The 184,753-nt window shown below is 72.9% G+C and carries 143 protein-coding genes and 2 pseudogenes (1 of these 145 cut by a window edge); 87 read left to right on the top strand and 58 right to left on the bottom strand.

The features are described 5' to 3' along the window. Positions 1-149: 149 nt before the first annotated feature. Both ACZ4Z5_RS19515 and ACZ4Z5_RS19510 read right to left on the bottom strand, forming a co-directional pair. On the bottom strand, positions 150-2,300 hold the full coding sequence (locus ACZ4Z5_RS19515; RefSeq protein WP_468264339.1) for a hypothetical protein: 2,151 nt from the start codon (positions 2,298-2,300) through the stop codon (positions 150-152). Between the two features lie 535 nt (positions 2,301-2,835). Next, positions 2,836-3,372: a hypothetical protein gene (locus ACZ4Z5_RS19510; protein WP_468264336.1), complete on the bottom strand. Its 537-nt coding sequence runs from the start codon at positions 3,370-3,372 to the stop codon at positions 2,836-2,838. 410 nt (positions 3,373-3,782) lie between these two features. Between ACZ4Z5_RS19510 and ACZ4Z5_RS19505 the strand changes: the two genes are divergently transcribed. From ACZ4Z5_RS19505 to ACZ4Z5_RS19465, 9 genes are all read left to right on the top strand, one after another. After that, entirely contained in the window at positions 3,783-4,031 is a 249-nt protein-coding gene (locus ACZ4Z5_RS19505; protein WP_468264333.1) for a DUF6400 family protein, read from the top strand. Next, complete coding sequence (locus ACZ4Z5_RS19500) at positions 4,018-4,260, top strand: hypothetical protein (protein ID WP_468264330.1); 243 nt, start codon at positions 4,018-4,020, stop codon at positions 4,258-4,260. Before ACZ4Z5_RS19505 ends, ACZ4Z5_RS19500 begins: the two co-directional genes overlap by 14 nt. Positions 4,261-4,384: 124 nt before the next feature. Then, positions 4,385-5,365, top strand: a complete 981-nt coding sequence (locus ACZ4Z5_RS19495; protein ID WP_468264363.1) for a bile acid:sodium symporter — start codon at positions 4,385-4,387, stop codon at positions 5,363-5,365. Between the two features lie 138 nt (positions 5,366-5,503). Beyond that, complete coding sequence (locus tag ACZ4Z5_RS19490) at positions 5,504-5,743, top strand: hypothetical protein (RefSeq protein WP_468264327.1); 240 nt, start codon at positions 5,504-5,506, stop codon at positions 5,741-5,743. Between the two features lie 158 nt (positions 5,744-5,901). Further along, positions 5,902-6,771, top strand: a complete 870-nt coding sequence (locus ACZ4Z5_RS19485) for an ATP-grasp domain-containing protein (RefSeq protein ID WP_468264324.1) — start codon at positions 5,902-5,904, stop codon at positions 6,769-6,771. Between the two features lie 117 nt (positions 6,772-6,888). After that, the gene (locus tag ACZ4Z5_RS19480) at positions 6,889-7,386 is read left to right on the top strand and encodes a MepB family protein (RefSeq protein ID WP_468264361.1); all 498 of its coding nucleotides are present in this window, start codon (positions 6,889-6,891) and stop codon (positions 7,384-7,386) included. A 140-nt stretch (positions 7,387-7,526) separates the two neighbouring features. Further along, positions 7,527-7,883, top strand: coding sequence for a hypothetical protein (locus ACZ4Z5_RS19475; RefSeq protein WP_468264321.1), 357 nt, complete (start codon positions 7,527-7,529; stop codon positions 7,881-7,883). Positions 7,884-8,092: 209 nt separating this feature from the next. Continuing rightward, entirely contained in the window at positions 8,093-10,366 is a 2,274-nt protein-coding gene (locus tag ACZ4Z5_RS19470) for an endonuclease (protein ID WP_468264318.1), read from the top strand. 263 nt (positions 10,367-10,629) lie between these two features. Beyond that, complete coding sequence (locus ACZ4Z5_RS19465) at positions 10,630-12,108, top strand: glutamate-cysteine ligase family protein (RefSeq protein ID WP_468264315.1); 1,479 nt, start codon at positions 10,630-10,632, stop codon at positions 12,106-12,108. A 52-nt stretch (positions 12,109-12,160) separates the two neighbouring features. Here ACZ4Z5_RS19465 and ACZ4Z5_RS19460 read toward each other — a convergent pair whose 3' ends face one another. Together ACZ4Z5_RS19460 and ACZ4Z5_RS19455 are read right to left on the bottom strand one after the other, a co-directional pair. Continuing rightward, entirely contained in the window at positions 12,161-12,418 is a 258-nt protein-coding gene (locus ACZ4Z5_RS19460) for a hypothetical protein (protein ID WP_468264312.1), read from the bottom strand. Between the two features lie 237 nt (positions 12,419-12,655). Next, the gene (locus ACZ4Z5_RS19455; protein ID WP_468264309.1) at positions 12,656-14,440 is read right to left on the bottom strand and encodes a serine/threonine-protein kinase; all 1,785 of its coding nucleotides are present in this window, start codon (positions 14,438-14,440) and stop codon (positions 12,656-12,658) included. 225 nt (positions 14,441-14,665) lie between these two features. On the opposite strand from ACZ4Z5_RS19455, the gene ACZ4Z5_RS19450 reads away from it, so the two are divergent. Both ACZ4Z5_RS19450 and ACZ4Z5_RS19445 read left to right on the top strand, forming a co-directional pair. Beyond that, entirely contained in the window at positions 14,666-15,652 is a 987-nt protein-coding gene (locus ACZ4Z5_RS19450) for an MBL fold metallo-hydrolase (RefSeq protein WP_468264306.1), read from the top strand. A 226-nt stretch (positions 15,653-15,878) separates the two neighbouring features. After that, entirely contained in the window at positions 15,879-16,103 is a 225-nt protein-coding gene (locus ACZ4Z5_RS19445) for a DUF6296 family protein (RefSeq protein ID WP_468264303.1), read from the top strand. On the opposite strand, the gene ACZ4Z5_RS19440 is transcribed toward ACZ4Z5_RS19445, so the two are convergent. Beyond that, positions 16,098-16,652: a GNAT family N-acetyltransferase gene (locus ACZ4Z5_RS19440; RefSeq protein ID WP_468264300.1), complete on the bottom strand. Its 555-nt coding sequence runs from the start codon at positions 16,650-16,652 to the stop codon at positions 16,098-16,100. The two genes, ACZ4Z5_RS19445 and ACZ4Z5_RS19440, sit on opposite strands and share 6 nt — an antisense overlap. A gap of 296 nt (positions 16,653-16,948) precedes the next feature. Here ACZ4Z5_RS19440 and ACZ4Z5_RS19435 point away from each other — a divergent pair, with 296 nt between their 5' ends. Further along, positions 16,949-18,613 (top strand): alpha/beta hydrolase, encoded by a 1,665-nt coding sequence (locus tag ACZ4Z5_RS19435; RefSeq protein WP_468264297.1) that lies wholly within the window; start codon positions 16,949-16,951, stop codon positions 18,611-18,613. Between the two features lie 469 nt (positions 18,614-19,082). Next, positions 19,083-22,151 (top strand): AfsR/SARP family transcriptional regulator, encoded by a 3,069-nt coding sequence (locus ACZ4Z5_RS19430; protein ID WP_468264294.1) that lies wholly within the window; start codon positions 19,083-19,085, stop codon positions 22,149-22,151. Between the two features lie 566 nt (positions 22,152-22,717). Here the strand turns inward: ACZ4Z5_RS19430 and ACZ4Z5_RS19425 are convergent. Continuing rightward, positions 22,718-22,888 carry a hypothetical protein gene (locus tag ACZ4Z5_RS19425; protein ID WP_468264291.1) on the bottom strand — a complete coding sequence of 57 codons (171 nt, stop codon included), beginning with the start codon at positions 22,886-22,888 and terminating at the stop codon, positions 22,718-22,720. A gap of 216 nt (positions 22,889-23,104) precedes the next feature. Here ACZ4Z5_RS19425 and ACZ4Z5_RS19420 point away from each other — a divergent pair, with 216 nt between their 5' ends. From ACZ4Z5_RS19420 to ACZ4Z5_RS19395, 6 genes are all read left to right on the top strand, one after another. Continuing rightward, the gene (locus ACZ4Z5_RS19420; protein ID WP_468264288.1) at positions 23,105-24,934 is read left to right on the top strand and encodes an AfsR/SARP family transcriptional regulator; all 1,830 of its coding nucleotides are present in this window, start codon (positions 23,105-23,107) and stop codon (positions 24,932-24,934) included. Positions 24,935-25,172: 238 nt separating this feature from the next. Beyond that, complete coding sequence (locus ACZ4Z5_RS19415; RefSeq protein ID WP_468264285.1) at positions 25,173-28,511, top strand: non-ribosomal peptide synthetase; 3,339 nt, start codon at positions 25,173-25,175, stop codon at positions 28,509-28,511. Next, complete coding sequence (locus tag ACZ4Z5_RS19410) at positions 28,508-29,899, top strand: serine hydroxymethyltransferase (RefSeq protein WP_468264282.1); 1,392 nt, start codon at positions 28,508-28,510, stop codon at positions 29,897-29,899. The genes ACZ4Z5_RS19415 and ACZ4Z5_RS19410 overlap by 4 nt, the downstream gene beginning before the upstream one ends. Next, on the top strand, positions 29,896-30,549 hold the full coding sequence (locus ACZ4Z5_RS19405; RefSeq protein WP_468264279.1) for a DUF2461 domain-containing protein: 654 nt from the start codon (positions 29,896-29,898) through the stop codon (positions 30,547-30,549). Before ACZ4Z5_RS19410 ends, ACZ4Z5_RS19405 begins: the two co-directional genes overlap by 4 nt. 6 nt (positions 30,550-30,555) lie before the next feature. Continuing rightward, positions 30,556-31,593 (top strand): threonine aldolase family protein, encoded by a 1,038-nt coding sequence (locus tag ACZ4Z5_RS19400; protein ID WP_468264276.1) that lies wholly within the window; start codon positions 30,556-30,558, stop codon positions 31,591-31,593. A 77-nt stretch (positions 31,594-31,670) separates the two neighbouring features. After that, on the top strand, positions 31,671-32,273 hold the full coding sequence (locus ACZ4Z5_RS19395) for a GNAT family N-acetyltransferase (RefSeq protein ID WP_468264272.1): 603 nt from the start codon (positions 31,671-31,673) through the stop codon (positions 32,271-32,273). A gap of 274 nt (positions 32,274-32,547) precedes the next feature. Here the strand turns inward: ACZ4Z5_RS19395 and ACZ4Z5_RS19390 are convergent, their stop codons facing one another. From ACZ4Z5_RS19390 to ACZ4Z5_RS19325, 14 genes are all read right to left on the bottom strand, one after another. Continuing rightward, positions 32,548-33,657 carry an acyl-CoA dehydrogenase family protein gene (locus tag ACZ4Z5_RS19390; protein WP_468264270.1) on the bottom strand — a complete coding sequence of 370 codons (1,110 nt, stop codon included), beginning with the start codon at positions 33,655-33,657 and terminating at the stop codon, positions 32,548-32,550. After that, a complete protein-coding gene (locus ACZ4Z5_RS19385) occupies positions 33,654-34,844 on the bottom strand; it encodes an acyl-CoA dehydrogenase family protein (protein ID WP_468264267.1) in 1,191 nt (396 codons plus the stop codon). Before ACZ4Z5_RS19385 ends, ACZ4Z5_RS19390 begins: the two co-directional genes overlap by 4 nt. 22 nt (positions 34,845-34,866) lie before the next feature. Next, entirely contained in the window at positions 34,867-36,345 is a 1,479-nt protein-coding gene (locus ACZ4Z5_RS19380) for a condensation domain-containing protein (protein ID WP_468264264.1), read from the bottom strand. After that, the gene (locus ACZ4Z5_RS19375; RefSeq protein ID WP_468264261.1) at positions 36,342-39,695 is read right to left on the bottom strand and encodes a non-ribosomal peptide synthetase; all 3,354 of its coding nucleotides are present in this window, start codon (positions 39,693-39,695) and stop codon (positions 36,342-36,344) included. The genes ACZ4Z5_RS19380 and ACZ4Z5_RS19375 overlap by 4 nt, the downstream gene beginning before the upstream one ends. After that, positions 39,688-44,013: a non-ribosomal peptide synthetase gene (locus tag ACZ4Z5_RS19370; protein WP_468264259.1), complete on the bottom strand. Its 4,326-nt coding sequence runs from the start codon at positions 44,011-44,013 to the stop codon at positions 39,688-39,690. Before ACZ4Z5_RS19370 ends, ACZ4Z5_RS19375 begins: the two co-directional genes overlap by 8 nt. A 574-nt stretch (positions 44,014-44,587) precedes the next feature. After that, positions 44,588-45,889 carry an MFS transporter gene (locus ACZ4Z5_RS19365; RefSeq protein ID WP_468264257.1) on the bottom strand — a complete coding sequence of 434 codons (1,302 nt, stop codon included), beginning with the start codon at positions 45,887-45,889 and terminating at the stop codon, positions 44,588-44,590. 78 nt (positions 45,890-45,967) lie between these two features. After that, positions 45,968-47,059, bottom strand: a complete 1,092-nt coding sequence (locus ACZ4Z5_RS19360; RefSeq protein ID WP_468264254.1) for a winged helix DNA-binding domain-containing protein — start codon at positions 47,057-47,059, stop codon at positions 45,968-45,970. Between the two features lie 119 nt (positions 47,060-47,178). Then, a complete protein-coding gene (locus tag ACZ4Z5_RS19355; RefSeq protein ID WP_468264251.1) occupies positions 47,179-48,012 on the bottom strand; it encodes a 4'-phosphopantetheinyl transferase family protein in 834 nt (277 codons plus the stop codon). Next, the gene (locus ACZ4Z5_RS19350) at positions 48,012-51,986 is read right to left on the bottom strand and encodes an amino acid adenylation domain-containing protein (RefSeq protein ID WP_468264248.1); all 3,975 of its coding nucleotides are present in this window, start codon (positions 51,984-51,986) and stop codon (positions 48,012-48,014) included. The genes ACZ4Z5_RS19355 and ACZ4Z5_RS19350 overlap by 1 nt, the downstream gene beginning before the upstream one ends. Beyond that, complete coding sequence (locus tag ACZ4Z5_RS19345) at positions 51,983-53,200, bottom strand: cytochrome P450 (protein ID WP_468264245.1); 1,218 nt, start codon at positions 53,198-53,200, stop codon at positions 51,983-51,985. The genes ACZ4Z5_RS19350 and ACZ4Z5_RS19345 overlap by 4 nt, the downstream gene beginning before the upstream one ends. Next, positions 53,190-53,960, bottom strand: coding sequence for a thioesterase II family protein (locus tag ACZ4Z5_RS19340; RefSeq protein ID WP_468264243.1), 771 nt, complete (start codon positions 53,958-53,960; stop codon positions 53,190-53,192). Before ACZ4Z5_RS19340 ends, ACZ4Z5_RS19345 begins: the two co-directional genes overlap by 11 nt. Before the next feature lie 2 nt (positions 53,961-53,962). Beyond that, on the bottom strand, positions 53,963-55,741 hold the full coding sequence (locus ACZ4Z5_RS19335) for a non-ribosomal peptide synthetase (RefSeq protein WP_468264239.1): 1,779 nt from the start codon (positions 55,739-55,741) through the stop codon (positions 53,963-53,965). 232 nt (positions 55,742-55,973) lie between these two features. Continuing rightward, the gene (locus tag ACZ4Z5_RS19330) at positions 55,974-57,437 is read right to left on the bottom strand and encodes an aldehyde dehydrogenase family protein (protein ID WP_468264359.1); all 1,464 of its coding nucleotides are present in this window, start codon (positions 57,435-57,437) and stop codon (positions 55,974-55,976) included. Between the two features lie 112 nt (positions 57,438-57,549). Further along, positions 57,550-59,187: an AfsR/SARP family transcriptional regulator gene (locus tag ACZ4Z5_RS19325; protein WP_468264236.1), complete on the bottom strand. Its 1,638-nt coding sequence runs from the start codon at positions 59,185-59,187 to the stop codon at positions 57,550-57,552. A gap of 129 nt (positions 59,188-59,316) precedes the next feature. Between ACZ4Z5_RS19325 and ACZ4Z5_RS19320 the strand changes: the two genes are divergently transcribed. The 4 genes from ACZ4Z5_RS19320 (at position 59,317) to ACZ4Z5_RS19305 (ending at position 63,412) form a co-directional block, all read left to right on the top strand. Further along, positions 59,317-60,918 (top strand): tryptophan halogenase family protein, encoded by a 1,602-nt coding sequence (locus tag ACZ4Z5_RS19320; RefSeq protein ID WP_468264233.1) that lies wholly within the window; start codon positions 59,317-59,319, stop codon positions 60,916-60,918. An 88-nt stretch (positions 60,919-61,006) separates the two neighbouring features. After that, a complete protein-coding gene (locus ACZ4Z5_RS19315; RefSeq protein ID WP_468264230.1) occupies positions 61,007-61,612 on the top strand; it encodes a flavin reductase family protein in 606 nt (201 codons plus the stop codon). Then, positions 61,599-62,873, top strand: coding sequence for a cation:proton antiporter (locus ACZ4Z5_RS19310; RefSeq protein WP_468264227.1), 1,275 nt, complete (start codon positions 61,599-61,601; stop codon positions 62,871-62,873). Before ACZ4Z5_RS19315 ends, ACZ4Z5_RS19310 begins: the two co-directional genes overlap by 14 nt. Positions 62,874-62,998: 125 nt before the next feature. Next, complete coding sequence (locus ACZ4Z5_RS19305) at positions 62,999-63,412, top strand: MarR family winged helix-turn-helix transcriptional regulator (protein ID WP_468264357.1); 414 nt, start codon at positions 62,999-63,001, stop codon at positions 63,410-63,412. 98 nt (positions 63,413-63,510) lie between these two features. On the opposite strand, the gene ACZ4Z5_RS19300 is transcribed toward ACZ4Z5_RS19305, so the two are convergent. Next, the gene (locus ACZ4Z5_RS19300; RefSeq protein WP_468264225.1) at positions 63,511-63,948 is read right to left on the bottom strand and encodes an SPW repeat protein; all 438 of its coding nucleotides are present in this window, start codon (positions 63,946-63,948) and stop codon (positions 63,511-63,513) included. A gap of 142 nt (positions 63,949-64,090) precedes the next feature. Here ACZ4Z5_RS19300 and ACZ4Z5_RS19295 point away from each other — a divergent pair, with 142 nt between their 5' ends. Then, positions 64,091-64,567, top strand: coding sequence for a DUF5709 domain-containing protein (locus ACZ4Z5_RS19295; protein ID WP_468264222.1), 477 nt, complete (start codon positions 64,091-64,093; stop codon positions 64,565-64,567). Positions 64,568-64,659: 92 nt separating this feature from the next. Next, positions 64,660-64,872, top strand: coding sequence for a CsbD family protein (locus ACZ4Z5_RS19290; RefSeq protein WP_468264219.1), 213 nt, complete (start codon positions 64,660-64,662; stop codon positions 64,870-64,872). Positions 64,873-65,113: 241 nt separating this feature from the next. Here ACZ4Z5_RS19290 and ACZ4Z5_RS19285 read toward each other — a convergent pair whose 3' ends face one another. After that, entirely contained in the window at positions 65,114-66,082 is a 969-nt protein-coding gene (locus ACZ4Z5_RS19285) for a cyclase family protein (protein ID WP_468264216.1), read from the bottom strand. A 474-nt stretch (positions 66,083-66,556) separates the two neighbouring features. Here ACZ4Z5_RS19285 and ACZ4Z5_RS19280 point away from each other — a divergent pair, with 474 nt between their 5' ends. Then, entirely contained in the window at positions 66,557-67,246 is a 690-nt protein-coding gene (locus ACZ4Z5_RS19280) for an anthrone oxygenase family protein (protein WP_468264214.1), read from the top strand. Positions 67,247-67,604: 358 nt separating this feature from the next. Here ACZ4Z5_RS19280 and ACZ4Z5_RS19275 read toward each other — a convergent pair whose 3' ends face one another. Both ACZ4Z5_RS19275 and ACZ4Z5_RS19270 read right to left on the bottom strand, forming a co-directional pair. After that, entirely contained in the window at positions 67,605-69,242 is a 1,638-nt protein-coding gene (locus tag ACZ4Z5_RS19275; RefSeq protein ID WP_468264211.1) for a DEAD/DEAH box helicase, read from the bottom strand. An 87-nt stretch (positions 69,243-69,329) separates the two neighbouring features. Next, positions 69,330-69,533, bottom strand: coding sequence for a cold-shock protein (locus tag ACZ4Z5_RS19270; protein ID WP_031161015.1), 204 nt, complete (start codon positions 69,531-69,533; stop codon positions 69,330-69,332). Positions 69,534-69,876: 343 nt separating this feature from the next. Between ACZ4Z5_RS19270 and ACZ4Z5_RS19265 the strand changes: the two genes are divergently transcribed. Beyond that, entirely contained in the window at positions 69,877-70,776 is a 900-nt protein-coding gene (locus tag ACZ4Z5_RS19265; RefSeq protein WP_468264208.1) for a pentapeptide repeat-containing protein, read from the top strand. Positions 70,777-71,042: 266 nt separating this feature from the next. Beyond that, entirely contained in the window at positions 71,043-71,246 is a 204-nt protein-coding gene (locus ACZ4Z5_RS19260; RefSeq protein WP_468264205.1) for a DUF5988 family protein, read from the top strand. Between the two features lie 130 nt (positions 71,247-71,376). On the opposite strand, the gene ACZ4Z5_RS19255 is transcribed toward ACZ4Z5_RS19260, so the two are convergent. The 4 genes from ACZ4Z5_RS19255 to ACZ4Z5_RS19240 all read right to left on the bottom strand — a co-directional run bounded on the left by ACZ4Z5_RS19255 (position 71,377) and on the right by ACZ4Z5_RS19240 (position 75,201). Next, positions 71,377-72,051 (bottom strand): O-methyltransferase, encoded by a 675-nt coding sequence (locus ACZ4Z5_RS19255; protein ID WP_468264202.1) that lies wholly within the window; start codon positions 72,049-72,051, stop codon positions 71,377-71,379. 60 nt (positions 72,052-72,111) lie between these two features. Further along, the gene (locus ACZ4Z5_RS19250; protein ID WP_468264199.1) at positions 72,112-73,167 is read right to left on the bottom strand and encodes a PHP domain-containing protein; all 1,056 of its coding nucleotides are present in this window, start codon (positions 73,165-73,167) and stop codon (positions 72,112-72,114) included. A 380-nt stretch (positions 73,168-73,547) separates the two neighbouring features. Beyond that, complete coding sequence (locus tag ACZ4Z5_RS19245) at positions 73,548-73,919, bottom strand: hypothetical protein (protein ID WP_468264196.1); 372 nt, start codon at positions 73,917-73,919, stop codon at positions 73,548-73,550. Positions 73,920-74,091: 172 nt separating this feature from the next. After that, positions 74,092-75,201 (bottom strand): NAD-dependent epimerase/dehydratase family protein, encoded by a 1,110-nt coding sequence (locus ACZ4Z5_RS19240; protein ID WP_468264193.1) that lies wholly within the window; start codon positions 75,199-75,201, stop codon positions 74,092-74,094. A gap of 842 nt (positions 75,202-76,043) precedes the next feature. On the opposite strand from ACZ4Z5_RS19240, the gene ACZ4Z5_RS19235 reads away from it, so the two are divergent. After that, a complete protein-coding gene (locus tag ACZ4Z5_RS19235; RefSeq protein WP_468264355.1) occupies positions 76,044-78,527 on the top strand; it encodes a SpoIIE family protein phosphatase in 2,484 nt (827 codons plus the stop codon). A gap of 220 nt (positions 78,528-78,747) precedes the next feature. Further along, complete coding sequence (locus ACZ4Z5_RS19230) at positions 78,748-79,707, top strand: immunity 49 family protein (protein ID WP_468264191.1); 960 nt, start codon at positions 78,748-78,750, stop codon at positions 79,705-79,707. Between the two features lie 106 nt (positions 79,708-79,813). Here ACZ4Z5_RS19230 and cpt read toward each other — a convergent pair whose 3' ends face one another. Then, positions 79,814-80,392, bottom strand: coding sequence for a chloramphenicol phosphotransferase CPT (gene cpt, locus ACZ4Z5_RS19225; protein WP_468264188.1), 579 nt, complete (start codon positions 80,390-80,392; stop codon positions 79,814-79,816). Positions 80,393-80,655: 263 nt separating this feature from the next. On the opposite strand from cpt, the gene ACZ4Z5_RS19220 reads away from it, so the two are divergent. Further along, the gene (locus ACZ4Z5_RS19220) at positions 80,656-80,907 is read left to right on the top strand and encodes a hypothetical protein (protein WP_468264185.1); all 252 of its coding nucleotides are present in this window, start codon (positions 80,656-80,658) and stop codon (positions 80,905-80,907) included. A 119-nt stretch (positions 80,908-81,026) separates the two neighbouring features. Here ACZ4Z5_RS19220 and ACZ4Z5_RS19215 read toward each other — a convergent pair whose 3' ends face one another. From ACZ4Z5_RS19215 to ACZ4Z5_RS19205, 3 genes are all read right to left on the bottom strand, one after another. Beyond that, positions 81,027-82,157 (bottom strand): polyprenyl synthetase family protein, encoded by a 1,131-nt coding sequence (locus ACZ4Z5_RS19215; protein ID WP_468264182.1) that lies wholly within the window; start codon positions 82,155-82,157, stop codon positions 81,027-81,029. Beyond that, positions 82,154-83,221, bottom strand: a complete 1,068-nt coding sequence (locus ACZ4Z5_RS19210) for a tetratricopeptide repeat protein (RefSeq protein WP_468264179.1) — start codon at positions 83,219-83,221, stop codon at positions 82,154-82,156. Before ACZ4Z5_RS19210 ends, ACZ4Z5_RS19215 begins: the two co-directional genes overlap by 4 nt. Before the next feature lie 256 nt (positions 83,222-83,477). Next, positions 83,478-84,590 (bottom strand): NAD(P)H-dependent flavin oxidoreductase, encoded by a 1,113-nt coding sequence (locus ACZ4Z5_RS19205; RefSeq protein ID WP_468264176.1) that lies wholly within the window; start codon positions 84,588-84,590, stop codon positions 83,478-83,480. A gap of 124 nt (positions 84,591-84,714) precedes the next feature. Between ACZ4Z5_RS19205 and ACZ4Z5_RS19200 the strand changes: the two genes are divergently transcribed. Further along, positions 84,715-85,329 carry a TetR/AcrR family transcriptional regulator gene (locus ACZ4Z5_RS19200; protein ID WP_468264173.1) on the top strand — a complete coding sequence of 205 codons (615 nt, stop codon included), beginning with the start codon at positions 84,715-84,717 and terminating at the stop codon, positions 85,327-85,329. Between the two features lie 33 nt (positions 85,330-85,362). Here the strand turns inward: ACZ4Z5_RS19200 and ACZ4Z5_RS19195 are convergent, their stop codons facing one another. Further along, positions 85,363-86,538: a cation diffusion facilitator family transporter gene (locus tag ACZ4Z5_RS19195; RefSeq protein WP_468264170.1), complete on the bottom strand. Its 1,176-nt coding sequence runs from the start codon at positions 86,536-86,538 to the stop codon at positions 85,363-85,365. Positions 86,539-86,603: 65 nt separating this feature from the next. Here ACZ4Z5_RS19195 and ACZ4Z5_RS19190 point away from each other — a divergent pair, with 65 nt between their 5' ends. Further along, positions 86,604-86,990, top strand: a complete 387-nt coding sequence (locus tag ACZ4Z5_RS19190) for an ArsR/SmtB family transcription factor (protein ID WP_468264167.1) — start codon at positions 86,604-86,606, stop codon at positions 86,988-86,990. A gap of 52 nt (positions 86,991-87,042) precedes the next feature. On the opposite strand, the gene ACZ4Z5_RS19185 is transcribed toward ACZ4Z5_RS19190, so the two are convergent. Both ACZ4Z5_RS19185 and ACZ4Z5_RS19180 read right to left on the bottom strand, forming a co-directional pair. Next, the gene (locus ACZ4Z5_RS19185; RefSeq protein ID WP_468264164.1) at positions 87,043-87,345 is read right to left on the bottom strand and encodes a sulfurtransferase TusA family protein; all 303 of its coding nucleotides are present in this window, start codon (positions 87,343-87,345) and stop codon (positions 87,043-87,045) included. Then, positions 87,342-88,007, bottom strand: coding sequence for an ArsR/SmtB family transcription factor (locus ACZ4Z5_RS19180; protein ID WP_468264161.1), 666 nt, complete (start codon positions 88,005-88,007; stop codon positions 87,342-87,344). The genes ACZ4Z5_RS19185 and ACZ4Z5_RS19180 overlap by 4 nt, the downstream gene beginning before the upstream one ends. 68 nt (positions 88,008-88,075) lie before the next feature. On the opposite strand from ACZ4Z5_RS19180, the gene ACZ4Z5_RS19175 reads away from it, so the two are divergent. The 3 genes from ACZ4Z5_RS19175 (at position 88,076) to ACZ4Z5_RS19165 (ending at position 91,391) form a co-directional block, all read left to right on the top strand. Beyond that, positions 88,076-89,455, top strand: a complete 1,380-nt coding sequence (locus ACZ4Z5_RS19175; RefSeq protein ID WP_468264158.1) for an MBL fold metallo-hydrolase — start codon at positions 88,076-88,078, stop codon at positions 89,453-89,455. Continuing rightward, positions 89,452-90,735 (top strand): MFS transporter, encoded by a 1,284-nt coding sequence (locus ACZ4Z5_RS19170; protein WP_468264156.1) that lies wholly within the window; start codon positions 89,452-89,454, stop codon positions 90,733-90,735. The genes ACZ4Z5_RS19175 and ACZ4Z5_RS19170 overlap by 4 nt, the downstream gene beginning before the upstream one ends. Positions 90,736-91,013: 278 nt before the next feature. Beyond that, positions 91,014-91,391 (top strand): hypothetical protein, encoded by a 378-nt coding sequence (locus ACZ4Z5_RS19165; RefSeq protein ID WP_468264153.1) that lies wholly within the window; start codon positions 91,014-91,016, stop codon positions 91,389-91,391. On the opposite strand, the gene ACZ4Z5_RS19160 is transcribed toward ACZ4Z5_RS19165, so the two are convergent. After that, on the bottom strand, positions 91,382-92,233 hold the full coding sequence (locus tag ACZ4Z5_RS19160) for a putative protein N(5)-glutamine methyltransferase (protein ID WP_468264151.1): 852 nt from the start codon (positions 92,231-92,233) through the stop codon (positions 91,382-91,384). The genes ACZ4Z5_RS19165 and ACZ4Z5_RS19160 overlap by 10 nt on opposite strands. A 452-nt stretch (positions 92,234-92,685) precedes the next feature. Here ACZ4Z5_RS19160 and ACZ4Z5_RS19155 point away from each other — a divergent pair, with 452 nt between their 5' ends. Both ACZ4Z5_RS19155 and ACZ4Z5_RS19150 read left to right on the top strand, forming a co-directional pair. Then, positions 92,686-93,780 (top strand): selina-4(15),7(11)-diene synthase, encoded by a 1,095-nt coding sequence (locus tag ACZ4Z5_RS19155; RefSeq protein ID WP_468264148.1) that lies wholly within the window; start codon positions 92,686-92,688, stop codon positions 93,778-93,780. A 90-nt stretch (positions 93,781-93,870) separates the two neighbouring features. Continuing rightward, the gene (locus ACZ4Z5_RS19150) at positions 93,871-94,113 is read left to right on the top strand and encodes a hypothetical protein (RefSeq protein ID WP_468264144.1); all 243 of its coding nucleotides are present in this window, start codon (positions 93,871-93,873) and stop codon (positions 94,111-94,113) included. A 59-nt stretch (positions 94,114-94,172) separates the two neighbouring features. On the opposite strand, the gene ACZ4Z5_RS19145 is transcribed toward ACZ4Z5_RS19150, so the two are convergent. After that, on the bottom strand, positions 94,173-95,873 hold the full coding sequence (locus ACZ4Z5_RS19145) for an NlpC/P60 family protein (RefSeq protein ID WP_468264141.1): 1,701 nt from the start codon (positions 95,871-95,873) through the stop codon (positions 94,173-94,175). 225 nt (positions 95,874-96,098) lie between these two features. On the opposite strand from ACZ4Z5_RS19145, the gene ACZ4Z5_RS19140 reads away from it, so the two are divergent. Continuing rightward, entirely contained in the window at positions 96,099-96,857 is a 759-nt protein-coding gene (locus ACZ4Z5_RS19140; protein ID WP_468264138.1) for a MerR family transcriptional regulator, read from the top strand. Here ACZ4Z5_RS19140 and ACZ4Z5_RS19135 read toward each other — a convergent pair. Both ACZ4Z5_RS19135 and ACZ4Z5_RS19130 read right to left on the bottom strand, forming a co-directional pair. Next, positions 96,793-97,605: a class I SAM-dependent methyltransferase gene (locus ACZ4Z5_RS19135; protein ID WP_468264135.1), complete on the bottom strand. Its 813-nt coding sequence runs from the start codon at positions 97,603-97,605 to the stop codon at positions 96,793-96,795. The genes ACZ4Z5_RS19140 and ACZ4Z5_RS19135 overlap by 65 nt on opposite strands. A gap of 409 nt (positions 97,606-98,014) precedes the next feature. Continuing rightward, a complete protein-coding gene (locus ACZ4Z5_RS19130) occupies positions 98,015-98,518 on the bottom strand; it encodes a metallophosphoesterase family protein (protein WP_468264132.1) in 504 nt (167 codons plus the stop codon). A 282-nt stretch (positions 98,519-98,800) separates the two neighbouring features. Between ACZ4Z5_RS19130 and ACZ4Z5_RS19125 the strand changes: the two genes are divergently transcribed. Next, positions 98,801-100,159 carry an epoxide hydrolase family protein gene (locus ACZ4Z5_RS19125; protein ID WP_468264129.1) on the top strand — a complete coding sequence of 453 codons (1,359 nt, stop codon included), beginning with the start codon at positions 98,801-98,803 and terminating at the stop codon, positions 100,157-100,159. Positions 100,160-100,324: 165 nt separating this feature from the next. On the opposite strand, the gene ACZ4Z5_RS19120 is transcribed toward ACZ4Z5_RS19125, so the two are convergent. Beyond that, the gene (locus ACZ4Z5_RS19120) at positions 100,325-101,521 is read right to left on the bottom strand and encodes an MGDG synthase family glycosyltransferase (RefSeq protein WP_468264126.1); all 1,197 of its coding nucleotides are present in this window, start codon (positions 101,519-101,521) and stop codon (positions 100,325-100,327) included. A 330-nt stretch (positions 101,522-101,851) separates the two neighbouring features. On the opposite strand from ACZ4Z5_RS19120, the gene ACZ4Z5_RS19115 reads away from it, so the two are divergent. The 9 genes from ACZ4Z5_RS19115 to ACZ4Z5_RS19075 all read left to right on the top strand — a co-directional run bounded on the left by ACZ4Z5_RS19115 (position 101,852) and on the right by ACZ4Z5_RS19075 (position 121,502). After that, positions 101,852-102,640, top strand: a complete 789-nt coding sequence (locus tag ACZ4Z5_RS19115) for an SDR family NAD(P)-dependent oxidoreductase (protein WP_468264123.1) — start codon at positions 101,852-101,854, stop codon at positions 102,638-102,640. 63 nt (positions 102,641-102,703) lie between these two features. Beyond that, on the top strand, positions 102,704-103,573 hold the full coding sequence (locus tag ACZ4Z5_RS19110) for a DMT family transporter (protein WP_468264120.1): 870 nt from the start codon (positions 102,704-102,706) through the stop codon (positions 103,571-103,573). Positions 103,574-103,580: 7 nt separating this feature from the next. Next, positions 103,581-104,333 (top strand): polysaccharide deacetylase family protein, encoded by a 753-nt coding sequence (locus ACZ4Z5_RS19105; RefSeq protein ID WP_468264117.1) that lies wholly within the window; start codon positions 103,581-103,583, stop codon positions 104,331-104,333. Positions 104,334-104,876: 543 nt separating this feature from the next. Next, positions 104,877-112,223 carry an SDR family NAD(P)-dependent oxidoreductase gene (locus ACZ4Z5_RS19100; protein ID WP_468264114.1) on the top strand — a complete coding sequence of 2,449 codons (7,347 nt, stop codon included), beginning with the start codon at positions 104,877-104,879 and terminating at the stop codon, positions 112,221-112,223. A gap of 3 nt (positions 112,224-112,226) precedes the next feature. Then, positions 112,227-117,857: a type I polyketide synthase gene (locus ACZ4Z5_RS19095; protein ID WP_468264111.1), complete on the top strand. Its 5,631-nt coding sequence runs from the start codon at positions 112,227-112,229 to the stop codon at positions 117,855-117,857. After that, entirely contained in the window at positions 117,854-118,177 is a 324-nt protein-coding gene (locus tag ACZ4Z5_RS19090; protein ID WP_468264108.1) for an acyl carrier protein, read from the top strand. The genes ACZ4Z5_RS19095 and ACZ4Z5_RS19090 overlap by 4 nt, the downstream gene beginning before the upstream one ends. A 3-nt stretch (positions 118,178-118,180) precedes the next feature. Next, complete coding sequence (locus tag ACZ4Z5_RS19085; protein WP_468264105.1) at positions 118,181-119,227, top strand: alpha/beta fold hydrolase; 1,047 nt, start codon at positions 118,181-118,183, stop codon at positions 119,225-119,227. Further along, entirely contained in the window at positions 119,224-120,417 is a 1,194-nt protein-coding gene (locus ACZ4Z5_RS19080; protein ID WP_468264102.1) for a glycosyltransferase, read from the top strand. The genes ACZ4Z5_RS19085 and ACZ4Z5_RS19080 overlap by 4 nt, the downstream gene beginning before the upstream one ends. Further along, positions 120,414-121,502, top strand: coding sequence for a class I SAM-dependent methyltransferase (locus ACZ4Z5_RS19075; RefSeq protein WP_468264099.1), 1,089 nt, complete (start codon positions 120,414-120,416; stop codon positions 121,500-121,502). The genes ACZ4Z5_RS19080 and ACZ4Z5_RS19075 overlap by 4 nt, the downstream gene beginning before the upstream one ends. Positions 121,503-121,590: 88 nt before the next feature. On the opposite strand, the gene ACZ4Z5_RS19070 is transcribed toward ACZ4Z5_RS19075, so the two are convergent. Then, entirely contained in the window at positions 121,591-122,793 is a 1,203-nt protein-coding gene (locus tag ACZ4Z5_RS19070) for a DUF418 domain-containing protein (RefSeq protein ID WP_468264353.1), read from the bottom strand. Between the two features lie 365 nt (positions 122,794-123,158). On the opposite strand from ACZ4Z5_RS19070, the gene ACZ4Z5_RS19065 reads away from it, so the two are divergent. From ACZ4Z5_RS19065 to ACZ4Z5_RS19045, 5 genes are all read left to right on the top strand, one after another. After that, on the top strand, positions 123,159-123,914 hold the full coding sequence (locus ACZ4Z5_RS19065; RefSeq protein ID WP_468264096.1) for a polysaccharide deacetylase family protein: 756 nt from the start codon (positions 123,159-123,161) through the stop codon (positions 123,912-123,914). 22 nt (positions 123,915-123,936) lie between these two features. Further along, the gene (locus tag ACZ4Z5_RS19060) at positions 123,937-124,785 is read left to right on the top strand and encodes a YhjD/YihY/BrkB family envelope integrity protein (protein ID WP_468264094.1); all 849 of its coding nucleotides are present in this window, start codon (positions 123,937-123,939) and stop codon (positions 124,783-124,785) included. A 126-nt stretch (positions 124,786-124,911) separates the two neighbouring features. Beyond that, positions 124,912-128,751, top strand: coding sequence for an nSTAND1 domain-containing NTPase (locus ACZ4Z5_RS19055; RefSeq protein ID WP_468264091.1), 3,840 nt, complete (start codon positions 124,912-124,914; stop codon positions 128,749-128,751). A gap of 203 nt (positions 128,752-128,954) precedes the next feature. Further along, the gene (locus ACZ4Z5_RS19050; protein WP_468264089.1) at positions 128,955-129,881 is read left to right on the top strand and encodes a C40 family peptidase; all 927 of its coding nucleotides are present in this window, start codon (positions 128,955-128,957) and stop codon (positions 129,879-129,881) included. Positions 129,882-129,995: 114 nt separating this feature from the next. Next, the gene (locus tag ACZ4Z5_RS19045) at positions 129,996-130,370 is read left to right on the top strand and encodes a hypothetical protein (protein WP_468264086.1); all 375 of its coding nucleotides are present in this window, start codon (positions 129,996-129,998) and stop codon (positions 130,368-130,370) included. A gap of 143 nt (positions 130,371-130,513) precedes the next feature. Here the strand turns inward: ACZ4Z5_RS19045 and ACZ4Z5_RS19040 are convergent, their stop codons facing one another. After that, positions 130,514-130,963 (bottom strand): subtilase-type protease inhibitor, encoded by a 450-nt coding sequence (locus tag ACZ4Z5_RS19040; protein ID WP_468264084.1) that lies wholly within the window; start codon positions 130,961-130,963, stop codon positions 130,514-130,516. A 325-nt stretch (positions 130,964-131,288) separates the two neighbouring features. Between ACZ4Z5_RS19040 and ACZ4Z5_RS19035 the strand changes: the two genes are divergently transcribed. Beyond that, on the top strand, positions 131,289-133,835 hold the full coding sequence (locus tag ACZ4Z5_RS19035; RefSeq protein WP_468264082.1) for a SpoIIE family protein phosphatase: 2,547 nt from the start codon (positions 131,289-131,291) through the stop codon (positions 133,833-133,835). 483 nt (positions 133,836-134,318) lie between these two features. Further along, entirely contained in the window at positions 134,319-134,585 is a 267-nt protein-coding gene (locus tag ACZ4Z5_RS19030; RefSeq protein WP_468264079.1) for a hypothetical protein, read from the top strand. A gap of 320 nt (positions 134,586-134,905) precedes the next feature. On the opposite strand, the gene ACZ4Z5_RS19025 is transcribed toward ACZ4Z5_RS19030, so the two are convergent. After that, positions 134,906-136,138 (bottom strand): FUSC family protein, encoded by a 1,233-nt coding sequence (locus ACZ4Z5_RS19025; protein WP_468264076.1) that lies wholly within the window; start codon positions 136,136-136,138, stop codon positions 134,906-134,908. A gap of 122 nt (positions 136,139-136,260) precedes the next feature. Between ACZ4Z5_RS19025 and ACZ4Z5_RS19020 the strand changes: the two genes are divergently transcribed. The 6 genes from ACZ4Z5_RS19020 to ACZ4Z5_RS18995 all read left to right on the top strand — a co-directional run bounded on the left by ACZ4Z5_RS19020 (position 136,261) and on the right by ACZ4Z5_RS18995 (position 145,084). Further along, positions 136,261-136,665: a DnaJ family domain-containing protein gene (locus ACZ4Z5_RS19020; protein WP_468264074.1), complete on the top strand. Its 405-nt coding sequence runs from the start codon at positions 136,261-136,263 to the stop codon at positions 136,663-136,665. Positions 136,666-136,907: 242 nt separating this feature from the next. Next, complete coding sequence (locus ACZ4Z5_RS19015; RefSeq protein ID WP_468264072.1) at positions 136,908-137,684, top strand: VOC family protein; 777 nt, start codon at positions 136,908-136,910, stop codon at positions 137,682-137,684. 116 nt (positions 137,685-137,800) lie between these two features. Next, positions 137,801-138,640, top strand: coding sequence for a hypothetical protein (locus tag ACZ4Z5_RS19010; RefSeq protein WP_468264069.1), 840 nt, complete (start codon positions 137,801-137,803; stop codon positions 138,638-138,640). Beyond that, on the top strand, positions 138,640-140,865 hold the full coding sequence (locus ACZ4Z5_RS19005; RefSeq protein WP_468264066.1) for a bifunctional serine/threonine-protein kinase/ABC transporter substrate-binding protein: 2,226 nt from the start codon (positions 138,640-138,642) through the stop codon (positions 140,863-140,865). Before ACZ4Z5_RS19010 ends, ACZ4Z5_RS19005 begins: the two co-directional genes overlap by 1 nt. A gap of 10 nt (positions 140,866-140,875) precedes the next feature. Continuing rightward, entirely contained in the window at positions 140,876-143,164 is a 2,289-nt protein-coding gene (locus ACZ4Z5_RS19000; protein WP_468264063.1) for a bifunctional serine/threonine-protein kinase/ABC transporter substrate-binding protein, read from the top strand. Between the two features lie 189 nt (positions 143,165-143,353). After that, positions 143,354-145,084, top strand: a complete 1,731-nt coding sequence (locus ACZ4Z5_RS18995; RefSeq protein WP_468264351.1) for a sigma-70 family RNA polymerase sigma factor — start codon at positions 143,354-143,356, stop codon at positions 145,082-145,084. Between the two features lie 312 nt (positions 145,085-145,396). On the opposite strand, the gene ACZ4Z5_RS18990 is transcribed toward ACZ4Z5_RS18995, so the two are convergent. Together ACZ4Z5_RS18990 and ACZ4Z5_RS18985 are read right to left on the bottom strand one after the other, a co-directional pair. After that, positions 145,397-146,056, bottom strand: coding sequence for a phosphoribosyltransferase (locus ACZ4Z5_RS18990; protein ID WP_468264061.1), 660 nt, complete (start codon positions 146,054-146,056; stop codon positions 145,397-145,399). A 203-nt stretch (positions 146,057-146,259) separates the two neighbouring features. Beyond that, entirely contained in the window at positions 146,260-146,958 is a 699-nt protein-coding gene (locus ACZ4Z5_RS18985) for a type 1 glutamine amidotransferase domain-containing protein (protein ID WP_468264058.1), read from the bottom strand. 237 nt (positions 146,959-147,195) lie between these two features. Here ACZ4Z5_RS18985 and ACZ4Z5_RS18980 point away from each other — a divergent pair, with 237 nt between their 5' ends. Then, positions 147,196-149,277, top strand: a complete 2,082-nt coding sequence (locus ACZ4Z5_RS18980; protein ID WP_468264055.1) for a SpoIIE family protein phosphatase — start codon at positions 147,196-147,198, stop codon at positions 149,275-149,277. A 202-nt stretch (positions 149,278-149,479) separates the two neighbouring features. Here the strand turns inward: ACZ4Z5_RS18980 and ACZ4Z5_RS18975 are convergent, their stop codons facing one another. Then, on the bottom strand, positions 149,480-149,719 hold the full coding sequence (locus ACZ4Z5_RS18975; protein WP_468264052.1) for a chaplin: 240 nt from the start codon (positions 149,717-149,719) through the stop codon (positions 149,480-149,482). A 231-nt stretch (positions 149,720-149,950) separates the two neighbouring features. On the opposite strand from ACZ4Z5_RS18975, the gene ACZ4Z5_RS18970 reads away from it, so the two are divergent. Further along, positions 149,951-151,240, top strand: coding sequence for a peptidoglycan-binding domain-containing protein (locus ACZ4Z5_RS18970; protein WP_468264050.1), 1,290 nt, complete (start codon positions 149,951-149,953; stop codon positions 151,238-151,240). 85 nt (positions 151,241-151,325) lie between these two features. Here the strand turns inward: ACZ4Z5_RS18970 and ACZ4Z5_RS18965 are convergent, their stop codons facing one another. The 4 genes from ACZ4Z5_RS18965 to ACZ4Z5_RS18950 form a co-directional block, all read right to left on the bottom strand. After that, positions 151,326-151,988, bottom strand: a complete 663-nt coding sequence (locus tag ACZ4Z5_RS18965; RefSeq protein WP_468264047.1) for a hypothetical protein — start codon at positions 151,986-151,988, stop codon at positions 151,326-151,328. Then, complete coding sequence (locus tag ACZ4Z5_RS18960) at positions 151,985-152,410, bottom strand: DUF6114 domain-containing protein (RefSeq protein WP_468264044.1); 426 nt, start codon at positions 152,408-152,410, stop codon at positions 151,985-151,987. The genes ACZ4Z5_RS18965 and ACZ4Z5_RS18960 overlap by 4 nt, the downstream gene beginning before the upstream one ends. Then, on the bottom strand, positions 152,401-153,021 hold the full coding sequence (locus ACZ4Z5_RS18955) for a DUF6230 family protein (RefSeq protein ID WP_468264040.1): 621 nt from the start codon (positions 153,019-153,021) through the stop codon (positions 152,401-152,403). The genes ACZ4Z5_RS18960 and ACZ4Z5_RS18955 overlap by 10 nt, the downstream gene beginning before the upstream one ends. A gap of 182 nt (positions 153,022-153,203) precedes the next feature. Further along, complete coding sequence (locus ACZ4Z5_RS18950) at positions 153,204-153,953, bottom strand: MerR family transcriptional regulator (protein ID WP_468264037.1); 750 nt, start codon at positions 153,951-153,953, stop codon at positions 153,204-153,206. Positions 153,954-154,084: 131 nt separating this feature from the next. Between ACZ4Z5_RS18950 and ACZ4Z5_RS18945 the strand changes: the two genes are divergently transcribed. Together ACZ4Z5_RS18945 and ACZ4Z5_RS18940 are read left to right on the top strand one after the other, a co-directional pair. Then, a complete protein-coding gene (locus ACZ4Z5_RS18945) occupies positions 154,085-154,990 on the top strand; it encodes a LysR family transcriptional regulator (RefSeq protein ID WP_468264035.1) in 906 nt (301 codons plus the stop codon). Positions 154,991-155,157: 167 nt separating this feature from the next. Continuing rightward, positions 155,158-155,718, top strand: a complete 561-nt coding sequence (locus ACZ4Z5_RS18940; RefSeq protein ID WP_468264033.1) for a cysteine dioxygenase family protein — start codon at positions 155,158-155,160, stop codon at positions 155,716-155,718. Between the two features lie 472 nt (positions 155,719-156,190). On the opposite strand, the pseudogene ACZ4Z5_RS18935 reads toward ACZ4Z5_RS18940, so the two are convergent. Next, a pseudogene (locus ACZ4Z5_RS18935) lies at positions 156,191-156,469 on the bottom strand (HNH endonuclease family protein); the annotation flags it as partial. On the opposite strand from ACZ4Z5_RS18935, the gene ACZ4Z5_RS18930 reads away from it, so the two are divergent. The 3 genes from ACZ4Z5_RS18930 (at position 156,468) to ACZ4Z5_RS18920 (ending at position 158,902) form a co-directional block, all read left to right on the top strand. After that, positions 156,468-157,487, top strand: coding sequence for a hypothetical protein (locus tag ACZ4Z5_RS18930; RefSeq protein ID WP_468264367.1), 1,020 nt, complete (start codon positions 156,468-156,470; stop codon positions 157,485-157,487). The pseudogene ACZ4Z5_RS18935 and the gene ACZ4Z5_RS18930 overlap by 2 nt on opposite strands. A 150-nt stretch (positions 157,488-157,637) precedes the next feature. Next, a complete protein-coding gene (locus tag ACZ4Z5_RS18925) occupies positions 157,638-158,306 on the top strand; it encodes a hypothetical protein (protein ID WP_468264030.1) in 669 nt (222 codons plus the stop codon). Then, a complete protein-coding gene (locus ACZ4Z5_RS18920; RefSeq protein WP_468264027.1) occupies positions 158,303-158,902 on the top strand; it encodes a DUF6262 family protein in 600 nt (199 codons plus the stop codon). Before ACZ4Z5_RS18925 ends, ACZ4Z5_RS18920 begins: the two co-directional genes overlap by 4 nt. A gap of 70 nt (positions 158,903-158,972) precedes the next feature. Here ACZ4Z5_RS18920 and ACZ4Z5_RS18915 read toward each other — a convergent pair whose 3' ends face one another. Next, a complete protein-coding gene (locus ACZ4Z5_RS18915; protein WP_468264024.1) occupies positions 158,973-159,434 on the bottom strand; it encodes a hypothetical protein in 462 nt (153 codons plus the stop codon). A gap of 8 nt (positions 159,435-159,442) precedes the next feature. Further along, a pseudogene (locus ACZ4Z5_RS18910) lies at positions 159,443-159,904 on the bottom strand (DUF4158 domain-containing protein); the annotation flags it as partial. Here ACZ4Z5_RS18910 and ACZ4Z5_RS18905 point away from each other — a divergent pair. Then, positions 159,818-160,048, top strand: coding sequence for a hypothetical protein (locus ACZ4Z5_RS18905; RefSeq protein ID WP_468264365.1), 231 nt, complete (start codon positions 159,818-159,820; stop codon positions 160,046-160,048). The pseudogene ACZ4Z5_RS18910 and the gene ACZ4Z5_RS18905 sit on opposite strands and share 87 nt — an antisense overlap. A gap of 45 nt (positions 160,049-160,093) precedes the next feature. Here ACZ4Z5_RS18905 and ACZ4Z5_RS18900 read toward each other — a convergent pair whose 3' ends face one another. Beyond that, positions 160,094-160,699 (bottom strand): helix-turn-helix domain-containing protein, encoded by a 606-nt coding sequence (locus tag ACZ4Z5_RS18900; protein ID WP_468264021.1) that lies wholly within the window; start codon positions 160,697-160,699, stop codon positions 160,094-160,096. Positions 160,700-160,842: 143 nt separating this feature from the next. Between ACZ4Z5_RS18900 and ACZ4Z5_RS18895 the strand changes: the two genes are divergently transcribed. Both ACZ4Z5_RS18895 and ACZ4Z5_RS18890 read left to right on the top strand, forming a co-directional pair. Then, positions 160,843-161,829, top strand: a complete 987-nt coding sequence (locus ACZ4Z5_RS18895; protein WP_468264018.1) for an alpha/beta fold hydrolase — start codon at positions 160,843-160,845, stop codon at positions 161,827-161,829. Between the two features lie 216 nt (positions 161,830-162,045). Continuing rightward, positions 162,046-163,137 (top strand): recombinase family protein, encoded by a 1,092-nt coding sequence (locus tag ACZ4Z5_RS18890; RefSeq protein WP_468264015.1) that lies wholly within the window; start codon positions 162,046-162,048, stop codon positions 163,135-163,137. A gap of 478 nt (positions 163,138-163,615) precedes the next feature. Here ACZ4Z5_RS18890 and ACZ4Z5_RS18885 read toward each other — a convergent pair whose 3' ends face one another. Continuing rightward, positions 163,616-164,395, bottom strand: coding sequence for an HNH endonuclease family protein (locus ACZ4Z5_RS18885; protein ID WP_468264349.1), 780 nt, complete (start codon positions 164,393-164,395; stop codon positions 163,616-163,618). A gap of 210 nt (positions 164,396-164,605) precedes the next feature. Here ACZ4Z5_RS18885 and ACZ4Z5_RS18880 point away from each other — a divergent pair, with 210 nt between their 5' ends. The 7 genes from ACZ4Z5_RS18880 to ACZ4Z5_RS18850 all read left to right on the top strand — a co-directional run bounded on the left by ACZ4Z5_RS18880 (position 164,606) and on the right by ACZ4Z5_RS18850 (position 172,379). Beyond that, the gene (locus ACZ4Z5_RS18880; RefSeq protein ID WP_468264012.1) at positions 164,606-166,453 is read left to right on the top strand and encodes an MFS transporter; all 1,848 of its coding nucleotides are present in this window, start codon (positions 164,606-164,608) and stop codon (positions 166,451-166,453) included. 303 nt (positions 166,454-166,756) lie between these two features. Next, a complete protein-coding gene (locus ACZ4Z5_RS18875) occupies positions 166,757-167,248 on the top strand; it encodes a C40 family peptidase (protein ID WP_468264009.1) in 492 nt (163 codons plus the stop codon). 802 nt (positions 167,249-168,050) lie between these two features. Then, complete coding sequence (locus ACZ4Z5_RS18870) at positions 168,051-168,383, top strand: hypothetical protein (RefSeq protein WP_468264006.1); 333 nt, start codon at positions 168,051-168,053, stop codon at positions 168,381-168,383. After that, positions 168,373-168,573, top strand: a complete 201-nt coding sequence (locus tag ACZ4Z5_RS18865; protein ID WP_468264004.1) for a hypothetical protein — start codon at positions 168,373-168,375, stop codon at positions 168,571-168,573. The genes ACZ4Z5_RS18870 and ACZ4Z5_RS18865 overlap by 11 nt, the downstream gene beginning before the upstream one ends. Positions 168,574-168,686: 113 nt before the next feature. Further along, positions 168,687-169,745, top strand: coding sequence for an iron ABC transporter substrate-binding protein (locus tag ACZ4Z5_RS18860; RefSeq protein ID WP_468264001.1), 1,059 nt, complete (start codon positions 168,687-168,689; stop codon positions 169,743-169,745). Between the two features lie 86 nt (positions 169,746-169,831). Beyond that, positions 169,832-171,307, top strand: coding sequence for an ABC transporter permease (locus tag ACZ4Z5_RS18855; RefSeq protein ID WP_468263998.1), 1,476 nt, complete (start codon positions 169,832-169,834; stop codon positions 171,305-171,307). Position 171,308: 1 nt separating this feature from the next. Next, positions 171,309-172,379, top strand: coding sequence for an ABC transporter ATP-binding protein (locus ACZ4Z5_RS18850; RefSeq protein WP_468263995.1), 1,071 nt, complete (start codon positions 171,309-171,311; stop codon positions 172,377-172,379). A 371-nt stretch (positions 172,380-172,750) separates the two neighbouring features. Here the strand turns inward: ACZ4Z5_RS18850 and ACZ4Z5_RS18845 are convergent, their stop codons facing one another. Both ACZ4Z5_RS18845 and ACZ4Z5_RS18840 read right to left on the bottom strand, forming a co-directional pair. Next, a complete protein-coding gene (locus ACZ4Z5_RS18845; RefSeq protein ID WP_468263992.1) occupies positions 172,751-173,854 on the bottom strand; it encodes a sensor histidine kinase in 1,104 nt (367 codons plus the stop codon). Then, on the bottom strand, positions 173,851-174,519 hold the full coding sequence (locus ACZ4Z5_RS18840) for a response regulator (RefSeq protein WP_468264347.1): 669 nt from the start codon (positions 174,517-174,519) through the stop codon (positions 173,851-173,853). The genes ACZ4Z5_RS18845 and ACZ4Z5_RS18840 overlap by 4 nt, the downstream gene beginning before the upstream one ends. Positions 174,520-174,689: 170 nt before the next feature. On the opposite strand from ACZ4Z5_RS18840, the gene ACZ4Z5_RS18835 reads away from it, so the two are divergent. The 7 genes from ACZ4Z5_RS18835 to ACZ4Z5_RS18805 all read left to right on the top strand — a co-directional run bounded on the left by ACZ4Z5_RS18835 (position 174,690) and on the right by ACZ4Z5_RS18805 (position 182,693). Further along, positions 174,690-175,919, top strand: coding sequence for a DUF418 domain-containing protein (locus ACZ4Z5_RS18835; protein ID WP_468263990.1), 1,230 nt, complete (start codon positions 174,690-174,692; stop codon positions 175,917-175,919). A 119-nt stretch (positions 175,920-176,038) separates the two neighbouring features. Next, positions 176,039-177,412, top strand: coding sequence for a cytochrome P450 (locus ACZ4Z5_RS18830; protein WP_468263987.1), 1,374 nt, complete (start codon positions 176,039-176,041; stop codon positions 177,410-177,412). Positions 177,413-177,819: 407 nt separating this feature from the next. Further along, complete coding sequence (locus tag ACZ4Z5_RS18825) at positions 177,820-178,089, top strand: DUF1876 domain-containing protein (RefSeq protein WP_468263984.1); 270 nt, start codon at positions 177,820-177,822, stop codon at positions 178,087-178,089. Between the two features lie 278 nt (positions 178,090-178,367). Then, positions 178,368-180,428: a PP2C family protein-serine/threonine phosphatase gene (locus ACZ4Z5_RS18820; protein ID WP_468264345.1), complete on the top strand. Its 2,061-nt coding sequence runs from the start codon at positions 178,368-178,370 to the stop codon at positions 180,426-180,428. Positions 180,429-180,460: 32 nt separating this feature from the next. Next, positions 180,461-180,982, top strand: a complete 522-nt coding sequence (locus ACZ4Z5_RS18815) for a hypothetical protein (protein WP_468263981.1) — start codon at positions 180,461-180,463, stop codon at positions 180,980-180,982. Between the two features lie 410 nt (positions 180,983-181,392). Then, positions 181,393-182,169: a DUF72 domain-containing protein gene (locus tag ACZ4Z5_RS18810; RefSeq protein ID WP_468263978.1), complete on the top strand. Its 777-nt coding sequence runs from the start codon at positions 181,393-181,395 to the stop codon at positions 182,167-182,169. 119 nt (positions 182,170-182,288) lie between these two features. Next, positions 182,289-182,693, top strand: a complete 405-nt coding sequence (locus ACZ4Z5_RS18805) for a YidB family protein (protein ID WP_468263976.1) — start codon at positions 182,289-182,291, stop codon at positions 182,691-182,693. A 57-nt stretch (positions 182,694-182,750) separates the two neighbouring features. Here ACZ4Z5_RS18805 and ACZ4Z5_RS18800 read toward each other — a convergent pair whose 3' ends face one another. Beyond that, positions 182,751-184,091 (bottom strand): DUF6777 domain-containing protein, encoded by a 1,341-nt coding sequence (locus ACZ4Z5_RS18800; RefSeq protein ID WP_468263974.1) that lies wholly within the window; start codon positions 184,089-184,091, stop codon positions 182,751-182,753. Positions 184,092-184,440: 349 nt separating this feature from the next. On the opposite strand from ACZ4Z5_RS18800, the gene ACZ4Z5_RS18795 reads away from it, so the two are divergent. After that, positions 184,441-184,753 carry the 5' end (the start) of a streptophobe family protein gene (locus ACZ4Z5_RS18795; protein ID WP_468264343.1) on the top strand. The gene runs 920 nt beyond the window's last position, so only the first 313 of its 1,233 coding nucleotides appear in the window; it begins with the start codon at positions 184,441-184,443; the stop codon falls past the right edge of the window.

Here is a 184,753-nt window from a genome sequence, read left to right as displayed (position 1 = left end):
GGAGGGTGACATGCGCCGAGTTGCGGTTTGGCGCGGGGTGCTGACCTTGCATCGGGGTGTTCCGCGTGGGGGAGGGGGCGGGGGTACCGCCGCTCCCGGCCGCCGAGCGGCGGCCGGGACCGTGGCCTGAGGTTGCGGTGCGTCCCGGGTCAGCGCCGGACGCCGAACGGCACCGGTCGTGCGACTCCTTCGGGAACCGGGGTGGCGGGCGTGGTCCGCTGCGGTGCCCGCGCGGCGCCGTGTGCCGCTGCCGGGCTCGCCTGGTCGGGGGTCTCCGATGCGGGGAGGGTGAGCGTCACCCGGTCCTGGGCCGCCTCGGGGGCCACCCGGCCGGAGACCGATCCGGCGTACGGCCGGCCGAAGGCGGCGCTGCCGTCGGAGAGCACCTGCCGGGTGCCGGTGGGCATGGTGGCGGTGACGGCCAGGCCCTGCGGCCCCTGGACGGTCACGGTGTCGCCGATGCGGTATCCGGTGACCTGTCCGGCCCGCACGGCGCTCGTCCATGCGTCCCGGTCGCGGAGTTCGGCGCCGATGTCGCTCATCCGCAGGTTGACCAGGGGTGTGTTGTCGGCGTACAGGGCGGCGTACTGCTCCAGGACGGCGTCGAGCACGGGGTAGCCGATACGGTCCTCGGCCAGGTTTGACTGGTGGATGAAGTGCGGGCGGGGGTCGTTGGAGAGGACGTGTCCGAGTGCGGTCCTCGTCTCCTGCGGCACGATGTGCGAGGAGAATCCGGTGGCCGTGTCGAGCGGCGCGTCCAGGCACGTGGTGGTGGCGAGTTCCTCGCACAGGCCACTGCCGCCCTGCGCCCTGCTGGTGTAGATCCAGTTGTACTCGTCGACCTGCTCGGCGATGCGGCCGGCGTTGAAGAAGATGTTGATGGGGTGGCGGGCGACGGTCAGGGCGGGGCCGACCGGACGCTGTTCCGGGTCGCGGGAGTTGTCGGCGCCGAGCCACGCGATGCCGTTGTCGGTGAGCACGGGGGCGAGATGGGGGTTGTCGGCCGGCTGTTGCGGGAGCAGCTTCAGACCGGAGTGCTCGCCGGTGACCAGTTCGTCGGTCCGCAGGGGGAGCCCGTTGCGTTCGGCCCAGGACCGGTTGTCGGCGATCTGCGCGGCGATGGTGGCACGGCTGACGTAGCGGACGGCGCCGTCCGGGCCGGTGGCGCACTTCCACGGGACGACGCTGACGTCCTGCTCGCAGCCGAGGTACGGGTGGTCGTAGGTGTGGTTGACCCAGCGGAAGGCGTCCCGGTGGGTGACGAACCGGTCGGCGAGCGGGTCGGCCCCGTGGTCCTCGCGGTATTCGACGCTGCCTCCGCCGTTGAAGACCATGTCGAGGGTGATACCGCGGGCGCGCGACCACTGGACGGCGTGGTCGACGTCGGCGGCGGTCATGCGGATCGGGTTCGGCGTGCCCGTGCCGGGCCGGCAGTCCACGTCGCCGGGTGTGCAGTCGAGGGTGGTGTCCCAGCGGTCGTCGGCCGCGAAGACGTCGTCGATGTGGACGGCGAAGTAGTTGTGCGAGGCGCCGAGCCGGACGCCCTGCGTCATCCAGTCCACGATGCCGCGCGCGAGCAGCCGGAACTGCTGCTGGTACTGGTTGTACGCGAAGGTGACCACCAGTTCACGGCGCCCGTCGTGGCGGTATTCGCCGACGAGGGTGCCCTTCGTCGTGCGGCCCGGGATGGGCGCCTCGACGTAGCTGGTGAAGTCGGCCCCGGCGACCGGCCGGGACAGGAAGGCGTAGCTCTCGTTCACCGAGGGCGCGTTGTCCTCGAACGGCACGGTGCCGTCGAGGTAGCCGAAGGGGCCGGACCGGCCGGCCTGGGTGACCTCGGCGCGGACGCCGTCCACGGGGCCCATGTAGCCGCCGTTCACCGGGTACTGGAGCCCCGCCTGGGGGGAGGCGTACGTGTACGCGTCCACCTGGGGGATCGCGTACGCCTTCTCGTAGGCGACCAGGGAGGCCATCTCCGGGGAACCGGCCGGGAAGGGGTTGTCGTTGGGCAGCACGACGGCCTGGAACCTGGCGCGCGGCACACCGTCGACGGTGTCCGCGAGGAAGGCCGCGTCGATGGACGGCCGGTCCGCCCGTGCCAGGTCGACGACGGTGTAGGGCGTTCCGGCGCCGTCGAGTTCGGCGACGATCGCGGCGGTGGCGGGCCCGCCGTCGGTCACCACCAGCACCCGGAGGTCGATGCGTGGCGTCGCCGGCTCCACGGCGGAGGCCGGTGCAGGAAAGCCGAGCGCGAGCAGGAGCGCGCCCGTGAGCGCGGCCGTGCCGATTGTCCGCCTCATGCGGTGTCATCCCCTCCAGTTGGGCACGGCCGGTTCTCCCCAACCGGACGCACCCCACCCCAGCGCACCACCGGCGCTCTCCCTGCGCCGGTGGTTCCGCCCTGACGCGTCACATAGTGGTGGCTCCGTGGAGTTCTCGTGTGCTTGCTGTGGAACATGACGGAAAAGCGCAGGTGCTTCCGGGAGCACAGGGGGGCGCATCAGTCCATCGCACACGTATGTCAATGCATCGAGGCACCTGGCTGCCGGCCGCAAGGCCAAGTGGGCCTTGAGGCATGGCCCGTGGATGCGTTCGGCGCGACTCGGGTTCCGCATCACAGGTCTGGACAAGTCGAAGTGTGGCCGCGATGTGCTGTTTTCGGCCATGGTGGGCGACGCGGCACGGGGCGGCCTGCGACGGGCGCCGACGAGGAGGACGGGGGCCCGGAAGGCACGGCAGGACTCCGGAGGGAAACAGCCGGCGGCCCACCGCGTGCCACAGAGCGGTGGGCCGCCGGGGCCCGTCCGGGGGAGAGCCGGGCCGTTCGGGGAGGATTCAGGAGCGCGTCGCGCCTTCGGGAGCGGGCGGCTGCGCGCAGGTCACCCGGGTCTCCGGAGTGTGGAAGACGCCGTCCTTGGTGGTCTGGCCGCCGTTGAACTCGTAGTAGACGTACGAGTAGAAGCCGATGTTCCCGTTGCAGCCCGAGTCGGCGGCGACGTCGAGAGTCAGGGTCACGGTGCGGCTGGTTCCCGGGGCGAGCGGGATGGCGTAGTTCACACCCAGACTGCCGGTTCCGGCGCCGGTGCAGGTGGCACCCTCGGCGGTGCAGGACAGGCTGTACTTCAGGTCCTTGCGCTGCGTGGTGGTCCACGTCGGCTGGACGGACTGGTAGACGAACCAGATGTCCGTCGCCTGGTTGTTGGTGAGGGTCATGGTCAGCCGGACCGAGGACCCCGGGGTCACGGTCGCCTGGTCGGAGGCGAACGTCAGGTCGGGCGTGTCCGCGGAGGCCGGCTGGACCAACCCCAGCAGGGCGAGCGCGAAGGCGAGGACCGCGGACAGACCGAAGCGTCTCAGACGTGTGATGTGCATGGCGCCGGAGGCTAGGAGACGGCCGCGCCCGCCGTCTGCACCCCCTCGGCGCGGCGCCCGCGGCTCCGGCCGGAACCGTCCGGCCGCGCAAAACCATCCGAAAGCGACGACCGTGTGCGCCGGGGCGCACACATTCGGCTGGTGATCGAGCCCTCACCCCCCGGCGCGGGTACCCGACGGGGACCGGAAGGTGCGCCACCGGTCGCTCCGGCAATGGCGCGTTCCGGGCGGGCGCCGCCGGGGCGCGGCCGGCTCATGGACCGCGCGACGAAATGCTCGGACTTCGCCCATGGATTGCCTTTGTGAGAAGCATCCCAATTCACATGAATATCCCTCTGATTTGCTTTCGGGAATCGAAAGTTTCTGGTAAACAGGCTGGTCCCGCCTCCAGTACCCCCGGAAGTTTCGCCATGGACCAGGACAGCGCACCCGAGCTCATATCCTTCGAGATCGACCTCACCGCCGAGGAGGCCCGGCGCCGGGCCGAGGTCGTGGCGGCACTCGGTCCCTACTGGGACCCGGTGGCCGTGATGCAGGGCGAGGACGAGGCGTACCGGATGCTCTACTCGGGCCTCGACGCCGACCAGCAGCGCACCTACGACATGCTGGTCACCGCCGGTGTACTGCCCGCACGGGAGCCCGGCCGTGCTGCCGATTGACCCCCACGCCGACATCGCCCGTCGCGCCTGGGTGCCCTGCCCCCGCTGCGACGACGCGCGGGACTGCGCGACCTGCGCCGACGGGCGCACCTGCCGCGAGCACTGGCGCTATCTGATCTCCAACAAGGGCACCGTGGTCCACCTCCAGTGCCCCGGCTGCACGCACATGTGGGCCGTGGAGACGGGGAACGGCGTCGGCCGCCCGGGCCCCGGCCCGGCCACACCCTGACGGACACCGCGACGACCGCTCCGACCTGTGAGGATGGGCACGCGGCTGCCACCGGGGCGGGCCGCCACGGAGCGAGGGAGCGAACGGGGTGCCGGAGCAGGGACCGCAGGGCCCGGTCGAGCGGATGGAACACCACCAGGTCGTGATCTACCTCCTGGCGATGGCCGCCGGTGGGCTGCTGGGCCTGACCGCCCCGGCCGCCGGCTCCGGTCTGGAGCACGCCATCAACCCCGTCCTGGGCGCCCTGCTGTTCGTCACGTTCCTCCAGGTCCCCGCCGCCGAGCTGTTCCGTTGCCTGCGCGACGGCCGGTTCCTGGCCGCGGCGCTGGTGGTGAACTTCGTGGTGGTGCCGCTGGTCGTCGCCGCCATGTTCGCGTTCCTGCCCGCCGACCAGGCCGTCCGGGTCGGTGTCCTGCTGGTGCTGCTGTGCCCCTGCGTCGACTACGTGATCGTCTTCTGCGGCCTCGCGGGCGGCTCCAGCCGCCGCCTCCTCGCCGCCACCCCGCTCCTCCTGGTCGCGCAGATGCTGCTGCTCCCGGGCTTCCTGTACCTGTTCATGGGGTCCGGCCTGGCCGACGTCGTGGACGCCGGACCGTTCGTGGAAGCCTTCGTCGCCCTGATCGTCATCCCGCTCGTACTCGCCTGGGCCCTCCAGGCGTGGGCCGCGCGCCGCCCGGCCGGACGGAGGGTGTCCGACGCCGCGACCACCACGATGGTCCCGCTGATGGCCGCGACCCTGCTGACCGTCGTCGCCTCCCAGGTGCCCGGGCTGGGCGACGACCTGGCCGACGTCGCCGCCGTCATCCCCTTCTACGTGGCATTCCTTGTCCTGATGGCCTTCGCGGGGAAGGCCGTGGCCCGGCTCTTCCGCCTCCGCACGGCGGCGGCGCGGGCGATCGTCTTCACCGGAGCGACCCGCAACTCCCTGGTCGTGCTGCCCCTGGCCCTGGCCCTTCCCGGGTCATTCGCCGCCGCCGCGGTCGTCGTGGTCACCCAGACCCTCGTCGAGGTCCTCGGCATGGTCGCCTACGTCCGCCTGGTGCCCCGCCTCGTCCCCGGCGGGACCGCCGATCAGCAACAGCCCACCTCCGTCTCCCCTGGGTGAACAGCTGCGAGAGGCCCGCGAGCGGGGCCGGACACGATCACGTCCCCGCAGGCCGCCGCCGCCCGGCTGTATGACGATCCGGTCTCGGACCGGCTCCTGCCCGTGTCCGGGGTGACGGTCGCACTCGTTGGTCCGGGCATGAGCGAATCCTTCTCGATCGGTGCCGGGGCGGGCCGCGGGGAGCCCCACCGGCTCGAACGGCCGCCCGTCGTCCCCGACTGCCCCTGCTGCCCGCCGGCCGGCCCGGGGACGGCCCCGCCCCCGGACGGTACGGAACGCGACGTGCGCTGGAACTTCGGCGGCGGCGTACGGACCGTGATGGTCACCCTGGCGGCGCTGACCACCGCCACCGCTGCGGTCATGACGCATCTGCACTAGGTGATCCGTCGTACCCCGGGGAATCGGGGCCGGTCTGCGGTACCGGGTGAGCGCGCCGCCCGGGAGCACCCCCCACCTGAGGCCCGGACCGGCCGGAGGCGGGACACCGCGTGTACTTTAACGGTCAACCGATCCTCAGGCCTCAGGAGAGATGCCCAGTGTCCGCACGGCCCCGAGTCCTGCTCGTCACCGACCTCGCCTACCAGGCACGGGGGCGGCGGTACTGCGACGAGGACATCTTTCTCTCCTCCCGGCTGCGGGAGGACTTCGACCTCGCCCTGTGCCACCCTCGGGACGCCGCCACGCTCATGGACGCCTTCGACGTCGTTGTGGTCCGCAACAGCGGGCCCGTGCTGCACTACCGGGACGCGTACGAGGCCTTCCGCGAGCAGGCGCTCCGGCGCGGCACCCTGGTCTACAACCCGCTGACCGGCCGGGGCGACATGGCCGGCAAGCAGTACCTCCCGGACCTGACCGCGGCCGGCTTCCCCGTCATCCCCACCGTCGACCGGCGCCGGGACCTCGCCCTGCTGCCCGAGACGGACGCGTACGTGGTCAAGCCCAAGGCCGGCGCGGACTCCATCGGCCTGGAGGTCGTACCCCGGGACCGGCTGGGGGACGTCGACCCCGGTGACGGCGAGCTGCTGGTCCAGCCACACGTCGACTTCCGGTACGAGGTGTCGTTCTACTTCGTGGACGACACCTTCCAGTACGCCCTGCACGCGCCCCACCCCGACCGCCGGTGGGTCCTGGAGCCGTACGAACCCACCGCCGCCGATCTCGTCTTCGCCCGCCGCTTCATCGACTGGAACACCCTGGGGCACGGCATCCAGCGCGTCGACGCCTGCAGGACCCGGGACGGTGAACTCCTGCTGGTGGAACTGGAAGACCTCAACCCCTACCTGTCCCTGGCCCTCGTCCCCGAAGCCACCCGAGACGCCTTCGTCGCGGCGCTGAAGTCGTCCCTGCACCGCTTCGCCGGAACCGCTGACGTCGCTGGCGCCCTGCCCGTCATCGGGACCGACTGAGCGGACGCCGGGTCACCCGAGCCGGAGGCCGAGTGGCAGGATGGGCGGGTGACGACCGAACGCGAGAACTCCCCACGGACCTGCATCGACTCCGGTTCCTGGTCGGCCACCGAGGCGATGCACGGGGATCTCCTCGCGGTGAAGCGCCTGGTGTACGACCCGTGCGGTTTCCGGTGCTCGCAGCCGGTGCCCGAGGCCGAGAGCGCCGAGTACACGGCGCACACGTTCACCCTGGACGGCTCGTCCGTCAGGTTCCGCACGGGCAAGACGACACCCACGAAGGCAGGGCAGTTCGTCACCGTGTGGAAGCGGTCCGCGGACGGGCCCATCCAGCCCTTCGACGCCGACGACCCCGTCGACCTGTTCGTCATCAGCACCCGTGAGGCCGACCGCTTCGGGCAGTTCGTCTTCCCCCGGGAGGTGCTGCGCGAGCGGGACATCGTGGCGACCGACGGGACCGGGGGGAAGCGCGGGTTCCGCGTCTACCCGCCCTGGGTCGCCACGTCGAGCCGCCAGGCCCGCATCACCCAGACCTGGCAGGTCGAGTACTTCCTCGAGGTACCGGAGCACGGCCCGATCGACGCCCTCCGCGCCCGCGCGCTGTACCACCCGTAGCGGCAGCCCCGGAGGGGCGGCACCGAGCACGGCGGGTTCCGAGATGATCGCCCGTGCGCTGAACAACGCGCCCCTGCGCCCCGTACCAACCAGTGCCCGCCCGAGCAGGCCGGGCAGACGCGTCGACTACAGGAGCGCCCATGACAGACCGCCACGAGCCGATCATGCACGGACTCCCGGACGGTGGCGCCGAGTTCTCCATCACGCTCCGCCTGGGCTGGGACGATGTCGCTGCTCTGGGACGTGAGGCGAGCCGGCTGGCCGAGCAGCGCGGCACGCCGGTGACCATCGACGAGGCGGCGAGTCATCGGCTCCGCACCTGGTCCGCCGTGGCGAGTGCGTCCGAGGAGCGGACGAAGTCGCTTCCGCAGGGCCAGCAGACCACGGCTTCCGCCCCTCCGATCGCCGCCCCCGTCACGGCCATCTCCTCCCATGCTGCGCGTCAGATGCAGACGGCCACCCCGGCGGCAGCCGCGACCGGCAACACTTCACGCTGACGCGGGTTCGGACGCCGGCCGGCCACCAGACGCCGGACGGCCACCGGGCAGGTCGACGGCCGGGCGGCGATCGCCTGCCGGAGCAAGCGTTGAACGACGAACGAACGGCTGGCGGTCCGCGTCCGTTCGGGTGAGCGGTCTCCGAGAACCTGTGCTCCCATGGACGAAGAGAAGGGGGTGTGGCAGGGGGTACGAGGAGGCTGGCCGGCATGGCGGTTGAGCAGGTGTTGTCCCGGGCGGACACGGAGTTCCTCGAACAGGTCGCAGCGGCACGCGAACGCTATGCGGGGCGCGCCGATCAACGGGCACGGCATCTGCGGATGCTTGACGTCCGGGGCATCCTGCACGTCGACGCCCCGGACCGGGTGAGCCGGAGACTGGCACGCCTGGGCGCCGACTGGGCGCTGGCCACGGCGCTGGAACGGACGCCGGCCAAGGCCACGGCGGGGTGCAGCCTGGACGTGGACCACCATCTGGTCGGCGCGGACGTCCTCGGGCTGGAACGGCTGATGGGGCGCAACGACCTCGTCGGTGCCGACTTCCTCGAAGCGGGCCTCCTCGCGTGCCGGTCGACCGGGCGGATCACCGTCCCCGGAGCCCGGCCCCGCCACGGGACCGGGTTCCTGGTGTCGCCCTCCCTGCTCATGACGAACCATCACCTGCTGTCCTCGGCGGAGGAGGCGGCCGGGGCGGTCGTCGAGTTCGGCCTCCGGACCGGCCTGGACGGGCGTCCGGCCACGCCGGCCCGGTTCGAACTCGATCCGCGGCGGTTCTTCGTGTCCGACCGCGGACTCGACTTCTGCCTGGTCGCCGTGACCGAGCGCTCCCAGGACGGGCTGCCCTTGTCGTCGTTCGGCCGGCTGCCCCTCAAGGAGGCGGAGGGCAAGGTCGTCCTCGGCGAGCTCGTCAGCATGATCCAGCATCCCCACGGCGAGCCCCAGCAACTGGCCCTGCGCGAGAACAGGGTCGTGGACCTACTGGAGGGGTTCGTGCACTACGAGACCGACGAGGCGGCCGGTTCGACGGCAGGGGCGTCGGGTTCGTCGGGGTCGCCGGTGCTCAACGACCAGTGGGAGGTCGTCGCCCTGCACCACGCCGTCATCCCCCGCACCGACGGTGACGGCCGTCCGCTCACCGTCGACGGTGCTCACTGGGAGCCGGCGATGGGAGAGCACCGGCTCGACTGGAGGGCCAACGAAGGCGTGCGGATCAGCACCGTGCTGGCGGCGCTCCGGCAGGTCCGCCTGTCCGGTGAGGCCGCCGCACTCCGCGAGGAGCTGTTCGCGGCGGGCGCGTCCCTCCACCCGCTCGAGCCGTATCCTGCCGCATCGCAGGGCGTCGGGACGAACGGCGGCTCCGGGCAGTGGCGCACGCTGCCCGCCGGCACCGTCCTGCCGACGGACGTGACGGGTACGTCGCGCTGGAGCGTCCCGCTGTACATCTCCGTCGGCCTCGGCCCGGGCGGCGCCCTCGGCGAGGCGGCCCCGGGGCCGGCCGGGCCGGAGTTCCGGCTGGAGGCACGGGCTTCCGGTGGCGCGCAGGAGATTCCCACGGCACCTCTCGCTGCCAGGCCGGCGGCGCCGGCGCTGACCGAGGTCGGGCGGATCGACGGCCAGTCCCCGGCCGAGGCGGACCGGGCCGCGGCGCTGATGAATCTCGCCGCCGCCAGGACCCGGCCCTACTACGAAGTGACTGCCGACCGGGCCGCACGCGACACCTACTACGCGGGCGTGCGCACCGACAGCCCCATCGCGCTGCGCCAGGGGCTCACCGAGCTCCTGGAGGCCACCCATGAGCACCGGCCGGTCTACAAGCCGATACGGATGCTCTACCCGTGGGTCGATCTGCACCCGGACTCCCAGCTGCACGGAATCTACTCCGGCAAGGACTTCACCCCGGAGGAGCTGATCGAGGCGGACGCCGCGATAGAGGCCGCGCGGATCGGACGCTGGCAGGAGTTCCTGCTCCACGACAGCGCACCGGGACCGTCCGCTCTGGACGCGGAGTTCGACGCCCTGGAGGCGGCGCTGCCCTTCAACTGCGAGCACGTGGTGCCCCAGTCGTGGTTCGCGAAGAAGGAGCCGATGCGCGGGGACCTCCACCATCTGTTCGCCTGCGAGTCGGCGTGCAACAGCTTCCGGGGGAACATCCCGTACTTCGACTTCGCGGAGGACGACGAGGCCGTCCAGCGGGACTGCGGACGGCGCGAGGCGCAGAAGTTCGAACCCTCCGCCGGGAAGGGGCCGGTCGCCAGGGCGACCCTCTATTTCCTGCTGCGCTACCCGGGCTTCATCGGCGACGAGGCGCGCGAGCTCCAGCGGGACCGTCTGGACATCATGTTGGCCTGGCACCGGGACCATCCCGTGACCGACTACGAGCGGCACCGCAACGCGGCGATAGCGGAGATACAGGGCAACCGCAATCCTATGATCGACCACCCGGAGTGGGCGGTGCGGACCGACTTCCTCGGCGCCTGGCCCTGAGGTGTCGGCCCCGGCGGAGGCGGGAAGCGGCCTCCGGAGGGCGAGAACCGGCGGGCGGCGGCCCGCCGGACGGCCCCTCGACATCGTGTACGGCCGGGCGGTCCGGTCACGCGGACCGGACGGCCCGTACACGGACCGGGTACGAACCCCGCCGGGAAACGCCGCGGATCCGCAGCGGAGCCCCCCGTGGGCTCGGTGGTCCGTGCGGCGTCCGCGTGGGACGCTGAGAAGAGGGGCTGGCCCCAGAGATTCCGGGAGGGCCGATGGGACGCGATGTCCCGGCGCTGGTGTTCACCCGTGACGACCGCCGCCGGTACCGGAACAAGATGCACACGTGCCTCGATGCGTTCGCGCAGATGCTCCGTGAGGAACGGTTCGCGTCCGACCGGCCGCGGGTGGGCCTGGAGATCGAGCTGAACCTGGTGGACGGGATCGGCGAGCCGACCATGCGGAACACCGACGTCCTCAAGGCGATCGCGGACCCCGCCTGGTCCACCGAGCTCGGGCGGTTCAACCTCGAGATCAACGTGCCGCCGCGGCGGCTGACGGCCGGCGGCCCCGACTCCTGGGAGCAGGAGATCCGCGACGCCCTCAACCACGCCGAGGACCATGCCTCGGCGGTCGGGGTACACCTGATCATGATCGGGATCCTGCCGACGCTCCGGCAGTCCGACGTCGGCGAATCGGCCCTGTCGGAGAATCCCCGGTACCACCTCCTGAACGAGCAGGTGTTCGCGGCTCGGGGCGAGGACCTGCACATCTCCGTCGACGGCGTGGAGCAGCTGCGCACCTACGCGGACACCATCACGCCGGAGGCGGCGTGCACCAGCACCCAGTTCCATCTGCAGGTGTCGCCCGAGGAGTTCGCGCCCTACTGGAACGCGGCCCAGGCGATCGCCGGGGTGCAGGTGGCCCTCGCGGCGAACTCTCCGTTCCTGTTCGGCAAGGAGCTGTGGCGCGAGACGCGCATCCCGCTCTTCGAGCAGGCCACCGACACCCGTCCGCAGGAGATCAAGGTGCAAGGGGTGCGGCCCCGGGTCTGGTTCGGCGAGCGGTGGATCACCAGCGTGTTCGACCTCTTCGAGGAGAACGTGCTCTACTTCCCCGCACTGCTCCCCCTGTGCGACGAGGAGGACCCGAGGAAGGTCCTCGACGACGGCGGCATCCCGGAGCTGTCGGAGCTCACCCTGCACAACGGCACCATCTACCGGTGGAACCGTCCGGTGTACGCCGTCACCGACAGCACCCCGCATCTGCGGGTCGAGAACCGGGTGCTGCCGGCCGGCCCCACCGTGGCTGACACCCTCGCCAACGGCGCGTTCTACTACGGGCTCACCCGGGCCCTGGTCGACGAGGAACGGCCGGTCTGGTCGCGGATGTCGTTCTCGGTCGCGGAGGACAACCTCCACACCGCGGCGCGGCACGGTATCGACGCCCGCCTCTACTGGCCCGGCATGGGCGAGGTGCCGGTGACGGAGCTGGTCCTGCGCCGGCTGCTGCCGCTGGCCCATCACGGGCTCGAACGGTCGGGCATGGACGCCGGGTGGCGTGAGCCGCTGCTCGGTGTCATCGAGCAGCGGTGCGTCACCGGCCGCAACGGGGCGACCTGGCAGACGGAGACGTTCCACCACATCCATGACACGGTCCACGCCGACCGGCACGAGGCGCTGCGGCGGATGACGCAGCTCTACATGGACTACATGCATCTGAACGCGGCCGCACACACCTGGCCCGTCGACTGAACGCCGTCCGGCCCGCGTGGCCCGCCGTCCGGCCCGTGTCGGGGCACGGTCCTCAGCTCACCGTGATGCGCAGCTCGTACGGCTCTCCCCCGCTGATCGCCTCCGCCTGCTCGGCCAGATCGGCCGGGGTGAACCCCAGCAGGGCACGATCCGCGGCCGTGCGGAGCAGCGGAAGGATCTCCGCGGCGGGACGGCCGCGGTGCGATGCGGCGAGATCGGTGAAGGCCTGCTGGTACGACGCTCCGTAACCGCCCGTGCGTCCGGGCACGGGTCGTCCCGGAGGCCGGCCGTCGCTGTCGGACCGTTCCATGACCCCGCTCCTCCCGCGTCGGGGCCCGGCCGGTCCAGGCCCTCACCCATGACGGTAGAAGCAGGCACTGACAATCCCGTCCGGATCCGGCAACGACGCCTCTGACCTGCACGAAAGCCTATCGGAGAGACGTTCGGGGCGTGGGCGGACACCTCCGGGCCGGGTGGGCGGCGGAACGGGCGGCGGCACGGGCGGCGGCTCTGGGGCCGCCGCGCCGCAGGGACGGCGGCCGGACCGTCAGCCGGACCGCGGGAAGAGCTCCTGCACCTTGCCGTCGAGCGTGGCCTTGAGGTATCCGCCGCCGTACTCGTCGGCGACGTAGACCTTGAGCGCCGCCTCCTTGGTGATCAGGGCGGTGTCCACGATCACGTAGCGCATCGTGGGCTTGGGGACTCCGAGGTCCTTGTCCGCCCGCCTGAGGAGCGCCGGGAGGGCGTCCCAGTCGACCTTGTCGAGGTCGATCATCTTGTCGTCCTGCCCGATGGTCTCGCCGGGTGTCAGTCTCCTGACCGCGCCGTTGCGGTACTCGAACCGGTCGAACACGTCCTTGCGGCCCTTGGGCGGCATCGAGGCCCAGGCGTACTCGGGGTAGATCCAGATGGACACCGCCTGGGTGCCACCGGTGTGCTTCTTCAGCGCCGAGATCGCGGAGCGGGCACCGGCCGGGGTGAGCAGACTTCCCTTCGGGGCCGCGTCCGCGGTGCCGGGGTCCTCGTCCGCGTCCGCCGAACCGCCGCCGGACTCCGCCGTACCGCCGGCGGCGTCGGAGGTGCTCGTGCCGCCCGAGCCCGAGGCACCCGAGGTGGCGGTGGTCCGCTTGGCGTCACCGCCGGTACCACCCCCGAAGTCGGGAAGCAGCTGGAAAGCCCCAATCGCGCCCGCGATCAGCGCCACCGTGACGGCCGCGGCGAGCACCGGGCGCCTACGGGACGAGGGCATCGGAGTCGTGGGGACCGTGGCGGCGGACGGGCCGTAGCCGTAGGGCGGCCGGGGCGCGTAGGGACCGGCGCCGTAACCGGGGTCCGGCTGCCCGGGGAAGGGAACGGGCGGGCCGAACCGCTGTCCCGGCGGCGGCGTACCGTCGGTCCGCGCCGTGTCCGCGCCCGGACCGCCCGGCCGGCCGGCGGCGGGAGTGACCGGGACGGCCGCGGGCGGCGCGGCCGTCGGGGCCGTACCGGACGCCGTGGCCGCGGCGGCCTCGAGGAGCTGCTCCAGCCGCTCGGCATCGGGGCGCGCCGCGGTGTCCCGCACCAGCAGTTCCGCGAGGACCGGTGCGAGCGGGCCGGAGCGCGTCGGGGGCGGGATCGGCTCGTCGAGCACGGCGACGACCGTGGCCAGACCGGTGGCGCGGCGCAGCGGGTGCGTTCCCTCCGCCGCCACGTAGAGCATCATGCCGAGCGACCACAGGTCCGAGGACGGGTTGCCCTCCTCTCCCCGGACGCGTTCGGGGGCGATGTACTCGGGCGAGCCGATCAGGTCGCCGGTCGCGGTGAGGCTCGTGGACTCCCGCAGCGCGGCGATGCCGAAGTCGGTGAGGACGGCGCTGCCGTCGGGGCGCAGCAGCACGTTGGCGGGCTTCACGTCCCGGTGCTGCACTCCGGCCTCGTGTGCGGCCCGGAGTGCGGACAGCACGTCGAGGCCGATCCTCAGGACCTCCGGTACGGGCATCGGCCCCTGGGCGAGCCGGTCGTGGAGGGATCCTCCCTTGACCAGCTCCATGACGATCCACGGGTGCGATCCGTCCAGGGGTTCGACGATGTGGTGGATCGTGACGACATGCGGATGGGCCAGTCTGGCCAGCGCACGCGCCTCCCGGATCGCGCGTTCCCGGAGCATGAGGGCGAGGCCCGGGGTCGCGTCGGCCATCGCCGGGTCGGGCGGGCGGACCTCTTTGAGCGCCACCTCCCGGTGCAGGGCGATGTCACGCGCCCGCCACACCGTTCCCATGCCTCCGCTGCCGAGGCGCGCGACGAGTTCGAAGCGGCCGTCGACCAGCGGTCTGTCGGCCTCACTTGTGTTCATGGCGGGTCATCGTACGAGGCCGGGTCCGGCCGTCCGGAATCGGCATCCGGCATCTGCGCGGAACGGCCCCGCGACCGCTCCGGTGCGGGCCCCCGGCGCTGTCCCTGCACGGACAATTCACGGGCGCGCGCGGTGGCGGAACGGCTACGATCTGCCGTCACATCACCGGAGTGGGCGACCCGTCGGGCCCGCTGTTCCGAATCCCGAGAGGCACAGAGGCACACCATGGCGCACGCCCCGGTACGGCACGCCGACCATCCCGAGCTCCTGGAGCAGGGTCATCCGTTCCGCCAGTGGAAGACCTGGCGGATCCCCGGCTGCGACCTCACGCTCACCGGGTACTCCCGGGCCAACGACAAGACGTTCTTCCACGTCCCCGAGCTGCGGTGCAGCCTCGACGCCGGTCTGTGCGAGGGGCGGCAGCCGGAGACCGTGTTCCTGACGCACACCCACCACGACCACGCCAAGGACCTCGACTTCCTCGCCGCCCGGGCCGGCGGCACGGACATCTACCTCCCCGCCGCCGCAGCACCGTACGTGGAGTCCTATCTGCGGGCGTCGGCGGAGCTGAACCACGGGGACGGGTACGACCCGGCGCTCGCCGGCGGCCACCGTCTGCACGGGGTGCGGCAGGACGACGAGTTCGCCTTCGGGCGGCGCGGTCACCGGGTGCGGGTCGTGGAGTGCGAGCACAAGGTGCCCTGTGTGGGATACGCGTTCTCCGAGACCGGGAAGTCGCTGCGGCCCGAGTTCGAGGAGTTGCGGCGCGGCCTGCTGCGCGGAGGCCGGGGCGCGGAGTTCGGCCGGATCATGGCCGAGCACCGCAGGAACGGCACCGACGTGGACCAGGAGGTACAGCGGCCGCTGTTCGCCTACCTCGGTGACACCCATGTGCGCGTGTTCGAGCGGAATCCATGGCTGTTCGACTACCCGGTGATCATCACCGAGTGCACCTTCCTGCACGACTCCGAACTGGAGCGCGCCGAACGGGTCGGGCACACGGTGTGGAGCCGGCTGCGCCCCCTGGTGGAGGCGCACCCGGAGACGCTCTTCGTCCTGACGCACTTCAGTCTGCGTCACTCGGATGCCGAGGTCCTCGCGTTCTTCCGGGAGGAATGGGAGAAGGCCGGGCCGGAGCTTCCGCGGAACGTCGTGCTGTGGGTCCACCCGCAGAGCCGTCTGCCCGAGCAGCACCAGCACGGCGGCTCTTGACCGCCACGGGGTGACACGCCCCCGGGCTCCCTATGTGCATGCCGGGGAATCCTGTGTACGCAAAAGGACACCGTGCTGCCGTGCCCCGCGCACCCCGGCCGGAACCGCGCGGATCACCGGCGGATCACCTGTGCGGCAGGCACAGCGGGCAGAACGGCTGCCGAGCCGACATCGTGGTCTATGCACACCACACCGGAACCGGCAGCGACACCCGAGCGAGGATGTCATGGATGAGACAGAAGCGTATGAGTTGACGTTCACGGGCGGGGGCCCGCGGGACGTCGTCGTGGTCCGCCGCACCGACCGCAAGGGTCCGGGCGGCCATCCCGTCTATGCGGACGCCACCGGCATCGTGCAGGCGGAGATCAGCGACCGCGGCGAGGTGCGGATGATCGCCAGTGGGGCGCACCAGGAGTACGTTTCCGGCGTACAGGCGCGGCCCGTGTCATGAGGCGTCAGGCGGCCGGCCGCCCGGCGTCGGCTGCGCGAAGACGTACAGCACCTGCGGCTCGCCCCATTCGACGAACCTCTCGGCCGGCGTGGCACCGAGGGATTCCAGGAGCCGGCGGGAACGGCGGTTGGCCTCCTGGGTGACGGCGACGACGTCCGCAGCGCCGGGTGCCGACGCGAGCATCGCCGCCCAGCGAACGGCGGCGGCGACCGCCTCGCGCGCGTAGCCGTGGCCCCAGTGCTCGGGGAGCATCTGGTAGGAGAGCTCCGCGCGGCCGCCGCGCGCTCCGGGCTGCACGCAGACGAGGCCCAGGACGAGGGCGTCGGATCGCCGCGCCACCGTGAACGCTCCGCGCGCCGCGACGCACTTCTCCTCGCGCACGCGCAGTTCGGCCGCGGCGACGGGGCCACCGAGGTGACGGCGGACCTCGGCGTCGGTCCAGAGGCGGACCATCACGGGCACGTCGGACGCCTCGATCGGACGCAGTGCCAGACGCTCCGTCGTGAGGACCGCGGGCCAGGGCGGGGGTTCGGCGGGTAAAGGCGTCATGCGCGTGATCATGACACAGGCGGTACGGCCACGGCCGGGCCGCGAGCCACGCCGGGGCGGGTCGGGGCGGGTCGGGTCGGGGCGGGTCGGGTCGGGGCGGGTCGGGCGCGTACGGCAGCACGCGCCGCACACGCCGCCATTGCGGTGAAGTCGGGGGAATCCCCTGCCGGTTGTGGTGTCCACCGTTCGGCCGTCGGCTGGTTGCGGGAACGGTCCGGGCGGGTTCGGGTGGGTTCGGATGCCTCCGTGGCAGTTCCGGAGGCCCAGTGTCGAGCACCGTCAGGAGTGAGAGACGCATGCACATACCCGGATCCATAGGGGGCCGTGGGCGGTTCGCCGCGGGACGGGGCCGCGGGCGGTACGCCGCGGCGACGGTCGCGGCGGTGGTCTGTTCGACGATGTTCACGGTGCCGGGTCCGGCGCCGGGAGGCGGGCCGGTTCCCGTCGGGCCCGTGTCGCCGCTGGAGTGGAGCCGTTGCCGCGGAACGCACGGTGGTTTCGAGTGTGCGACGGCGAAGGTTCCGCTGGACTACCGCAAGCCCGGCGGCCGGAGCATCGATCTCGCGGTGATCAAACGGAAGGCGACCGGTCCCGGGCGGCGGCTCGGCACGGTGTTCTTCAACCCCGGCGGACCAGGCGGTCCCGGCACACAGGCGCTGCCCACGGTGTACGGCCTGTTCCCGCGCGAGGTGCGGGAACGGTTCGACATCGTCAGCTGGGACCCGCGCGGCGTCGGGCAGAGCGCCCCGGTGCGGTGCTTCCCCGGTGCGAAGGAGGCCCAGGCGTGGCAGGGGGGCGTACCCGCCGGGTTCCCGGTCGGCGACCGGGAACGGAAGGCCTGGATCGCGGCACACGCCGAGCTGGCCCGGCTGTGCGAGCAGCGGGATCCGGAGCTGCTGCGGCACGTGTCCACCGCGGACACCGCGCGGGACCTGGACCACCTCCGTGCAGCCGTGGGCGACCGGCAGCTGAACTATCTGGGCGTCTCGTACGGAACGCTGCTCGGCGCCACGTACGCCAACATGTTCCCCGCCAAGGTCCGCTCCATGGTCCTGGACGCCGTCGTGGATCCCCGGGCGTGGTCGAACGAGGACCAGCGAGGCGGAACGCCCGACCTGGGGACGTTCCTGCGCAACAGTTCCGACCTCGGTTCGGCGGCGACGCTGCAGCAGTTCCTCGGCCTGTGCGGAGGTGCCTCCACCGCCGGCTGCCCCTTCTCCGCCGGTACCTCGGAGAAGACCCGCGCCAAGTTCGAAGAGCTCCTGAAACGCCTCCAGAAGAACCCGCAGGAGGCCTGGACCTACGCCGCCACGATCGCCCGCGTGGTGAACGGCATCTACTTCACCAAGGAGTGGGCCGGCCTCGCCAAGGACCTCGAAGACCTCTGGCAGGGGCGCAAGCCCGCCGAGCAGCCGTCGCCGACCGCACCCGACGGGTATCCGGGGTACGAGCAGAAGTACGGTGTGATCTGCTCCGAGAGCCCCGGTCCCCGTGATCCCGGCAGCTACCGGCAGCAGGAACTGCGCAGCACGGCCCGGACCGGCGACATCGGCGGCTTCTGGGCCTGGATCAGCGAGCCGTGCTCGGCGTGGCCGGCACAGGCCGCCGACCCGTACAGCGGTCCGTGGAACAAGCCCACCGCCCCCGTTCTCCTGGTCAACCCGACCTTCGACCCGGCCACCCCCCACGAGAACGCCGTGGCCATGACCCGCTACCTGGCGAACACCCGGCTGCTCACCCTCGACGGGTTCGGCCACACGGCCCTGCTCAACCCCAGCAGTTGTGTGAACGAGCACGAGAGCCGCTACCTCGTCGACGGCGTCCTGCCCCCGGCCGGGGCCACCTGCGCCCAGGACATGCGCCCGTTCGCCGCCCCCAAGCCGGAGGGCGGCACCGGCACGGGAGGCGGCGGACTCGCCCGCGCCGCCGCCGACGCCCGCGGTAGGGCCGCTGCGCCCTGACGGCGGCCTCCGACGCGGGCGGGACACCCGCCGCTCCGTCGGCCGGCGCGGGCCGGGCGAACGTGCGCACCGCACGAGCCGTGCGAGCACGGGCGCCCGGCCCGCGCCGGGCCCTGCCCGGGGTCCGCCTCCCACGGAGCGGCGAGGCGCGCCTTTCCAGCCAAAAGGCGGTGGAGCCGGTTCCGTCTTCGGCGGTCCGCCGGCGGAACGAATCCCGCAGGTCAGCGAGGGGCGGCCGGCGTACACACCGGGACAAGTGTCGTGTTGGCCCCCGGACACCCGTCCATGTGCGAAGATGCGCGGCGCCACGACTCCGCGGCTTCAGGACCGGGGAGCAGGCCGCCGACGGGTGCGCTCGGCCCGTCTGCGGCCGGATGGAGGGCAGGGCGCGACTGGGAGCGGAAGCGACCGCTCCGCCCAGGGGGCGGGCCGGACGTCTCCCGGCGACCGGTCACAATGGGGGGCAGATGTGAATCAGCTGGTGTTCAGGCTGTTGGGACCGCTGGACGTGAGGGCCGGTGCGACGCCGGTGAGGCTCAGCGGACGACGCTCGCAGACCGTGCTCGCGACGCTGCTGCTCGCGCCGGACCGGGTGGTGTCCGTGGACGGCCTCGCGGAGGCGGTCTGGGCCCAGGACCCGCCTGCCACGGCGCGGAACCAGATCGCGATCTGTGTGGCGGCCCTGCGCAAGTCGTTCAAGGAAGTCGGTGTCGACGACCTCCTCCTGACCTCGCCACCGGGCTATGTGCTCGCCAAGGGGGAGCACCGGATCGATGTGGCGGAGTTCGAGGAGCTGGCCCAGCGGGGCCGCGCCGCGGCCCGGCAGGGACGCGCCGAGGAGGCGTGCCGGCTGCTGTCCGAGGCGCTGGCCCAGTGGCAGGGCGCGGCGCTCGACGGGCTCACCGGGGAGCGCATCGCGGCCGAGGCGACGCGGCTGGAGCAGCTGCGGCTCGACCTGTGCGAGGAACAGGCCGGGCTGCGGCTGCAGCTGGGTCAGCACCAGACCCTCGTCGGCGAGCTGACCGCCCTGGTGGAACAGCACCCGTTGCGGGAGCAGTGCCGGGCCCATCTGATGCTGGCGCTGTACCGGTCGGGGCAGCGCGCCCGGGCCCTCGAAACGTTCCGGCAGGGCAGAAAGGCGCTGATCGAGGAGCTCGGAATAGAACCGGGGCCGGCCCTGCGGCGGTTGCACGACCTGGTGCTCCAGGACTCCCCGGAGCTGACGCTGCCGCCCACCACCAGCGTCTCGGCGTCGACGGCGCCGGCCCAGCTTCCCGCCGACACCACGTCGTTCACCGGCCGGGAGCGTGAACTCGCGCTGCTGGACGGGCTGCTCAAGGAGCAGCCGTACGCCTCCCCCGCCCCGGTGGTGGCGGCGCTGGTCGGTATGGGCGGCGTCGGCAAGACGGCGCTCGCCGTGCACTGGGCGAGCCAGGTCTCCGACCAGTTCCCGGACGGCCAGCTCTTCGCCGACCTGCGGGGCTACGACAGGAACGACCAGCCGGTGACCGCGACGGCGGTGCTCGACCGCTTCCTGCGCGCCCTGGGCGTCCCCGCGCAGCAGATCCCGGCGGATCCCGACGAACGTGCGGCGCTGTACCGCAGTGTGCTCAGTTCCCGGAAGACGCTGATCGTGCTGGACAACGTCCGCACCTCCGCGCAGCTCCGCCCGCTGCTGCCGGGCGCCGGCCGCAGTTGCGTGCTGGCCACCGGCAGGGAACCGCTGAACGACCTGACGGGCGATTTCGCGGGCCTGCAGGTGCGGCTGCGGGTGCTGGAGGAAGCCGACGCCACGGCGCTGCTGACCAGGATCGTGGGAGCCGAGCGGTTCGGCGGTGACCCCGTGGCGGTGGAGCAGCTGAGCACGCTGTGCGACCGGCTGCCGCTGGCGCTGCGGATCGCCGGGGCGCGGCTGGTGGCCAAACCCCATATGGGCACCCGCAGTTTCGTCGCGCGGCTGGAGGACGAGCGGCGGCGGCTGGACGAGCTGTCGCAGGGCGGCAGCGGGGTGCGCGCGGGATTCCAGCTGACCTACCGCGATCTGTCGTCGGACGCGGCCCGGATGTACCGGCGGCTGGGCCTGCTCCGCACACCGGACTTCGCGGCCTGGGCCGGTGCCGCGATGCTCGGCACGGATCCGCTCACGGCGGAGGATCTGATCGAGCAGCTGGTGGACGCCCAGTTACTGGAGGTGGCCGACTCGCCCGACGGCACGGCCCGCTACCGGTTCCAGGACCTGCTGCGGCTGTTCGCCAGGGAGCGCGCCCAGGCGGAGGAGTCGGAGGAGGAGTGCCACGGTGCTCTGGAGCGGGCGTTCACGGGCTGGTTGTGGCTCGCCGAGGAGGCCCGCAGGAGGCTGGACCGGGAGGGCTATCCGGTGGGCCGTGAGCCGGCCGTGTCGCCGGGGCTCCCGGACTGGCTTGCCGACGAGCTGCTGGCCGACCCGCTGGCGTGGTTCGAGACGGAGCGCGCGGCCGTCGTCGACGTCGTGGCGCACGCGGCCGGCGCCGGGCAGGCCCGGTTCGCCTGGGGACTGACCGAGAGCAGTGTCCCGGTGTTCGAGACGCACAACTACCTGGAGAACTGGCAGCAGTGCACCGAGCTGTCGCTCTCCGCGGCCCGCCGCGCCGACGACCGCAACGGCGAGGCCACGATGCTGCGGCTGCTGGGCACGCTGGCGATATACCAGCGCAGGTACGAACCGGCGGAGGGATGGAGCTCGGCCGCGCTCCGGCTGCACCGGGAGGCGGGCCAGACGCACGGCACCGCGCTGGCACTGCGCAATCTGGCGATGTGCGCCCGCTTCCAGGGCGACTACGAGCGCGCCCTGCACTGGTGCCAGGAGGCACTGGAGAGCTTCCACGAGGTCGGTGACACCGGCAACGAGGCCCATGTGCTGGGATTCCTGGCGCAGATCGAGCTGGAGCGCGGCGAGGTGGAGCGCGCCGTGACGCTGGCCGACGAGGCCGTCCTGCTCAGCCGACGGGCCGCGTCCCCGCGCTCCGAGACGCAGAGCGTCTACCGGCTCGGCGAGGCGCTGCTGCGCAGCGGTGAACTGGACCGTGCGGCCCGGTCGTTCGCGGAGGCCCTGCGACTGACGCGCAACGACGGCGACCGGGTGGGGGAGGCACACGCCCTGCGCGGCATGGGGGAGACCCTGTGGCGTCAGGAGGACCTGGCGGGGGCCCATGACGCGCTGCGCGGCGCGATGGAGGCGGCGGAGGAAGTCTCCGACTGCTTCCTGAAGGCCCGGGTGGAGACGGACCTCGGCTGCGTCGACCTGCTGGCCGGCCGGTTCGAGGCGGCACGGGAGCGACTGGCACAGGCGGCCGCCCTGTTCGCCGACGTGGGGGCCCAGCTCTGGCGGGAACGGGCGCAGCGGCTGGCCGCCCTCGCGGACGAGGGGGACGGCGGGGGTGCCTCCGGGCCCGAAGCGGAAGCCGCTGCCGCGCCGGACCGCCCCGAGACCGGCTCCCCGCGGGCGCGGACCGGACGGTCACGGTCGGCGGCGGACCTGACGCGCCTTCTGGGCCCGTGACCCGAATGGTCAGGGGAACCGGGCTGGTTCAAACCGGCCCCGGTGGCCCGTGACCCGAATGGTCCGGGGAACCGGGCTGGTTCGAACCGGCCCCGGCTGGAACCCGGTCGCGCCGTCGTCGGACGGCCGGCAACCGGGGGTTCCTGAGGCGGCCGGGTAGTCGCTCCCGTGGACGGGTGCCGGCTCCGTGCACGGGCGCCTCCGGGCTTGCGGGCGCCGGCGACAGCGGTGGCGCCGCGGGCCCCGAACGAAAGACGGCACCGGCCCCGACCGCCCCGAGGCGGCTCCACGCGAGCGCAGCCCGGACGGTCACTGTCAGCGGCCGACCTGACGCGCCGTCTGGTCCGGTGATCCCGCCGGCGGCCGGGTAGTCGCTCCGGCGGCGGAACGATCCCTCAGGTGGACCGGCGCCCATCCGGCGGCCGGACCGTTCCGAGGCCGGCGGGTGGTCGCCCCCGGAACCCCGCGTAGCCTCGCGGCCCCGGTCGGCCTTCCGGCCCATGACGAATCCCCCGGTCCCGGCGCGGCGGCGCGGGAACCGGGGGACGGCTCGGGGCTGGGAGCGCTCAGCCCCAGGGCTTTTCGTCCGACGCCGCGGCGAGAACGGTTCGCTGCACGCCGTGCGAGTGGTGCGCATCCACCTGGTGCGTGCCGGTGGCCGCGGCCCAGGCGAGCAGGGCCACAGCGGCGATGACGCCCGGAAGAGCGGTTCCCCTTGCCGTACGAATGCTGCGCATCGTCCATCCCCTCGTGTCGAAACGCACGGTGTATCCGTCTGCTGCGGTACGAGAAGAACCGTAGGAACGACCACTTTCGATTCGCTGTTCCGTGGATTTTCCCCCGGTCGGCCTCACACGAAATCGATCCGATATCGAGGGAACAGCGGGCTCGGTCACACTCCTGGCGCAGGTTAGCCCAGATGAACCGGAACCTGAACAGCGAGGAGGCTTGCCATGGAATTCCGCGTACTGGGACGGGTGGAGGCACGCCGTGCGGGCCGGCGAGCCGACATCTCGGGGACGAAGCTGCACACCGTACTGGCAGCCCTGCTGCTCGCGCGCGGCGAAGTGGTGTCCGACCAGCGGTTGAGCCGGCTGCTGTGGGGATGGGATCCCCCGACGACGATGAGCGCACAGCTCTACACGTACGTCTCACGGCTCAGAAAGATCCTCGGCGACGACATTTCCATCGAGCGTATGCCGCCCGGCTATGTCATGGACATCGGGGATTCCCGGCTCGACGTGATCGAATACGAGAGGCTCGACGCGGCGGGTCATGAAGCATTGATGGCGGGTGATTACGAGAAGGCCGGCATGCTGCTCCGCGAGGCACTCGCCCAGTGGCGTGGACCGGCTCTCTCCAATGTCACGGAATTCCTGATGGACACCGAGGAGCCACCGCTCGCGGAGGCCCGCGCGGTCACCCTCGAGAACCGGATCGCGGCGGACCTGGCGGTCGGCTTCCATCAGCAGTTGGTCGCCGAACTCACCGGCCTCGTCGCGGAGTTCCCGCTGCGCGAGCGGATGCGGGGCCAGCTGATGACGGCCCTGTTCCGGTCGGGCCGTCAGGCCGAGGCGCTGCAGCTCTACCACCAGGGCCGGGAGGAGCTGGCCGAGGAGCTGGGCGTCGACCCCGGTGAGGAGCTGGGCGCCGTCTACCAGGGCGTACTGGACGGAAGCCTCGGCACCCGCACGGCCGTCCCCCCTGCCGTACCGGCCTCCGTGCCGCGTGCCGTGCCGGCGATGCTGCCGCCAGACAGCGCCGACTTCACCGGCCGGGACCGGGAACTGGCGCAGCTGCGCGAGCTGCTGGCCCCGCCCGGGGTGGGCAGCACGGCCGCCTGGCGGCCGCGTCGCGTGCTGCTCATGGGGATGGCGGGCATCGGGAAGACGGCGCTCGCCGTACGGGCCGCCCACGCATGCCTGGAGCACTCCCCCGACGGCCAGCTGTACGCCGATCTGCGGCACCCGGACGGTACGCCCAAGGACCCCGCCCAGGTGCTGGCCCTGATGCTGCGCGCCCTGGGCCAGACGCCGCCGGACCCCGCGTGCACGGACCTCGACGAACTGGTCCGGCTCTACCGGGCGGTGACGGCCGGCCGGCGGCTCCTGGTGCTGCTCGACAACGTCGCCGGCAACGCCCAGCTCGGCCCACTGCTGCCGAACACCCCGGAGGCTGCGGTGCTGATCACCGCGCGTACCGCACTGCCGTCGGTGCCGGGCACCCACACCATCGTGCTGGACCCGCTGGACCGGGCCGATTCGCTGCTGCTGCTGTCGGCCGCCGCCGGACCGGAACGCATGGCGGCCGCCTCGGAGGCGGCCGAGGCCATCGCGGACCGCTGTGCGGGGCTGCCACTGGCGCTGCGCATCGCCGGGACCCGAATAGCCGGCCGGCCCCACACTGCGCCCGCGGTGTTCGCCGATCGGCTCGCCGACCCGGCGACCAGGCTCCGTGAACTCCGGCTGGACGATCTCGACGTCCGCAAGGCGCTGCTGTCGTGCGGTCGGGGGCTGGACGGCGACGCGGCGACCGCCCTGCCGCGGCTGGCCCGGATCGAGACGTCGGCGTTCGCGGCCGCCGAGGCCGCGGTCACGCTGACCACGTCCGAGGCGGACGCGGAACGGCTGCTGGAATCCCTGGTCGACGCCGCGCTGCTGAACGTCCGCGGCAGTGACGGCACGGGGCGGCCGCGGTACGGATTCCATCCGCTGGTCCAGCTCTTCGCGCGGTCGCTGGACGACGACGCCGTTCCGGTGACCGTCGAGACGGCCGGCGCATGACCGCCGCGAGGAATCCCGCGGGTGCCCGCCGGAAGGGCGCGCGAACGCCGCTTCCGAAGACGGGTCCGAGCACCCTCGTCCCAGCCGGGCGCCCACGCCCCGTCCGCACCACGCCCGCACCACCCCGGGCGACGCGCCGCCGGGTACGCCTCTCGCCCGTGGCGGGCACGCGTAACCGGCGCATGACCCCCTCCTTCGAGACTCTCTGCCGACCTCCCAATCGCGAGTGGAGCCCGACATGACCGATCTCCTGTACACCCGTGCCGCCGCGCCGGACGCCGCCGCGTCCTTCCCCATGACCGAGACCCAGCAGGCGCTGATGATCGGGCGCGGTGACGCCGTGGAACTGGGCAGCATCGGCTGCTACGGCTACTTCGAATGGGAGCGTCCCGGGCTCGACCCGGACCGGCTGGCCACCGCCTGGCGGCGGGTCGTCGAGCGGCACGACATGCTGCGGGCCGTGGGGCGCACCGACGGCACCCAGCACGTGCTCCAGGACCCGCCGCCGTACGCCCTGCCGGTCATCGACCTCGGTGACCGCTCCCCCGCCGAGGCCGAGCGGGAACTGGCGGCGCTGCGCGAGGAGATGAGCCATGTGGTCTTCCCGGTGGGCAGCTGGCCGCTCTTCGACCTGCGGATGGTGCGGCTGCCGGCGGGCGCCGGTGACGACGGTTCCGGCGACGGCTCCTCCGGTGACCTGTGGCGGGTGCATCTGGGCATCGACCTCCAGGTGCTGGACGCCTCCAGTGCCTTCCAGGTGCTGTTCCCCGACCTGATCGACCTGTACGAGAACCCGGACGCCGCCCTTCCGGAGCCGGGCATCACCTTCGCCGAGTACGCCCGCTGGCGCGCCGGCACCCTGCCGCACACCGAGGCCTACCGGGCGGCACGCGACTACTGGCTGGAGCGTGTGCCGGACCTGCCGCCGGCACCGGACCTGCCGGCCGGCGGGCCGCGGACCGGCGCGGTCCGCTTCGACCGCAGGGAGCACCGGATCCCGGCTGCGGGGCTGCGCCGGCTGAACGAGGTGGCCGAGCGTGCCGAGGTGTCCCTGTCGGTCCTGCTGACCTCGGGGTTCGCCGAGGTCATGCGGGTGTGGTCGGCGACCGCCGACTTCACGGTCAACTACCCGGTGTTCCACCGGCCCCCGGTGCACGACGGCATCGGATCCGTGCTCGGTGACTTCACCAACGCGGTGCTGCTGACCGCCTCAGCCGCGGGCGAGACCTTCCTTGACCGGACCCGCGCCCTGCACGAGCAGCTGGAGCGGGACGTCGCACACGACGCGTTCAACGGGGTGCAGGTGCTGCGGGAGCTCACCCGGCTGCACGGAGCCGGCGACCAGGCCGGCATGCCGATCGTGGTGACCAGCCTGCTCGACTACCCGGTGCGCCGGCCGGTGGACGACCTCGGCCACGAGGTGTACTCGATCTCGCAGACCCCCCAGGTCTCCCTGGACGTGCAGCTGCGGGAACTGGGCGGCGAACTCCGGGTCATCTGGGACTTCGTGGACGGCGCCTTCGCCGACGGCCTGATCGACGACGCCTTTGGCGCGTACCTTCGGCTGCTGGACCGGATCCTCGACGATCCGGAGGAGGCCCTCACGGTCCGGCGGTTCGACCTGATCCCGCCCGCCCAGCGGGAACTGCGCCGCCGGGTCAACGACACCGAGGGCCGCATCCCCTACGTCACGCTGCACGAGCTCTTCGCCGCCCAGGCCGAGCGCACCCCCGACGCCGAGGCCGTGGTGGACGCGCGGCGCCGGCTGAGCTATGCCGAACTGGCCGCCTACGCCTGGCGGATCGGGCGCCGGCTGCGCGCCCACGGAGCCCGGCCGGGCGAACTGGTCGCCGTGGTCATGGAGAAGGGCTGGGAGCAGTACGCGGCGGTGTACGGCGTCCTCGCGTCCGGTGCGGCGTACCTGCCGCTGGACGCGACCGTGCCCGCGGAGCGTCTGCACCGGCTGCTCACCGAGGGCAAGGTCGACAAGGTGCTCACCCAGTCCGCGCTGAACACCCGGCTGAGCTGGCCGGCGAACGTCCACCGCTACTGCGTGGACACCGAGTTCGAGGTCGGCGACGCGTCCCGGCCGGACACCGCGCAGTCGCCCGCCGACCTGGCCTACACCATCTTCACGTCCGGTTCGACGGGCGAGCCCAAGGGCGTGATGGTCGACCACATCGGTGTGGTGAACCTGATCCGCGACGTCGCCGAGCGCTTCTCCGTGTCGGCCGGCGACCGGCTCCTGGCCGTGTCCGGGCTGCACTTCGACGCCTCGGTCCACGACGTGTTCGGCATCCTGCCGTACGGCGGGACCGTGGTGCTGCCGCCTCCGTTCACCCATGCCGAGCCGGACGTGTGGGCGGGGCTGGTGGCCGACGAGTCCATCACCCTGTGGAACTCGGTGCCGGTGCTGATGGAGCTGCTCGTCGGCGAGGCGGAGGTCAGGGAACGCCGGAGCGGCGAACGGCCCCTGGAGACACTGCGGCTGGCCGTGCTGTCCGGCGACTGGATCCCGCTGACGCTTCCCGACCGGCTCAGGGCGACCGCCCCGCGGATCCGGGTGGTGGGCTCCGGCGGCCCGACCGAGACGATCTGCTGGTCGCTCTTCTACCCGATCGGGGAGGTCGACCCGGCCTGGACCAGCATTCCGTACGGCAAGCCGATCACCAACCAGCGCTACTACATCGTCGACGAGGCGGGCTACGAGCGTCCGCTCGGGGTGGCCGGCGAGATGGCCGTGGCCAGTGACGTCGGTCTGGCCCTCGGGTACTGGAACGACACCGAGCGCACCGCCACCCGCTTCGTGCACCTCCCCGAGACCGGTGAACGCGCCTACCTCACCGGCGACCTGGGCCGTTACCTGCCCGACGGCAACATCGAGATCCTGGGCCGCGACGACTTCCAGGTGAAGATCCAGGGGCAGCGCATCGAGCTCGGCGAGATCGAGGCCGCCCTGCGGCAGGACCCGGCCGTCGAGTCGGCCGTGGTGGTGGCCCCGGCCAGCGCCCACGGGGTGCGGCGGCTGCACGCCTTCGTGGTCGTCCCGTCCGGCGGCACCGCGGCAACGGAGGCCGAGGCGGGCGCGGACGGCGTCCTGGCCCGGCTGACGGAGCGGCTCCCCTCGGCGATGGTCCCCTCGCAGCTGACGGTCCTGGACGCGCTGCCGCTGACCCGGAACGGCAAGGTGGACCGGCTGGCGCTCGCCGAGGCGGCCGGCCGGCAGTCCGCCGGCCCGGACGACGGCCCCGCCGAGGGCGCCGCCGGGGAGCCGGAGAGCCCGCTGGAGGTCGTGCTGTGCGCGGCCGTCGCGGACATCCTCGGCCTGGACCGGGTGGCTCCCGCCGACAACTTCTTCAAGCTGGGCGGCGACTCGCTCAGCGGCACCCGGCTGGCGGGCCTGCTCCAGGACCTGCTGGGGGTGCCCGTACCGGTCAAGACGGTCTTCCAGAATCCCGTTGTCTCCGAACTCGCCGACAGGATCGCCGCGGACGGAAAGTACGGCGCCGACGCCCTGCTGGCCGCCGAGGCACTGTGCCTGCCGGAGTCGGACGAGCCCGAGAAGGGACACTCATGAGTCTCACCCTGCCCACGGCCGCCCCCGCTCCCCCGGGCGGGACGGCCACCGCAGTCGCCCCCGACCTGGTCGACTTCGCCGCGCTCGCCGCGGCCAGGCTGCAGGAGACCGACCCGTCGCTCTACGACCTGCTCACCCAGGAGACCGCGCGGCAGAACGACACGCTGATGATGGTCGCCGCGTCCAGTGTCGCCGACCCTTCCGTGCTCGCCTGCGGCGGCACCGCGCTCGGCAACCTCACCGCGGAGGGGTACCCGGGTGCCCGTTACCACGCCGGCTGCTCGGTGGCCGACGACATCGAGCGGCTGGCGGTGGAACGCGCCAAGACGGCGTTCGGGGCGCGGGAGGCCATCGTCCAGCCCCACTCCGGTTCCTCGGCCAACCTCGCCGTGATCACCGCACTGCTGTCCCCCGGCGACACACTGCTGGGCCTGGACCTCGACTGCGGCGGTCACCTCACGCACGGTTCGCCGGCCTCCGTGACCGGCCGCTACTACGACGCACGCGGCTACCGGCTCACCCCGGACGGGCTGCTCGACTACGGCCAGATCCGCGAACTCGCCCTCGCGCACCGGCCGAAGCTGATCATCTGCGGGGCCAGCGCCTACCCCCGCACCATCGACTTCGCCCGTTTCCGGGAGATCGCCGACGAGGCCAACGCCTATCTGCTCGCCGACATCTCGCACATCGCCGGACTGGTCGCCGCCGGGCTGCACCCCAGCCCCGTGGACCACGCCCATGTGACCACCACCAGCACCTACAAGCAGCTGTACGGTCCGCGCGGCGGGCTGATCCTGCTGGGCCGCGACGCCGGCCGGGCGGGGCCCGAGCGCGGCACGCTCGCCGGGACGCTGCGCCGGGCCGTGTTCCCCTTCACCCAGGGCACACCCGATCTGGCGTCGGTGGCCGCCAAGGCGCGGGCACTGGCCTTCGTGGCGAGCCCGGATTTCGGCGCGCTCGCCCGGCGGCTCGCCGACGGGGCCCAGGTGATCGCGGAACGGCTGGCGGGCCGCGGGTTCCGCCTGGTGACCGGCGGTACCGACACCCACATGGTGCTGATCGACCTGCGCGGCACGGGACTGACCGGCGACATCTGCGAACTGGCCCTGGAATCCTGCGGGATCGTGGTGAACCGCAATCGCGTGCCGGGCGACACCACGCCGGTACGGGTCACCGGCGGGCTGCGGATCGGCAGCAACACCATCGCCGCGCGGGGCATGGGGCGGGAGGCCGCCGCCGAGTGCGCGGACATGATCGCCGATGTGCTCACCGCGGTGCGGCCCGACGGCGAGGGCGGCTACCGGCTGTCCCCCGTCGTCCGGTCCGGGACCCGCGCCCGGGTCGCGGAGATCTGCGCCCGCCACCCGCTGCCGGGCTATCTCTCATGACCTTTGCCGGCTTCCCGCCGGACGCGCTCCGCCTCTACGCCGACCTCGCTGCGGACAACAGCAAGGAGGCGTGGCGGCGGAGCCTCCGCGCGCGGTACGAGAGCGAGGTACTGGCGCCGGTCCGCGCACTGAGCGAGGACCTGTCGGACGAGTTCCCCGGCGTCCGGGTGCTGGGACCCGTGCGGGACACGCGGATGTCGCACGACAAGTCGCCGTACAAGACCTACCAGGGTGCCTACCTCGACCTGGCGCCCTGTCTGGGCTACTGGCTCCACCTCGACACGGACGGTCTGTACGTTTCGGGGCGCTGGTATCCGTACGCCGGTGAGCACGTCGGCCGGTACCGCGCCGTCGTCCTGGACGACGGCGCCGGCGGGGCGGAACTGGCCTCGATCACCGGGGCGTTGCAGGACGACGGGTTCACGATCGGCGGCGACCGGCTGAAGACCCGGCCGCGCGGTGTCCCGGAGGACCATCCGCGGCTCGGTCTGCTGCGGCACCGGAAGCTGGACGTGGGGCGGCGCTTCGGCCCGGACGACGGGCTGCACGGGCCGTCGGTGCCGCTCCTGGTCCGGGAGACGTGGCGGCGGGTACGGCCGCTGCTGGACTGGGTGGCCGCGCACGGGCTCACCCCGGAACCGAGGAGTTGATGCGCCGTGGCGAACGGCAACCCCGTCGTCGATCTGCGGAGCGACACGGTCACCCGGCCGACGAAGGGCATGCGGGCCGCCATGGCGGACGCCGAGGTCGGCGACGACCTGTTCGGCGAGGACCCCACCGTCCAGGCACTGGAGGAGCGGCTCTGCGAGCTCTTCGGCTTCCCCGCGGCCGTGTTCGTGCCGTCGGGCGTGATGGCCAACCAGATCGGACTCCGGCTGCTGCTCAACCCCGGCGAGGAACTGGTCTGTGACGCGGAGGCACACGTCCTGGCCCACGAGGAGGGCTCGCCCGCCCGGTACGGCGGGATCCAGACCCGTACGACGAGCGGTGCGGACGGCCTGCTGTCCCCTGCGGTGCTCACGGACTTCCTCCGGCCCGGCAACGCGTACACCGTGGGGACCCGCGCGATCGAGGTGGAGCAGACCCACACCCGTGCCGGCGGCACCGTGTATCCGCTCGACGTCCTCCAGGAGATACGCGCCGTGGCCGACGTGGCGCGGGCCGCCGTGCACATGGACGGTGCCCGGATCTGGAACGCCCACGCGGCGACCGGCGTACCGCTCGACCGGTACGGGGCGGTCGCGGACACCCTCGCCGTGTGCCTGTCGAAGGGACTCGGAGCACCGGTCGGTTCCGTCCTGCTGACGCGGACCGGACACCCGCTTCGGGCGCGGCGGCTGCGTCACGCTCTGGGCGGCGGGATGCGGCAGGCCGGGATCCTGGCCGCGGCCGGCCTGTTCGCCCTGGATCACCATCTCGAACGGCTTGCCGAGGACCACGGGAACGCGTCGCTGCTGGCCGAGGGGCTGAGCGCGGCGGGCCTCTCGGTGCGGACCCCGCAGACGAACATCGTGCTGGCCGGGACGCCCCACGCCGCCGCCCTCGTGGACGAGGTGGCGCGCGACGGCGTGCGGGTGACCTCACCCGCGCCCGGTGTGTTGAGACTCGTGACCCATCTCGACGTCGACAAGGCTGCGTGCGAACGGGCGGTGGACGTGTTCCGTGCCGCCGTCGACCACGTGGCCCGCCCCTAGAACACATCCCCCGTCGGATCCCACTCCCCCACTGGACCCCACTCCCCCGTCGGAAACGAAGAGAGCGAACGATCGTCATGCAACTGGAAGTTCACCCCGCGACCGAGGACCGCTGGGAGGACCTGGAAAAGGTGCTCCGTCCCAAGCCCAGCAACCACACCTGCTGGTGCATGGCGTGGCGGCTCACCACCGGCGACTACGGCCGGATGACCGCCGAGGAGCGCGGGGCCCATATGCGCAGCCTCGTCGCCGGTGACCCGCCCCCCGGGGTGCTGGGCTACGCGGACGGCGAGATCGCCGGCTGGTGCAACGTCGCCCCGCGCAAGGAGCTCGACCGGCTGACCAGCTCGAGGACGATCCTGCCGGTGGACGACCTGCCGGTGTGGTCGGTGACGTGCTTCGTGGTCCGCCAGCAGTTCCGCGGGCGGGGCGTCGCGTCGGGCCTGCTGAAGGGCGCGGTGGAGCACGCCCGTTCGCACGGGGCACCGGCCGTCGAGGGATACCCCGTGGACCCCGAGGGCGGCCGGGTGAACCCGACCCTGGCGTACGTCGGCACCATGGAGATGTTCGAGCGTGCCGGGTTCCGCCGGGTGCGCAGGACCGAGGCGAAGAGCGACAAGCGGCACCGCTGGATCATGCGGCTCGATCTGGACGACCCCGGTCCCCTCTCGGGTGTCTGACCCGCCTTCCTCGACAAGGTCGAGCACCGACCGGGCCGGGGCTCCGCGGAGCCCCGGCCCCGGCGTCGTGTCCGCCGCGCGTCCCGGTCGGGTCCGTTCTGCGCGGCGTCGCCGTGCTCATGCGCGTCCATGCCGCCCGGCGTCCCTGCTCATGCGCGTCCGTGCCGCCCGGCTTCGTCGGCCCGCGCCGCGGTGCCGCGTCGGGTCCGTGCCCGCCGACGGCCCGCACCCGGCCCTCCGGGTGCGGGCCGTCGTGGTCCGTCGCGGTCGGATGTCACGGGACACGGGCCGCGGTCTCCCAGAGCATCGCCGGGCGGCCGCAACGCATGGCCTCCCAGGCGACGCGCCGGTAGCAGCCGGCGACCAGGGCGTCGCGGGCCAGTCCGGCGGCCCCGTGCAGATGGACCGCGTCACGGGTCACGTCGAGTGCGGTCTCCGCGGTGAGCGCGATCAGGCCCGCCGCGTCGCCCGCGGTGAGCCGTCCCTCGTCGAGGTCGCGGGCCGCGTCGCCGACCGCCCAGCGGACCGCGTCCAGCCGGGCGAGCAGCCCGGCGACCCTCAGCCGCGGCCCCTGGTGCTTGACCAGTGCCTGTCCGAACTGGCGCCGGCCGCGGATGCGTTCCACGACCGCGGTGAGCGCGGCCGCGGTGATCCCGGCGAGCAGTGACGCCTGGTAGACGGCCCCGCGGAGGCCGACCCGCGCGAGTGCCCGTTCCGCGGCGAGTCCGCGCAGCAGGACCTGCTCGGCGGACACCACCGCCTCGTCCAGCACGGCGCCCGCGACCGCTCCTCCGCCATGGTCCCGCAGCGGCCGGACGGTGACGCCCGGCGCGGGCAGCGGGACCAGTGCGACACACGGCCCGTCCGGGCCGCAGGCGACGAGCAGCAGCGCGCCCGGATCCACACCGGCCGCGAACGGACCCGCGGTCCCGCTGAACACCACCGCACCGGTGCCGGGATCGGGCTTCCAGGTGATCCCGGCCGGGACGGAGCCGTCCGGGCCGGGCAGTCTGCCCGGGACGGCGACGGCGAGTTCGCCGGTGCGGATGCCGTCGAGCAGGTCCTCGGCCGCGTCCGGGGAGGCCTCGTGGACTCCGGCGAGCAGATCGACGGTGAGCAGGGTGCCGAGCAGCGGCACCGGCTGCATGGCGTTGCCGGCCTCCTCGCAGAGCATGGCCAGGACGGCGCTGCCGAGGTCGAGGCCCTCCATCTCCATCGGCAGCCCGAACTCCCAGGCGCCGACCTGGGTGAGCGCGTCCCAGCAGTAGGCGGCGGTGCTGCCCCCGGCGTCCAGGCTCTGCCGCACGGTCAGTCTGAGCTGCCGGAACAGGGAGTCCTCGTCCTCCCGTTCACGCCACCGCTCGGCTTTCCTCTCCAGTGTCACGGCCGTACCTCCGCCCCTGAGTCGAGACGCAGCCGGGCCAGCGTCTCCAGCATCATCTCCGCGGTGCCCCCGGAGATCTTCATGCCCGGTGCCTCGCGCAGTGCCGCGTCCAGCGGGTGCGCCACGCCGTCCACCGACGGGTCGTCGAGGGTCATGCTCTGGTCGCCGTCGAGTTCGGCCGCCCACCAGGCCACCTCGGCGGCCAGTTCGGTGGTGTACCACTTGGCCGCCGCGGCCTCGTCCTCGTTGAGATCGCCCCGGTCGAGGCGGGTGAGGACCCGGCGGACGAGGGTTCCTGCGGCGAGGAGCCTGGCGTTCAGCCTGGCGAGGCCGATCTCGTCGTGCTGGCCGGACTCCAGGCGGTCGGTGTGGCTCTCCAGGCGTTCCAGGGCGGCCCGGTACCAGCGCAGGGCCTTGACGTAGTAGTCGAGGCCGGTGCGTTCGAAGGCGAGGGTCTTGACGACGATGGCCCAGCCCTGCCCCGGTTCGCCGACGACGTCGTCGGCGGTCACCGGAACGCCCTCCAGGACCACTTCGTGGAAGGCGTCGTCCATGATGCCGGGGATGGGGCGGATGGTGACGCCCTCGTTGGCGAGCGGTACGAGGAAGAGGGTGAGCGCGTCGTTGTCGTCCCGGGCCAGGCACAGCCCGTAGTCGGCGAGCCGGGCGAACAGCGAGTGCACCTTCGTGCCGTACAGCTTGTAGCCGCCGTTGCCGTCGGGGACGGCGCGGGTCGACAGGATGCTGAGGTCGGAGCCGGCGTGCGGCTCGCTGAACAGCACACAGCCGAACGCCGTGCCGGCCGCGAAGCCGGGCAGGTGACGCGCCTTCATCGCGGGGCTCGCGACGTTGAGCAGCGTCGAGCCGACGATCTGCACGGTGAGGGTGTGCAGCAGGTCGGGCACGTCGTGCATGGCCAGTTCCTCGACGAGGACGGCCGCGGCCACCTGGCTGACGCCGCGACCGCCATACTCCTCGGGCCACTGGGGAGCGAGGACGCCGGCGGCGCCCAGTGCCCGGTGGACGGGGCGTGGATCACGGGTGCGGCGTGCCTCGGCGACCGGGGCGGAGACGAGGATGTCGTGGATCTCCTCGCGCAGCGCGCGCATCGGGGTCCTGGGCTCGTCGGGTCCGAGTGCGACGAGGCCGCAGTCCGCGGGCGGCCGGTAGAACTCCGTGGTGAGCAAAGGGGGCCTCCTCTCGAGAGGCTCAGAGAACGGCGGTGTGCGGGGTGCAGACGGCCCGGTCCAGCACCTCGTGCATGCCGGTGAGCAGGCCGCGGATGTCGTCGGGGGACGCCGCCCGCCGGTTGTACTCGGCGGTGCCCGCGAGCTCGCCGTCCCGGTCGGTGATGCCGATGCAGGCGAGGGTGGCGGCCGGGTCGGGGCTGTAGAGCTCCAGATGGCGGGCGGGCGGTCCGGGCAGCGGGCGCACCTCGATTCCGGGGAGGTCGAAGGGGACGGTCGGGTAGTTGTGCAGGGCGAACAGCACGTCGTACGGCGGTGGTCCGTCGGCCGCGGGGAACAGCACGTCGACGGGGAGCCGCTGGTGGCCGAGCGCTTCGGCGACCGACGTCCGGGTGCGGCGCAGCAGTTCGGGGAACGCCGGGCTTCCGGAAAGGTCGACTCGGATCGGTACGACCGTGGTGAACTGGCCGACGGCGCCTTCCAGGGGACCGGAGAAGCGGCCGGCGGTGGGGGTGCCGATCGCGATGTCGGTGCGGCCCGCACGGCGGGCCAGGACGACGGCGAGTGCGGCGAGGAGGGTCATGAACGGGGTGGCGCCCTCTGCGGCGCCGAGCGCGATCGCGGTGTCGGCGGTGGTGCGGTCGAGGGACACCGGGAGGTGGCCACGCTCGAAGCCGCCGGAAGCCCGAACGGCGGGCGGCAGCCCGGCGAACGCGGCCCGTCGGTGGGTGAGCTGTGCGGCGCCGTCCGGGCCGGCGAGCCAGCGGCGCTGCCAGTCGGCGTAGTCGGGCAGGTGCAGTGCAGGAGCGGGCGGCAATACGGCGTCGCGGTAGCCGTCGACCAGATCGCCGAGGAACACCCCGGACGACCAGCCGTCGAAGACGGCCAGGTGTGAGGTGAGGATGAGGACGTGTTCGCGTTCGGCGAGCCGCAGCAGGTGGAACCAGCTGGTGCGGCCGGTGGCCAGGTCGAGGGCGGTACGGGCGCTCTCGGCCACCTGCCGCTCGACCCGGTCGGCCTGCTCGTCGGGGGCGAAGCCGCTCAGGTCGGTCCTGGTGAGCCGCAGGCACGGCTCGTCGTCGACGACCTGCCGGAGGCCGTCCGGACCGCTGACGTCCACCAGCCTGGTGCGCAGCGCCTCGTGCCGGCGCAGCACCCCGGTGAGGGCGCGCTGCAGCCGTGCCGTGTCGAGGTGCCCGCTGAGCCGGACCGCGTGGGATCCCGTGCCCACGGCCGGGTCGCTGCGCTCGCGGCGCCACATCCGCGCCTGGACGGGTGTGACCGGGGCGGGCCCTCGGTCGTCCCTCGGACCCGGCTGGCCCGGGACGGGGGCCCGCGCGGCGAGCAGCAGCCGCGCGAGCTCCCTCTTGGCCTCGGGCAGCCCGGCGAACGCCTCGCCGGCGGCCCCGCCGGGTGCGGGGCCGGACCCGGCGGCGGACGCCGCCGGGGCGGCCACGGGCGCGGGGCCCGTGGCGGCCGGGGTGCGGACGGGGGCGGTCATCGGGGGCCGCCCTGCTGGACGGAGCGGAGCAGTTCGGCGGCCTCTTCGTCGGTCATGTTCTCGATCTGCTCGAACACCGCCATGAGGCGGGCCTGTTCGCCGGCGGCGGCCTCCTGGGCGGTGCGCACCAGGTCGGCGAGTCCGGCGACGGTCGGGCGGCCGAAGAAGTCGGCCAGGGCGATGTCGATGCCGAAGACGGAACGGACCCGGGACACCACGATGGTGGCCTGGAGGGAGCTGCCGCCCAGGGCGAAGAAGTCGCCCTCGACGTCCGGGGTGGTCCATTCCAGGATCGGGGTGAGGATGTCCCGGCAGATCTGCTCCTCGATCGCGTCCCGCGGAGGGGTGCCGCCGCCGGTCTGGTCGGCGGGCAGCGGCAGCGCCGCGACGTCGACCTTCCCGTGTGCGGTGAGGGGCAGCTCGGGCAGGACGACGACGACCGGGACCATGTAGCCGGGCAGCCGTCCGGCGGCGTAGGCGCGGAGCTGCTCGGCGTCGGCGACCTCGGCGGCGTACGAGCCGACCTGCTCGACGGTGACGTAGGCGGCGAGGGTCTTCTCGCCGCCCGCGCCGGGCCGGGCCAGGACGACGGCCTGCTGGACGGACGGGTGGCCGGTGAGGACGTTCTCGATCTCGCCCGGTTCGATGCGGTGGCCGCGGACCTTCACCTGGCGGTCGGTGCGGCCGAGGAAGTCCAGGTTGCCGCCCGGGAGCCAGCGGACGAGGTCACCGGTGCGGTACAGCGTCTCGGTCTCCGGGCCGTCGGCGAAGGGGTTGGGGACGAAGCGCTCGGCGGTGAGTTCGGGCCGGTTGAGGTAGCCGCGGGCGACGCCGGGGCCCGCGACGCACAGCTCGCCGGGGACGCCGGGCGGCACGGGGCGCAGCCGCTCGTCGAGGACGAAGGCCTGGTGGCCCGGCATGGGGCGGCCGATGGGCGGGTTCCGGTCGTAGGACCCCACGCAGTTCATCAGGGTGACGGCGACGGTGGCCTCGGTGGGGCCGTAGCCGTTGACGAACCGCCGCTCCCCCGCCGTCCATTCGGCGACCAGCTTGCCGGGGAAGGCCTCGCCGCCGACGGACACCAGGCGCAGGGCCGGCAGTTGCGCCTGGTCGAGGAGCGGCAGCAGGGCGGGCGGCAGTTCCGCCACGGTCACCTCGGTGTCGCGCAGCAGCCGGGAGAGCAGGGCCGGATCGCGGCGCTGCTCGTCGTCGGCGATGACGATCTCACCGCCGGCCAGCAGGGTGGTGAAGATCTCGAAGACCGAGACGTCGAAGGTGAGCGGGGCGAAGTGGAGCAGCCTGTCCTCGGCGGTGATCTCGTACGCCTGGGCGATGCAGCGGGAGAAGTGGGTGACCGAGCGGTGCTCGATCATGACGCCCTTGGGCGTGCCGGTGCTGCCCGAGGTGTACAGGACGTAGGCGAGGTCGCTCGGTACGGCGGTGGGGGTGAGGGACGGGACCTCCCGCACCGGCGCGGTGGTGCCGGCGGGCACGGTCCGGATGTCGTCGGGCAGGGTCGCCGTGTCGTCGACCAGGCCGTAGCGTACGCCGGCGTCCGCGAGGACGGTGCGGGTGCGCTCGGCGGGTGCGGCCGGGTCGACCGGGATGTAGTGCGCGCCCGCCTTGAGGACGCCGAGCACGCCGGCGATGGCGGCCGGGCCCCGTCCGAGGCAGACGGCGACGGGGTCGCGGTGCCGCACTCCGCGGTCGCGCAGCCGGTGGGCGATCGCCTCGGACCAGCGGTCCAGGGCGGCGTAGTCGAGAAGACTGTCGCCGTACCGGACGGCGACGGCGTCGGGGGTGACGGCGGCGCGTTCGCGGAACGCCCGGTCGAGGGTGGTGGTGTAGGCGGCCTCGTCGACGGGGCCGCCGCGGGAGAGCTCGCGGGCGTTGCGGGAGGCGGTGGGCTCCTCCACGAGGCTGAGCTCGCCGATCTCGACGTCGGGGTCCTCGGCGACCTGCTCCAGCACCCGCCGGAACGCGGTGAGCAGGCCGCTGGCGGTGCCGTGGCGGTAGAGCGAGGTGTTGTACTCCAGGGACAGTTCGAGGTCGTCGTTCTCGCCGACGAGGAAGCTCATGTCGAACTTCGCGGCGCCGTCGTGGATCTGCTCGATGGCGAACTCGACGCCCGCGGCCTCGGCGTGGTGTCCACCCCAGCGGCCCAGCGAGGTGAACTCGATCTGGAACAGCGGGTGCCGGAGCGGGTCGCGGGCCGGACGGACGGCCTCGACGACCTGCTCGAAGGGCAGCTCGCTGTTGGTGAAGGCGTCCATGACGGTGGAGGAGGTGCGGCGGACCAGCTCCCGGAAGGTGAGGCCGTCGCGGACCTCGGTGCGCAGCGTGATCATCTGCACGAAGCAGCCGATGACCTGCTCGAGGTCGGGGTGCGGCCGGGAGGCGCTGGCGGTGCCCACGATGACGTCCTCGTTGCGGGTCCAGTGGCGCATCAGCGCGTTGAACGCCGCGAGGAGGGTGGTGAAGACGGTCGTGCCGTTCTCCTCGGCGACCTCGTTCAGCCGGTCCAGCATGGCGCGGTCCACGGTCAGTTTGAGACCACGGCCCTCGCCGCGGGTCTCCGGACTGCGCGGGTAGTCGGACATCACCTCGGTGGCCTGCGTTCCGCCGAGGATCTGGCGCCAGCGGTCGGCGAGCCCACGGGTGTGGTCGTCGTCCTCCAGGCGTGCACGCTGCCAGTGGGCGAAGTCCGAGTACATCACCGGGAGTTCGGGCTGCACCGAACGGCCGCCCTCGGCCGCGGCGGCATAGCCCTCGGTGAGCTCCCGGGCGAAGATCCGGGTGGAGCCCGGGTCCCAGACGACGTGGTGCACCACCCACAGCAGCACATGCCGGTCGTCCGCCAGCTTCACCAGCTGGGCGCGGACCGGCGGTGCGGCCGCCAGGTCGAAGGGCGCCGCGGCGTACTCGGCGGTGAGTTCGGCGAGTTCCCGCTGTGCGTCCTCCGAGCCGGTCAGATCGGTGGCCTGGACACCGAGGACGAAGCCCGGGACCGGCTCCTGCCAGGGCACGCCGTCCACTTCGACGAGTTTGCTGTGCAGCACCTCGTGGCGGGCGACGACGGCGTTCAGCGCCTCGTGCAGGGCGGCCCGGTCGAGCGGACCGCCGAGTTTGACGGCGAGGGCGATGTTGTTGCGGGCCTTGCCGGCACCGAGCCGGTCGACGAACCACATCTGCTCCTGCTGGAAGGAGGCGCGGGAGCGGGCGCCGTGGTCGACGTGCTTGAGTTCGATGCGGCGGCGTCCGGCGCCGGTCATCTGGTTCCGCATGCGGCCCAGCAGCCGGGAGCGCTGGCCCTGGGGCAGCCGTCCGAGGCGTTCGGCGAGGTCACTCATTGTCTCCTCCAGTGCGGTGCAGCTCCGCCAGCAGGGCGGCGAGTCGGTCGGGCAGGTGTTTGGCGAAGTAGTGGCGGGCCCCGGGGATGACGGCCAGCCGGACGTCCGCGGCATAGCGGGCCCAGCCGCGGTGGCCTTCCTCATAGCCCTCTGTGGCCTCGTCGGCGTCGCCGATGATGCAGGTCAGCGGAGTGGTGAGGGGGCGTGCATAGCCGTCGGGGGTGCGGCCGAAGAAGCGGGCCGCCTCGGTCATGTCGTGCCGCACCATCCGGATGACTGCGGTCAGGTCGCTGTCGTCGAGGACACCGTCGAAGCCGTCCATGGAGCTGAGGTAGGCGACCATGTCCTCGTCGCTGGAGACACGGTCCATCTCGAGTGCGTACTCGGGGTCCTCCTCGGGCATCGCCGCGGCGAGGTGGAGGGCGACGGGGCGTTCGCCGCGCTCCTCCAGGGCCCGGACCGTGTCCAGGGCGGCGACGACGCCGGCGCAGTGTCCGTACACGGCGTAGGGGCCGGAGACGGTGCGGGCGATCTCGTCGGCCGCGGCCTCGGCGAAGTCGGAGACCGGGATCATGGTGCCCGGCCGGAGCGGGTCATGGCCGGGGGGCGATACGGCGATCAGGGCGATGTGCGGCGGCAGATGGGCGGCCAGCGGCTGGTAGGCGATGGCGTCGCCGCCGCCGTGCGGGAAGCAGACCAGGGTCAGGGCGGGGGCCAGTCCCGGACGCTCGGGGGTGAGCCGGTGGAGCAGCGTGTGCGCGCCCGCCGTGGCACCCGCGCCGGTGCGTCCGAGTTCGGCGACCCGTGCCGCGAGTCGGCGCGGGGTGGGGTGGCTGAACAGTTCGACGACACGCAGCTGCCCGCCGAGGCGGCCGGAGACGGCGCGGATGGCGCGCACGGCGGCGAAGGAGTCGCCGCCGAGGGCGAAGAAGTCGTCGTCGGGGCCGATCGCGGACACCTCGAGGACCTCGGCCCAGACGTCGGCGATCACGCCCGTGGCGTCGTCGGCCGGCCATGACGCCCTGCCCGGGGGCAGCGCCTGGTCGGTCGCCCCGGGGACGGTGGACACGGTCCGGGGGCCGGCCGCCGCCGTGGTGACCCCGTCGGCCGGCGGCCGGGCGTGCTGCGCACCGGACGGGAGGGGCGTGCCGTGCTGTCCGGCTGTCGTCGCGGTACCGGTGCCGGCTCCCGGGACGGCCTGGGAACCGGGGCGGGGAAGCGTGCCGAGCGGGCGGACCGTTCCGGCCGGGGCGACGGCGTGGGCGGGCGACGGGGTACGGCCTGCGGGCCGGGCACTGCCGGGGGCGGGCAGGGCCTTGCGGTCCACCTTGCCGTTGGGGCTGAGCGGCAGCCGCTCCAGGAGGACGAGTTCGGCGGGAACGCAGTGCGGGGGAAGGACCTTGGCGAGGGCCGTGCGCAGTTCCGGGGTGTCGGGTGCGGTTCCCTCGTCCGGCACGACGTAGCCGACGAGACGGGCCGATCCGGCGCTCTCACGGGTGACGACGACGGCGTCCTTGACGCCCGGGCGGTCGCGCAGGGCGCTCTCGATCTCGCCGGGTTCGATGCGCAGCCCGTTGAGTTTGATGCGGAAGTCGGTCCTGCCGAGGAGTTCGATGGTGCCGTCGGCCCCGTAGCGCGCCAGGTCCCCGGTGCGGTAAAGACGTTCGGTGAGGCCGGGCTCCAGTTCGACGTGGACGAACTTCTCGTCGGTCAGCTCCGGCCGGTTCAGATAGCCGCGGGCGAGGCCGACGCCGCCGAGGTGCAGTTCGCCGGGGACGCCCGCCGGGACGAGCCGGTCCGCGGAATCGAGGATGTAGGCGCGCTGGTTGGCCATCGGCCGGCCGTAGGGCAGTTTCGTCCAGGCCGGGTCGGCCTCCCCCACCCGGTATTCGATGGAGTGGATGGAGGCCTCGGTGGCCCCGCCCAGCGCGGCGAACTCCAGGTCGGGTGCGAACACGCGGATACGTTTCGGCTGTGCGACCGGGATCCAGTCGCCGCCGAGGAACGCCGCCTTCAGCCGCGGCAGCGCGGGGCCCCCGGCGTACTCCAGCTGGTCGACCAGCAGGTCCAGCAGAGCGGGCGCGGAATTCCACACGGTGACCCCGTGCCGGACGATCAGCTCCGCCCAGTGGGCCGGGTCCTTCGCCGCCGCCGGGTCGGGCAGGACCAGGGTGCCGCCGGCTCCGAGCATGCCGAGCGTTTCGTAGACGCTCATGTCGAAGCTGGGAGAGGACAGACCGAGCACGGCGTCACCGGGCCTGATGCCATACGAACGGTTCAGGTCTAGCAGGTTGTTGACCACTCCGCGGTGCTCCAGGGCGATGCCCTTGGGGGTGCCGGTGGATCCCGAGGTGAAGATGACGTAGGCGAGGTTGCGCGAGGTGACGGGGGTGGCGGGGCGGGTCGCGGGGCGTGCCGCGATGGCGGCCCGGTCGGTGTCGAGGAGCACCCGGGCCGTGCCGTCGCCCACCGGGATGCGGTCGATCAGCCCCGCGTTGCTGACCACGAGGGGCGGCGCGGCGTCGCGCAGCAGCAGCGCCAGGCGCTCGGCGGGGTACTCCGGGTCCAGCGGCACGTAGGCACCGCCCGCCTTGAGCACCGCGAGGACGGCGGTGACCAGGTCGGGACCGCGGCGCAGGCAGAGCGCGACGGTGCGGTCCGGACCGACGCCCGCCGTGATCAGGTGGTGGGCGAGCCGGTTGGCGCGCTCCTCGATCTCGCGGTAGGTGACGGCCCAGCCGCCCAGGGCGCCGCAGATGACGGCGGGGGCGTCAGGGCGCCGGTCGGCGTGCTCCTCGAAGAGGTGGTGCAGACAGGCGTCCTGGGGGAAGGGCGCCCCGGTGGCGTTCCATCGGTGGATCGCGGCATGCCGTTCCTCCGCGGTCAGCAGCGGAAGGCCGGACAGGGGGGTGTCGGGGGCGGCGACCGCACCGTCGAGGGTGGTGAGGAAGTGGCCGAGCAGCCGGTCGACGGTGGCGCCGTCGAACAGGTCGGTGGGGTACTCGACGAGGGCGCGGACCGTGCTGCCGGTGTCATGGACGCTGATCATGAGGTCGTACTTGGTGGCGCGGGACGTGAAGTCGATGGGTTCAGTGACCAGTCCGGCCAGCGCGGGCGCCGTGTCGGGGGTCTCGTCGAGGAGGAACATCACCGAGGTGAGCGGGGGCCGGCTGGGGTCACGGGGCACGCCGAGAGTGTCGACGATCAGGTCGAACGGCAGCTCCTGGTGGGCGTAGGCCTGGAGCGTGGTGGTGCGGGTGGAGCGGACCAGTTCGGCGAAGGTGGGGTCGCCGCCGGTCCTGATGCGCAGCGGCAGGGTGTTGACGAAGAAGCCGATGAGGTCGCTGAACGCCGGGTGGTCCCGGCCGGACACCGAGGTGCCGACGACGATGTCCTCCTGTCCGGTCCAGCGGCGCAGGGTCGCGGCGAAACCGGCCAGCATCGTCATGTAGAGGGTGGCCCCGCGGGACTGGCCGAAGTCGCGCAGGGCGGATATCAGCGAGGGAGGTATCTCGATGTAGCGTGACTCCCCCGCGTGCCCGAAGACCGGCGGGCGCGGCCGGTCGGTGGGCAGGTCGACGGGTCCGGTGCCGCGCAGCTCCTCGCGCCAGAAGCCGGTGAGTTCGTCGAGCCGGGCACCGCTGATGCGGCGGCGCTGCCAGGCGGCGAAGTCGGCGTACTGGAGCCGTAGTTCGGGGAGCGTGCCGGTGGCGGCGCCGGCCCGGGCGGCGTAGGCCTGCTCCAGTTCGGTGGAGAGCAGCCGCATGGACCAGCCGTCGGTGACGATGTGGTGGATGGTGAGGACGAGGACGTGGTCGTCGTCGGCGAGCCGGCCGAGGCGGACCCGCAGCGGTGCGTCGGCGACGAGGTCGAAGGGGGCTCCGGCGTCGGCGTCGTAGAAGGGCCGGATGTCCTCCTCGCCGGCCAGTTCGGTGACCGGCAGCGGCAGCCGGTGGCCGTCGAGGACCCGGGGCACGGCCTCGGCGGCGTCGGCCTGGTCCGCGTAGACGGTGCGCAGCACCTCATGACGGTCGACGACGTCCTGGAGGGCGCCGTGCAGGGCGGTCACGTCGAGCGGTCCGCGGATGCGGACGGCGATCGGGACGTTGTAGGCGGGGCTGCCGGGCTGCAGCTGGTCGATGAACCAGAGGCGGCGCTGGGCGAAGGACAGCACGGGCGGCTCGTCCCGGTCGCGGGGGGCCGGTTCCTCATCCCGCTGCGCGGCGCCCGGGGCGCCGTCGCGGGCGCTGAGCGCCTGGAACAGGGCCCTGTGTGCCTCCGGCAGTGCGGCGATTCGTTCGGCGAGGGACTCGCTCACCTTGAGCCTCCGTGCTCTTTCGGAAGGTCGGGGTGCTTTTCGGAAGGTGCGGGAGCGGTGCGGGTGGCGCGGGCGGTGCGCCCGGCGCCGGCCGCCCGCCGCGAAAAGGCGGGCCGGGTGGTGCGTCGCGGGCCGGGGCCGTACCGCTGGGGACCCCCGGCCGGCCCGTGGCGGGCGGCGGCCGGGGCTGTGGGACCGGGTCCGGCCGGCGCCGTCCGGCGTCCGGTCGGACTGCTCGCCCCAGTGGGCCGAGGGCGTGTCCGCCCCGGTGGCGGACGGTCCGTCAGGTCCGTTCGCGGGACGGCGCCGAGGCGCTCTGCGGCCCGCGGACCCGGCCGGGCGGACCCGGCGGCGGTGCACCCGGCCCCGCCCGGCGGTCCGGACGGACCGCCGGCGCGGGCCGGTGGTGCGCCGGCGTGCGCCGATGGTGCGGTGGGGCGGGCCGATGGTGCGGTGGTGCGGACCGGTCAGGTCCCCTTTCACGGGAGCCGCACGGCCCGGCCGGGCGGACTCGGGCGGTGTGCCTGAGACGTCCGGCCGGTCCGCTGCGGCTCCCGCGGGGCGGCCCGCCCGATCAGGCGGTGGTGCGGGCGCTGTCGGCGCGCTCCGCCGCGACCGGCTCGTCGGCTGCGGCGTCGGACTGCTCTGGCAGGCCCTGGCCGGGCATCTCCTTGATGGCGACGACCGGGGTGGCCAGCAGGGACAGTCCGCCGATGATGGTGACGGCGCCGGCGACCGCGAGGGCCGCGGTGAGGCCGATGCCCTCGCCCAGCGCGCCACCGGCCAGGTAGCCCAGGGACAGGGCACCGTAGACGGCGGAGAGGGCGGCACCGCTGACGCGGCCCATCTGCTCGTTCGGGGTGACGCCCTGGACCAGGCTGAGCACGTGGATGTCGAACATCGGGGAGACGAAACCGATGACGGCCTGGACCACGATCAGCCCGACGAAGCCGCCGACGGAACCGCCGGTCGGGACCAGGATGTAGCCGGCGCCCAGCACGGCTGCCGTGAGGACCAGGGTCCGGCCGAGCGTGAGGCCCTTGGCGACCTGCTCGGAGAGGATGGCGCCGATGATGACGAAGACGGACATCACGGCGAACGCGGCGCCGACCTGGCCGGGGCTGAGGTGCAGGGTCTTGTATGCGTAGACGATGAGCAGGGCGTCGCCCATGGCCGCGCCGAGGTTCACGAGGACGTTGGCGGTGAACAGGCCACGGAGGACGGGAGTGCCGAAGAGGGTGCGCAGGCCCTCCTTCATCTCGGCCTTGGCGGTCGCCTTCTTCTCCTCGGTGCGCTCCCGCAGGTCGCGGTGCCGGATGACGAGCAGGGCGACCAGCGAGATCAGGAAGGTGAAGGCGTCCAGGGCGACGGCACGGGCGGCGCCGAGCAGCTGGATGAACGCACCGCCGGCTCCGGCGCCGACGGCCTCGGCGACGCTGCGGCTGATCTGGAGCTTGGTGTTGCCCTCCACCAGGTTCTCGTTGCCGATGAGCTGCGGCAGCCAGGACTGGTACGAGACCTCGAAGAAGGTCGTGAGGACGCCGGTGATCGCGGCGGCGATGTAGATGTGCGTCATGGTGACGGAGTCGAGGGCGAACGCCAGCGGGATCGTGCCCAGCGTCAGGAACCGGCCCACGTCGGCCAGGATCATGACGGTGCGTCGCGAGACCCGGTCCGCCACCAGACCGGCGATGGGCGCCAGCAGCAGGAAGGGGAGGAAGCGCAGGGCGCCGAGCACGCCGACCTCGAACGCGCCTCCGTCGAGTACCACGACCGCGAGAGTGGGCAGAGCGAGCAGGGAGATCTTGTCTCCGAAATTGCTGACGGTCTGCCCGAACCAGAGTCGATTGAAATCTGCGTGCCGGGCGAGTGCCATGTCGGTGTCCTTTTCTGATGGGGGGTTCAGGACTTGGCGGATGGCAGTTAAACCTAGGCACGTCCGGTTAGCGGCCGGTTATGAATCCGACGGTTCCCGCACGATCGTGGAGGAATCATAGAAGCGCGCAATATCCGCGATTTCCGCGTCGATTCCGGCCGTCACCTCCGAGCCGGCCGGGGCGCTTCCGGGGAACAGGTCCACGCGGACCCCGCCGCCGCGCGGTGCCCGGCTCCAGGTGCCGACGGCCAGGCCGTCGACCAGCACGGCCGGCCTGATCTGCCCGCCTCCCGGCCAGACCCGGCGCTCGTGCTCGGCGGGTACGGAGAGCTCCCGGCTCCGGTAGCCGACGAGGTAGTTGTCGTACGCCGGAACGAGTCGTACGTCGGGGACCCCGGACGCGGTCGGGGACTCCCCGGATTCCGCCCGTTCCTCACGTGGTTGTGCGTGCCGCCCGGCTGACTCCCAGGCGGCCTTGCACACGGTGAGTTTCAGGCCCGACCAGTGGGCGAAGTCCTGGACGTCGGCGGGGCCGTGGGCCCGGAGGTAGCGGCGGGCCAGCTCCGCCACGGCGGCCGCGCCCTCCCAGGGCAGCGGCTCCTGCGCGGGCAGCCAGTCGTCGAGCAGGGCGAACGCCGGTTCTCCCCCGCGCAGCGGGCCGTGGCAGATCCGGCCGCCGAGGGCGGCCCGGCGGATCAGGTGGAAGGCCGCCTGTCCCTTGGCCTCCACGCCGATCGTGGTCAGCCGGTCGGTGAGCTCCTTCCGGGTGAGCGGCCCCTCGTCGGCGACCGCGTCCGTGATCAGCCGGTCGGCGCGTTCGCACAGCTCGGGGCCGAGGCCGAGCTCGCGGCAGCGGCGTTCCCCCAGGGCCAGGAAGACGGGGCCGAGGAGGGCCAGCAGCCAGCGCGCGTCGTCCGCGTGGACGAGCTGCAGGGTGCCGCGCACGAACCAGCCGCGGACGGCGGTGCGATCGGTCCCGATCGCACGCAGAACGCCCTCCTCGGTGAGGCCGCGGGTACGGACCCGCAGGCCCAGTCCGGCGGCGGCCGGGTCCTGCGCCTGGACGGCGACCGCCCTGCGCAGGGTGTCGCCGACGGAGGTCTCACGGATGCCGCCGGCGAGCGCCTGTGCCCGGGCACGGCGGAGCCGGTCGTTGTGCTGTGGTGCCACGTGTCCAGTCTTTCGGTTCGGCCGGCCCGTGCGAGGGCGCTGCGCCGTGCGCGGCGAGGACCGCACGGGCCGGACAGGTGGGAAGGTCCGGTCGAAGGGAGGCCGGGACGGCCAAGATGTCAGTCGAGGAAGTACAGGGAGACGGGTTCCCGTGACGCGACGCAGCCGACCGCGCCGAGGTCCGGGGACGCCCAGTCCGTGAGGTACCAGCCGCGCCAGATCCGCGGTGTCCGCGCGGTGAGCAGCGCGGAGGTGGAGGAAGGGGCGGCGGCGGGGACGGCGGAACCGGGAGACACGGCGTCGGTCGGAGCCGGCCCGGTGGACGCGGACCAGGCGGACGTGGACCCGGCGGCCCCGGATCCGGTCGGTGCGGACCCGGCGGCGCCGGATGCGGGCCCCGTGGAGGTGATGACGCCCTCCCCCGTCACCGGAAGCTCCAGCCGGCTGAAGTCGTCCATCGTCGTGACGCCCACCTTGACCAGGGATTCCTTGCGGACCCACTGCCGCAGGAAGGCGTACCCGGGCCGCGGGTGCGCCCGCAGCGCGGCCAGTTCGGCGGGGGTCGAGGCGTGCTCGACGAGCGCCCAGTCGGGCGGCCCGTCGGGGACGGTCTCCACGTCGACGCCGACCGGCCGGGGGCCCGCGGCCGCCGCGACCCAGCCACGGGCGTGCGAGAAGCTCAGCCGGACACCCGGTTCCTCGACCAGGGAGGGACGTCCGTGCGGGCGGTCGCAGGAACCGCAGCTCTGGACGACGGTGAGCGCGTCGGCGGGCACGCCGAGCAGCCGCGCCGCGCAGAGCCTGGCCAGGGCGTGGGCTGCCACGAAGTCGTCCCGGTCCTCGGCCCGCCGGAAGGCGTCGGCACGCTGCCTCTCCACGGGCGTCAGCAGAGCGCGGGCGTCCCCCGCCGCGGCCAGCGCGGCGGGGGAACGCCCTGCGAGCATGATGGTCATCAGCGGCTACTGTAACGCCGCTCCGGACGCAGCACCGCGTAGTAGCCGGGCAGGAGCAGGGCCGCTTCGTCGGACTCGGGGTCGATGGCGTGCAGTTCGACCGCGGCGTCCGTGACGAGCTCCCACTGGGCCTCCGGGAAGGCCTTCTTCAGCTCGGGCCGGGTGAAGTGGTGCGAGTGGCGCACACCCGCCGCCTCCAGCGGCGCGACGAGGTTCTCGGTGCGTCCCTTCTTGCCGCCGACGAACCCGAGATAGCCGAAGGAGCTGGCGGAGTAGTCCGGTTCATGGATGATCAGGACTCCGTCCTCGCCCAGCAGCCGGGCGGCGACACCGGCGAGGCGCGCCCGGGCCGCGTCGTCGAGGACGTGCAGGACGCCCCGTACGAAGATGTTGTACGGGCCGCGGCGCAGCCGGCGGGACTGCTCGACGTCGGTCATGTCCAGGGCCAGGTAGTCGACGCCGTCGATGCCCTCCGCCTCCCGGCGGGCGTGCTCGATCGCGCTGGCGGACACGTCGACACCGGTGACGTGCGGGAAGTACGGAGCGAGCTCACGGCTGTAGCGGCCGTTGCCGCAGCCGAGGTCGATGACCGGAAGGGCCACGTTGAAGTGCCGCTTGGCCTGGGCGAGGAGCCACTCGAACTCCTCGCCGCTGTCGGCGTCCCAGATGACGTCGCCGCCGCGGCCGGTGCGGTCGATGCCGGCCCAGTAGCGCTCCCAGGCGTCGCCGGTGTCGCGTGCCTCGGCCTCCGGGGCGTCGGCGGACGCTTCCCCGGGGGGTGCCGACGGGCGTTCCCAGGCCTCGTCGTCGTCGAGCGAGTCCAGCAGCGCGCAGAACGCGTCGAACATCGACTCGATGAGGCCGTCGGGGTAGACGGAGGGCAGGAAGTCCCAGTTGAAGGTGAGTCCCTGGGGCTTCTCGAAGACCTGGAAGTCCAGTGAGACCTGCGGGGTCTGGGAGATCCCGTAGACCGGTGCACCGAGTCCGGTCTCCTCGTACTGCGGCGGGTGGCCGGCGAGACTGGTCATGACGACGGGCATCGCGGGGGCGAGGCTGCCGCGCAGCTTGGTGAGTTCGCGCAGCACCTGCACGCCGCTGAAGTAGCGGTGCTCCAGGTCGGCCCACAGCCGGCGCTGGAGGTCCCGGGCGCGGCCGGCGAAGGTGCCGGCCTTCTGCTCGACGGCGAGCAGCAGCGTGGTCGTGGTGTCCGCGAGCAGCTGGTTGACCTGGGGGTGCAGCGGAATCCGGTTGAACAGCGGGAAGTTGATGCAGAAGCGCGGCTCCCCGCTGAAGGTGCCGAGGATCTCGGCGAAGGCCGCGGCCAGCACGCCTGACGGGGTGACCTCGCGTTCGTTGGCGCGCTGCTGGATGCGGGCCCAGCGGGCGTTGTCCACGACGTGGGTGCGGCGCTCGAACCGTACGGGCAGTTCGGGTGCGTCGGCGGGCCGTTCGGGCAGTGCCGGTGCGGGGGGCAGGGTGGCGAGCCGGTCCCGCCAGTACCACTCGGAACGGCGGTAGAGCTCGCTGTCGCGGAGGGTGGCGGAGGTGGCGAGGACGTAGTCGCGGAACGTCAGCTCGAGCGGGGCGAGCCGGGCGTCCGGGTCGGCGTAGAGGGTGACCAGGTCGGGGACGAGCACCTGGAAGTAGCTCCATGCGTCGGCGACCAGGAAGTCCAGGCACAGGTGGATGCGGGCCCGCCGCCCGCCGCCCTGGCCCGGGGGCAGCGCGGTGATGCGCACGTCGAAGAGCGGCCAGCGGTCGGCGTCGAGCACCTGGTGGGACAACTCCTCGCGCAGGCTCAGCAGTTCCTCGTCGGCCCGCTCCTGGTCGAGTCCGGAGAGGTCGCGGACCGGGATCTCGTACGCCGGGAGCTCCCGGAGCACCTGCTGGGTGCCGTCGGGGCGGATCACGGTCCGCAGGGCGTCATGGCGTTCGACGAGCCGGCGCCAGGCCCGTTCGAAGCGGGATACGTCGAGGTCCTGGCTCTCCCATTCGAAGTAGCCGTGGCAACCGACGTTGCCGAGCTCGACGAGTGATCCCCGGCCGATCCACAGGGCCTGCTGGCTCTCGGTGAGCGGGAAGGGTTCGAATCGGGACGCGGGGTCCGGGACGATCGCCGGCAGTCCGCCGAAGTCGCCGCCGCCGGTGGCGCGTTCGCTGGTGAGGAGGGAGGCGAGCTCGGCGACGGTGGGGCACCGTGACAGGTCGGACAGGCTCAGCTCGACCGCGTAGCCGCGCCGGATCTCGTCGATGAGCCGGAAGGCGAGCAGTGAGTGGCCGCCGAGCTCGAAGAAGTTGTCGTGGATCCCGATGCCCTGGGCCTCGGAACGGAACGCGGTGGCCCACATCCGGGTGAGGGCGTCCTCGACCTCGTTGCGCGGGGCCTCGTAGCCGGTGCTGACGGCTTCGCGTGCCTCCGGCGGTTCGGGGAGCCGCTGCCGGTCGACCTTGCCGTTGGCCAGCCTGGGCAGGGCGTCGAGGACGACGACGGTGCCCGGGACCATGTAGTAGGGCAGGGTGCGGGCGACCTCGGAGCGTATGGTGCCCGGCTCGGGGGTGGCGCCCTCGGCGGGTGAGACGTAGGCGATGAGCCTCTTGTCGCCGGGGCCGCGCTCCTGGGTGACGACCACCGCCTCGGCGATTCCGGTGAGGCGGGCCACATGGGTCTCGACCTCCCCGAGTTCCACGCGGAATCCGCGGATCTTGACCTGGGAGTCGGAGCGGCCGAGGAGTTCGATCGCCCCGTCCTCGCGCTGCCGGGCCAGGTCGCCGGTGTCGTAGAGCACCGGGTGGGGGTCGTCGGGCACCGGGTTGGCGCGGAACCTGGCGGCGCTGAGCTCGGGGCGGCCGTGGTAGCCGGCGGCGACCCCGGCGCCGGAGACGTGGAGGCGTCCGACGGTGCCGGCCTCGACGGGCTTGTCGTTCTCGTCGAGGAGGTGGGCGCGGAGGTTGGCGATGGGCACGCCGACCGGCACCGGACGGCTGGCCCGGACGTCCTCGGGCGTGGCGGCGCTGGTGAAGTCGATGCCGGCGCCGAGGTCGAGGCAGGACAGCACATTGGTGGTCTCGGTGGTGCCGTAGGTCATGACCACCCGGAACGGGCTGTCGGCCGGCGGCCAGCTGTGGACCCGCTCCGCCGTGGTGACGATGATCCGCAGCTCGGTGTCCTGCGGCCAGTCCAGGGCCCAGACGGGCTCGGCGAGGGCGGCGACCAGCATGGTGTGGGTGATGCGCCGGCGGACGAGCCAGTCACGGATCTGCTCCGGCGTCTGCGCCTCCCCGGCCTCCGGGATGTGGACCGCCGCGCCGAGGGGCAGGTACGGCAGCCACTCCATGATCTGGACGGCGAAGCCGGGGGTGGACAGCCAGGAGGCGCGGTCGCCGGGACGCACCCCGTACGCGCGTTCGGTCCAGTGGACCAGGTTCGTCAGGGCGCCGTGCCGCTCCAGCACGGCCTTGGGGGTGCCGGTGGAGCCGGAGGTGTAGATGAGGTGGCTGATGGTGTCGGCGCCGGTGGGTATGCCGGTCGGGGCGTCGGAGTGGCCGTCCCCGGTGCCGGAGACCTCGGCGTGCGGCACTCCGGAGGGGATGCGGGCGGCCAGGGCGTCCGGGGCGAGGACGAGCAGGGGGGCCGCGTCCTCGATCATGGCGGCGAGCCGGTCGTCAGGGTTGACCGGGTCGAGGGCGACGATGGCGGCGCCGGTCTTGAGGACGGCGAGGGAGCCGACGACGTAGTCGGCGCTGCGGGGGTAGCACAGTCCGATGCGCAGGCCGGGGCCCGCGCCACGGGCGACGAGGGCGTTGGCGAGCCGGTTGGTCCCGGCCTCCAGTTCGGCGTACGTCAGGGCGCGGTCGCCGTGGACGAGGGCGGGGGCGTGCGGGGTGCGGGCGGCCTGTGCCGCCAGCAGTTCGGGGTATCCGGTGGTGGGGAAGGCCGCCTCGGTGCGGTTGAAGTCGGCGAGCGCGATGGTCACAGCACGGTCCTTTCGGCGACTCGGCTGCGCAGCAGCCGCACCGGGAGGCTCTTGATCCCCCAAGTGAAATTGGACGAGTTGAAGACGGCGGGGCCGGTGAGCTCGAAGCCGTCGAGCAGGGCGAGCAGCTCGGTGAGCAGCGCACCGAGCTCGAAGCGCGCCAGGCGGGCGCCGAGGCAGAGGTGGCGGCCGTGGCCGAACGCGACGTGGCGGTTGGGACGGCGGTCCACGCGGAAGGAGTGCGGATCGGTGAAGAGGTCCTCGTCGCGGTTGGCGGAGACGTTCCACAGGGTGACCCGGTCGCCCGCGGCGATCGGTGTCCCGTTGATCTCGGTGTCGCGGGTGGCGGTGCGCAGGGCGTGGACGCCCGGGGTGGTCCAGCGCAGGATCTCCTCGACGGCGGGGGCGATGCCGCGGGGGCCGCTCTGCTGGAGCCAGGCCCACTGTTCGGGGTGCTGCGCGAACATGTTGACGGCGCCGGCGGCGGAGTAGCGGGTGGTCTCGTTGGCGCCGGAGAGCACGCCGTTGCAGTTGAAGACGATCTCCTCGTCGGTGAGCGGGCGGTGCGCTCCGTCGCCCTCGTCGACGAGGGTGTCGTGGGCGATCTGGCTGACCAGGTCGTCGCCGGGGTGGGCCCGGCGCTGGTGGAGGAGCTCGATGAAGTAGAGGAAGATCTCCGAGTGGGCGTTGCTGCGCTCCTCCTCGTCGTCGGAGTCGAAGGCGTCGGTGGTGAGCGCGCCGATCCACGACCAGTCGGCGCGCGGGATGCCCATGAGGGCGCAGACGACGCGGTTGGGGAGCTGTTTGGCCAGCTCGATGAAGTCGAACTCCTCCCATTCGGTGGCTTCCAGGGCGAGTTCGGCGACCACCTGCTCGACGAGGGCTTCGATGCGCGGCATCCGGTCGGGGCCGAAGGCCTGGTGCAGGGCTCGCTTGAGGCGGGTGTGGTGGGGAGCGTCGGAGACGATCAGCATGCGCTGGGACACCGCGGCGACGGCGGCGGGGTCGCTGCCCAGCCGCATGCCCTGCGCGGAACTGAAGGTGTCGCTGTCGGCGTAGACGCGCATGATGTCGCGGTGCTTGCTGAGCGCCCAGAAGCCGTCTCCGCCGGGCTCGGGATGCCAGTGCACCGGGTCGTTGGCACGCAGCCAGGTGAACACCGGCCAGAAGTCGTTGCGGGCGAAGGGTCCCGGGTCGAGCAGGTCAATGTGCATGGCGGACTCCTCCTCCGAGGGGGGTGACCGTGAGCAGCAGTTCGGTGAGCTGGTGCAGCAGGGGGTCGGGCCGGCGCAGCACGGCGTGGTGGCCGCCGGTGGTGCGGTGCCGCCGGAAGTCGGCCTCGGTCACGGCGGCCCAGCCGTCGAGCTCCTCGGAGGTGACGGTCTCGTCGCCGTCCGAGCCCCAGGCGTGCACGGGGATCCGGAGGGGGGCGCCGGGGACGTGCCGGTAGGTCGCGGAGAGGCGGGCGTCCTTGAGGAGCATCGCGACCATGAGGTCGCGGGTCTCCTCGTCGAGGACCGCCGGGTCCATGCCGCCGGTGTCGAAGAGCTTGTCGAGTTCGGCGTCGTCGGCGTCGCCGTCGAGGAGGCCCCGGGTGGCCTCCTCCCAGTACCGGGGCGGCCGGCAGGCACTGATCACCAGCGCCTTCGGGGTGATGCGGCGGGCGAGTTCGTAGCCGATGAGTCCGCCGAAGCTGTGCCCGTACACGACGAGGGGGCGGGTCCGGCCGGTCCTGGCGACGAGTTCGGCGGCAATGGCGTCGACGGCCTCGTCGAAGGTGTCGGGCATCGGCTCGGTCCACCGGTTCTCCCGGCCGGGCAGCTGGACGCCGAGGACCTGGGCGGTGCCGGCGAGCCGCTGCTGCCAGACCCGGAACTGCTGGCAGCCGGCCCCCGCGGGGGGCAGGCACAGCAGCAGCGGCAGGCTTTCCTCGGCGGGTCCGCCGGTGGGCCAGCCGATGATCCAGTCGCCCATGGTCAGGCTCCCTTCGCGACCGGCATGCGGTCGAGCTCGGCGGCGAGCGCCCCGGCGCTGGGGTTCGCCAGCAGCTGCGCCAGCGTCACCCGCAGGCCGGTGCGCCGGCGCAGTTCGGAGACCACGCGGGCGGCGAGCAGGGAGTGTCCGCCGAGCTCGAAGAAGTCGACCGCGGGGTCGGTGACTTCGCGGTCCAGCAGTTCGCTCCACAGGTCCAGCACCTCGCGTTCGCGCGCGGTGAGGCCGGCCGGTGCGGGGGTGCCGGACGCCGGGCCGTGGGAACCGTTGAGCTGCCGGGCGAGTGCGGCGCGGTCGGTCTTGCCGGTGTGCAGCACGGGCAGCCGTTCCACGGCGTGCAGGGTGCGCGGTACCGCGGCCTCGGGCAGCAGTTCGGTGCAGCGTTCCCGGATCCGGGCGAGGAGGGGCGTGGTGTCGGCGCCGGGCACCGCGACGACGGCCAGGCCGAGGGCGTCCCCGGACGGCAGCGGGCAGCAGGCGGCCGCGGCCACTTCGGGCAGGGCGGCGGCGATGCGTTCCACCTCGCCGAGTTCGATGCGGTGGCCGCGGACCTTGACCTGGTCGTCGGCGCGGCCGCGGTACTCGAGTTCCCCGCCGGGGAGTTCCACGACGAGGTCGCCGGTGCGGTACATCCGCCGGCCGTCGCCTAGGAACGGGTCGAGCGGGAAGCGCCCGGCGGTCAGGTCGGGCTGGTTCCGGTAGCCGCGGGCGACCGCCGGGCCTCCGATGCAGAGTTCACCGGGGGTGCCGGGCTCCACGGGCCGCAGTTCCTCGTCCAGGACGTGGGCGGTGTAGCCGGGCAGCGGCCGGCCGATGGTCCGCACGTCGTCGCCGCGGGCGCTGTCGGCCCAGGTGGCGGCGATGGTCGCCTCGGTCGGCCCGTACACGTTGAGGAACCGCCGTCCGGCGGCGAACCGTTCGGCGAGAGCCGGCGGGCAGGGCTCGCCGGCCACCACGATCACCTCGGGGTCGCCCAGGGCGTCACCGTGCGCGGCGAGCAGGGAGGGCGTGAGGGAGACGGTGCGCAGCCCCGCCGGCAGCGGGTCGCGGCCTTCGGCGGCGGCCTTCCTCAGGCCGTCGATGGAGAGGTCGACGAGGGCCAGGCCCTGCCCGCTGACGAGGTAGAGCAGGGAGCACCACAGCCAGCCGTCGAAGGCCGGGGAGACGGCGTTGAGACCGAATCCGCCGGGCGTGAGGCCCAGTTCCCGGAGTGCGCCGGTGAAGGTTTCCAGGTTGCGGTAGGTGACCTCGACGCCCTTGGGACGGCCGGTGGTGCCCGAGGTGTAGATGATGTAGGCGCAGTCGTCGGGCTCAGGGGTGGTCACGGCCTGGTCCGACGCGTCGGACGGTGCGGGGGTGGCGGGGTCGACCACGGCGAGGCCCGTGGGGTCGAAGCCGTCGGGGAGCCGGGTGGCAACCAGGATCTCCGCGTCGGCGTCGTGCAGGGCGTGGTGGATGCGCTCCGCGGGGTGTCCCGTGTCGAGGGGGACGGCGACCGCACCGAGCCACCACACGGCGAGCAGTGCGGGCAGGCTGTCCCGGGACCTGCCGAGGAGCAGCCCGACGGCCGTGCCCCGGCGGGTTCCGGCCGCTGTGAGCACGGCGGCCAGTTCCCCGGTACGGGCGCCCAGCGCCGCGAAGTCGTACGTCCCGTCCGGCGCGCTCACGGCCGGTTCGCCGGGACGCTCCCGGACCCAGCGGTCCAGGGCGTCGAGCACCAGCGGCAGCACGGCCGGGGTGCCCAGTGTGGGGTGCGTGGTCATCGGGTCCTCCCCGCGGGGGCGTCGGTCGGTTGCGGGCGCGGGGCACCGCGCCCGGCGGTGGCGCACACGCGGACGTTGCCGCGTTGCCGGGGGCCGCGGGAATACGCGGCCGGTCGGGACGGGCCTTCGGCGGAGGCGGACCGCTCAGGCGGGCTGCCGTGGGTGCCTGCCCCGCCGGTGCGGGCGCCGGGGGCCCGACGGGCGGCCGGCCGGCTCCGGAGGTGCTGCCGCGTCATCGGGTGCCCCCGGCCTGCCCGGTGGAGCGCAGCCGCGGGCCGACGACCTGGTCGGACGACGGCTGCGGCAGCTGCATGGACTTGGTCTCCAGGAAGCCGTCCAGTCCGGCGGCACCGCACTCGCGGCCGATCCCGGACTGCTTGAAGCCGCCGAACGGCGCGGCCGGGTTGAACTGGCCGCCGTTGATGTCGACCAGGCCGGTGCGGAAGCGGCGGGCGGCACGCTCGGCGCGGGCCGCGTCGGCGGACCAGACCGCACCGTGCAGTCCGTAACGCGTGTCGTTGACGATGCGCAGCGCCTCGTCCTCGGTGTCGTAGGGGATGACGCAGAGCACGGGGCCGAAGATCTCCTCCTGGGCGATGCTGCTGCACGGGTCGACGTCGGCGAAGATCGTGGGCCGTACGAAATAGCCGGTCTCCAGTCCGGCGGGGCGTCCGGGCCCCCCGGTCACGAGCCGGGCGCCTTCCTCGATGCCGCGCTCGATGTGGGCGGTGACGCGCCGGTGGGCGGCGGCGGACACGAGCGGGCCGAGGTCGGTGCCGGGATCGCGGGGGTCGCCCGTGACGTAGCCGGACATGGCCTCCCGGGCGATGCCGAGGGCTTCCTCCTGGCGGTCGCGGGGCACCAGCAGCCGGCTCCACTGCAGGCAGGTCTGGCCGGTGTTGAACAGCACCTGGTCGACCGTGGCACGGACCGCGGCGGCCAGGTCGGCGTCGTCGAGGACCAGGCTGGCGTTCTTCCCGCCGAGTTCCAGGTGGACCCGTTTGACGGTGGGGGCCCCGAGCGCCGCGACGGCTCGTCCGGCCCGGGTGGAGCCGGTGAGCGAGACGAGGTCGACGGCGGGATGGGCGGCCAGTGCGGCCCCCACCGTGTCGCCCTCGCCCACCACCATGTTGTGCACCCCCGCGGGGACCCCGGCCGCGTCCATGACTTCGGCGAGCAGCCGGGCGTGCAGCGGGGTGATCTCGCTGGGCTTGTGCACCACGGTGCAGCCGGCGGCGAGCGCGGGCAGGATCTTCTGGACGGTCAGCAGCAGCGGCACGTTCCACGGCGTGATGCACGCGGCCACCCCGGACGGTTCACGGACCACGAGGGAGTGTCCGACACGCTCCTCGAACACGAAGGCGTCGAGGACGTCGGCGCAGTGGGCCGCGGTGCCGAGGGCGAGTCCGACATGGGTGCGCTGCACCAGGCCGACGGGGGCACCGACCTCGGCGGTGATCAGCCCGGCGAACTCGCCCGCCCGCTTGTCCAGTTCGGCGACCACCCTGCGCAGAATGGCTGAACGTTCCCGTACCGGGGTCGCCGACCAGCGCGGGAACGCGGCGGCGGCAGCGCGGACGGCGAAGTCCGCGTCCCGGGCGGTGCCCGCGGGCACCGTCGCGAGGATCCGCTCGGTGCTGGGGTCGGTCACCACGAGGTGTTCGGTGGCGTCCGACTCCCTCCAGCCGCCGTCGATCCACTGGTCGGTCCACCGGTCGTGTAGGGGTGGCTCGGCCCCGGTCGGGGCCGGCGCACCGGGCTCGGACGAGACGGTCTGCTCGGTCTGCACGGTCACGGTCGGGTCCTCACTAACTGGCGATCGGGACAGGGGTGTTGGTGGTGCACCCGCCGCGGTCCGGGTCCGTACGGACACGGTCCCGCCCCACGGAAGGCCGGGCGACGGCGGTCGGCGCCGGGGCCTTGGGGCCGGTACGGGACGCGCCCGGCGGTGCGGCGGCCCGCGGGCCGGGAGAGGTGGCCGCCCGGCCGCCCGGGGAGAGGGGCGCCGGTGGCTGCGAACGGGTACGGACCGGAACCCCGGCGCCCGCGGCGGCCACACGGGCGGCGGCCGGTCCACCCGCCGCGGCATGCTCCAGGTGCCTCGGTGCCGTACGGGACGGGACCCGGTCGCCGTCCGACGCAGCCGCTCGCGGCGTGGCCGCCCGGTGCGTTTCCGCCGCTGCCGCACGGCCGGAAGACGCCGCGGGTGACGGGGGCGTCCGGCCCGGCCCGGCCGGTGAGGGGGAACGACCGGCCCGAGTCGCAGCCGCGCGCGACCCCGCGGGTCGGGCCGCCGCCACGGGCGTCGCGGCCCTCGGCCCGGGGCGGAAGGGCGTACGGGCTTCGCCGCGCGGCCCGGCCGTGGCGGACAAGGGGGTGCCCATGGGCGGGACGGCCGTGGTGGTGATCCGAGGCGCCCGGGAGGTTGCGGCGGGGACGGCGGGCGCGGCGGCCCGCACGGCCGGACGGGACGGGAGCCGGGTGCCGCGCAGCGCAGCCGTGCGCGATCCCGCCGGCCCGGCCAGGGAGGCGGCCCGCGTCCCGGCCCTCGGCACGGTGCGGGAGGGGAATCCACCGCCGCCGAGTCCGCTGCCACCGATGGCAACGCCGCCGATGGCACCGCCGCCGAATCCGCTGCCCCCGCGCACCGCGTCCGTCGCGGCAGGGGGCGGGAGTAGCGCGTGCAGCAGGCGGTCGGTCTCCGGGGCGGGTTCGACGGCCAGTTCCTTACGCAGCCGGGTGGCGCAGAGCTCGTACCAGCTGCGGACCCGTGCGAGTTCTCCGCGACGGCCGTGGGCGGCCATCAGGGTCCGGTAGGTCTCCTCGTGGTGCCGGTCGATCTCCAGGGTGCGTCGGCAGATGTCGATCAGGTCGGCGAAGTCGTCGCGGGCGGCGGCGTCCGCGCGGAGTACCGCGAGTGCCCTGAGCGCGAGCGACTTGAGGTACTCGCGCTGTTCGACGACCCAGTCGGCGGTCTCTCCCTGGAGGAAGTCGCCGCGGTACAACTCCAATGCTGCGCGGAGTCGTTCGGGCCCCTCACTCGAATCGGCCGAGTCGGCGGACGATGTGCGCAGGCCCTGCTGGACCAGCTCCTGGAAGCGGTCCACGTCCGACCAGGGCTCGGCGATGTCGAGGACGTAGCCGAAGTCTCGGTAGTGCAGGCGGATTCCGGCCTCGTCGGGGCGGTCGGGATGGGCGGGCAGCACCCGGCGCAGGGCGTGCGCCGCGACCTTCAGCGAGCTGCGCCCCGTGGACCAGGGCGAGTCGGGCCACAGGGCGGCGTAGAGCCGTTCCCGGGTCAGCGTCTGGCCCCGGTGCATCGCCAGGTACTGGAAGAGGTTGCGCGCCTTCCCCGCCCGCCACCGCTCCACCGGGCAGCCACCCACGGTCACGGAGAAGGAGCCGAGGAAGCGGATCTCCACGGTCTGCCGCGTCCCATCATTCATGCACGTCAGCGTGGGGTGGCGGTCTATGGGCGTTCTACATGTCCCGGACGTGGCACGTGTAGGCGCGATATAGAACAGATTTCCACACTTTGGTCGACCCAGCTGTCACCCCGGAGAGAGGGCCGGCACATGAACAGCAACGACGCGCGGATCCGGAAGGTCGTCATCCTCGGTGGCGGCACCGCGGGATGGATGACCGCCGCCTATCTCGGCAAGGCGCTCCAAGGCACGGTCGACATCACGGTGCTGGAGGCTCCGACCATCCCCCGCATCGGCGTCGGCGAGGCCACCGTGCCGAACCTGCAGCGCACCTTCTTCGACTACCTCGGCATCAGCGAGGACGAATGGATGCGCGAGTGCAACGCCAGCTTCAAGATGGCCGTGCGCTTCGTCAACTGGCGGACGGAGGGCCGCGGCGAGGCGACGGCGCGCGAGCTGCCCAACGGCGGACCGGACCACTTCTACCACCCGTTCGGGCTGCTTCCCGACTACGACCGGACGCCGCTGTCGCACTACTGGTTCAAGCGCAAGTACGAGGGACGGACGACCGAGCCCTTCGACTACGCGTGCTTCCGCGAGCCTCCGGTGATGGACGCCCACAAGGCGCCCCGCTGGCTGGACGGCCGGCCGGCGACCCGGTACGCGTGGCACTTCGACGCGCAGCTCGTCGCCGACTTCCTGCGCCGCTTCTCCATCGAGAAGCAGAACGTGAACCACGTGCAGGACGAGATGGTGCGGGTCGAGCAGGACGCCCGCGGTCACGTCACCGCTCTGCACACCAAGGGCGGCCGGGTGCTGGACGCCGACCTGTTCGTCGACTGCTCCGGCTTCCGCGGCCTGCTGATCAACAAGGCGCTGGAAGAGCCGTTCATCGACATGAGCGACCATCTGCTGTGCGACAGCGCGGTCGCCACCGCCGTTCCGCACGACGACGAGAAGAACGGCATCGAGCCGTACACCTCGGCCATCGCCATGTCCTCGGGCTGGGCCTGGAAGATCCCCATGCTGGGGCGCTTCGGCAGCGGCTACGTGTACTCGAGCAGGTTCGCCGACCAGGACGAGGCCACGCAGGAGTTCTCCGACCTGTGGGGGCTCGACCCCGAGAAGACCAAGTTCAACCACATCCGCTTCCGCGTGGGCCGCAACCGGCGCGCATGGGTGAACAACGTGGTGAGCATCGGCCTGTCGTCCTGCTTCCTGGAGCCGCTGGAGTCGACCGGCATCTACTTCATCACCGCCGCGATCTACCAGCTGGCCAAGCACTTCCCGGACCGTACCTTCAACGCCGGCCTCGTCGACAGCTTCAACCGTGAGATCGAGGCCATGTTCGACGACACCCGGGACTTCATCCAGGCGCACTTCTTCTACGCACCGCGCAACGACACGCCGTTCTGGCAGGCCAACAAGGAGCTGACCCTGCCGCAGAACATCCAGGAGAAGATCGCCGCGTACCGGGCCGGCCTGCCGATCAACTCGCCGATCACCGACGAGTCGACGTACTACGGCAACTTCGAGGCCGAGTTCCGGAACTTCTGGACCAACGGCAGCTACTACTGCATCTTCAGCGGCCTCGGGCTGCAGCCGGACGCCCCGCTGCCGTCACTGCAGCACAAGCCCGAGTCGGTGGCCGGTGCCGAGCCCCTGTTCGAGACGGTCAAGCGTCAGCAGCAGCACCTGCTGGAGACGCTTCCCAGCGCATACGACTACCTGCGCCGTCTGCACGGCGCCTGATCCGGGCCCGACGGCGGCCGGAACCCGCTTCCGGCCGCCGCGGCGCGTGCCGCGCCATGCGGCATCCCTCAGCCGACAGGAGTCAGACATGCCCACCTCAGTCCCGGCCCCGGTGTCCGAAAGTGCCGGGGAAGCGGACATCCGTCCCTTGATGGCGTCCTTCCCCACCGGTGTCTCCGTGGTCACCGCGCTGGGCGCGGACGCCGCACCCATCGGTATGACCTGCAGTTCCCTGGCCAGCGTCGCCCTGTCGCCACCGACCCTCGTGGTCTGCCTGCGCACGGCCGGCCCGACCCTCGAAGCCGTCATGGCCTCGGGCCAGTTCGCGGTCAACCTGCTGCACGAAGCGGCGCGGGCCACCTCGGACCTGTTCGCCTCCGGAGCCGCCGACCGCTTCGGCCGGACGGAGTGGCGGCTGCCGCTCGGTGCCGGCGGTCCCCATCTGACGAGCGCGGCCCATGCGATCGCGGACTGCGTCGTCGTCCGGACCCTGCCCGTCGGCGACCACACGGCCGTGTTCGGCGAGGTCCGCGCAGTCACCTCGCCGGACGCCACGGCGAAGCCCTTGCTGTACGGACAACGGCGGTACGCCCGCTGGTCCGACGCGGTCTCCCCCGCCCGGGACCAAGTGCCGTGCGCCGCGCAGGAGGCACCACGCGTCGTCGCCGAGGGAGCCGTCCATGGCGTCCACTGATGCGCTTCCCGCGATCCTGGTCGCGGTCCCGGCGGTCATCCTGGCCTGCCGGGCCGGGGCCGCACTGTGCCGGCGGATCGGCCAGCCACCCGTCGTCGGCGAGATCGCCACCGGTATCCTGCTCGGGCCGTCGCTGCTGGGCTGGCTCTGGCCGGACGCGCAGCACTGGCTGTTCCCCGCCGAGGTGACGCCGTTCACCGGTGCACTGGGCCAACTGGGCCTGCTGGCCTTCATGTTCCTCGTCGGCCTGGAGCTGGACCTCGGGGCGCTGCGCGGCAACAGCCGGGTCGCCGTCGCCGTCAGCCAGACCAGTATCGCCCTGCCCCTGGTTCTCGGCGGGCTGCTGGCCCTGCTGATGTACGAGTCGTTCGCCCCGGACGGCGTGGGCCGGACGGCGTTCGTCCTGTTCATCGCGGTGTCGATGAGCATCACCGCGTTCCCGGTGCTGGCCAGGATCCTCACCGACCGCGGGATGTACGGCACCCCCACCGGCGCGCTGGCCATGGCCTGCGCGGCGATCGACGATGTGACCGCCTGGTGTCTGCTCACCGTGGTGGTGGCGGTCAGCGGAAGCAGTTCGCCGATGGAGGCGCTGACCACCGCTGCGCTCACCGCGGGCTTCGTCGCGCTGATGCTGGGGGTGGTGCGTCCGCTGCTCGCCCGGGGGGCCGGCCGGGCGGCCGGGGCCGGCGAACAGACGGTGCTCGTCGTACTGTTCAGCGGCCTGTGCCTGTCCGCGCTGGTCACCGACCGCATCGGGGTGCACGCACTGTTCGGGGCGTTCCTGTTCGGTGTGGTGACGCCGCGCGACTCCCAGGTGGTCGAGCGGTCCGCCGCGCGGCTGCGGGCGGTCGCCGTCCCGGTCCTGCTGCCGCTGTTCTTCGTGCACACCGGGCTGCGCACCGACTTCGGGCTGCTCAGCGGGTCGGCACAGCACTGGCTGTGGGCCGTGGTCGTACTGGCGGTTGCCGTGGTGGGCAAGTGGGGCGGCGGCGCGATCGCGGCACGCGTCGCGGGACAGTCGTGGCGCGAGGCACTGGCCATCGGCTCCCTGATGAACTGCCGCGGCCTGACCGAACTCGTCGTCCTGAACATCGGGTTCGAGCTCGGCGTGATCGGTCCCGAGCTGTTCGCCATGCTCGTCCTCATGGCTCTGGTGACCACCGCGGTCACCTCGCCCGCGTTGTCCCGGCTGCACCGGCCGCCGGCCGCCCCACGGACGGAGGACGACCTCGACCGGCCCCGGGCCATGGCGGGCTGATGGCCGCGGGAGGCGAACCCGGTCCGAGAGCACGCCGCGCCGCGACGACTGCAGACCAGGCACGAGGGGGTGAACCGGGCACCGTGCACGAGACCCCGGCGTCCGCGCTGCTCGGCGACACCGCGATGACCGTGTTCCGCCTCAACGGCCAGTTGCTGTCGGTCGCCGAGCAGCTGGCCGGGCCCACCGGCCTCACTGCGGCGTGGTGGCAGGTGCTGGGCGCCGTCCTGCACGAACCGATGCCCGTGGCCGGTGTGGCACGGGTGATGGGCGTCACGCGGCAGAGCGTCCAGCGCATCGCCGACCTCCTGGTCGACCGAGGACTGGCGGCGTACGAACCGAATCCCGCCCACCGCCGCGCCAAGCTGCTCGCGGTGACCGAGGAAGGGCGGGAGGCGGTCGAGAAGATCACTCCGAAGCACGCCGAGTTCGCCGCGCGGCTGCAGCAGCGCCTGGGCGGCGCCGCTCGTTTCCGCGAAACCCTGGCCGTCCTGGAGCAGCTGTCCGAGGCGCTCGCGGCATTCGACCCGGAGCCCTGAGCCCGGGCCGCCCCGGCGGAGGGCCGCACACGGCCGGTCCCCGCACCGCGGAGCGGGGCGAGGACCGGTGGAACGGTGGGACGTGGTGTCCCGGTGGTTCAGCGCCGACGCAGGCCTCGAGGCATTCCCAGAGCCGCTGTGGCGAGGGCGAGACACACCATCACGATGCCGGCGATGAGATTGCTGGTGATCGTGGCGGCGGTGTCCACGTTCCCGGCCACGACCCAGGGTGCGATGATCGTCCATACGGCGATCCCCAGGGCCGCCCAGCTCATGCCGTGCGTCCGTTCGAAAGCGGTGCCGAGTCCGCCTGCCAGGCAGGCGAAGGCGATACCGCAGATCAGGTTGTTGACGGCGAGGGTCGACAGACCGTTGAAGCCTACGATCCACGGTGAGGCCGCGAGGTACAGGCCGGTCAGTACCCCGAGCCCCTCCAGAGCCTGACCCGACGGCCTGGACGTAGCCCACTGTGAACGCGCGTGCAACGCGACGATGTCCGGGTGGTCCTCGATCGCGTGCGTTGGCGACGTGGTCACGTCCACCACCTCCTTCAGTGTCGACGGTGGCGGCGTAATTGCTCCCACATTCACTCATATTCCCCTTATGTAGCCTTTATGGCTAGAGGGGAGGGCACCCCAGCGACGGGGCGACGACACTCGGCAGGAAAGGAGCGCCGACATGTCGGACGAGGCGCGCGGCGACGACGTGTACCAACCCACTCATTCGGACGCGCAGAACCCCCCTGTCGACGACCTCGACCTCGAGAACGTGGTGGACGAACGGAACCTCGACGAGATCCTGGACGAGGGGTACTCCCCACCGGAGCGGCCGCTCGCCGTCGAGCGGTTCGGCACCACCGGGGAGGAACAGCTGCGCGGGGAGACGCTGGACCAGCGGCTGGCCCAGGAGACCCCGGACGTCGCGCCGCTGGAGGGCGATGGCATCGGTGACCTTCCGGGCTCGGAGGGGGAGCCCCTGGACCGGCAGGTCGGCGACGCCCGTACCGGCCGGCTGGCGCCCGAGGTGGACTTTCCGGACCGCGCGGTCGACTGCGTAGCCCACGACGTGGGCGTCGACGGCGGTGCCGCGTCCGCCGAGGAGGCGGCCATGCACACGATTCCCGACGAGGAGGAGCCGCTGGACGGCGAGGAGTGACGGACGCTCCGGCCGACGGAGGCGTTTGCACCGGCGATCCTGAGGTAGCCGCAGAAATAACCGAACGGACCGTTCCACCGGTCGAGGAGCTGATGAGCATGGCAGCCAAGGGCAAGAAGATCCACGGCAAGGCCCAGGAAGCGATGGGCGCGGCCAAGGAGAAAGCCGGGGAGATGACCGGCGATCAGCAACTGCGCGCCAAGGGCGCGGCCGACCAGGTGCAGGGCAAGGCCAAGCAGGCCGCAGGGGCCGCGGAAGACGCCCTGCGGGACCTGGACGACCGTACGAAGGGCCGGGACCGGTAGCACCCGGAACCGGTGACGTGCGTCCCTGCCACCCGGGCCTGCGGAATCCCCGCGCCGCCCGGCCCTGCGGAATCTCCGCGGGGGACCGACTGCCGGCCACCCCGGCGCACCGAGCACACACGGCGGACCCGGGCGGAGGGCAGCCCCCTTCGCCGGGCCCGTCACGCCGTTCCGGGAGGGGTCGCATCTGCGAATCGGACCCCAGAGCCGGCGGGAGCGGAACGCTGAGGCCTTGCAGCGGTCAGAGGACGGCGAGAGGGGTGACCGGGGAGCCGGTGCCGCCTGGGATGTTGAGCGGCGCCACCATCAGCAGAAACGCATGGCGGCCGGCTTCGGCGCAGGCGGCGGAGAGCGCTTCCAGGTCGAGATTGTCCAGGAGCGGGACCCCCATGGCGTTGATGGCCAGCACGTGGACGGGCGAGTGCACACCTTCCACCGGGGAGGGCCGCACGTCGCTGTCGCCGTCGCTGCCGAGCAGGATGATGCCGCGTTCGGCCAGCAGACGTACGGCGTCCACGTGAAAGCCCGCGCTCGCCACGTCCGGATCCCAGGCGCCCAGTTCACGGCGGCGACGGACGTGTCCGGAGCGCAGCAGCACCGCGTCGCCCTCGCTGATCGTCACCCCCAGCGCCTCCTCGACGGCAACGATGTCCCCGGCGTGGACCGCCTGTCCGGGTTCCAGCCAGTCCGTCTCCAGCCTGGCCGGCAGATCGAGGAGCACGCCTCTGGTGACCAGGCCGCCGAGAGCCGGGACGGCGCCGAAGCGGGCGCCTCGGCTGTCCACGACCTCGCTCGCACGGCGACCGTCGTAGAGCGTCCCCCGGTATGCGATGTGGGACAGTGCGTCCAGATGGCTGACGGCCTTGCCATGGAAGTCGGTGGCGATGAAGTCCGTGTAGGCAGCCGGTTCCCCGCGCTCCCCGTCTCCGAGGCGTGACATGTAGTGCAGGGCCGGTCTGTCGTTGTCCACGGCAGGCACGGTGTTCCAGGGAAGCGCCATCGAAACGACCACTCCGGACCGAACCAGCGCCGTGGCCCGCCGCACGTGGTCGGGAGTCATCCTGGACCAGGCACCGCGGTCGGCCGGTTCCCAACGACCCCATGTCTGGACCTGTCCGAACAGTTTGTCGAACTCCGCACGCGAGACTGCGGGCCCATTCGCGGGACCGTCCGCCGGGAGGACCGGGACATCGGTGTGGTCGCGAGTCATCTGCTTTCACACTCCAGGATCGGCGGAACGGCACCGCATCCGGACGAACCGGAAGACGCGCGAGGAAGCCCGACGGACGCGCCCGCGTTCCCCGAGACCGTCCCGCGCCGGACGCCCCCGACGGGGCGGTCCACACCCGGATTCGGCTTCTGGCAGCAGCAGGCAGTACCAGTACCGCTCCTTCACCATGGTGCCGCAATGCCCACTCCAGGTCCTGCCTGTCCCGGTCAGCGTCGGCGACCGGTGGGGGCGGTCGGGCAACGGCTGCCCGAGCTCCCGTTCCAACCGGCGGCTCCAAGGCTCGAGCCGGGCCGGACCAGACCAGGTGCCGGCGGGCGGCTGCACGGGGTGAAGCCGCCCCCTTCGACGACGGTGACGTGGTTCGCGGCCGGCCGAACTCCATAAGCGGTCATGCTGGATGACAGCAGAGCTGTCTATTGGATTTATGGATCCGTCGCCCGCAGGCTTGATCACATGGAGAACACGACGGGGCGCCGGGACGAACAGGCCGACATCGAGGCGGACGTCAAGGCCGCCAGGGCGGCTCTGCGCCGAGGAAATGGACTGGCCCTACGGCACCGGGGCTCCCTTGAACCGCGCCGTCCAGGACCTCCTGCTGCCGGCCTTCGGCCGCAGGCTCCCGCCGGGCCGCTCCACCGGCCGGTGACGCCCATGCGCACCCGACTGCTCCGGGCACTCGCGTTGTTCTCCACCGGCCTGCTCGCCGGCGCCTTCGGCTACGGCGCCGCCAACCTGGTCCCCACGTTCAACGCCGTGCCGATCGAGATGAGACTCGACTTCCACACCGCTTTGATGACGATGAACGGCATCACCATGCAAGGCACGATGGCGGTCTCGGCCCTCAGCGCCTTCGCCCTGGCCGCCTCGGAGCGCGGCCGACACCGTATCCTCGCCGGCGCAGCGGGACTCCTGGCTGTCGCGTCCTTCCTCATCACGCGGTTCGGAAACGTCCCCATCAACGGCCGCATCAAACAATGGGCCGCCACCGCGCCACCGGCGGACCACTCGGAAGTCCTGCGTCGCTGGGAGCTGTTCAACGATCTGCGCACCCTGACTGCCGCAATCGCCTTCGGGCTCCTCACCCTCCTCACCCTTGCGGGGGCTCCCACGGAGCCCCGTCGAGGCCGTCCGGGCAGCGACTGACCCTCGCACGTCCTCACCGTGGTCGTCCACGAGACCGTGGTCGTCCACGAGAAGATCACGCATCGGGCACGCCACCGGACAGTGACGACTGACGAGGAGACGCAGCCACCATGACCCGAGGGCGGCGCGCTCATCCGGCACTGGCGCGAGGAGCTCACGGCGGGGACCCGGGGCCGCTGACCGAGCACAGCCGTCCCGCCGACCCGGGGAGTTGTCCGTCCGGGCCATCCACCGCGCTCGGTCACACTACTTGCGACTGAGCGCGGCATCTGTCCCACGAGCACTGGATCCGTCGTGCCGCGCATGTGAATTGGCCGGTCAGGACGCCGCGCCTCCGTGGCTTCGCCGGCCGCCCCCGTCAGCCGGATCCGCGGACAGCCTTGCCGGAGGCCGAGCCGGTCGCCGTACCGGCCGCGGACCGGCGGCCGGAACCGCGGCCGCCCGAGCCGGGGGCACCGCCCGTGGCCCTGCCGGATCCCGCCCGGCGGGCAGAACCGCGCCCGCCGCTTGCGGAGGAGCCACCGGACTCCGTCACCCCGGCCGCGGCCCGCCGGTCCGAGCCCCGGCTCTCCGTCCTGGCGGCAGCGCCTGTCGCCGCTTTGGCCCCGCCGCCGTTTCGGCGTCGGCGGCCGGATCGCCCGCCGGGCCCGGTGTCGGTCCTCCGGTCCGGGCGGGACGCCGTCGGTGTCGCCGGCTGGGGGACCTCGATGGTGACGGCCACGCCGGAAGGCTCGCGGGCGCCGGTGATGGTGGCCAGTTCCGCGTCGCTCGACTTGATGCGAGCCGTCCGGGGCCGGATACCCGCGTCCGACATGAGCCGGGTGACGTCCCGTTTCTGGTCGGGCAGGACCAGCGTGACCACGCTGCCGGAACCGCCGGCGCGGGCCGTGCGACCGCCCCGGTGGAGGTAGTCCTTGTGGTCGGTCGGGGGATCGACGTTCACCACGAGGTCGAGGTCGTCGATGTGTATGCCCCGGGCCGCGACGTTCGTCGCCACCAGCGCGGTGACCTGGCCGGTCTTGAACTGTTCCAGGGTACGGTTCCGTTGCGGCTGGGAGCGGCCTCCGTGCAGTGCCGCCGCGCGGACACCGACGCTCAGGAGCCGCTTGGCGAGCCGGTCAGCGGATCTCTTGGTGTCGAGGAAGAGGATGACCCGGCCGTCACGGGCCGCGATGCGCGCGGTGACGGCCTTCTTGTCGGTCTCGTCCAGGACGTGGAGCACGTGATGCTCCATGGTGGTCACCGCCCCCGCGGACGGGTCCACGGAGTGCACCACGGGGTCGGTCAGGAACCGCTGCACCAAGCGGTCGATGTTGGCGTCCAGGGTGGCCGAGAAGAGCATGCGCTGTCCGTCGGGCCGTACTTGCCGGATCAGCTTGGTGATCTGCGGCAGGAAACCCATGTCGGTCATCTGGTCGGCTTCGTCCAGCACCGTGATGCGTACGCTGTCGAGCACGCAGTCCCCGCGTTCCACGAGGTCGTTGAGCCTGCCGGGACTCGCCACGACCACCTCCGCGCCGCGCCGGAGCACAGCGGCCTGCTTGGTGATGGACAGCCCGCCGACCACGGTGGCCAGCCGGAGGTTCACCGCCGTCGCGTAGGGGGTCAGCGCGTCCGCCACCTGCTGGGCGAGTTCACGGGTCGGCACCAGCACGAGGGCGAGAGGTGCCTTGGGCTCCGCGCGCAGTCCCGCGGTACGGGCCAGGAGCGCCAGCCCGAACGCGAGGGTCTTGCCGGAGCCGGTGCGTCCCCGTCCCAGCAGGTCACGACCGGCGAGCGAGTTGGGCAGGGTGGCGGCCTGGATGGGGAACGGGGTGGTCACGCCTTGCGCGGAGAGGGTCTTCAGCAGCCCCGCAGGCATGTCCAGACCGGCGAAGTCCTCGACGGCGGGAAGCGCGGGTGTCGTGCTTTCCGGCAGCCGGAACTCCCTCGGCGACGACGCGGACGGTGGGGACGACGAGGCACGTCGGTTCGACTTCTGGGACCTGCGGGACATGCAGTGATCTGCCTTCCTGGGAACAGCACAAACCGAGGTCCGCACCATGACGGTGCGGACCCCGGTGAGCGGATACGCGTCCGGAGATCAGGCGGGGACGATGTTCTCCGCCTGCGGGCCCTTCTGGCCCTGCGTGACGTCGAAGGAGACCCGCTGGCCCTCCTGCAGCTCACGGAAGCCCTGGGTCGCGATGTTCGAGTAGTGCGCGAAGACGTCGGGACCGCCACCGTCCTGCGCGATGAAGCCGAAACCCTTTTCGGCGTTGAACCACTTCACGGTTCCCTGTGCCATGACCTTCTCCTTCTGTAGGCAGAGGCCCCATCCGGAGATGCCGGAAAACAAATAATGCGCCTGAAGGAGAAACATTCCCGTCAGGCGCACATAGGTTCATGGGTACCACAACTGCAACACCGAGACCGTAGCACAGTTCGGCGGCCCGTGACCCGATCGTCGTGGCGCGCGCCGGGGTTCCGCAGAGCCCGTCGATGGTCGTGGCGTTCGCATGGCCCCCGCCTTCACCCACGGTCCGGAGCCCTTGGAAATAGACTGGACCGTCCGGCACACCGCGCGATCCACTGTGAGCCGCCCGGTGCGTGTGTGCCGAGCAGCCCGGCAGCCGAGGAGAACCGCAGCAGTGACCGAGACCCGCGACACAGCGTCCCCCGCCCATGCCCGCCCCCTTGCGGAGGCCGGGACGGGACCGGACCCCGCGTCGCGCGACGGGCTCGTGGCGGACTGCGGGAACTGCTTCGGCCTCTGCTGTGTGGCCCTGCCGTTCGCCGCCACCGCGGACTTCGCCTTCGACAAGGACGCGGGCAGGCCCTGCCGGAATCTCCTGGCCGACTTCAGCTGCGGCATCCACACCCGGCTCCGGCAGGAGGGCTTCCGGGGCTGCACGGTCTTCGACTGCTTCGGTGCCGGGCAGAAGGTCTCCCAGCGGACGTTCGGCGGCCGTGACTGGCGTCGGGCACCGGACACCGCGCGGCGGATGTTCGACGTCTTCCCGGTGGTACGGCAGCTCCACGAACTGCTCTGGTACCTGTCCGAGGCGCTGACGCTCGCCGCCGCCCGTCCGCTCCACGGCGAGATACGGCGGGCCCTCGCGGCGACCGAGGGTCTCACCGAGATCGACCCCGACGCACTCGCGGGTCTGGACGTGCCGGCGGTACGGGGCGAGGTGGCGGGCCTGCTGCGCCGTACGAGCGAACTGGCGCGGGCGGCCGCTCCCCGGGGGCGCGGGAGGAAGGGCCGTCGCACCGCTCACCCGGGAGCCGACCTGATCGGCGCGGACCTCACCGGAGCCGACCTCCGGGGCGCCGATCTGCGGGGGGCGTATCTGATCGCCGCTGCGCTGGCCGGAGCGGACCTGCGGGGTGCGGATCTGATCGGGGCCGACCTCCGGGACGCGGACCTGTCCGGCGCGGACCTCACGGGCGCCCTGTTCCTCACCCAGTCCCAGCTCAACGCCGCGAAGGGCGACGTCGCGACGAGGATCCCGGCCGCGCTGTCCCGCCCGGGGCACTGGGCGGGATAGGGGGCGTCGGGTGGATCAGGGTCGGACAGCCCGGGTCGTCTGGTCCCGTGGATTGCAAGGCGGAGGATGAGGGTCCGCCGAAGGCAAGGGGAGGCAGGGAGAGGCAGGGGGAGAGTCCATGCGGAGCATCGGCGACCGACGACAACGCCGCGAGCCGCGGTGCCGGGCGGGCCGGGCCCGGCCGTGATCCACCGGACGCCCCCCTAACCCGTTCCCCCGGCGCGTCGCTGGGACGGATGGTCCGGTGTGGCGGCAACACTGTCGCCATGACGACTCCCCAGGCGTACCTCGAAGGCGGACCGGACGATCTGCACGCACGGATCGTCCCGATCGTTCCTCCGGGCCGGGAACTGAAGATCCCGCACCGCGGCGGATACGAGCATTTCAAGGTGACCCCTCGGCATCAGGAGACCGAGCAGGGCCGGCTGCCGGTGTACGAGTGGTTCGAGCGGACCGAGATCGCCGAATAGCAGGCGCCGGGGGCCGGAACACCGTCACAGGGTTCGGGGCCGGAGCGGGCCGCCGGATTCGACCGGCCCGGTCGCTGCCCCAGCGGCCGCCCGGGGCACAGGGACGGCGGGCTCCGTCTCCGGCGGGGGGTCAGCGCTCGCCGGTGACCCTGGCCAGGACGAACCCGTCGTAGCCCTTGCTGCCGACCGTCTGCAGGGCGGTGGCGCTCAGCCGTGGGTCCGCGGAGACCAGATCGACGAAGCTGCGCACTCCCCGGACCCGTGGGTCGGTGCTGCTCGCGTCGGTGACCGCGCCCTCCCGTACGACGTTGTCGGCGATGATGACGCTCCCGGGCCGGGTGAGCCGCAGCGCCCACTCCAGATAGTGCGGGTTGTTCGGCTTGTCGGCGTCGATGAAGACCAGGTCGAACGGTGCCGCCGGATCGTCGACGAGATGCGGCAGCGTGTCCAGCGCGGGCCCCACCCGGACGTCCACCGTCCCCGCCAGACCTGCGCGGCCGAGATTGGCCCGGGCCACTTCGGCGTAGGCCGGATCGGACTCCAGCGTGACCACCCGGCCGCCCTCCGGCAGGGCACGGGCCAGCCAGATGGTGCTGTAGCCGGCGAGGGTGCCGAGCTCCAGGACGGTGCGGGCGCCCTGGATGGATGCGATGAGGTGGAGCAGCTTGCCCTGGTTCGGTGCGACATTGATCGCGGGCAGGCCCGCGGCGTCGGCGTCCGCGAGGGCGGATTCCAGAGCCGGGTCGTGAGGTACGAGCCGATCGGCGAAATAGTCGTCGACCTCGGTCCACTGATGCAGCGTCATGCATGCCCCCTGGAGACGGCTTCATCTGTTCCTTTTGGTTCCCAAAAGGAACTTACCAGTTCATGCTGCCGGTTCGCCGCGGTCCGGGGTGATCCGCGCCCGGGCCCAGCAGAGGACCTGGTCCGCGGACCAGGTGTTGACGACGCGGTCCGCCGGCACGCCGCACTCCTCCGCACGGGCACAGCCGATGATCTGCCAGTCGAGCTGGCCGGGAGCATGGGCGTCGGTGTCGATGGCGAAGAACACCCCGGCGTCGACGGCCTGCCGGAGCACCCGCGACGGCGGATCGAGCCGCTCGGGACGGCAGTTGATCTCGACGGCCGTCCCGGCCTCCGCGCAGGCGGCGAACACCTTCTCGGCGTCGAACTGCGACTCGGGCCGCGGTCGCCCGCCGGCCGTCCGCCCGGTGAGCAGCCGGCCGGTGCAGTGCCCGAGGACGTCCACCAGCGGATTCCGGACGGCCCTGAGCATACGGCGGGTCATGGCCGGGGCGTCCATGCGGAGTTTGGAGTGCACCGAGGCGACGACGACGTCGAGCCGGTCCAGCAGATCGGGGTCCTGGTCCAGTGATCCGTCCTCGAGGATGTCGCACTCGATACCGGTCAGCAGACGGAACGGCTCCCAGCTCCGGTTCAGGTCGGCGACGACGTCCAGCTGTTCGCGGAGGCGTTCGGCCGACAGGCCGTTCGCGACCGTGAGGCGCGGCGAATGGTCGGTGAGCACCGCCCACTCGTGTCCGAGCCCGGCGGCCGTCGTGCCCATCACCCCGATGGGGCTTCCGCCGTCGGACCAGTCGGAGTGCATATGGCAGTCGCCGCGGAGCGCCGCACGCAGGTCCGTGCCCCCGTCGGCCAGCGGCTCGGCCGCCTCGTCCAGCAGCTGCTGCAGATAGGCCGGTGTCCCGCCGTCGAGCGCCTCACGAACGACCTGCGCCGTCCTCGGCCCGACGCCCTTGACCTTCTCCAGGGTGCCGGCCCGGACCCGTCCGGCGATCTCCGTGGCCGGCATCCCCGCCACGACGGCGGCGGCCGTACGGAACGCCTTGACTCGGTATGTGGCCGACCCGGAGCGCTCCAGCAGGAACGCGATGTCCTCCAGGGCCTGCACCGGATCCATGACAGCTCCTCGCGACACGCCGCCCGCCCGGCGAAGGCCGCCGGGCGGGGCGGACCCCTGAGCCAGCCCAAGCCGGCGGTGTCGTCGGCCCACCGTCGCGGCCGCACCCACGTCCGCCCTCGCTCCGTCCTACGCCCTCCACTCGCCCTGCCTCTCCCGGCGGACGTCCGGGCGGCCTGCCCCTGTCCCGTCCCTGCCGGTCACGGTCATATCCGGCGCCCATGCGCGGCCGGCGGGCGGGCGGAGCACTGCGGACACCGGGCATCGGGCACCGGGCACCGCACTCCCGCGTCCAGCGACGGCCCGGCGTCCCGGCCGTCCGCGTTCGGGCAGTCTGGCGCCCCTCCCATGCAGTGGCGCGGATGCCCGACCCGGCAAGGTCAGGCCCGCGCCCGCAGGCGCATGTGCACCACCTTCTCCTGGTCTCCGGCCACCGCCCGTTCGTCGGCGACACCGAACAGGGTGGCGAGTTCCCGCTCCAGGCGGTCGACCGCGTGGTAGCCGCCGGACAGTTCGGCGGTCACCGTGCCGTCGAGCCCGCCGGGCGGGGACACGGGGGTCTGCGCGGCCGAGACGTCGAAGGTGGCCGCGTAGACGGTCGCATGACCGCCGCCGACCTCGCGCGGCCGGTCGCCGGACTCGCGGTCGCAGGCGAACACCGCCCTGAGGGCGTCGAACACCGCCTCGGCGTCCTCGGGCGTTCCGACGAGCTGCACCGCCACCTCGTCGTGGGGCTTCCCTGTGTGGGTCACGGGTGGCCTCCCTCTGTGCTGTGGACGGCCCGCGGGACCACCCGTCCCGTCGAGCCTGCCGACGCGGACATTCCACCTGATTCCGGCAGTCACGGCATCCCGAGGGCGGCATGCCCATGCCCATGCCAGACGTGCCGCAAGCCTGTCCGCCCGGCGGGCTGGTCGGAGGCGGTCAGGCGGCGGGCCTCTGCCCGCTCCCGGCGGGGTGCCCTCCCGCGGAGTCCGGCGCCAGAGGCGCGGTGGGCAGGCCCGCGCCGGCCCTCAGGCCCTCCAGGAAGTCCGCGATCGCCTCGGTCGCCGTGTGCAGGGGCTGCCAGTCCAGTTCCGTACGGGCGCGGATGGTGTCCATGAGCGGCAGCCGGAGGACGGCGTCGAACAGGTCGGGCGAGGCGGGCACCGCCCGCAGGTGCCAGGCTCCGGCGAGCGCGGTGCGTACCGCCGTCCGGGGCAGGCGCACGGTCCGGGCGTCGAGGAGCGACGCGATCTCGGCCGCGCCGACGGTGGGCTCGGCGGCGATGTTGAAGGCGCCGCTGACGGGGCGCGCCACCGCGGCCAGGAAGGCCTGTGCGGCGTCGTCGGCGTGCAGGGCCTGGAAGCGCAGCCCGTCGATATCCGGTACGAGGGGAACGGCTCCCGGGCGGACGAGCTTGCCGGGGAGCAGCGGGCCCGCGAAGATGCGCCGCTGCTCGGACGCGGACGAGCGCTGGAAGACGAATCCCGGCCGCATCCGCACGACCCGGATCTCCGGGTGCCGTTGTTCGTACGCGTCGAGGAAGCGTTCCAGGTAGGCCTTCTCGCGGCAGTAGGCGGCCCCGGGCCAGCCGTGGGTGGGCCATGACTCGTCCACCACGCCTTCCTCGGGGCCCGGGGAGTACGCGCCGACGGACGACGCGTACACCAGCGCCGGGACCCCGGCCTCGGCGGCGGCCTCGAAGACGCGGATGCCGCCCAGCACATTGGTGTTCCAGGTGGCCACCGGGTCGTGGGTGGGCTGGAACGCCCAGGCCAGGTGCACGACCGCGTCCGCGCCGCGGAAGTGCGGGACGAGGTCGGTGCCTTCCTCGGCGATGTCGGCGCTCGCCCAGGTCGTCTTGAGCGGCTGCCACTCGGGGACCCTGCGGGCGATCCCGAGGACGGACACCACAGAGGGGTGCTGGCCGAGAGCTCTCACTACTGCGCTGCCGACGTTGCCGGTCGCTCCGACGACCACGACGCGGGGCCCCTCGCCCCCGGTCGTGCCGGTGTCGCCGACGGCCGGACGGCCTGCGGTTCCGTCCGTCATGGCTCGTCGCCCTTCTGGGAGTGATCCTGTGGAGTGCCGGCCGCCGCGCTGGGCGCGCGCTGCGCCTTCCGCGTGCCCGCGCACGCGGGGATGCGCAGCCGGGCGACCGGTGACGGTCGACTGTCGGGTACCCGGTGAGGGCGGGTTCAGACGCCGCCGCGCACCGCCGCCGGGAGCGGCACGGGAGTGGTCCGGCGGCACGGGATCGTGGTGGCGCGCCGCGCCGGTGCCGGATGGGCCGGTCCGGCCGGGGTATCCACCCCGAGGGCCAGCCCCGGCTGCGACGAGGTGGCGGGGATGAGCGGGTCGGACAGTGGGTTGCAGGGTGCTGCCTACGACGCGTCGCCGATCGTTCCGGAGGGCGCGGGTGCAGGTGTACGGGGTCCCGTCCCCGAGGGGCCTTGTGCCGCGGATGCTCCGTCCGACCCCGCACCCACCCGGTGGGAGCACGGCGGGACGGCGTTCCCGGGCCGAGGTGCGCGCCGATGCCGCCGGGGCGCATGCTGACTGTGTTGACCTACGTGGCGGCGCGCAGGACGCACCGTGCCGGGCACCGGCCGTCCGGTGTTCCGGCGCGGCCGGGCCGCCGTGCCCCGCACGTCGTCCGGTGCGGCAGGGTTCCCGAGCGGACCGGCCGCGGCGGGACGGCGGGGTGGCGGGGACGCCGCGCGCCCCGACCCGGCCGGATGCGCTGCACCCGCCACGCGCCACGGGACGGTCCCGAGGAGGGTGCGCCAGTGACCGCGACGGGGAACGAGGACGACCGCAGCCGGGAGGCGGGAGTGCCGGAGGCGAGGTACCCCGAGCCCGGATCCCTGGACGGCGGGAACCCCTCGGCCCTCGTGCACAGCGAGCTCAGCCGGGTGCTCGCCGAGGCGGTGGTGGACACCGTGGCCGCGGTCGGCGGATACGCGGGCGGCGTCTACCTGCGGTCGAGCAGCCAGCAGCTGCTGCGGCTGGCCGTGCTGGCGGGACTGCCGGGCAGGCTCTTCCGGCCGTGGTGGCGGATGCATGTGAACCGGCCGTTCCCGGTCGCGGAGGCCTACCGGAGCGGCCGGAGCATCGAGCTGGCCGACGCCGAGGACACCATGCGCCGCTTCCCCCAGCTCATGGCCGGGCTCCCCTTCCCGTTCGGTTCGTTGTACGCGCCCGTTTCCGGCGGCACGGAACGGTTCGGCGTGCTCGTCGTCCTGCGCCCCGCGACACCGGGGCGCGCCGTGACGATCGCCGACCGCCGCCTGATGAGGGCCGCCGCGGCACGCCTCGGTGCGTCACTGGCCCGCATGCACGCACGTCACACGGCCGTGGAGTGGGACGCGGAGCCGGTGACCGTGCAGCTGCCCGCACTGGTGGTCCCGTCCGTCCGGATCGGCCATGTCGAATGGGACCTCGACAGCAGTGTGCTCACACCGGACGACGACCTGTGCGCGATCCTCGGCACCGCTCCGGCGCACTTCCCCGGCACCGCGGACGAGCTCGCGACGCGGAGACAGCCGGAGGAACTGACCGAGCTGTGGTCCGTGGCCCGGCAGGCCGCCGAGGGCGACCGGCCGGTCACCCGCAGACTGCGCGTCCGGGGCGCGGACGGCTGGCCCCACCTGGTGGGGGTCTCGTGCCGGGTCGTGCATCCGCATGGCAGGGCGCGACGGGTGGTCTGCTCGGCCGTGGACCTCGGGACGGGGCCGGCGGCGGCCGAGGCCGCCGACCGGCTGCCCGAGGGGGTGTTCTCCCTCGACCGGGTCGGACGGATCGTCTACGCCAACCGGAGCGCGGAGGAGCTGCTCGGCAGCCTGCGTTCCGATCTGCTCGGACGTCCGCTGTGGGAGGCGCTGCCGTGGATGGACCGCCCGGGGTACGAGGACCCGTTCCGAGCGGTCCTGCTCTCCCACGACCCGGTGCACTTCCTGGCCAGGCGATCAGCGGAGCAGTGGCTGTCCGTCGCGCTCCATCCCGGTACGAACGGTCTGACCTGCACGGTCGTCCCGATGCCGGTGGCCCGCGAGGGCGAGGACCTGGAAACCGCCGTGGAGGAGGAACGGGAGCGCGCGCCGTCCGCGGTCGGGGAACTGCTCACCGGCGGGGAACCGCCCCCGCACGGGCCGGGCGCGGCCACCCGCATGTCGGCGCTCTACCGGCCGGTGGCGCTGGCCATCGCGCTGACCGAGGCCGTCACTGCCCGGCAGGTGTCCTCCGTCGTCACGGACGAGCTGCTGCCCGCCTTCGGCGGCCGCCAGCTGGCCATCTACGTCCTCCACGAGGGGCATCTGTACCTCGCCTGGGAGACCGGCTTCCCCCGGGGGTTCCTCGACCAGTTCGACGGCATCGCGCTCGACGCCCGGCTGCCGGGTGTGGAGACGCTCACCACCGGCAGTCCGATCTTCTTCGAGTCCATGGAGCAACTGGCCGCTTCGTACCCCGGCATCCCGCTGGACGCGGACTTCGGCGCGCGTGCCTTCCTGCCGCTGATCGCCTCCGGTCGCCCGGTGGGGTCCTGCATCCTCGGCTTCGACAGGCCGCGCGGCTTCAGCCCGGAGGAACGCACCGTGCTGACGGCCCTCGCCGGACTGATCGCCCAGGCCCTGGAGCGGGCGCAGCGGTACGACACCGAAGTCGCCCTCGCCCGGGGGCTCCAGGACGCACTGCTGCCGCACCGGCTGCCGCAGATCCCGAACGTGGAGACCGTGGGCCGGTACCTGCCGGGGACGCAGGGCATGGAGGTCGGCGGTGACTGGTACGACGTCATCGAGACGGACCACGGTGTCGCCCTGGTCATCGGCGACGTCCAGGGGCACGGTGTGGAGGCGGCTGCCGTGATGGGGCAACTGCGCAGCGCGGTCAGGGCGTTCGCGCTCGCCGGGCAGGAGCCGCAGCAGGTGATGAGCGGCACCAATCGCCTGCTCATCGGCCTCGACTCCGGTCACTTCGCCAGCTGTTGCTACGTCACGCTGGACCCTGCGGACGGCGCTCTGCGGGCCGTACGGGCCGGTCATCCCCAGCCGCTGATGCGCCGGCCCGACGGGCGGACCGAGGTGCTGGACCTGACCGGCGGTGTGGTGCTCGGTGTCACTCCGGAGGCGTCGTTCCCGGTGAGCGAGCTGCGGATGGCAGCCGGTTCCGTGCTGGCCCTCTACACCGACGGTCTCGTCGAACGGCCCGGAGCCGACATCGACGTGGGCATCGAACGGCTGCGCGCGCAGCTCGCCCGGGCGGGTTCCCTGTCCTCCCTCGCCACCACCGCCGACCGGCTGATCGCCAAGGCACGCCAGGCCCCGGACCGCCCGGACGACATCGCGCTCCTCCTGACCGCCCGTCGGCCGACGGTCTGAGCGACAGCCCTTCCGAGCGCCGGCGCACCGCCCGCCCTTCGGCTTCCCTTCGGCCGGCGACGACTGCCGACGGCTGACGTCGGCTCCGTCCGCTGTCCGGCGACGCCGCCCCGCTCGGAACCCGTGTCACCACCGGCTCCGCTGCCCGGCAGACGGCATTGTCCGAGCCCGCTGATAGCGTGCCGCGTCCGACCCGGAGGATCATGAAAGGACGGCAGCCATGCAGGAAGTGACGTGCCATGAGGTCAGCGAACGTCAGACGGCGCAGGCACTCGACGGCATAGTCCGACGGACCGTGGAGAGGTGGCACCGGTTGCGCTGCGACGACCCTTCGCCGGGGAAGCTGCTGGAGTTGCGTGACGAGCTCCTCGACCACGTCGCCGTCCGGGCCGTGCAGGACCCGGCTCTCGACGAGTCGACGCGCAAGGCGCTGCTGACGGCGGCGGAATGCTCCCTGGGGGTGCTGAGCGTCGGCTGCTTCCCCAATGGTGACCAGGAGATCGTCCTCCCGCTCGTCGGCGAGATGCTCAGCAGCGAGGACATCGCCTTCGGCGACGTCGTCAAGGACGCCCCCACAGCTGCGACGTGGGCCGACACGTTTGCCATGTGCCTGGTCAGCGGCCTGGTGTGGGACTGGCAGCGGGTGACCGGTCTGCTGTTGCGGGAGGACTACGCGCCCGCGATCCGTAAGGGGGTGCCGTACTCGAAGTTCACCTCGACGTCGGACCCGGCGGACCTCGCCGCGATGGACGCGCTGTGCGGCTACCTGGCCCAGGCGAGCGGACACCTGCCCCGCGACTGGCCCACCGTGACCCTGCGCAAGCCGGACGCCGACGAGCGTGCCGAGGCGGCCCGGAAACTGGACGCGGCCGGCACCCTGGCTCCGGACCAGCGCCTCCTCCGCGTCCTCCTCGACGACGACCGGCACGCCTTCGGGCAGGCTCTCGTCGCCCGGCTCGCCGAGCACCGGGAGAGCGTGGGACCCGATCCCGCGCCCAGGACCCTGCTGCCGGTCGGCACCCTCGCCCTTGCCGCCCTCGCGGTCCAGGTGCACGGATGGGAACCGGGCGTCAGGTCCGGCTACTTGCCGCACGGACTTCTGGGTTCCACGGATGCGCTGCGGCGAGCGACGGACACCGAGGTGAACAACCCGGATTTGCGGGCGGCCGAGCAGTCCTGACCCCAGCAGGACACCCCGGGCCGTCCGACGCGTACTCCAGGGGCGGTTGACGGGGCAGCGTGTGCGGCCCGCCAACCGCCTTACGCTTCCGCCCTACGCTTCCGCCCTACGCTTCTGGAGCCGAGAGCCGCCGGTCCGTCGATCCCCCGGTTCCCCCGACACGTGCCGCGATGGTCCGCGCGCACTCCAACGACTCGGCACGCGTGGTGTCCACCACCAGGTCATAGACCACGCCGTGGTGGACCGCGTCGGCCTGGGACGCGGCCATGCCGATGACCCGATCGCCCCGTGCGATCTCACGGCCTGCCGCAACCGCGCCGTCGCACCGGACGCCGACCCACAGCACCCGCAGGTCGCCCAAAGCACCCTGCCAGCGCTGCTGCGAGTCGGCGCCGCCGAGGAAGACCTCGTCGACGATCACCCGGGCGCCCGATCGGGCCATCGCGGCGACCCCCGCGATCCAGGCGGCTTCCAGCGTCCGGAACTCCGGCCCGACGATCACCTCTCCGTCCGGAGCGAACTCGATCCCGGCATCGGATGTCTGCATGGACGCGGGCATCGCCTCGACCAGCGTGTCGGTCCCCAGGGCCAGCCATGGATCCGGCAGGAGCGCCTGCAGACACCGGGCGATCCCGGACTTCCCCGAGCTGGAACCACCGTTGAGAATGATCACCTCAGTCGTCACGGCGCCACAGTAGAGGCACCGCGGCGCACCCTCACAACCCGCAGCGGCCCCACCGAGCAGCACCTCGGTGCCGTCCGCTCGGAACGCGCCGGTGGCGCCCGGGGTGCGGTGGCCGACGTCACCGGCCCGCTGTCCGAGTGCCCGGCGATGCCCCCGAGTGCGCAGCGCGCCTGCGTACACAGCGCACATGAGTACATGAGGACGCCGGGACCTGAGTACCTGATCCGATTCCGCGGGCCGCCGCCGCTGATCGAATGGGAACCATGACTCCCGACGCGCCCCGCCACTCCCGCATCCAGCAGGTGACCACCACCGGCACGGCCCTGGCCATGGCCCTGCTGCCCCTCGTGGTCGGGGTACTGCTGGCGAAGGCGATGGCCGCGGATCCGCTGGCACCGGTGAACGCCATGGTCACCAGCGGCGGACAGCGGGCCCGCATCGCACCGGCGGACCTGCGCCGTTGCAGCAGGAACGCGATGCGCATGCGCGGGTGGCGGCTCCGCCGAAGCGGATGAACACCGGAGGCGTACGGAGGCCGGACGCGCACCACGCCGGCACCCGGCACCCGGCACCCGGCACCGATACCCGTGCTCCGGCACCGGCCTCGCAGGCCCGTGCTCACCGAGCCGCCCTCTCACATGGTGCGCGCCACGAAGTACGGGAAGAGGGCGAGGAGTTCCGCGGCAGCGCCCGGGGCGAGGGGTACGGACGCCAGGCAGTCGCGGGCCGCGTCGAGGCGGCGGTCCGCCTCGGCGAGTGCGGCGGCCCGGCCGCCCGCCTCCTCGACCAGGCGGGCGGCGTGGCGCAGCGCCGGGCCCTCGAGAGTGTCCGGGCCGGTCAGCAGTGCGGTGAGCTCATGGGCGGCCGTGTGCGGCGCCGCGAGGGCGGCGAGCACGGGCAGCGTCTTCTTGCGCCGGCGCAGGTCGTTGTGAACCGGCTTCCCGGTGGTTGCGGGATCGCCCCACAGGCCCAGTACGTCGTCCACCGCCTGGAACGCGACCCCGAGATGGCGCCCGGCCGTCGTGAGTGCCACGACGGTGGCCTCGGGCGCCCCGGCGAGGATGGCGCCGAGACCCGTCGCGCAGCCGAGCAGGGAGCCGGTCTTCCAGTCGGCCGTGGTGAGGTAGGCGTCGACGGAGACGGCTTCCGGTCCGGTCCACGGCCGGGACTCGAGGAGCAGGTCCTCCGACTGGCCGCTGACCAGGTCGCCGAGGCAGGCGGACAGCATGCGGAGGGCCGCGCCGCTCCGGGGGCCGGCCGATCCGGCGAGGACGTCGACGGCGAGGGCGAACAGGGCGTCACCGGTGAGGACCGCCGGGCCCGTGCCGTAGGCGCTCCACACCGTGGGGCGGCCGCGGCGGGACTCGTCCCCGTCCATGATGTCGTCGTGGAGCAGGGAGAACGTGTGGATCAGTTCGACTGCGACCGCTCCGTCGACGGCGACCGAGCCGGGGGCTCCGGCGGCCTCGGCCGCGAGGACGGCCAGTGCCTGCCGGACGCCCTTGCCCGCCTTTCCGGTGCGCGGCGTACCGCCCTTCTCGCACCAGCCGAAGGAGTAGCCGGCCATCTCGGCGGGCCAGGCGTGGAGGCCGGCGACACGGGAACGGAGTGCGGGTTCCACGAGCGCCCGGCAGCGGGCGAGGGTGTCGGCCGCGGAAACCGGGCCGGGAGCGGGGCCGGGCTCGTCGTTCACCGGCCGGGCGGCCGGGGGTGTCGCCGTTCCGGGCGCGGCGGTGGGGGCCGGAGCCGTCGTACGAGGCGTCATACGAGCACCTCCGCGGTGTCCGTCACATCGCCGCTCCGTGGGGGTATCCCCAGTTCGGCGTGGGCCTTGTCGACCATGCTCCGGGCGTGCCGGAGCCCGATCCGGTCCAGCACCCGTCCCAGCTCGGCGAGTTCGGCCGCGGTCCGCGCCGGGTCCGCGCCGAGACGGGCACGTGCCTTGACCGCGCCGAGCCGGGACAGGGCCTCACCGCGCGGCTCGCCCATGGCACGGAACTCTTCGAGGGACTGCTCGTAGGTGCAGAGGGCTTCCGCGTGGCGTCCGGCGCGATACAGCACATTGGCACGCATCTTGTGGTTGTAGGCGAGCGCGCTGGACAGGTTCATGTCCCTGCAGGCCACCTCGGCCTCGGCGAGGAGTTCCAGGGCGCGCTCGGCATCGTTGTCGCGGACGGACACGATGTCGGCCATGCCGCGCAGCGCCCAGGCCCGGCCGCGCCGGTCGTCGGCCTTCCCGGCGATCTCGGCGGCCTCCTCGAACATGGTGTAGGCGGTGTCGTAGGAGCCGGTGTTGCGGTGCATCTGGGCGATGCCTTCGAGGGCCCAGACGGTGTGCCGGGCCTCGCCGCGTTTGCGGGCCTCCGCGAGGAGCTGGTCGTGGAGTTCGCCGACGGCGCGGTAGTCGCCCTGTATTCGGCCGGTTTCGGCGAGACCTGCCAGGGAGTAGCCGCGGGCCACGATGTCACCGCCCAGTTTCCCGGCCTCGGCCGCGTACCGCAGCAGGCGGAACGCGAGGGACAGGGCGCCGCGTTGACGGGCGAGGGTGCCTCCGCTCCACAGCGCCCATGCCATGCCCGGCATGTCGCCGGCCGAACGGGCCGTGCGGTAACTGGACTTCCACGCCCGGTCGGCGTCCTCGACATGGCCGAGCCGGCGGTGCGCCTCGGCGAGTGCCAGCGCGGCACGGGCCTTCTCCCCCGCGTCCGCCGAGCGTTCGGCCGCGGCCATCTGCTCGGCCGCCCTGGCGAGTACGTCCGTCAGGGAGGAGTTCACCGACAGTGTGCTGAGCGCTCCCTGGTACTCCGGCGCGAGTGCTTTGCTGTACATGGGTGCCTTTCCGTGGGGACGGCCGCGTGCCCGTACGGCGGTAAGGCCTTCATCACGGCGGTCCCCCTTCTCCGTGCCTCGTCATGGACGCGCGCGCGTCGCGAAGGAAGAGGATCTTCCCTCCGTCCGGGTTCCACCCTCTTCTCACTTTCCGTGGGAAGAAGGGTGGTTGGGGACGGTCCGCGAAGCCGGAGAGCGTGCGGCGGCGGGCGGCGGAAGCCGGTGGACGCCGCCGCTCGACCGGGCCGTGGGGCCGTCAGACGGAGTGTCCGAGGACCGCCTCGGCGTCGGCGATCAGCTGTGTCAGGTACTCGCGTGCGTGGGCGGCGCCGGCGAGGGCGGCCGACTGGCCGGCCCAGAGGTTGACGTAGTCGGGCGTGCCGCGTTGGGCGGCGGCTCGCCGGACCGGCCGCATCAGGGTGTTCTGCACGGGGTACGGCGGGACGGCGTCCTCGTGGGCGGCCAGTTCACGGACGAGCCGGTTGGGGATGCCGCGGGCGTGCCGGCCCGAGAACAGCCGTGTGAGGACGGTGGTGCGGGCCTCCGGGCCGCGCAGTGCGCGCCGGTGGACGGTGCTCGCGCCCGACTCTTCCGTCGCGAGGAATCCCGTGCCGATCTGGACGCCGTCCGCGCCGAGGGTCATTGCGGCCGCCACTCCGCGGCCGTCGGCGATGCCGCCGGCCGCGATCACCGGGACCTCGACGGCGTCGACGATCTGGGGCACCAGGGAGAAGGTGCCGACCAGGGATTCGCGGACGGGCCGCAGGAAGGCTCCCCGATGGCCCCCGGCGTCACTGCCGGAGGCCACCACCGCATGGCATCCGGCGGATTCCAGGGCGACGGCCTCGTCGACGGTGGTGGCGGTGCCGATGAGGACGATCCCGCGGCGTCCGGCCTCCCGGACCACCCGGCGGGGCGGAACGCCCATGACGAAACTGATCACGGGCGGGGCCGCGGCCAGCAGCGCGTCGATCTGTTCGTCGAAGTCGAGGGGCGGGGTGGAAACGATGTCCTCGGGGCGCGGAAGAGGGAGATCCAGTGCCTCGTGGACCGGGCGCAGCCGCTCGAGGTGTGCGGCGGCCTCGGCGACGCCGAGACCTGCGGCCAGTTCGAGCTCCCCGCCGAGGGGGACCCACAGGTTCACGGCGAAGGGGCGCCCGGTCGCCGCGGCGAGCGCCCGGACGGTGTCCGTGATGCCGTCCGGTGTCAGGTGGTGCGCTCCGTAGGAGCCGAGCCCGCCGCCGTCGGAGACGGCCGCGGCCAGCCCTACGGACGACAGCCCTCCGCCGAACGGCCCCTGGACGACGGCGTGTTCGATACCGAGCAGGTCCTGGAGGCGGCGGGACACGGCACGGGTGGTCGTGGACATGGGTGTCCTTTCGAGGTGCCGGCGGGCGGATCCGCCGGGCCTGGAACGAACCCTAGACGACCGGTCAACTAAAAACCATGGAGCTTGATCGATGGCATAGTTGACCGGCCGTATACTCGTCCGCATGGGCAGGACCAGCACGGCACGGGAACGGCTCGTCGACGCCACCTGCACGCTGATGCGGACACGGGGTTACGCGGCGCTCGGCGTCGCCGAGATCTGCGCGCGCGCCGACGTCAGGAAGGGCAGTTTCTACCACTTCTTCGAGTCCAAACAGGCACTGACCGTGGAGGCGGTGAACACCCACTGGGGCGCGCAGCGGTCCGACTGGCGGGCCGTGCTCGAGACCGACGGGCCCGCTCTCGGCCGGCTGCAGGACCTGTTCGCGGACCTGACACGGCGCCAGCGGGACGACCACCACGAGCACGGTGCCGTCACCGGCTGCCTGCTCGCCAATCTGGCCCTGGAACTCGGCAGCCAGGAGGAGCCGATCCGGACCCGTCTCCGGGAGATCTTCGACGAGCAGATCGCCCTGGTGAAGGGCGTCCTGGACGATGCGGCCGCCGAGGGGACCGTCGCCGCCGCAGCCGCCTCGTCCGCCACCGCCCGAGCGGTGCTCGCCCAGCTGGAGGGACTGCTGCTGTTCGCCCGACTCGCGAACAGCCCGGATCCCCTCGACGACCTGTGGCCCCGGACCGTACAGCTCCTGGCCGCGACTCCGGCCGGGCCGGGCTCCTGAGCCGGCGGGTCCAGGAGGCGCGCGACGGACGGATCAGACGGCCGACCGGTGGTGGGCGAGGACCGCGTGCGGATCCTCACCGCCGGGCACCGGTGCCGGATCCGCGTGGATGAGTGCGGCGGTCAGCCGGGGAACGGCATGGAGCAGCGCGTGTTCCGCATCGACCGCGACGCGGTGGGCCTGGTCGAGGGTGAGGCCGCCGTCGACGACGATGCCGGCCTCGGCGCGGAGCGTGTGGCCGAGCCAGCGCATGCGCAGTTCACCGACGGCGACCACCCCGGGCACCGAGGACAGTACGGTCTCCGCCCTCTCCACCAGCTCGGGGTCGACGGCGTCCATGAGCCGGCGGAAGACCTCGCGGGCGGCGTCCTTCAGGACGAGGGCGATCGCCACGGCGATGAGCAGGCCGACGACCGGGTCCGCCCGGGGCAGGCCCAGCGCCGCTCCGGCCGCGCCGAGGAGCACCGCGAGCGAGGTGAAGCCGTCCGTACGGGCGTGGAGGCCGTCGGCCACCAGCGCCGCGGACCCGATCCGGCGGCCGGTGCGGATCCGGTAGCGGGCCACCCATTCGTTGCCCAGGAACCCGACCGCGGCCGCCGCGGCCACGGCGGGCAGATGGCTGACCTCCCTGGGGTGCAGCAGCCGGTCGACGGCCGTCCATCCGGCGAGCACGGCCGACGCCGCGACGGTGACGACGATGAGGATCCCGGCGAGGTCCTCGGCCCGGCCGAACCCGTAGGTGAACCGGCGGGTGGCGGCACGCCGGCCCAGGACGAACGCGACGGCCAGCGGCAGGGCGGTGAGCGCGTCGGCGGCGTTGTGGAGCGTGTCGCCGAGCAGGGCGACGGAACCGGAGAGCGCCACGACTCCGGCCTGCACCACGGCGGTGAGCGCCAGCACGGCGAGCGAGACCCACAGGGTGCGCATGCCCTCGGCGGAGGACTCCATCGCCGGGTCGACCTTGTCCGCCGCCTCGTGGCGGTGCGGGGTGCCGGCGTGGGCCAGGACGTGCGCGAGGCGCGCCCAGGGGCGGCGGTCCGCGCGGCTGTGGTGCTGCCTCTCTCCGCGGGGTGAGTCGTCGTGGTGCGAGGCACTGTGGTGGTCCGCGTTGCGGTGGCCGTGCGCGGGGGGATGGTGCTCGTGCTCGTACTCGTCCGCACGTCGGGCCGGGCGCTGCCGGGTTTCACGGTCGGGCTTCCTTGCGCTCACGGCAGCACGCACCTTCCGGGTCGGGCCGGTGGACATCCTCCTTCTACCCGGTTCAATATGTGCGTATGAGTGCACGCATGCAACTATCAGGTGCGCTCGCTGTGCAGGAGCAACGACCCGTGGAAGGCGAGGTCTTCGCATCAGCCGCAGGGACGCTGGAACTGCTCGCCGACCGCACCCGGCTGGCGCTGCTGCACCGCCTCCTCGACGGCGAGGCCGACGTCACGACGCTGACCGGGGCGTGCGGCGCGCATCGCACGTCCGTGAGCCGGCACCTCGGCCGGCTGCGACTCGCGGGCCTGGTGACCACCCGGAGGGAGGGCCGCCGGATCGTGTACGCCCTGGGCTCGGAAGCGCTGGCCCGACTGGTGCGGGAGACCGTGCGCTACGCCCGAGGGGAGGCCGGACGCCACCCGGCCGGAGCCGGCCCCGACGCCTCCGGGCGCCGGTGACCACCGCAGCAATGCCGCGCGAGCCACCCCAGGACGGTCCCCTATGGGCACATCACCACGCCTCCGCATGCCAGGGGGCGCCCGGGCGGGTCGCCGTGGGATCGGCGGTCGACTGGAGGGCGTACACATCGCGCCCGGCGTCGTCGGGGACGGGGCCGAGATAGGTGTGGCCGGTGAGGTGGCACCAGGCGGGCAGGTCGAGCGGGGCGGCCGGGTCGGTGGCGACGACGTGGACGGTCGTGCCCGCCGGGGCAGCGGCGATGCGCTTGCGCAGGTGCAGGAGGAGGGTGACGCAGAGCATGCCGGTGCCGTCCACGACGATCGGCTCGCCGCCGGTGGCGGGGGTGGCGTTCATACGGCGCACACTTCGACGGGCAGGGCCGCGAGGCGCCATTCGAGCATGCCGCCGGCCAGCCGCTTCGCGGTGCGGCCGCGCGCTGCGAGAAGGCGGACGGCGTCGTGGGCGAGGACGCAGTTCGTACCGCGGCAGTAGGCGACGACCTCCGTGTCGGCGGGGAGCCCGGCGAGACGCGCTTCCAGCTGGTCGAGCGGGATGGAGACGGCGCCGGGGATGTGGCCGGCGTCGTACTCCTCGGCCGGGCGGACGTCGATGACGGTGGCGGTTCCTGCCCTCACCCGTTCCAGCAGCTCCTCGCGGCTGACCGGGTCGGTGTCACCGGGGCCGAGGTACGCGATCCGGGCCTGCTCGGCAGCGGCCAGGTATGTACGGGCGACCTGCTGCAGCTGCGCGTACAGCGCGGCGACATCGTCGCCGGCGAGCCGGTAGTGGATCCGGACTCCGTCGCGGCGGGTGACGACCAGGCCGGCCTGCTTGAGGGTCTGCAGGTGCGCGGACGCGGTCGTCAGTCCCAGGCCGGCGGCCTTGGCCAGCGAGTCGACGCTGCGCTCGCCCTGGGCGAGCAGATCCAGCAGTTCCAGGCGCTTGCCGTTGGACAGCGCCTTGCCTGCCGTGGCGAGCGCGTCGAACAGGGCGGCCTTGCGGGTGGGGTCTCCCATGGCATCCTCCATAAATCCATGGAATATTGTAGGAGTAGCGGGGTGGATATGCCACCCGGATCCTCACCATGCTGGAGGACGTCGTGAGTTTCGCCGACGAACACCTGATCCCTCTGGTCGATGCCGGGCTGGGCAACAGCGCCTACCTGGTCGACCTCGGCGACGGCCGCGCCCTGGCCGTCGACGCCTCCCGGGACCTGCGGGCCCTGCGCGAGGCCGCCGGCCGGCGCGAACTCGCGGTGGCGTTCGCCGCCGACACCCACCTGCACGCCGACTTCCTCACCGGCGCCCTCCAGCTCGCCGCCGACGACGGCGCCACCGTGCTGGCCTCGGCCGCGGGCCACCGGGCGTTCCCCCACGCACCTCTCGGGGACGGCGACGAGACCGACCTCGGCGGGCTCACCCTGCGGGCCCTGGCCACCCCCGGCCACACCGACGAGCACCTGTCCTTCCTGCTCCTGGACGGCAGCAGGGAGCTCGGGGTGTTCACCGGCGGCTCGCTGATCGTCGGCTCCGCCGCCCGTACCGACCTCCAGGGCGCCGACCGGGCGGAGGAGCTGGCCCGCGCCCAGTACCGCTCGCTGCGACGGCTCGCCGCACTGCCCGACTCGACCGCGGTGTGGCCGACGCACGGCGCCGGGTCGTTCTGCTCGGCCCCGCCCGGCTCGGAGCGGACCACCACCATCGGCGCCCAGAAACGGGCGAACGACCTGCTGGCCGCACCGGACGAGGACACCTTCGTCGCCCGGCTGCTCGGCTCGCTCGGCTCCTACCCCGCCTACTTCGGCCGCCTCGCCGAACTCAACCGCCGGGGCCCGGCACTTCTCGACAGCGCGCCCGGCCTGCCACCGCTGTCCCCGGCCGAGGTGCGCTCGGCGCTCGCCGACGGCGGGTACCTGGTCGACGCCCGGCCGGTCACGGAGTTCGCCGCCGGGCACATCCCCGGCGCCGTCTCCAATCCGCTGCGGCCGGCGTTCGCGACCTGGCTCGGCTGGCTGCTTCCCCCGGACGCGCCGCTCGTCTTCGTCCTCGGCGCCGGCCAGGACGCGGCGGAACTCGCCTGGCAGGCCACGAAGATCGGCTACGACCGGATCGCCGGACGGCTGGCCGGCGGCATGGACGCCTGGCACGCCGACGGCGGCCCGGTCGAGACCATCGCGCTGGTGACGGCCGACCGGATCGGCACCCTGCCGGTGCTGGACGTACGTCAGGACGCCGAGTTCCGCGCCGGGCACATCCCCGGCGCCGCCCACGCCGAGCTCGGCGGCCTCGCCGCCGACGGACGGGACGCCGCCGACGGGACGGTGGTCATGTGCGGGCACGGCGAGCGCGCGATGACCGCCGCCAGTCTCCTCGCCGCCCGCGGCACCCATGACCTCGCGGTGCTCGTCGGCGGCGCCGGCGACTGGGCGAAGGCCACCGGCCGCCGGCTTGAGGCGGGCCGGTGACCGCCACCGACTCCACCACCGGTCCGGCCGCCGCGGGCGGAATACGGCTCGGCCTGCGTGCGAACCTCGCCCAGTTCGCCCTCCTCGTCGCGGTCAACGCGCTGGTCGGCGGCATGCTCGGCCAGGAACGCACCGTCCTGCCGCTGCTGGCGGACCGGACCTTCCACCTGTCCGCCTACACCTCCGCCCTCACCTACATCGTGGCGTTCGGCGCGACCAAGGCGGTCACCAACTTCTTCGCAGGCACCCTCTCCGACCGCTACGGCCGCAAGCCGGTCCTGGTCGCGGGCTGGCTGATCGCGCTGCCGGTGCCGCTGCTGCTGATCTGGGCCCCCTCCTGGGGCCTGGTCGTATTCGCCAACGTACTGCTCGGCGTCAACCAGGGCCTCACCTGGTCCACCACCGTCATCATGAAGATCGACCTCGTCGGGCCGGCCCGCCGCGGCCTGGCGATGGGCTTCAACGAAGCCGCCGGCTACCTCGCGCTCGCCGGCACCGCCATGGCCACCGGCGCCATCGCCGCCCGCTGGGGACTGCGGCCCGAGCCGTTCCTCCTCGGCATCGCCTACGCCGCCCTCGGCCTCGGCCTCTCCGCCTTCGCCGTGCGCGAGACCCGCGAACACGCCCGGGCCGAGGCCGCCCTCCATCCCGCCGGCCACCCGGACCACCACGCCGAGCTCACCACCGGCCGGATCGCCCGCACCACCAGCCTCACCGACAAGGCCCTGTCCTCGGCCAGCTGGGCCGGCATGGTCAACAACCTCAACGACGCCCTCGCCTGGGGCGTCTTCCCGCTGCTCTTCGCGGCCCACGGCCTGTCGATCGGCCGGATCGGCATGCTCGCGGCCCTCTACCCCGCCGTCTGGGGCCTCGGCCAGATCCTCACCGGATGGTGGTCCGACCGGATCGGCCGCAAACACCTCATCACCGCCGGCATGCTGCTGCAGGCCGTCGCGATCGGCCTGGTCGCCGCCGGCACCACCCTCCCGGTCTGGGCACTCGCCCAGGTCCTGCTCGGCGCCGGCACCGCCATGGTCTACCCGACACTGCTCGCCGTCATCGGCGACGTCGCCCATCCCGCCTGGCGCGCCCGCGCGGTCGGCGTCTACCGGCTCTGGCGCGACGGCGGCTTCGCCGTCGGCGCCCTGCTCGCCGGAGCCCTCGCCGACGCGTACGGCATCACCACCGCGATCTGGGCCGTCGCGGTCCTCACCGCCGCATCCGGTGCGGTGGTCGCGGTGCGGATGTACGAGACCCACCCACGAGCGCGCACCCCGTAGCGGCCGGCCGGGCCCGCGCGCCCCACCGGCCGCGCGACCGGTCCCGGAGGAACCGGGCCGAAGGAACCTGGCCGAAGGAACCGGTCTCGCCACTCCGGCACGAACAGGCCGTCTCACCAACGGCCCGTGCCCGGAACGGCCCAGGAACTCCCATGAGCCCATTCGGGTAGGAGCGGGACCTCTACGGCGTTTCGCTGTGCTTTCCGGCGCCGCACGTGACGCATGGTCAAGGGACCACCTGATTAGTACGACAATCGTCACAATCCGGAGGACCCGCCATGGCCCCCGTACGCCCGCACCCAGGCCACCGCGCCGCACTGCCTCTCGCCGCCACCGCCGCTCTCGCCGCGCTCGCGCTCACCACGGCACCCTCGGCCGCCGCACAGGATGCCAACGGCGACGTCCGCAGCGACCGCGACCTGACCCTCGTCGACCACCGGAACGGCGGCGCGAGCGGTCTGAGCACCCTGGAGGACGTCACCGGCCTCCACGACGCCCAAGGTCCCGTTCCCGGCGGGAGCGACGGCACCACGAAGTCCGCCGAGAGCCCCGCCGGTCCGTCCGTGGCGGCCACCACCGGATACGCCGTCGTCGGCACCTTCGCCGCCCTCGCCGGTTCGCTCGTCATCCGCCGCGCCCACCGCGGTTACTCCTGAACCGTCGGCACCCCGGCCCCCGGCCCCGCCGGCACCCCCGACACCACCGTCGCGTACAGCTCCTCGCAGACCGCCGACCGAGGAACCATCCCGCTCCCGGCGAAGACGGCGAGGGCCTGCGCCATCTGACGCTCGCTCGTCTCGACGAGCAGACAGCCGCCCGGTGCCAGCCATTCCGGCGCCTCCGCGGTCACCCGGCGCAGCACGTCGAGCCCGTCGACGCCCCCGTCGAGTGCCACCCGCGGCTCGTGGACGCGCGCCTCGGCGGGCAGCAACTCCACCGCCCCGGTGGGTACATACGGAACGTTGGCGATCAGTACGTCGATGCGGCCCCGGAGGGTCCCCGGCAACGGCGCGAAGAGGTCGCCCTCGTGAACCCGCCCGCCGAAGGCCGCGACATTGCGGCGCGCGCACCGCGCCGACAGGGGGTCCACGTCGGAGGCGTGCAGCACGGCCCGCCTCGGGTCATCGCCCAGTGCGTCCATCACGGCGGCGCCGAGCGCGCCGGACCCGCAGCAGAGGTCCACGACGACCGTGTCGCGGCGGGCGTCCAGCCGCGTACGGGCGGCGGCGACCGCCCGACCGGCGAGGAACTCGCTGCGGCGACGCGGGACGAACACACCGGGATCCACGGCGATGCGCAGGCCGCGGAACTCGGCCCAGCCGACGACGTGTTCAAGCGGGCGGCCGTCGGCGCGCCGCTCCACCATCACCTCCAGCGCGGAGGGCGAATCGGCGGCGGACATCAGCAACTGCGCCTCGTCCTCGGCGAAGACGCAGCCGGCGGCCCGCAATCGCTCGACGATCAGGGACTGGACAGAGGGTGCCGGAAAGAAGGACACGGGAGCCTTTCGGATGACCGATGGGGACTCCCGGCGTTCATCCGACTCCGATGAACCGCACAGCGACAGAGGGGAGCCCCGGACCTGACAACGCGGTAATGGGTCTCACCTCCTCGGTCGCGCACAGTTGTAGGCGCTCACCCTATCCCATCGCGACCCGCCCGCCGGGAAGCAAGTCCACAGGCCCACGGCCTCCCGGAGCACGGGCCCCGGCACTCGGGGAATCCCCCCTCCACCTGCCGGTCCGCTCACGGCCCGTGGACGACCAACCGATTGTTGATGCCGATGTGACGGTTGTGGCCTTGGAGTGCTGACTTCCGGTCAGTACGATGCGCCCTAGTTGATCACTCAGCGTGGAGCTCCGGCCATGGACCGTGGTCACCACGGAGAGTGTTCGCGCGCCGACAACTGAGAGGGAATCAAGCGTGAGGCCTACACTGGCAGTTCCTCCGATGTACGCCCCCATCCCGTCCGCCGTGCATCCCAGCCACGCGGCCATCGACGCACGGACCGCGGCCTGGGCAGACGCCTTCGGCATCGGATCGCCGGAGTGGCGCGGCCGCCTCGTGAAGCAGGACCTCGGCGTCTTCGCCGCCAGGATCCTTCCCGAGGGGCAGGAGGAAGTGGTCGCCCTCCTCTCCGACTTCGTCATATGGCTCTTCGGCGTGGACGACGGATACTGCGAGGAGGGCGACCTCGGCTCCAGGCCAGGCGAGCTGGCGGCGGCGCTGCACCGCCTCCTGCGCATCGCCCAGAACCCCGAGGCCCCGATGATGCGGGACGACCCGCTCGCCGCGAGCCTGCGCGATCTGACCCGCCGGGTGTCCCTCCATGGATCCGCGCTGCAGGCCGGCCGATGGGTGGACACCCTGCGCGAGTACTTCTTCGCGGTGGTCTGGGAGGCGTCGCACCGCGCCGCGGGCCGGGTGCCCGGCCTCAACGACTACGCCCTGATGCGCCTCTACGACGGCGCGACCTCCGTGGTGCAGCCGTTCCTGGAGATCGGGCACGGCTTCGAGCTCCAGCCACACGAGCGGGACAGCCGAGCGGTGCGGGCCGCCGCCGAGATGACCTCCTTCATCACCACCTGGGACAACGACATCTACTCCCACCACAAGGAGAGCCGGGGGAAGGGCTACTACCTCAACATCATCAGGGTGCTGGAGCACGAGTACGGGCTCACCCCGGGCCAGGCGCTGACGAAGGCGATAGCCCAGCGCGACCGCGTGATGTGCCTCTTCCTCCGGCTGCGGGCGAAGCTGGCGGACGAGGGCAGCCCCCAGCTGCGGCAGTACCTGCGGGGCCTGTCCTCCTTCATCCGGGCGACCCAGGACTGGAGCGTCAGCTCCCTGCGCTACACCACGCCCGACGACCCGGCCTCCCTGTCCGCGTCCTTCACCGACACCCCGAGCGACGACAGCACCGAGCCCCTCGACATTCCGTCGGTCTCCTGGTGGTGGGACCTGGTGCCCGTCTCCCCGACGGCTGCCGCGGACCGGTCCGAGGAGCTGCGGGGCGCGGACTGGTTCGCCCCCGTTCCCGTATGACGCGTCTCCACGGCAGCACGCGGCCGGGTTCCTGCGGCGGCCGGACGGGCCCGACGTGCGTACGGTCCGGACCCGGGACACCGTGGAGTCATGAGTGAGAGCTTTCAGGTGGCGCCGGCCCGGATGGTGGTGTCCCCGGTGATGGACGGCGATCCGCCGTTCAGGATCGTGCAGATGGACGGCGAGCCCGTCGGCAAGGCGTACTCGATCGTGGACGTGCTCGGCTTCGCCCACCGGGCCGGATGGTCGAACGTCGACCTCGACGACCCCTCGGTAGTCCGCTGGCTGGGTGGTGACAAGTACCACTGGCGGCTGCGCACCGGCGAGCACTGACGCCGGTGTCCCTCCCGCACCCGTACCGGCCGGCGGGCGCGGGAGGACTCCGGGACGGCTCAGAGACGGCGCACGGTGCGCAGGGATCGGGCGTACAGCCCGTCCCCGTCGAGCACGGACGGTCCCCCGAGGTCGGCCATCGTCGGTCCGTCGGGGGTCTTGCGGCTGGACAGGAAGCGACGGTTGCCGTGCTGGTCGGTGCCGAGGTGGATGCCGACGTGGTCGACGGCGGCGGTGTCGCCGGGGTCCGCGTCGAAGAGGACCAGGTCACCCGGCTGGAGGCCGGTCGGGGACGGCGGCGCGGCGGCGTCGTGGGCGATCCTCACCCCCGGCGCGGAGTCGACGAAGTCACGGGAGCGGCGGGGCAGGGCGGCGCCCCTGGGATCGGTGTCCGCTGCCAGCGGTACGCCCATGTGGTAGCCGTAGACCATCCGGGTGTACCCGCTGCAGTCGAGGTTCCCGCGCCAACGGGCGGAGGGTGCGGCGGCGACGGTGCCGTCCGGGAACGTCCAGGGCACTCCCATGTACTCGTGGAAGTCGGCGCCTTCGAGACGGGTGCCGTCGGGTTCCAGCGGACCGTATCCGGCTTCGCCGAGGACGGGCGCGCCGTTCCGGGCGGCGGAGGTGACCCTCGGCGCCCCGGCGAGGAACATCATGGCGTGGGCCAGGGCGTCGGGAGCGGTCGAACCGGCCCAGCCCCGGATGCGTTCCTCCAGGGCGGTCGTCCAGGTACCGTCGAAGGGCTCGGGAAGGACCCGGACCCAGTCGCGGTGGGTGACGGCCGGCGGGTCGGCCCAGGTGGCGGCGTCCACGGCGAAGCGGGTGACGCGGAGGTCGGCCGGCACGGTGCCGCCGGTGATGGCGATCGCGCGTATGCCCACGCGTCCGGCGCGGAACGTGCCGTTGGTGGCCTGGACGGTCCAGTTGGCGGGCTCCGGGGTACCGGAGCGCCAGGCGCGTGCCCGGAGCAGCTCCCCGTCGCGGCGGACCCGGACGGTCCACGAGCCGTCCGCGGGCGCGGTGGCGGCAAGGGTGACGGCGGGCCCGAGGAGCTCGACGGTGTCGTTCTGCTCCTTCTCGAGGCGCAGCTCGACGCCTCCCTGCGGGCCGGGGGACAACCGGGCGCGGTAGTGGTCGTCGACGCTCTGGTAGCCGAAGGTCAGGGCGAAGGAGAGGGCGGGACCGAGGTGGGCCTCGACGCGCGCGTCCAGGTCGGTGATCTTGTCGTCCGACAGGGTCGCATGGCGGCTGGCGTTGGTCTTGGTGATCGTGACGACTCCGGCCCCGTCCGTCACGCGGTAGTCGGCAGCGGCTCCGTTGACGTGGTTCCAGGAGCCACCGGCGGGCGCGGTGCCCCAGCCTTCCGTCGTGGTGCGGGCGAACTCGTCGGCGAAGGGCTTCTTGTTCTCGCGGAAGGTGCGCTCGGGGCCGGTGAGCACGACCGTGCGCGCGCCGTGGGTGAGGAGTGCGACCCGGGCCCCGGCGTGGGTCACTTCGGTGCGCGCGGGCGTCCCCGGCAGGACCGTGGCGGTGAGGGCGCCGAGCGAGAGGTGGGCGTAGGCGTTGGCGTCGTTCGCGGCCACGGTGACGGACGAGCGCGGAGCAGGCACCGTCGCGCCACCGGCGGGTGCCGGAACGGCCGACGCGGAGCCGGTGGACCGCGCGGCGGCCCGGGCGGGTGTGGTGGCCGGTCCGGCCAGGGGCGCGGCTGCCGCGGCGGCGACCGCGGCCATGAGGGACCGTCTGGACGTCTTCATCATGCTGTACATGATCACTCCGGACGGTGCCGCCCGGAGGGCAGGGCATCCGGCACCGGCCGTGGCCGGGACGCGCGGGCGGGGACGCGCGGGCGGGGACGGGACTGCGTGGCGGGTCCGGACCACGTGGAATGGCACCGTGTGGCGGCTCCGGACGGTACCGCTTGCACCTCACGTCGCGTGAGGGCTCAGTGTGGTGTGCGCCAGCAGAGGAAGGAGGAGCGGGCGATGAGTTACTCCGTTGGGCAGGTCGCCGGTTTCGCCGGGGTCACGGTGCGGACGCTGCACCACTACGACGAGATCGAGCTGCTGTCGCCGAGCGCGCGCAGCCATGCCGGGCACAGGCGTTACGACGACGCGGATCTGGACCGGCTGCAGCAGATCCTGTTCTACCGGGAGCTCGGATTCCCGCTCGATCAGATCGCGGTCCTCCTCGACGATCCGGACGTGGACCCGCAGGAGCACCTGCGGCGTCAGCACGAGCTGCTGACGGGCCGGATCGCCAAGCTCCAGGAGATGGCCGCGGCCGTCGAAACCGCCATGGAGGCACGGAAGATGGGTATCCAGCTCACCCCCGAGGAGAAGTTCGAGGTCTTCGGCGACTTCGACCCCGACGAGCACGCGGAGGAGGTCGAACGGCGCTGGGGCGAGACCGACGCGTACCGCGAGTCGCAGCGCAGGACGGCTTCCTACACCAAGGAGGACTGGCTGCGGATCAAGCACGAGCAGGAGGAATGGGGCCGGCGGTTCGTCGCCGTCATGGACTCGGGCGCCGCCCCGGGCTCCGAGGCCGCCATGGACCTCGCAGAGGGGCACCGCGACCAGATCTGCCGGTTCTTCTACGACTGCACGTACGAGATCCACACCTGTCTGGGCGAGATGTACGTGGCCGACGCGCGGTTCACCGCGACATTCGAGGCGATCAGGCCGGGGATGGCCGCGTTCCTGCGGGAGGCGATTCTCGCGAACGCCGCGCGGCGGGCGTAGCCGGTGCGGCGTCCTTCGCGGGGCGCCGCGCCACCACCATGCGGCAGCGGGGGCTGCCGTCGGGCCGGTGGCCCAGCTCCGGCAGGGCCACCAGTTCCACGTCGAAACCGGCCTCTTCGAGTCCGGCGCGCACGGCCGGGAGGCGGAAGGTGCGGTAGTACATGACGAAGCGCGGTCGCCGGACGGCGTTGCGCAGCCGCATCGCCGTGTCGAAGCCCAGGAGGGCCCAGTAGGCGAGGGAGCCGACACGGGGCTGGGCCGCGATCGGGAAGGCGAAGACCCCGCCCGGGCGGAGTGCCGCGTGGGCGCGGGAGAACAGAGCCGGCCATTCCTCCGGGAGGAAGTGACCGAACGCCCCGAAACTGACGGCCAGGTCGAAGTCCTCGGCGAACGTCAGGGCGCGTGCGTCGGCGCGTACCCATTCCACGGAAGGGCCGTCCGGTGCGCCGGACCCCGCGGTGGCCCGGGCCGTGGCGAGCATGCCCGCACTGAAGTCGACTCCCGTGACGCGTTCCCGGCACAGGGTGCGCAGCATGGCGACGCCTGCTCCGGTGCCGCAGCAGATGTCGAGGCCGGCATCGAACGGCCCGAGCGGCCGGAGCGCACGGGCCACCGCGTCGAGGATCGGGGCGGGTGTGCGGAACGGCGTCCGGTCGAACTTCGGGGCGAGCAGGTCGTAGCCCTGCTCGACGGAGGACAGTGCCTGGACGGCGAGTTCCCTGAAGGTCGGTCCCTGTGGCGTGAACATCACGATCAGCGTAACGGGCTCGCGGCGCGGGCGGGCCCCTGCCGGGAAACACACCCGCACTCGCCCTTCCGGGGCGCCTCCGGCCTGGCTCCGTGCGGTCAGGACGCCTCGACGGCCTTCCTCGATGCACCGGCCCCGCTGTCCGCGGGTCCCGCCGATAGTGCTGTTCCCGGTTGCGGCCGTCCCACTGGTACGGCCCGTTCGTTCTGTTCCGGCCGCCAGTGCCCGCCTGATGCGGCCGGCGGTCGGGGGCGGCCACCGCCTTGCCGCCACCTTCCGTGAACCGTGCGCCGCCGCCGAACCGGAAGGGGAGTCCTGCGGATGCGTACACCCCGGCGAAGCCGCCGCCCATGACGTGTGCGCCACGGCGAAGCTGCCCGGGCGGCGCGCCTGGAGCAGAGTCGGCGTATCAGTCACGCGGCGGCAGCCGGTGCAGCACGACCTCGTTCAGCCGGCCCCCGGTGATCTCCGCAGTCATGTAGGTGCAGTGCGGCTGGCGCCGCCGGTCCGTGGGCGACCCGGGGTTCAGCAGCCGCAGCCCGCCCGGGGCGGTGGTGTCCCACGGGATGTGACTGTGCCCGAAGACCAGGACGTCGAGGTCGGGGAAACGCTCCTCGCACCGGCGTTCCCTCCCCTGCGCGGGACCCGTCTCGTGCACCACTCCCATGCGCAGTCCGTCGAGCTCCGCCCTGGCCACCTCGGGAAGCCGGCCGCGGAGGGCGGGTCCGTCGTTGTTGCCGTAGACCCCGATCAGCCGCCGGGCCGTGGTCTCCAGCAGGTCGAGGGTGGCGGTGTCGACCCAGTCGCCGGCGTGGACGACCACGTCGGCGAGCGGGACCAGTTCCAGCAGTGGGGCGGGCAGCTGCCGTGCGCGCTTGGGAACGTGGGTGTCGGAGATCAGCAGGACGCGCATGGTCCCACCGTAGGGCGACGGGCGGGCTCCGGCGCCGCAGGTGCGGACCTGCGGGTCGTGCCATGGCCGGCGTGCGGGTCACCCGTGGCGGCTTCACACGGTGATGACGACCTTGCCGCGTGCGTGACCGACCCTCGGATCCCGGATCGCCGCGGGTGCTTCGCTCACAGCAGAGCAGACATGGTGTCAGACATTCTTCACCCACCGCTCGGGCTGCCTGATCCGCTGTGCCGCCCGGGTTCAGGACGCTGACCGACCTGAACGGCTGAGAGCGTCGCCGCCATGACGAACTCGACGACACCCGGTCCCGTCCGCCCTTCCCGCATCGAGATCCCCCAGGCGGCGCTCGACGACCTCCGCGACCGCCTGTCGGCCACGCGCTGGCCAGACGAGCTGCCCGGGGTCGGCTGGACCCGTGGAGTGCCGGTGGCCTACCTGAAGGACCTGGCCGAGCACTGGCGCACCGGCTACGACTGGCGGGCCCACGAGGCGGTGCTCAACAGCCATTCCCCGCACATGACCACGATCGACGGGCAGAACATCCACTTCCTGCACGTGCGCTCCCCGGAACCGGATGCCACGCCCCTGATGCTGCTGCACGGCTGGCCGGGTTCGGTGGCCGACTTCCTCGACGTCATCGGCCCGCTGTCCGACCCGCGTGCGCACGGCGGGGATCCGGCCGACGCCTTCCATCTCGTCGTCCCCTCACTGCCGGGCTTCGGCTTCTCCGTCCCGCTGGCCGGGCCGGGCATGGGCGCGGCCGGTATGGCCCGTGTCCTCACCCGGCTGATGTCCCGCCTCGGATACGGGCGTTACGGCGTCCACGGCTACGACACCGGCTCATGGGTCGCCCCCGAGATGGGCAGGCAGGAGCCGCAGCACGTCGTCGGAGTCCACGTCAATGCCATGATCACGATCCCGGACGGCACGGAGGGCGGGTTCGACGGCCTCAGCGAAGCCGAGCAGCAGCGCTGGCAGGCCATGCAGGACCTCGACGACGGCTACCTGCGGTGCAACGCACTGCGGCCGCAGACGGTCGGCTACGCGCTCACCGACTCCCCCGTCGGTCAACTCGCCTGGATGGTGGAGAAGTTCAAGGAGCTCACCGATCCCGTGGACGGCTTGCCGGAGGACGTCATCGACCGCGACCGCATGCTCACCGAGGTCTCGCTCTACTGGCTGACCGGCACGGCCGCATCGGCGGCTCAGGTCTACTACGAGGAGATGTCGACCGGCTCCTGGCCCGAGGAGGCAGGAGAGGAGGCAGGGGAGGAGGCAAGGGAGGGGACCGGGAAGGAAGCCGCGGATGGCCGGGGCGCGGACACCGAGGACGGCTCTGAGCACGCCCGTGCCCGGGGCGACGGCCTCGGCGACGGCGCGCACGTCCGGCCGGGGCCGGTGCCCACCGCGGTGCTGCTCTCCGTCCATGACGTGACCGTCCGCCGCTGGGCCGAACGCGACCACCGCGTCGTACGGTGGACCGAGCTGGACCGCGGCGGCCACTTCCTGGCGATGGAGGCCCCCGAACTGCTGGTCCCGGATGTCCGGGCGTTCTTCCGCGAAGTGCGGTGGAACGCGGTCGACTCCCGGTCGCGGTCAGGGCCGACACGATCGACCGGCGCAGTTCCTCGTCTTCGATGATGCCGCGACCGTTCCGTACCCGGCGGCGAAGACGTCCGCCGAGGGGGGCGGCGTCGACCCGGGTGCCCCTATGGCACCGGGATGCCGCACCGCGTGGAGGCGGGCGCGGTCAGGAGGCCCGCGCCACGGGTGCCGCTCCACCCGGATCCGAGCGGTCTGTGCACGCTACGAAGCGCCGTCCGCGACCCCCTCGTGGCCACCGGGCACGGACGGCCGGGCCGGGGTGGCGAGCCGGATGACGAGGCCGACCGGGTCGGCCCGGAAGGCGGACCGGCCATGAGCGACGCGGCGGTCGCGTTCGGGGCCCGGCGTGGCCAGACGGTCGACGGCGGCGAGCAGTTCGGGCAGGCCGGGTGCGTACTCGGAGAGGCCGGCCGCCGCCATCTCGTGGACGCCTGCCGTGCCGTGCCCGGCGATGGGCCGGTGGCCGACGACCGGGAGGCCGGCGGCGAGCGCCTGGACCGCGGTCTGGCCGGCGGCGTTGTCCACGAGGACGCGTGCAGCCGCCATGAGTGCCGGTATGTCGTCCACCCAGCCGAGGGCCACTGCACCGGGTATCCGCCCCGCGCGGCGGCGGAGTCCCTCGTCGCCGCCGCAGAGCAGTACGGGCGGACAGCCGTGCCCGGCGAGGGCCTGCGCGGTGGCGAGGAGCTCGCTGCCGACTCCCCATGCCCCGGCGGACAGCAGTACGGGCGGCCGGTCCGGGTCCGCCCAGGCGAGTGCGGCGGGCGGGTCGTGCCGCCGTGCGGCCGCCGCGTGGAAACGGGGAGCGACGACGGGACCGGTCACCACGGTCTCGCGGCCGGTCACGGCGCGGACCGCGCGTGCGGCCGATTCGGTGACGCACAGGTACAGGTCGTTCCCCGGATGCGTCCAGCCTCGGTGCACGGCGAAGTCCGTGACGAAGACGGCGGCGGGGACGCCGAGCGTCCCGCGGTACCGCATCCGCCCGGTGACCTGCGCGGCGAGATGGAAGACCGACACGACCGCGTCCGGCCGCCACCGGTCGACCAGTTCCCGCAGGGGCGGCTCGGCGAGGACGGCGAGCGGCGAGGTGTCGGGGCGCCGTGCCGTGCCCGTCCGGGTGCCCGGTTCGGGGAACGGTGTGCCCGGTTCGGGGAACGGTGTCCGGGCGGGTGCCAGGAACACCGCGTAGATCCCGTCGTAGAGCCACGGCGCCCGGCGTACGGTGAACCGGTAGAAGCCGCGCAGGGCCGGCCCCGTCCCGGGTGGCAGCAGCGTGAGCACGTCCCGTACCAGGACGTCGTGGCCCGCGCCGCGCATCCGGCGGGCCAGCTCGCCGGCGACCGCGTCATGACCGGCGCCCATGCTCGCGCTGAGCACCAGGAATCGACGCCCCATGGACCTCATTGTTCACATTCCGGCCGGGTGGGCGCGATTCCGGCCGGGTGGGCGCACGGGCGGAGGTCCGCGCGCCGACGAAGGACCGAGGCGTGCACGGTGGCGCCCCGAAGCCCGCGGAGCGCGGACGGCGACCGCGTGGCAGGCCCGGGGCTGCCGGAGCGGCCCGGCTACGGCAGTCCGGGCGCCACGGCCCTCCCGCGGCGCCCGGACCTGGGAGGTTCGGACTGTTCGGGTGCATCAGGAGGCCGTGCGCCCGCGCCCGGGAGCCGAACCGCCGGAAAAACGGCAGGCTGGAAGGGTCCGATGCCGAACGCCGGAGGATCTGTCATGGCCGTCACGTCCCGCCGTTCCAGCGGATCGGATCCGGCCCGGCCACGGGTCGCACTGATCACCGGGGCCTCCTCCGGGATCGGGGAGGCGGTCGCCGAGCGGTTCGCGGCCGAGGGCGGCTGGCGGCTGCTGCTGGCCGGACGAAACGAGGAACGGCTGGAGTGGGTGGTCAAACGCACCGGCGGGACCGCGCTGGCCGAGGACCTCGGGGACCGGGCCGGGGTGGAACGGCTGGCCGGGCGTGCGTTGGCCGACTCCGGACGGGTGGACGTACTGGTGGCGGCGGCGGGCGAGGGCTGGGCGGGACCGTTCGTCGACATGCCCGCCGAGACCGTCGACCGGCTGCTTTCCGTCAATCTGTCGGCCGTGGTGCACCTCGTCCGGCTGGTCCTGCCGGGGATGGTGTCGCGCGGAGTCGGCAGGGTGGTGCTCATCGGTTCGATGGCGGGGGCGGTGGGCGTGCGCAACGAGGCGGTGTACTCCGCGACCAAGAGCGCCCTGTCGGCGTTCGCGGACGGTCTCCGCTACGAACTCGCCGGAACGCGGGTGAGGGTCTCCGTCATCCTCCCGGGCGCGGTCGACACACCGTTCTTCGGCCACCGCGGTGCTCCGTACCACCGTGCGCATCCGCGTCCGGTGCCTGCGCGCCGGGTCGCGGACGCCGTGTGGCGGGCCGTCGCCGGAGGCCGGGAGGAAGTGTTCGTGCCGGGCTGGCTGGGGATGCCGGCGCGGGTGCACGGCGCGCTCCCCGGCGTGTTCCGGGCCCTCGCGAAGCGCCTCGGCTGAGGCTCGGCCGGCGGCCGGACGGCTCATGGACCGGACGGCTCATGGAAAGGGGTGCGCGGGACGATGACGGCGCTCTCGGTCTGCCTGGCGCTGCTGGCCGCGCTGAGCAACGCCGGAGCGTCCGTGCTGCAGCGCCGGGCCGCCGCCCAGGCAAAGCCCACCGCCTCGGGCGGCCGGTGGTCGTGGATGGCCGGACTGCTGCGGCGCCCCATATGGCTGTGGGGCGCGGCGGTCCTGGCGCTCTCGGGCCTCCTCCAGGCGGCGGCGCTGGCGACCGGACCGCTCTCGGTGGTCCAGCCGGTCATGACCACCGAGCTGCTGTTCACGCTGGTGGTGGGCGGCCTGGTGTTCCGGCACCGGCCGGACGCGCGGACCTGGTGGGCCTTCGCGGCGATGGCGGCCGGGCTGGCGGTGTTCCTGGGCATGGCCGAGCCGTCGGGCGGGGACGACACGGTCCCGGAGGGACGATGGCTGTGGACGGCCGTCGCGGTGGCGGGTCTGGTCGTCGTGCTGGTCGCCGTGTCGCCGCGGCTCTCGTCGGCGCCGCGCGCCGCGGTCCTCGGTACGGCGACGGCGGCGGGCTTCGCGTGCACGGCCGCGCTGATGAAGGACGCGCTCGGCCGGCTGCCGGGCGGACTCGTCGCGGTGTTCTCGACCTGGCAGCTGTACGCGGTCGCGGTCGTCGGACTGGGGAGCTTCCTCCTGCTCCAGGTGACGCTCCGGGCGGGCACCCTGGCCGCGTCGCAGCCCGCGCTGACGCTCGGCGACGCCCTGATCAGTGTGGCGCTGGGGGTCGCGCTGTTCAACGAGCAGATCACGCTCGGGCCGCGGGTGGTGGTCGAGGTGGCGGCCCTCGGGGTCCTGGTCGCCGGTTGCATCCCGCTGGCGAGTTCTCCGCTGGTCACGGGTCGTGGGGGTGAGGGGACGTGGTGAGCCGGACATGGTGAGACCCGTCAGTGCCCCCTCGGTCCGCGCGGCGCTTCTCGTGGCGGCGCCGCTCGTCGCGGCCGGGTGCCACATCGGGCCCGCCGTCACCTGGCTGCCCGGCGTCCGGCGAATGTGGGCGCCGGGGCTGGACGGGCGGGGCGACCCGGGGCGTGTGGCGCTGACGTTCGACGACGGACCCGATCCCAGGAGCACCCCGCTGTTCCTGGAGGCCCTGGAGCAGCTCTCGGTACGGGCCACGTTCTTCCTCCTGGGGAGCCGGCTGGAACGTTTTCCGGAACTGGGCCGGCGGATGGCCGACGAGGGGCACGAGCTGGCCGTCCACGGCTGGTGCCACGACCGGCCGTGGTGGCCGCGGCCGGTCCGGGACGGGCACGAGATCGCGCGGACGGCGGACCTGGTGGCGACGGTCTCCGGGAGCCGCCCGCTGTACTACCGGCCCCCGTACGGGATCCTCACCGGGGGCCGCTGGGCGGCCGCCCGGCGGGCGGGCCTGCGGCCCGTGCTGTGGGGCGCGTGGGGGCGGGACTGGACGGCGGAGGCGACCGCGGACAGCGTGCTCGCCGAGGTCTCCCGGACGCTGCGAGGAGGCACGACCGTGCTGCTGCACGACTCCGACGTGACGAGCGCACCGGAGTCCTGGCGGTCGGCGCTGGGCGCGCTCCCCGGCGTCGTCGACCGCTGCCGGAGACGTGGGCTGACGGTCGGCACGCTCGGGGACCACGGCCTGCCGGCCGGCCGCGCGTGACCGCGGCGCACCGGCAGGTACGCCGCTCGGCCGGGCGTCCCCGCCCCGGGCACGGCTCGGCAGCCGGCCGGCAAGCAGGTGGGTCACCGGGGTCCTCCTGGTGCACGGTGACGTACGCGCGCCGTCACCTCGGCACGATGGACCGGAGGTCGGAAGGATGCACCGGACACGATCTTGACAACTTTACATGGACATGCAGAATGCGAGATGCGCCATCACTGCCCGGCGTTCCTCCACACCCTGCCGACGGTGCAGGCGGCCCACCCCCACCCCGCGCGTATTCCCGATTCCCGAGAGCCCGCTCACACCGGCGAGCCCTGAAGTGCTTTCCCCGTTAATTCGGTGTGTCCGCGCCCGACGAAGCGGTCAACTCCCGGTAACCCACTGATGGTTGACCCTTGAGTAACTTGGCGCTAGCTTTTCACAGCGCTCATCGATCGAGCCTGAATTCTCGTACCGTGCATCCGCGCCACCGCACGTCCTTCTCGACTTCTCGTTGACTGAAATTTCCCTCCGGGCAACACCCCGCCTATTCGGAGAATTATGACGTCAGCAGAGCACACCGCGGACCTGGTCATCGGAATAACCCCGTTCGGTGAGCCGGACGCCAGGCTTGCCACGGCGGTCGGCCGTGCCGGGGGGCTGGGCGTACTCGATCTCGGAACCGGTGACCGCAGGAGCAGGGAGGCACTGGCGCAGCTGCGCCGGTGGGTCCCCGGACGGTACGGCGTCCGTGTCGGCGCCGGCTGCCGGCTGGGGCCGGACTCCCTCGGTACGGCGCCGGAGGGCGGCCCGCACACCATTGTCCTGGCACCACACGCGGCCTGGCGCATCGCCGACCTTCCGGGCGGGTGCCGTGTCCTCGTCGAGGTCACCGGTCCGGACGAGGCCCGCGAGGCGGCCCGGGCGGGTGCGCACGGCCTCGTCGCGCGAGGCAGCGAGTGCGGGGGGCGGATCGGCGACCTGAGCAGTTTCGTCCTGCTCCAGCACCTGCTCGCCGAGAACGAACCGGACGGCCTGCCCGTCTGGGTCTGTGGCGGCATCGCGCCCGGCACCGCGGCCGCCGCGGTGGTCGGCGGGGCGGCCGGGGTCGTCCTCGACACCCAGCTGGCGCTGCTCGCCGAAGCCGAACCGCCCGACCGGGCGGCCGGGGCACTGCGGTCCATGGACGGATCGGAGACGACCGTGGTGGCGGGCCACCGTGTGCTGCGCCGCCGCGGCCCGCAGCGGTCGGCGGACCGTACCGGAGAGGGCCCGTCCGGCGGGACCGTCGCCGGGGGCGCCGCCGACGCGCTCGGGCACGCCCTGCCCGTGGGCCAGGACGGCTTTCTCGCCGCCCGGTTCGCCGCACGCTGGGGCACCGTCGGCCGAGCCGTACGCGCCGTGACGGACGCCGTGCACGACGCCGTACGCGAGGACGTGGCCGGGCGGGCGCTGCGCCCCGGTTCCCGGATGAGCCGCGCGCTCGGGACCCGGCTTCCGGTGGCGCAGGGGCCCATGACCCGGGTCAGCGACGGGGCGGCCTTCGCCTCCGCGGTCGCAGGCGACGGCGCCCTGCCGTTCATCGCCCTGGCTCTCGCGGGCCGCGAACAGGCCCGGACCCTCCTCGCGGACGCCCGCTCGGCGTTGGGCGAACGCCCCTGGGGAGTCGGCGTGCTCGGCTTCGCACCGGAGGAGACGAGGGTCGCCCAGCTGGACGCGGTACGCGAGTTCCGTCCCACCCACGCGATCATCGCGGGCGGGCGCCCCTCCCAGGCGCGTGCCCTCGAGGAGTGCGGCATCAGGACGTTCCTGCATGTGCCGTCCCCCGGGCTGCTCCGCCAGTACCTCGAATCGGGCGCCCGCCGCTTCGTCTTCGAAGGAGCCGAATGCGGCGGCCATGTCGGCCCCCGCAACAGCTTCCCGCTGTGGGAGGCCCAACTCGACGTCCTGGCGACGTTCCTGGACACCGCCGACCGGGACGCGGCGGAAAACACCGAGGTGTTCCTCGCGGGCGGGATCCACGACGAACGGTCCTCCGCCATGGCCGCCACGATCGCCTCCCCCCTCGTCGCGCGGGGATGCGCCGTCGGCGTCCTGATGGGCACCGCCTACCTCTTCACCGAGGAGGCGGTGAGCCACGGCGCCGTGCAGCCGCTCTTCCAGCGCCAGGTGCTGGCCGCGGACCGCACCACGCTGCTGGAGACCGCGCCGGGCCACGCCACCCGGTGTGTGCCCAGCCCGTTCAGTGACGGATTCCGCGACGTCGAGGCACGGCTGCGGGCCGACGGGATACCGGACCGCGAGATGTGGGAACGGCTGGAGCGGCTCAACGTCGGACGGCTGCGGATCGCCAGCAAGGGGGTCGAACGGACCTCCGACGGCCGGCTCACCCGCGTCGACGAGCAACGCCAGCTCGCGGAGGGCATGTTCATGGCCGGGCAGGTGGCGGTCCTCCGCTCCGGCACCACCAGCGTCGCGGCCCTCCACGCGGCGGCCACCGACGGAGCCGCGCGATTCCTCGACAAGCGTTCGGCGGCACTCCGCGAGCGTCTCGGTCCCCCGCCCGTGGGGCATTCCGCATCGGACCGGGCCGAGGCGCCACCGCCCCTGGACGTGGCGGTCGTCGGTATGGCCTGCATGTTCCCCGGGGCCACCGACCTGGCGGCCTTCTGGGCGAACGTACTCGACGGCCATGACGCGGTCGGCGAGGTCCCGCCGGAACGCTGGGACCCCGCCGTGCACTACTCCCCCGACCCCGGGAACGCCGGCACGACCACGTCCAAGTGGGGCGGGTTCCTGCAGCCCGTCCCCTTCGATCCCCTGCGGTACGGCATCCCGCCCGCCTCGCTCGGCAGCATCGAGCCCGTGCAGCTCCTGGCCCTGGAGGCGGCCCGGCGGGCGCTCGACGACGCCGGCTACGGCGAGTCCGGCCGTGGCTTCGACCGCAACCGCACCGGCGTGATCTTCGGCGCGGAATCCGGCAGCGACCTCTCCAACGCCGCCACCCTGCGCGCCGTCCTGCCCTCGTACTACGGCCGCGTCCCCGAGGGCCTGGACGAGCAACTGCCCAGACTCACCGAGGACTCGTTCCCCGGCCTGCTGGCCAACGTCGTCTCCGGGCGGATCGCGAACCGGCTGGACCTGCGGGGTGCCAACTACACCGTGGACGCGGCGTGCGCCTCCTCCCTGGCGGCCGTCGACGTGGCCTGCAAGGAGCTCCTCACCGGCAGCAGCGACCTGGTGCTGTGCGGTGGCGCCGACCTGCACAACGGCATCAACGACTATGTGCTGTTCTCCTCGGTCCACGCGCTGTCCCCCACCGGCCGTTCCCGGACGTTCGACCGTGCGGCGGACGGGATCGCGCTCGGCGAGGGCGTGGCCTGCCTGGTGCTGAAGCGGCTGGCCGACGCCGAACGGGACGGCGACCGGATCTACTGCGTCATCAAGGGCGTGGGCAGTTCCAGCGACGGACGCTCGCTGGGGCTCACCGCTCCACGCCCCGAGGGGCAGCGGGCAGCGCTCGAACGGGCCTACCGCAACGCCCGCGTCTCCCCCGCCGACGTCGGGCTGGTCGAGGCCCACGGCACAGGCACGGTGGTCGGCGACCGCACCGAACTCGGCGTGCTCACCGAGGTGTTCCGCAAGGCCGGTGCGAATGCAGGGAGTTGTGCGCTGGGCTCGGTCAAGTCCCAGATAGGACATACCAAGTGTGCCGCCGGACTGGCGGGAATGATCAAGGCGGCGATGGCCCTCCACACGGGCGCCGTCCCCCCGACCCTGCATCTGGAACAGCCGCACCCCGACTGGAACGAGAACGAGAGTCCGTTCCGTTTCCACGACCGGGCGCAGCCCTGGACGGCGCCGCCCGAGCGGCGGATCGCCGGCGTCAGCGCGTTCGGGTTCGGCGGCACCAACTTCCATGTGGTGCTGGGCGCCCACACCGGTGACGTACCGCCGGCACACGGGCGTGCGGCCTGGCCCGCCGAACTGTTCACCTTCCGCGGCACCGACGACGACGCCCGGCGCGCCGCCCACGCGCTGCTGGAGCTCGCCTCCGCCGGCCAAGCGGCCACCGCACCCCGGCGGCTGCGCGATCTCGCTGCGACCGCGTCACGGCGCAGCGACGCGAGCCGCGGGCCGGTCCGCATCGCGATCGTCGCCACCGACGTCGCCGGACTTTGCGCACGGCTGCGCCGGGCCGTCGACGGGCAGCACGACCCGGCCGGCGGCATCCACCTGGCGGACCCGGCGAACGGCGAGCCGCCGGGAAAGGTCGCCTTCCTCTTCCCGGGGCAGGGCAGCCAGCGGCCCGGCATGTTCGCCGAACTCCTCACGGCCTTCCCGGAATCCGGGCGGCTCCTGCAGGAGGACGCCGCGGTCTCCGGCGCGCTCTATCCGCCGGCCTCCTTCGACGAAGCCGCCCGGGAGCGCCGACGGGCCGCGATCACCGACACCCGGATCGCCCAGCCCGCGCTGGGGATCGTCGGTCTGGCCGCCCACGACCTCCTCGCCCGCGCGGGAGTACGCCCCGACATGGCGGCGGGCCACAGCTACGGTGAACTCGTCGCGCTCTGCGCTGCCGACGCGATCGGCCCGGAGACGCTGCTGGAACTGAGCCGCGAGCGTGCCTCGGCCATCCTCGCCTCGGCCGGCCGTGACCCGGGTGCGATGGCAGCGGTGTCGGGGAGCGCCGAGGAGGTCCGGCGCGTGCTGGACGCCGCCGGACTGTCGGACCCCGGACAGCCCGGCCCACGGGTCGTCGTCGCCAACCTCAACGCGCCCCGGCAGACGGTCGTCTCGGGCGAGACCGACGGCGTCGGCACCGCCGTTCGGCTGCTGCGGGCCGCGGGCCACGGGGCCAAGCGGCTCCCGGTCGCCTGCGCGTTCCACAGTCACGTCGTGGCGGACGCCGGTCGCCGCTTCACCGGGGCGCTGGCCGGGCGGGAGGTCCGGGCACCGGAGTTCCCGGTGTGGGCGAACCGCACGGCCCGCCCCTACGAGAGCCGGCCGGACGCGGTCCGCGAGGAACTGGCGGCGCAGATCGGCGCACCGGTCCGGTTCGTGGAACAGATCGAGGCGATGTACGAGGCCGGGGCCCGGATCTTCGTGGAGGCCGGGCCCGGCCGGGTGCTCAGCCGGCTGGTGGACGACATCCTCGGCGACCGGCCGCACCGCACCGTCCCGTGCGAGCCCCGGCCCGACAGCGGGCTGGGCGGGTTCCTGGAGGCCCTGGCCGGACTGGCGGTCGCCGGTCTCCCGGTCCGCACCGGCTGGATGTTCCGTGGGCGCGACGCCGTGGACGTCGAGGCCGAGGCCGCCGCCCGCCCGGCCCGCCGGCCCGGATGGACGGTCGACGGGCACCTGGTGCGCACCGCGTCCGGTGAGCCGCTGCCCGGTGGTCTCGCCCCGGCCCGACGAGTCGTGGAGGCGACTGTGACGACGAATCACCCCGGTGCCCCGGCGGCCGACGGTCCCGACGCGCTGATCACGGAGTTCCTCCGGACCAGCAGGGACATGCTGGCCGCCCAGCGCGATGTGCTGCTCGCCTACTTGGGGGCCGTACCCGGTGAGCACGCTCCGGCGCAGCTCCGTCCCCCGCCACCGGTGCCGGGACCCCGGTGGGAGGTGTCCGGGCCCGAGGAGTTCATGCCTGTGGCGTCCGGGCCCGGGGTGTCGTGGCCCGCTGTGGAGGCCGCTCCGCCCGGGGTGCCGGACGTCCTCGCGGCGTCGGCCGCAGCGCCCCCGGTGCAGCCTGCCGCGGCGCAGCCGCTCACCGAGGAGGACGTGCTGCGGTCGGTGGTCGCGATCATCAGCGAACGGACCGGCTACCCGGCCGATCTGGTGGAACCGGATCTCGACCTCGAAGCGGACCTGAGCATCGACTCCATCAAACGAGCCGAGATCGCGGGCGAGTTGGCGAAGCGGCTCGGGCTCGTCGCAACCGCCGGCGCGGACGCGATGGACGACGCCGAACTGGAAGAACTGACGAAGGCGCGCACGGCCGCGACGGTCGCCGCATGGCTGGCCTCCCGGCTGACGGCCGGGGGTGCCGAGCACCCCGCCGGGCACCCGGACCACGGCGGTGCCGCCGCGTCGTTCGCTCCGGGCACGGAGGCGTCCGATCCGGCGACGGACGCACCGGCGGCCGCCCTCTCGGAAAAGGCCGGGCTCGCGGAAGAGGCCGCCCTCTCGGAAAAGGCCGGGCTCGCCTGGGAGTACGGGGCCGCCGAGCCGACGGCGCCGTCGACCGGTCATGCCTCGGTCCCCGGCCAGGCCGCCGCGACCGCGCCCCTAGGCGTAGGTGTCGGTGCGGTGGCCGCCGCGGACGGCGAGGGCGGGACCCTCGCCGTGGACCGTCCGTCCGCCGAGTCCGGCCCGCAGTCCACGCCCCCGAAGGTCGCGGCCCCCAAGCGGTTACGGCTCGGCCGCGTGCCCCTGGCGCAGACGACCGTCGACGCCGCGGCACTGTCCGGGAAACGGTTCCTGCTCCTCGGAGACGGTACCGGCGAACTGAGCGGCACCGCCCGGAGCCTCGCGGCCACGCTGTCCGGGCACGGAGCCACCGCCGTCCTGCGGGACGCGCACCATCTGCTCGGCGAACAGGACGGTCCGGTGGACGGCGTGCTGTTCCTCGATCCCCTCGACGCCGTCGGCCCGCCGGTGCTGCCGGACGCCTTCCCCGTCATCAGGGCCGCCCTGCGGTGCGGCCCCCGCACCCTGGTCGCGGCGCGGCCGGTGCACGGTGACCGTCCGCACGCCGTCCGGACGGCCGGCCTGCACGGCCTCTTCCGCACCATCGCCCGCGAATACCCGGACACCGTCGCGAAGGTCGTCGACCTGGACACGGCCGCCCCGGCAGGGACCGGGGCCCCCTCGCCCCACTCCGTCGTGACCGCCCTGGTCGAGGAGCTGACGGCGGCCGACGCCGCGCCGGTCGTGCTGCGCTCCGGTCCCGGCCGCTTCGGGATCGGTCTGCTCGACGCGCCCTTCGGTGCCCTCGCCTCGGCCGGCGCGGGCCCCGCGGACGACGGGGCGGCGGAGGCGTCGGCCATCGGCCTGGACCGGGACGCGGTCGTCCTCCTGGTCGGCGGCGCCCGCGGCATCACGGCACAGTGCGCCGCGGCATTCGCCACGGCGTCCCGCTGCCGGATCGAACTGCTGGGCCGTACCCCCGCGCCCCAGGGTCCCGAGGACCCGGTGACCGCAGCGGCCGCCGACAGGGCCGCGCTGCGGGCCGTACTCGCCACGCGCGGCCGGGACCGCTCCCCCGCCGCGATCGACCGGGCCGCCGGGACCGTCCTCGGCCGGCGGGAGATCGCTGCCGGCATCGCCCGGCTCCAGGCCGCGGGAAGCCGGGTCCGGTATCGGAGCGTCGACTGCCGTGAACCCGCCGCGGTGCTCCAGGCAATCAAGGAGATCCATGCCGAACACGGGCGTCTGGACGGTGTGGTGTACGCGGCGGGCGTCATCGAGGACCGGCTGATCGAGGACAAGGCGCCGGAATCCTTCCGCAACGTCTACGGCACCAAGGTGTCCGGTGCCGCGTCCCTGCTCGCGGCCCTGGAGCAACTGCCCGACACACCTTCGTTCGTGGTGCTGTTCGGCAGTATCGCCGCGGTGCTCGGCAACCGCGGCCAGGGCGACTACGCCGCCGCCAACGACGCCCTGCAGAGCCTCGGCGCCGAGTGGGGCGCCCGTACCGGAACCCGCACGCTCACCGTGCACTGGGGGCCATGGGCGCCCGACGGCGTCCACACCGGCATGGTCGGGCCTGAACTGGCCCGCGAGTACGCGCGGCGGGGCGTCGCGCTGATCGACCCGGAGGAGGGCACCCGGGCCCTGCTCCGGGAGCTCGCCTGGGGGGACCCGGCGGGCACGGCCGTGGTCCACACCGCGTCGGGCTGGTGACGCATGGCCAGGAATGAGGCGGCGGACCCGAAGGGCGGGGAGGGGCCGCGGACGCCGCCCGTCGCGATCGTCGGCATGGCGGTACTGCTGCCCGGCGCGCCCGATCTGGCGACGTACTGGCACAACCTCGTGCACGGCGTGGACGCCATCGGCGACGTGCCCGAAGGCCGGTGGGACGCCGACTACTTCCATCCCGGCGACGCCACCGCCGCAACGCCCGCCGCCGACCACGTCTACTGCCGGCGGGGCGGGTTCGTGGACGAGGCGGCGGAGGTCGAGGTCACCCGGTTCGGGATCATGCCGAGCTCGGTGTCCGGCACGGAACCCGACCAGCTGATCGCCCTCCATGTGGCCGCCTCCGCGATCGCCGACGCGGGCGGGGACGAGCGGCTGCCCGACCGCCACCGGGTGGGCGTGGTGCTGGGCCGCGGCGGCTACCTGACACCGGGGCTCGTACGACTGGACCAACGCGTACGTACCGCAGGTCAGTTGGTCCGGACGCTGGGCGAGCTCCTGCCGGGCCTGGACCCCGCGATGCTCACCCGCGTGCGGCAGGCGTTCACCGAACGGCTCGGCCCGGACCGCCCGGAGGCCGCGATCGGCCTGGTGCCCAATCTGGCGGCGTCGAGGATCGCCAACCGGCTCGACCTGCGCGGACCCGCGTACACCGTGGACGCGGCCTGCGCGTCGTCGCTGATGGCCGTGGACCAGGCGGTCGGCGAACTCGCCTCGGGGCGCTGCGACCTCATGCTGGCCGGAGGGGTCCACCACTGCCACGACATCACCCTCTGGAGCGTCTTCTCGCAGTTGCGCGCGCTGTCCCCGAGCCAGCGCATCCGTCCGTTCCACCGCGGCGCCGACGGTCTCCTGGTCGGCGAGGGCACCGGGGTGGTGGTGCTCAAACGCCTGGCGGACGCGGAACGGGACGGGGACCGGATCTACGCCGTGGTCCGCGGCACCGGGGTGAGCAGCGACGGCCGCACGGCCGGACTGGTCAACCCCGACTCCGGCGGGCAGACACGGGCCGTGCGTCTCGCCTGGCAGGCAGCGGGCCTCGATCCGGCTCGGGCGGGATCGATCGGCCTGCTGGAAGCGCACGGCACCGCCACACCGACCGGCGACATCGCCGAACTGGCCACGCTTGCCGAGGTGTTCGGCCCGCCCACGACGGAGGCCGACCGGCCGGTGGTCGGCTCGGTCAAGTCGATGATCGGACACGCGATGCCCGCCGCAGGGGTCGCCGGCCTCGTCAAGGCCGCGCTCGCCGTCCATCACGGAGTCCTGCTGCCCACCCTGCACTGCGACGACCCGCATCCGGCCCTGGGCGCCACCCGGTTCCGCACCGTCGCGACGGCCGAGCCGTGGGAGACGGACGCGATGCAGCCGGTGCGCCGCGCCGGCATCAACGCGTTCGGCTTCGGCGGGATCAACGCGCATGTGGTCCTGGAGGAGCCGCCCACCCGAACGGCGACCGTGGTCGGCACGAGGGTCACGGGGGTTGCTCGAACGGCGGGCCCGGAGCCCGCGGAAGCGACGAGCCAGGTTGCCTTCCCGCCGACGGGCACGACCGCCGGCCTCTCCACCGGCACGACGAGCACAGGCCACGCCGACGCGAGGACCCCGGCACCAGCCGGTGTGGCCCCCACCCGCACGACGAGTCCGAACCCGGCCCACACAGCAGGCCCCGCCCCCCTCCACACGACGGGCCCGACCGCCGCCCACCCGGCGGCGGCAGTAGCCCCGGCACGGTCCGCCGCACCGGGCCGAACCCCTCCGGCCGAAGGGCCCTCGCCGGTAACGGCGCGGCCGTCCGCGTCGGCATCCGTCACCGCTTCCGCTCCGGCCGGGGAAGGCGAGCGTCTGTTGCTGCTGGCCGCCGACACCCCCAACGGTCTCGGGCGTCTGCTGGACGCCGGGGACGCGGCGGTGCTCGCCTGCGGTCTCGACCCCGGACTGCCGCACCCCGGTGCCGGACGGTGCCGCCTCGGCCTGGTCGGTCCGACTCCGGAACGGCTCGCGCTCGCCCGCCGGATCGTCGGCAGGTGCCGCGTCTGGCACGGGCGCAACGACGTGTGGTTCAGCCCCGAAACCCTGCTCGGAGGTGGCCGGCCGGGCCGGATCGCCTTCCTCTTCCCCGGGCTGGAAGGCGACTTCGAGCCGCGCGTCGACGACGTGGCCGACCACTTCGGTCTGCCACGGCCTTCCGTCTCCCGCAGCGGGGAAACCGCGGACGGCGGGTCCGGCGGTATCGGCCGGCACGGGCTCGGCGTCGTCGCCGTCGGCAGGCTGCTCGACACGGCACTGCGCCGCATGGGCGTCGAACCGGCCGCCGTGGCCGGGCACAGCATCGGGGAGTGGACGGCGATGGCGGCGGCCGGGCTCTACGCCGAGGACGCAGTCGACGACTTCATGGCCTCGCTCGATCCCGACTCGGTGACCGTCCCCGATCTCGCCTTCGCGGCCGTGGGTGCCTCGGCGGAACGGGTCCTGGCAGTGCTCGCGGCACGTCCCGACCGGACGGTGGTGCTCTCCCACGACAACGCCCCGAGCCAGTCGATGGTGTGCGGACCCCACCACGCGGTCGAGGACGTGGTCCGCGCCTTCCGCGCGCAGCGCGTGCTGGCCCGCGTACTGCCGTTCCGGTCCGGCTTCCACACGCCCATGCTGGCGCCGGGTCTGGGCCCGATCAAGGCTGCTGCGGATCGTTTCCGCCTGCATCCGCCCACCGTGCCCGTCTGGTCGGGCACCACCGCGGCGCCGTTCCCCTCCGACGAGGCTGCCGTACGCACGCTGTTCGTCCGTCACCTGCTGGAACCGGTCCGGTTCCGACAGCTGACCGAGGCCATGCACGCGGCCGGCCACCGCGCCTTCGTCCAGGTGGGTCCGGGGCAGCTCGGCTCACTGGTCGGCGACACGCTCGCCGGCCGCCCGCACCTGGTGGTGCCGGCCAATTCGCCGCACCGGACCGGGCTCGCCCAACTGCGTCGGGTGGCGGTCGCGTTGTGGACCGAGGGCGCCCCTGTGGTTCCGGGCGGCCCGGACCGCCCACGAGTGTCCGGCACGCCCGCGCGGCGGAGCGTCCCCGCTCCCGTGCGGCTCGATCTCAGTGCTTCGCTGGTCTCCCTGGACGCCGCAGTCCTCGCGGAGCTGCGGGCCGGTCTCACCACGGCCGGTCCGGCCACCGCCGGCCGGAGCGCCGCGGCCATGCCCGCCGACGCGGTCCCGGACGTTCGCCCGACCGGCGCCGTCCAGCCGCTCCGCGCCGTTGCGGACGGAATCGCCACGGGCCGTGCCGCCTCACCGGGGCACGTCCCGCCGCAACCGGCCGGTGCCGCGGCAGCGCACCACCCCTCCACTCCGGTGCCCGCGGACGTCGCCACGGACGTCGATGTGCCACCTGGGCCGGACGTGGCGGCGGGCCGTTTCCCGCTGGTCGCCGAACTGACGGCGCTGATAAGGGAAACGGCGGCGACGGCCGTGGAACTGATCGCCGCGGCCGGTCCCGCGCCTACGCCCCGCCCCTCGGCGCCCGTCCCTCCCGAAGCCTCCGCGCGGCACGGTGGGACCTCCGCGGCGTACTCCCCGGCCGCACACCCGCACCGGCACCCGCACACCGCCGCCCCGCCGTCGCCGCCCCACCCGCTCGGGCCCACCCGCGGAGGCACGCCCGCCACCCCGGTGCCGCACCGCACGCCGGAGCCCACCCCGCCCGTCGGGCGCCGCGCACAGATCCCCGCCGAAGGCGCGGGCACCGCCCCGGGCACCCCCGTCCCGACGCCGCCACGTGCCACCGCCCGGCCCCGGCAACCCATGACGCCCGGCCGCGGATCGGGGCCGTCCACACCAGCCGCGCCCCCGGCCCGGTCCACCGGAGCCGGCACCCCGCAACAACCGACCGTGCTCCCCTCCCCGCCGAGGGGCGGACCGGCCGTCCCCCCGGTGTCGCCCCGCGCCGCAACTCCCCCGGCGGGCACCCACCCCACGGCTGCCCCCGACGGCACCGGACCGTGGCAGGAGGTCGTCCGGGTCGGCCTGGACACCATGCCCTATCTCCTCGACCACTGCTTCTACCCGCAGCGGCCCGACTGGCCCGACGTCGCTGACCGGTGGCCGGTGGTGCCGGCCACGACGATCGTGCACCACATCATGGAAGCGGCCGAGCGGGCCGCGCCCGGACTGCGGGCCGTCGCGGTGCACGACGCCAGGTTCGACGAGTGGCTGACCGCCGCCGAGCCCGTGGACGTGCCGGTCACGGCCGTTCCCGCCGGGCCCGGGCGGCTCGCCGTCTCGTTCGGTCCGCGTGCCCGTGCGGTCGTCCAACTCGCCCAGCAGTACGCCGCTCCCGCGCCACCCAGGGTGCCCGAAGGGCCCGTGGAGGAGCGGCCGCCCGCCCACACCGCCGTTCAGGTCTACGCCGAGCGCTGGATGTTCCACGGTCCCGCGTTCCGTGGCATGGCCGAACTGAGGGGTATCGGCGAGCGGCACGTCCGGGCGCTGCTGACCGTACCCTCCGCCCCTGGGGCGCTGCTCGACAACGTCGGCCAGGTCCTCGGTTACTGGATCATGGCGACGCACACGGAGCGGACCGTGGTGTTCCCCGTGCAGATACGGAGCATGCGCTTCTTCGGTCCGGCTCCCGGCCCGGGAACACCCGTGGAGTGCACGGTGCGCATCGTGTCGCTCTCCGACACCGTCCTCGAAGCGGACGCCGAGCTGAGCGTCGGCGGCACCGTGTGGGCGGAACTGACGGGGTGGCAGGACCGGCGTTTCGACAACGACCCGCAGACCCGGCCGGTGGAACGTTTCCCCGACCGCAACACCCTGTCCGTGGCACAGCCCGGCGGCTGGTCACTGGTCCACGAGCGCTGGCCGGACCTCGCCTCCCGCGAACTGATCATGCGGAACCAGCTCGGCGGCGCGGAGCGCGAGGCGTACCGGGCCCACCCGCCCCGTGGCCGTCGGCAGTGGCTGCTCGGCCGGATCGCGGTGAAGGACGCCGTGCGGCGCTGGCTGTGGGAGCAGGGCAAAGGGCCGGTCTTCCCGGCGGAGCTGCGGGTGTGCAACGACGACAGCGGACGCCCCCGCGTCATCGGGGTCAACGGCCGGGCCCTGCCGCCGCTCGACGTGTCGTTGGCCCACCGCGCCGAGGCGGCCGTGGCGGTCGTCAGGCCCCGTGCACACGGCACCGGTGCGGGGGAGCCCGGTCCGGGTATCGACATCGAGGAAGTCGCCGAGCCGGCCGAGACGACCCTGACGACGGCGTTCGGCAGCGGGGAACGCGATCTGCTGGAGGCCTGTACGGCAGCCTTCCCCGGGTCCCGGGCACTGTGGTTCACCCGCTTCTGGGCGGCCAAGGAGGCAGCAGCCAAGGCCGAGGGGACGGGATTCGGCGGCCGCCCACGAGACTTCGCCGTGGTGGAGGCGGACGCGGAACGGCTCGTGGTCGAGGTGCGCACCCGCGCCGGCACCCCGGCAGGAACCACGGCAGGCACCCCGGTCCGGCGTCATCGGGTGCGGTGCGCCCGGGTGTCCGGTCCGCCCGGCCTGCCGGCCCGCGACTACGTCGTGGCATGGACGACCCGGCCGGGCCCGGCCGGGCTCCGGGACGACCCTCACGAGGAGGACGGGACGTGACCCCCACGCGACCGACCGGCCCTTCACCCGCGGACGAGGCCTCGGTGCTCGCCGAGATCGGCGTCATGATCGAGCAGGTGCTGGAGGACTACGGACTCGACGACACCCCGATCCGTATGGACACCCGTTTCGGCAGGGACCTGGAGTTCGAGAGCATCGACCTGGTCACTCTGGCGGGCCACTTGGAGGAACGGTACGGACACACCATGAACTTCGCGGAGTTCGTCGCCTCCATGGAACTGGAGGAGATCATCGAACTCACCGTCGGCCGGCTCGTCGAGCACGTGGTGCACTGCCTCAAGAGCACAGGGCTGGGCTGACCGGTGGCCGTCGTCGACACCGGTGACATCCGGCTGCACGTGCAGCGGCTCGGCCCGCCCCGGTCCCGCGGGGCCGCCGCGACGGCCGTACTGCTGCACGGGCTGCTCACCGACAGTCTGGCCAGCTATTACTTCACCGTGGCACCGGCGTTCGCGGCGGCCGGTCTGGACGTGGTGATGTACGACCACCGGGGTCACGGGCGCAGCACCCGGCCGGTGACCGGCTACGCCCTGGAGGCGTTTGTCGACGACCTGGTGGCGCTGCTGGACCGCCTGGAACTTCCCGGTCCTGTCCACCTGGTGGGCAACTCCTTCGGGGGAACGGTCGCCTTCGCGCTGGCCGAGCACAGTCCGGAGCGGGTGGCGAGCATCACGATGATCGAGTCCGAGCCGGCCACGGAGGCCTGGGCGGAGAAACTGACCGGACTGCTGGGCCGGGTGAGGCACGAGATGCTGGCGAACGAGTCCGGTGCCCTCGACTGGATCACCGCCCACCGCGGCTCGCACACCGCACGGCTCGCAAAGGCCGCCGGACGGCTGGTGCGCGAGACGACCATTGCCGGGGACGTCCCGTCCGGCCCCGTCCTCACCGAGGACCGGATCGGCTCGGTGCGCTGCCCGGTGCTGGCCCTCTACGGAGCGGACTCCGACCTGGCGGAGCAGGCGCCGTGGCTCGCCTCCCTGCTTCCGGTCTGCCGGACCGTACGGATCCCGGGACACGAGCACTCGGTGCTGGTCGAGGCGCCCGACCGGGTGGGCCGGCTGATCCTCGACTGGATCCTGGAACACGCGCCTGCGCACGCGTACGAGCGGGATTCCGGACCTGAGCACGACCATGTGTCCGAGCGGGATCGCGAGCCTGAGCACGACCACGGGCCCGAGCCGGGTGCCGGACAGCGGCACCCCAGCGGTGGCCCCGGCACATCCGGCCCCAGCACTCGTGGCCCCGGCACGCCCGACCCCGGCACACGTGGCCCCGGCACACCCGCCCCCGTCGCACCCGGGCCCGGTCGTCCACTGGTTCCGGTGGGAGAGGCGGACACCCGGTGAGTTCCTTCCTGTTCGTGGTCCCGCCGCTCGTCGGGCACATCAATCCGCTGGTGGGCGTGGCCGCCGAGCTGGCGTCACGAGGCCACCAGGTGGCGTGGGCGGGGCTGCCCGAGGCCGTCCGCCGCCTCGTCGGGTCCGGGGCCACGGTCTTTCCCTGCCGGGCCGCTCCGGCCGGTGAGCCGGAGCCCGTACGCCCTCCGGAGATCCGCGGTCCGGAGGCGCTGCGTTTCCTCTGGGAGCGTTTCCTGGTGCCGCTCGCCGAGGCGATGGCCGAAGGGGTGCGGGACGCCGTGACCGCGTTCCGCCCCGATGTGGTGGTGGCCGACCAGCAGGCCCTCGCCGGTGGGCTGGTGGCGGAACGGCTCGGTGTGCGCTGGGCGACGTCGGCGACCACGTCCGCCGAGTTCGCCGACGTCCTCTCGGCGATGCCCCGGGTCGCCGCCTGGAACGAGGCGCTCCTGTGCGAGCTGCGCCGGCGGATCGGCGATCCGGAGGGCACCGCGGATCCCCGTTTCTCCCCCCGGCTCGTGCTGGCGTTCACCACGACCGAGCTGGCGGGGCGGCCGTCGAGGGGGGGCGACCGGATCCGCTGGGTCGGGCCGTCGCTCTCCGCACGACCGGCCCTCGGCTCCTTCCCGCGGGAGTGGCTCGATGCCGGGCGGGCCACCGTCCTGGTCACCCTGGGCACGGCGAACGCCGATGTCGGGGCGCGCTTCCTCACGGAGTGCGCCGCGGCGCTGCGGGCGCGGGCGGACCGGCTGCAGGCCGTCGTGGTGGACCCGCTGGGCGTGCTCGGCGGCGGGGCGGACGACGGGGATCTGCTGGCGCTGCCCGTCGTCCCCCAGCTCGCGCTGCTGGAGCACACCGCCGCGGTCGTCTGCCACGCCGGGCACAACACGGTGTGCGAGGCGCTCTGGCACGGCGTTCCGATGGTGGTCGCGCCCATCCGCGACGACCAGCCGGTGGTCGCCGGACAGGTGGCCGACGCGGGCGCGGGCGTGCGGGTCCGCTTCGGGCGGGCCACGGCTCCCCGCATCGGGGCCGCGGTCGACACCATCCTGGACGAACCGCGGTACCGGGCCGCGGCCCACGGGATCCGGGATGCGTTCCGGGCGGCGGGGGGAGCCGGAGCGGCCGCGACCCACCTGGAACTGCTGGCCATCGAGGAGAAGGAGGACGACGACGGATGACCGAACCCCTGCCTCTCACCCCTGCCACGACGACGCGTGCGGAACGGGTGGCCGCGCTGCGCCCGGCCTACCGGTCCGAACTCGCCGCGGGCACCGAGGGCTTCTTCGAACCCCGTAGGACCGCCTGTCCGTGGTGCGGATCCCCCCGCCTCACCCGGCGTCTGAACACCACCGACCTCCTCCAGCACAAACCGGGCAGGTTCCGGGTCGACGAGTGCCGGGACTGCGGGCACCTCTTCCAGAACCCGCGGCTGAACGCCCGTGGGCTCGACTTCTACTACCGCGACTTCTACGACGGGCTGGGCGAGGATCGCCTCGCGGATCTCTTCGCCGGACGCACCGCCTCGTACCGCCGCCGCGCCGAGTCCCTGCTGCCCTACGCGGACGACGTCAAGAGCTGGCTCGACGTGGGGACCGGCCACGGCCACTTCTGCGAGGTGGCGCAGACCGTCCACCCGGACGTCGTCTTCGACGGACTCGACCAGTCGGAGGGCGTCGAACTGGCCGAACGTGCCGGCCGGGTGGACCGCGGCCACCGTGGCAGCCTCACCGCGGTCGCATCCCGCATGACCGCGGACTACGACGTGGTGAGCATGTTCCACTACCTGGAGCACTGCCCCGACCCGGGGCACGAGCTGCTCGCCGCGCGGACGGTGCTCCGCCGCGGCGGCCGTCTCGTGATCGAGGTGCCGGACCCCGCGAGCCGCTACGCCCGGCTGCTGGGCCGCTGGTGGCTGCCCTGGCTCCAGCCGCAGCACCTGCACCTCATGCCGGTGGACAATCTGCGGAATCGGCTCACGGAGCTCGGTTTCACGGTGCTCGCCGAGGAGCACCGGCAGGCCCACGACCCGTCGGACCTGCTGGCCGCGACCTGGCTCGCCCTGGACTCCGTGGCCCCTCGCGAGGACGCCCCCTGGCTGGCCGCCCGTCCCGGCGCCGCCCGGCGCGCGCTGCGTACGTCGGTCCTCCTCGCCGGCGTCCCGGCCCTCCTCCTCGCCGTGCTCGCGGACCGTGCGGTGATGGCGCCGCTCGCCGAGCGCCTCGGCCTGTGCAACGCGTACCGGCTGGTGGCGCGCCTCGACTGACGGCGTGGCACCGGGCGGCCGGCCCGGGACGGAGGCGTTCCGTCCCGCCGCCCCGATCCAGGGCCGGCGTACCGGTGCCGTACCGGTGTCAACCTCGCACGACCCGCTTCTGTACCGATTCGAGCGGACCGTGCGGGAACCGGCGCAGCCACAGCCGGGACGCCGTGATCAGCAGGACGCAGACCGTGGCCCACAGCCCCATCACCCACCAGGGTCCGCTGTCCCGGAAGCGTTCGGAGAGTCCGAGTCCGATGCCGTAGGCGGCCAGCATGCACAGCACGTTCTGGGCGACGTAGCAGGACAACGCGGTGCGGCCGACCGAGCTCAGGCCGGAGGTGAGGAGGCCAGGGAAGCGCAGACGGTCCGTCAGCACGCCGATGAGGCCGATGTATCCGAGGGCGACCACGGGGGCGGCGCCGTAGCGGGCCAGCAGGAAGAAGTCCTGTCCCCCGAGCGACGCCACCGCGCTCAGGGGGAGCCCGAGGCCCAGGCCCCACACCAGCATCCGGTTCCTGATGCGGCGCCCCGTGGCGTCGGAGGCGAACGCCCCGGCCCGGTGGAGCCGTACGCCGAGCAGGAACAGGAACACCAGCAGGGCGAAGCAGAGAACGGGCTCCAGCCGCATCGCCAGTGCGTTCTGGAGGCGGAAGGCGATCTGGTCGAAGTAGCCGCCGTGCGCGTACAGCTCGACCGCGGGACCGCTCTGCGAGGCCGCGCCATCGGACCCGTCGCCGGAACCCGTGGTGGCGAGGGCGACCGTGAGCAGTGTCATGACGGCGAGGTGCAGGGCGAGGGCGGACCACATCACGGTGTTCCGGAACCTGCGGGAGCGGGTGAGGATCCACGCCACGAGCAGGGCGGTGACGGCGTACCCCATCAGCACGTCCCACGCGAAGACGAGGACGAAGTGCAGCGTGCCCTCGGCGAAGAGGAAAAGGGCACGCCACCGGTAGGGACCGGGCCACGGCCGGCCGCGCCGCTCGGCGGAGTCGAACTGGATGGCAAGTCCCACGCCGAACAGCACGGTCAGCAGGGCGAGGAACTTGCCATCGGCGAGGAACCGGAAGAGGGCCTCGGCGGCGACCGGCGCGGACGGCTCCGACAGCAGGGTGCTGAGTGTCGCCGCGGACGCGCTGCCGTCCAGCACTCCCCATTCGGCTCCGGGCCCGGTGAAGACCCATACGTTCGTCATGAGGGTGCCGAGGATGGCGGTTCCGCGCAGCACGTCGAGCAACGGCAGCCGGCCCCCGCCCGTTCCCGCGCCGCCCGTCCGAACGGCTCGGCCGGCCATTCCGGGTGAGGGACCGTCGGGTGCCTGGATGAATGGTCGTACGGTGTGCGTCATCGGTTTCCCCGTCGGTCGTCTGTACTTCCATCGTCATGGCGCCAGGGGCCTCCGACCTCGTGACAGGTGATGAATCCCCGCTACACCCTTCGATGTAGCGAAGACGCCTCCCGCTCGTCGCCGACCGGCCCTCCGTCGACCGCTCCTCCGCCGTACGCCCCTCCGCCCTACACCCCTCCGCTGCGCGCATCGCACGCACACCCCACGAATGCACCCCGCGTATACACCGCATGTATACACCGAATGTATAGTCCGAGGTGATCTCCGACCCCACGGCGAAGGCGAGCACTGCCATGCCCAGGAAAAGGCTCATGTCCCTTTCCCGCGTCGCGACCGCGGCGCTGTCCGTGACGACCTCACTGACCCTGCTGCTGAGCGGCTGCTCCTCGAACACGACGACACCGGAGGACGCCAGGGCCGTCCCGGGCCCGCAGGCGTCCCGGACCCCCGGGCCGGTCGACTGCCGCGAAGTCCGGTGCATCGCGCTGACCTTCGACGCCGGCCCCGGCAAGGACACGCCTCGGCTGCTGGACGTCCTCAAGCGGAAGAAGGTCCCGGCCACGTTCTTCCTGCTCGGCCGACGGCACATCGACCGCCACCCCGACGTGGTGCGCCGCATCGCCGCGGAGGGCCACGAAGTGGCCAACCACACCTGGACGCATCCGCTGCTCACCGAGGTCGGGCCCGGGCGGGTGCGCGAGGAGCTCTCGCGGACCCAGGAGGAGATACGGCGGCTGACCGGACGGACACCGACGCTCATGCGTCCGCCGCAGGGCCGTACCGACGAGACCGTCGCCCGGATCAGCAGGGAGCTGGGCCTCGCCCAGGTGCTGTGGAGCGTCACCGCGAAGGACTACGCCACCACGGACACCGACCTGATCAGGGAACGGGTCCTGGCCGACGCGGACCGCGACGGCATCATCCTGCTGCACGACATCTACGACGGGACGGTGCCGGCGGTCCCCGGGATCATCGACGAACTGACCCGGCGCGGATTCACCTTCGTCACCGTTCCCCAGCTACTCGCGCCGGGTGTACCGGAGCCGGGGAAGGTGTACCGTCCGTGACCCTTCGGGTAGTCGACCACATATGCCCACCCAGCGTTTCGGTGTCGGGAAACACAAGCACCGGTTCCAGCGCCTGCACAACAGGATCCTCGCGTCCCCGGTCGGGCTGGGCTGGAGCCGCGGCCGGGAAATGGAACTGATGCACCGCGCCATGGCCTTCGCCGCGCTCGGGTTCGTCACCCTGGTACCGCTGCTGATCGTCGTCGCGGCAGCCGATCCGGCCAGCGGCGAGGGGTTCGCGCGCTGGCTGAGCCAGGGGCTCGGCGTCGCGGAGACCTCGCAGGAGGAGATCGAGCAGCTGTTCGGCGTCCCCGGGCAGGCGCTGCGCCGGACCACCGCCTTCGGTCTCGCCGCGCTCGTCGTGTTCGGTCTGACCTTCGGCTCGGCCGTCCAGACCGGATACGAGAAGGTGTGGGACCTGCCCACCGCCCGCTGGCACACCATGTGGCGCCACGCGGTGTGGCTGGGGGTGCTCATCTTCGCCCTGCTGCTCTTCGTCAACACACCGGTGTCCTCCGCGTCCTCATGGGGAGTGGTCGGTGGCGCGACGGCCGACTTCATCGGCACCACGCTGTTCTTCTGGTGGTCGCAGCGGATCCTGCTGTGCGGGCGGATCCGCTGGCGGGCGCTGCTGCCCGGGGCGATCGTGACCGCGGTGTGCCTGCTCGGCCTGCGGGTCTTCTCCCAGCTGGTGTTCTCCCCGCTGATCGCCTCCAACTCGGTGACATACGGACCGATCGGCAGCGTGCTGGTGATCCAGTCGTGGCTGGTGGGTGTGGGCGTGGTGGTGTACCTCGGCGCGCTCGTCGGGCGGCTGGTCCACGAGGAACTGGTGCACCGGCGGCTGCGGCGCGACACCGGAACTCTCTGAGCCCGGTGCGTTCCCCCCTGGGGTTTCCCGCCGCGTTTCCCTGCGCCCGTGGCACCCATGCCGTGTCGGCCGGGAATGGACACGAACGAGTCCGGCGTTGGTGGAGCCGCTCGCCGGATCGGTAGCGTGGGCAGCCGCATCTCCGCGGAGGCACGCATGGACGGGGTACGGGGCAGGCCGGCCGACGACGCCGGGGAGACCGGGGAATCCCGGCGCCCGACCGGGGAAACACCCGGGGAAACTCACGGGCACTCGCCCGGGGAATCCCCCGGGCACTTCGGGGCGGAACTCCGGCGCCTCAGAACCGCACGCGGCCTGTCCCTCTCCGCACTCGCCCGGCGCATCCACTACAGCAAGGGCTACCTCAGCAAGATCGAGAACGGTGCGAAGCCCCCCACCGCCGACATGGCGAGGCGCTGCGACGAGACACTGTCGGCGGGCGGCGCGCTCGTCCGCCTCGTACCCGGCGTACCGCACGCCCGGCAGTCCACGCCGGGAGAACCGTCCTGCCCCTACCGGGGCCTCGCTCCGTTCGGCCCGGAGGACGCCGACTGGTACTTCGGACGGGAGCGGGCGACGTCCGCCCTCCTGGACCGGCTCGCCGGGCGGGCGGGCGGGGGTCCGCTCGCCGTGGTGGCTCCCTCGGGCGCCGGCAAGTCCTCGCTGCTGCGGGCGGGTCTGCTTCCCGCCCTGCGCCGCGGCGCGCCGGGCCTGCCGGGTTCGGCGGACTGGCCGTCCGCGGTGTGCACGCCCACGGCGCACCCGCTCAAGGAGCTGCTCCGGGTGGTGGCCGGGGCCCTCGGCGAGGAGACCGGCATCACCCCCGAGCAGCTGCGCGAACAGCCCGGACTGCTCGCCCCGGCCCTCCGCCCGCGGCTCGGGGACGGCACACGGCTGGTCCTGGTCGTCGACCAGTTCGAGGAGACCTTCACCCTCTGCCGGGACGAGGCCGAACGGCGTGCCCTCTCCGCGGCGCTGAGCGCCATGTCCACCGGGCCGGACGCCCCCGCCGTCACGGTCATGGGGCTGCGGGCGGACTTCAGCGGCCGCTGCCTGGGGTACCCCGAACTGGCCGCCGTGTTCACCCAGGGGCTGTTCGTTCTCGCCCCGATGACGACGGAGGAGCTGCGCGACGCCGTCACCCGGCCGGCGGAGCGGGCCGGGCTCACCCTCGAACCGGGCGTGGTGGAACTGCTGTTACGCGACCTCGGCACCGGGGACGGCCCGCCGGCCGGCGCCCTGCCGCTGCTGTCCCACGCCATGCTGGCCACCTGGCGGGTGCGCAGCGGCCGCACCCTGACCGTGGCCGGGTACGAGAGCACCGGCGGCATCCTCGGGGCGGTCGCCCGTACCGCCGAGGACGTCTTCACCCGTCTGGAGGGGTCGGAACAGGAGGCGGCCAGACGGGTGCTGGTACGGCTGGTGCACATCGGTGACGGGGACGCGGAGACCCGTCGCCGGGCGGATCCCGGGCGCCTGTGGGCACAGGTGCCCGATCCCCGGGCGGCCGAGTCGGCGCTGGACGCCTTCGTCCGGGCGAGGCTGGTCACCGCCGACGACGACACGGTGCAGATCACCCACGAGGCGCTGCTGCGGGCCTGGCCCCGGCTGCGGGGCTGGATCCAGTCCAACCGGGCCGGTCTGCTGATGCACCAGCAGCTCGCGGACGCCGCGTCGGCCTGGATCCGGGAGAACCGTGACCCGGGACTGCTGTACCGGGGCAACCGGCTGGCCGCCGCCGACGAGTGGGCGGAACAGCGGGACGGCCGGGAAGTGCTGGATCCGCACGAGAGGGAGTTCCTCGAGACGAGCCGTGCCGAGGAGCACGGCCGGCAGGAGCGTGCGCGCCGTCAGGTGCGGACCCGCCGCCGGCTGACGGGCGTGCTGGTGGTGCTGCTCGCCGTGGCCCTGGCGGCGAGCGGGCTCGCCTTCCAGCAGCGGACCCGTGCCGTGGAGGAACGCCGTGTCGCGCAGTCGCAGGCCATGGCGGTCCGGTCCGGGGCACTGGCCGCCGGGCAGCCGGAGGCGTCGATGCTGCTGGCTGCCGAGGCGTACCGCACTGCGCCCACCACCGAGGCGCGCGGTGCGCTGCTCAGCACTCTTGCGCAGCCGTTCGCGGGCCGGCTGACCGGTCACACGGGGCCGGTGAACGGGGTGGCCTTCGCACCGGACGGCGGGCTGCTGGCGACGGGGAGCAGTGACGGCACGGTCCGGCTGTGGGGCGGCCGGGGGCACCGGAGGGCGGTCGCGTCCCTGACGGGGCACGGCGGTCCGGTGCTGGCCGTGGCGTTCGGGCGGAGCGGAAGGCTGCTGGCGTCGGCCGGCACGGACGGCACGGTCCGGCTGTGGCGGCTGCCGGACCGTCAGACGGCAGGCACGCTCTTCGGTCACGGCGGTTCGGTCCGCGCGGTGGCGTTCTCGCCGGACGGCCGCACGGTCGCCTCCGGTGGCGCGGACGGCACCGTGCGGCTGTGGGACGCGGACGACGGGAGGCTCCGGGCCACGCTGACCGGCCACACGGACGGGGTGCACGGTGTGGCGTTCTCTCCTGACGGCCGTGCCCTCGCCTCGGGTGCGGCGGACCGGACGGTGCGGCTCTGGGACGTCGCGTCCGGAGGGTCGCGGGCCGTCCTGAAGGGCCACGCGGACGGTGTGCTCGGGGTGGCGTACTCGCCGGACGGGCGGACCGTCGCCTCGGGTTCCGCCGACCGTACCGTGCGGCTCTGGGACACCGGGACGTTCCGGGTGCGTACGGTCCTGACCGGCCACAGCGACGACGTGAACGCGGTGGCGTACGACGGGGACGGCGGCACGGTGGTGAGTACCAGCGGTGACGGCACGGCGAGGCTGTGGGACACCGCGAGCCACCGGGTGACGGCCACGCTCACGGGACACACCGACTATGTGATGGCCGTCGCGGTCGGGCCGGGAGGGCTGCTGGCCACAGCGAGCTTCGACCAGTCGGTCGTGCTGTGGGACCCGGGCCGGTCGTCGCTGGCCGCCCGCCCGTTCGCAGAAGTGTGGCAGTCGGCGTTCTCACCCGACGGGCGGCTGCTCGCGGCGGCCGGCGCGGACCGCACGGTGCGGTTGTGGGACGTGCGGCACCGCCGTACGGTGTCGGTCCTGACCGGTCATCAGGGCTCGGTGTTCGGGGTGGCGTTCTCCCCGGACGGCCGGCTGCTGGCATCGGCCGGGGCGGACCGCACGGTGAAGCTCTGGGACACGGCACGACGGCGGCTGCTCACCACGCTGCCGGGACACACCGGCTCGGTGTTCGGGGTGGCGTTCTCCCCGGACGGGCGGCTGCTGGCATCCGCTGCGGCGGACCGCACGGTGAAGCTCTGGGACACGGCACGACGGCGGCTGCTCACCACGCTCACCGGACATCAGGACTTCGCCAACGCCGTGGCGTTCTCCCCGGACGGGCGGCTCCTGGCCTCCGGGAGCGACGATCTGACGGTGCGGCTGTGGGACGTCGCGGGCCACGAGGTGCGGACCGTGCTGAGGGGACACACCGGCGCGGTGCGGGGGGTGGCCTTCGCGGCGGGCGGACGGACGCTGGCCAGCGGCGGCAACGACGGGACCGTGCGGCTGTGGGACACCGCGCGGGGGCGCGCCGGGGCGACGCTCATCGGGCACAGCGGGGCGGTGCGTGCCGTGGCGTTCGACGCGGACGGGCGGACGGTGGCGAGCGGCGGCATCGACGGGACCGTACGGCTGTGGGACGTGGCCGGGCAGCGGCTCACGGCGACGCTTGACGGTCACGGCGGGGCGGTGTGGGGGGTGGTGTTCGAGCCGGGTGCCGGACGGCCCGTCAGCAGCGGCACGGACGGCACCGTACGGCTCTGGTCGACGGACCCGCGGCAACGGGCCGCCGGGATCTGTGCGCTGATCGGCGACGTCGGGAAGGCGCACTGGCAACGGCTGTTGCCGGGCCGCCCCTATCGCCCGGGCTGCTCGGCGTGACCGAGCGGCGGCGGTGACGGGGGTTTCCCGAGAGTTTCCCGTTTCCTGTCGTGGCGGGCGACGCGTGGGTCCTCGACACCCCCCGTCGTCACGGCCCAGGCTCGGAAGGGCCGGCAACCCGACGCGACCACGTCGGTGCCGGCGACAGCGAGCACGGGACAAGACGACGAGCACAACGAGCACGGGGACGAACGGGGATCGGGATGTCACGACCGAAGACACGGCGACCGGGGACGAGTCGGGGCGGCCGGCGGGCCGCGGCAGCCGCATCGGGGCTGCTGGCGCTGGCCGCCTGGACGACGGCACTGACGGTGCCCGCAGCGGCCGCCACCGTCTCCGTCCCGTCCGCGGCCACGGGGGGCGCGGACGGGACGGAGGATGCGGACGGTGAGTGCGGACTGCTCGCACCGGGGGCGTCCGCGGTCGCGGAGAAGGCCGTACGGGCCGCCTGCGGGCAGATCGGGGTCTGGTACACCTGGGGCGGCGGCCACGGCCCGCAGCCCGGGCCCACCTACGGCCAGGTCGACCCGACCGACCCGGCGAGCGAACACGACCCCGAGCGGCTCGGGTTCGACTGCTCGGGCCTGGTCCGCTACGCCTACGCGGAGGCGACCGGCCGGGATCCGCTGAGCGGCAACGCCCACCACCAGTTCCACACCCCCCACGCCACCGCGCGTTTCACGGCCGCTCAGGGGGCCGCGCCGCTGGTGCCCGGCGATCTGCTGGCCTACGGCAGCGGGGGCGGCATCCATCACATCGCCGTCTATCTGGGGGCGGGAAAGATGGTCGAGGCCCGCCAGTCGGGCACCCGCATCACGGTCTCCGACGTCCGGCTGGGCGGCGACTACGCGGGCGCCGTCCGGATCGACGGAGGCGCGCAGCAGGGCACGTTCAGCACCTGGGGCACGGACGTGTGGACGCACCGCGAGCCGTCCACGACCAGTCCACGGGTGCACAGGTTCGACGGCCCGACCGCGGTGCGGATCGAGTGCCAGAAGCACGCCGAGGCCGTGACCGCGGAGGGCATCACCAACGACGCCTGGTCCTACCTGCCGGACCACCGCGCCTGGATCACCAACATCTACATCAAGGGCCCGGCCTGGCTCGAGGGCGTGCCCACCTGCCGCTGACACCACGGCGGCCGCCGTCCCAGCCGACCGCGACGGGTCCGGCGGGACGGCCCTGGAAGACCACCACCCAACCGTCAATCGGGCTCCGTCCGGAGCCACTGCCGAGGAGGAAGCATGTCCGCACGCAAGAAGATCGCTCTGGGGCTGGCCGCCGTGGCGCTGTCCACGGGTCTCGCCACCACCGCAGTCCCCGCCTCGGCCGCACCGGCCGGCGCGGCCGCCGAATGCGGCGTCCGCGCGGACGGCAAGCTGTGGTGCGGCAACCGGGCCGGTGCGAAGGGATACGCGCACCGGTCCTACGGCTCCGCGGTGCGCGGTCCGCTCAACACCTCGTTCAGCTGGTTCGCGTGCTGGGGACGCGGCGACAACCACCCCGGCGGCAACAACGTCTGGTACTGGACGCAGCTCGACAACGGCCAGTGGGGCAATGTGCCCGCGGTGGACGTCCACACGTCCGTCGACCCGGCCCCGGGTCTGCGCGAGTGCTGAACCCCGCGCCCTGAGGGCCGTGGAGCACGAGGCATGAGGAAAGGGCCGTCCCTCCCCGCTCGGGAGGGACGGCCCTTCCGCGTCATGGGCCTTCAGCGGCCCTTCCGCGTCACGCCCTTTCGCGTCGGCCGATGGCCGGACCGTCAGAAGCCGTAGACGGTGCCGCCACCGCTCGCCTTCGTGCAGGCGTTGCCGAAGGTGTGGACGTGGGACACCCGCTTGCCCTGCCAGACGCCCTGGGCGGTGACGGTGACGGGGGCCCACTCCTTCGTACAGATCCCGACCGGCGCCGAGTCGATGAGGGCGGCGAAGTCGCCCTGGGTGCGGCGCAGTTCGGCGCAGGCGCCGGCGGGGTCGGGGTGGGTGCCGGAGGGCGTGGGCGCACAGCTCAGGGTGACGGCACGGGCTACCCGCGCGTTCTCGTCGGCGCCGTTGGCGACGGTGAGGACCAGCGCCGACGGGGAGTAGAGGCTCTTGGCCGTCGCCGGATCGGCGCTTGCGGCGTGGGAGCCGGTGCCCACGACTCCGTTGAGGACGAGGGCGGCTCCCAGAGCCAGGCCTGCCGCGACGTACCGCATATCGGATCCCTCCATGGGTTTGGTTTCGGAGAACGGACGCGAGTGTTTCCGACCGATGTGAAGAACGCACATCCAAGCGTTCGATTCAGGTCACCCAGTGCGACTGCACGACTGCATGTAGTGGCCGTCCCCATCTGCGAGAATCGGCGAGCCGCGAGCGGAGAGTCACAGGGAAGATGGCCAAAAGAAGGCAAGCAAGCCGACTGATTGGTTGATTTCAAGGCATACAAAACCTTGAACCTTGGATAACAAGTAGCGGCTTGCGATGAGTCCCTGCGCGCGGTTGTGCGCCCCGCCCCGTCGCCCCAGCATGGGGATGACGGCGACAGAGGTAGGTGCGATGAGCGCCCTGAACGAAGTGGGCAGCCGGTTCCGTGGCCCCCTGGACGTCACCACGGCGGCAGCCGTCGTCACGGATGCCCAGGACAGGATCATCGGGTGGAGCCCGGCTGCCGTGGCACTGCTCGGCTACCGCCAGGAGGACGTCCTCGGACGCGCCTTCGCCTCGCTGTGCTTCGACGAGCCGCCGGCCGGCGGCACGGGTGGTCCCGTCCCCGTCACCGTCGCCCGGGAGTCGCTCCGGCTCCGGCACCGGGACGGCAGCGCCGTATGGGTGGTCACCTCGGTCTGTCCGCTGGTGCACAGCGGTCCGCGGGACCCGGCACGCATCGTGCTGGCCGCCGCACTGGACTCGTTGCGCGAGTGGGAGACCGGCCAGGAACTGCTCCGCGGCCTCATCACCCAGTCGCCGGTGGGCCTGAACGTGTACGACAACGACCTGCGGGTCATCTGGGGCAACGCCTCGGCCGAGCTGGAGCTCGGCAGGCCGCTCTCCGAGTACGCGGGGGTGCACGCCGACGACCTCTACCCGGGCGGTGAGGTGTTGTCCGCGGAGCACTCGCCGAATCTGGGACAGGTCATGCGGGAGGTGCTGGACTCCGGCGAGCCGGTCTTCGACCTGCACTACCGGGCGCGGCTGCCCGCAGCCCCGGAACACGAACGCATCTGGTCCTGCGCGTACTACCGTCTCCAGGGCTCGCGCGGCGACATCCTCGGGGTCTGCGAGGAATCCGTCGACATCACGGACCGCTACCGTGCCGAGCAGCGGCTGGACCTGCTGGTCCGGGCCGGGCGGCGGATCGGTTCCACGCTGGACATGCGGCGGACGGCACGCGAACTGGTCGAGGTCACCGTGCCGGCGTTCGCGGACGCGGTCGTCGTGGACGTCCTGGAAGGCGTACTGGAGGGCAACCGCCCCTCGTCCCCTCCGTCGCTGCACCGGGGCGCGGCGGTGCGGATGGTGCGGGTGTGGGGGCGTACGGGCCTCGCCTCCCCCGTCCACGGGACCGGCGAGGATCCGGGGACCCGCGCCGAACGCCGCGAGGGGGAGCCCGAGGAGCCCGCGTGGCAGACCGTCGACTACGCCCCGACCTCGCCCCAGGCACGCTGTCTCACCTGGGGACACGCCGTCCTGGAACACCTTCCGGAGCAGTCCGCCGCCGCATCCGGGGGCTTCCACTCGCTGCTCGTCGCACCGCTCTCCGTCGAGGGGACGACGCTGGGACTGGTGACCTTCCTGCGCGCCGGTGACTCCGGACCGTTCGACGCCGGCGAACGGGAACTGGCCGACGAACTGGCCGCCCGCACCGCGATGTCCGTCGACAACGCACGGCGCTTCATCCGCGAGCACGCGGCCGCCCTCACCCTGCAGCGCAGCCTGCTGCCGCGCACCCTGGCACTGCAGTCGGCCGTCGAGACGGCCCGCCGCTACCGGCCGGCGGACGCCCGCGCGGGGGTCGGCGGCGACTGGTTCGACGTCATCCCGCTGTCCGGGACACGGGTGGCACTGGTCGTCGGCGACGTGGTGGGGCACGGCCTGTGGGCCGCCGCCACGATGGGCCGGCTGCGCAGCAGCGTACGGGCCCTGGCCCGGATGGACCTTCCGCCCGACGAACTGCTGACCCGGCTGGACGACCTCATCGCGCAGGCGGCGAAGGAACGGGAGGGCAGGCGCGACCACGAGGGTCCGCCGCCGTACGGCAGGCGTTCGCTCAAGGAGGCCGCGGCCGCCGAGGCCGACGACTTCGCGGGCAGCACCTGTCTGTACGCGGTCTACGACCCGGTGTCCGGGCTCTGCACCATGGCGAGTGCCGGGCATCTGCTGCCCGCGGTCGCCGATCCGCAGAGCGGCACGGTGCGCTTCGCGGAGCTGCCGCCCGGCCCGCCCCTCGGGGTCGGCGGGCTCCCCTTCGAGAGCATGGACCTGCGGCTGCCCGAGGGCAGCGTGCTGGCACTCTTCACCAAAGGGCTGGTTCACGGAGCGGACCGCGACGTGGACGTGCAGCTCGCTCGGCTCACCGACGTCCTCGGCGACTACGCGGACCCGCTGGAGACCCTGTGCGACCGGATGGTCGACGCCCTCCTGCCGGAGAAGTCGCCGGACGACGCGGCCCTGTTGATGGCACGCACCCGAAGGCTCGGCGCGGACCAGGTGAAGGTGTGGGACCTTGCCCCCGACACGGCGCTGGTGGCCGAGGCCCGTGGCGCGGCGGTGCGACAGCTGACCGAGTGGGGCCTGGACGAGCTGGCCTTCACGACCGAACTGGTCGTCAGCGAACTGGTCACCAACGCCATCCGGTACGCGGCGGGCCCGGTCCAGCTGCGGCTGATCCGCGACCACGCGGTGCTCATCTGCGAGGTGTCCGACACCGGACACACCTCCCCCCATCTGCGGCGCGCCGCGACCGACGACGAGGGCGGGCGAGGGCTGTTCCTGATCGCCCAGATGACGGACCTGTGGGGCACCCGCTACACCGGCAACGGCAAGACCATCTGGGCCGAGCAGGAAATCCCCGCGGCGGACATGCCCTTGGGAGCAGCGGCCTGACCGGCACGAGTCCGCGGGGTGCGACGGGCATGTGTGCCGCGGCCGGCGGGGTGCCGGGCGTGGCCGTGGTGGGCAGGGGCCTGGGCGTGGCCGCGATCAGCCGGGTCCCCGGAGCCTGCCCGCGGCCGGCGGGGGTCCCGGAGCATGCCCGCGGCCGACGTGGTCACGGGGCGTACCCGCGGTCGGCGCGGTCACGTGCGCACGAGACCGGCACGGTCCCGTAAGGGTGATTCCCTGACGATTCTCGCATTCCACCCCGGGAGTGCGTGCCCCCACAGGGTGTTCTAGCGTCGTAGGAGAGGGTGATCGATGCCGGGCGGGGGGCTTCGGGGGAAGGCGCACACCACCCGTACCGCGGGCTCAGTGAACCGCCTGCCCGTCCCCAGGGAATCCGCTCTCGGGGTGCTCGCCCGGCGCCGCTCCCGCGCGCGGTTCCGCTCCTGCGTGATCGCGCGACCCGACCGAGAGAGCAGGTGCAATCCCATGCGTCCTTCGGCTCGTATCACCGGTGTCCTCGCCGGCCTCGCGATCGCCCTGGGTGGCGCCGTGACCGCGGCTCCCAGCGCCCACGCGGACCTGGCGGCCTGTGAGAACTACGTCGAGGGTTCGGGCGTCATGGTCACCGACCCCGTCCGAATGGCGTGCTACGTCGGCCTGGTGGGCGACCAGAACGGCTGTGCCGACGCCCTGACCCAGATCGGCGTGACACAGGCCGCCGCAACCGAGGCGTGCCGCCAGGCCCCCCGGTAGTCACCGGGGCCGTATCCCTCCTGGCGAGCAGACCGCCCCAGTGGGTGGCCGAACCGAAGCACTCGGTCGCACATGTGACGCAGCGCTGTCGACGGCGGGCCGGGCACCGCGCCCGGCATGCTCGACCGGCGGCGAGCCGGCCGCACCCGTGCCCCGCCGCGCGCTGTGGTGCGCAAACCGGTGCGGGTGGCCACCGACGTACCGGTGCCGTCCGGTTCGGTCCAGCCCGGCCACGGGTCGGCGTGGTCCCGGAGCGCACGCTGCGAGATCACCGTGCGGTCCCCCTGGCGCCGGAAGGCCACCCGTGCCACCCGGACGTCCTACTCCTCCTCGTCCGTGTCCGACGGCCGGCGGAAGGCGGCTCGGACGCGGCGCAGAAAGAGGTACACCCGCGGGTGGCGCGCATGCGCCTCGCGGGCGTGCCGGTCCAGCTCCTCGACCAGCCGCTCGGAGCGCTTCTCCACGCCCAGTTCGTCGATGACGCGGTCCGCCTCGGCAAGCAGCGCTCCGTGAAGCTGCCATTCACCCGGATAGGCACGGACCCGTTCCAGGAGGAGCAGGGCGACCCGGTCCCGGCTCCGCCGCGCCTCATTGAGCTCCTCCGCGAGCCGCGTCTCGGCCTCCGCGGCGTTCTCGCTGACCTGCGCGGTGATGAGCACCGCGAAGCTCTCGACGGCGACCGCCATGTGAGCGAACAGGTCCTGGAGCGCCTCGGTGATGTCCGGCGGGAACAGCGACTCCTCCGTCCGGGCCTTGGCGAGGTCCGTGAGCGTCCGGCAGGAGACGCGCAGCACCACCGCGCAGATCTCCAGGGTGTCCAGGCCGGTCCGCAGCACGAGCCCGTAGAGCAGGCCCTCCTTGATCCTGGGGTTGAGCCGCAGGCTGTCCTCGGCCTGCCGGAGCGCGGCGTCGACCTCGACGATGTCGTGGTCGAGGCGACGGGCCTCGTGCAGCCGGGCGGCCGCCTCCGCCACCGGGGTGTGTCCGGTCAGTTCGTCGCCGATGTGCCGGAGCAGCCGCTGCATCCGGCCCGCGAGGTCCGTGATCGCGTCGCTTGCCGATCCGACGTACACCGGCGGGGCGAACAGCACGTTGAACAGCAGTCCGACGACGGCGCCGATCAGGGTCTCCAGGACCCGGTTCCAGGCCGTCTCCCCCACCCTCGTCACCCCGAGGACCAGCATGGCGCTGATCGCGACCTCGGGGACGAACTCGCCGACCTTCACGAACCGGCCGACGACCAGGGACGCCAGGATGATCAGCCCGAGGCTCCACCAGGTCAGCCCCACGAGCGCGCTGAAACCGATCGCGATCACGACCCCCGCGACGACCGAGTTCACCCGGCGGATGCCGGTGGTGAGGGTGGAGTAGAGGGTGACCTGGACGACCAGCAGCGCGGTGAGCGGTGCCGTCAGGGGGGCGGGTTCGCTGCTCAGCCAGAGGGCGACGACGTAGGCGATGACGGCGGCCGCGGTCGACCGGACCGTCTGCACGACAGCGGGCTCGTTGTGGCGGCGGACGAGGTCGCGTAGGGGAACGGTTGCTTCCGGCATGCTCTGGCCCCTTCCCCGTGGCGTGGGGGCGAACGCCGGCCGGCCGTCCGGTCACCCGGGCCGCCTAGGCTGGACGGGACCGGCACAGTGCAGCGGTTTCTCCACTCCTGGAGGGCAGGCAGATGACCGAACGCAAACCGCCCGGTGTCAGCTTCGAGTCATGGGTAGACCGGCAGATCCGCACCGCACAGGAGCGCGGCGAGTTCGCCGCGCTGCCGGGCCTGGGCCAGCCCCTGGCCGGGCTGGACCGGCCGTACGACGAGGACTGGTGGATCAAGGACAAGATGCGGCGCGAGCACCTGTCGTGCCTTCCCCCGGCGCTGCGGCTCCGCAAGGAGGCGGAGGACGCCGTGGCCGCGGCCGAGGAGGCACGGACGGAGCCGGAGGTGCGCCGCATCCTCAGGGAGATCAACGAGAAGATCGAGGCGGCCGCGCGACGGCCCCCGCCGGGCCCCCTGCTCGGCCTGCACCCCCTCGACGTCGAGGAGGCCGTGACCCGGTGGCGGAAGCGGCGGGCGGACGGCTGAGCCGGCCCGGCGGTCCGGCCCCGGACGGCCGCGCACGCCTGAACCTGAACCGAGCGCCTGAACCGGTGGTCGCCCGCCCGTCCGTTCGGCCGCACACCGTCCACCGGTGGACGGGCCCGTGCCCGCCTCGGAATGCGGGGACGTGGGGCAGATGGAACGCTGGCCAGGGTGATCCCGTGCGGACGGGCGCGCGGCGGCCGCGTCCGTACGGCCCTGAGACAGCGGAAGCGAGGTGACAGGTCATGCCGGCCTCCGACCGCGCGACTCCGGGCACGCCCTGCTGGGTGAGCCTGCAGACCGGTGACATGCAGGCCGCACAGGACTTCTACGGCGCCGTCATGGGCTGGACGTTCCGTCCCGGGGCGCTCGGCGAGGACTTCTGTCTCGCGCTGGCCCGCGGCAAACCGGTCGTCGGCATCGGCAGCATCGCGCGCACCATGGGGGTCGCCGTCTCGTGGACGACGTACTTCTGTGTTCCGGACGCCGACCAGGCGGCGGTACGGGTCCGCGAGCGCGGGGGCACCGTGGGTGTCGGGCCGCTGCGGTTCGGGCGCGGGCGCGCCGCGCTGGCCGCCGACCCGGCCGGGGCCCTGTTCGGGTTCTGGGAGGGCGAGCTGCTGCGGGGCTGGCGGATCGGCCGGCCTCCGGCGCCGGCCTGGCTGGAGCTGCGCACCCGTGACGCGTTCGCCTCCGCCGTGTTCTACGCGGAGGTCTTCGACTGGGACAGCACGCCGGGCCTGGACGTGCACTACGAGAACGGCTCGGTGAAGCTGGAGGACGACGGCGACGCGGTCGCCGGGGTGTCCGGGGGCGCGATCGAGGCGGCGCCCGACCCCAGGGTGCGGCCCCGGTGGCATGTGTACTTCCGGGTCGCCGACGTCGCAGCGGCGGTCCGGGAGGCGCTCGCTCTGGGCGGGTCGCTCGTGGACGACCTGCGCACCAGCCGGTCGCGGCAGGAGGCGGCGCTGCGCGACCCGGAGGGCGGGATGTTCATCGTCACGGAGGAGACGGAGTTCTAGACGGTTCCAGACGAGGCCGGCGGCTTCCCGGAACCGGTCCCGCCAGGCGCGGCGTCCTCTGTACGATCACCCGCATCAGGGGGTTGACCAGGGGGGGCGCTTTGCACGTCAACGTCATGCGTACCACAGGGAGTCGGAGAACCGCGGCGGCCGCGCTGACGGCCGCCGCGGTACTGCTCGGCGGATGTTCCGCGGACGGGGCGGGGGATTCCGCGAAGGCGAAGGATCCGGCCGAAGCGGCGACCGCGTCCCCGTCGGCGGCATCCGGCACGCCGGCGGCCGGAGGTGCTCCGGGCAGCCGGTCCCCGACGGCCTTGCCCTTCACCGCCGATCCGGCGCGGGTGCCGAGGACGGCAGCCCAGGGAGAGGCACTGGTGGACGCCGTGGCCTTCCGGCCGGGCGACTGGGGGCCGGGGTTCGTCGCGCAGTCGCCGGCGCAGAGCGTGCCGAGGACCGTCGCCGTACTGGACACGCAGTGCCAGTGGCAGCGGGAGGCCCTGCCGAAGGGGGCACTGGCCAGCCTGTCGCGGTACGCCGAACTGCCCGCCGCCGGCGGCAAGGGAACGACCAGGGTCACGGCGGTGGTGACGGTCCACACGTCCGCCGTGGACGCCGACCAGCAGCTCTCCACGACGCTGGAGGAGGTCCTGCGCTGCCCGGAGCAGCGGGTCCGCAGCACCGAGCGGATCACCAAACTCGCCTCCGCCGCAAGCCCGTTCGGGAAGCGCAATCAGACGTACGCCGATGACGCGGTGTTCGAGACCGGCGAGTACGTCACGGAGGACGGCGTCACGCATCCGTACCTCTGGAACGTCGTGCGGCTCGGCTCGGTGACCGTCGGTGTGTCGGTCAAGGGCGGCAAGGGCTACACGCAGCAGCAACTCAACGACTGGCTCAGCCGGGGGATCACGCAGATGCTGACCCGCGTCCAGCTTCGGCTCGGAGGGAAGCGCTGATGGATCCGTTGCGTTCATCCGACCCCTCGCGTATCGCGGACCACCGCCTCCTCGGCCGGCTCGGCGCCGGCGGCATGGGCGTGGTGTATCTGGCGCGATCGTCCGGCGGCGCCCTGGTGGCACTGAAGGTGCTGCTGGGCGAGTTCGCCGACGACGGGGACTTCCGGGACCGGTTCCGCCGCGAGGTGGAGGTCGCGCGACGCGTCTCCAGCCCGTGGGCCGTGGAGCTCGTCGACGCCGGGCCGGACGCGGACGCGCCGTGGCTCGCGACGTCGTTCGTGCCGGGCCCCTCGCTGGCGGAGGCCGTCGCCGCCCACGGTCCGCTGACGGCACACGGGCTCCGGGTGCTCGGCGGCCGGCTCGCCGAGGCGCTGGCCGAGGTGCACGGCGCGGGACTCGTGCACCGGGACCTCAAGCCCGGCAACGTGCTGCTCGCCCATGACGGACCCCGGCTGATCGACTTCGGTATCGCCCGGGCGCCCGAGGACACCGCGCTCACGGCGACGGGCATGGTGGTGGGCACGCCCGGCTATCTGTCGCCCGAGCAGGCGGACGGCCGGGGCGGTGCGACGATCGGCCCGCCGAGCGACGTCTTCTCGCTGGGCTGCGTCCTGGCGTTCGCGGCGACCGGGCGGCCCCCGTTCGGTACGGGCGCGGTGGACGCGCTGCTGTACCGGGCCGTGCACGACGAGGCCGATCTCGAGGGCGTACCGGAAAGTGTGCTCGCAACCGTCCGGCAGTGCCTGGCGAAGGAGCCGGACCGGCGGCCCACGGCCGCCGCCCTGGTGGACGCGCTGTCCGAGGACATGTCCGGCGCGGACGGGGCGGGTTGGCTGCCCGAGCCTGTCGCCCGGCTGATCGCCGAACGGTCCGCGGCCGCGCTCGAACTGCCCGGGATCGACGAGACGGAGGTCGGCACCGAGGGCCTGGCCGCAGAGCCCTCCTCCGCTGCCGCGCCGGAGGACGGCGGCCCCGCGGACGTCCCGCTGGGGGCCACCCCGGCGGCCGGTGTCCCGACCGGCGGCGGCCCCAGCAGGCGGCGCTTCCTGCGCTACGCGGGCGGGGGTGCCGCCGCGCTCGCGGCCGGCGGCGGGGCAGCCGTCTGGGCCGTGAGCGGGGACGACGCGCCGCCGCGGAAGGCCGCCGCCGCGCGCCGCCCGCTGCAGACGATCGCCCTGCACGGCGATCTGTCGGGCGACCAGAAGGCCTCCGGCAGGGCGCAGGAGCGCGGACTCCGGCTCGCCGTCGAGGAGTTCAACGCCCGCGAGGACCGGCCGTTCGAACTGGCCGTCAAGGTGTCGGACGACAAGGGCGATCCGGCGTCCGCCCGGCGCGTCGCCAGGGAGCTCGCCGGCGACCCCTCCGTCATCGCCGTGGTCGGGCCCACCACCGACGCGGCCGCGGACACCGCCCTGCCCGTGTACGACGAGGCACTGCTGCCGGTCGTGGCCGTCTCACCGGGGGCGATCATCCTGGAAGGCCTGGGATTCCGCTCGTTCCTCCACGCCCGGCTGCCGGACACCCTGATGCCGTTCTTCCTCAGCGGCTATCTGCGGAAGACGGCGAAGTCCCGGAAGATCGGGATCCTTTCCGACCGTGCGGCCGACGCCTACGGTCGGGAGATCACCAGTCCGCTCAGCCAGTTGCTGCAGAAGGACCGCTTCCCGTCGGTGCCGAAGGTGGTCAGTGCCCTGCAGAGCGACTTCGGTCCCGCGTACGACGCGCTCGTGGGGGCCGGTGCCGACTCCCTGGTCTTCGCCGGCTACCACGACCGGGCCGCGTCGTTCGCCCGGACGCTGACCCAGCGGGGATTCCGCGGCGCCCGGGCCGCCGCACAGGGTGTTCTCGACGAACGGTTCCTGTCCGCTGCCGGGGAGGCGGCCGAGGGCTGGGCGGTCGTCGCCCCCGTCGTCGACGCCTCCCTGAAACCGGAGGCGACGGCCTTCGCCGACGCGCACCGCAAGAGGTTCGGCGAGGCGCCGGCGCGGTACTCCGCCGAGGCGTACGACGTCACGAACATGATCCTCCTCGCCCTGGCGGGGCTTCCCAGGAACCGCCGGAACCGCAAGGAGCTCACGGCGGCGACGCACGCGGCGAAGCATCGGGGCATCACCAGGAACTACGCGTTCCGGGAGAACGGCCAGATGGTCGTCGACGGCACGGGCGGCTACCTCTGGCAGGTGCGGGGCGGACGCTTCGTCTACCTCGGTCCCGCACCGCTGTAGGCCGTACGCGATGGAACCGCTCAGACGCACCGACCCCGCCCGGGTGGGCCGGCACCGCCTGCTGGGCCGGCTCGGCGCCGGCGGCATGGGCGTGGTCTACCTCGCCCGGTCGCCGGGCGGGGCGATCCTCGCCGTGAAGGTCGTCCGCGCGTCGTTCGCGGACGACGCGGGGTTCCGTGCCCGCTTCCGGCGCGAGGTGGCCGCCGCCCGGAAGGTCGACAGCCCGTGGGTGGTGCCGCTGGCCGACGCGGACGCCGAATCGCCGTGGCTCGCCACGGCGTTCGTGCCCGGTCCGTCGCTCGCGGAGACCATGGAGCGATGCGGACCCCTGCCGTACACGACGGTGCGGGTGCTGGGCATCCGGCTGGCGGAGGCGCTGGAGGCCGTCCACCGGGCCGGTCTCGTCCACCGGGACGTCAAACCGGGCAATGTGCTCCTCACGCTCGACGGGCCGCGGCTGATCGACTTCGGCATCGCCCGGGCACCCGACGCCACGGCACTCACTGCGAGCGGCATGGTGGTCGGCTCCCCCGGATTCCTGTCGCCGGAGCAGGCACAGGCCCGCGGCGGTGCGATCGGACCGCCCAGCGATGTGTTCTCGCTCGGCTGCGTCCTGGCCTTCGCGGCGACCGGAGTGCGCCCCTTCGGTTCGGGTTCGTCGGCGGGCATGCTGCTGCGCACGGTGTACGAAGAGCCAGAACTTCCGGGCATCCCGGAGGAATTGGTGCCACTGCTCCTCTCGTGCCTCGACAAGGCCCCGGAAAGGCGGCCGTCGCCGGAGGAGGTGAGGACGGCACTGGCCGGAACTCCGCCGGCGTCCGGCGACGCGGCCGACGACCGGGATGCCGACGGGCCGGAGGACGGGCCCGACGGCGGGGCGGACGGCCACGCGCAGGCGCTGCGGGCGAGTGGGGCCCTGCCGGGGAACGACGACCCCTGGCTGCCCGAGCCGGTCGTCCGGCTGATCGCCGACGCCTCGGCGAAGGTCCTGCGGATCGGGGCGATCGAGGCGACGGAAGTCGTACGCCCGGCCCCTGGCGGTCTGCACGACGCCGTCACCGTCGCCGATTCCCCGCACACGGACGGGGCCGGCCGGTTCTCGCGCCGCCGGCTGCTCACGCTCGGCTCGGCTGCCGGCGCCCTCGCGGCGGGCGGAGGTGTGGCGTGGTGGGCCGCCCGCCGCGACCGGACCGGGTCCGGCGGGCCGGGTCCGGCGGCGCGTCCGCTGCTGACGATCGCGGTGCACGCCGACCTCAGCGGGAGTGGGAAGGCGGTGGGCCGTGCTCACGAACGGGGCGCCCTGGTCGCGGTCGACCACGTCAACGCCCGGCAGGACGTGCCGTTCCGGCTGGCTCTGCGAGCGTACGACGACGGCGGGAACCCCGACCGGGCGCTCTCGGTCGCCGAGCAGCTGGCCGCGGACCCGTCCGTGCCGGCGGTCGTGGGCCCCAGCACCGACGCCTGTGCTGCCGCCGTCCTCGCGCGGTACCAGAAAGCCCTGTTGCCGATGGTCACGGTGTCGGTGGGGCTCCCGACGACGAAGCTCGCACTGCCCTCCAACAGTGTGTACGTCGCCACCCGGCCCGACGACGTGGGGCTCGGCGCCCCCTGCGTCGACCGGCTCCGCAAGGCCGGCGTCAGACGTACGGTCCTGATCGACGACCGGGCGGAGGGGGAATTCGGCTCGGCCTTGTGCGGTCAGATGGAGTTCTCCCTGGAGTACAACGGTCTCGGTGCCGTCCAGCGGGTCGTCGCGGCGGACGAGGACGACTTCCGCGCGGTCGCGGCCGACGTGGTGGCGGCCAAGGGCGACGCTGTGCTGTTCACCGGCGGCGCGCGACGGACCGCGCGCCTCGCGGTGGCACTACGGTCCGCCGGCTTCACCGGTCACCGGCTGGCCACGGCACGCGCCATGGACGAGCGGTTCCTCCGGGAGGCGGGGGACGCCGCGTCCGGCTGGGTCTTCTCCACCCCGTTCCTCGACGCCACCGCCGAGCCGGCCGCGCGTGCGTTCGCCGCCGCCTACCGCAAGCGGTTCGGCGGTGCACCGCCCTGGTACGCCGCCGAGACGTACGACGCGGTGCTGTTCCTGGCGGCAGCGATGACCTCCGGCGGCTCGGCGGTCACCGAACGGGGCGCGATCGTGCGGCGGGTGCGCGAGACGCCGTACAAGGGCATCACGAAGACATTGGCCTACTCCGCCACGTCCAGCCACTTCAACCTGAATGCACTGTTCCTCTTTGAGTGCCTGCGTGGTGGTTTCCACTACCTCGGCCAGTACGACCGCGTCACATCCTGAGCCATCTCGTTACCTGTTCGAGACGTATTCGAGTAGCGTGCCGCCCGGGTCGCGCCGGAGAACCCGGGGTCTCGCCGGAAATTCTGTTATCGCGTCCCCTGCCGATGGTCTCCCCTGTGTCGGACGCACAGGTATGACCGAGAAGGAGAGTGGACGGGCGTGGGCGCGAGCAAGGAACACGACAGTGTGATGGTCGAGGCGGCGCAGCGGGGCGACCAGCGGGCTCAGGACGAGCTCGTCGCCGCGTATCTGCCGCTCGTGTACAACATCGTGGGCCGCGCGCTGAACGGTCACGCCGATGTCGACGACGTGGTGCAGGAGACCATGATCCGCGCGCTGGGCGGTCTCGGCTCGCTGCGTGACACCGGGAGCTTCCGGTCCTGGCTGGTCGCCATCACGATGAACCAGATACGGGGCCACTGGCAGACGCACCGCGCCAGCCCCGTCGGTTCCGGCCTGCAGGACGCGTACGACGTGGCCGACCCGGGCGCGGACTTCGTGGACCTGACGATCGTCCGGCTGGGTCTGCAGGGCCAGCGGCGTGAGGTGGCGGAGGCCACCCGCTGGCTGGACGCCGACGACCGCGGGCTGCTGTCGCTGTGGTGGCTGGAGGCCGCGGGCGAGCTCTCCCGGGCCGAGGTGACCGCCGCACTCGAACTGTCGCCGCAGCACACGGCGGTGCGCGTGCAGCGGATGAAGGCGCAGCTGGAGACGGCGCGCGTGGTGGTGCGGGCACTGTCAGCGGTGCCGCGGTGTGTGCTGCTGGACGAAGTGACCGCGGCCTGGGACGGCGTCCCGTCGGCACTGTGGCGCAAACGGGTCGCGCGGCACGCCCGTGACTGCACGGTGTGCTCGGGCTTCGAGGCGGGTCTGGTGCCGGCCGAGGGGCTGCTGGTCGGCTTCGGCCTGGTGCCGGTGGCGGGCACCCTGGCCGGCCTCACGGGCCTGGCCGCCCTCGGCGGCGCGACGGAGCAGACGGTTGCCTTCGGCATGGCCGGCCACGGCGGCGGGACCGGCAGCGCGGGCACGGCCGGCCACGCACAAGCGGGCGGCCACGCGGGAGCGGCCGGCCACGCACAAGCGGGCGGCCACGCGGGAGCGGCCGGTCCGCACGGCGCACGGGGCGGCGACGACACCGCCGTCGTCTCCACGGTGGGTGGCGGCCGGCTGCACGACCGTCAGAGCCGCCGAATACAGAAGCGCCGCCGTAAGACCGTCGTGGTGGCCGGTGTCGCCCTGCTGGTCACGGGCGGCGGCATCGCAGGGGTGACGGCGCTCTCGCCGGGCGAGCACCAGGAGTCGGTGCGTGCGGCGTCCGCCCCCGACGCTGCGCCCTCTCCCACCGATCCGGCTCCCCTTTCGGCGTCGCCCAGCGCCTCGGCGTCCGCGTCCGCCTCGCCCTCCAAGTCCGCTTCCCCGAGCCCGAGCGCATCGGTGTCGAAGTCCGCCAAGCCGTCCCCGACGCCGTCGACCGCCAAGCCGCGTCCCACGCCGTCGAAGACGCAGTCGAGCAAGCCGCAGACGTCCAAGCCGTCGGGCGGCCTCGTCCAGCAGGTCACCGATCTGGTCAACGCCGAGCGCGCCAAGGCCGGCTGCTCCCCGCTGTCGCAGAACGCTCTGCTGAACACGGCGGCGCAGCGCCACTCGGACGACATGGCGGCCCGCGACTTCTTCGACCACACCAACCCGGACGGCGCCGACCCCGGTGACCGCGTCACCGCGGCGGGCTACCAGTGGAGCACGTACGGCGAGAACATCGCGGCGGGCCAGCAGACCCCGTCGTCGGTGATGGACTCCTGGATGAACAGCCCGGGCCACCGGGCGAACATCCTCAACTGCTCCTTCAAGGAGATCGGCGTCGGCATTCACCAGGGCAGCGGCGGCCCTTGGTGGACGCAGGTGTTCGGCGCCCGCCGGTAGGACTGCCGCGGGCTCCCCGGGTGCGTCTCAGGGGCGCGGGGGTTCCACCCGCTGCCGGCGAGGTGAGCAGGAACCTTCAGGGGCGCACGCCGGTGGCGCGCGCCCCTGACCCTGGGTGATCCGCCGGCCACCGGGGCGTCTCTGGTCGGTTTGGTGATCCCCGGTGTTGCTCAGGGATGTGAGCCAAGCGCCTTCGTGCCCCGGTGCCGAACGGCAGGAGCCGACAGCCCTCGTGGCACGACCGCCCGGACGCTGGTCGGTGAGGTCTCGCTACCTCACCGAGGAGGGTGCCCGAGGTACGGCGGTCCCGTATCAGGGGGAATCGCCCTCGAACCGCCTGAGCGTGGCCAGCACCTCACGGTCGGACAACTGCTCGAAATCCCGGTACCACTCCCCCACGGCCTGGAATTGCGACGGCGCATGGACGCAGACGACCTCGTCGGCCTCGTCCTTCAGTGCCTCGACGGCGAGCGGGCTGCCCACCGGAACCGCGAGCACCAGCCGGGCCGGGTCCCGGCGGCGAAGATGACGCAGTGCGGCGCGCGCGGTGATGCCCGTGGCCAGGCCGTCGTCGACCAGCACGACGGTACGTCCCTGGATCCGGGGCCCTGGCCGTCCGCCCCGGTAGAGCTCCTCCCGGCGGTGCAGCTCGGCGCGTTCCCTCGCCACGTCAGGGCCGAAGCCCCGCTCCGTCAGGTCCAGCGCGGCGAGCATGCCTCGGTCGAACACCGGCGGATCCTCCGCCACGATCGCACCGATGCCGACCTCCGGTTCCCAGGGGACACCGATCTTCCGTGCCACCACCACGTCCAGGGGCGCGCCGAGGGTCTCGGCGACGACCGCGGCGACGGGGACGCCGCCGCGCGGCAGTGCGAGGACCAGGATGTCGGCGGCCCGGGGTCCGTCCGCCGCCCAGGCGGCGACCCTCCCGGCGAGGACACGTCCGGCATGGTGTCTGTCGTCGAATCGCACGGCGGATCCGTCCTTTCGGCGCGGCCGTCGGTCCTTCGTTCCGTCTCTGCGACCGTCCCCGTCCTGCTGCTGCGCCCGCCCGCCGGGTGCGCCCCGGCTCACCACGGCGTGGCGTGCGACCGCCGGAGTGCACGGTCGATCGCCGACGGGCGTGGCGCATGACCGGCGAGGTGCGCGGTCAGCCGCCGACGGCCTCGGCCCGGTCAGCCGCCGAAGGCTTTGAGGAGTTCCGCGGCCAGCGGGCCGGAGGAGGCCGGGTTCTGGCCCGTGTGGAGGTTGCGGTCGGTGACGGTGTGCGGAACCCAGGGCTCGCCCTCCCGGAAGTCCGCGCCGAGCTCGACGAGGCGGTCCTGGAGGAGCCAGGGCGCCCGGTCCGCCAGCCCGGCCTGTGTCTCCTCGGCGTTGGTGAACCCGGTCAGCCGGAACCCCGCGAACGGCGAGCTGCCGTCCTCGCGCCGGGCGGCGAGCAGCGCGGACGGGCCGTGGCAGACCACGCCCAGCGGCTTGCCCGTGTCGAGGGCGGAGGTGAGGAGCCGGCCGGAGTCCGCGTCCGAGGACAGATCCTCCATCGGGCCGTGCCCCCCAGGGTAGAAGACGGCGTCGTAGTCGGCGAGGTCGACATCGGCGACGGCCACGGGACGCTGGAGCTCGGGCATCGCCGCCAGCCCCGCGGCCACGTCCTTCGCACCCTCGGGTCCGCCGTTGACCTCGGGCGCGAGGCTCGCCGCGTCGACGGTGGGCACCACACCGCCGGGGGTGGCCACGACCACTTGGTGACCGGCCGCGGTGAACGCCCGGTACGGCACGACGGCCTCCTCGGCCCAGAAACCGGTGGGGTGCTCGGTGCCGTCCTTCAGCGTCCAGTGGGTCGCGCCGGTGACGACGAAGAGGATCCTGGCCATCTTGTATCCCTCTCGGATGGTGGTCTGCGGGGAGCTGCTGGTGTTTCGAACGTAGGCGCGCGAGCCATGGGATTCCAATAGGGACACCGAGGGCAGGCATAGGAGAAACGATGGGGCCGGCGGGCGCCGGTTTCACCCGGCCGCCCATATGAGCTGCACGGTCCCGGGGCGGACGGCACGATGGAAGGCGCCCCGGTCTCGAAGGAGGCGTACGACGGCACGGAAGGAGTGCCGCGGATGGGTGGTACCGAAGCGTCCCACGAGGAACGCGGCCCCGGAGTGCGCCCGGAGGTGGGTCCTTCGCCGCCGGGCGGGCTTCTGGACGTCCTGGGCGTCGCCGCGATCGTGGTCGACGCGACAGGACGCATCGTCCTGTGGAGTCCGCAGGCCGAGGACCTGCTGGGCTACACGGCCCAGGAAGCACTGGGCAGCTTCGCCGCCCGTCTGATCGTCCCCGATGAGCACGTCGACCTCGTCCTCCGGCTGTTCTCCCAGGTGCTCGCCTCCGGCCGGAGCTGGGCGGGGGTCTTCCCGGTCCGCCACAAGGACGGATCCATGCGCCTGCTGGAGTTCCGCAACATGCGCCTCACCGACGACCGGGGACAGGTGTACGCGCTGGGCCTGGCCACCGACCAGCCGTCGCTGCACCGGGTCGAGCGGGACCTCGCCCTGTCGGTACGGCTGATCGACCAGTCGCCCATCGGGATCGCCGTCATGGACACCGATCTGCGGTACGTCGCGGTCAACCCCGCCCTCGAGCGCATGAACGGCCTGCCGGCGGAGGAGCACCTGGGCCGCCGGGCCGCCGAGATCCTGACGTTCCTCGACGCCGGAGCCGTCGAGGAGGCCATGCGCCGGGTGCTCGCGACCGGCAGGCCGCAGCTCGACCAGTACGAGGTGGGGCGGCTGCGGGACGCCCCCGGCGTGGAGCGCGCCTGGTCGGTCTCGTACTACCGGCTGGAGGACGCCGCGGGCCGGGTGCTGGGCGTGGCGACCTCGGTGGTGGACGCCACCGACCGGCACCGTGCGGCGCAGGAGGCGGACCGCGCCAGGCACCGGCTGGCACTCGTGGCCGACGCGTCCGTACGCATCGGGACCACCCTCGACCTGGAGCAGACGGCGCGTGAACTGGCGCACGTCGCCGTGCCGGAACTGGCCGACGTGGCGGCCGTGGACGTCCTCGACTCCGTGCTGGAGGGCCGCCGCGTCCCGCTGCCGGCCGGCGGGCCGGCGGTGATCCGCGCGCTCGCCGTCGCCGCCGGGTACCCGACCGCCGCGGTCGACGCCGCCGACCGGCCCGGCGAGCTCGCCCGGTACGACAGCGACCGGATGGTGACCCAGTGCGTGACGACCGGCCGGCCGGTGATGGTACCGAAGGTCGGGAAGGACGACCTGCTGCGCATCGCCCGCGATCCGGAGTCCGCGGAACTCCTCCGCCGGGCGGGGGTGCACTCGTACCTCGCGGTGCCGCTGATCGCCCGCGGCGAGGTGCTCGGCGCGCTGGACCTCAAGCGGGCCCGCAACCCTCTGCCGTTCACCGAGGACGACGCCCTGCTGGCGGGTGAACTCGCGGCGCGCGCCGCGGTGTGCATCGACAACGCGCGCTGGTACCAGCAGCAGCGCAATACCGCGCTGGCGCTCCAGCGGAGCCTGCTGCCGCAGCGGCCGCCCCACGCCACCGGCCTGGAGGTCGCCTACCGCTACCAGCCCGCCGGGACGATCACCGAGGTGGGAGGCGACTGGTTCGACATCATCCCGCTCACGGGCGACCGGACGGCGCTGGTCGTCGGCGACGTGATGGGCAGCGGCATCAACGCCGCCACCACCATGGGGCGGTTGCGCACCGCCACCCAGACGCTCGCCGAGGTAGGACTCGAACCCGCGCAGGTGCTGCGCCACCTCGACCGGATCACCAACGGCCTCGAACCGTACATCGCCACATGTATCTACGCCCTGTACAACCCCGCGACGGGCCAGTGCGACCTGTGCACGGCCGGCCATCTGCCCCCGGTGCTGGTCAGGCCCGGACGGCGGCCGGGCCTGATCGAGATGGCGACGGGCGCACCGCTGGGCGTCGGCGGTGTGCCGTTCCGTTCCACGACCGTGGAACTGGAACCGGGTGACCAGCTCGTCATGTACACGGACGGACTGGTCGAGACGCGGAACGAGGACATCGACACCCGCCTCGAACTGCTCCTCGACCTCCTCGACCGCCCGTACCGCAGCCTGGAGGAGACCTGCGACCACCTGCTCCAGGCGCTCCGCGACCCGGACGACCGCGACGACGTGGCCCTGCTCATGGCCCGCATCCGCTCCTGATCCCGGCCGGGCGTCCGACTCGGTCTTGGCCGGCACGACGTCCACCGGCCCAGCAGAGCGCCGCCGGGCTCCGGCGTGCTGGAGGCTTGGGGGTATCCCTGCCTGATGCGGCGTGGAGAAAGCGCCCCGGTATCGGCATCCGGAGCCCCCGACACGCCGCGAGGACTCCCCGGCCGGTGCCGGGGAGTCCTCGCGTGCCGCGTCAGCCCATGCAGAGGTTGCCCATGGCCGGGTTCAGCAGTCCGATCACCGTGAACGAATTGCCGCAGACCATGACGGGGACGGCGATGGGGACCTGGATGACGTTGCCCGAGAGGACGCCGGGCGATCCGACGGCCGCGCCCACCACGTCGATGTCGTCGGCGGCCGCGACGCCGGCACCGGCCGTCACGAGGCAACCGGCGGCGGCCAGCGCCACAGCGGCCTTCTTCAGGTTCTTCATTGCTCACTCCTTACGAGGGGACCTGCGGCGGAGCGCCGCAGGACGCTCCGAGGGAATACCTCGACTTCCGTGGCAATCCCGGCAAATGGAGCAAACTTCACACATATGGCCGCCGTTCCCGTGGCCTTCTCCGCGGGCCCGAGGGCCATACCGGCACTCGGTCACGAGCACGGGTGCGGACCCTGCATAATCAAGGCGATTCACGGGTCCGCGCAGGGGAGGGAGTCGCCGGTGGCGGCACAGATACCGGACGACGACGGCCCTTGGGTGGGGCAGACCGCCCCATGGCCTCCCGTCGCCGCGTCATCGACTCCTCCGGGGGCCGTGGCCGGTGAGGGCGGCGCCAAGGCGCCGACGGCCTCCGACGGGTCGACGGCAGTCGAGGAGACCCTGCCCATGGCGGTGGTCGCGCCCACCGACGGGCCCGAGTCCGACGACGGCCCCGGCTCCACTGACGGCGGTCCCGCGTCCGCCGAGGGGGCCCGGTCCGCCCAAGGGTCCGGGTCCGGCCACGGGCCCCGGTCCGCGAACGGGGCCGCGTCGGCCGACGGGCCCGCGTCCGTGGACGGACCTGCGTCCTCCTACGGGCCGTTCTCCGCAGACAGGCCGGCATACCTGGTCGCGCCCATGTACGTGGACGGGCTCGTCCACACCGACGTACCGCCTTACCCCGGCACGTCCGCGTACCCCGGCGCATCCCACTATCCCGACGCGCCCCCGAATCGCGACGCCTTCTCGTACGCCGACGAACCGGCCTACCCCGACGATTCCGCATACCCGGACGATTCCGCCTACCCCGGCGAACCTGCGCACCCCGGCGAGCCCATGCCCGGCTCGTATCAGCCGCCGGCGGGGACGTACGACCTCGGACTGCTGGGGGACGGCGCCCCGCAGCCCGGCAGGGCGGCGGCGCGGCGCGGCGCCCGGAGGCGGCGCGGGGTGACGGCGGCGATCGCCGTCACCGGTACGGCGCTGGTCGTCGGGGTGGCGGTGGCGCTCACCGCCGGCGGGCTGGCGGGCGAAGAGGGCCGCGGCAGCGTCGAGCAGGCGCTGCCCGACGGAGGCCGCGCGCTGCCCCGGCTGCAGGTGCCCACCGGGATCCCGGACGACGAGCCGTCCGCTTCCGAGTCGCCGGTGTCCTCCGCCTCGACCCGTGCGAGCACCTCGGCGTCACCGAGCCCGTCGGCGTCGCCGGGGGCCTCCGCGTCCTCGTCGAGCCCGGGCGGCCCCAGCGGGTCCGCCACGACGCGGTCCACGAGCACGGACGAGGGCAAGGCCGGCCGTTCCGCGGGGGAGGCGTCGGTGCTCGGACCGGGTTCCCGGGGCTCCGAGGTCGTCGAACTGCAGCAGCGTCTTCGCCAGGTCCAGCTCTACGACGGTCCCGCCGACGGCAAGTACGACGGCTACCTGAAGTACGCGGTGATGCGCTACCAGCAGGGCTACGGCGTGGAGGGCGATCCCCAGGGGATCTACGGACCGAACACCCGCGCGTCGCTGGAGGCACGCACCTCCGCGTCGTGAGACGGCCCGGGCGGAGTGCACGCGGCTCCGCGACGGCCCGGGTCCGGCCGCCGCGTGTCCGTGACGGCCGGACGCGCGAGGGGTGTCAGCCCGCCACCGTGATCTGGGACGCGGGGTCGGTGGTGTCGGTGACCGTGTAGGTCAGGTTCACGACGGCGGACGTGGTGCTGGTCGGGCAGCCGAATCCCCCGCTGACCTTGATGGGGACGCTTCCGTTGGTGACGGCCAGCGTGGACGGCGCTCCGTTGGTCCAGGTGCCGTCGGTCGTCGCGGGCGCGGTCGGTGCGGTGGTCACGGTGCAACTGGCCAGGCCGGTGGTCCTGACGACGAATCCACCGGTGGGGATGCTCAGAGTGGCCGTCACCGTGGGGCCGTTCTGGAGCGATACGCCCCAGGAGCCGCTGGTGGTCACGGTGGGGAAGACGCCCGGCATGTTCGTGGTGCACGAACCGAACGCCGGCGGGGTGAGGGTGCTGGCCACCGGACCGGCGTCGTTGTGGTTGGCGGGGGCGTCCGGCACGCGGCCCGTGAGGGAGGAGACGGTGCAGGTGACCGTGACCGGACCGGACTTGAAGGTGGCCTTCCCGGTGAGGGTGGCCTTGTAGTCGTGGCCGGCGGTGCTCACCGTGGTGGGGTCGGCGGCGGGCCGGGCGTGCACGGGGCCCGCGACGGCCGTCGTCGCACCCGTGGCGGCGAGGGCGGCCACGAGGGCGAGCAGTGTGCGGCCACGGGCTGTGGGGGTGCTCATGGCTGTTCTCCTTCGAGGAGTGCGGGTGGGGGTGCGTGCAGCGGTGGAGCGGTGCCGGCCCCCGGGGTGGGGACCACCGGCTGCCATGCGAAGACCATGGAGCCGCCCAGGATGCCGAGGACGGTTCCCAGGAGGAATCCGCCGAGGTTGGAGAGGACGAGGGCGGCGACGGCGATGAGCACGGTCAGGACGCCCGCCAGGCCGCGGTAGTGGGGTGCGAACCAGGCGGAGAATCCCAGTACGGTCATCACGGCGCCCATGAGGACCGAGGGGATGCCCGCGACGCCCTGCTGGAGCATGACCTCCAGGGGCGCCAGCGGCAGTACGCAGATCTCGGCGCCCGCGACGACGGTGACGAGACCACCCCAGAAGGGGCGGCCGCGGCGCCAGGTGCGCCATCGCCCGTGCCGTGTCAGAAACATTCCTTCTTGCCCTGGACGATCTTCATGGAGAGTCCGGAGAGCTTGAAGGTTCCCGCATTGGTGGCCCAGGCGGTCTGCCTCAGGTCGGTGATGGAGATGTCGTCGGCCTGCTGGGCGAACATGTCCTGCATCCCCTGGGCCTCCTCGGGCCCCTTGTCGAGGGTGGAGGCGTCCCGGCCGATCTCGATGTTGCGGAACTCGGCGTTGCCGGAGAGCTGGGTGGCGTCGACGAAGAGACCGGTGGCCTCGACGGGCCTGCCGCCCCCGCCCGCTCCGAGGCGGAGCGAGATGTCGCCGATGACGGGGAGCGTGGTCACCACCGACTGGCAGAGGTTGTGCAGTTCGGCCTCCTTGATGGCCGTGACGGCGACCGGGAGCAGGTCGCCCCGTGCGTTGGTGTCGATACTGCCGTACTGGGCGAAACCCTTGCCGGTGAGACTGGTGGCCGACACCTTGAACTGCTGTCCCGAGACGGCGAAGGAAGCGGCGAGGACGCCGTCGGCGAGTGCGATGCCGAGGGCGGCGGTGGCGGCGAATCCGGGGACCGCGAGCACCGCGAACCTTCTCCAGCGGACGCGGCCGACGACCTTTGCGTTCTGTTCGACTTTCATCCGTTCTGTCCTCTCCGTGAGCGATGCGGGCGCTGTGGGGCACAGAGGGAGCGGGAAAAGAGCGTTGGGCATGCAACTGCACAGTGTTACTGGCGAGTTGAGGTTAAATCCGCCAATGGCCATTGGCAAGGTCGTGCGAGGAGAGCGGTTTCGGTCAGCTTTCCGTGGGGCCGCGGGGGCGCTCAGGCCCGTCGGGAAGGGCCCTCGGTCCGTCGCAGCAGTTCGTCGAACTCCTCACCGATCCGCCGGGCCATCACCCGGGCGAACTCGGCCGTCACGACATCCCCGGCGACCGGCCGCAGCGACTCCACGGCCGCCGCCACACGGTCCACGTCGGGCCGGGTGAGCGGGACGACGCCCAGGTCGCCGATGACGTGCGTACGGACCACCGCGACGAACCGCTCCGCGACGGCGGCGGCCTGGCGCTGCACGAACTCCCCCTCGGTCAGGGCGACACCCAGCGGCACGCCCGCCTCGGTGAGCTTCAGGGCGGCGTCGAGGAGGCGACGGCTGACGACGGTGACGTGGTCGCCGTCCACGGTGATGTACCCCAGTTCGACGGCGCGGAAGACGTTCTCCTCGGTCCCCTCGTCCCCGAACATCTCGGCGAGTTCGGCGAACGTCAGGGTGACCGCCTCCTCCTGCGACCATCCCCGGGTCATCGCCTCCTCCAGGCCGAGGAGCCGGCCGACATCGCTGCCCTCGTCGCGGGCGGCGAGGAGCTCCGCGATGGTGTTCACGACGTAGCCGCGGGCCAGCAGGTCGACGATGAGACGCAGACGCGTCAGATGCTCCTCGGAGTACCAGCTGATGCGCCCTTCGCGACGAGGCGGCGGCAGCAGTCCGCGTTCCTGGTAGTAGCGAAGGTTCCGCACCTTGACGCCGGCTTCCCGGGCCAACTCCTCGACGCGATATTCCCGTCCCCCGCTCACCCGCACAGTCTAGGCGCCGCTCCGGACGAGCATGGCCGGTTCTCGTCTGGACCGGATCCGGCCCGTCCGTGCGCCGGTCAGGCCTGTTTGTCTCTCTTCGGGTACCCCAAATGCTGCTTATGCTTCGACGCGTGTTCGATGCCCGGTACGTGAAAACCTTTCACGAAGTGGTCAGGACGGGTTCGTTCTCGGCTGCCGCGCGCGCCCTCGGATACACCCAGCCGGCCGTGAGCCAGCAGATGAAGGCTCTGGAACGGGATGTCGGCACACCGCTGTTCACCCGGGTGGGGCGCGGCGTCCGGCTGACCGAGGCCGGTGAGGCGCTCAGCCTGCACGCCGACGCCGTCGTCGGGAGTCTGGCGGCCGCGCAACAGCAGATCGACGCGATCGCCGGACTGCGGGCGGGCCGGGTGCGGGTGTGCGCCTTCCCGAGCGCCGGGGCCACGCTGATCCCGCGGGCGATGGCGAGGCTGGGCGCCGGACATCCCGCCATCAGGGTGGAGCTCCAGGAGTGCGAACCCCCCGAGTCGCTGGCCCGTGTGGCGCGCGGCGAGTCCGACATCACGCTGGCCTTCGGCTATCCGGAGCTCCGCTCCGAGGTCCCCGAAGGTCTCGCCGAGGTGCACCTGCTGGAGGATCCGGTGACCGTGCTGCTGCCCTCCGGCCATCGACTGGCCAGGCGACGCGCTGTCCGGCTGGCGGATCTGGCGCACGAACGCTGGATCGCGGGGTGTCCGCGCTGCCGGGCCCATCTGCTGCACGCGTGCGCGGAGGAGGGTTTCACCCCGGACGTCGCATTCACCACCGACGACAATCTGGTGGTGCAGAGTCTCGTTGCGGCGGGTGTGGGCGTGGCGATGATGCCCGCGCTCGTGCTGTCGTTCCTCTGCCACCGCAAGGTGACGGGACGGATCGTGGAGCCCCACTCGCGCCGTCAGGTGAGCGCGTACGTGCTGCGGCAGCATCTGCGGATCCCCGCCACCGCGCTGGTGCTGGACGAGATCACCAAGGCGGCGGCCGCGGGCGCCGGCTGCTGACGGGCGCCGCCGGGCACGCCCGAGCCGTCGGTGGCCGGCGTCCCTCGGAGACGCCGGTCCACAGGCGGCCGGCCTCCGCCGGACGGGCCCGATCCATCAGCAGCCATAAGAGCAGGGCCAGCAAATCACACGTGGACGTGAGGGATCCGTCGGCGCACGCTGCCGCCATGACGACTCCCACCACGGCACCCGCTGCACGGCTCACCGAGTCCCTCCACGCGCTGGTGGAGGAGATCGGGAGCGTCGTCCGGCGCGGTCTGCTGCCCGAACCGACCGCACGTCTCGTCGGCGAACGTCTCGCCCCGTACCTCGGCGCACCGGGACTTCTGACCCCGCGGCAGCAGGAGGGCGACCCCACGCGCTACCGCCAGCACGTCCTGCACGCCGAACCCGACGGCGCGTTCTCGGTGGTGGCGCTGGTCTGGCTGCCGGGCCAGTCGACCCCGGTCCACGACCACGTCTCCTGGTGCGTCACCGGGGTCCACGAGGGCGAGGAAGCGGAGCGCCGCTACCGGCTGGTGCCGGACGGGGAGTCGGCCCGGCTGGTCGCGACCGAGGACGTCGTCAACCCGGCCGGTTCGATCAGCGCCTTCGCCCCGCCCGGGGACATCCACCGGGTGCGCAACGCCGGTTCGGGCACCGCGATCTCCCTGCACGTGTACGGAGCCGACATAGCCCGCCTCGGCACCAGCATCCGCCGCGTCTACGACCTCCCGGCCGACCGCTGACCGACCCGTCCGGCCGCGCGCCGGTCAGGGTTCGCACCGATCACGACGAGGGCCATGGGGTCACGATCCGGTGCGACCGGTGCCGGTCGCCGAGGGCGCTGCGGCGGTACAGGACCTGGCGTCCGTCGCGTGCCCGGGTGACAGTCCCGTGGCGTGCCGTACGCACCTGTGCTGGGCTCCGCCCCCCGACACCGGCGGACGACGGCGGTCGTGCCGCACCCGCGGTCGTGCCGCACCCGCGTTCGTCTCCGGCCCCGGTCGTCTCCGGCCCGGGTCGTCCACGTGGCCGGTGGGCTGACGGCGGACCACCGGACGACACTGGTTCCGGAAGTGACCTGCGGCCGCGCCGACCGGCTGGGCGGGCCCGCCCGGCGAGGGACCGGCCCTGTGAGAGCCCGGCCCGGCGAGGGACCCGTCACGGAACCGCGTCGAACGGCCGGTCCCGCCCCGGCGAGACGTCACCCCCGGCCCGTCAACCGCCGCACTGCTTCAGCATCGTCCGCTTGTCCGGCGCGGTCACCGGCATCCGGTACTTGATGGCGACCTGGGCGAAACGGACCACGTACGCGCATCTGATCGGCTTGTTCGGCGGCAGCCACGACGCGGGGCCGGAATCGCCCTTGGCCGAGTTGGCCCGGCCCTGGACCGGGATCAGATTGAGCGCGTCGTTGGCGATCCGCTCGCGCTCGCCCTCCGGCCAGCGCGACGAACCCATCTGCCAGCTGTAGGACACCGGCACCACATGGTCTATGAGCCCCGCGGTCCGCCAGGAGCTCTTGTACGGACTACAGCAGCGCGACGACGCCGGAATCAGCCTGGTCCCCCAGCGGGTACGCCGCATCGTGGCCGGCCTCCCCGCCGGACTCGGCTCGCTCCTCGACCTGGACTCCTCCTTCTCCTCCGGGCTTCCAGCCGCGACCTCCGGCGTCCTGAACGGTGTTCTCCAGCACGTCCGACGCGCACTCATCGAGTTCGAGGGCACCGATCCGACCTCGGACGACGTATGGGAGTGCGCTCTCATCGGGCTGACGGCAGGGCGCGGTCGCAAGTACACCGCTGTCCACGGCGACATCGACTTCCGTCCGGTACGGCAGCGTTGGCTGCGGGAGCTGGTCAAGGAGTACGGCCGCACGGCACGCCCCAACGTCATGGACCTACGGCAGACCGTCTACGCGGCGACCATCGCGTCCTCCGCGCTGGCAGGCCGCCCCCACGGGGATGAGCCCGGGCTCCTCGCCATGGCTGACATGAACGCCGTAGTGGACATGTTCCGAATCACCAAGCGTCCCGAGGACGGTCACGACTACTCCACCAGCCACCGCAGAGCCCTGCTCCGGCACTGGCGCACGTTCCTGGACTACGCCCGTCAGGCCGGGATGATGGATCACGTGCCCGGCGGGTTCGCGCTCGACCCCCGCTTCCACAGCACCGCCGCCGTGGAGGTGACCGAGGACGATCTCGGCCGTGCGATCCCCGAGCACGTCATCGCCCAGCTCGACGCGCACCTCGATCTGCTGGGCACCTCGACGGGGTACGCGAGCGGCGGCTGGGCGGCCGCCGACTTCGCGCGGATGTACCAGGTGGTCTACGCGGTCCTCCGGGACACCGGCCGGCGTCCGGGCGAGGTCACCAGCCTGCGCCGCGACTGCCTGGAGCGGGTCGACGGCAAACCGACGCTGATCTACGACAACCACAAACGGCGACGCCACGGCCGTCGGCTGCCGATCTCGGAGAGCACGGCCCAGCTGATCGAAACCTGGCAGAAGTAGCTCGATGCGCTACCGGCCGTACCGGCCTGCGCCCAGTGGCTGTTTCCCTCGCCCGGACAGCGCAACCGTCCGCGCCGCGGGCATCTGAACACTTCGCACTTCTGCAACCGGATCTTCCGGAACTGGATCGACGAACTGATCCCAGACCTTGTGGACGACCGGCTCGACGAGGACGGCGCCCCGCTCGCTTACGACCGGACCCAGGTCGTCCCGTACGGCTTCCGCCACGCTTACGCCCAGCGCCATGCGGACGCGGGCACTCGCCCCGACGTCCTGCGGGAACTCATGGACCACCGTTCACTGGACGTGACCATGGGGTACTACAAAGTCTCCCTCAGCCGAAAGCAGGAGGCCGTACGCACGGTCGCGGCACTCGCCGTCGACCGGCACGGAGCAGCCCGCGGATTCGGCGATCCCCTCGCCTACGAGGTAGAAAGCGTCGGGGTTCCCTACGGCGGCTGCACCGAGCCGAGCAACGTCAAGGCCGGCGGCGGGCACTGCCGCCGCTTCCAGTGCGCCGGATGCGACTTCTACCGCCCCGATCCCTCCTACCTCCCCGCCCTGGAACAGCAGGTCGCGGACCTGCGAGCCGACAAGGAAGCCGCCCTCGCGATGGAGGCCGCCGACTGGGTCGTACGCAATCTCGATGACCAGATCCGCGCCTACTCGAAGTCGGCCGACGAGATGCGGCGGAAGCTCGACACCCTGCCCGCCGAGGAGCGGGCCGCCGTCGAATCCGCCTCACGCGAGCTGCGCAAGGCACGTTCGGCAGCGGCCTTCATCCCTCTGCAGGCGCTGACGACACGGAGCTCGGAATGAAGATTCCTGCTGCTTCCGGCGGCAACGACCGGAGCGCCCGGGTCGAGCGGCTGCGCGTTAGCCGCGCCAAGGACAGCGAAGACAAGACGAGGCGTGCACTCGACGCCGTGGATGCCCTTCTCCGCTCAGGGCGACGGATCACCGTCGCCCAAGTGGCACGGGAGGCCTCGGTGTCCACGTGGTTCGTCTACAACCAACCTCAGGTGCACCAGGCCGTTCAGGACGGCATCTCCGCCCAGCGAACGCGAGGTCGTCAGAACTCCCACACTCCAGAAGTGTCCCAGGTGTCTCCGGCCGGGTTGCGGACGGACCTTGCACTGGCCCGCGAAGAGATCAAGGACCTCAAGAACGAGCGCGATCGGCTCCGTAACCGGGTCAGGCTCTCTCTAGGCGCCGAGTCGGAGGGCGTGAACCAGCACGAGCTGATCGAGCGGGTACAGCAGATCGAGCAGCGGAATACCGCGCTCGAGCAAGCGCTGTCAGAGGCCAGGGATCGGATCGCCGCCCTGGAGGGCCAACTGCGTGAGGCGGAGGACGACCTCACCGCCGCACGAGCCAGTCTGCGCCGTGCCATGCGGGCTGTTCCGTCCCCGTAGCTCGCGTTCCACCACCACCTGCGGCTGTCCGGCTTGAGTGTTGTCTGCCGGGCAGCCGTGAGAGGCGGAATCAGAATGGGGGATCGTTGAAGAACGAGCCGGTCCGGACAGGTGAGACCGGCTCGGAATCACGCTGCTGAAGGAGTGCGACGGCGTCGTTGACGCGCCCCAGGCCGATGAGGTGGCCGGCAAGTTCGTTGCTGTTCTCGGGGACGTGCTGTTCGAGAACGGCAACAGCTTCCTCGGGGCGTCCGGCGCCGACGAGCAGCTCGGCGATGTGCGGCGCCGCGTACGAGGTGGATCCCTCGGGGTGGGAGCAGGCCTGTGCGACCGCTGCATCGACGCCGTCGCGGGCGGCGATGAGCGGCAACCGTATCCAGTACAGGTCCCAGTCCTCCTCGCCCCCGCGGGCAGCGGCGAGGGCGTCGAGGTGCGCCAGGCCGTCCTCGGGGCGGCCCTGTGCGAGGCACAGGTTGGACCACGTATGCAGGATCCAGTCGTCCCCGTTGTGGGCCTCGGCCAGGACTCGCATCACATCGACTGCTCCACCTGCCGGGCCAACACCGAAACGCCGGGCAGCAGCACCCGGTTCTTCCGCAGCCACGTCACCGCGTGGTTGAACAGCGCCACCGGCCCCTCGGCATGCGTCCACGCCCGCCCGTACAGGAAGCCGCGGAACTCCCGACCCCACTTCCGATCGGTGAAGTCCCGGTACTTGAACCGCTTCTGGATCTCCGCCGCGTGCTCGTACACCGTCGATCGGCGCTCCGGGTACCGCTTCACGCACGAGGCGTCGGCGATGCCGAGCTGCCCGGCCAGGTACTCCACGGCCTCCCACGGCACCGCGAGTGGGTCCTCACCCAGGAACCGGCCGATGTAGCGGACCGCGCAGATCTGCAGGGCCATGCCCAGGCGATGTACGTCCGCACGACGCAGGGCGATCAGGTCACGGTCGTCATCGTCGAGAAAGAAGAACCGCTCCAGTTCCGGGCGGGTGGGCACCTCGGCGAACGTCCCGTACGCCTCGGCCTGCCCATCAACTTCCTGGGCCGCTACCTGTTCAACATCAAGGCCAGCGGCCCCGGCCAGGGCCTGCGCCCCTTCCGCGACCCCGACGCCGCTGAGGACGACGAGGAAGAGGCCTGACATCCTGGGTGTATCCGGGACGTCAGGCCGTTCGTTCGCTGCTTGCTACCGGGCCCTGGGGCCGGGGGCGGGCGGGGTGCGCGGTCGCAGGCGCTCTCCCTGCGGCCCGAACATGATCAGGTACTCGACCGGGCCGCCGTGGCCGGCGTTCGTGACCCCATGGGGATTGCGGGTGTCGAACTCGGCGACGTCCCCGGCACTCAGGACGAGGTCCTGGTCGCCGAGTGCGAGCCACAGCCGCCCGTACAGGACGCACAGCCATTCCCAGCCGTCGTGGGAGACCTGCCGGGGCCGCGCGGGCGGCTCCTGGACGGCGGGCAGGACGTGTTTGTGGGCGTGCAGGCCCCCGACGTACCGGGTCAGCGGCAGCACCGCCTTGTCGTCGCCGAAACGCTGGAGCGCGGAGGTGCGGGGCTCGGCGGCGGGAGCGGTGCCGGCCAGCTCGTCCAGGGAGACGCCGTACTCCTTCGCCAACTGCAGCACCACTTCCAGGGTGGGCTTGCGTCGGCTGGTCTCGATCCGCGACAGCGTGCTCGGGGAGATGCCGGTCGCGCAGCTGACGCCGGTGAGCGTGGAGCCGCGGTGTTCGCGTGCGGCCCGCAGCCGGGGTCCCATCGCCGCCAGCGTGTCGGCCACGTCGTCGCCTGTCACCCGCTCTGCCCCCTTCCGGACGTGCCGCTCCACCATCCTGTCCTGCAAGTTTGCCAGAGTGGCAAGGGTAATCGCGGTGGACGGTCGCTGCGCCGCATGATCGATGCGTACCTGCGTCCACCCGCGAACCGAGAGAAGACCCCATGCAGCCCGAGCCGTCCGCCGCACTCCGCCACCGCACCGTCGAGGCCCCTGCCGGGCGCCTGCACCTGGTCGAGCAGGGCACCGGCCCGCTGGTCCTGCTCGTGCACGGCTTCCCCGAGTCCTGGTACTCCTGGCGCCGCCAGCTCCCGGCCCTCGCCACGGCCGGCTACCGGGCGGTGGCGCTCGACGTGCGCGGCTACGGCCGCTCCTCCAAGCCTGCGGAGACGGATGCCTACCGGATGCTGGACCTGGTGGAGGACAACGTCGCCCTCGTGCACGCCCTCGGCGAGGAGAACGCGGTGGTCGTCGGCCACGACTGGGGCTCCAACATCGCCGCCACCTCCGCCCTGCTCCACCCCGAGGTCTTCCGGGCCGTCGCCCTGCTGAGCGTCCCGTACGCGCCACCCGGCGGCCCCCGCCCCACCGACATCTTCGGCCAGATCGGCGGCCCCGAGCAGGAGTTCTACGTCTCCTACTTCCAGGAGCCCGGCCGCGCCGAGACGGAGATCGAGCCTGACGTGCGGGGCTGGCTCGCGGGCTTCTACGCCGCCCTGTCCGCCGACACCATGCCCGCCCAGGGCGAGCCCGACCCGTACTTCGTCGCCCACGGCGGCCAGCTGCGTGACCGTTTTCCCGCCGGCATCCTCCCGGCCTGGCTGGCCGAGGACGACCTCGACGTTTACGTCGGAGAGTTCGAGCGCACGGGTCTGACGGGCGCCCTCAACCGCTACCGCAACGTGGACCGCGACTGGGAGGACCTCGCCCCCCACCGCGGAGCCCCGATCAAGCAGCCGTCCCTGTTTATCGGCGGCGCCCTGGACGCCTCCACCACCTGGATGTCCGACGCTATCGACGCCTTCCCCACCACCCTCCCCGGCCTGACCGCCTCCCACCTCGTAGCGGGCTGCGGCCACTGGATCCAGCAGGAACGCCCCGAGGAGATCAACCGTCTGCTGACCGGCTGGCTCAACACCCTCACGGGTTGAACCGCCAGGCGCGGCCGGGGCTTCTGTACACGGAACAGTTCGGCCCGCGTACCCGAGCGCAGCGGCTACGGCCGGGTGCTGCGTGATTCTCACAAATGAGTAGTTGCGAGAGTTCTGCGAACACACCGGTGCTGCTCACGAATCCGCAGGTGGCCGTTCGCAGAACCCCTCTCAAAACCAGCATGTTGTGCGAGACAGTTCTGACAGACTGCGCGGGTGGACCTGACGCCCAATCAAGCAGCAAAGGCGGTAGAACGAAACGACTGTCCGAAGTGTGAAGCCCCGACGGGCAGCGCCTGCCGCACTCGGAGCGGGAAATGCGTAACGAAGTACCACACCGCCCGCTTCATCCTCGTCCCCGCGCTCCGCGAGGAACTGGAGGTGACCGTCCCCGAGGACCGCGGCCCGGGGCGGCCGTGGAAGGCGGGCCCGCCCGTCGAAGCTCCGCCGGCCGCCGCGACGGCCAAGCCGATCCGGATCGGGTACGCCCGCTGTTCGACCGCCCAGCAGGAACTCGCCTCCCAACTCGCCGCACTCGAACCGGTCTGCAAGCGGATCTTCTCCGAGAAGATCTCCACCCGGATCAAGACGCGGCCGGAGCTGGAGAAGGCGTTGAAGCTCGCGTACGACATCAAGGAGGTCGCCCCAGACCAGGAGGTCATCCTCACCGTCCACGAACTCAAGCGCCTTGCCCGCAACGCCGCCGAGCTGATGACCCTCTCCGGCCAGCTTCAGGACGCCGGCGTCCAGCTCGAACTCCTCACCGGCCCGCTCACCGGCATCTACGACCCCAACGGCATGGGCGCGATGTTCTTCGCCGTCCTCGCCGTCGCCGCCCAGCTCGACCGCAACTACATGCGCGAGAAGACCCTGGAGGGCCAGCAGACCGCCGCTGCCAAGGGCAACCACGGCGGACGCCCCAAGGTCATCGACGACGACATGCTCACCTTCGCCGTCGCGCTGAAGAACAAGGGTGTTCCCGTCCCCGACATCGCGAAGAAGCTGACGATCAAGGCGGGCAAGAACGCGGGACGCCACCCCTCGGTCGCCTCGCTGTACCGGGCGCTCGCCGAAGCCGAGGAAGCCGACACGTCCGACGACGCACAGGTCATCGGCCCCCGCCGCCCGGTCCGCGCCCGCATCACCGGCCGCGGAAGCGGCACCGACCCGGAGCTGATGGAACGGCTCACCGCACAAGTCCTGGACGGCGACACCGTGCTGGACGACCTGGCCCGCCAGGCTCAGCACGGCACCGATGACGTCGTGGCCCAGCTGCTCTCACAGGCCCGGAACGGAAACGCACAGTGATCCCCGTGCCGCTGCACCGCTGGAAGGATCCCGGCCTCCTCGGCGCCACCGACCCCGGGGAACACGGTCCCTTCGGACCCTGGCCCGAACCCGAAGAGGATGAGACCGCTGCCGTATGCAGCACACCCGGGCCTCATCAGGAGTGGGGAACCGCAGCAAGATCAATCTCACCGGGATTTCCTGTACCTCAACTACTCACACCCGAGAAAGCACCTCCAGCGCCTCGGCTTGCCGACCCTGGTCACTGAGCATCTACGCCCAGGCCCGCGCGCAGAACCATTCCCCGCGACGGGCTTGAGCCTCCACCTCTTCACTGTGGCCGATCTCAAGAAGCCGGGAGACCAGGAGTGGAGGAATACACCCGGACAAGGTCCGGGCCTGACGGTCGAGATCGGCAGCGTCCATAACAGCGCACCTTAGCCACCACGTCCGAGGGGGAACCCGCAACGCCGAGGCCGGCACCGCCATGGGGATGCTGTCAGCCCTGGCACTGCTTCGACATCGTCGCCCTGTCCGCCGCCGTCACCGCGAGGTCGTACTTGAGGGCCACCTGCGCGAACCGCACTGCGTACGAGCACCGGATCGACTTGTTCGGCGGCAGCCAGGACGCCGGACCGGAGTCGCGTTTGGCGGAGTTCGTGGAGCCCGAGACCGGCAGAAGATTCAGCACGTCGTTGGCCAGCTGCTGCCGCTTCTCCTTGCTCCAACGCGAGGCACCCATCTGCCAGGCGTACGACAACGGCACCACGTGGTCTATCTGTACCTCGGTGGCCTTGGCCTTCTTCCAGGCGATGTCCTTGCCGGTGTACGGGTCGTACAGGTCCATCGACACGACCACGCAGTCGGAACCCCTACGGAACTCGACGTCCTGTCCATGAAGTTTCAGCAAGTCGTTCCGGGTGTCACACCCGTTCCGCGCCAGCGGCACCCCGTCGGCCGTGTCCGTCCAGGCGTGCCCGAACTCGTCCCTGGCGTAGCCCGTCCTGGGGCCTCGCCCCTTCGTGGACACCTGCTCGATGAGCTCGCGGGCCGCGGCCCGGTCCGCTTCGGTCGTCACCTGCGCGAGCCCCGGCTTCGTACCGTCCGGGTTCTCCAGCGGGCTGACCGCTGGCCCGGACGAACCGTGCGGCGCGGATCCGGGCCCCGTCCCCGAGTCCCGCAGCGGACCGCCACTGCATCCGGCCAGGGCGGCGCCGCACAGGACTACGGCGGCGAGCGCACGGGCGGACAGGCGCGTCGTCGGTTCCCGGAGTACCATCACGCGCGCACTGTACCGGCGCCGGCCTTGCTCCGGGTATCCGGCGGGGACCGTTCACGCAGGTCGCACCGCGTGCCATGGCGTGCGGTGACGGCTTCCCCGGCGGGAGCGGGAGATCGACTGGTGACGCCCCGGGACCGGGCTTAACGTCGTGGTGGTGGCCCGAACGGACTACTGACCACTGCCCCGAGATCCGGGCCGGGTTTCCCCATGACGAGTTCACAGCCGACACCGGCACCCCGTCCGGAGGGCACGGCGAAGGGCGCCGGGGGTGACGGAGCGGCCCCGGGCAGAGGCAGCTGGACGGCGCTCATCGTCATCGCGTCATGCCAGTTGATGGTGGTCCTCGACATCACCGTCGTGAACATCGCACTGCCGCACATCCAGTCGTCGCTGGGGTTCTCGACCACCGGTCTGTCCTGGGTGGTCAACGCGTACACCCTGACGTTCGGAGGGCTGCTGCTGCTCGGTGGCCGGGCTGGGGACATCCTGGGGCGGAAACGGGTCTTCATCGCGGGGGTGCTGCTCTTCACGCTGGCATCACTTCTGGGCGGTGTGGCGCACAGTTCGGGCCAGTTGCTGGCAGCGCGCTCGCTGCAGGGGGTGGGCGGCGCGATCGCGTCGCCCACGGCGCTCGCGCTGATCGCGACGACGTTCCGCGAGGGGCCGGCGCGCAACCGGGCGTTCGGGGTGTTCTCCGCCGTGTCCGCGGGCGGCGGCGCCATCGGATTGCTGACGGGCGGTGTGGTCGTCCAATGGCTGGACTGGCGCTGGGTCTTCTTCGTGAACGTCCCGATCGGCCTGCTGATCGCCTTCGCCGCGTCGCGGGTCCTCGAGGAGTCGGAGCGGCGCCCCGGGCACTTCGACCTGCTGGGGGCCCTCACCTGCACCCTCGGGATGGCGGCCCTGGTCTACGGCTTCATCCGGGCGGCCCAGGAGGGCTGGCGCGCCCCCGTGACGATCTGGTCGTTCCTGGTCGCCGCTCTCCTGCTGGCCGGTTTCGTCGCGCACGAACGGCGCTCCAGGCAACCCATCACTCCCCTGCGCATGTTCGCCGACCGCAACCGCGCAGGGACCTACGGCATCATGCTGAACCTCGCCGCGGCGATCTTCGGCATGTTCTTCTTCCTGACCCTCTTCGTGCAGAACGTCCTGGACTTCAGCCCGTTGCAGGCCGGGCTGGCGTTCCTGCCCGTCAGCGTGGTGATCGCGGTGAGCGCGGGGATCACCTCGCAGCTGCTTCCGAAGTTCGGGCCGAAGCCGTTCATGGTGACCGGAGCGCTCCTCGCCGCCTCCGGACTGTCCTGGCTGACCAGGACCGACGTCCATTCGACCTATGCGGGCAGCGTGCTCGGGCCGATGCTGCTCTTCAGCCTCGGAATGGGCATGGAGTTCGTCTCCCTGACGCTCATGGCGGTCTCGGGGGTGCCCGCCCACGAATCGGGGGCCGCGACGGGTCTACTCAGCACGACGCAGCAGGTGGGCGGCGCGCTCGGCCTGTCGATCCTGGTCACGGTGTTCGGCACCGCAGGCCGGCACGAGGCCGGGGAGCAGCTGCCGCGCTTCCTCGCGCAGGCGACACCCGCGGAGCTGTCGGTCTTCCGGCGCACCGGCCGGCTGCCGCCGCCCTGGGGTGACCGGATCCTCACCTCGGGGGTGTCCGCGGCGTTCGTCGCGGCCGCCGTGTTCGCGGGGATCGCCGCGGTCGTCGCCGTCCTGGCGATACAGGTGCGTTCGTCCGACCTGGAACGCCTTCAGGGATCAGCGAGTGCCGGTTCCGCACTGACCGGCGGGCCCGCCGGGCCCGCCGGGCCGGCAGTCGCGCCCACGGCGCCCCGGTCCACCGGCACCGGCACCGGCACCGGCACCGGCACCGGCAGGACGCGACCGGGCGGAAGGACAGACAGGGACGGAAGGACGGAAGGGCCGGCCGGTACGAGCGGTGGCGGCAGAGGCGGCATGGCCGGCGACACCGCCCGGCCCGGCGAGGGCACGGACGAAGGCGGGGCCGCCGAACCCGCCGAACCGGGCCGTGCGCACGGCGACCGCGGCTCCTGAGAGTCCACCCGCACTCCCTGAGCGGTCCGTGGACACCACGACCGACCGCTCTTCCGTTCGAGACCGAGCGACGCGTCGAACGGGACATCGAGTGCACCCCGGTGAAATTCACCTCTCCGCACCGTCACCGACCCGTGACGGAAAATCCACACCGACGACACTGCATCCAATTGCCGGGACATCTGCCCGGCTCGGACAAACTTGTCCGCCATCGAGAGCCGATACGCCGAATCCCGGTCGTACGGGCCCGCGCCCATGCGACCGGCCGAGTGTTCCTCAGCAATCGGACGCGGAGGTATCACCATGTCCTACAGCTGTGCCGACCACCGCCACGCACCGAAGCGCCGGCCGGTACGACGCCCCTCCTGGGCGTTCGCCCTGCTCTCCGCCCTGCTGGCGGCGGGAGCCATGTCGGTACCCGCGGCACCGGCCGGCGCCGCCACCCCGTACGGCGCCCTGGCACTGGCCGTCGCGGCGTCGAAGAAGGGCGCACCTTATGCCTACGGCGCGGCAGGGCCCGACCGCTTCGACTGTTCCGGCCTGATGCTGTACTCGTTCCGCAAGGCGGGAAAGAGACTTCCCCGCACGGCCAAGCAGCAGTACGAACACACACGGCCCGTCCAGCGCAGCCATCGACATCCGGGCGACCTGGTGTTCTTCCCCTCCGGCCATACCGTGCGACACGTCGGCATCTACGCCGGCCGGGGCCGGATGTGGCACGCCCCGCGCCCCGGCAGCCGGGTCCGGCTGGAACGCATCTGGACCCGCAACGTCCGCTATGGCCGGGCCATCTGACGCCTCGGCCGACGGAGCGGGGACGACGGAGTGGGGCCGACGGCACAGCACACCACACGGCTCCGGTCCGGCCCCATCGCCGTGCCGCACGGGCCGGCCACGCCACGCCCGCCGCGCCCCGCCCCGTCGCGAGCCGCGCCCGCAACGGGCGTCGGCGCTCCGGAGGATCGGCAGCACCGGTACGACGCATCACCCGCCGTCCGCCGATCGAGGAGACGCCGGCACACCCGGCTTCGAGCGCCGCGAGCCGGAGTCCCAAGTCCTCGTCGTGGCCTGCGGGTTGCCCGCGCCGTGCCGCGCCCCGAACGACGGGGAGCCCGGATCGCGACTGTCCAACTGCCCCTTCGGGGGCGCCGTGGTGGAGGGGCAGCCCGGCACGCAGCAGGGGTGGTACTGGTTTTGGCACGGTGACAGGGGCTCGCAGCGCCTACCCCACGCCCAGGGCGGGAGCCCTCGCAGCGTCAGGCTCGGGGGCGGGCCGCGCGGCGGCGCCCCGTGGCCGGCACAACGACCACGCTCCGCCCCGGCCACGGGTCGACTCCTGCACGGGTCGACTCCTGCAGGGCGGAACACGCCCGAAGCGGCGGCCGCTACATTGCCGGTGTGACGCAGGCAGTGAGCCGGACGCTCCGGCCCGTGCTCGTGACCAGGTCCCCGGTCGAGGTCCCCGGGGCCCAGGGGATCTCCACGCCCGGCGCCGGAGTCACGGGCCGACCGCCGCGGCGCGAGGGAGGTCCCGCCTGCCGGAACCGCGGACGGCCGAACCACGGGCGCCGCGCCGACCGCCGCGCTCTCCGTAGGGGTGGGCTTCCTTCCCGTATCGGGGGCAGCAGCCTGGCTCGGCACCGGCGCCGCCGTCACCGTGCTCGCCGCCACCGCCGCGGTGGTCCAGCCCCGGACCGGTCGCGCCCTGGACTCCGGCCGGCTCACCACCCGCACCGGGCTCACCACCGGGCTGCTCGTCACGGCCGGCGGACCCGCCTGCGCGATGCTGCCCGGAGCGGCCGGGGTGCTTGCCGCGGCTGCCGTCATCGGCACCGGCCTTGTCACCCCGCTCGGCTTCGCCGCCCCGGCGGCCGCCACTCCGCCGGAGCGCCTCGGCCGGACCATGGAGCGCCGCCGAAGTGGGCCGTGAGCTCGGCGACGCGGGAGGGCCCCTGCTCGTGGCCGGTGTGGCGGCCGCCGGCACCCTCACCCACGGCTACGCAGCGCTCGCCGTCCTCATCCCGGCCGGAACCCCGCTCGCCCTCGCCACCCGCCCACGCTCGGCCCGAGGGGCAGCCGAGCTGACGGCCGACGCACCCTTCCGGCCCATTTCGCCCTGATACACCCCGGGATCATCCGACATAGACCATTGGGTTAGGTTAGCCTGACTTAAGGATGATGAGGCTTACCTAACGACACCCCTTCAGGTGTCTGCGGCATGAGGAGTGAGAGCGTGGCCCCATCTCGCATGAGAGGCGTCGCGGCCCTGGCCGCCGGCGGACTGCTGCTCCTCGGCACGGCCGGATGCGGTGAGGACTCCGGCGGGAGCGAAGAGCAGGCGACAGCCGGCCCGGACAAGAGGATCACCCTGTACAGCGGGCGGAGCGAGGCCCTCGTCGAACCGGTGCTGGAGGACTTCGAGAAGGCCTCGGGCATCGAGGTCGACGTGCGCTACGGCGAGACCGCGCAGATGGCGGCCCAGCTGGCGGAGGAAGGCGGCCGGAGCCCGGCGGACGTCTTCCTCGCCCAGGACGCCGGGGCCCTGGGGGCCGTGGCGAAGCAGGGGCTGTTCGCCCGGCTGCCCGACGCGGTGCTGCAGAAGGTTCCCGAGACGTACCGTGCCCGGAACGGGGAGTGGACGGGGGTGACCGGGCGCGCCCGGGTGATGGTCTACAACTCCGGCATGGTTCCGGCGAAGGACCTGCCCGCGTCGGTGTTCGAACTGACCGACCCCTCGTGGAAGGGCAAGGTGGGCGTCGCACCGACCAACGGTTCGTTCCAGGCCTTCGTCACCGCGATGCGGGTCCAGTACGGCGACGAGCGGACACAGGACTTCCTCGACGGACTCAAGGCCAACGACGCTCAGATCAGGGAGGGGAACGCGCCGATCGTCGCCGACATCGACAAGGGCACGCTCGCCTCCGGCCTGGTCAACCACTACTACGTCTACGAACTGGCCAAGGAGAAGGGCACCGCCGTCGAGGACCTCACGGCCAGGAACCACTTCTTCCCGAACGGCGACATCGGCTCCCTCGTCAACGTCTCGGGGGTCGGCGTGCTGAAGAAGGCCGGCGGCGACGCCGACGCGCACGCCCTCGTGAACTACCTGCTGGGCACCGAGGCACAGACCTACTTCGCCGAGGAGACCTACGAATACCCGCTGGTGCCCGGCATCGCGACCGCGGCCGGACTGCCGCCGCTGTCCTCGCTCGACCCGCCGGACGTCAATCTCAACGACCTCGCCGATCTGGAGACGACGATCGAGATGATCAAGAAATCGGGGCTGGCCTGACCACTTCGCCGTCCATCGCCCTTCGCAGGGCGCGGGCGCTGGTACCCCGCCCGGCGCTGACGGCCGCTGCGTCACTCGCGGTCGGCGTGGCGCTCATTCCGCTGGCGTACCTCGCGGTGCGGGTCCGGGAAGCGGGCCGGGACCGGATCGCCGCCGAGCTGTTCACGGCCCGCACGGCGGAACTGACCCTGCGCAGCATCGCTCTGGCAGCCGTCGTCACCACCGCGTGCACCGTGCTCGGCGTGGCCTCCGCGTTCCTCGTCACCCGGACCGACCTGCCAGGACGCCGGATGTTCGGGGTCGCCGCCACGCTGCCGCTCGCGGTGCCCACCTATGTCGCCGGGTTCGCCTGGGTCTCCACGGTCAAGGGCTTCGAGGGCTTCTGGCCGGCCGCGCTGGTGCTGACGGTGTGCTCGTACCCGTACGTCCACCTCCCGGTCGCCGCCGCGCTGTCCGGCGCGGACCCGGCGCAGGAGGAGGTGGCGCGGTCACTGGGGCGCGGACCGTGGCGCACCTTCACCGGAGTGACCCTGCGTCAGGCCCGTCCCGCGGTCGCGGCCGGCGCCCTGCTCGTCGCGCTCTATGTGCTCTCCGACTTCGGTGCCGTCTCCATCGTGCGGGCGGACGTCCTCACCCGGGCCGTCTTCGCCTCGATCACCCTGGGCTTCGACCGCACCGGCGCCCTGGTCCTGGCCACCGTCCTCGTCGTGCTCAGCGCGGTCCTCCTCGTCGGCGAGCAGCTGACCCGGCGCCGCGGCGCACGGTACGCACGGCTCGGCAGCGGGGGCCGGCCGCCCGAACGGCTGCGGCTCGGCCGGCTGCGGTGGCCCGCGGTGCTGGCGCTGACCGGGACGGCCGCGCTCTCCCTCGGCGTCCCGGCCGCCGCGCTGCTGCGGTGGTTCGCCGAGGGCGTCTCGCGCCCGGGGTCGGCGGCCGGGATCGCCGCGGCGGCGCTCAACTCGCTGTGGGTCGCCCTCGCCGGTGCGGTGCTGACGATGCTGCTGGCCCTGCCCCTGGGCCTGCTCACCGCCCGCGCACCCGGCCCGGTTGCCGTCGTCCTGGACCGTCTGTCCTACGTGTCGCATGCGCTGCCGGGTCTCGTCATCGGCCTGTCGCTCGTCTTCTTCGGGATCAATGTGGCGACCGGGCTGTACCAGACCGTATGGCTGCTCGCCCTGGCGTACGCGGCGCTCTTCCTGCCCTTGGCGGTCGCGGCGGTCGGCGGCGCCGCGGTGCAGGCCCCACCGGGCCTGGAGGAAGTGGCCCGGTCCCTCGGCCGCCGTCGGTCGTACGTCCTGCGGACGGTCACCGTCCCGCTGGCCGCACCCGGCATCGGCGCCGGGCTGGTCCTGGTGTTCCTCACCTGCATGAAGGAACTCCCCGCCACCCTGCTGTTGCGGCCGACGGGGATGGACACCCTCGCCACCGAGCTGTGGACGCGCACCTCGGTGTCCGCCTACGCGGCCGCAGCGCCCTGTGCGGCACTGCTGGTGCTCATGTCCGCCGTCCCCGCCTGGTGGCTGTCGGCGCGCACCGGTGTCCTCGGCCAGGAAGGGCGCTGACATGGCGGAGCTACGCGTCTCCGGGCTGCACAAGACCTTCGGGCCGGTGCCGGCGCTGCGCGGTGTGGAACTCGCCGTGCGCTCCGGGGCGCTGATGGCGGTGCTCGGCCCCTCCGGATGCGGCAAGACCACGCTGCTGCGCTGTGTGGCCGGGTTCGACTCCCCCGACGCCGGGGACATCCGGGTCAACGGGCGCCGGGTCGCAGGACCGGGGTCCGGACTGCCTCCCGAGCGGCGGCGGATCGCGGTCGTCCCCCAGGAGGGGGCGCTCTTCCCGCACCTGCCGGTCCGCGGCAACGTCGCGTACGGACTGGACAGGACGGCCAGGCAGGCCGGACGGGTCGCCGCGGTGCTGGAGCTGGTTGGACTCGCCGGCTTCGAGGACCGCATGCCGCACCATCTCTCCGGCGGTCAGCAGCAGCGCGTGGCGGTCGCCCGGGCCCTCGCCCCGCGCCCGCCGGTCGTGCTGCTCGACGAGCCGTTCAGCGCCCTCGACGCGGCGCTCCGCGCGGAGCTGCGTCAGGACGTCCGCAGCGCCCTGCGCGCGGACGGCGCCACGGCCGTCCTGGTGACCCACGACCAGGCGGAGGCCCTGTCGGTCGCCGACGAGGTCGCCGTGATGCGGGACGGGCGGATCGTGCAGAGCGGACCGCCGGACATCGTGTACGGCGCGCCCGCGGACCCGTGGGTGGCCGGATTCGTCGGCGAGGCCGTCTGGCTGGACGCTGTGGTGGAGGACGGTCTCGCCCTCACCCGGCTGGGCACGGTACCGGTCGTCACGGCCGACGGCGCGGTCCCGGCCGGCCCGGGGCCGGTGATGCTGCGGCCCGAGCAGATCGAGGTGGTCCCGCCGGGTGTGCCGAGGACGGTCGAGGCGAGGGTGGTGCGCCGCGACTTCCAGGGGCACGACGCCCTGCTGGCGCTGTTGCTGCCCGACGGGACGCCGGTGACCGCCCGGATCTTCGACCCGGTGGCGGTCCCCTACGTGCCCGGGGCGGAGGTCGGCCTACGGGTGCGCGGCCGCGCCCGGGTCTTCCGGCCCACCGCCGGAGCCGCTCCCAGGACGCCCTGACGGACTCCCGGCCGCACCCGGTCGGGCCGCGGTGGCCGGGCAGGCGCTCGGAGGTCCGGCACTACGGGCAGGGGGGTGCGCCGCGCGCGGGGCAGGACCGTCACGGGCCGAGCGAGTGGCGGGTGCGGGCCGGCGACGGTCGGGCGGCGGTCCGGCCGAATGTCCCAGTGGCCGGTCGTGCCCCGTGGGCGTGCACCGTGGTCGTGCCCCGTGCCCCGTGCCCCGTGCCCATGGTGCCGGACCCCGAGCACCGTCGTACACCGTGCCACGTACCACGTGCCCCGAGAGCCGGTCCGGTCGTACGCCTCGCCCCGGGAGCGTACGCCCCAGCCCGTCGTCGTACCCCTGGTCTGTCGAGCGCCCCCCGACCGTCAGGTGGTCCCTTCGGCGGGAAGCTCCAGGTGGAGCTCGTAGCCACCGTCGGCCGTCGGACCGGAGGTGACGGTACCGCCGAGGAGCGCGGCGCGCTGGCTCAGGCCGACGAGGCCGTAGTGCGCGCTGGGCAGCGGTACCGCGGGCCGGGTCGGTGCGGTGTTGCTGACCGTGACGCGGACGGCCCCGCCCTCGTGGTGCACGCGGACGCTCGCGGTGGCTCCGGGGGCGTGCTTGCGCACATTGGTGAGTGCTTCCTGGACGGTGCGGTAGACGGCGCGCTGGACGGTCGGCGGAAGCCCGTCGGGCAGGTCCGTGACGAGCTCGGCCTCGATGCCGCTGCCGGCGACCAGCCGCCGGAGGTCGGCCAGCGAGGGCTGCGGGGTCAGCTCCGTGGGGCGGCCCCCGGAGCCGCGCAGGACGGTGACCATGTGGCGCAGTTCGTCCAGGGTCTGCACGCTCAGCCGCCGGATCGTGGCCGCGGCCTCCTTGACCCCGGCGTCCTCCGTGCCGACCTGGAGAGCCCCGGCGCGGACCGCGATCAGGCTGACCTGGTGGGAGACCACGTCGTGCATCTCCCGTGCGAGTTGTGCGCGTTCCTTGGCCAGCACCGCCTGGGCGGTCAGCAGCTGTTCGTGGTCCCGTGCCTCGGAGATCTCGGCGAGCCGCATCGAAAGGTCGCGCCGGGTCTGGACGAGCTGGCCCAGGAAGACGGGAGCGGCCGCCGTCGCGGCGGTGTAGCCCAGGGCGATCAAGGTCGAGGTGTCCAGCACGTCGAAGCCGGGTGACGGCCAGGAACTCACGTCGCTGATCGTGAACGCGCCGACGCAGAAGGCCAGCAGGACGCGGCGACGCGTGAGCGAACCCAGCGTGTACAGCGCGGCCAGCGCGGCGAACACGGCGTCGGAGAAGAGCACGGAGGGAAGGGTGAGCAGGAAGGTGACCAGGGGCAGACGGCGGCGCAGCAGGAGGGCGAGCGCGCCGGCGAGGGCGCAGGCCAGACGGAACGGTTCCTCGGCGCTGACGTTGACCCAGACGTCGAACAGCGAGACCGCGACGAGGAGGACGTCGAGCAGCGGGGCGCGTATGCGGCGGGGGATCATCCCTGCTCCTGTTCCCGCGGTGGCCTGAGCAGGCCGGCCCGTTCGGCGAGCAGGGCGGCCTGGACGCGGCCGCCCACATCCAGCTTGGTCAGGATGGCGCTCACATGGTCCTTGACCGTTCCGGTGCTCAGATGCATCCGTTTGGCGATGTCGGCGTTGGAAAGACCCTCGGCGATCAGCACGAGGACGGCGCGCTCCCGGTCGGTCAGCCGGTCGAGGCCGGCGACGGCCGGCTCCGTGGACGAACCGGCGCCCAGATAACCGTCCACGACCGTCCGGGTGACCTTGGACGACAACACGGTGCCGCCCTCGGCGAGCGTGCGCACGAGGAACGGCAGCTCCTCGGGATCGGTGTCCTTCAACAGGAAGCCCGAGGCGCCCGATCGCAGTGCCGTCGCCACGTACTCGTCCATGTCGAAGGTGGTGAGCATGGCCACCACCGGTGGGCGCGGCAACCGGCGGAGACCGGCCAGGACGCTGAGTCCGTCCACGTCGGGCATGCGGATGTCCAGCAGGACGACGTCGGGCTCCGTCTCCCGGGCCGTGCGGATCGCCTGGCCACCGGGCACCGCCGCCACGACCTCGATCCCGTCCGCGGCGTCGAGGATGTGCTGGAAGCCCGTACGGATCAGGGCCTCGTCGTCGACCACCAGTACCCGTATCACGCGTGCTCCACTCTCCATCGGACCACTGTCCGATTCGTACCACGTCGAGGGAATCCGTGCCGGTGGCAGGCCGGTCGCGGCCGGATGGCGGGCCATGGCAGCCGGTCGGCGGGGGGTTTCCGGAAACCTGCCGGATGGCTGGCGCGGCCGGGTACGCAGACCCTGGAGCAATGACGCGCGAGCCACTGCCGGCCGTGCCGTCCCCGGCGTCGTCCACGGACGAGTCCCCGTTCCGGTCGTCGCCGACGGGCCGGCTGATCGGCCTGGACCTCGCCCGCGGTCTCGCCATCCTGGGCATGTTCGCGGCGCACGTGGGCCCCGAGCCGTCGGTGGGCGGCCCACTCGGCTGGCTGATGGAGGTGGCCCGCGGCAGGTCCTCCGCGTTGTTCGCCGTGCTGGCCGGCTTCACCCTGGTCCTGCTGACCGGCCGGCCCCGGCCGCGGACCGGGCGCGTGGGACGGCAGGCCGTGGGCAGGGTGCTGATCCGCTCCGCGGTACTGATCGCCCTGGGGTACGCGCTGACCGCGCTGGACACCCCCGTCGACGTGATCCTCTCCTTCTACGGTCTGCTCTTCGTGCTGGCACTCCCGCTGTACCGGCTGCGCGCACGCACCCTGGCCGCCATCGCCGCGTCGACCGCACTGGTCATGCCCGTGGTCCTGTACCTGCTGCGGGCGGCAGTGGACGGCGGAAGCTGGGCCGACTCGCTCGTGGCGCACGATCCGCTGGCCAGGCTCACCGGGTCGGACGGGCTCCTCGAACTGTTTGTGACCGGGGAGTACCCGGTGCTGACGTGGCTGCCCTTCATCGTCGCCGGCATGGCCGTGGCGAAGCTCGACCTCACCCGGCCCCGGGTGCTCGCCGGGCTGGCGCTTTCCGGGGTGGCGCTGACGGTGCTGGGCTACGGGGGGTCATGGGTGGCACTGCACGTGGTGCCGGGCACTCAGGCGGCGGTGTCCGCGGCCACGGAGGGCGGGCCTGCCGCGTCGGCCTGGTGGTCCGACGCCGTCGGGGACGAGCCCGTCACCGGGGTCCCCCAGTGGCTGCTCGTGGCGGCCCCGCACAGCCAGACGACGGGGTCCGTCGTGGGCAACACCGGTGTCGCCCTAGCGGTCCTGGCGGTCTGCCTCATCGCCATGGACCGTTCCGCACGCCTGCAGTGGGCGGCCGCGCCGGTCATCGCCATCGGATCCGTGTCCCTGACCGCGTACGTCGGCCACATCATCGCCATCAGGGCGCTGGGCACCGACGACATGCCGGACTCGGCCGCCCTGCCGGTCCTCCTCGGCTTCACCGCGGTCGCCATGCTGCTGGCCCTCGCCTGGACCAGGCGGTTCCGGCGAGGACCGCTGGAGTACGTACTGCACGCCGCCACCACACCCGCCCGCCTGATCAACTGACGACCTCGGGGTGCTGGACGGCGGCCATTCACCGCGTCACAACTGCTCCACGGAGGCACGCCGTTCGGGCAGAATCGACGTCGAGCACGCGACATGCCGGCACCGACCAGGGGGAGCCCATGACCGTCACCGTTGCCCGGCCGCCCGGACCGGCGGGGCTGCCGCTTCTCGGTTCGATGCTCGACCTCAAGCGGGACTCGCTGGGGACGTTCCTGAACGCGCACCGGGAGCACGGCGACGTCGTCCGGATCACCGCCGGGCCTCCGGGGTTGCGCGCGGAGCTCTACGCGGTGTTCTCCGCCGAGGGCGCACAGCAGGTGCTCGCGACGGACTCGGCCAACTTCCGCAAGGACAACGCGTTCTACCAGGAGGTACGGGAATCCTTCGGCAACGGTCTGCTGACCAGCCAGGACGCCGATTACCTGCGGCAGCGGCGGCTGGTCCAGCCGCTCTTCACCCGTCGCCGGGTCGACGGCTACGCTGCCGCGGTCACCGCCGAGACCGCCGCGATGACGGCGGCCTGGCGCCGGCGGCCCGACGACACCGTGGACGTGGTCGTCGAGACGACCGCCCTGACCCTTCGCGCGGTGGCCCGCATCCTCTTCGGCACCGATGTCGACACCGCCGTCGACGTCGTGACGCGCTGCTTCCCGGTCATCGGTGACTTCACCCTGCGGCGCGGCTACTCCCCGGCAAACGTCCCCCGCCACTGGCCCACCCCCGCCAACCGCCGTGCGGCGGCGGCCACCCGGGAGCTGTACACGGTGTGCGACGCCATCATCGAGAAGCGGCGTGCGGCGGACGACGGTCCGCTCGTGTCCGGCGACGATCTGCTCTCCCTCCTGGCGCGGGCGGAGAACGCCGAGGACGGCAGCCTGGACGCGTCCGAGATCCGCGACCAGGTGCTGGTCTTCCTGCTCGCCGGGCACGAGACGACCGCGACCTCGCTCGCCTTCGCCCTGCATCTGCTGGCGCGTCACCCCGAGGAGCAGGAGCGGGCCCGGGACGAGGTGGTCCGGGTCCTCTCGGGCCGTACACCGGTGGCGGCCGACCTGGACGCCCTGCCCCGGCTGACCAAGGTGCTCAAGGAGGCCATGCGCCTCTATCCGGCCGGGCCGGTCATCGGCCGACGGGCCGTCGCGGCGACGACGGTCGGCGGCCACCGCATCCCGGCCGGCGCCGATGTGGTCGTGGCTCCCTGGGTGACCCACCGCCATCCCCGGTACTGGGACGACCCGGAACGGTTCGATCCGGAGCGCTTCGCGCCCGAGCGTGAGAAGGAGCGCCCGCGCTACGCGTGGTTCCCCTTCGGAGGCGGCCCGCGGGCCTGCATCGGCCAGCACTTCTCGATGCTCGAATCGGTACTGGCCCTGGCGATGGTGCTGCAGGCGTACGAACTGCGCGCCGTCGACCGGGACGTCCCGGTCGACACGGGCATCACCCTGCGCGCGGCCGGGCCCGCCCGCTGCCGGCTGCGCGCACTGGACGGATAGGCGGACCGCCGGCGTACGGGCGGGCAGCCGCTCGGCGGATTTGACGCTGCAACTGCGGTCGGTGGTGTCGGCGGCCCGCGCCGGGAACCGCGACGAGGTCCTCACCCGGTTTTCCCTGGATGACCTGTAGGTATACGCGGGATTCATATCGGCCCGTATACGGGCGCTTACGGTCTGCTCATGCGACCGACCATCGAACAGGCCGCGTCCCGCCGCGCGTTACCCGCGGCGGGTGACTGGCGGCCCCAGCGCGGAACGGCACCCTGATCCGCGCCAACGAGGACTGGCTCCCGGACGGCGGCATCGACCGCGTGAAGTCCCCGGACTCAGCCCGGGAGTTCGTCCCCGGATGGTGGCATGGGCCCGGTCGGGTGCACATTGGAGTGGTAACGCAGGAGGTGGGCGCCATGCAGACGATCGTCGGATGGCACATCGAGCTGGAATTCCAGGAAGACGGCACCCGCACCAAGGCGGCGGCGATGGTACGTCTCAAGGACGGCACGGAGATGCGGGCGCACGGACACGCCAAGCGGCACCCGGACGACACGGAACAACAAAGGGTCGGCGAGGAGATCGCCGCCGCCCGTGCGCTCAATGAACTGTCCAGGGCCTTGATGAAGAAGGCGGGCGGAGAGATCGAGGAGGTCACGCACATGCCGGCCCATCTGATGATGTGAGTCCGGCTGATGATGTGAGTACGGGAACGGTGTGAGCCCGAGCCGCCACCGGCCGGGCGTTACCCCTGGCCGTGCCCGTCGCGGACACGGCCGGGTGGTGCGCCCGGCCGCCGTGGCGCGGCCCTCGCCGTGCGGGAACGGCGCCGGGAAGGCAGCCTTGAGCATCGTACGGACGGCGCCGTCCGTACGGAGGAGGGTGGTGCGACGGAGGAGGGTGGTGCACCGTGGCCGAGCGGGCCGCCGGTACCGCCCTGGGCGCGGGGCAGGGCCACCATCCGATGCTGTCGCTGGCACTCGCGCGGATGATGGACGACGTCCGTGCGCACTCCGGCGCGGTCTATCTGCTGGAACCGGGTCAGCCCGTCCTGGTGATGGCCGTCATGGCCGGTCTGCCCCGGTCGTTCGCCGCGCCCTGGGAACGGATCGGCAGGTCCGCACCGATCCCGGTCGCCGACGCGCTGCGCGAGCGGCGGCTGGTCTGGGTGAGCGGCGAGGAGGAGATGGCCCGCCGCTATCCGCGCGTCGCCGTGGTCCTGCCCTATCCGTTCGCGCTCGCTGCGCTGCCGGTCGCCACGGAGCACGCACCGTACGGCGCGGTGTTCCTCACCTGGCCGGGTTCCCGGCCCGCAGAACCTTCCGAGTCGGAGCGGCTGCGCCTCACCACGGCCTGCGAGCGGCTCGCGGCGCGGCTGGAGCGGGCGGCACGGGCCGGTCATCCGGTGCTGCCCGAACCCGATCTGATCGCCCCCGCCGAGTCCGCCGGCGTATCCAGTGCCGTGGAGGCCGTCCGGATGGTCACCCGGCTGCCGGACGGACTGTGCGCCCTGGACCTGCACGGCAGGGTGACCTACGTCAATCCGGCCGCCGCGGAGCTCCTCGGCGTGCCCGGACGGCGGCTCACCGGCACCCAGCCGTGGACCGTGCTCCGCTGGCTGAACGACCCGGTCTACGAGGACCGGTACCGCGGGGCGCTGATGAGCGGGCGGGAGACGTCGTTCGTGGCCCTGCGGCCGCCAGCGAAGTGGCTCCGCTTCCGGCTCCATCCGAGCAGCACGGGCATCACGGTACGGATCAGTCCCGCGCGGACGGCGCCGGAACAGTCCGGCCGTGCCCGGGCTCCGCGGCCGCCGTCCCGTCTGGTGACGATCTCCCATGTGCTCGATCTGGCCGGTGCCCTCACCGAGGCGGTGGGGGTCGACGACGTCATCGAGCGGGTCGCGGACCAGATCATGCCGGCCGTCGGCAGCCAGGCGCTGGTGATGATGGCCTCCGAGTCCGGCCGGCTGCGCGTCCTCGGGCACCGGGGCCACGCCGATCCGTCGCTGGTCGCCCGGTTCGACGGCACTCCGGTGCGCACCTCGGCGCCGGCCGCCCATGTCCTGGCCACCGGAGTGCCGACGTTCCTGGAGTCGCGCGAGCAGCTGGAACGGATCTACCCGGCGCACGGGGGAATCGCCGACGGCATGCGCGCCTGGGCGTTCCTGCCGCTGGTCGCCTCGGGACGTCCGGTCGGCATCTGCGTGCTCGGCTTCACCGAGGAGCACGCCTTCTCCGCGGACGAGCGGGCAGTGCTGACCAGCCTCGGCGGGCTGATCGCGCAGGCGCTGGAACGTGCCCGGCTGTACGACGCCAAGCACCGCCTCGCGCACGGCCTGCAGGCCGCGCTGCTGCCCCACACCCTGCCGGTGCTGCCCGGGATCGAGGTGGCGGCGCGCTATCTGCCGGGGACTCAGGGCATGGACATCGGCGGGGACTTCTACGACCTGATCCGCGTCGGTGACTGCGCCACCGCCGTCATCGGCGACGTGCAGGGCCACAATGTGACGGCCGCCGGGCTGATGGGCCAGGTCCGGACGGCGGTGCGCGCGTACACCACGGTCGGCCAGTCGCCCGGCGAGATCATGGCGAGCACCAACCGGCTGCTGATCGAGCTGGACGCCGAGCTCTTCGCGAGCTGTCTCTACGTCCGGCTGGACCTGGGGCGCCGCACGGCGTGCATGGCGCGTGCCGGGCATCCGTACCCGCTGCTGCGCGAACCTGACGGGCGCGTGCGCGTCCTGGACGTCGAAGGGGGACCCCTGCTGGGTGTCGATCCGGCCGCGGAGTATCCGGTCACGGAGATCCCGCTGGTCCCCGGCACGGTGCTCGGGCTCTACACCGACGGTCTCGTCGAGTCTCCGGGCACGGACCTGGAGGCGGCGCTGGCGGCGCTCGCGGCGCATCTGGCGCGGGCGGGCGATGCGCCGCTCGAGGTCATGGCCGACGGCCTGATCCGGCACAGCGAGCAGAGCCACCAGCGGGACGACGACGTGGCACTGATGCTGCTGCGCTGCCGGTGAGGGCAGCTGCGGGGTCGCGTAAGGTGCCGCCCGTGATCGGGAACGGAATTCCGCGCAGGGAACTGCTGCTGCGCAGGGGCCTCGCACCGGCGGAGGTGGTGCGTGCCCACCACGAGGCGCTGCACGTGGTCCGCGGGAGCATCGCGACGGCACTTGTCGACGCCTTCAGCGACGAGCGGTGGCCCGACGGCATCGTCCCGCTGGAGCGCAGGGCGCGGGAGCTGGCGGAGGAGGCGTTCCTCGCCGGCCGGCGCGGCCGCAGGCGGGGTGACGGCGGCATGGGCATCGATCTCGACGTGCGTGACGACGAACAGTTCGCGGTCCTCGTGGGGCTGGCACCGCACACGATCCATGCCGAGGCGTGGCAGGACGGGCAGCTAGTCTTCTCGGCGAGCGACTCCGGCACGGCTCTGTTCGTGGCGGTCACGGCGGAGGAGGAGCGCCTGCTCGCGCAGCGTCTGGAGGCGGCCGGGCTCCCGCTCGACGCCTTCGTACCATGTCCACCGCCCGGCCGACGCGGCATGTGGGCCCGATGGCGCTCCGCGGTCACGTGATCCACGGGCGTGATCAAAGGAGAAGCCCCGGCTGGACGGGGGGTGCCGGCCGGGGCAGTCAGTGGCGGGCGTTGCCCGACATTGATGAACGATAAATCATCGAGCGCTTTTGCGCCATGCCCCGCGCCGATGGCGCAAATCATCGCTTCTCCGCGCCCGGGCCGGACCGGTGACTGACTCCCAGATCGCAGCACGTTGGCGAGAACCTCTCCCTGGGGCCGGTGGTGGCCGGTCCCCTGCAGGGGATCCACAGGACCGCCTCGCGGAACCGTCGGTAGACGGCGACGGGCCGCTGCCGCCACGATGACGAACGGCGAACGGCGAACGGCGAACGGCGAACGGAGAACGGCGAACGGAGAACGGCGAACGGAGAACGGCGGGCGATCGGCAAAAGGGGCAGACTCGTCTGCATGCCCCTCCTCGTAGGAACCTCGGGATGGCAGTACAAGGACTGGCGCGGCGAGCTGTACCCCGCGGACTGCCCGCAGCGGCTGTGGCTGGAGGAATACGCCCGCCATTTCGGGACCTGCGAGAACAACAACGCCTTCTACCGGCTGCCGGAGAGCACCACATTCGCCGCCTGGCGGGAGCGGACGCCCGAGGGATTCGTCATGGCCGTGAAGGCCAGCCGCTATCTCACCCACATCAAGCGGCTGCACGATCCCGAGGAACCGGTGCAGCGGCTGATGGGCCGTGCCGAGGCGCTGGGACCGCGACTGGGCCCGGTACTGCTCCAGCTGCCGCCGACGCTCCACGCCGACCCGGAGTCGCTCGACGCTGCCCTGCGCTGCTTCCCCCCGCACGTCCGGGTGGCCGTCGAGCCACGCCATGGCTCCTGGTGGACGGGCGAGACAGAAGCGGTCCTGCGGGAGCGCGGGGCAGCCCTGTGCTGGGCGGACCGCGACTCCCGGCCGGTCACCCCGCTCTGGCGGACCGCCGACTGGGGCTACGTGCGGTTGCACGGCGGCCGCGCCGCACCCTGGCCCCGTTACGGCCGTACGGCGCTCCGCAGCTGGGCGGAACGCATCACGGACGCCTGGCCCGACCGGGCCGACGTGCACGTGTACTTCAACAACGACCTGGGCGGGGCCGCGGTGCACGACGCAGCCGCGTTCGCCCGTGCCGCAACGGCCCTGGGCCGGACGACGGGTCGCACACCGGGCCGCGAGGACGTCCACCTGGGATGAAGGGCGGCGGTGCGACCGGCGTGTCCGGTGCGTCCGGGTGAACACCGCCGTCGCCGCCCGGCCGGGGCGGCAGGTCACGGGTACGTCTCGGGTATCCCTCTCCGGAAAGGTGACAAGCGATGGCGGACAACGAACTCGGCGACCTGCTCGGCCGGCTGCTGGGCGGCGAGCAGAGCGGCGGGGTGGGGAAACTGCTGGCGTCCCTGCTCGCCACGATCGGTGACAGCGGCCAGGGCGGCGGCAATCCGCTCCAGGGGCTGATCGCCGAGCTGAACGACGCCGGGCTCGGCGCGAAGACCCGCTCCTGGGTGGAGTCGGGCGCCAACGAACCGGTCAGCGGTCCGGAAATCGCGCAGGCACTGCCGTACCAGACCCTCGACGAGGTCGCCGAGCAGGCGGGCGTCACCCCGGAGCAGGCCGCGGACCGGCTCGCCGACGCGCTCCCGGTTGCGGTGGACCGTCTCACCCCCGGCGGTGAGCTTCCGCCGGGCTCCCTGGAGGACATCATCCGCCGGCAGACCTGACACACCGCCGGGAGGCCGTCCCGCGGGGGGACGTCACCACGCGGGAGCGCACGGTCGTCAGGGCTCCGAAGCTGCGGCCGGTTCCGGTGACAGGGGCTGTTCCGTGGCCGGGGAGCCCGATCGCGGGGACGCCGTCGCCGGGGACTCCGGCGAGGCCGGCGAGACCGGAGCCGACTCCGGTGCCGGGGATCCGGAGGCCGGCGGCTCCGAGGGCGGGGACTGCGGCGCGGTGGGTTCGGAGGCGGGCGCTTCCGTCGTCGGGGATCCCGGCCCCGACGGCTCGGACGGGGGCCGCACCGGTGCCACGTCGCGCGAGGCCGGCGGGCAGGAGTCCGGTGAGACCTTCGATCCGGGAGGCGGACAGGAGGTGCGGGACGGGGTGGCCGGTGACTCCGCCGCTGGTTCCGGTGGCTCGGTCGGCCTGTCGTCCGCGACATCGTCGCCGCGCTCACGGGCGATCCAGCCGTCGTGCTCGGCGTCGTAGATCACGAAGACGTCGACCGGCCGCGCGGCGGGGGCCACGACGACGACGTTCTGCGGCCGGTACGACGGCCACGCCGTGCCGACCGGCTCGGGCGACGTCTGCTGCGCCACCGGTGGCGTGAGCGGATTGCCGCAGGCGCAGCGGACCCGGGGCACGCCCCGGTCGTCGACGAGGACGGCCGTGCCGGCTTGGAGGACCGCCTGGTAGGCGGTGGCACGACCGTCGCGGAAGCCGTGGTTGGTGACGCGGGTGTCCTCCCTGAGCAGGACCGGAGTCATGGCGCGCAGGCGGCCGGGAACGGCCGCGGGTGCCATGCCCAGCACGGAGGCGAAGGCATGCTTCCTGGCCGGGGCCGCGGCCAGGAAGCGGATCTGCTCCTCCACGTCGCAGGCCGCGACGTGCCGGGTGCCGCCGTACAGACCGGGAGCCGTACCGGGCACGCTACGGATGACGTCGGCCGTGGGAGGCGGCGCGCCGGGTCCGGTCGGGGCCGGGGACGCGGGCACCGCCCCGGTGGCGGTGGACTCGGTGAACGGGTCCGGGCCGGTGGCGCCGGCCGCCTGGAGGAACACCTCGCCGCGGGCGCCCGGGCCGCCGCCCGGGCGGGTGAGGACGACGACCAGGGCGACCACTGCGACGACCGCCGCGCCGACGGCCGCGATCCGCGGTACGGACCGCCACCAGGGCTCGTGCGGCCCGCCGCCCCCGGCGCCGGCATCGCCGGGCTCACCCGGTCCGGATCCGCCCGGTCCGCCGGGCCTGCCCGCGCGCCCGCCGGACTCGCGCCCCCCGCCGCCGGCGCCCGGCGGCCCCGCAGCCGGGGGCGGACCACCGGCTGCGGTGCCGGAGGGCCGCCCGGAGAGGGGGCCGGAGGGGGGACCCGCGGGGTGCCTGGACGGCGGGTGGGAACTCACTGGCCCTTCTTCCCGTGTCGAGTCTTCCCGTGTCGGGCAGACCTTCCGATTCGAGCAGACCTTCCGATTCGAGCAGAAGGGCCGGGTGTCGTCCGGTCCGGGCGGCCGGCCTCCGGGCGATCAGCCCTTTCCTCGTATGTCTGCGCATGCCTGTCCGCTTCCGCGCTCATTGTGTCGTCGGCACCCGTACGGCCCGCAAGCCGACGCGGTCGGCTCCTCCCGGCGGGCGGGGGCAGGGCCCGCTGCTTACGGTGGCGGGGTGACTGAACACGGGTCCGCCTCCGCCGTCTCGCGGGCCGCGCGCGCCTGGCTCGACGCCCTGGTCGTGGTGCTGGCCGGGCTGGTCGCCATGGTCGTCACCGCGGCCCTCGGACTGTGGGCGGCCGGCGCGACGGATCTGCCCGGAGGAGCGTTCCCCCGGGTCGTCGCGGCGGTCGTCGTGACGGCGGTCGGCGGGTCCGTGGAGCTGTCCGGCGAGGCCGGGGTGTTCGCCGAGACCGATGCCGCGTTCGACGTCATCCCGCTGTCGGTGAGCCTCGCCGGGGCCCTGGCGGTCGCCGCGGCCTTCCTCAGGCCGTTGCGGTACCGCGCCGTGACGGGTACCGGTGAGCTGCTGGGCCGGGTCGCCCGGACCGCGCTGCTGTGGATCCTCGTCCTCCTCG

The sequence above is a fragment of the Streptomyces sp. NPDC030222 genome, from assembly GCF_055573115.1.
Note: the sequence above shows the minus strand (reverse complement) of the source record. Positions and strands in the feature narration are given on the sequence as shown.

Bases quoted from the DNA above. Each gene is read 5' to 3' on its own strand.
- ACZ4Z5_RS19060 (WP_468264094.1), top strand. From the start codon at position 123,937: ATGCCCACCCAGCGTTTCGGTGTCGGGAAACACAAGCACCGGTTCCAG.
- ACZ4Z5_RS19475 (WP_468264321.1), top strand. From the start codon at position 7,527: ATGACAGACCGCCACGAGCCGATCATGCACGGACTCCCGGACGGTGGC.
- ACZ4Z5_RS18810 (WP_468263978.1), top strand. From the start codon at position 181,393: ATGCCCCTCCTCGTAGGAACCTCGGGATGGCAGTACAAGGACTGGCGC.
- ACZ4Z5_RS19140 (WP_468264138.1), top strand. From the start codon at position 96,099: ATGAGTTACTCCGTTGGGCAGGTCGCCGGTTTCGCCGGGGTCACGGTG.
- ACZ4Z5_RS19340 (WP_468264243.1), bottom strand. From the start codon at position 53,960: ATGGGCGACTGGATCATCGGCTGGCCCACCGGCGGACCCGCCGAGGAA.
- ACZ4Z5_RS19175 (WP_468264158.1), top strand. From the start codon at position 88,076: ATGCTGGAGGACGTCGTGAGTTTCGCCGACGAACACCTGATCCCTCTG.
- ACZ4Z5_RS19005 (WP_468264066.1), top strand. From the start codon at position 138,640: ATGGATCCGTTGCGTTCATCCGACCCCTCGCGTATCGCGGACCACCGC.
- ACZ4Z5_RS18960 (WP_468264044.1), bottom strand. From the start codon at position 152,410: ATGTTTCTGACACGGCACGGGCGATGGCGCACCTGGCGCCGCGGCCGC.
- ACZ4Z5_RS19115 (WP_468264123.1), top strand. From the start codon at position 101,852: ATGGCCGTCACGTCCCGCCGTTCCAGCGGATCGGATCCGGCCCGGCCA.
- ACZ4Z5_RS18980 (WP_468264055.1), top strand. From the start codon at position 147,196: ATGGGTGGTACCGAAGCGTCCCACGAGGAACGCGGCCCCGGAGTGCGC.
- ACZ4Z5_RS19470 (WP_468264318.1), top strand. From the start codon at position 8,093: ATGGCGGTTGAGCAGGTGTTGTCCCGGGCGGACACGGAGTTCCTCGAA.
- ACZ4Z5_RS18805 (WP_468263976.1), top strand. From the start codon at position 182,289: ATGGCGGACAACGAACTCGGCGACCTGCTCGGCCGGCTGCTGGGCGGC.
- ACZ4Z5_RS18975 (WP_468264052.1), bottom strand. From the start codon at position 149,719: ATGAAGAACCTGAAGAAGGCCGCTGTGGCGCTGGCCGCCGCCGGTTGC.
- ACZ4Z5_RS19320 (WP_468264233.1), top strand. From the start codon at position 59,317: ATGAACAGCAACGACGCGCGGATCCGGAAGGTCGTCATCCTCGGTGGC.
- ACZ4Z5_RS19165 (WP_468264153.1), top strand. From the start codon at position 91,014: ATGGCCCCCGTACGCCCGCACCCAGGCCACCGCGCCGCACTGCCTCTC.
- ACZ4Z5_RS19155 (WP_468264148.1), top strand. From the start codon at position 92,686: ATGTACGCCCCCATCCCGTCCGCCGTGCATCCCAGCCACGCGGCCATC.
- ACZ4Z5_RS19495 (WP_468264363.1), top strand. From the start codon at position 4,385: ATGGAACACCACCAGGTCGTGATCTACCTCCTGGCGATGGCCGCCGGT.
- ACZ4Z5_RS18955 (WP_468264040.1), bottom strand. From the start codon at position 153,021: ATGAAAGTCGAACAGAACGCAAAGGTCGTCGGCCGCGTCCGCTGGAGA.
- ACZ4Z5_RS18965 (WP_468264047.1), bottom strand. From the start codon at position 151,988: ATGAGCACCCCCACAGCCCGTGGCCGCACACTGCTCGCCCTCGTGGCC.
- ACZ4Z5_RS19375 (WP_468264261.1), bottom strand. From the start codon at position 39,695: ATGAGTGACCTCGCCGAACGCCTCGGACGGCTGCCCCAGGGCCAGCGC.
- ACZ4Z5_RS19185 (WP_468264164.1), bottom strand. From the start codon at position 87,345: ATGAACGCCACCCCCGCCACCGGCGGCGAGCCGATCGTCGTGGACGGC.
- ACZ4Z5_RS19020 (WP_468264074.1), top strand. From the start codon at position 136,261: ATGACCGAACGCAAACCGCCCGGTGTCAGCTTCGAGTCATGGGTAGAC.
- ACZ4Z5_RS19100 (WP_468264114.1), top strand. From the start codon at position 104,877: ATGACGTCAGCAGAGCACACCGCGGACCTGGTCATCGGAATAACCCCG.
- ACZ4Z5_RS19345 (WP_468264245.1), bottom strand. From the start codon at position 53,200: ATGCACATTGACCTGCTCGACCCGGGACCCTTCGCCCGCAACGACTTC.
- ACZ4Z5_RS19275 (WP_468264211.1), bottom strand. From the start codon at position 69,242: ATGTCCCGCAGGTCCCAGAAGTCGAACCGACGTGCCTCGTCGTCCCCA.
- ACZ4Z5_RS19130 (WP_468264132.1), bottom strand. From the start codon at position 98,518: ATGCGCGTCCTGCTGATCTCCGACACCCACGTTCCCAAGCGCGCACGG.
- ACZ4Z5_RS19515 (WP_468264339.1), bottom strand. From the start codon at position 2,300: ATGAGGCGGACAATCGGCACGGCCGCGCTCACGGGCGCGCTCCTGCTC.
- ACZ4Z5_RS19435 (WP_468264297.1), top strand. From the start codon at position 16,949: ATGCACATACCCGGATCCATAGGGGGCCGTGGGCGGTTCGCCGCGGGA.
- ACZ4Z5_RS19105 (WP_468264117.1), top strand. From the start codon at position 103,581: ATGGTGAGACCCGTCAGTGCCCCCTCGGTCCGCGCGGCGCTTCTCGTG.
- ACZ4Z5_RS19310 (WP_468264227.1), top strand. From the start codon at position 61,599: ATGGCGTCCACTGATGCGCTTCCCGCGATCCTGGTCGCGGTCCCGGCG.
- ACZ4Z5_RS19510 (WP_468264336.1), bottom strand. From the start codon at position 3,372: ATGCACATCACACGTCTGAGACGCTTCGGTCTGTCCGCGGTCCTCGCC.
- ACZ4Z5_RS19395 (WP_468264272.1), top strand. From the start codon at position 31,671: ATGCAACTGGAAGTTCACCCCGCGACCGAGGACCGCTGGGAGGACCTG.
- ACZ4Z5_RS19355 (WP_468264251.1), bottom strand. From the start codon at position 48,012: ATGACCATCATGCTCGCAGGGCGTTCCCCCGCCGCGCTGGCCGCGGCG.
- ACZ4Z5_RS19425 (WP_468264291.1), bottom strand. From the start codon at position 22,888: ATGCGCAGCATTCGTACGGCAAGGGGAACCGCTCTTCCGGGCGTCATC.
- ACZ4Z5_RS18885 (WP_468264349.1), bottom strand. From the start codon at position 164,395: ATGGTACTCCGGGAACCGACGACGCGCCTGTCCGCCCGTGCGCTCGCC.
- ACZ4Z5_RS19150 (WP_468264144.1), top strand. From the start codon at position 93,871: ATGAGTGAGAGCTTTCAGGTGGCGCCGGCCCGGATGGTGGTGTCCCCG.
- ACZ4Z5_RS19365 (WP_468264257.1), bottom strand. From the start codon at position 45,889: ATGGCACTCGCCCGGCACGCAGATTTCAATCGACTCTGGTTCGGGCAG.
- ACZ4Z5_RS18995 (WP_468264351.1), top strand. From the start codon at position 143,354: ATGGTCGAGGCGGCGCAGCGGGGCGACCAGCGGGCTCAGGACGAGCTC.
- ACZ4Z5_RS18940 (WP_468264033.1), top strand. From the start codon at position 155,158: ATGACGACTCCCACCACGGCACCCGCTGCACGGCTCACCGAGTCCCTC.
- ACZ4Z5_RS18825 (WP_468263984.1), top strand. From the start codon at position 177,820: ATGCAGACGATCGTCGGATGGCACATCGAGCTGGAATTCCAGGAAGAC.
- ACZ4Z5_RS19125 (WP_468264129.1), top strand. From the start codon at position 98,801: ATGACGAACTCGACGACACCCGGTCCCGTCCGCCCTTCCCGCATCGAG.
- ACZ4Z5_RS19120 (WP_468264126.1), bottom strand. From the start codon at position 101,521: ATGGGGCGTCGATTCCTGGTGCTCAGCGCGAGCATGGGCGCCGGTCAT.
- ACZ4Z5_RS19260 (WP_468264205.1), top strand. From the start codon at position 71,043: ATGACGACTCCCCAGGCGTACCTCGAAGGCGGACCGGACGATCTGCAC.
- ACZ4Z5_RS18985 (WP_468264058.1), bottom strand. From the start codon at position 146,958: ATGGCCAGGATCCTCTTCGTCGTCACCGGCGCGACCCACTGGACGCTG.
- ACZ4Z5_RS19065 (WP_468264096.1), top strand. From the start codon at position 123,159: ATGTCCCTTTCCCGCGTCGCGACCGCGGCGCTGTCCGTGACGACCTCA.
- ACZ4Z5_RS19295 (WP_468264222.1), top strand. From the start codon at position 64,091: ATGTCGGACGAGGCGCGCGGCGACGACGTGTACCAACCCACTCATTCG.
- ACZ4Z5_RS18875 (WP_468264009.1), top strand. From the start codon at position 166,757: ATGTCCTACAGCTGTGCCGACCACCGCCACGCACCGAAGCGCCGGCCG.
- ACZ4Z5_RS19465 (WP_468264315.1), top strand. From the start codon at position 10,630: ATGGGACGCGATGTCCCGGCGCTGGTGTTCACCCGTGACGACCGCCGC.
- ACZ4Z5_RS19250 (WP_468264199.1), bottom strand. From the start codon at position 73,167: ATGGATCCGGTGCAGGCCCTGGAGGACATCGCGTTCCTGCTGGAGCGC.
- ACZ4Z5_RS19095 (WP_468264111.1), top strand. From the start codon at position 112,227: ATGGCCAGGAATGAGGCGGCGGACCCGAAGGGCGGGGAGGGGCCGCGG.
- ACZ4Z5_RS18845 (WP_468263992.1), bottom strand. From the start codon at position 173,854: ATGATCCCCCGCCGCATACGCGCCCCGCTGCTCGACGTCCTCCTCGTC.
- ACZ4Z5_RS19420 (WP_468264288.1), top strand. From the start codon at position 23,105: ATGGAATTCCGCGTACTGGGACGGGTGGAGGCACGCCGTGCGGGCCGG.
- ACZ4Z5_RS19440 (WP_468264300.1), bottom strand. From the start codon at position 16,652: ATGACGCCTTTACCCGCCGAACCCCCGCCCTGGCCCGCGGTCCTCACG.
- ACZ4Z5_RS18915 (WP_468264024.1), bottom strand. From the start codon at position 159,434: ATGCGAGTCCTGGCCGAGGCCCACAACGGGGACGACTGGATCCTGCAT.
- ACZ4Z5_RS19230 (WP_468264191.1), top strand. From the start codon at position 78,748: ATGCAGGAAGTGACGTGCCATGAGGTCAGCGAACGTCAGACGGCGCAG.
- ACZ4Z5_RS19455 (WP_468264309.1), bottom strand. From the start codon at position 14,440: ATGAACACAAGTGAGGCCGACAGACCGCTGGTCGACGGCCGCTTCGAA.
- ACZ4Z5_RS19445 (WP_468264303.1), top strand. From the start codon at position 15,879: ATGGATGAGACAGAAGCGTATGAGTTGACGTTCACGGGCGGGGGCCCG.
- ACZ4Z5_RS18880 (WP_468264012.1), top strand. From the start codon at position 164,606: ATGACGAGTTCACAGCCGACACCGGCACCCCGTCCGGAGGGCACGGCG.
- ACZ4Z5_RS19045 (WP_468264086.1), top strand. From the start codon at position 129,996: ATGTCCGCACGCAAGAAGATCGCTCTGGGGCTGGCCGCCGTGGCGCTG.
- ACZ4Z5_RS19335 (WP_468264239.1), bottom strand. From the start codon at position 55,741: ATGACCACGCACCCCACACTGGGCACCCCGGCCGTGCTGCCGCTGGTG.
- ACZ4Z5_RS19030 (WP_468264079.1), top strand. From the start codon at position 134,319: ATGCGTCCTTCGGCTCGTATCACCGGTGTCCTCGCCGGCCTCGCGATC.
- ACZ4Z5_RS19380 (WP_468264264.1), bottom strand. From the start codon at position 36,345: ATGACCGCCCCCGTCCGCACCCCGGCCGCCACGGGCCCCGCGCCCGTG.
- ACZ4Z5_RS19280 (WP_468264214.1), top strand. From the start codon at position 66,557: ATGGAGAACACGACGGGGCGCCGGGACGAACAGGCCGACATCGAGGCG.
- ACZ4Z5_RS19240 (WP_468264193.1), bottom strand. From the start codon at position 75,201: ATGACGGACGGAACCGCAGGCCGTCCGGCCGTCGGCGACACCGGCACG.
- ACZ4Z5_RS19205 (WP_468264176.1), bottom strand. From the start codon at position 84,590: ATGTCCACGACCACCCGTGCCGTGTCCCGCCGCCTCCAGGACCTGCTC.
- ACZ4Z5_RS18905 (WP_468264365.1), top strand. From the start codon at position 159,818: ATGTACGTCCGCACGACGCAGGGCGATCAGGTCACGGTCGTCATCGTC.
- ACZ4Z5_RS18930 (WP_468264367.1), top strand. From the start codon at position 156,468: ATGAGCCCCGCGGTCCGCCAGGAGCTCTTGTACGGACTACAGCAGCGC.
- ACZ4Z5_RS19200 (WP_468264173.1), top strand. From the start codon at position 84,715: ATGGGCAGGACCAGCACGGCACGGGAACGGCTCGTCGACGCCACCTGC.
- ACZ4Z5_RS19255 (WP_468264202.1), bottom strand. From the start codon at position 72,051: ATGACGCTGCATCAGTGGACCGAGGTCGACGACTATTTCGCCGATCGG.
- ACZ4Z5_RS18850 (WP_468263995.1), top strand. From the start codon at position 171,309: ATGGCGGAGCTACGCGTCTCCGGGCTGCACAAGACCTTCGGGCCGGTG.
- ACZ4Z5_RS19220 (WP_468264185.1), top strand. From the start codon at position 80,656: ATGACTCCCGACGCGCCCCGCCACTCCCGCATCCAGCAGGTGACCACC.
- ACZ4Z5_RS19145 (WP_468264141.1), bottom strand. From the start codon at position 95,873: ATGATGAAGACGTCCAGACGGTCCCTCATGGCCGCGGTCGCCGCCGCG.
- ACZ4Z5_RS19010 (WP_468264069.1), top strand. From the start codon at position 137,801: ATGCGTACCACAGGGAGTCGGAGAACCGCGGCGGCCGCGCTGACGGCC.
- ACZ4Z5_RS18830 (WP_468263987.1), top strand. From the start codon at position 176,039: ATGACCGTCACCGTTGCCCGGCCGCCCGGACCGGCGGGGCTGCCGCTT.
- ACZ4Z5_RS19025 (WP_468264076.1), bottom strand. From the start codon at position 136,138: ATGCCGGAAGCAACCGTTCCCCTACGCGACCTCGTCCGCCGCCACAAC.
- ACZ4Z5_RS19210 (WP_468264179.1), bottom strand. From the start codon at position 83,221: ATGTACAGCAAAGCACTCGCGCCGGAGTACCAGGGAGCGCTCAGCACA.
- ACZ4Z5_RS19050 (WP_468264089.1), top strand. From the start codon at position 128,955: ATGTCACGACCGAAGACACGGCGACCGGGGACGAGTCGGGGCGGCCGG.
- ACZ4Z5_RS19305 (WP_468264357.1), top strand. From the start codon at position 62,999: ATGACCGTGTTCCGCCTCAACGGCCAGTTGCTGTCGGTCGCCGAGCAG.
- ACZ4Z5_RS19135 (WP_468264135.1), bottom strand. From the start codon at position 97,605: ATGTTCACGCCACAGGGACCGACCTTCAGGGAACTCGCCGTCCAGGCA.
- ACZ4Z5_RS18895 (WP_468264018.1), top strand. From the start codon at position 160,843: ATGCAGCCCGAGCCGTCCGCCGCACTCCGCCACCGCACCGTCGAGGCC.
- ACZ4Z5_RS18835 (WP_468263990.1), top strand. From the start codon at position 174,690: ATGACGCGCGAGCCACTGCCGGCCGTGCCGTCCCCGGCGTCGTCCACG.
- ACZ4Z5_RS19015 (WP_468264072.1), top strand. From the start codon at position 136,908: ATGCCGGCCTCCGACCGCGCGACTCCGGGCACGCCCTGCTGGGTGAGC.
- ACZ4Z5_RS19215 (WP_468264182.1), bottom strand. From the start codon at position 82,157: ATGACGCCTCGTACGACGGCTCCGGCCCCCACCGCCGCGCCCGGAACG.
- ACZ4Z5_RS19405 (WP_468264279.1), top strand. From the start codon at position 29,896: ATGACCTTTGCCGGCTTCCCGCCGGACGCGCTCCGCCTCTACGCCGAC.
- ACZ4Z5_RS19505 (WP_468264333.1), top strand. From the start codon at position 3,783: ATGGACCAGGACAGCGCACCCGAGCTCATATCCTTCGAGATCGACCTC.
- ACZ4Z5_RS19480 (WP_468264361.1), top strand. From the start codon at position 6,889: ATGCACGGGGATCTCCTCGCGGTGAAGCGCCTGGTGTACGACCCGTGC.
- ACZ4Z5_RS19070 (WP_468264353.1), bottom strand. From the start codon at position 122,793: ATGGCCGGCCGAGCCGTTCGGACGGGCGGCGCGGGAACGGGCGGGGGC.
- ACZ4Z5_RS19040 (WP_468264084.1), bottom strand. From the start codon at position 130,963: ATGGAGGGATCCGATATGCGGTACGTCGCGGCAGGCCTGGCTCTGGGA.
- ACZ4Z5_RS19460 (WP_468264312.1), bottom strand. From the start codon at position 12,418: ATGGAACGGTCCGACAGCGACGGCCGGCCTCCGGGACGACCCGTGCCC.
- ACZ4Z5_RS19000 (WP_468264063.1), top strand. From the start codon at position 140,876: ATGGAACCGCTCAGACGCACCGACCCCGCCCGGGTGGGCCGGCACCGC.
- ACZ4Z5_RS18920 (WP_468264027.1), top strand. From the start codon at position 158,303: ATGAAGATTCCTGCTGCTTCCGGCGGCAACGACCGGAGCGCCCGGGTC.
- ACZ4Z5_RS18820 (WP_468264345.1), top strand. From the start codon at position 178,368: ATGCTGTCGCTGGCACTCGCGCGGATGATGGACGACGTCCGTGCGCAC.
- ACZ4Z5_RS19490 (WP_468264327.1), top strand. From the start codon at position 5,504: ATGAGCGAATCCTTCTCGATCGGTGCCGGGGCGGGCCGCGGGGAGCCC.
- ACZ4Z5_RS19270 (WP_031161015.1), bottom strand. From the start codon at position 69,533: ATGGCACAGGGAACCGTGAAGTGGTTCAACGCCGAAAAGGGTTTCGGC.
- ACZ4Z5_RS19075 (WP_468264099.1), top strand. From the start codon at position 120,414: ATGACCGAACCCCTGCCTCTCACCCCTGCCACGACGACGCGTGCGGAA.
- ACZ4Z5_RS19290 (WP_468264219.1), top strand. From the start codon at position 64,660: ATGAGCATGGCAGCCAAGGGCAAGAAGATCCACGGCAAGGCCCAGGAA.
- ACZ4Z5_RS19180 (WP_468264161.1), bottom strand. From the start codon at position 88,007: ATGGGAGACCCCACCCGCAAGGCCGCCCTGTTCGACGCGCTCGCCACG.
- ACZ4Z5_RS19450 (WP_468264306.1), top strand. From the start codon at position 14,666: ATGGCGCACGCCCCGGTACGGCACGCCGACCATCCCGAGCTCCTGGAG.
- ACZ4Z5_RS19325 (WP_468264236.1), bottom strand. From the start codon at position 59,187: ATGAATGATGGGACGCGGCAGACCGTGGAGATCCGCTTCCTCGGCTCC.
- ACZ4Z5_RS19035 (WP_468264082.1), top strand. From the start codon at position 131,289: ATGAGCGCCCTGAACGAAGTGGGCAGCCGGTTCCGTGGCCCCCTGGAC.
- ACZ4Z5_RS19110 (WP_468264120.1), top strand. From the start codon at position 102,704: ATGACGGCGCTCTCGGTCTGCCTGGCGCTGCTGGCCGCGCTGAGCAAC.
- ACZ4Z5_RS19315 (WP_468264230.1), top strand. From the start codon at position 61,007: ATGCCCACCTCAGTCCCGGCCCCGGTGTCCGAAAGTGCCGGGGAAGCG.
- ACZ4Z5_RS19410 (WP_468264282.1), top strand. From the start codon at position 28,508: ATGAGTCTCACCCTGCCCACGGCCGCCCCCGCTCCCCCGGGCGGGACG.
- ACZ4Z5_RS19285 (WP_468264216.1), bottom strand. From the start codon at position 66,082: ATGACTCGCGACCACACCGATGTCCCGGTCCTCCCGGCGGACGGTCCC.
- ACZ4Z5_RS19190 (WP_468264167.1), top strand. From the start codon at position 86,604: ATGAGTGCACGCATGCAACTATCAGGTGCGCTCGCTGTGCAGGAGCAA.
- ACZ4Z5_RS19415 (WP_468264285.1), top strand. From the start codon at position 25,173: ATGACCGATCTCCTGTACACCCGTGCCGCCGCGCCGGACGCCGCCGCG.